Origin of the sequence: Colwellia echini, assembly GCF_002843355.2 — a bacterium.
In the GTDB taxonomy this organism is placed as follows: domain Bacteria; phylum Pseudomonadota; class Gammaproteobacteria; order Enterobacterales; family Alteromonadaceae; genus Colwellia; species Colwellia echini.
The window spans coordinates 1-181,540 of the sequence record NZ_PJAI02000008.1 but is presented as its reverse complement, the minus strand read 5'-3'; the positions used below and the strand labels follow the sequence as shown (position 1 = coordinate 181,540).

The window sequence follows — 181,540 nt, the reverse complement described above, 5'->3', positions numbered from 1 at the left end:
CGAGTAGATAACTTAGTAAAACAAGCTCTTGATGATTCATTTTGCGTGAACCCCTCGGAACTGGATGCGCATTTTAGAGACTTTAATTTATTGGTCAACACTTTTCTTTAAAAAAAGGTTGTTTTTTTTACCTTGCTTTATTTTTACTCAACCGCTGTACGCGTTTAACTCTAAATGGTCATTATTAATCCTACCTTTAGTTACCTTGATAATATCACTAGATTATTCTTCATTGCTTTGATTGTCCGGATTGCTGCTTTTATTGGCTGCCTATGTTATTTTTAGTGTTAATAACAATCTTTGTAAATGCTAAATATCAATAGGTACCATTATGTTAATTCCCAAACTTCGCTCATATAAGGGTGTTACTCCTAAGATCGGTGAGAATAGTTATGTAGATGATTCAGCAATTCTCATTGGCGATATTACTTTATCTGAAGATGTAAGTATTTGGCCACTTGTTGCCGCTCGAGGTGATGTAAATACGATTAATATCGGTGCGCGCACTAATGTACAAGATGGCAGCATTTTACATGTAACCCGTAAAAGTAAGAATAACCCTGACGGATATCCACTCATTATTGGTGAGGATGTGACCATTGGTCATTTATGTATGCTACATGGTTGTACTCTAGGCAATAGAATACTTGTTGGTATGGGAGCAATTATTATGGATGGAGCGATAGTTCAAGATGATGTATTTATTGGCGCCGGTACTTTAGTACCACCCAATAAAATATTGGAGAGTGGTTTTTTATATGTTGGAAACCCTATGAAAAAAGCACGTCCGTTAAAAGAAAGTGAAAGTGCTTTTTTAAAACAATCAGCAATTAACTATACTGAACTTAAAGACGACTACCTTGCAGAATTAGTTAATAATTAGTTGTAATCATATTATTTAGCGCATTTCTATATGAATTTCATTTCCCTCTGGCTCATTTTTTTCGAGCCAGAGTTCAACAACTTCTTCTAAATCAAATTTAGTACAACTACTAATTTCAGATAATTGTTTTAATTGCATTGAATGAAAATAAACAATTATAGATTGACCTGAAACTAATGCTGTAAAGCACCAAGCATCTTGCTCATTGTCAAAAGTTAAATCGTCATTAAACAAAATTGCTTGGTTCATAATCAGCCTAGCCTTGTTGAATAGCTTTTCTTAATTGCTCAATAACAGAGTGTATATCAGGCATAATCTTATGCCAAACTGAAAAGCTTACCGCTGCCTGCCCAACTAACATACCTAAACCATCAATCGTTTTTCTTGCGCCTTGCGCTTTTGCCCATTTAATAAATGGCGTGTCATCTTTACCGTAAACCATATCGTAACAGGCAATATCATTAGTAATGACTGATGTTGGTATTGGCGGTAAGTCTCCAGATAAACTAGCAGATGTTGCATTAATAATAACATCAAAGGTTTGATCTGCAAGTTCATCAAAACCACAAGCAGTTAACCGTTCATCATTAAAGTTTTCACAAAGTGCTTCAGCTTTACTTACGGTTCTATTTGCAATGGTTATGCTTTTAGGATCTTGCGCTAACAACGGTAAAAGTACACCTCTAACCGCACCACCGGCACCAAGTATCAATATTCGACTCTGTTTGAGCGTAACATTATTGTGCAGTAAGTCTTGAACTAACCCTTCACCGTCAGTGTTATCGCCATATATTTTACCTTCTTTAAAAGTAAGAGTATTTACTGCACCAGCTAATGATGCTCTCTCTGTTAAGGTGTCTGCTAATTTCAATGCATCTTCCTTAAAAGGTGCGGTAACATTTGCGCCTTTGCCACCTTGGGCAATAAAAATTTTTACTGCGGTTTTAAAGTCTCCAAGTGCTACTAACTGCTTTTGGTAATCAATCGCGATATTATTTTCATCGGCAAATATTTTATGTATGTCTGGTGAGCGAGACTGTTTTATTGGATTACCGTAAACAAGGTATTGTTCTATATTTTGTTGGGTCATGGTTTGGGTCGTCGTTTTAGCTAAAAGGAGATGTAATAGTGACAGGTTCACTGAATTTTCATTTACCCGAAATAAAACATCTTTGCTGAGTTATTATCCTTAATTTATATTGATATCAATCGAATTAATTAACCGATCAATTTTTAATTAGGGAAAATATTCAAGAACAGTACGTTTAATTTTTTAAATTGGTATGAGTCACTATTTACGCTCTTATTAGTGCATCCGTTAATGCATCAATTATTTTTGACGGTGATGTATGCCCTAATGTATTACCTTTAATAATAAAGTCAACCTGCTCAATTAAGGTTTTATCCAAGCTTTCCCAGGTTTTAGCTGGCTCTTGACCAGATAAATTGGCACTAGTAGATACAATAGGTTTATTCGCTTGTTCACAAAGTAACACTACATCAGGCTGACTAGTAATTCTCACCGCAATAGAATCAAATTGCCCAGATAACAATGGCGATAAGTTTTTATTTTTAGGTACTAGCTGCGTAATACCATCTGGCCACCGTGATAATATTAAACTTAATTTTTCTGGTGGAATTTTACTTACATCAATATAAGGCAGTAATTGTGCGTAGTTACCCGCTAGTAAAATAAGTCCTTTTTCAGCAGGTCTTTGTTTAAGTTCTAATAAACGGCTCAGTGCTGCTTCATTATCTGGATCGCAGCCTAAACCAAAAACAGCTTCAGTAGGATAAGCAATGATCCCACCTTGGATAAATACATCAACTACATTTTTCTCGGTCACGGGCAACTCATTTAGTTAATAATTACAGACCTGTTAATATTATCAAACTCATTTAATAAATGCCTAATAAATGCCTAAATTTATCAAGAGAAAAGTTCACCATTCCGTATTTGCTCAAACAAGGTTATAATTACAGGCTTATTTTTTAATTTCTTCGTAATAGAAGAATATTCAATTCTATTTAAAGGGCATAAATTCATGACAGTGGGCATCATCATGGGGTCAAAATCTGATTGGCCAACAATGCAACATGCAGCAGAAATGCTTGATTTATTAGGCGTTAAGTATGAAACCAAAGTTGTTTCTGCGCACCGTACTCCTCATTTGTTAGCTGAATATGCTGAAAGTGCGAAAGACCGAGGTATCAAAGTTATTATTGGCGGTGCTGGTGGCGCTGCTCACTTACCAGGTATGACTGCCGCTTATACATGCTTACCTGTGCTTGGTGTTCCTGTCCAGTCTAAAGCGCTTAGTGGTCAAGATTCCTTATTGTCTATTGTACAAATGCCAAAAGGTATTGCTGTAGGTACATTAGCCATTGGGACTGCTGGTGCTGCTAACGCAGGTTTACTTGCTGCGCAAATCATTGGTACTTTCGATCCTGAAATCCAAAAAAATATTGAAGCGTTTCGTAAAAACCAAACCGAAACAATACTTGCCAACCCAAATCCAGCAGATTAAAGATAACTCATGAATAAAGTTCTCGTACTTGGCGCAGGTCAATTAGCTCGAATGATGGAATTAGCGGGCACACCTTTAAACTTGGATGTTAAAGCATTTGATGTAAGAAGTGATAAAGTTGTTAGCCCTATTTATCCAGATCGGATTTACGGTGATTTACAACAAGGTATTGCTAATGCTGATGTAATTACTGCTGAATTTGAGCATGTTGCACATGATGTACTTGCCGAGTGTGAGCAATCAGGTAAATTATTTCCGACAAGTGAAGCCATTAAAATTGGTGGTGATAGACGTTTAGAAAAAGCATTACTAGAGTCTTGTTGTGCAGCAAACGCCAAACATCACTTTATAAAAAATAAAAATGATTTTAATAAAGCACTTGAAGTATTAAGTTTGCCTATTATTTTTAAAACGGCGCTTGAAGGTTATGACGGTAAAGGACAATGGCGTTTAAAAACCGCTGCAGATGCCGAAAGTACTTGGCAAGAAATGGCTGATTTTTTAGCTTCTGCTAAAGAGACACAAGGTATTGTTGCTGAGCAAATGGTACCATTTGATCGCGAACTTTCTTTAGTGGGTGTTCGTCGTGTTAATGGTGATGTTGCTGTTTATCCATTAACTGAAAATCATCATACCAATGGAATTTTAAGCGTTTCCTTAGCCGCCCCTGTTGATAATAATCTACAGAATCAGGCAGGCACAGTTTTTAAAGCATTATCAGATAAGTTAGGTTATGTCGGTGTTTTAGCTATCGAATTCTTTCAGGTTGGAGAGCAGCTTTTAGTTAACGAGATTGCTCCTCGCGTTCATAACTCTGGTCATTGGACTCAACAAGGGGCTGATACCTGTCAGTTTGAAAATCATTTACGCGCCATATGTGATTTACCTTTAGGTAGCACTGAACTGGTTCGCCCTACTGCCATGATAAATATCATCGGTGAAGACGCGGTTCCTAATGAAGTACTTGCTGTACCAAGTGTAACTATGCATTGGTATAACAAAGGAAAACGCGCGGGTCGTAAAATGGGTCATATCAATGTAAGTGGTGAGAATGAACAACAACTTGCTGAGCGCCTACAACAATTAGCCGGTATTCTTTGTAAACATGCATTTCCTGATCTAACTGATTTTGCTTACGCTTATATAAATAACCTTAAAACTAAATAATACATTTTATTTGTTTAAACAAAAACGCTGATTACCTACAAAGTAATCAGCGTTTTTATTGTGTTATGCCAAGTGGATTAATTACTCTTCTGCATATGGGAGCATTTTTTGTCTGCGCATTGATATTTTACACCCGCCGCCATATTTCTTTTAAGTAACAATGGAAATTGGCATTTTTCACAGACTCCTTCACTCGGCTCGTGATTAACCACAAACTTGCACTTGGGATAAGCGTCACAAGAATAAAACTTCTTGCCAAAACGACTAGTTTTTTCTTGAAGCGATCCAGATTTACAACTCGGGCACACTACATTTTGTATTACTTCTTGTGTTTCGTGTTCTATATGATGACACTCTGGGTAATTACTACAGCCAATAAACATGCCATAACGGCCTTGCTTAACTGCTAACTCATGACCACATAATGGACATTCACTTCCCGGTAATATTTTAGCCTCTACACGCTCATGCTCAACGACAGCTCGAGTAAATTGGCAACTAGGGTATTGAGTACAACCTAAAAAAGCACCCGACTTACCATGTTTAATAGCGAGCTTTGCACCGCAATCTGGGCACAATTGATCTACTTTATCTAAAGCATGTTCGTGATGAGTAAAGAGTGATTTATCTGAAGCAGACATTATTGAAATTACATTTAAAACGTATGTGGGACTATTATGCCATAAAATTAGCCTGAACAATATGTTCAGATATTTACATCTACTCAGTAGAAGCTAAGTTACAACTAAGGATATCCAATGGTAAAACTATCTATAGTTAAGATAGTATTACCAGTGATATATTAACCTTTAATGCAGTGGGCCTTCTTGCTCTTCAAAAATTAAATCTTCTAATTGAGAATAAGCAGACTCTTTACCTGGAACATTAAATAATACCATTAAAATAACCCATTTAAGATCATCCATAGAGAAGTACTGAGTATCAAGCTCCATTACTCTATCAATAACCATTTCACGCGTAGTAAAATCAAGCACATTCACTTGCTCTAAAAACAAGATAAAACCACGGCTTTTGGTATCAAGCAGTTGCATTTCATCGTTAGTATAAATGCGAACCGATTTACTACCTACACGAGTTAAGTAAGGATATGCATCAGTATCCTGTAAAGCAGATAGCTTTTCTAACCAATTTAACGCTTTGTATATTTCATCCTGATGAAAGCCAGCACGTGTTAACTCATCTGTTAACAAATCATGGTCTACCATGGCTTCAGCTTCATTTTGGATATACGTTTCAAAAAGATACATTAAGATATCAAACATAATTAGCTCCTTTACACTCTATTTAGTTCTAATGTAGCCACCAGGTACCGCAGATACCAAGCCACTTAGTTCAAGCAATGTTAATCGTGTTAACACCTCATCTACGGGAAGTTCGCTACGCGAAACAACTTTATCTACAGGAGTAATCTCAAATCCCACATTATCCAACAATTCATCGTTACACAAGCCTTTTTGCTCAATTTCAACGACACCGTCTAATGTACCTTGTACAGCCAATTTAAACGGTTGAGCGCCATTCACTGAATTAGTCTTACTAAAGTGTAGACTAGCTTTATCAACAAAAGCGAACTCATCTATTATATCGGCAGCTTGTTCAACAAGTTTAGCACCTTGTTTAATTAACCAGTGACAACCTTTAGCTTGTTGATTTTCAATAGAACTAGGAATAGCAAATACTTCCCTATTTTGTTCTAACGCACAACGAGCGGTAATTAATGAGCCACTTTTTAGTTCAGCCTCAACCACTAAAACACCTAAACTTAAACCACTGATAAGTCGGTTTCTTTTGGGAAAGTGCCCCGCTTTAGGTAGAGTGCCGGGTAAAAATTCACTTATAATAGCGCCTCCTGCTGCAATTATGTCTTGCGCCAATGTGCGATGTCTTGCTGGGTAAACTTGATCTAATCCCGTAGCAACAACAGCAATAGTACTGTTAGGGTGAGTAATTGCACCTCGATGAGCTGCAGCATCAATGCCAAGCGCTAAACCACTAGTTATAACAAATTGTTGTAAAGCCAACTGTTGGCTTAATGTAAATGCCGCGTCTCTACCACTTACACTAGCTGAACGACTACCAACAACTGCGATTTGATCAGCATTAAGTATTGAATGATTTCCTTGGGCAAAAAGTATTAATGGCGGATCATAAATTTCTTTAAGCAATTGTGGATAATCAAAATCCCCATAACAAATAACAATACTATCGCAGGCAATACTCGCTTCAATAATTTGAGTGATTTTTTGCCAGTCTGGCTGTTGAAACGCAAGTAGTTGTTTTACGCTTAAGTTATTCGCTGAACTAAGTACTGAGACAGCACCGTCTACAGAAAAAAGAGAGGTTAAACCAAAAGTCTCAACAAGGGCTATTTTTTTGTGTATTGCTAAGCGAGGGACAAGTTTTAACGCTAACCAGTATTCCGTATCGCTTCGTTGAGAACTTGAATACTGATTTGGCTGAAGACTTGATTGGTGATCAATAGGATGACTGTTATTACTCATACTTGTCTTCTCCTTAAGAGCAAGTTTACGTTTTATTTTCTTTTTCTACTTTCTATATAATCAGATAAGTAGAAAAAGAGAGATAAAATATTTAACAGTGTTTTTCTGGTACAGTTTATTTAAATGAGTTTTACTCTGGTGCAGTAATAATATCGTTAATTCTAGCCGGTTTATCTGTTTGTAGAATAATACCCATACTAGTTTTTTCAAATACTTTGAAGATCATCAATTCGCCAAGATACTCTTCTGGCATTTTATAATCACTACCCGTCAGCTTATCCCAGCTAGATGCTTCAACAAGGTAAGCAGGACCATCTCCAGTATCAACAACTCCTGGGCTTGTACGTTTAATTCCCATTACATCACCAGAAGTTACACCATGTTCAACACCACGGTTTATCATAATAATTTCTAGTTTACCAAAACCACGAGCATCGCTTGTTGCTTTTACAATAGAACCACGAAGTGATTTATCTGCTGCTTTCATTGTAAAAACAGACGGTAATAATTGGCCTTCATTAATGGGGACTACATAGCTACCTGAGTTAATTTCTCTTTTAACTGAACTAACATGTATAGTAGCGGGAACATCATTTTCCATATCGCCGCTTCTTATCGCTTGCCCAGTACCCACTAAATCAACATAAAAACCAAGTGATTCATCAGTTTCAGGATCAAAAAGCTCTTCGCCCTTATCGTACATAGCGTAACTTTGCGACACCACCAAATCAGCATTAACATAGACTTTAAAATCTTTTGTCGTCATGCGATAGCCTTCATCACTACCTAACACGTAAGGTAATTCTTCTAGCTCATCTTCTGAAAATAAGTGCGCATATGTCATATAAGGCGCGATGACCTCAAGTGGTAATAACTTTATTGCTGAATCATTTTTATTTTCTTGGCGAATTTTCGGTGACCATTTATAACTCGCTTTTCCTTGTGTAGCAGAGCCCTTCTGATCTACCACTAACATAGGCTCTCCATTTTCATCATAAACCAGTTTTAAAACATCACCAGGATAAATTAAATGAGGGTTGTTTACTTCTGGGTTTAAACGCCACAACTTAGGCCATAACCAAGGTTGCTCAAGAAACACCGCTGATATATCCCAGAGGGTATCGCCCTTCTCTACTACGTGTGTTTTAGGCGCATTATCATTAAGCTTTATTTGATCCGCTAATACAATTAACGGATAAGAGATCAGAGACAATGATAGTATTATTTTTTTAAGCATGGAGCTCTTTCCTTTTCAGTGCTTACTGTTTTAACGCACTATAATTATTAGTTATATCAAGTGACTTAAAAATGCGGGTTTCAGTTACAGTTACTTGAGTATATAATTAAAAGATAACATTCTCGATGAATTATCGCTAACTCTTTTAAATAAATATGACTATTTTAAATGTTTTACGTTTTCCTGATCCGCGCTTAAGAACAAAAGCCCAACCAGTTGTTGATATAACTAATGCTACAGCAACTATTATAGATGATATGTTAGCAACCATGTATGACGAGAACGGTGTCGGCTTAGCGGCTACTCAAGTTGATATTCACCAACAAATTGTTGTTATGGATACTTCAGAAGATAGAAACCAACCTATTGTATTAATTAATCCTAAAATTACTGAAAGCAGTAATGAAACTTCTATTAATGAAGAAGGTTGTTTATCAGTACCTGGCACTTATGCCAAAGTTGACAGACATAACACCTGTACTGTTGAAGCACTTGATCGTGAAGGTAAATCATTTACTTTAAATGCATCTGAATTACAGAGCGTTTGTATTCAACATGAACTAGATCACTTAAATGGTATTTTATTTGTCGATTATCTTTCTCCTTTAAAACGTCAACGTATCCAAAAAAAGTTAGAAAAAGAAGCTAAGTTTGAAAACCTCTCATAAATATTAATACAACCCAAATAGTAAGTACCAACTTACTATAATAGGATTTATCTTGAATACGCCATTAAATATTATTTTCGCCGGAACGCCTGATTTTGCAGCTCAACATTTAGCGGCGTTAATTAACTCTGAACATAACGTTATCGCGGTATATTGCCCGCCAGATAAGCCTGCAGGTCGAGGGAAAAAATTAACCGCTTGTGCCACCAAATTACTTGCGCTAGAGCACGGTATAACAGTAGAACAGCCTATTAACTTCAAAGACGAAGAAGCCCAGCAACAATTAGCACAATATAATGCCGACATTATGGTGGTAGTTGCTTACGGCCTATTATTACCAGAAGTTATCCTAAAGGCTCCGCGCTTAGGTTGTATCAATGTTCACGGTTCAATTTTACCTCAATGGCGCGGCGCAGCACCAATTCAGCGCTCTCTAGAAGCTGGCGATGCAAAAACTGGCGTAACTATCATGCAAATGGATAAAGGTTTAGATACTGGCGACATGATATTAACTGCAGAGTGTAATATTGAAATTACCGACACCAGTGCTAGCCTTTATGAAAAACTTGCCAACTTAGGCCCTGTTGCATTAATAGATACACTGGCTTTAATGGCACAAGCCAATTATCAAGCCAGCGAACACAATATTGCTCAAGACAATAACCTTGCAACTTACGCTCATAAGCTTGATAAAGCAGAAGCAGAGCTAAATTGGCAACTTAGTGCCAATGAATTACACAGAAAAATCAGAGCTTACATTCCTTGGCCTGTATCTCAGTTTACTTTTGAAGAAGCTGAAAACAAACTACATAGACTACGCGTTTGGCAAGCATCTGTTCAAGCAAACTCACATAACGCGGCTGCAACTCCTGGAACAATACTAAAAGCAGACAAAGAAGGTGTTGAGGTACAAACAGCTGATGGAGTTATCCGTTTAGAAGTTATTCAACTTCCTGGCAAGAAAGCGTTACCGGTAAAAGATATTATCAATGGTCGCAGCGATTGGTTCGTTGTTGGCAGCCCAATTAATAAATTGAGTTGAGCTAAAAGCACTCAGCTAAAAACAACTAACAGATAAGTGAAATTAAGATAACCAATGACCATTAATATTAGAGCACTTGCAGCAAAATGTTGTTACGCCGTAATAGATCAAGGCAGAAGCTTAAGTGATGAGCTACCAAAACAACAAGATAAGTTAATAGGCAAAGATAAAGGCCTATTACAAGAAATCTGCTATGGCGTGCTGCGCTACTTACCAGAGCTAGAAAATGATGTACGTCATTTAGTGCCAAAGCCTATTAAAGGTAAACAACGCGTATTTCACTTTTTATTACTAGTTGGTGTATATCAAATAAGGTATATGCGTATTCCCGATCACGCCGCAGTAAGTGAAACCGTTGCGGCAACCAAACCGCTAAAAAATAGTCATATGAAAGGGCTTGTAAATGCCGTACTTAGAAGCTTTTTACGAACCCTTGAAGCCGAAAGTAAAGTATCTGGCGCGGATAAAAATCTACCTGATCCAATTAAATATAATCACCCGAGCTGGTTTATAAAAAAAGTACAACAGAGTTACCCTGAGCAATGGCAATCTATTCTTGAAGCTAATCAAAATAGACCGCCTATGTGGTTGCGTGCTAACCAACAACATCATAGTAGTGAGCAATACCAAGTATTACTCAATGAAGCTGATATTGAAATTGACCATGTTGATGCCTACTCAAAAGCTATTGCCTTAACGAAGCCGCTTGACGTTGCTAAATTACCTGGCTTCGACCAAGGTTGGGTTTCAGTGCAAGATGGTGCAGCCCAACAAGCGGCATTGTTACTTGATTGTCAACCAAACGACATAGTACTAGATTGTTGTGCGGCGCCTGGCGGTAAAACGTGTCATATTATTGAGCAAACACCTACTATTGCTTCAATGACCGCTATCGATATTGAAGAAGGTCGTTTAACTCGAGTTCATGAAAACTTAGAGCGCTTAAACCTCAACGCAACAGTTATAGCCGCAGACGCTGCTACTAAAGATTGGTGGTCAGGTGAATTATTCGATCGTATTTTACTTGATGCCCCCTGCTCTGGCACCGGCGTAATTCGCCGTCATCCCGATATAAAGTGGCTGCGTAAAGCTGACGACATTGATAAATTAGTTATCTTACAGCAACAGATACTTGACAACATTTGGTCATTACTTAAACCAGGCGGCACATTGCTGTATGTAACCTGCAGTATTTTACCAGAAGAAAACTGTCAGCAAGTATCTCGCTTTCTTGAACAAAATCAAGATGCACAATTAATTGCCATTAATAGCAATAACCCTGATACTGATGAAAATAATGTTGGCTGGCAATTATTACCTGATGCGAGAAACATGGATGGTTTTTATTACGCCAAATTATTAAAGGCTAAATAAAACTTTAATGAATTTTAATTTCAAAAAGTAGAATAAATAACACATGAAGATAATCATAGTAGGTGCAGGACAAGTTGGCGGCACGCTAGCTGAAAACCTTGTTGGTGAAAACAATGAAATATCTGTTGTTGATACCGACAATGAAAAACTTCGTGAACTGCAAGATAAAATGGATTTACAGGTTATAAATGGTCAAGGTTGCTACCCTGATGTATTGAAAGCTGCTGGCGCTGAAGATGCAGATATGGTTATCGCCGTAACAAATGACGATGCAACCAATATGATCACTTGCCAGATATGTTCATCGTTATTTAAGACTCCGAAAAAAATTGCCCGTATTCGTTCTAATCAAATTTTAAAATACTCTGCCGAGCTGTTTCACAAACAACATATCCCTATCGATCATATTATTGCTCCTGAAGAATTAGTTACTAGAGATATAGCTCGACTAATTGATTACCCAGGTGCATTACAAGTATTGGAGTTTGCAGAAGGTAAAGTCAGCTTAGTTGCAGTAAAAGCCTATTACGGTGGTTTGCTAGTAGGTCATGCGCTTTCAACTTTGCGAGATCACATCCCTAATGTCGATACCCGTGTTGCTGCTATTTACCGAAATGGTAGACCAATACGCCCTCTTGGCACCACTGTAATTGAAGCAGATGATGAAGTGTTTTTTATTGCTGCAAGTATTCATATACGCGCAGTGATGAATGAATTACAAAAACTAGAAACAGCTTACAAACGTATTATGATTGCTGGTGGTGGTAATATTGGTGCCGGGTTAGCTCGTATTTTAGAAAAGAATCACCAAGTAAAGCTAATTGAGCGCTCACAAGAACGTGCCGAACAGCTAACCTCTGAATTGAATAATACCTTGGTATTTGCAGGTGATTCTTCTGATCAAGAATTACTCACTGAAGAGAATATTGACCAGTTTGATATTTTCATTGCTGTTACTAATGATGACGAAGCAAACATTATGTCGTCATTACTTGCCAAAAGACTTGGCGTACGTAAAACCATGGTACTAATTCAACGTGATGCTTATATTGATTTAGTACATGGCAGTACTATAGATATTGCTATATCACCTCAACAAGCTACTATTTCAGCTTTATTAACCCATGTTAGACGTGGTTCTATTGATAATGTTTACAGCTTACGTGGCGGCGCGGCTGAAGCGATAGAGATTGTAGCAAAAGGTGATGAGAAATCATCTAAAGTGGTTGGTCGTACTATCAAAAACATTAAACTACCACCAGGAGCAACAATTGGTGCAGTAGTTAGAGGAAGTGAAGTATTAATTGCACATTCAAATACATTAATACATGAAGAAGATCACGTGATTCTATTTTTAGTCAGTAAAAAATATATCAGTGATATAGAAAAACTATTCCAAGTAAGCGCTATTTACTTCTAATTTCAACATACAGCTTAGAAATTGCTTAATTATGAGCGCCAGAACGCTGGCGTGAATAAGACTAATAAAGTAAATATTTCTAATCGACCAAACAACATAGCCATAATTAATACCCACTTACTCGTGTCATTAATTGAGGAAAAATTAGCAGCAACCTCACCCAAACCTGGTCCTAAGTTATTTATACAGGCTGCAACAGCAGTAAAAGCAGTAATATTATCCATACCTGTAGCGAGCAGCAATAACATACAAATAACAAATACCGCTGCATAGGCAGAGAAAAATCCCCAAACTGCTTCCACTACTTTATCAGGTAAAACTTTTCTACCTAACTTAATACTAAAAATAGCTCGCGGATGCACCAGCTTATTTAGCTCTCTCAACCCTTGCAAATAAAGTAATACAACCCTTACAACCTTCATTCCGCCACCGGTACTACCCGCACAACCACCAATAAAGCTAGAAAAAATTAATAACATAGGTAATAACGTTGGCCATTCTGAAAAAGACGTGGTTGCAAAACCAGCGGTAGTACTAATAGAAACAGATTGGAATAAGGCTTGGTCAAGAGCATGATCGGCATCTTGATACGTACCTGAGGTTATTAACACAGTAAAACAAATTAAAGTAAGTACTATTTGAATACCAATAAACACTTTAAATTCAGGATCAAATATATAGCTTTTTAGTGATCTACTTTGTACAGCTGCATAATGTAGTGCAAAGTTAACACCTGCAATAATTAAAAATGTGACACAAACTAAATTAATTGCAGGGCTATTAAAGTATCCCATACTGGCGTCATGCGTTGAAAAACCACCAATAGCAATAGTTGAAAAAGCATGGCAAATTGCATCAAAGCCAGACATACCTGCAAACCAATAGGCAAGTGCACAAGCTACAGTTAAACCTAAGTAGATGTACCACAAATGTTTTGCTGTATCTGCAATTCTAGGGGTCATTTTAGAGTCTTTCACCGGCCCTGGTGTTTCAGCGCGATATAACTGCATTCCACCAATACCAAGCATTGGTAATACGGCTACCGCAAGTACAATGATACCCATACCACCTAACCATTGTAATTGTTGGCGATACCATAATACGGCATGAGGTAAGTCATCTATATGCGTTAATATGGTTGCTCCAGTAGTTGTTAAACCAGAGAATGACTCAAAAAACGCATCAGCAGTAGATAAATTGGGTTGTTCTAGTAGAAGAAAGGGTATGGCAGAGAAACTGGCTAATACCAGCCAAAACAGTACAACAATTAAAAAACCTTCTCGTGATTTAAGATCAGTTTTTTCATTACGATAAGGGTACCAAGCTATAAAGCCAGTACAAATACACCACAAAAAACCAAGTAAAAATGGTAAACCACCACCATCGCGATAAACTAGTGAAATTAATGCTGGTGGCAGCATGGTCACACTTAGAAGCGCGACTAGCAAACCTATAATTCGAATTATGTTTTTATATTGCACGTTTTATTTTCTTGCCCGCTAGCGGTTAACTGTAATTGCCCTGCAGACAATGTGTGTAATTGCTCTTGAATCAACGATAGTTTAGCTACAGGAATCGCTAACTGCAAAACAACGTTTTGTTGATATTGTTGCGAAACAACTTCACCGTCAATTAGCCGAAGCAAATGCAATACGTCGTCTACCTGGCTATATTGACACGCTAAGGTTTTGTGCACCATAGCTATTTTTATTTTTGACTGCAAAAGCGTTAAAGCTTGGCGTACACTGCCACCATATGCTCTTTGTAAACCACCTGTACCCAGTTTTTTACCACCAAAATAGCGGACGACAATTGCACACACTTGCCCTATTCCTCCGCCTTGCAATGCTAACAACATTGGCTTACCTGCCGTGCCGCTAGGCTCGCCATCATCAGAAAAACCATAACCTTGACTATCATCGGCCGCTTTTGTTAAAAAAGCCTGACAATGATGACTTGCTTGCGGGTGAAGTTGCTGTAATTCTTTTAGCATTAACTTCGCATCAGCAATACTTTCACAAGGCCGTAAATAGCAGATGAAACGGCTGCGGTTAACAATTAATTCGTCTTCTACTTCATTAACTGCAATGAGAAATGATTTAGACACAGTATATTTTTATTTCTTTAAAAGTTTTATTCAATTTATTTAAGCTCATTTTACTTAAACGAGCTTAATCTAAACACATTAGATTAAGCCTAGATCTCTAGTAATATTCTCATTGTGTGATTTATGTACAATAATATTATCTTCTATACGTATTCCACCAAAACCGCGCATTGCATTAACATTTTTCCAATTAACTTGATCCGAATTAGCAGAGGCTTTTAAATCAGCTAATAATGAATCAATAAAATATAAACCAGGTTCAATGGTAAACACTTGGTTTGCTTCTACAGTACGTGAAGTACGTAAAAACGGGTGCTCTGCTGGCGCGTTTACATGCGTACCACGTTCATCAGCCATAAAGCCGCCCACATCATGTACTTGCAAGCCTAAATGATGCCCTAACCCGTGTGGAAAAAAGCTAGAAATAATGCCAGATTCCGTCGCAGTATCCGCATCAACTGTAATAAAATTAAATTCGCGTAAAACCTCACCAATAGCTTTATAGGTTTCAATATGTAAATCAACATAGCTAATCCCAGGTTTTAATCCTGAAACAGCATTCAGCATAAGTTGATCCATACGTGCAATTAACTCGGCGAACTTATCATTTTTATAGGAATAAGTACGGGTAATATCTGCGGCATAACCATTAAAATTTGCCCCAGCATCAATAAGAAATGATTGATGCACTTGCGGCACTAATTTGTCTAAAGCAGTGTAATGTAAAATTGAACAATTTTTGTTTAAAGCGACAATATTGACATAAGGCGTATCATTATTACCATAACCTATAGATTTAAGGTAAGCCTGCTGAATATCATACTCACTATCACCTTGTAAAAAGGCATGACGCGCAGCTTGGTGTGCTTTAACCGCCAACATAGATGATTGTCGTATACACTCGTGCTCATATTTTGATTTATAACCACGGTGGTAATGAATGTAATTCAGTAGAGGCTCAGGATTAATCGCTTCAAAGCCAAGCGCTAATGCTACTTCAATATGGCTACCTATATAAGCAAAACCTTTTTTGTCATAAGGTAATAGTTTATCTACATCGCTCGCTTTAGTGAGTATTTTAATAGTAAAAAAGTCATTCCAATAGCTTTCTTGTAAAGGTGTTACTTTATGCCAAAAATCAATAGGTTGATAATAAATTAAGGTGGGTTTATCTTCGCCATTAACCACTAACCAAGAGTTAGGAATATCAATAAGCGGCAACCAATATTTAAAATGTGGGTTAACTTTAAATGGATAACTATTATCATCAAGAAAGGCTTTAATTTCTTGTCCTGAATGAATGACAATTCCTTCAAGATTTTCACGTGAAAGCGCTGTTTTTGTCATCTGCTGTAATTGGGCTATGTGTGCGGGAAACAGCTTAGTAAGATTTTCATTAAGCGTGGTCATTATCTTTCTCCAAAATACGCATTCAAGAACATAGTCTTATCATAGCAATTCAGCTAATAAAATGATCACTTCTTTGCCTAAATACCAAATAATAATCAGCCGTGTAATTTACTCGCCAATATTCATCTTAATCACCTGATCAAATATCTGACTAACCTGTCCTGGTTTATGCTGATAAATTTCTTGATAGGCTAAAACACTTTTAACGTAATTACGCGTTTCTTTAAACGGGATAGTTTCTATCCATATATCCGCAGGCATCGCTTTAGTTTTTTTCAACCAACTTCTAACACGGTGAGGACCAGCATTATACGATGCTGTTGCTAATACCTGATTGCCTTTATTTTCATCAAGTAAATCTCGCAAATATTGTGTGCCAAGCTGTATATTGTTATCCGCGTTATAAAGGTACTTAGTAGTAACACTACCTTTATTTAATTGTTTAGCGGTATTTGGCATTAATTGCATTAAACCACTAGCGCCGACTGGTGAGCTTGCATCTGTCATAAATGAGCTTTCACGCCTTGCAATCGCAAATGCCCACGCTGGATTTATAGTTTGTTTTTTAGCATATTGATTAATTTTATCATCAAATGCTTTCGGAAAACGTAGTTCAACATCGTCAAAATAGCCTTCTTGCGATAAAGTAAAAATTGCGCGGTCAAACCAACCATTTTCATTAGCGAGTTTCGCTGCTGCAAGTTTACCTCTGCTATCTAACTGAGTTAACCAGTAACGCCATTCTCTACGTGCTTCTATGTAACGCCCTAAATAATAAAATTCAAAAGCACGTTTGGCTGATGGGTAAAGTAATATTGCGCTTTTTTCTTCTAGCGTTATCGCTAGCGGATTATTTTGTAAACTGACCGATGTATCAAGGTAACTAGCAGCAAGAAAACCATAATAATGACGCTTGCTAGCTATTTCATTCATAACATTAATGCCAAGTTCTAAGTCATCAGTTTCAATTAATGCTCTTGCGTACCAATACTTCCACTGCAGTTCTGTTTTGTAACCTGCCGGCATTAGCGTTAGTTCATCAATCACAGCTGTCCAATCTTGATCTTTTAGTACTTCTGTTAGTTGCCACTGTAAAATATTACGATCAACATTAGTCGGTGCTAACTTTGCTAGCCAAGTTTTTGCTTCGGGGTGACTTTTACTGGCTAATGCTACCGCAAATTTTTCAGCTATTTGCTCTTCTTGCTCTACAGAAAAATTAAAAACTTGTTGTGCTTTTTTATAACTTTTTATCGCTAAATCAGGATTACGCCAAATAAGCCTTTTAATGCCGTAACTATAAATTTCACTTTCTTGTGCCGATTTATGGGGAAACTTTTTCAGCTTTGCCACATTTGCAGGATCACGCCTAACTTGGTGCCATAGCTTACCAATATATTGTTTATTTTCTGGTAATAACCTAGTTAAGTAAGGAATGAGTGTATGTTTACCGCCATCGGCTGCTAAAGCAATACGTTGAATTACTAACTCATCAGTTCTGTAACCTGCATCAGCCCACTTATTTAACAAGGGATCACATTCTTTATCGAGTGATTTGCCAACTAACCATAATTTTTTTATTTGCGGTAATACAACTTCTTCAGAGACACCTGCTTTTAATGAGAAACTTAGCTGCTGACAGGTAAGTAGTTTATTGCTTGTTTTTTTATAAAATGTAAGAAACAGCTCGCCTTTGTCTTGCTTTGCTAAATAGGTTAACCACGCTTTACGTAACGGCCAATCTAAAGGGGAGTTTTTATATTTAGCCAAAAATACAGCTATTTCTTCGGCTGAAGATAACTGCATATTTTCTAGTAAACGTTGCTGATCTAAATAAGGTTTTAACGGATAGTCCATTAGGTCTGAATATAGATTTTCATACTCAGTTGCTTCTGCTGAAGAGATGTTTTTTGATAACAGGCTTTCTGCTTCAATAAATTTTTGTTGCTGTTCAAGATTAGTGTGAACAGTTAAGCCATGATCTATTACGTCATCATCTATTATAGTAAGCTCTGCTTGAGCACTTACCACAGAATATAGTGAAAGAGCTGAAACCAGAAACGCTTTAAAAATAATATTCACAACCACCTCAATAATCCATCATACCGACTTAACTCTAGTAACAGCTTAACGCTTTTATTCACTATGTTTCATCATTTATTTCCCGTTATTTTAATTATAGTTGATTCAATTTTATTCCATGTTACATTTCCATTAATCTTGTATTGAAATAATGTATAATTATCAAAAATAACCTTTTAATCTCACATATTTCTTACTTACGCCGATGACTTCTTTTGACAATACCGACCATATTCTCGATGCTTTAGGGCTTCGCTGTCCTGAACCTGTAATGATGGTTCGCATGAATATTCGCAAAATCGCCTCTGGTGAAACGCTATTAATTACTTGTGATGATCCATCAACCGCACGCGACATTCCAAGCTTTTGCCGCTTTATGGAACATGAGCTTGTAGCACAACAAACAGAAACAATGCCCTACATGTATGTGATTAAGAAAAGCTAATTTGTTTTTTATTTTGCTGGCTAAACTTTATGTAAAATAAAACTCAAGCATAAAAAAAGGTCATGTTGTCATGACCTTTTTAGTATTCTTTTTTAATAATATCTCTGTGTTATTGCAACACTGAAATATCGGCAATAGCAAAGAAGCTATTTCTAATTTCATTAAGTAAGGTTAAGCGGTTAATTTTAATGGCTTCATCATCACTCATAACCATTACGTTATCGAAGAAAGTATCGATTGGTGCTTTAAGTTGGGCTAATTCACTCAATGCAGCTTGATAATCTTTAACTGCCATAAGTGGTGCCACTTCCAATTTAATTGCTTGGTATACATTAGCTAAGTCTTTTTCAGCTTGTTCAGTCGCTAAATCGCTATTGAATGCTGTTAACTGGCCATCAAATTTAGCTAATATATTACCTACACGTTTATTGGCTGCGGCTAACGTTGCAGCTTCAGGTAATTCACCAAAGAAAGTTACCGCTTTAATGCGTTTTTCAAAATCAAGTGGTGCACTTGGCTTTTTAGCTAATACTGCTTGGATAACATCAACACTGATACCTTGCTCTTGATAGAAAGCACGGAAGCGCCCCATGATGAAGTCTAAAACATCATTTGCGGTGTTTTCGTTAACTAACTTGTCACCAAAAAGCTCGATGCTTTTGTTAATCAATTCAGACAGGTCTAAATCAAGCTGTTTTTCAATGATAATACGAATGCTACCAATGGCTGCTCTTCGAAGCGCAAACGGGTCTTTATCGCCTTTAGGCGCTTGATTAATACCAAAGATACCTACTAGCGTATCAATTTTGTCACTAATAGCAACGGCACAGCCAATGTTTGCTTCTGGTAAAGAGTCACCTGCAAAACGAGGACGATATTGATCCTCTAACGCTTGCGCGATATTTACATTTTCACCATCATGTAAGGCATAATATTTACCCATAGTGCCCTGCACTTGTGGGAATTCTAATACCATTTCAGACATCAAATCGGTTTTACTTAGTAAACCTGCACGGTAAGCATCATCTGCATTTTCATTTAACTGTTCAGCAATGAATTGGCTTAGCTCAGCAATACGTTCAGATTTAGCTTTTAATGTGCCTAATTGTTTTTGAAACAATACAGATTCAAGACTTGTTAAGCGTGACTCTAAGCTCTGTTTTTTATCTGTTTTGAAAAAGAACTCTGCATCAGCTAAACGTGGACGAATAACTTTTTCATTACCAAAAATTACCGCACTTGGATCTTTAGATTCAATATTAGAAACAAAAATAAACTTATTAAGTAATTGACCATTTTTATCATTTACTGGGAAATACTTTTGATGATCTTTCATTGAGTAAATTAATGGTTCAGCTGGTACGTTTAAGAAATCTTCGTCAAACGTACCTACTAAGGTTACAGGCCATTCAACAAGCGCTGTAACTTCATCTAATAGATCTTCATCAATTAATGCAACAGCATTAATATCTTTTGCTACTTGCTCAATTTGAGCCACAATTTTCTTTTGTCGCTCAGCAAAGTCTACTTCAACGTATGCTTTTAACAATTCTGCTTGATATTCGTTAGCGTGATTAAGAGTCACTAAACCTTCATGATGAAAACGGTGACCTTGTAGTTGATTAGCTGAGGTAACACCCAATGCTTCACCTGCAATTACCTCGCTACCAAACATCATAGTTAGCGTATGTACAGGGCGAATAAATTGAGTACGCTCTGCGCCCCAACGCATAGGTTTGGCAATCGGCAATTTACTTAATGCCGTAGTAACCATATCAGGTATAAGTTCAGCAATTGCTTTACCGGTCACAGTAGCACGGTGTAATAACCACTCACCTTTGTCTGTTGTTAAACGTTCCGCTTGCTCAACGGTAATACCGTTTGAACGTGCCCAACCTTGAGCAGCTTTACTTGCGTTACCTTCAGCGTCGAAAGCAACATTTACTGCCGGACCACGTTTCTCTACTGTTTTATCTTGTTGTTTACCAACTAAATCAATAACTTGAACAGCTAACCTACGCGGTGTAGCAAACCATTTAATATCGCTATAGGTTAAGTCATTGCTATCAAGCTGAGTTTTGATGTTGTCGAAGAAAGCAGTTGCTAATGTTTTTAATGATTTTGGTGGTAACTCTTCAGTACCTAGTTCAATTAGGAGCGTTTCAGTAGTCATTATTTATCTCCTTTAGTTTCGGTATTAGTTGAAGAAGTATTATTGTTACACATTGGGAATCCAAGCTCTTCTCGTTTAGCGTAATATGCCTCAGCAACTGCTTTAGATAAAGTGCGTACACGTAAAATATAACGTTGACGCTCTGTTACTGAAATTGCATGACGAGCATCAAGTAAGTTAAAAGCATGAGACGCTTTCATAACTTGTTCATAAGCTGGTAATGGTAAGTTCGCTTCAATTAATTTTTGGCTATCAATTTCACATTGATCAAACTGTTTAAATAACGCGTCAACATCTGCATGTTCAAAGTTATAAGTAGATTGCTCAACTTCATTTTGATGGAAAATATCACGGTAATAAACTGTGCCTAACGGGCCATCAGTCCAAACAAGGTCGTAAATACTATCAACATTTTGAATATACATAGCAAGACGCTCAAGACCGTAAGTTATCTCACCCGTTACTGGTGTACACTCTAAACCACCAACTTGTTGGAAATAAGTAAACTGGGTAATTTCCATGCCGTTAAGCCAAATTTCCCAACCTAACCCCCAAGCGCCTAATGTTGGCGATTCCCAATTGTCTTCTACAAAACGAATATCATGTACAAGTGGATCAATACCTAACTCTTTTAACGAATTAAGGTATAGCTCTTGTATGTTCTTTGGTGATGGTTTCAACATCACTTGAAATTGATAGTAATGCTGTAAGCGATTTGGGTTTTCACCATAACGACCGTCGGTAGGACGACGACATGGTTGAACGTACGCGCTGCTAATTGGCTCAGGGCCAATTGAACGTAAGAAAGTCATTGGGTGGAATGTACCTGCCCCAACTTCTAGATCTAGAGGCTGTACGATTACACAACCTTGACGTGACCAATAATCTTGCAGTTGCAAAATTAGGCCTTGAAAAGTTTTACTGTTGTAAGTTGTCATGGTGTTCAAATTCACTTTTGTATTGTTTAACTGAACAAGCTGTCACGGTAACGATTAATCTATCTAATTACTGTAACAATTTGCTGAATATTATATGCCGTTTTTCAATGTTTTTAACTGATGTAGATTATAACTTTATTAGAGTATTTATCCTACAAAAATGCCCGACTATGAAGACCGGGCATATTAATTCGTATTTAGTAAATCTTATACATCAAGGTTTGAAACTTTTAAGGCATTCTCTTCGATAAAGTTTCGTCTTGGTTCTACGTGATCACCCATCAATGTCGTAAACAATTGATCTGCTGCAATTGCATCTTCAATAGTTACTTGTAGCATACGACGAGTTTCTGGGTCCATGGTAGTTTCCCAAAGCTGTTCAGGGTTCATTTCACCTAACCCTTTATAACGTTGAATATATTGACCACGTTTAGATTCTGCCATTAACCACTCTAATGCATCTTCAAAACTTGATACTGGGTTAACTTTTTCACCACGTTTAACGTAAGCACCTTCTTCCATCAAACCATTAATAGCTGTGTTCAATGCCATGATAGCGGCGAACTCTTTTGATTGAATAAACTCATAGCTACAATGATATTCTTTATCAATACCGTGTTTTCTTACGATAAAGTTAGGAAAGTAAATATTACGTTCTTGGTTATACTTCACTTCAATTTTATAAATTGAACCATTACCATCTTGGTTTTCAAGTTGGGTAATTAAATTCTTCGCCCACTCATTTACTTTTGCTTCATCAGAAAAATCATCAACAGCAATTGTGTCGCTGTAAACCATCTTTTCAACAATATCCACAGGTATCTGTCTGGCTAAACGTTTGATGATATCCATAGTACTACGATATTGGTTTACTAATTTTTCTAAACCAGCACCTGAAATAGGTGGAGCTTGTTCATTAACATGTATAGCTGCGCTATCAAGTGCTAATGTAGTTAAGTATTCAGTTAAACCTTCATCATCTTTTATGTATCGTTCTTGCTTACCTTTTTTAACTTTATAAAGCGGCGGTTGCGCAATAAAAATATGACCACGTTCCATGATCTCTGGCATTTGACGATAGAAGAAAGTTAATAATAAAGTACGGATGTGAGAACCATCGACATCGGCATCGGTCATGATGATGATGCTGTGATAACGAAGCTTCTCAGGGTTATATTCATCACGGCCAATACCACAACCTAACGCTGTGATTAGTGTACCTACTTCTTGTGAAGATATCATTTTGTCAAAACGTGCTTTTTCTACGTTTAGAATTTTACCTTTTAACGGTAAGATCGCTTGGTTCTTACGGTTACGACCCTGCTTGGCTGAACCACCAGCAGAGTCCCCTTCCACAATATATATTTCAGATAGTGCAGGATCTTTTTCCTGACAATCTGCTAACTTACCCGGTAAACCGGCAATATCTAATACACCTTTACGACGTGTCATTTCACGTGCTTTACGTGCAGCTTCACGCGCTCTCGCTGCATCAACTATCTTCATAATAATAGTACGTGCAATCGCTGGGTTTTCTAATAGGTATTCACCTAATTTTTCGCCCATTGCTTGTTCAACAGCAGTCTTAACTTCTGAGGAAACTAACTTATCTTTAGTTTGTGAAGAGAACTTAGGATCAGGAACTTTAACAGATATTACCGCTGTTAAGCCTTCACGTGCATCATCACCAGTGGCACTTGTTTCTGTAGTACCACCTTTCTTAGATTTGTTTAAACCCTCTTTAGTCATATAAGAGTTTAACGTTCTTGTTAGTGCTGTTCTAAAACCACTAAGGTGAGTACCACCATCGCGCTGTGGAATATTATTAGTAAAACAGAAAATATTTTCTTGGAAACCATCATTCCATTGCATAGCAACTTCAACAATAATTCCATCTTCACGTTCTAAATCGAAATAAAATATTTCTTCGTTTACAGCCGTTTTGTTAGTATTTAAATAATCAACAAACGCTTGGATACCACCATCGTATTTAAAGTGATCTTCTTTACCTTCCTCGCGTTCATCAATTAATCGAATTGATACGCCAGAGTTTAAGAATGATAATTCACGAATACGTTTAACTAATATTTCATAATGAAATAAAACATCGCTAAAGGTATCAGAACTAGGCCAAAAACGTACTTCAGTACCAGTTTTATCACTAAGCCCTACTTCAGCAAGTGGCGCTTGTGCTTCACCAATTTTGTAAAACTGTTCATACAGTTTTCCGTCACGACGAATATTTAATTTAAGTTTTTCACTTAAGGCATTTACTACCGAAATACCAACCCCATGAAGACCACCAGAAACTTTATAACCAGAGTCCTCACCACCAAACTTACCACCGGCATGTAATACCGTCATGATAACTTCAGCTGCAGAAATACCTTCTTCTTCATGAATTTCTGTCGGGATACCACGGCCATCATCTCTTACTGAAACTGAACCATCTAAATGGATAGTTACAATAATTTCAGAACAATGCCCTGCTAATGCTTCATCGATTGAGTTATCTAAAACCTCAAAAACCATATGATGTAAACCAGTGCCATCATCCGTGTCACCTATATACATTCCAGGTCTTTTTCGTACTGCATCAAGTCCTTTAAGAACTTTTATACTGGACGATCCATATTCATTTTCTACTGTCATAGTTTTAGCCTACTCAATCATTACTGAATTATTCACAGGTAATATACCACCATGTTTCACGTGAAACATATGATATTTTATATTCTCATCACACTTTTCTTTAATAAAATTATCGTTATTAAGGAAAGGTTGTAATACACCTTTTTCAATTGCCGTTATAATAACTTGGCAATCTAATTTAGTTATTGCGTCAGATAAAGAAGTTCTTGAATTAATATCTAATTCGGCTCCTATATCATCAATAAGTAAAATTGGTTTTACTCGATTAACTCTGCCAATTAATTTAGCTTGAGCAAAAGTTAACGCCAGTAAAAACAACTTTTGTTGCCCTCTTGAAAGTTGACTTTCAAGATCATGTTTTGCGATAAGAAACTTTACATCAAATCTATGTGCACCATAAATGCTATAACCGAAAGCCTGCTCTCTTTCATAACTATCTAACAAGGCGGCTTTTAATGTTTTCTTTTGTGGCCAACCTTGTAAATATTGTACGGTAACTTTATCAGCAATATTAGGTAATAATATTGCTAACCAAAAAGGTAGTTCACTAATAAGATCTTCAATATATTGAGCTCTTACTTGCGCAACTTCTTCCGACAATAAGCAAAAAAGTTCTGTCCAATAATCAAAAGTAGACCTGTCTAAATGATTACGAATACATGCATTTCTTTGTTTTAATACTCTATTAAATTCTCTGCCTTGATTAGAAAAGTCATGTTTCACGTGAAACATTCCTAGTTCAACAAAACGTCTTCTCTCTTTAGGGCCTCCAAAAAAGAGTTTAAAACTCTCAGGTGTCACAATTTGCACGGCTATATTCTTTGCTAATTCAGATAACCTTGCATGTCGTTCACCATTAATTTTTATAAGGGTGACACCTGATTTTAAATTTTTACTTAAACCCAGTTGTAAATCATTAATATCTTTTATACTGACAACAAAGTTGTCCATTTCATAAGTAGCAAGATTCTCTACTTTACTAGTTCGAAAAGATTTACCATGCCCTAAAAAAAATATAGCTTCAAGTAAACTACTTTTACCACTACCATTATCACCAATAATAAAATTTAAACTAGGATGTAAATCAATTGCAACTGATGACAAATTTCTAAAATTGTACGTAGTAAGTTTAGCTACACTCATCAGTAAAAATTTTACTCTTAGTTATACGTTTTGAGTTATATTATTTAAGTAATATAAAAGACTAATTATAGGCGCATTGGCATAACAACGTATAGTGCTTCGCCGCTATTACTACCTTCAATAACAACACTACTATTCGCATCGGCTAAAGTGAATTTAACGTTCTCGTCTTTAATAGCACTTAATACATCAAGTACATAACTTACGTTAAAACCTATCTCTAATTCACCGTAAGGAAAATTAATTTCAATTTCTTCTTCTGCTTGTTCTTGTTCAGGGTTATTGGCCGTAATTTTCAAGTTGGTATCAGAGAAATTAAGACGTACACCTTTAAATTTTTCATTCGACAAAATTGAAGCACGCGATAAAACCTGACGTAATGCATCTTTATTAGTTTCAAAAACCTTATCACCATTACGTGGAAGTACACGACGGTAATCAGGAAAACGTCCATCTACTAATTTACTAGTAAAAGAAAACTCAGTATCAATAATACGAATATGATTAGAACCTAAAAATATTTGAACTTGTTCATCAACTGGAGCTAATAAACGAATGATTTCTAAAATACCTTTACGAGGAACAATTACTTGTCTTGCTGGTAAAGTTAAATTTTCATTCGCTATTTTGCAAATAGCAAGTCTGTGACCGTCGGTTGCCACCGAACGAATCTCTTTGCCTTCACTTTCGATAGACATACCATTGAGGTAATAACGAACATCTTGGTTCGCCATAGAAAAGTGAGTACTTTCAATTAAGCGTAAAAACTCTGATTTCATTAATTGAAATTCAACATCACCCTTCCACTGTTCAATATTTGGAAAATCAACAGCAGGTAATGTTGAAAGTGAATAACGGCTTCGGCCTGAAGATAACTTAATAGTTTCATCAATAGCTTCAAATTTAATTACCGAGTTTTCAGGTAAACTTTTACAAATATCTAGCAGCTTACGCGCTGGAATAGTAATTTTATCGTCTTCACCTTGATTGTCTATTTCAGCATAGGCAACCATTTCAAGTTCTAAATCAGTAGCCGTTAAGGTAAGTGAGTGACCGCTAACTTCAAAAAGTATATTACTTAATATAGGCAAAGTACTTTTACGTTCTACTGCCCCTGAAACCAACAATAATGGTTTAAGTAATAATTCCCTGTTTAATGAAAACTTCATTTTGATACCTGCTTAAGTGCTAATGTTTTTATTAGGTTAAAACTAAAAGTTAAGACGAAAGTGTTCTAATTAAATTTGAATAATCTTCTTTAATATCATGCGTTTCTTCGCGTAATGATTTAACTTTACGACACGCATGTAAAACAGTTGTGTGATCACGGCCACCAAAAGCATCACCAATTTCAGGTAAACTATGGTTAGTTAATTCTTTAGATAATGCCATGGCTATTTGTCTAGGTCGAGCAACTGAGCGATTACGACGTTTAGATAATAAGTCAGCAATTTTAATTTTATAATATTCAGCTACCGTTTTTTGGATATTATCTATAGTAACTAATTTATCCTGCAAGGCGAGTAAATCACGCAATGCTTCTCTGACAAAATCAATAGTAATAGCTCGACCTGTAAAATTGGCATTAGCCATAACTCGGTTTAACGCCCCTTCTAATTCACGAACATTAGAACGAAGTCGTTTAGCAATAAAAAAAGCAACTTCATCAGCAAGGTTAATCTGACTTTCTTGCGCTTTGCGTTTTAAAATAGCAACACGCGTTTCAAGCTCTGGTGGTTCTATTGCTAAAGTTAATCCCCAACCAAAGCGAGATTTTAATCTATCATCAACGCCATTTATTTCTTTCGGGTATCTATCACTAGTTAATATAACTTGTTGATTCCCTTCAAGTAATGCGTTAAAAGTATGGAAAAACTCTTCTTGTGTACGCTCTTTACCTGCAAAGAATTGAATATCATCTATAAGAAGTGCATCAACACTACGATAATATTGTTTAAATTTTTCCATCGCATTATTTTGTAATGCTCTTACCATATCTTGCACAAAACGCTCTGAGTGCATATAAGCTATTTTAGCATTGGGTTTATTTAATAAAATACCATTACCAACAGCATGTAATAAATGCGTTTTACCTAAACCGGTACCACCATAAATAAATAACGGATTATAAGCAGTACCTGGATTATCGGCAACTTGTGAAGCTGCAGCTCGTGCTAATTGATTAGATTTACCTTCAACAAAATTATCAAACGTGTAATTAAGTCGCACATTGGTTTTTTTGGGGATATTACTTTCTGGCTCTGTTACTTTAGATGTAGCAGAAGATTTTGAAAAAAGAGCTTCATTACTTCCGCCATTGACTGAAGATGGATTACTATTACTTGAATTACTGCCTGCTGAATTATCAACTATAGGTTTGCTGCCCACATCAAACCTAAGTAATAAAGGATTACTTGGTTCGTTAAGAGTAAGTAGTTCATTAATCCGGTTAACGTATTTATCTCTTACCCAATCTAAAACAAAACGATTAGGAGCATATAACGTCATAACATTTTCATCTATAACGCATTGCAAAGGTCGGATCCACATACTAAATTGCTGAGCAGGCAATTCTTCTTGTAGAACAGATAGGCATCTTTGCCAAGGTGAATGATCCAACCAAAACTCCAAAAGTAACAAGGGTATTATTTTTCTGAAGCCTATTATCTATTGAGTTATCCACAAGTGCAATATTGACTTTTCACTAATATAATATTTTTTATAACATTTATCGTTAAGTACATGTAAATTAATGTAAATCTATAATTATTAAAGCTGTAAAAAGTATCCTATTTATAAATTATTTTACTTAAATAGAACATTTGACTAGCTTAGTTATTAATATATGAAAACACTAATGTGATAAAACTGTGAATATCATTGCACTTTATCACTTTAATTCACTAAAGATCACAATGATCCTTAGATAAAAAAGCAACGATCTTTGTTAAATAGCTTAGATTAAAGATTGACAAATCCCCTAGTAAGCTTTAATATTCGGCCTCATTTTTTAGACCAGTGTGCTCAAAAGGCTGTTTTGCCAGGGCAACAACAACCGACGGATTAGCGTAATGAAAAGAACATTTCAACCTAGCGTACTAAAGCGTAAGCGTAACCACGGATTCCGTGCTCGTATGGCAACTAAAAACGGTCGTGCTGTAATAGCTCGTCGCCGTGCCAAAGGCCGTGCACGTCTTAGCGCATAATATTAAATCTTGTTTACAATATTTGATATAAGGTAGTCAAACTATGACTACTTACAAATTTAATCGGGAGTCACGTTTGTTGACTCCCGGTCATTTTCAAAAGGTTTTTTCTAAACCTATTAGATTTGGCTCTAGCCACTTTACTCTATTAATTACTCCAAAACCTCATACCCTTGTTTCTGATCAACATAATACAGTTGCCAAAAACCGTTTAGGTTTAGCTATTGCTAAAAAACGCGTAAAGCTTGCTGTGCAACGTAATCGTATCAAAAGACAAATCCGAGAAAGCTTCCGCTTAAATCAACATAATTTACCAGCTATCGATATGGTCGTTATGGTAAAGTCTGGCATAGATCAACTTGATAATAAGTCGATAAACCAGGAATTAGAAAAAATATGGCGAAAAATAATTCAGCGCCACAAAAACTAGTAATAATGTCTTTAAAAAGCTATCAACGTTTTTTAAGTCCTTTATTAGGTTCTAATTGTCGATTTACTCCTACTTGTTCAAGTTATGCCATTGAAGCAGTTGACCGATTTGGGGTGATAAAAGGCAGTTGGTTAGCAAGTAAACGAATCTTAAAATGTCATCCACTTAATGAGGGTGGTGAAGATCCGGTTCCTCCCTTACCAGTAAAAAAAGCTAACAAGCCCAACGATTAAAAATAAATGTGATTTCCTAAATTAGGATAATTACTGTAATAAGATTAAAAACAGCAACAAACTTGATAATTTTTCTCACTCATTAAGCTATTATTTTTATAAACTTGAGATAAATAAGCTTAACTTGCTTAAATCCCCCTCATAATCTAAAAGATGGTTGGTTATCAAGCTAACGTATATTAAAATGCCACGCACTTATCAAATTTAAATAATGTGCAGGAATACTCCCCTGCCAACAAAGAAGAGAAGTTAATTTTATGGAATCCCAACGCAGTCTACTTTTTATTGCGCTTATGGTTGTTACTTATTTACTGTTTAGTCAATGGCAAGCAGAAAATGCACCTGCACCAATACAAACTAGTATTAACCAAACTCAATCTGGTGAAAGTTCTGACGGAGACTTCGTGCCTTCATCATCAGAAGAAACAATAAGTACAATAAAATCAACTAAGGCTTCTGCAAAATTAATAAGCGTAGCTAATGATGATTTTACTTTAAAAATCAATAGTCAAGGTGGTGATATTGTTCAAGTTAAATTAATTAAATTTAATACTGAACAAGGCAATAATATACCATTTACTTTGCTACAAAGTGGCCCTCAACAATATATTGCACAAAGTGGTTTAACTGGTGCTAATGGTATTGACCGTGTAATTAAAGGCCGACCAATTTATAGCAGTGCACAAGATAGCTATACAATAAGTGCTGACAACCAAACTGTTGATTTATTATTTAATGATGCCAACGGCATGTCGGTAATTAAACGTTTTACCTTCAATAAAAATAGCTACCGTATTGATGTTGAATATTTAATTAACAACAACACCGCTAATAGTGTTTCTGTACAAATGTACGGACAAATTAAACACACAACAGTAGTTGAATCTGGCAGTGCTATGTTACCAACGTACCGAGGTACTGCATTCTCAACAACTGAAGATCGTTACGAAAAATACGATTTTGACGATATTAAAGAAGAAAACTTAAACAAAGTAACTGTCGGTGGTTGGGTTGCCATGCTTCAACATTACTTTGTTTCAGCTTGGGTACCAAACGCAGAAACAACTAATCAATTATATACAAGTTATAAAGATGCTAACGCTGTAATTGGCTTTAAAGAACCTGCAATTACAATTGATGCAGGTCAACAAGGTTCAACTTCTGCAATATTCTATGTAGGCCCTAAAGACCAAAAAGTATTAGAAACTATTGCACCAAGCTTAGATTTGACCATAGATTACGGCTTTTTGTTTATGATAAGCCAACCGCTTTACGCTTTACTTAATTTAATTCAAAGCTTTGTTGGTAACTGGGGATTTGCAATTATAATCATCACCTTAATTATTAAAGGTGTGATGTACCCATTAACTAAAGCGCAATACACTTCAATGGCTAAAATGCGTGATTTAGCACCTAAAATGGCTCAATTAAAAGAGCGTTTTGGCGATGACAGACAAAAAATGTCACAAGCTACCATGGAAATGTACCGTAAAGAAAAAGTAAACCCAGCAGGCGGTTGTTTACCTCTTTTATTACAAATGCCAATATTCTTAGCACTTTACTGGGTATTTTTAGAAAGCGTTGAGTTACGTCACGCACCATTTATATTCTGGATACAAGATTTATCAGCAATGGACCCATACTTTGTATTACCTATTTTAATGGGTATTAGTATGTTCGTTATGCAAAAAATGCAACCAATGACTATTCAAGATCCAATGCAACAAAAAATCATGCAATACATGCCTGTTGTATTCTCAATATTCATGGCTTGGTTCCCTGCTGGTTTAGTACTTTATTGGTTAGTAAGTAACATTGTTTCTATTGTGCAAATGAAAATTATTTTTGCCGGTATTGCCAAAGATAAAGAAGCTAAAGCGGCTAAAACTGCTTAATTACATTTAAAGCGGTTGTATTAAAAAATTAGCAAAAGGCGATTACTGTTTACCAGTAATCGCCTTTTTTATATTTATCCATAATTCAACTTGTTTACTTTTTCGATAAATATAATGCTTACTCCGTTAACTTTTAGGCATTTAATAGATAAATAAAGTAAAATAGCCTTATTCAATAGTTAACAATATTTACCTCGCCATGACATCAATGAATCAAAAAACAACAATTGCCGCACAAGCCACAGCACCAGGACGTGGAGGCGTTGGTATTATTAGAGTATCAGGCCCAGAAGCTAAAAATGTTGCGCAAGCTATTTTAGGTAAAGTTCCTGAGATAAGAAAAGCTGAATACCTACCTTTTACTGACGGTGAAACAGCCAGTAAAGCACAAATTTTAGATCAGGGTATTGCTATATATTTTAAAGCGCCTAATTCATTTACCGGTGAAGATGTTATTGAATTTCAAGGTCACGGCGGACCAATAATTTTAGACATGTTATTAAAGTCTATTTTAAAATTGCCGAAAGTTATTATGGCTAAACCTGGTGAATTTAGTGAACAAGCTTTTTTAAATGACAAACTAGATTTAACCCAAGCGGAAGCTATTGCGGATTTAATTAACTCAAGTTCAGAGCAAGCAGCACGCTCTGCCCTACACTCTTTACAAGGTGACTTTTCAAAACTTGTTAATGAAATGGTCGAGAGTATTATTCATTTAAGAATGTATGTTGAAGCAGCAATAGATTTTCCCGAAGAAGAAATAGACTTTCTTGCCGATGTAAAAGTAGTTAACGATTTAAAAGCGATAATCACTAAAGTAGAAGATGTTCGTAAACAAGCACAACAAGGCAGCATAATACGTGAAGGTATGCGCGTAGTTATTGCAGGTCGACCAAACGCTGGTAAATCAAGCTTATTAAATGCTTTAAGCGGCAAACAAAGCGCCATAGTTACCGATATTGCAGGTACAACACGAGACGTATTAGCCGAACAAATACACATTGATGGTATGCCATTACATATTATAGATACGGCTGGTTTACGTGACAGTGATGATGTTGTAGAAAAAATAGGTATTGAACGCGCTTGGCAAGAAATTAATCAAGCAGATCGCGTATTATTAATGGTTGATGCAAGTGAAGAACACACAGTAATAGAAGATGAACAATACATTAAAAACTATTACCCTGAATTTTTTGCTAAGTTACCGAAAGATATGGGCTTAACCCTGATCAGAAACAAAGCCGATGTAAATAATGCTACCACAGGCCTTTCCGAATTTACTGATACTGACGGCACTCAACATGCAGTTGTTACACTTTCAGCGAAAACAGGTGACGGGGTAAACAGCTTAAAAGAACACTTAAAAACGATCATGGGATACCAGGGTAGTACCGAAGGTGGTTTTATGGCTAGAAGACGTCATTTAGTAGCATTAGAGAATACTCATCAGCATTTATTAACAGGCCTTGATCAACTTGAATCATACGTAGCAGGTGAGATACTGGCTGAAGAATTACGAATTTGTCAGCAAGAATTAGATCAAATTACTGGCGAATTCACCAGTGATGATCTTTTAGGTAAAATATTCAGCTCTTTTTGTATTGGAAAATAGTCGCTATAGCAATCATCTAATTAAGTACTATTTTAAACAGAGGTATATATTTACCTCTGTTATATATCTCGATAATTTAATACTAAATAACCTCTGTTCTGTATACATACCTCTTCCTTACTCAAGAAAACTCATTATTCTCTCGGAATTATCCTTAAAACTAATCCTCTTTGAAGATAATAAATTTATTATTTCAATTGGTATAACAGCTTTTAAGCAATAAAATAGCTAAAATACCATGTATTTACATACATATTATTCCCTATTTAACCCTATTTATGGTTACATAATAATCAAAGAGAACCTCTATGAGCGCAATACAAATCATTGTCGGTAGCATGCTTGGTGGCACAGAATATGTTGGCGAAGCCTGTGAAGAAACCCTAAATGAACTTGATCATAATGTTGATATTCACTTAAAACCAGATCTAAATAGCATACTAGAAAACACTTTTTTAGCTGCTGAGGATCTAAAAAGTGGCCAACAAAACAACAATAATTCCAGTAATAAATCACTTTGGATCATTTGTACCTCTACGCATGGCGCAGGCGAGTACCCTGACAACATAAAGCAATTTGTTAGTGATCTTACAAATTGTGATCAAGATCTATCCACGGTTAGTTTTTTAACCATTGGGATCGGCGATTCTAACTACGATACTTTCTGTAAAGCAGCGAAGGATATTTCAAACCTATTAATATCAAAGGGTTGCAATGAATTAGCACCATTAAAAACCTTTGATATGTCTCAAGATATCGATCCAGAAGATCTTGCTCAACAGTGGATCAGAACAAATAAAGATCTACTTTAGATCTAAGGTGATCAGTTACACATAACTTATTAACAGTTTTCAGTACTTTTTTATTGTTATGTGGATAAAAACCTTAATAACCCGTTATTTTTCTATTATTATTCAGTGTATGAAATAAATAATTAAAGTGCATGTGGATAACTAAAGGTTTTGATCAAAGCTTATTTGCTGATTGATCAATGTTTGATCACACAGTTATCATTACTGTTAGTCATTAATAAATAAAGTAAAAAAGTACTTACTCACAGAAAAAAAGGATCTTAATAAGTAATAACTACAAGATCTATTTAAAGATCTCTTTTTATATATTAAGGATCATGTCCGATCTTTTTTACACATTTGATCGTATCCCTGAAGAGAAAAAAGCGTTAAAATACGTTCCCTAAATTTGAGTGATAAAACTTTGAGTACTTTTTTGTAAAGACTTTTTGAATCACTTTAAAAATATTAAATTAATCAAAAGTAAATTTAACCAAGCAGGATTGTGATTTTATGTGGTATCAAGAGTCTTATGACGTAATTGTAGTTGGTGGCGGACATGCGGGAACCGAAGCTGCGCTGGCTTCAGCACGTATGGGCTGTAAAACATTGTTGTTAACCCATAACATCGATACCTTAGGCCAAATGTCTTGTAATCCAGCGATTGGTGGTATTGGCAAAGGTCACTTGGTTAAAGAAATTGATGCCTTAGGTGGTTTAATGGCTACAGCCATTGATCACAGTGCAATTCAATTTAGAACTTTAAATTCAAGCAAAGGCCCAGCAGTACGAGCAACACGTGCCCAAGCAGATAGAATTTTATATAGAAATTACGTACGTAACTTCCTAGAAAACCAAGAAAATTTAACTATTTTTCAACAACCTTGTGATGACTTGATCATGGAAAACGATCAAGTGGTTGGTGTTTCTACACAAATGGGTCTGAAATTCAAAGCTAAAACCGTGGTACTAACCGTAGGTACTTTCCTTGCAGGGCAAATACATATTGGTTTAAACAACTATCAAGGCGGTCGAGCAGGAGATCCTGCAAGCGTAAACTTAGCCGCTAAAATGCGTGATATGCCATTTAGAATGGATCGTTTGAAAACAGGTACGCCACCAAGACTTGATGCAAGATCATTAGATTTTTCAGTGATGGAAGAGCAAGCAGGTGATACACCAAGCCCAGTATTTTCATTCATGGGATCACAATCTGATCATCCTGCGCAAATTTCGTGTTATATCACTCATACCAACGAAAAAACTCATCAACATATTCGTGAAGGATTAGACCGTTCACCAATGTACACAGGTGTTATCGAAGGTATTGGTCCAAGATACTGCCCTTCAATTGAAGACAAGATAACTCGTTTTGCTGATAAAACTTCACATCAAATATTTGTTGAGCCTGAAGGTTTAACTACCCATGAAGTTTATCCAAATGGTATTTCTACTAGTTTGCCATATGACGTACAACTTAACTTAGTTCGTTCAATTAAAGGCTTTGAAAACGCTTTTATTACTCGTCCAGGTTATGCCATTGAATATGATTACTTCGATCCTCGTGATTTAAAACAAAGTTTAGAAAGTAAATTTGTTAATAATCTTTATTTTGCCGGACAAATTAATGGTACTACCGGTTACGAAGAAGCTGGTGCGCAAGGTCTTATTGCAGGTACTAACGCTGCTTGTAGAGTAAAAGAGCTAGGTGAATTTACCTTAGGACGCGATCAAGCCTACATGGGCGTGCTAATTGATGATTTAGCTACCTTAGGTACTAAAGAACCTTACCGTATGTTTACTTCACGTGCTGAGTATCGATTATTGCTTCGTGAAGACAATGCTGATATTCGTTTAACTGAGAAAGGTCGCAGTGTTGGCTTAGTTGATGATGCACGCTGGAAACGATTCAATGAAAAAATGGAAACAGTTGAACTTGAACGTCAACGTTTACGATCTACTTGGGTACAAAAAGATCATAGCAAAATAGAACAAATCAACGCCTTGCTTAAAACCCCAATGAGTAAAGAAGCCAGTTTAGAAGACTTAATTCGTCGCCCTGAAGTTAATTATACAGACTTAATGAAAATTGAAGGTTTAGGTCCAGCTATAAAAGATAAACAAGCTTCAGAACAAATTGAAATTCAAACTAAATATGCGGGTTATATTGACAGACAGCTTGATGAAATAGCTAAAAAACAGCGTAATGAAGATACTTTAATCCCAACAGATTTTGATTATCAAGAAATTTCAGGGTTATCAAACGAAGTAGTTGCTAAGCTAAAAGATGCTCGTCCTGAAACTATTGGTAAAGCATCGCGAATTTCTGGTATTACTCCGGCTGCAATTTCGTTATTATTAGTCTACTTAAAAAAACACGGACTGCTTCGCAAACTAGCGTAGTAGCAATAGGTAGGTACGAGCCGCTTAATTAACTTTACTCAAGGTTTAATTAATAAGGCTCGTTAAAATAAAAATGATGTTAACACAGCAATTAACGGCCTTGATCAGTAAAACTGATCTTGTTGTCACCTCAGAACAAATCGATTTACTAATCCAATATGTTGAATTACTCAACAAATGGAATAAAGCCTACAACCTAACCTCTGTTCGTGATCCGAGTGAAATGCTGGTAAAGCATATTATGGACAGTTTAATGGTAGGTGAAGTGTTAATTGGTGAAAACTTTATAGATGTTGGCACAGGACCTGGTTTACCAGGTATTCCATTGGCTATCTTGTATCCTGAACGAAATTTTGTATTATTAGACAGTTTAGGAAAGCGCATAACATTTCTACGACAAGTGGTATTTCAATTAAAGCTGACTAATGTCACGCCAGTAAAAGCCCGTGTAGAAGACTATCAAGGCGAACAACCTTTTGACGGTGTATTAAGTCGTGCCTTTTCATCACTAAATGATATGGTAAGTTGGTGTCAGCACTTAATTACTACTGACAATGGTCGGTTTTTTGCGCTAAAAGGACAATATCCTCAGGACGAGATCAATCAACTTCCTGAAAATATTACTTTAGTAGACAGCCATAAAATAATAGTGCCAGAACTTGTTGGCGAACGTCATGTACTTGTGTTAAAAAAAATAACCGAGTAAAAACAGCACTACATAAAAACAAAATAATTAGAGGCGCTTGTGGGAAAAATAATAGCAATTGCAAACCAAAAAGGTGGTGTTGGTAAAACGACAACAGCGGTAAATTTGGCAGCCTCGTTAGCGGCAACTAAACGGAAAGTTTTATTAATTGATTTAGATCCGCAAGGTAATGCCACCATGGCAAGTGGCGTTGATAAATATAAAGTTCATGCCACTTGTTATGAGTTGTTAATTGAAGAACAAAGTGTTGAAGAAGTCGTTATTAAAGAAACCTCAGGGCTTTATCACTTAATTTCAGCTAATACCGATGTTACCGCCGCAGAAATAAAGTTAATGGAAGTATACGCCCGTGAGCAACGTTTAAAGAAAGCGTTAGCACCGGTTAAAAATTATTATGATTTTATAATAATTGACTGCCCGCCGTCATTAAACATGCTAACCGTTAACGCCATGACAGCAGCAGACTCTGTATTAGTACCGATGCAATGTGAATACTATGCATTAGAAGGTTTAACAGCATTAATGGACACCATTACCAAACTAACCTCAGTGGTAAACGATGATTTACATATTGAAGGTATTTTACGTACTATGTACGATCCTCGTAATCGTTTAGCCAATGATGTATCTGAGCAATTAAAACGACACTTTGGTGACAAAGTTTATCGCAGTGTAATTCCTCGAAATGTCAGGTTAGCTGAAGCACCTAGTTTCGGCTCACCTGTTATGTATTACGATAAATCGTCAACGGGCGCAAAAGCCTACTTAGCCTTAGCTGGTGAAGTATTACGTAAAAATGATTTAACGAAAAAAGCTCAACAGCCGACGAGCAGTGTTACCAACTAGCGTAAAGGAAAATTATGAACAACGCAAAACGTAAAGGCGCTAGTCGCTTAGGTCGCGGGCTTGATGCTTTATTATCTCCTGCAATATCAAGCGCAGAGGAGCAATCGAATAAAAAGTCTAACGATGAAAGTCATGTTGTAAAAGTGACTGAAAATGAATTGATAAAATTACCTATTGGGCAATTAATGCCAGGTAAATACCAACCGCGTCGTGGTATGTCTGATGCGGGGCTTGAAGAGTTGTCTTTATCTATTCAATCACAAGGTATTATTCAGCCAATTGTGGTTCGTTTAGTTGAAAACGATGATAATGAAAATAGCAGTAAAAAATATGAAATTATTGCTGGTGAGCGTCGTTGGCGTGCAGCTAAATTAGCACAACTTGATGTTGTACCTTGTATCGTTAAAGACGTACCAGATGAATCTGCCGTTGCTATTGCATTAATTGAGAATATTCAACGTGAAGACCTTAATGCCATGGAAGAAGCTATTGCGTTAGAGCGTCTTTTAAACGAGTTTGATCTAACTCATCAAGAAGTTGCAATTGCGGTTGGAAAATCACGTACCGCGGTAAGTAACTTATTACGTTTAAATAAATTAAATGATGAAGTAAAAACCTTTTTAGAAAATGGTGATATTGAAATGGGCCATGCCCGTGCTTTATTAGCCTTAGAAGGTGAAATTCAAACTTCTGCAGCGCAAACAGTAGCAGCAAAAGAGCTAACGGTTCGTGAAACAGAAAGTTTAATAAAGAAAATTCAAAATCCTATCGCTGAAAAAGAAAAAATTGAAAAAGAAATGGAAACCATCGATATGGAACAAGAGCTTACCGAAAAAATTGGTGCTAAAGTCGCAATTAGCCACAATAAAAAAGGTAAAGGTAAATTGGTTATTTCTTACGATAACTTAGAAAAGCTTGAGCAAATATTAGCTAAAATTAAATAACTTAAATTCAAAAGTTAAGTAATGATCATCAAGTAAATATTATATAAAACCAGCAATTATGCTGGTTTTTATTTATCTAAAAATGGAAATATCCTTTTACGAACAGCACTACGTTGACGCTTTTTATATTCTTTGTGTGAAGCTAAACCATCGCGTGTTTGCTGGTAACTATTTTGATCCATCATTTGAATTTCAAACGGAAAATAAAAACTGAGACTTTTACCATCAGACTGAGGAATCTTTATTCGTTGCCGACAAGTTATTTGCACAGAATGATAAGATATTTCAGTAAACTGATTATACTCGGTAGGTTCAGTATTATTATTTAACGCAGTAGGAAAATCTTTAGATTGCATTTCTGATTTTATCTGGTCAACTGACATCCCTTTGTCTAAACAAGTATTTAACCAATTCATATCAATTAACGTGTTACGCGATCGTGAGGGTTTAATATTAGCGTAAGTTACAATATGTTGTTGTCGTAAATAAGCTAAAACATCAATAACATCAGCGCGATATTCAGTAATAAAACGAATACCAATCCAATCAAAAATATCAGCGGCAACATTTTCAGCTTTATGCATTAATTTCATCGCTACAGAGCGACGCGATTTAGCTGTTCTAAACTCAACATCAACCAGTTTTATATTACCAAGGTACTCTTCCCCTTGTTTAGTGTGAATATGGCCCTCAAATCGCTTAAATATCTGCTCTCTAATAGCATCATGATAAATATCATTCAAATAAGAATGACTATGGGTAAGTGTGTGAATTACTCGTAACAATGCCCCGCTCCATGGCGCTAATTTAAAATCGCCGTGGCCTGACGCATTTAATAAATATTCCCGGACATCATTTTCATTTTTTAACGACTCAGGAATACTTTCTCCCTGACGCAATAACTCTTGTTCAATTAATTCAATCGCTTCAAGGCGTATTTGTTCTAATTCTTCTTTATCTGCAGCATCTTCCATATCAAAACCGTAGCATGCTAAAAACCTACTCGCTTCTAACATTGAGTGTATATGAATACGTTTTGTATCGATAAAAGAGCGACCTTCTAAGGCTGTTCTAACGGAAGTGCTTCGCCAAGGATTTATATTCATTGATTAAATAAGGTATTAAAATTAATAGGTTAAAATAGTATAGTCTAAAATATTTATAATTGATTAATTCAGAATTAATGACATTAAAATTTAATATTATTAACTTTGATTTGCTTATAAAATTGACGTAAAGTAAATAAAATGGTTATTTTCAAGGATGACGTTATGCAAGAACTACCACCATTAACACTTGTTAAAACTTGGCTTGAAGTTGTGCAACAGTGTGACATTCCTATCACTATTCGTGAAAAACGTAGTAAGTTACTGACTTATTACTTCGGGTCTATTCAACAAGCTCATCTCTACGTAGAAGAGAATGATGATTACCAGTTGCAGGTTGTATCGTAATACTGGTTTAATAATTTATAAAGGACTTTCAGCCCCTTATAAATTATTGTTTCAATATTAATTTTTAAAATATTATTATAAAAATTAAGTACATTTTTTAAACATTGAAAAGGCACTATACATTTATTGGTCATTTTGACAATATCTTTATTGGAGGTAATTTATACTTACCAGATCATTTGTTAACAAAATATTAAACTAATTATTTGATTTTAATAGCTTTAACTTATCGGAGGTGTTTTATTTTAAATATAAATATATTTTGAAGAGGAACACTAGGGTCAAGCAGAGTTAAAAATCGCACCTACAAAGTATAAGTGCGACTGGAAGAGCATCATTTAAGATGCAAAATTAAATGATTAAATAGTGAAGAAAACACATCAAAAAAAATTATTTTATTTACACTTGATATTTAAAAGTCAAACGTAAAACCGAATTCTCTAAGTTTTTCATAAACATTAATATCAAATCGATAAAGTGTTGCAGCTCGATGCGCCACTTTTTTTTGTTTCTCTTCACAATTAATCAATAAATTCATTTTTTGAAATTTACGTCTAAAATTAGGCTTATCGAGTGTTTTATTAAGAATGGCTTCATAGATTTCTTGTAACTCTAATAAGGTAAACTTCTCAGGTAATAAGTTAAAACCAATCGGCTCATGTCGTACTTTATATTTTAGGAAATCTAAACCTGCCGATAAAATGTCTGCGTGATCAAACATAAGTTCAGGTAAATCATAAACATCAAACCATTCACTCGTGATGGCATTTTCGCCGAGAATTACGTTTGTCTCTTCGTAACGTATCAAAGAGTAATACACAACCGTTATAATTCGCCCGCCAGGATAACGATTCACATCGCCAAAGACGCCAAGCTGATCAAGATAAATATTATCAACATTGGTTGTTTTTTTAACAACACGTAATGCTGCATCTTCTAAATTTTCGTCTTTTTTTACCCAATGACCTATTAAACCCCATTGATTAATGGATAAGCCTCTATTGTACTTAATTAAAAGTACTTTTAATTTACTTTCATGTAGGGTGAAAATCAGGTTATCTACTGTCAGGTTGCTTATACAATCTTCAGGGATACTCTCTTCATCAAGTTTTCTTGTTGGGGCATTAATTGCTGTAGTACTTGGGGTGTTAGATGAACTGTAGGGCATAGTTATACTCTTAACTGAGCCTAGCAAGATAAGTAAATCGGCTATCTCAATTATTGTTGTTTAATCCATTTAATGCATATAGTTATTAAGACTATATGTTAGTTCTATAGAATACATTTTCCCATAAATTAAAGCAATGTTTCATTATAAATGAACAACTTAACTAATAATCACTTAATAAAATAACTCTTTTATTTCAAATAGTAATAGTGATTTTTAAAGTTTTTGATAAAAGTGATTGAATGTTACAAGCTGAAAGCATCATAGTAATTGTCACAATTAAAATTACTAGTGAATGAGATTTATACTATGTCACCCAATATGAAAAAATAACAATCATATATTTGATTATAATTGCGGTACTTGCCGGTATTAGTTTTTTTAAAAACTCTAATTCCCCTACTGAAATGACTGAAAAATCTGACGATGTAGAAATTATTGACAGTTCAATATCGGTTAACGAAATAAGCTGAATTCTGATTACTTACTTGGCGCTTGGGCGGTTGAATTTCTTTCTATAATTTCAAAATCCAACACATTTCTAAATTCACGGTTATTGGCTGTCGATAAATCTGAAAATTTACCCGAAGCAATAATATCAATCGCTAATTCAGCCATTTGATGAATTGGTTGTCTAACTGTTGTTAAGTTAGGTGAAACCGTTATAGCGACATTACCATCATCAAATCCAGATATTGATAACTCGTCAGGCACTGAAATTCTCGTAAGGTGAGCCGCCGCTAAAACAGCCGCTGCCATTTCATCGTTAGCCGCAACAATGGCTGTTGGTCTATCATCTAACGCCAATAATTTCTTCGCGGCAAGCAAACCAGAATCATAAGTAAATAAGCCCTGCTCTATGTATTCAGGCGAAGTATTAATTGAATGAGACCGAAGTGCGTCTAAATAACCTTGGTAGCGTAGGCGACTAACACCTTGATTTGGGTTACCAATAATATGGCCAATTTTAGTATGACCCTTGTTAATTAATAACTCGGTCATCTCGAAACTAGCCTGATAATCGTCCATACAAATATAAGGCGATAAACTAAGTTGTGTATCCGGCGCAATGCGAACAAAGGTGATATTAGCTTCTTTCAGGGCTTCAAGTAACTTAACGTCATCACACACATGAGGTAATAAAATTAAGCCATCAACCCGGGTTTCATCAATTAACTCAGCAACTGAAGCTAAAGACTTTTCAATATCGTCGTCGATTTCATCAACCACTAAATGATGACCGGTTGTTCGACAAACTTTTAAGCCGCGTAACAAAAACTTGCTTACGTAAGAGGTATCTAAATCAAAGTACAGTAAACCAATAAAGAAAGATTTATTACTGGCTAATCGACGAGCAGAAACATTGGGACGATAATTAAGCGCTTTAACCGCCTCCATCACCAGTTCTTTTTAGCGGTACTGACCTTGGTATCTTGGTTCAGTACTCTAGAAACAGCCATACTTGAAACGCCTGCTCTTTGTGCAACGTCTTTTATTCGTGCTCGTTTAGATTTATTCACTGCTTTAAATTTCCTATTGGTGATCTTATTTGATCTGCCTTTACTTTACCAAAGTTTGGTAGCGATATCATTGAATTAAATGTTTTATCTGGAAAAACAATAGCGATTAAACGAGCTAAACATATTTATATCAAAGTCACTTGCGCTCCAATTGCTATGGTGTTTTAAGTCCTGGAATATTCACATCTATGGTATATAAACCATGATCGGTTGTAATTAAATGAGTTTTTAAATGCTCTCCACCAAAAACAATATTTGTCGCTTTAGGACCGACAGATATTTTGTCTAGTAACTCACCTTTACTTGAGTAAACATATATAACCCCTTCAACATGACTAGCTGCGTAAATATTACCCGCACAATCTACCTTCATACCATCAGGTGAAGTTATGTTAACAAAAGCTTCTTTATCACCAATATTACCTTGCTGGTCTATTTGGTATTTAACAATCTCATGACTTAAACTGCCCACATAAAGTGTTTTTTGATCTGGCGATAAGGCAACACCATTAGGTTTTTTTAATGATTTATCGAGCAATGTTATTACCCCATCAACACTAAAAGAGTATAAGCCAGTGTACAGCGTTTCTTGCTTTCGCCCGCTAAGTTGCCAGTCTGGATCGGTAAAATATATAGTGCCGTTATCTGCTTGTACTAAATCGTTAGGAGAATTAAATTTTAATCCCTGATAATTATCAACAAGGGTTTCACTTTGTTTAGACGATAACGCTAGCCGAGATAATGAGCGAGTTGCATGGTTCGTCGTGTAAAGATATTCGCCAATAGCAAGTAAGCCATTTGTGCCACTATCTTGTTTATAAACACTGATATTATTGGGTAAAACCAGTTGATAAATCGTTGATTTAGGCCCGAACGCTTGTGAGCCATTAAAGTTCATTTCTGAAAAATAGAATGCATTATTTTGAACAGACCAAGTAGGCCCTTCGAGAAACATAAAATTGTCTTTTACCAGTGTTAACGGCTGCTGACTATTAATAGGCACATATTCAGCTTGGCATTGCTGTTGGGCTTCATCAGCAAGCGTAGCCATAGAGAAAGTAAGCGCACTGGTACAAAGCGTTGTAGAAAGTACGGTGGAGAATACTGTGGGAGATACGGCGGTAGATAATTTTTTAAAATTCATTAACGAATCCAATTCTGTGTCATCTTCAAATTAAAATATATCATATCCCCTATTAAGTATTTGTCGATGTGACTATAAGGTGTATTCAAACATATCTTACAGAGTACTTAACACACATGAAAATTTTAGCATTAGTAATAGCTATGAATAGCTTATTTATCAGTAATATAGTTACTGCTGCCGTACCTTCTGCAGTTAATACAACAGATACTGAAGCAACTTCGACTTTAAAATCAGAATTCTCTGACTCTTTCAAAATAGGTTTAGCAATTAACGACGATATTACTTCTGGAAAGTCTGCTGAACTACAAAAAATTGTTAAACAGCAAGCAAATTCTATTACCTTAGAAAACTCCATGAAAGCTGAAGTGGTTAATCCAATCAAGGGACAGTTTAATTTTGATGCCGCAGATCAGTTTGTCGAATTCGGTAATAAAAACAATATGTATGTGCTTGGTCACACACTCGTTTGGCATAACCAAACACCTGATTGGTTTTTTGTTAATGACAAGGGTGAACCAAACACCCCAGCGCAACAGTTAGCACAAATGGAAAGCTACATTAAAGTAGTTGCTAGCCGATACGCGGATAAAGTTGATGCATGGGACGTAGTTAATGAAATAATTGGTGAAGACGGCGAATACCGTGACACTATTTGGGTTCAGCGCGTAGGCGATGGTGATGAAGTGGTTAAAGCAGCGTTTAAATATGCTGAAAAATACTCCCCTAACACAGAGCTTTACTACAACGATTTTAATGCGTGGCGTCCTGAAAAAAGAGACGGCATTATTCGCATGGTAAAAATGCTACAAAAAAACGGTATTCGTATTGATGGTATTGGTATTCAAGCACATTGGGGATTAAATTTTCCAACAACAGAACACATTGAAGAAGCCATTAATGCTTACGCGGCATTAGGCTTAAAAGTCATGATAAGTGAACTAGACGTTGATGTATTGCCTATTACTAAAGAAGGCCAAGTTATCGGTAAAGGCTTACTAGACTCACAATTTGAATTAGAAGAATTTGAAGTGTTTTTAGACCCATATAAAAACGGACTTCCTCCTGAAATTGAATTACAGCTTGCTAAACGCTATCAAGAACTGTTCGAAATATTTTATAAACACAGAGATAAGATTGATCGAGTAACTTTATGGGGCGTAGACGATAGTATGTCTTGGAAAAACACTTATCCGATTAATAATAGAACAAATTATCCGTTATTATGGGATAGAGATTTACAGCCAAAAACTGCAGTTGACTTGATTTTACAAGTGCCAAAATAAAACGTTACGGTTTACAGCATTAAGTTGTTTTCTACCTCACACATATGCCCATTAGCAATCGATAAATGTGTGGGAGTAGAAATCAACGATGTAATTGGATATTTAAGCCCTTTTAAAAGATCGCTTAATTAGTTGGATTGGTACAACGTATATCTAGCATCCACAAGTAACAGCGGTACCCTCGCGGCCATTATCGCCTTCAGTTTGATAACCATCCCTAAGCCACCAATCTAAACCGCCAAGTAATTCTTTCACATTAAAGCCTAATTCTGCCAACTTCATCGCCCCTTTAGTTGAAGCATTGCAGCCTATGCCATCGCAGTATGTAACATAGAGCTTAGATTTATCTAAAGCCGATGTTGTTTCAACATTCATAATGCGATGCGGAATATTGATCGCTGTAGGAATATGTTCACTTTGGAATACTTCACTTGAACGAGCATCTACAACAATAATATTTTTATTGTTGTTAAGTGCTTCACTTAAATCCCAAGAGTCTATTTCAAAATCTAACTTTGCTTTATAAAATTCAACCTGATTCATAACTGTTTCCTTACTTGATAGTGTATGTTGTACTTTGTTTTACACCTAAAGTTATTGATTTAAAATGGGGATACCAAAACATTCTTCTCTTAAAATCACGTTTAGTGGCATTTAATATGCCAATGTAGGTGGATATCATCGTACTACCAAGCAAATATTATTAAAATACAAAAGAATTACTAGATAACAAACTACAGGTAATAATTCGAATAACTTTCTAATATGAGGGTTAGGTACACCAAGTAGTGGAAGAACATAAAATATATGATTCCATTCATTGCGACCACTTTTATTCTAAAGTTAGGAAACAAAAATGATTATCAAGTTAAAACAAATAACTTTATATGGAGTGAAGGTACTCACTTTGCTATTAAGCTTTTTTGGGACTTGTCAAAATTCTTATGCTGATAAGTTGACTCCCTGTGATGATGACAACATAAAATTTAAAACATATTTTCAAGGAAGCGCGAGACCAGCTCTAGAATCGGAAGCATTTGTGAACAGTAAGGATCCGTATGAAAAATTTGTGACTGAATTATTTAATCATGTCAAAACCAAGTTAAACAATGAACCTGCCTGTGAGGTAAGTGTCCCCGATCCTGCCGACATATCATTAACCTTTGTTGAGCGCCACTTCCCTGTATACGAAATTGAACGCAATATATATAAAGATGAAAGTGAGCTAAAGCTTAAAATTGATCCTAGTTCAATGAATAATTTTTCATGTCAGTTATCAAGTCCATGGCTAGATATGACTATTCAACGAAATCCTACGCTAAAGGTTTCAGCTGTCTTCAATTTTGAAGCTAGACAGTTTTTAATTGATCAAACCTTGCTAACTTATCCTGATATAGCGGCGACTTTTGAGCGCCAGTCTCTGACCGATAATTTATATGAGCGTTATGAGAAAGAGTATGCAATGAAACATAGCAGTCGTAGATCTTACGCAACCAAAATGCCAAGTCCTACAACGGTAAAAGATTTACCGTTAGATATGTTATGGCTCTTTGATCATACCCCGTCAGGGAGTGCAGGTATTTATGAAATATCAAAGTTAGTTATGACGCGTTACCAGGGCTATGCAGAAATAGCTAAAGCCTTGGTTAGTCATTGTTTTGCTTCAGATCAATATGAATTACAGAGTTTCAAGACTATTTATGAACTTGAACGTTTTTATGACGCTAAAGCGCTTAATGACTACAAAATACAATCACATAAGAGAATTAAATAAGAAAGGGATAATTTTCAATGGCATATACGTAAATAAAAGTGGTCTTAGCCGTTTTATTTTTTTATCTGGTAAGTTTTTCAATTTTATAATTATCAAAAAATTTTGTATCGACTATGTTTTTTAGATCTAGGACAGTGTTATATCTTTTAAAGTCACCATTTGGAACATCAAAACACTGATTTACTAATGCTCTATTCAGTTCGATATACCTTGATGAAGCTGTATTGAATAAACGCGAGATATTGTCATAAAAAGGTCCCCGAGTAGATTGATATGAATGCCTGTATAACCATAAAAGATCAACGGGAAGTTCATTAAGTATTTTGGGATCTTCGATATAATCGCTAGAGCTTAAAACAGCATTAACATAAACACTGCGGTATTTGTTTACAGCTTCTGTAGTTAATGGCACTGGATTAAACGTTTCAGGAATAACCTCTCCTGAAAGGAACACTTGATCTGTTATCATTTGACGAGCGCTCCATGTGATCACAGCGTGAAGGTTAAATTCAGGTTCTCGTTTAATTACGATTTTGAGCCATGGACTAGATAACTGAGAGGACATGTCATCTGTTTTTAATGAAATTAATTCTGTAGAATTCATCCAAGCTACTAAATTTTCCTCAATAAACTCAAGTGTTATATTTACGGGCTTACCGTCACCATTATGACAAGCCTCTTCTTTTTTCAAATTATCCTCAACAGCCTGAATTATGGATACTACAAACGCCTTGTAAGGGTAGGGCCTATGGCGTAATCCTGCATCTTCAATAGAAGTAGTTATTGGTTTTACGGATTGATTTTTGAAACTGCTCCGTTCGTAAAACTTTAAGTTGAAGTTTTCTTTAGAACAACTATCTATTTCTTTACCTTGTACAAAGAAAGAAATGCACAATAGTATAAAAAATAACATTCGTTTTTTAAAAGACCCTTTAAATCCATTTATATAACTCATAACCCACCCTTTATTGTTTTTGGCACCTAGATTTATGACCCCTTTATATTCGTAAACTAAAACATAACCACTAAAATATAATTAAGTACTAGTATTCGTAAATGGCTTTTTATAGAATGCACCCTCAATTACCACCCGTAGCTCAGCTGGATAGAGCGTTGGCCTCCGGAGCCAAAGGTCGCGCGTTCGAATCGCGCCGGGTGGACCATATCTCAGAGCGCTTTTTTAATTCCTTTTAACGTTATCGATAAATTTATTAAAAGGCTACCGGCTACTTTCGGTTAGCATCCCCAAATTACGCTTATATTATTAATTTATCTATCTATCTATTATGATCTTGCTCTACGCTCGCCTTGATGCACTAGGCGATACAGTACTGGCAATACTAATAACGTGAGTAAGGTTGACGAAATAATGCCGCCAATAACTACGGTTGCTAACGGTTGTTGAACTTCTGCGCCAGTACCAACGTTTAATGCCATAGGCACAAAACCCAATCCTGCGACTAAAGCGGTCATTAATACTGGTCTTAATCTTAGCATTGCGCCGTCAATTATTGCTTTTTGAAGTACATGACTAGAAATAGTTGCGGAGTTTACTTCGCCCCGCTCTTTCACTAAATCACGAATGAATGAGAGCATTACTAAGCCGTTTAGTGTCGCTATACCCGATAAGGCGATAAAGCCTACGCCTGCGGAGGTAGATAGTGGCATATCACGTAGCCATAAGGTGATTACGCCACCGGTTAGTGCTAATGGGATGCCGGTATAAATAATTAAGGCATCTTTTACGCTACCAAATACCATTACCAGTAAGCCTAAAATAACCCCTAAGGTGATAGGAATAACTAAAGTTAATCGCTTATTGGCTGAGGCTAGTTGCTCAAAGGTCCCGCCGTATTCAAGCCAATAACCTGCTGGAATATCAACTTGTTGCTGAATTTCTTGTTTTGCATTGTTTACAAAGGTTCCTAAATCAGTACCGCGAACATTGGCGGTAACTACAATACGACGTTTACCATTTTCTCGGCTAATTTGATTAGGCGCTGGCGCTATTTCAAGGTTGGCCACTTCCGATAATGGTACATAGCCAGAGCTTGATTGGGAAGTGGGTACTGCAATAGGTAACTCGCCTAAACGATGAATATCGTTGCGTATTTGCTCAGGTAGCCTGATCACCATATTAAATCGGCGATCACCTTCATAAATCGCGCCAGCGTTTTCACCACCAATAGCGGTAGCTAAAGCATGTTGTAACTGCGCAACAGTTAAGCCGTAACGGGCAAGTTCAATACGTTTTGGGATAATTGACAGCATAGGTAAGCCAGTTACCTGTTCTACTTGAATATCGCTGGCACCATTAATGGTTTCAAGCACTTCTCTTATTTCATTTGCGCTACGTAAAAGTTGGTTTAAATCATCACCAATAACTTTAATACCTAAATCAGCTCTAACCCCTGAAATAAGTTCATTAAAGCGCATTTCAATGGGTTGCGTTAATTCAAAGTTATTGCCCGGTTGTCCTGATACTGCTTCAACTATTTGTTCAGCAAGGTCTTGATAACTTAATGACGGATCAGGCCATTGCTCTCGCGGTATGTACATTACATAAGTGTCGGCAATATTCGGCGGCATAGGATCATTAGCTATTTCAGGTGTACCAATACGTGAAAATACATTTTTAACCTGCGGAAACTTTTGAATTTCACGCTCTAAATTTTGTTGCATATCAATTGATTGATTAAGGCTAGTACCTGTTATGCGGATAGCTTGCAGTAATAAATCTTCTTCATTGAGTTGGGGAATAAACTCTGAACCCAAGGTTGTCGCTAGCCATAACGAAAAAGCAACAAACAAAGCACAGACTGTTAATATCAACCAGCGTAACTTCATTGCTGCAAGTAATAACGGTTTATAGGCTGACTTTGCCACGGTGATAATACGGCTTTCTTGTTCTTTAATTTTGCCGGTCATAAATAAAGCAACGGCGGCAGGTACTAAGGTAAGTGATAACACTAAGGCGGCAATTAACGCCATCATTACGGTTGCGGCCATCGGGTGGAACATTTTGCCTTCTACACCGCTTAAGCTAAATAATGGAATATAGACAATGGTGATGATAAATATGCCAAATAAGCTGGGTCTAATCACTTCATTGGTAGCGGAGTAAACCACAGCTAAGCGTTCTTTTTTACTAAGTACACTGCCGTTAACACGTTGCGCGTCACTTAAGCGTCGAATTGAATTTTCAACAATGATCACTGCGCCATCAACAATTAAGCCAAAATCAAGAGCGCCAAGGCTCATTAAGTTAGCCGACACGCCCGCTTTAACCATACCTGTAATAGTGGCTAACATAGCAAGTGGAATAACGGCTGCAGTAATTAAGGCGGCGCGAATATTACCGAGTAATAAAAATAATATGACGATTACTAATAAAGCGCCTTCCGCTAGATTTTTTTGTACTGTGTACATGGCTTTATCAACCAAGGTAGTACGGTCGTAAACGGCTTCAACTATTACCCCATCAGGCAATGATAATTTTATCTGCTCAAGCTTTTCTGCTACTGCTAAGGCGACAACTCGTGAGTTTTCACCCATCAACATCATAGCGCTACCAATAACAGTTTCTGTGCCGCTACGTGTTGCTGCACCAGTACGTAATGACTTACCAATAGCAACCTCGGCAATGTCTTTAATTTTTACTGGCGTGTCATCAACAAGTTTAATTACTACTTGTTCTATATCGGTAATAGTTGCAAGTTGCCCTGGCGAGCGCACCATCAGCTGTTGGCCATTTTGTTCAATATAGCCTGCACCACGATTGCTGTTGTTATTATTTAAAGCCTTGTGAATATCATCAAAAGTGATCGAAAATTCCAACATTTTACTTGGCCATGGGGTTATGTGATATTGCTTGTCGTAACCGCCAATGGTATTAATTTCTGTAACACCTTTAACTAAGGATAACTGTGGTTTGATGATCCAGTCTTGTATTTCACGCAGTGCCGTTGCGTCAAAGGGCGAACCATCAGCTTGTTTAGCTGTTGGCGATGCTTCAATACTGTACATAAATATTTCGCCAAGCCCTGTGGAGATAGGTCCCATTTCAGGGCTTAGTTCATTCGGTAATACATTTTTAAGGGCGCTGAGCTTTTCATTAATTAAGCTGCGAGCAAAATATAAATCAGTGCCTTCGTTAAACACTACAGTAACCTGTGACAAGCCATAGCGCGAAATAGAACGTGTGTATGACAACGCAGGAATACCACGAATAGTGGTTTCAATGGGTACGGTAATGCGTTGTTCTGTTTCAAGGGGAGAATAGCCTGGCGCTCGGGTATTAATTTGTACTTGAACATTGGTAATGTCGGGTACAGCATCAATAGGCAACTTTTGATAACTGAAATAACCTAAGCCGATAAGTACTAAAATCATACTCATCATTAACCAGCGACGGGCGATAGAAAATCGCAATATAGATTCGATCATGGTGAACTCCTAATGAACGTGCGCTGCGCCAGCTTTGCCTAAATCAGCTTTAAGCAAGTAACTGTTTTGCACTGCGTATTGTTCACCGGCATTTAATCCTGAAAGTATTTCAGTAAAATGGCCATCGCTTTGCCCTAAAATAATATCACTGCCAAGTTTGTGACTTACCTCTCGGCTTTCATAGCCATGCTCGTTCACCACAAAAATAACTTGTTTACCTTCTACTTCTTGAAAAGCACGGTTATCAATGGCTAGCTCCACCTTATTTTCACTGAGCACTACACTGCCCGTTAATAACTGCCCTGCTGTCCATGTACCTTGCTTGTTATCTAACGGGGTAATGGCTGTGGTAAAAGGTTGGGATTTATTATTGAGTAAATGAATGATGTTAGTTTCTGTAATACTTGATTGAAAAGCCGTTTGAGGCGTATTTGTCAGTGAACTTTCTAAGCTTGTTTGATCTGAAATTGGCGATGATGACACAGTGACTTTCATGCCTTTTTTTACGCTTTTAGCATTACTTGAAGTACTTGAAGTACTTGAGGCATTGTTTAAGGAATTAGTTAAGGTGTTACTTGGAAATACATTGAAGTTAACCCACAGTTCCTCGTAGTTTTCGATAATTACTAATGCTTTTTGCCCGGTAAGTTCGCCAGGGTTTGCATATCTTGCGGTGATCACCCCTGAAATAGGTGCGACAACGTTATAATGCTTAAAACTATTATTAGACTCTACTGCGGCGATCACTTCGCCAGCTTTTACTGTGTCACCAACATTAACGGTTAATTGGGTGATTAAGCCCGGAAAGCGCGCACTAACGTGGCTTATACTCTCTGGCTTTACTACGACTCTTCCGTAAAGCGTAATGGTTTGTTTGATATGTGCGACACCTGCCGTTGCATTGATGATTCCCGCCTTTTTTGCATTGTCGTGGCTAATTTCAACGTGGCCTTCTTCATGTTCGTCACCATGCTCATCGCCGTGATCGTCTCCGTGCTTGTCACTGTGCCCATGTTCATCTTTCTCGCCGTGATGGTCATTATGCTGGTCAGAATGATCATCATGTTCTTTGTGATGATCGTCTGATGACTCATTCGTATGGGCAGCATTATGAGTCTCTTGGTGATCATCATGTTGCGCATTTGCCATAAGGTTATTACTGGTAACGGCATAACTAAATGCTGCGGCGATAAATACAACTAAACGACTTGGTTTGTTTTTCATGGGAACCTTCATAATAATCTGCTAAAGCGCTTTGTTTACTGAATTTGTTACTGCTGTTGGCATTGTCATTGTTTTGTCATGGGTATGGTTATGCCATGTTGAGTGGCAGGCAAAGGCTCAGCAATTAACTGTTCTATTTCAGTACCATAGCGCAGTGCCGCGGCGGCAGATTCAATCATCGCCCTACGTGCAAACAGCAATTCTTGTCGGGCGGTTAAATACTCTAAGTAGCTGTAAAGTCCGCGTTGATAAGCAATTTGAGTTTCATTTAATGCGTCAGTTAAAATTGGCACTATGGCGTCTTTTAAATTTTTCACGGTAAATATTGCTTGTTTTCTATTGCTGTAAGCGCGGTATAACTGGCTATGTAGGGCAAGTAAGGAGATTTCTCTTTTTACTGCTATTTCATCACGCTGCGCTTGCGCTGATATTATTGCCCCTTTGTTTCGTTGAGAGGAAAACAAAGGAACGCTAATACTTGCAATTAGTGCGGTGTCATTTACCGCTTGGTATTGTTTAAGCCCAACAGACCATTGTATGTCTTCGCTTGATTCTGTTTGTGCTAAACGAAGTTGTGCTTCTTTTACCCTAGTTTCGGCGGCATAACTTAGTATTTCAGGATTTTGCTCTACTTTGGCGTATAACAGATCAAATGGAATATCATTTGCAAAGTTAAATAAATCGCCTTCAACCCTGGTAAAGCTTGGCGTGGTTTCTTTCCACATCATGGCTAAAAGCACTTTTGCATATTCAAATTGTTGTTGCTCTGAAGAGGCTATTAACTTGATATTGCCTAAGGCTGCGAGAGCGCGTTTTACTTCTGCTTCAGGTGCAGCACCTGCTTTAGCGCGGCTTTCAACTTCTGTTAAGGTGTGCTCAGCTAATACAACAGCTTCTTTAGCAAGTGAGGTACGCTCTTGCGCGGCTAGAATATCAATGTACCTGCGGGTAACTTCACCTGATAAACTTAGTGCGGCTATTTTACGTTGCGCGGTAAGTTGTGCGCTGCGACTATTCACGACATCAACGCGGGCGTTAGCTTTATCACCCATTTCAAAAACTGAAGAAAGCGATAACGTGTATTCAGTGCCATCAAATACGCCAATATCACTAGTGCCGGCAAAGTCTTCTATTTCAAAATAAACAGAATAACCTGGCGTTAATTGCTCACTTTGTAGCTCACCATCAATAGCATTTTTACGGTATTTAAAGACGTTTAATGATGGGTTAACTTTTAAGGTTTTTTTAATTGCAGTGGTTAATGTAATTGAATCATCATTTTTCGTTTGAGCAAAGCCGTTAAAGGCAACAAAATTAGTTAATAAAAGTGACCCCACACAGAAATAAGTAATCAAGCTTCGAAGTAGATTTAAAGCTAACGGGGTTATTTTCATAAAATGACTCATTTTTATAAAGCAGTACAAATAAAAGCAAACAGAAATACAAAGATTAAAAATACCCGCTTTGATCAAACAATGATTGTATAAGGCATATTTTTGCGACATCATAAACCTTACAGTAGGTGTAAGGTCAAACATTATGAAGATTAATCAACTAGCGACCTTAACCAAGGTGCCTAGTAAAACTATTCGCTATTATGAGCAAGTTGAATTAATACCCAAAGCCACTCGTAACAGCAGCGGCTATAGGGAATACAACTCAACAGATGTTGATAATTTAGTGTTTATCAGGCGTTGCCGAGAATTACAAATACCGCTTGAACAAATTAAGGTATTGATACAAGTACAAAAAGATAAAAACTCGTCTTGCTGTGAAGTAGATCTGTTAATTGAGCAGCAGTTAGAAAATGTGCGTAAAACAATAAACGAATTAGTATTGCTAGAAAAAACGTTAAACACGTTAGCAAAGTCTTGCTCTAGTGATATTGTCAGTGATTGTGGAATACTCAAAAACCTAACGCAATAATAGCGTAATTATTTAGGATAAATGCAAATGGAAGTCATTGGAACGTCAGGTTATTTTTTAGCTTCATTATCTTATTTGGTATTCATTCTCTTATTATTAGCTGCCCGCAATAAAACATTATCTGGTGGTTTAATTTTACTGGCGGCATTATTGGTTTTTGCTTCTTCACTTACTGCCGCATTACAGCCAAAACAGGGATTTTCATTGCTTATTATTATGGCAATAGAAACATTCAAACTGGCAGTTTGGTCATTACTTATTATTTGTACTCAAGCAAATATTAAAACGATTAACGAATTTGTGAACCATCCCAAAATTAAACAATATTTAAAAGTTTGGGCTGGCTTATCTTTACTTTGCTGGGGCGCGGTATTCTTTGTTCCAGACGGTGTTAAATACCTATTTTCTTTATTTTTATTGTTTAACTTATGGTTGTTAGTATTACTTGAACAATTATACCGTAACGCAGAAGTAAAAGTGAAATGGGCTATTTGGACCTTAATTATAGCACTGGGTATGTCTACGGTTTTTGACTTTATAGTGTTTTCTCAAGCGGCGATGGTTAATCAGTTAGACTTTTCTTACTGGTATGCTCGTGGCTATATTATAGCAATTGGTATGCCCTTCATATTGATTAGCACAAGACGAATTAAAAACTGGTCGGTCGATGTTTTTGTTTCTCGCGAGGTGGTTTTTTACAGTTCAATGTTACTTATCTCTGGACTATACCTATTATTACTAGCCTTTGCTGGGTATGTAATCAATTACTTCGGTGGTACGTGGGGTGATGTTGTTAGTATTGCTTTTCTTATTTTAGGTGGTGGTGTTTTAGCGGCGTTATTAGCAACAGAGAAGCTACGTAAAGAAGTCAAAGTATTCATTACCAAACATTTTTTTGCTAACAAATATGACTATCGCGTTGAGTGGCTTAAATCAATTGAGCAGTTAGAAATTAATGAAAGCGACAATTGCTACCATAAAGCCACAGATATTATTTGCTCGTCGTTGAATATTCATCAAGGCGCTTTAATTAAGAAAATGCCATCGGGCCAATTTCAATTACTCTACCAAGAAAACTTTAACCTAGCGCAAGAAGATTTAAGCTTTCTAAGTGCGGTTGATGATTTTTGTATGAAACACGGCTGGATTATTGATATTAGAGAGTTGGCGCTAGTTGAGGGAAGTTACCCTGAGTTGTCGGTTGATGTTCAACAATGTGGCAAAAAAAATATAGATATTATTATCCCTATATTTATGAATAAAACCGTTTATGGCTTCTTTTTATTAGCTATGCCCGCCAAGCAAGAATTATTGAATTGGGAAGATAGAGACTTACTCTTTTCAATTTCAAAACAATTAAGTAACTATTTATCGTTAAATGAAGCCAATGAGCGTTTAGCAGAGTCTAAACAGTTTGATGCGTTTAACCGTATGTCTGCTTTTTTAGTGCATGATTTGAAAAATATTCAAGCCCAGCTGGCGTTAATTAACAGTAACGCCAAACGGCATCGAGATAATCCAGAATTTATTGATGATGTATTTGAAACCATTGAATCAGCGACAAGCAGGCTTGAAAAAGTATTAACGCAATTACGTAACAAACAAGTGGCAGAATCGAGCCGTAAAGAAGTTAATGTTGCGGAGTTAATTACTGAAATAGTTAACCAGCGTAATATTCAACTACCTATGATTAAAATGGATGTACTACCTGAGGTTAATATTGCCATAGATGAAGATACTTTTTCGTCAGTGTTAAATCATTTATTACAAAATGCGCAAGAAGCGACAAATGATAATGGCTGGGTTACTATTAATGCCCAGACTTGTGCTGATAATTTATCTATTAAAATCAGTGATAATGGCTGTGGTATGTCTGAAGACTTCATTGCTAATCGCTTATTTAAACCTTTTGATACAACAAAAGGTAATGCTGGTATGGGCATTGGTGTTTATGAGGCTAAACAGTTCTTTGAAGGACTTGGTGGTTTAATGCAAGTATCTAGCCGCGAAAATGAAGGTAGTGTGTTTACAATGACTATTCCGTGCAGTAAATTGAGTTAAAGTCGATAAAAATAATAATTACAATAAAACGAAGGAAGCAACATAGTTATGGAAAAGTTACTGATTGTTGATGATGATATTGGTGTACAAAAACAATTGAAGTGGAGTTTGGCTGACTATGAAGTAGTGTTAGCTGATAACCGTGAGAGTGCTATTGCTGCTGTACGACGCCATGAACCTAAAGTAGTTACCCTTGATTTAGGTTTACCGCCCGATGAAGCTAATGCGAGTGAAGGCTTAGCAGCTTTAAAAACTATTTTAGAAATTGCTCCGCATACCAAGGTTATTGTGATTACCGGTAATGATGACCGCACCAATGCGCTAAAAGCTATTGAAATGGGCGCTTATGATTTTTATCAAAAGCCCGTTGACGCTGATGTTATTAACGTTATCGTATCGCGCGCTTTTAGTTTAGCTAATATAGAAAACGACAACCGTAGTATGAAGTCAGTAATTGGCTCTGATTGCGGTATTATTGGTAGCAGCGAGAGTATTGATAGATTACGCCTTATGGTGCAACGAATTGCGCCTACAGAGATCACAGCGCTTTTATTAGGTGAAAGTGGTACAGGTAAAGAAGTTACCGCTAAAGCTATTCATAAAGTAAGTGATAGAAGCGACAAACCTTTTATTGCTATTAACTGTGCTTCTATTCCTGAAAATTTATTAGAAAGTGAATTATTTGGGTTTGAAAAAGGTGCTTTTACTGGTGCTCATAAAACCACATTAGGTAAAATTGAGTGTGCGCAAGGCGGCACATTATTCTTAGATGAAATTGGCGATATGCCCTTCCCTTTGCAAGCTAAATTATTGCGCTTTTTACAAGAGAAAGTCATCGAGCGTTTAGGTGGGCGAAAAGAAATTCCGGTTGATGTTCGAGTAATTTGTGCAACCAATCAAAACCTTGAAACTATGGTTACGGAAAAACAATTTCGTGAAGATCTATTTTATCGTATTACTGAAATCACTTTAAATATTCCACCATTACGCGATCGTGATGAAGATATATTGATTTTAGCTAACTTCTTTTTACAACAATACGCAGCGGAATATAAGCGTAATGCTAAATCTTTTTCGGATGATGCATTGTGCGGTTTGCGTCATCATAAGTGGCCGGGTAATATTCGCGAGTTACAAAACAAAGTTAAATCTTCGGTTATTATGAGTACCACAAATCAAGTTACAGCCTTTGATCTTGGTTTTTATGATAAAGAAAATGCACAATATGAATTGTCGCTAAACTTACGTGTAGTACGTGAACATGCGGAAACGATCGCTATTCAAAAGGCGTACGCGTTAACTGAAGGTAATATGTCTAAAGCAGCAGAGTTATTAGGTATCACTAGACCAACGCTCTACTCTTTAATTGAAAAGTATCATATTGCGATTAATGAATAATTATTAGGGATTAGATATTAACTAGATACTAAATAAATTAGGAATTAATATTGGTGATACCCTCCCCGTATGCAGATGTATTAGTCGGGGAGCTATATTGTTATCAATAGATGTACTGATTTCTTACTCTACTTGCTCTATTTGCTTTGTTTTATGTCATTAGCATTAGCACTTTGCGCTTTGGCAAACTCTCGGCTTTTTTGTTTTAACAGCTTATCAATATAGCGCGTCATTTTAACTTTTTGTTGAATTGACGCTTCTAGTATTTCTTCTACTTCACGCAATACATTTTTAATGTTTTCAACATTTTCTGTTGAATTAATAACAAGTTGCTGTGAAAATTCGGAATTTTTTAAGGCGGAACCGTTTAGTGATCCTGTTAATTCAACCGACATTTCGCTGGCTACTTCATTAATAACGTCACTATCAATAATTGTTAGCTCTTCAAGAAAACCAAACAAAAGTAAACGATCTACAAAGATGTTTATTTTTCTAGGTACACCTAGTGTTTTTTCGAAGATAACCTGAAAGCCGTCATCAGGAAATAAGCCTTCTTTGTTACAGTTTGCCTGCGCTAATCTATGATTTACATAGTCTTTAACCTCTTCAACCTTTAATGGTCTTAAATGCGCAGAGGCTATAATTCGTTGCCTAAATTGCTCCATATTAGGAGCAGCTATAATGTCTTGTAATTCTTCTTGACCTAATAAAAAGCTTTGAATAAGTGGTTTATTGTCAAGTTGGAAGTTAGAAAGCATACGTAGCTCTTCTATGGTTTCCGATGGTAAGTTTTGTGCTTCATCTACTAATAATAAAGCGCGTTTACCTTGTTGGTTTAAACCAATTAAAAATTGCTCAATGCTGCGTAATAAGTCTGCTTTACTGTTACCATTTACTGTAATTTTAAATTCTGCAGCAATAAGTTCAAGTAATTCATCAGGTGACAACTTAGTAGTAACTAATTGTGCCGCGACAATTTTTTCATCAGCAATGTTGGCTAATAAATTACGGGCAATGGTTGTTTTTCCTGTACCTATAGGACCTGTTATTACGATAAAGCCTTCGCCTTGATCTAGCCCATATTGTAAATAGGATAAAGCGCGTTGATGGTGGCTGGTTGCAAAGAAAAAGCGAGGATCAGGGCTTAATTGAAAAGGTCGTTCGCTAAAACCGTAGTAACTTTCGTACATATTAAAAATCTTTTGTTAAGTTAATAGAAGCGCGCGCTTCAGTATAATTATACTGTGCAATATTTGATTCTCGATCGAGGTATTGCAGGGTAAAAAATGAATTGAGTGATGACGCTAAGCTTTTATCGTAAGTAGCTGAAACTGTTTTATATATATCTTTTTGATAGGGGCCACCAGGATTCGCTTCATCAAAAACATTATTAGTGTAATCAACAAACATAATCAGATTACTTCTAGAACTTAAACGGCGAGCCATGGTGAAACGGGCATCAAAATATACATCAACTTCATTTGTACTTAAGTTTTCAGTATTGTTATTAGATACATTAATAGTGAATGTAGTGCGAGATAGCGCTAACTCGGTTTGCCATAAAAATATTTTATTTAAAGAAAATTGATTACTTTGTACTAATTCTGTTGTGGTGATTGGAATGTTTTCGAAACCATTAGTGTCATCAGGCACTTGTCCTGGAGGTAAACAGTCATTAATGTTGGTTGAACTGGTCGGACACCATAAGTCACTATCAACCTCTTGATAATTACTACGTTCGAAAGCGCCAATAGATTCATTATAAGAAATAGTGGTTGTCAATCTTCTCATTCGGTGTGAAAAATCAAAATTATAAGATTTACCAAAAAAACGCGTAGAGTAACCGGCTTTAAGAGATGTTCGCTCTGAAGGTTGCCAATCTATATCGGCTGCCGCATAGTTTTCACTAGTGGTATTATCGCCGATAATATAGTTATAAGATAAATCGATAATGAAGTGCTTAGCAGCCTGAAAACGCAAACCTGGGCCCCAAGATGGAATTGCATCAGGGTTACTACCCTGTAATGTTCCTGTCACCCTTTCATTATAAATACGAATGAAAGGATTAACTTTATAATCAGTTATTGCGCCTACTTTAGTTTCAAATTGGTAATTTTCACTGGTAAAGCCAGCATTTTTTTGATTAATGAAATTACCATTTAGGTCCCAAAATACATTGCGAGTAGCACTACCGTTGGTACTGTTGATAGTTGCAGATAAGCCATGACTTTCCCCTATACCATCTTCAGTTTGAGTGTTGTTATAAATTAAAGACGTACCAAAAACATAATTACTATTGCCACTATTGAACTGTAAACCAGCAGAATTATCAATTTGCTGAATAGTATCGCCGGTTACTAAATCAGCTAAACTGTTTTCTGTCGCATTTCTGTCTATATTGGTTACTGAAGAGCTAGCAATAGCTTTGAGGTTTTCTTGCCACAGGTCATATGTCGCGTTAGCTTGTAGCGTTAAGTAAGCGTTATTGGTTTCTGTGTCGTGGCTATAACCAACAAAAGTTTCTGTGGCGTTAAAAGAGAATTGTAATTTTTTTGAGGTGAAGTTAGCGTCGGCACCAACAATAAATTGGCTAACTAAACTAGACACTTTATCAGTTCCAGTTAGGTTAATATTATTGGTATAAGTCTCTGTAAGCCCTAAGCTAGGCTCAAAATACCATTCACTTGCTGATAATGTTGAAGTCGAAAAAACACTATATAACAATACTATTATTGTTATATAGGCTGTTTGATTTGCTAGCACGTTACTGGGTTTTTTGGCCATAGCCATATCCATAATAGCCGTAAATATCTTTTTTAGATCTAATGGTTTTATTCATCACTAAACCTATCGCTATATCACTATTGAGTTGACTCACAGCTATTTTAACATCATCAGTTTTGGTTTTAGACTCTTCAACTACAACAATAGCCTGACCAACTAGATCAGATAATACCGGTGTTTCTGTTACCCCTAATATTGGCGGGCAATCGAAAATAACAATTCTGTCTGGATAGCGTTCAGCTAGCTCTTTAGCTAAATTTGCCATGCGCTCACTAGCTAATAATTCATTGGTTAAATGATGTGGTTTACCCGCAGGGACTAACTTTAAGTTATCTATATTGGTGCTGTAAATAATATCAGATAGCGATGAAACCTCACCGAGTAAGTATTCAAGCAAGCCTTTTTTGCTCTCAAACTCTAATTCTCTGTGTAAACTTGGTCTTAGCACGTCGGCATCAACCAATAACACAGTTTTATCCTGCTCTAGGGCGATACTTAACGCTAAGTTAATAGCAACATAGGTTTTCCCCTCATTTGGATGAGAACTACTTACCATGATTAAATTACTATTATTTAATGTTTTTGACGCTAAACCAAAAGCATTATTGAGTAACTTACGTTTAATGTGTCTAAACTCTTCTTGAATATAATGGGTGCTATCAGGACTATAAATAAAGCCACGTTCATTAAGCCTTTCACCATTTAATATTATTGTTTCTTTGTTGCTGTTACTGGTCTGCTTTTTGGTTGTGACTGAAGCAGTCGTTTTCTCCGCCACTTCTTGTATAATTTCAGGCTCAGCAGTAGCTTCGGTACTTTTGTGTTCGGTACTACTTTGCTCGGTACTTTGTTGTTCAGTACTGTGCTGCTCTGTCAATTGCTGTTCGGTTAATTGTTGTTGAGCTAATTTTTGTTTAGCCAAGGCTTTTTCGATAGTACTCATGGCTAAAAAATCCTTAAAGGTTCAGGGATGATATCAGTAAATAAAAAGTAACTTATAAATAATGCTAATAAGCATAATAATAACAAATTAGACGCAATAAAAATGAGTGTCTTCTTTTGATGCCATTTATGAAGACCTAGGTTTTCATTTGCTGAAATAACCCCAAAGATAGGCACGCCGGTAATTTTAGATAATTGCGTTGTTGACGTTGCCACCGGATTTAATTGGCTCATTAAGAACGATAAACCAATACCAACACCAAAGCCAAATACTGTAACTACGCCAAATAATATGAAGCGTTTAGGCCCTGAAGGCTTAGTAGCTTTACGTGGCGGATTAAGCACTCGAAATTGAATTTTATCTGTTGTTTCATCAGCTTGTTGCGCTAATTGTGCTGTTTCTTTACGTGATAATAACTCTTCATACTTAGATTTAGTTATTTCATAACCACGATTTAAAGCAACTAACTCGGCTTCAATTTCAGGTAAGGTATGAACCATGTTCTCAAGCTCTACGATACGCTCACGATAATTATTTGCACGCACGTTAAGTGAAGCTATCAAATTCTCTAATTGATTAACTTCAATTTGAACTTCCTGTACTACAGGATTAGCACTGAGTCTTTTTAAGCTGCCAGCGCTTTCGTTATTTTGCTCCAGATAGCTTTCAATTTCAGTGCTACGTAGCTTTTCTAAATGGCTTAGATTTCTTGATACTTCAATAACATCAGGATGCTTATCGGTATAACGAAGTTTTAGGTTATCTAATTGAAGTTCTAATTCAGTAATTCTGTCGTCGTAAGTTGTTTGAATTGAACTGTCACTTTTTATTTTATTATCACTACCCGTATCAGCAACAATTGATTGCGCTAGTTGTTTTTTAGCAGAATCTAAACGGGTTTCATTTTCTAAAATTTCAAGTTCTATAGATTTTAACTGATCTTTAATACCATTCAGTTTTGCGTAGTAGCCACCAGACTGATTTGGTAAAACACCACTATATTTTTGTTTGAAAGTAGTTAACCTTGCTTCTGAGTTTGCAAGTCTGTTCTCATATTCTTTTAATTGAGTATTTAAAAACTTTTGCGCGCTGTCTGAATTGTTTCGTGTTTCGCCTAAGGTATTTTCGATAAAAACAGTTAGTGCAGAACGGACAATGTTTTTTGCCATTTCAGGGTCTTTATCTTCAATGCTTAAGGTATAAATATTTTCGCGACCAACGCTCGATATTTTTATTTTGTCTTTCAACTCTTCAATAATTTCTTCGTATTCTTCACTGTTATTAGCTTGTACATCCAAATCAGTCATTCGCGATATGCGTTCTAAATTTGGACGACTTAATAACGTTCTCACCATTAAACGAATTTGTGTATTAGGATCTGTTTCAACAGTTAAACCTTTCAAAAGAGGACGTAATAGAGATTGAGTATCAACATACACTTTTGCTTCAGATTCATACACATTGGGCATAGAGGCAACAAAATACCAACCAATAGGGCAAATTAGCCAAGTTGCTATGATGATATAACGACGCTTTAACCAAATCCCTTTTAGATAATCAATTATCTCTTCAAATATATCTTGCATTGTTAACCTTTGAAATTTACCTTAGTGATTACGCATAAGGCTTTACTTATAAATGACTTATAAATGATTTTCTTAAATCAAAATCAGTGTTTCAGTAAACACATATGAATTCTTAATAACGAGGCTTAAAACCAAGCTTCTGGAATGATAATTATATCGCCAGGCAGCATATCTACATTGGCGCTTATTTCACCATCTTTAAGTAATTCGTTTATCAATACTTGGTATTCTTTTTGTTGCCCATCCTCAATACGAATTAATACCGCATCATTACCATCGGCAAACTCGGTTAAACCACCAACTTGAATCATTACATCGAGTAATGTCATATGTTGAATGTAATTTATTGCGCGTGGTTGAGCTGCTTCACCTATTACGCGTATTTGTTGACTAAAAGGGCCAACAAAGGTGTCTACTGTTACTGTAACAATAGGATCTCTTAAATAAGTAGATAAAATTTCTTCAATAGAACGTGCTAATTCAGTAGGTGTTTTACCACTAACACTGATATCTTCTACTAAAGAGGTAGTGATCATGCCGTCTGGGCGAACAACAAAAGTGCCCGATACTTCGGGGTTACGCCAAACAAAAATAGAAAGGACATCACTTGGTCCGATTAAATATCGGTATGAGTTAATGTCAGCAGTATCTGAAGGATGTAAAGTTGCTACTGGCAGCGAATTATTTGAGCTACAGCCTGAAAGGAGTGTTGCTAACAATAGCAGCCCAACTTTGATATTGTTGGCTAAGCGATTATCCATAATTTACACCTTTTTAAATATATATTTTGATTCAAAAAAACAAGGTTTAATTGTATGGTATTTTACCACTATTTAACAACGTAAATAATAATCTTAATTTACACCTGTAAATTAAACGTTAACTTTAGTATGTTTTTTGTTAGAATACCGCAGTTTTTTTGTAGGTAGCTACTAGCAAATCTGTTGGTATAAATTAAAGGGAATCTGGGCCGCTCATAGATAGCAAGTCTAGTTCAAAAAATTATGTCTAGTTCAAAATTTCGAGATTTATCCGCAGGTAGTAAATCTCTTATTATCATAGAGCAATTTTTATTTTCTGGTTCTTTGCTATTAGCTGTTCATCTAAATGGACTATATCAAATAGTTGATTTTAAAGCAGAACCTAATAGTTACTTTATCATATACGCTGTTATTTTTGCTTTGCTTAATCAATTAAGTGCTTTAGCTTTAGGTTTATATAATTCTAAGTTAAGAGAAAGCTTCCGCGGCATATTTAGACGAATGCTGATGTGTGTATCAGTAGGTTTTTTTGCAATAACGATAATTAACCCATTATTTGGCCAAGGTTTTTTACCTGTTGAACTACTGGCTATGGCTTCGTTACTCAGTGTATTACTTGTAACAAGCTTTCGTTATTTTACCTTTAAAGTTAACTTTTTTGGATTTGGTAAACGTAATGTTTTGGTTTTAGGGGCAGGTCAACGAGCCGCAATTATAGAAAACCGTATGCGACGTGATGTAGACAGACAAGACTTTACCGTGCATGGTTTTGTGGTCATGCCGGGTGACTTGCCAGACGGCATAAAAAGAGAGCCGCGTATCAATTTGAATGAATCATTAACTGATTATGCTTTAACTCATGAAATTGATGAAATTGTTGTCGCTAATGATGAACGTCGTAATGCGCTGCCAGTTGATGAGCTATTCGCGTGTAAAATCCGTGGTATCGAAATTACTGACATATTAGACTTTATTGAACGTGAAACAGGGCAGATAGCAGTAAATCTTATTTATCCGAGCTGGATAATTTTCTCAAATGGTTTTACTTCTAATAACTATTTACGTAACACCTTAGATTGGATTTTTAATGCAGCAATGGCTTTGTTTTTGTTAATGCTAACTTGGCCAATTATGTTGTTAACTGCATTGTTTATGAAAATGACCGAAGGTTGGTCGGCGCCTGTTTTTTATAAGCAAATCCGTGTTGGCTTAGACGGTGAACCTTTCAAAATTATCAAGTTTCGTAGTATGCGTTTAGATGCAGAAAAAGATGGTGCGCAAATGGCCAGTGAAAATGATAATCGAATCACTAAAATAGGCCATTATTTACGTAAATACCGTATTGATGAATTACCGCAGATTTGGAATGTATTACATGGTGATATGGGGTTTGTAGGTCCGCGTCCAGAGCGACCTGAATTTGTAACACAGCTTATTGAAAATCTTCCGTATTACAATGAACGCCATAACGTCAAGCCAGGTTTAACTGGTTGGGCACAATTAAAATATCCTTATGGTGCAACAGAAAACGATTCTTTAGAAAAGCTTAAATTTGATTTGTATTACATTAAGCATCGTAGTTTTTTATTGGATTTATTAATATTAATTCGAACAGTGGAAATCGTATTGTTTGGTAAAGGGCGTTAATTAGCATGAAAACAACAAGTAAAGCCATCATCTTACCTGAAAAGCAGGCGCTTACCGTTGACGTTGAAGATTATTTTCATGTTTCTGCATTTGAAAATTCGATAGATAAAAACGATTGGCAAAGTTTAGAATTGCGCGTTGAAAAAAACACTTATCGACTTTTAGAGTTATTCGAGAAAAAACAAGCTAAATGTACCTTTTTTACTTTAGGTTGGGTGGCAGAACGTTGTCCTAATCTAATTAAAGCCATTGTTGATCAAGGGCACGAGCTAGCGAGTCATGGCTATGCGCATCAACGAACAACGGGGATGAGCCAAGCGCAATTTACTGCTGATGTCAGTAAAAGCAAACAAATACTTGAAGATGCGTCTGGAGAAGCTGTTATTGGTTATAGAGCGCCAAGCTTTTCAATTAATGACAGTAATACTTGGGTGTATGAAACACTAACAGAATTAGGCTTTGAATATAGCTCAAGTACTTATCCTATTGAACATGATTTGTACGGCGTGCCGCATTGGCCACGTTTTAAGTATCAAAGAGAAGAAGGGATTATTGAAATTCCGATTCCTACTATACGGAAAGATGAAGTTAATACTGGCATTGGTGGTGGTGGTTATTTTCGCTTATATCCTTATTGGTTATCAAAAAGGCGTATTGATGAATATTTAGCAGCCGAACAGCAACCGTATAGCTTTTATTTTCATCCTTGGGAAATAGACCCTGATCAACCTCGTGTTGCTGGTGCTCCACTTAAATCAAAACTTCGTCATTATATAAACCTATCTCGGATGGAAGGAAAGATAATGCGGTTGTTAGATGATTATCAATGGGACACCATGAAAAGCGTATATTTAAAGGGAGATATTAAATAAGTATGAATAATCTAATCATAAAATTTGGGCCTATTGCGGCCCTTTTTATCGCTTGGTTTTATACTTACTACCAAGGAATACTTACGGCGGTAAATATTTGGGGAAACTCCGAAATATTCAATCACTGCTTTTTTGTTATTCCTATCGCTTTTTATCTTATTTACCAAAAAAGGCATGAACTTTCCCGACAACCTTTTGTAGCTAACTACTGGTTGTTATTACCGATCATTGGCACCTTAGTGCTATATACCTTTGGCTCGGTAGGTGATATTCGCTTATTTATGCATGTGGCTACATTTGTTTCATTACCTTTACTTATTTGGTTTGTTATTGGTAATAAAGCTGCGCAAGTTATCGCATTCCCTTTATTTTTTATATTGTTCTCTATTCCTGTTGGTGAACAGTTAATACCTTTTCTACAAGAAATAACAACCGACATGGCAGTACCGTTATTAGAGTTAACCGGTATTCCTGTTTATCGAAATGGTCTTTATTTAGAGATACCAGAAGGGCGATTTTTAGTAGCAGAAGCCTGTTCTGGCATTAGTTTTTTAATCACTTCAATTGTGTTTGGTCATTTATACGCTTATATCTCATTTAAAACCTTACCTAAAAAGTTACTGTTTATATTAATCTCGTTAATCTTTCCTATTCTTGCCAATGCGTTAAGAGTGTACGGTATTGTTTTAATTGCGCATTTAACCGATATGGAGCATGCAGCTGGTGCCGATCACCTGATTTATGGTGGGGTATTTTTCGCTATCGTATTGTTCTCATTAATCATGATTGGTGAAAAAATGCGGGATAAATTTGATGCGGATAAATCAGGAAAAGAAACGAGTAATGCAACAGTAGCTGTAGACGAAAAAGCGCTTGTTGTGAGTAATAAACTGGTGATGTTTTCTATTTTCTTGTTTGTTACGCAAATATTTTGGTATTCAGCAATAGTTAATGAACAATCATCATTAACTAACAATGAATTAATTGTTGATATTAAAACCTTACCTTTGGTGGTAAAAGAGCAGAACTTACAAAGATGGCAGCCTGAATTTTCAACAGCTTCAAATATTCAGCAAGGAATAATTATAGGGCCTTACGCTGTAGGCTCTGAATATTCAGCTTCTCAACAGGTAGAAAATATCGACTTTTTTATTGCCAGTTATCAAGGCGGAGAAGGTGAACTTATTTCTGCCGCTAACAAGTTATATAACGAACAGCGCTGGACACTAATTCAAAATAGAAGCGTCAATATAGATGAAGGTAGTGAAGCCCGGTTAATAAAAATAGTATCGCCAATAGGCCAATATAGATATATTTTATATTGGTATCAGTTACCTGATAAAGCCTTTACTAATAAAGTTAAATTAAAGCTTTATCAAACTTGGATGGCAATGTTTGGCCAAACGGAGCAGTCAGCTATTATTGCCTTATCATTTGAAAGTGAGCAAAACATAGAAGCGGTTATTAATTCGCTCTCAGCTAAAGCTAGTATTATTCAAAATAGCATTAAGGATTAATGACAGTGATTTCTGTTCCGTTTTCTATTGTTGAAAGTAATAGTCTATCTCGTAGCGCTCAACCTATCAGTATGGGGTGTCCATTTGCGGCAGGTGACTTCTTTGTAACTACACCACTAGTTATTCGTCAGCAAGACGGGCAGCTTATTTCATGTCAAATATCACCATTAACTTATTGGCATGATGGCAGTGTGAAGTGGGCAACGATCGACTTTGTTGTTGATATAAATAGTAATGAAACCCTACAGTTTACTCTGATAGACGGCGTTGTTGAGACTGAGGTAAGCGAAAATCAAAACTCAATACAGGTTATCGAAAATAATAACCAACTAGAAGTTAGTACGGGTGTAGAAACATTCATCATCAATACACAACAAGGTGAGCCATTATCTTTAGCTAAAAGTATAGCTAACGAAGGTATAGCTAACACAGATGTTAGTAAACCTGCGCCTGAAAAAGTCATAATTTCTATCGAACTTACAGATTTAGATAATAAAAAGTATTTAGCGACTGTTGATACTATTACCGCCGATAACATTACCGTTAATAGTCTTGCTTTAAATAATGTTAATACCGAGCTTGCAGAAAAAGAAACACATCGTAAAACAGTCAAAATTGCCGGTAGTTTCAATGATACAAATAACAATAAGTTAGGTGTTTTATTTGAATCAACACTAACCTTTTTTGCAAACACTAGTTATATCAAAGCAGAAGTCACCATACATAACCCACAGGCGGCAAAACATCCTGGTGGTTTATGGGACTTAGGTGATGAAGGCTCTATATTATTTAAATCACTTATCGTAAATATTCCAGTAGAAAAAAACGCAATGGTTAGTATTTTTGATCACATTAGCCATGAATCTATTACCTGTGGCAAAGATACTACAATTCAGCAATTTTCAAGTGGTGGCGTTAATTGGCAAAGCCCTGTTCATAAAAATGCAGCGGGCAAGGTAGATATTGAAAAAAATGGCTTTGTACTCACTTCAGACAATGAAGAACACGAAGGCATGCGAATTTCTCCATCAATTAGTGTTAGCAATTCAGAAAATACTATTAGTGCCTATGTCGAAAATTTTTGGCAGAACTTTCCTAAATCTATATCAAAGCAAAATGGCTCGTTAGATATAGGCTTGTTTCCTGGAAGTAATGTTCCTGATGGAGGCTTTGAGCTACAAGGCGGTGAAAAAAAGACTCACTCGCTTTGGGTTGATTTTAAATCTGTAACTCAAAATTTTAATTGGGTTGATAAGCCATTAAACATCACAATAGCTCCCAAATATATTGAACAAACAGCAGCCTTTGACTTATTTGTCGTCGATTTAAAAGCAGACGAATTATCAACAATAATTGAAAAGGGCGTTCATGGCGAAAATAATTTTTTTGCAAAGCGTGAGGTTGTTGATGAGTTTGGTTGGCGAAATTTTGGTGATTTATATGCAGATCATGAAACCCAAGGTTACACCGGAACCGACATTTTTGTTTCTCATTACAATAACCAATACGATCCTATTTATGGTTTTATCTATCAATATTTAACTACGGGTAACGCCAAATATTTTGAATTGGCAAATGACCTTACTCAACATGTTACGGATATTGATATTTATCATACGCTAGATGATAAAGATGAATATAATGGCGGGCTTTTTTGGCATACCGATCACTATTTAGATGCATCAACCTCTACACATCGTACTTTTTCCAAAAATCATCAAGCCGCTTATGAAGGATATACTTCAGGAGGCGGCCCAGGTGGCCAGCATTGCTATACAACAGGATTGAAGAGTAATTACTTATTAACAGGTAATGAAAGCGCTAAAAAAGCCGCATTACAATTAGCAGATTGGATCACATACAGCTTTGAAGGTTCAAATACTTTTCTAGCTAAACTTTTTGCAATAAAGCAAAGTGGAAATCATGGCGCTAGAGATCATATATTAGATACATATCCATTAGATCGAGGCACAGGTCACTATATTATTGCGCTATTAGATGCGTATGATCTTACTCAAGATAATGACTATTTAACCCGAGCATTTAAAGTAATCTCTAGAACTTTTCATCCTAACGATGACATGAGTTTACGAAATTTTGAGAACATAGAAGCTACATGGTTTTACACGGTGTTTTTACAAGCAGTAGGGCGGTTTTTATTCATTAAAGAACGCATGAACCAGTTAGATGATGATTTTTATTTTACTCGTGATGCCATGCTGCATTATGCAAACTGGATGGCTGACAACGAACGACCTTATTTAGAACAAAAAGATAAATTAGAATTCCCCAATACAACATGGGCAGGGCAAGACTTACGCAAAGTTGGTGTTTTATATATGGCTCATTATTACTCACCAATTCAGAATGATAGTTTTAAAGAGAAAGCTGTTTATATCCATCAACATATAATTACTACATTGAAAGATGATATTGATAGTGACTATACGAGAATTTTAGTATTGTTGATGCAGAACATTGGTTTTGCCAACTATTACCAACATTCTACTAGCCAGAATAAATTTGCAGATATTAGAGAATATGCATCGCCAATTAAGCCGAATAAATGGATTAAAATAGCTGCTTTATTACTAAAAGAATTATCGCGGCTATCAATAAAAAAAGAATTAACATGGTTGAGTTTACGCTCGGCCAAAGTTGCAAAATTATTAGGGAATAAAAGCTAAATGAAAAAGCTTAATGTATTACAGTTTATATGTTCTTCAGGCTTTTATGGTGCGGAGCGCTGGGTGTTAGCGCTAGCAAAATATTTAAATCCACAAGAAGTTAATTGTCATCTTGCCGTTACCATTGAATCAGGTAACGATGAATTAAAAATAATCGATGAATTTAATAAACTTGAAGGAAATATCTTTCAATTATCTATGGGTAATAGATTCGATCTTAAAGTGGTCGATAAGCTTGTTGATGTAATAAAAAACAATGATATTGATATCATTCATACGCATGGTTATAAGTCAGATATTCTCGGATTACTTGCAGCAAAAAAAGCGGGGATAAAAATTGTTATTACTCCACACGGTTTCTCAAATGGAATTGATTTTAAATTAAGATGCTTTATTTGGTTAGGCTGTCAGACTTTTAGGTTTGCAGATATTGTTGCTCCACTTTCAAAAGCGCTTTGTGATGATGTTCGTGGTTTTGGTGTGAAAGAAGAACGTTTAGTCTATGTACAAAATGGTGTAGATTTATCTGAAGTTGAAGAGCAAAAAATAAAAGAAAACCCTTTAAAATCTGTTGGCGATAATAAAAGAATCGGTTTTGTTGGCCAAATGATTAGCCGCAAAAACATTAAAGATATTCTTGATATATTTGAATCATTAGCAGGTAAACATCCCAATATCACCTTAAGTTTACTTGGCGATGGCGAATCTAGAGTTGAGCTTGAAGAATATACTAAGTCACTTACTCATAAAGATCGCATTGAATTTTTAGGATTTAGAGATGACCGTTTAGAGTTACTACAAAGCTTTGATTTATTTGTTATGACTTCTAGTTTAGAAGGAATACCTCGATGCCTAATGGAAGCAACGGCAATGGGTGTTCCTGTTGCGGCATATAACATTGCAGGCATTGATCAGTTAATAGAACATGAAAAAACTGGATTACTCGCCCCTTATGGTGAAAAAGAGCTTCTAGCGACTTATTGGGAAACATTACTTTTTAATGAAGAAAAAGCAACAGAACTATCTAACGCAGCTTATGAGTTTGTAAACGCTAACTATTCAGGGAAACGAATGTCTGATGAGTATACAGAAATTTTTAATCGTTTAATGGATGGAAATAATGCCAAAAAATAAATTAAAAATTGGTTTGCTGGTAGAAGATAAACATCTTCCTGCTTGGGCTTTTGAAATGATAAGCCAAATTAAAGCAAGTAATTATGCAGAAATTTCGTTAATTATTGAAAATGATGTACCTAAAGTCATACCAAACGTAAGTATTTGGGATAAGATCAGAAATAATAAAAACAGATTAGGCTACCTTTGTGTTCGCAAGGTATTAGAAGTTATATACGATAAATTAATAGATAGAGTACAAACCTTACCTGATGCAACAGAGTCAAAAAGTTGTGAACAGCTTTATCAAAATACCCCACTAATTAAAGTTAAACCTATTCAAAAGCTTCATTCAGATTATTTCTTGGACACGGATATACAAACGATTAAAGAAAGCCAACTAGATGTGATCATTCGATTGGGCTTTAGAATACTCAGAGGAGATATATTATCATCGAGTAAATATGGTGTCTGGTCATTTCATCATGGTGATAATAACTTGAATAGAGGTGGTCCCGCAGGTTATTGGGAAAGTTTAGAAAGCTGGCCTGAAACGGGCGCAATTTTACAAATCCTTAATGAAGATTTAGATAATGGGCAAGTATTGTATCGCTCATATTCTTGTACTAATGAATTTTCTTATAATGAAAATGTTAATAACTATTTTTGGAAATCCCTTTATTTTATGACCAGAACTTTAGAGTCATTATATCTTGAAGGAGAGGAAGAGTTTTTTGCAAAAGTAGCTAAACAAAATGAAAATCCGATTATATATTCTGAAAAACTGTATAAGAGCCCAACAAATAAAGAGTTAACCAAGTTAACCTTTAATAAACTTATCCAAAAAGCATCTCACATTGCTCAAAATAAATTTTATTTTGAGCAATGGATTTTGCTTTTTGATCTTAAAAAAGAGTTCTCAAGTTCACTTTGGCGCTACAAAAGAATAGTTCCACCTAAGGATAAGTTTTGGGCAGACCCTCATGTTATTTTTAAAAATAATACTTACTATATTTTTATTGAAGAATATTTATACAAGACTGGTAAGGGTCATATCTCACTTATTGAAATGGACGAAAAAGGTAAATATTCGGAACCTAAAATTGTTTTAGATAAGAATTATCATTTATCGTATCCGTTCATTTTTGATCATGATGACGAACTTTATATGATCCCTGAAAGTGTCGAGAATAATACTGTTGAATTATACCGATGCACTCAATTCCCAGATAAATGGGAGTTTGTGATGAACTTGATGGAGAATGTCTCATTATTGGATGCTACTTTATTATTCCATAATAATAAATGGTGGATGTTCGCTAACGGAGCCGAACACAAAGGTGTGTCTACTTGGGATGAATTATTTCTTTTTTCTTCAGATAATTTACTTTCTCAAGATTGGGCCTCACACCCTATGAACCCCATTATTTCAGATTGCAAACAAGCAAGGCCTGCAGGAAAAATATTTGAAAGAAATGGTAGTTTATATAGACCATCACAAAATTCATCACACAAATATGGTTACGGATTTAATTTTAATAGAATAATTCAATTAGATGAACGTAATTACCGTGAAGAAATAATCTCGAAAGTTGAGCCTAACTGGGCTGATGATATAACGGCAACGCACACTTTTAGTAATGCGCATAACTTGTACGTTATAGATGCTCAGATTAAAACAAAGAAAAAGTAAAATGACTCAAATTAATTTAATACAAAGTGACGATTTTTCTGCTTGGGATGCGTATGTAAAGCAACATCCTAGCGCCAGTCCATATCATCGAATAGCATGGATGAAAGCAATAAGTAATGCTTATAAACATCAATGTTTTTATTGGATAGCGAAACAGTCCGATGGCACTGTTGTTGGTGTGTTACCTGCAGTATTGATTGCCCCACCATTTTCAAAAGGGAGTTTGTGTGCTTTACCTTTTTGTGACGTTGGCGGGATATTAGCCAATAACGAAGAGGTAAGTGATGCCTTGTTAAATCAAGCCCTTCAGTTTTGTAAAGTGAAGAATATTCTAGCATTTGATAACCGCAGTAGTATTAAAAGTGAGACTTTATTTGATGTAGAAAATTCAGCTACAACAAAGGTAAGAATGCTTATGGATTTACCTGAAGACTCTGATGCATTGTTTTCTGGGTTTAAATCTAAATTGCGTAGTCAAATTCGAAAGTCGGAAAAAAATGGTTTAATCGCAAATACAGGTAATAGCTCTCAGTTTGTGAGTGAGTTTTATCAAGTTTTCACTCGAAATATGCGTGACTTAGGCTCTCCTGTACATAGTAAAAAGTGGTTCGAAGAAATAGCAACTTCTTATGGTGAGGATGCGATTATAGCAACGGTTTATTCTGAAAATCAGGTTGTTGGTGCGGGAATTGTTCTTTTTAATGGTCGTAAAGCTTGTATTCCTTGGGCATCAACTAATGCTGACTTTAACCGTTTAGCACCTAATATGTTGCTTTATTGGACATTATTAAAATACGTTAATGATAGAGGCTGTGAGGAATTTGATTTTGGACGTTCAACAGTTGGAGAGGGTACTTTCAAATTTAAAAGCCAATGGGGTGCAAGCCCTGAATTATTAAATTGGCAAAAATATAATAATACTGGGCAGTTAATATTAGAGAGCACAGGAGATATTAGTAATCTACGTGCTTTAGTCGAGCGGGTTTGGCGGAAATTGCCTGTAAATATTAGTGAATATATAGGTCCTAAAGTACGCAAGTATATTAGCTTATAAAACTTAATCATTGAAACTAATTGAATTAAAACGGAAATATTGATATGTGTGGGATTGCAGGGTTTAGCCAGTTTAATCAAGTTAAGGCGGAGCAACAAACATTAGTGAAAATGGGGGATGCCATTTATCACCGAGGCCCAGATGCTGGCGGAGAATATCTTGATGAGGGTATTGCATTATGCCACCGTAGATTGAGCATTATTGATTTATCGGCTGCGGGCACTCAACCTATGCATTCTTCAGATGATAAACTTGTAATTGTTTTTAATGGTGAAATCTATAATTATTTAGGGCTAAGAGAAACCTTGATAGCTGAAGGTTATCAATTTAATACGCATACAGATACTGAAGTTATACTTGCCCTTTATGCTAAGTATGGTGAACAATGTTTAGAGCATTTAAATGGTCAGTTTGCTTTTGCCTTATGGGATAAAGCAAAACAAGAGCTATTTATTGCTCGAGATAGAATGGGTAAAAAGCCGTTATATTACTATTTTGACAATGAAAATATATTCTTTGCTTCTGAGTTAAAAGCATTACTTGTATTACCTAATATCCCTAAAAAAATACGAGACGATGCTGTTTATGACTTTTTTGCCTATCAATATATTCCAGATCCAAAAACAATTTTTGAAAATGTCTACAAATTAGAGCCAGGCCACTTTATTACCTTTAACTCTAAAGGCCTTAATAAAAAAGAATACTGGGATGTTTCATTTGCTCAAACGAGTAATGATTCAGAAGAACAGTTAAAAGCTAAATTAACTCAATTAACCGATGATTGTACAAAAAACCGAATGATTAGTGATGTTCCGTTAGGGGCTTTTCTAAGCGGGGGGGTTGACTCTAGCGGCGTGGTTGCGTTAATGGCTAAAAATAGTGAATCACCAATCACTACATGCTCTATAGGCTTTGACGATGAAAAATATAATGAAGTTGATTTCGCACGGGCTGTAGCTGAGCAGTATAAAACCAATCACCATGAATTTACCGTACATCAAAATGTAAAAGATGAACTAGCTAATATAGTAAGTTATTTCGATGAGCCTTTTGCTGATCCATCACTGGTACCAACCTATTTTGTCTCTGAATTAGCAAGACAGAAAGTAACTGTAGCTATTGCTGGTGACGGCGGCGATGAAGTTTTTGCCGGCTATGAAAAGTACTCTGTTGATAATGTAGAGAACAAACTGCGTCAAAAATTTCCATCCGTTATTAGGGAATACATTTTTCCGCCGTTAGCTAAACTAGCTGGCTGTATTAATGCAACGCCTTTCAGGCGGGCTAAATCATTATTAACCAGTTTAAGTGTTGAACCCGCCATGGGTTTTTATATTACCAATTCATTTATAACTGATGATATTTGGAATAACTTAGTAAATGATAAAATGAATAATAGCCTTAACGGTTATCACCCATCAAAAATCACCATAGATAAATACCATAAAGCCGACGGTCCAGATCATTTATCAAAAATACTTTATACCGATATGAAAACCTACTTGCCAGGTGGGATTTTGGTTAAAGTAGATCGCATGAGTATGGCAAACTCATTAGAAGTACGTGCACCCATTTTAGATTATAAATTAGTGGAATTTGCTGCAACCATACCATCAAAATATAAATTTAATGATGGTGAAAAGAAATACATATTAAAAGAAATATTCAAACCGTTTCTAACCGACGATATTTTATACAGAAAGAAAATGGGTTTTTCTGTTCCTTTAGCTGATTGGCTTCGCGGTGAAATAAAAGATATCACTGAAGATTGTTTATTTAATCGAAAAACAGGACTTGTGAACTACTTTAAGCCTGAAGAGATTAAAAAAATGTGGCAACAACACCAAGATAAAACAACTGATTACTCAGCCCCGTTATGGAGCATGTTGATGTTTCAAATGTGGTGGGATAAATACATGAAGAATAAAGGGTAGTGAAATGGAAAAGCTAGAAAATGTCTAAATTTGCTTTATTGTTTCTGCTGCTTTTTGCATCGGGGTTATACGCAATTCTATTCGTTGCCCCTGTGTGGGGATTTTATCTTTATCAAGTAATATATTTTTTAAATCCTAGCTCTCGTTGGTGGTCTTCAGGGATCCCTAGTATTAGCTATTCATTTGTAACTTTTTTATTAACGCTAAGTGTTTTTTTATTTACACAAAAAAAACATAATTTAAATACGGTATGTAAAATCCCTGAGTTTAAATGGTTTATCTTACTCTTCTTTACTTATCTAATGGTTACACTTGTCGCTGTTTCACAAGAAACACACTTGCGCTATGTTTTTGATTTATTTAAACTTTTGTTGGTTGTGTATGTTGGGTACCGTTTAATTGATACTGAGAAAAAAATAGAACTTGCTTTGCTTTTCTACTTACTTGGTTGCGCATATATAGGTTATGAGGCTTTTGTTGTTGGTAGAAATGAGTTTGGTCGGGTAGAAGGTATTGGCACAGTAGATGCTCCTGAGGCTAATGGGACTGCTACTGCTATAGCGCCAGCTATTTCAATTTTATTATATTATGGCTGGAGAGGGTCGTTAAAAATTAAAATTCTTGTAGCTTTTGGGGGGGCTTTGATTGTAAATGGTTTAATCTTGATTAATAGTCGCGGCGCGTTTTTAGGTGCAGCAGCAGGTTCAATTTATTTTATTTTTTATATGGTATTTTCTAAATATAAACTACCTAAACAAAAGATTATGCTGATGTTGATATTGTTGGTTGGTATTGCTGGTGTGTTAAGGTTTACTGATGATATGTTTTGGGAGCGAATGGGCTCAATTCAAAAAAGCTCTATATCAGATAAGGAGAGTGGAGCATCAAGAGTGCAATATTGGCTGAAAACTTTTGATATGCTTGATGACTCCCCTTTTGGGCTTGGTATTTATGGGTATCAGATAGTTAGTCCAATGTATCTAACTGAAGAGCAAATTGATAAAGCAAAGAAGGAAGGGTATTCCGGTCGAGCAGTCCATTCTATGTGGTTTCAGGCTTTGTCAGAGATTGGTTGGTTAGGTGCGGGTGTTATATTATGCTTAATGCTATCAATTTATAAACATCTAAGAAGAGCTAAAAAACAGGCTGTTTATTATAAGGATTACATTATGTACTACCGGTTAATTACAGTTGAATCTGCTTTAATATCTTTTATGGTTGCAGGATCTTTTATTAATGCTTTTAGGGCTGAAATTTTTTATTGGCTCATTTTATTTTGTATTTGTGCTAGCACTATAGCTCTGAATAAGCACCCTGAATTAAGTGATGGTACTTCTTAGATAACTGAGTATTTTACCTTACTGAATAAAGTTAGACTTTAATTTTAGGTTCTTCTAATTTACGTAATATATTTTATGTAATTGAAAGGGAGTATATTATTAGGCATTCAGTGTTTAAATACCTTAATCATATATCAATATTTTAAGTTGGCTTAACCATTATATAATTAGGTTAATTTAGTGGGACAAATTGTGAACAAAAAAATAAAAATTCTACATATTACCTTTGATATGGCTCTCGGTGGAACTGAGCAGGTGATAAGGCAACTAGTTGAAAATATGCCATCGGATAAAATTGAGCACCATATATTTTGTTTGGATGGTGAAGTTAAAGAGCTAGGGCAACGACTTATTTCGAAAGGGTTTGTAATACATAGCTACCAACGTAAAAAAGGTTTTGATTTCTCCTTAGTTTGGCTTTTAAGACGATTAATAAATAAAGAGGGCTATGATGTTTTACATTGCCACCAATACACTCCTTTTGTATATGGTGTAATGGCAAGCGTATTTAAACGTTCAAAGGTGATTTTTACGGAACACGGGCGATTTTATCCCGAAGTTGTAAAGCCGAAAAGGAAGTTAATCAATCCAGTATTATCTCTTTTTACAAATAAAATTACAGCCATTTCTAAGGCAACAGCTAAAGCCATTGTTGATTTTGAATACATGCCTGAACGTAAGGTTCAAGTAATCTATAATGGTCTTAAGCTTGATGTTGACCAATTACACAAAACACATTCAACTGGAGACTTGCGAGACTTTTTGAAAGTTCCCCAAGCTGCTTTTTTGTTTGGAACAATTGCACGATTAGACCCCATAAAAAATCATATAATGTTAATCAAAGCATTTGAAACGCTATGTCAAAAGCATAAAGACTTATATCTTGTGATTATTGGAGATGGGCCAATGATGATAGATCTTCGCATGTTAGTTTCTGAGCTCAATATGGAGAGGAATATTGTATTGACAGGATTTATTGTAGAACCTCAGAAATATTTATTGGCCATGGATGTATTTTTATTGCCTTCATTTAGTGAAGGTACTTCAATGACATTATTGGAAGCAATGGCGTGCGGTATTCCACCAGTTGTTACCAGAGTAGGAGGAAACCCTGAAATAGTTGAAAATGATGTGAGTGGTTTAATTGTTGAAAATGATGATCAAATCGCCTTAGAGTCTGCGATGTTAAAATTATTCAATAATAAAGATAAACGAGTAAAACTCTCCGCTGCAGCAATGGCAAGGTTCAATAGCACCTTTAAAGAAAATTATATGGTTAACAATTACATGAAAATATACTGCGATTTAACAGGTAGAGAATAGTGACGGACTCTGTAAAAGATATCGATAACAGAACAAAACAGGGTTTAATTTGGTATACAGTCTTACCTTTTTTAATGCACTTTGTTCGTATTGCTTCAGCTATATGGCTTGCGAGGATTTTATCTCCAAGTGACTTTGGAATTATGGGCTTGGTTACAGTACTTTTTTTTTATTGTGATTTGTTTACCTCTTTTGGTTTTTCGAACGCTATTATCCAACGGAAAACTGTTAATTCGATACATTATTCTAGTTATTTCGTTTTTAATATAATTATATCTTCTGGTTTATTTATTAGCTTTCAATTGTTTTCCCCTTCAATAGCAAAATATTTTTCTGAACCTCTATTAGACGACGCACTGAAAGTTTTTTCAATAATGTTCTTATTAAGTGCGTGTATAGCCGCTCCTCAAGCAAATTTAAAACGGAACCTTAATTTCAAAATAATGGCCATTATTGAAGGGACTAGTATGGCTATTTCAATTGTTAGCTCTATTTTATTGGCGCTTAACGGTTTTGGGTTTTGGTCAATGATATATTCTATGATTCTTGCACAGTTTGTCGTTCTCATTTTGACGTTAATCACATCAAGAGAAAGACTCGAATTTAAGTTTAATGGTCAAGCATTTAAGCAATTACTAAATTTTGGTGTTTGGGACTTTTTTTGGGGGCAAGCTGTATTGTTAGGAGAAAATGTTGACAAGTTAATTATAGGTAAATTTTTGGGAACTACACAGTTAGGTTTTTATGATAAAGCGCTAGGTTTTGCTCAAATGCCTAATATACAAATATCACGACGCTTGTCTCAAGTTTCTTTTTCAGCTTTCTCAAGAGTACAAGATGATAAAGCCGCTACTAGTAACTATTTTACTAAGATAATGGCTCTGAATGCATTCATCTGTTTTCCTGTTTTTTTGGGGCTTTCAGCAGTATCTCGAGATTTTACGTTAATTTTACTTGGTGACAAATGGGCGCCGATGATTAGCTCGTTATCTTTACTCTCCATAGCATTTTTACTAGCGTCGATTACCGCTCCTATTGTTTCAATGAATATGGCTATTGGCTCTATTAAACAGCAAACCCTGATTCGTTTCTTTTGTTTAATTGTGCTTACTGTTTCTCTTGTGATGTTAGTTGAAGAAGGCATTGAGGCTGCTGCTTTTGTTCTAATTTTATTTTATTCAGTTCAGTTGTTAGCTTCCTATTATCTATTGAGTTATAAGTTTAATTGGGGCTGGGTAAAGCTACTAAATTTATTGTGGGCTCCTTTAGTGTCAGCGGGTGTAATGTACTTTGTTGTTAGTACTATCGCTGACAGTACTTGGTTTGAGTTGAGGTTGATGAATTTTATTACAGCAATTTCATGCGGAGTTGTGACTTATGTGGCTTTATTTCTACTCATCCCTTCATCTTCATGGAATTATTTGAGAAATAAAGTGATAAATAGGCTAATGATAAAAGGTGAAAGGAGCAACTCTTGAAGTATAGATCAGAGATTGATGGATTAAGAGCATTAGCGGTTCTACCTGTTGTACTTTATCATGCAGGTGCTAAATTCATCTCTGGAGGTTTTTTAGGAGTAGATGTTTTTTTTGTAATAAGTGGTTATTTAATAACGAGTATTATTGTTCATGACTTAAATAAACAACGTTTTTCTATTGCAATATTTTATGAAAGGCGGGCTCGAAGAATCCTTCCTGCGCTATTGGTTATGATGGTTGCGGTTATTGTTTCTGGTTTTGTTTTATTATCACCAACAGATTTAAAAGATCTATCTCAGAGTGTATTCGCAACAATATTTTTCGCATCGAATATATACTTTTATATGACTAGCGGATATTTTTCACCTGCGGCGGATGAATTGCCTTTATTACATACATGGAGTCTAGCTGTTGAAGAGCAATATTATATTATATTTCCGTTACTCTTAATGTTCTTTTGGAAAAAGGGGGTGTCGATAAGAGTCATAATATATACGGTAAGTGCTATTGCAATTACTTCATTTGTAGCGTCTTACTTTATTGCTGCCCTTGATACGTCTGCTAACTTCTACCTATTAACGAGTAGGGCTTGGGAGTTATTAGCTGGCGCACTCTTAGCGTTAAATTATAAGTATTTTGATAAGAGTGGCCAAAAAGTAAAAGAAGTTATGGCCGCTATAGGTTTGATTTTATTACTGTTATGTTATGCACTTTTTTCCAATAAATTGCCTCATCCGTCCTGGCCAACATTATTTCCAGTGTTAGCTACTTTTTGTATCTTAGCTTACAGTAGAAATACCCTTGTAGGAAAACTACTTAGCACCAATATATTGGTTTATTTTGGTGCAATATCTTATTCACTATATTTATGGCACCAACCTATTTTTGCTTTTGTTCGAATAAAAGATACCGAAGAATTTTCTCTTTTATTGGCTACATCTTTAGTCTTTTTAACTATTATCTTGTCTCATCTCACCCTTAAATATGTAGAAACACCTTTTAGAAATCGTCAGTTTCTAGACTCTCGATCTATTTATAAATTATCAATTTCCTGCATAGTTATATTTAGTCTGTTAGGCTTAGGAGGGCATTTCACTGAAGGTGTTAAAGCAAGATTTGACGATAGTATTGATTTTGACTCTATCAGCATTAGTCCTAAAAGATACCAGTGCCATACGTCAGGTATAAACTATTTACACCCCGATCAAGCTTGCAATCTTTTTGATGAAAAGCCAAGCGTAGCAGTTCTTGGTGACTCACATGGTGTGGAATTAAGTTATATGTTTGGTCATTATCTTAAAAAATATGAAAGGTCATTACTGCAGTTGACGTTCTCAGGCTGCCCACCCGCTATTGATTTTGATACAACAACGTCAGGGTGTAAACAGTGGTTGCGCGAGTCCATTATATATATTATTGAGTCTGACGAAATAGACACCGTCATTTTAACCTTTAGACATACCGCATATTTGAGTGGTGATAATATTGAAGCTAGCAATCAGCAAGCTTTTGATGTTGGACCGTCACACCATATTGAAAATAGCGAAGGGCTTTCGGTAAAGGAACTTAAAAATATATATTATTCTTCATTTGAAGCGCTTGTTAATGAGTTGATAAGTAATCAAAAAAAAGTGGTGATTATAGGCCCAATTCCCGAACTCAAAAGTAACATTAAAAAAATTATTACTCCTTTCTCTATTTTTAATAATCCTGTTTCAGGTGTTTTTTTTGAAACTGATTGGGTATTTCAGAACAACAGAAGCGGGTATATAAATAAATGGCTAATTACCCTTTCAAGTAGCATTCCCATGGTGACATATTTAAATTCGAATGAACCGTTTTGCGACGATAGGCATTGCTTATCTGTTATTGATGGAAAATCAATGTATTTTGATGATGATCATTTGAGTTTGGATGGCTCTAAACGGTATATTAGTTTTTTTGATGGCCAATTTAATAAACTTTTTAGTAATATGGCTCCTGATAATTTGATGGAGAATGAATAATGATTTCATTTTTTTGGAGATAAAATGATAAAAATTGGATTAACAGAAATGCATGGCATTGCTAAAGAGGTTGCAGCCAACCCTCCTGAAAATGTAACTTATATCGAAGCTAAAGATACACGTTCAGTCGCTGATTGGTTTTTTACGAGCCCAGCTGTCGGCGTTTTGCGATATTTTAAAGGAAAAGATTGTGACATACTTGAAGCACCTTTATTCCCAATCATAACTAATCAAAAGTGGATATACACACCCGCTAGGTTCTCAGGAGCCACTGCATTTGAAATTTTAAATATTCCTTTGCCTAGGTTTATCCGAGTCTTTCTAATTAAACAGTTAATGCTTCGAAAAAATTTCATTAAGCTTATTTTTAAAAGCCATGCAGGAAGGGAGACATTAAGATCTTTTGCAGGGATCACTGATAAGAGAATATTAGATAAAGTTGATGTTGTGTACCCATGTATGAGGCAAGTAGACGACAAGTTAATTAGGTATAACCAAGGAAAAATAAACTTCATGTGCTCAGGTGACTTTTTTCTTAAAGGGAGTGCAAATGTTGTTGATGCGTTTATTCGGCTAGCAGAAGTATACGACCATATTCACTTAAGGATATGTGCTTCAAATGATATGCGAATACATGATGAACAGCTAAAAAAAGAATACAGAGAAAAAATAGATAATCACCCCAGAATTACTTTTGGTGCAGTTGAACGGGACGTTATGCTTAATGAAGTCTTACCAGAAACGGATGTTTTTGTATCACCAACATATCAAGAAGCATTTGGTTTTGCTATTTTAGAAGCTTCTGCTTATGGCTTGCCAGTTATATCAACTAAACACTTTGCTATTCCCGAAATAATTGAGGATCGTGAAAGTGGCTTTTTAATTGATAATAATCACTTTGATTTTATTAAAAATGGAAAAGTATGTGTGCTGGATACAATCCCTAAAGATTTTATGAATTTTATGGCAGATAATATTTATAATCATATGAAGTATTTTATTGAAAGCCCCTCAAAGATAGAATTAATGGGTAATAAAGGCTTAAAAATAGCACGGACTAAGTTCTCATTTACAGAAAGAAATAAAAAAATGTTATCTATTTATGAAGATGCGATGGATAATTCATAATAAATTAGGATTTATAGAACAATTATAATCCATCGCGTCTATTTTGTTATCTGAATGAACTTATTTATTTGCTCCTACATTAGATGTATTAGAGTTTACAGCACCGTAAATATCATACTTTATAATTGCGGTGCTTTTACCTTTTAGGGGGGAGCTCTCAGCTAGAGATACTTGTGAACCTGTAAGGATCAACAAGGGGTCTGTTATGATTGGAGTACTGTCAGAATTTGGAACTATTGCTTTTGTTGGGTTTACGAAAGTAGTAAACCAAGAGTTATTGGATACATGCAAATTGTCGTCATGGTTTACGGAGTCAAAGCTGAAAGTGGTTAAAAATGGTCTATCCAAAGTTGAATAACACACGTTATCATTGATATAAACCTGAGCAGTATCACCAGAACCGCGTAAAACCATACAAGACTGTAAGGCAGTGCTTTGATCTTGAGAGTCCCATGTATGGATTGTATTATTGTAAATGTAAACATCGCCCCCTATACCGCCATTATCACCGTCCAAAATCTGTATACCGCTTGCCGTTGAACCACAACTAAATGTGCAATCTATATCAACAGGGAGGCCAACATTAACCAATACATTATTGTAAATTCTTGCATCATTGTCCCAGCCACAAGCAGATTCATAAGAAATTCCGTTACCACCTTGATTTACAATTACATTGTCATGTATTAAAACATCACTTGACCACTGCCCACACTCAGTACCTGCTCCAACATTTTCATCGTAAAAATGTAAGCCGTTTTTAGTGTGGTTATCCTTTAAGTAATTCCAACCCAAATCTGGTGGTGCAAGTGTTGCATCATTTTTTAAGTCACGTATAGTGAAGTATGTTGTATGATGTAATTTGCTCGAATTCGGGCAACCGTACTCGTAAATATGATTTCCAAAGATTTTTGAACCTTCAACGGTATCAACACCGCCGCTTATCGCACCACCTTGACCACTGGCACACATACCAGGTATATCGGTTACAGTATTACCAACAACACGGCCCCAAGCACTAGGTGTAATACCACTCGTACCTCTCTCGCTACAACCCTCAAGTGTCTCATCAACACAATTAGATGCATACACAGAAAGTTTTGAGGTAACAATGCCAGTAGTATTGTACATTCCTACGCCCACCATACCGTATAAATTAGCCCTAGTGTTAGGGTACGAAACATAGGCGAATTGGTTCGCTTCAGTAGCAGAAAATCCTTGGTTTATGTAATAAGCGTATGAGCTAGTGCTGCTAGTACCAGTCGCTGTAGTATCAATGTCATGGATATAAAGTGTGTCACCAGCATTTGCCCCTGAACCGGAATCACCCTTCGAAACGGTAAGCCAAGGCTTAGCAAAAGAACCATCGCCAAAGTCATCATTGCCGGTTGACATAACATGATAAATATTTCCATCACGAATTGTAAACGGGAGAGTTGAAGCTCCAAAATTATTACTCACTCTAATTTGCTTTTCACCATTAGTAATTTGGGGTACTGAAAAAGCAATCTCTTGCATGCCATGTGATTCATACAAATTAGCTGGTCCACTAGGTAATTGACCATCAGCATTTTTCCAGTAATAAACATGAGCAGCTTCAGTACAAATATTATCAAGGTTACATAATTCTACTTTTGAACTACTTTGAGAATCGCCAAGTTTAAATCCCCAAACAGTTACTATTACTCCTGAACCTTTTCCATCGCCCAACCCTGTAGATGGACCTGATATTAAATCAGAAAAAGCTAATTTTGGCGCTCTGTCAGCGACAGATAATTCAAATTCTTGCTCAACGGTTTTATCTCCTTCGGAGATGTAAACAGTTAGGGTGTCAGAGCCAAACTCTCCTGAAGGAACATAACTAATATTATTACCAATAAGAGTGGCTGTACCTAACGTAGGTAAGTCTGAAAGAAATATCACAGGAGGGTGAGTTTCATCAAAGGTAATATTTAATGGAATTACGAATTCTTTATCAAATTGAACATCGAATTTAGTTTTATCAAAACTGACCTCAAAAGTCTCATACTTAACAGTAAATGGTAATGTTGTCATTCCATACTGATTTGTGATACGAATTAATTTTTCGCCACTTGTGGTCTCTGGAAGAGAGAATGTTATTTCTTGAATATTATAAGTAGTTGCTAAGCTTTGAATTGCATTTGGTAAGTTTTCATCTGTATTTTTCCAATGATTTATATTTGTAATATCTGTACATTGTTCAGATAAATCACAAAGCTGGAGCCTAGTATCATTTTGTTTCTCTCCTAGGTTGTAACCCCAAATAGTAATACCATCAACTAGTTCGGTAGGCAGTCCATCTTCTGGGTTGGATAAAACTAAATATGGTGCTCGGTCTGAAACTAAAACATCAAAAACTTGATTAATGGTTTTCCCGTTTTCGGTGATAGAGATTGTAAAAGTGTCTTCACCTAAAGAGCCTTTTGGTATGTATTCAATATAATTATCATAAATAGTAACGTCTCCTATACTTGGCGTTACAAAGATATTTTTAATCGAGTTGCTATTTGTTGTTTTAGCTGCACTAAACGGAATGAAGATACTTTGATCGAATTGCACTTCAAAGCTTGTAATAGACTCTACCGGGAATGATGGTATTTCATCGGTAATATCATCCACATCGGTAATATCATCTACTTCAGATACAACCTCTTCTGACTTAGATACTGTTTCACCATCAGCTGTTATTGTTGTCGTTGTGACTATTGTCGTAGTGGTTGTTTTGGTTGTGCCAGGCTCTTGTTTGGATTCCTCCGAGGGTGCAACCTCTTCTAAACAAGCTGTTAGTAGTGTGGAGGTTATAATGATAGAAAAAAATTTAATTAAGTTTTTCATGATGTTCCCTTAAGGATAAATATCCAATTAAAGCCCTTAACAACTAGGAGAAATAAAATTAATTCAGCCGCTGTTTTTTGTATAACAAGTTTAGTCTATATTTTAGGTTATTTCCAAAAGAGAACATTCATTTTGGTGATATAAATTAACTTTGTATTTTTCACTTTATTACTCTAATAGCGAATAGGTAATAGGAAATGATCTAAGCTATTTTTTTATAAGAAAAATTTATTTTACTACGTTATTTGAATTAAGCTTTGGTTTCTTTGTTTAATTATTTTTGCTGGGTTCCCCGCCACAATGGCATAATCAGGTACATCGTTTATAACAACAGCACCTGCGGCAACTATTGCTTTATTACCTACATTTGCCATTATCACGGCAGTATTTCCAATCCAGCAGTCTTCACCAATGACTATCTTTTGATATTGACCACCTTGTTGTTGAATTGGGGTGTCTAAATCATCAAAATTATGCTGATTTTTACCACTTAGAATATGCACGCCGCTGGCGATTAATGTGTTCTTTCCAATAACCGACTTACCTATATTACATTGTGGGCCAATATAAACATCGTCATGAATTTCAGTGTCAGGGTCTGAAAAAAGGGTGCCAAAGTAAATCACGCCATTATTACTACAATGCTTCATAATTAATGAATAGAGTGAATTACGAAAATAACTTCCTAATCGCCCAGGTATAAGGCTGAAAAGTTGTGATAACCCAGTAAACAATGGTTTTTTTTGGCTAGTAGGGCTAATAAAAAATAATAAGGCAAACGGTAAAGCGCAGAGAATAAATACGCTTCTAAAAATAAATTTAATAACTCGTTTTATATTTAACACTAAATTAGTTGTCTCTTCTTGAATTAAAGTAATAAGTCGGTAAATATTTTAAATAACACGGCATTAATAGCAATTAACCCCAATACAAGGTTTGTAGTTAATTTAGAGGCGCTTTCAACGTCTGTTCTTGGTGAACTCCAGGTTACTTGAATATTACCTGCTAAAGCGGTAATAACGCCCATCAGTGAATAATAATTTACCATCAAAAAGTAATAAGGAATAAAAAATATTTTAGATATTGAGGTTTGCTCGGCTTTAAGAAATCCAATTTGAGCCAACCATAAAAATAAAATGCCTAGCACAGAGGTAGTTTTAAATAATTCGAATTGTTGATAACCCAAATAAATAGAACCTACCGCAAATAACACAATAAATACAGGCATTAACCAACGGAGCAATTTATGTGAAATTACTTCAAAACTAAAAAAGCCAAATTTAAATGGGTTTAATACCGCTTTTACTTTCATTAAACCACGGAAACTACGGTTTACTATACGCTGTTTTCTTTTAGCTTCTTTAGAAAAATCTCCCGCGGTTTCTTCTAAACAGATTGCTTGGGGTTCAAAAACACCGCGATAGCCTTGTTCTATAATTTGTAAGGGGTTTACAAAGTCATTAATGTCTTTGGCATCCAATGTAATAAATAAATTTTTTCGAATAGCATAAATAGCACCATCACCGCCAACAACAGAATGCAAATTACTTTCCATTGTTTTTAAGGCTAACTCGTATTTCCAATAAATATCTTCGCTTGCAGCAGCTGAGCTTGTTTTACCATCTGTGTATAAAGCGGCACCCACAACGTAACCAACCCTTTCATCGACAAAATTACGTACTAATTTTTTTATGGCATCAGGTTCATACATTGCATTGGCGTCTGAAAAAACAACAATTTCGGAAGTAACAGTTTCCATAGCCAGATTAATGGCGGAGGTTTTACCTAATCTACCTTCTTGACGTATTAATTTTATGCCATCAGACTCATGATTTTTAGCTATATCATCAGTGCCATCGTCAGAGCCATCAGAGATAATAATTATTGTTAATTTTTCTTTCGGATAATCAATAGCTAAGCTGTTTTGAATTTTTTCTTCTAAAACATCTACTTCGTTATAACAAGAAATAAGTAATGATACTTCAGGTATAAAATCCTCATCAATTAGTACCTTTCGTTTAGGTGTTATTAAAGTTAATATTTTCAACACTACTGGGTAACCAATATATACATGTACAATAAGTAGTAATGAGATGAGTGTTGTTATTAGAATAAAAGTTGTCATGGTTACCTAAATTTACTTGAGTATCTGAATGTTAACCGATCCACTAATGATAAGGTTCTACCTATTATATATGCATAGTGAATGAGTGATGTTTTCATTAGTGACTGCATTGGTGAGCCGTTAAATTTATAACGGGTTAACGCTAGTGTAAGTATGAACATTGAAAGTGCATAAAAGCTAACACCTGCAATTATTCCATGCAGATACACTATCGCTAAACTCAACATAAACAGCATAACGTGGAAGCAAATAATCAGTGCGATTTTTGAGTTAAACAATGATGTAAAGCTTTTGAAGTCTTCTCTACCATGCCACCGCTCTCTTTTTATAAATTGCGCGTAAGTTGTAGGGTAGCCATCATGAAATACTTTTAAACTGGCATTTGGGCTGATTAAGGCTTCAGCTTGTGTTGCTCGAATGCAGAAGTCATGATCTTCTGCGGTTCTTAATTCTTCATTAAAACCTGATATTTTATCAAATAATACTTTTGAGGTGATCAAGTGTCCAGAATTGATATAAGTCGAAGAGTTACTTTCAACGAGTAAATTGAACCAGTGAGTATTTAACGTATTATTGTTTTCTGGGGGCGAGCATCGAGAGCCTGTGATTAACAACGGGTTTTTATCAATATTTTCTATTGTGTTATTTATATTGTCTTGCCACTGTTGGGTAAGCTTCACGTCTGCATCAATAAACACTAATATTCTACCGGTAGAGACTTGCACACCAAAATTTCTGACCGCGGCAATAGTGCCTTGTGCACAACTAATTACCGTGTCACCAAAATGTTGTGCTAATTCAATAGTATTATCTGTTGAACCATTATCAACAATAATAATCTCGTAGCCGACCTTTGGAGCAAATTTATGCAGCTGTGTAAGTGTATCAACTATCATATTTGCTTCATTAAAAGCGGGAATTATGAATGATACGACTATTTTCTCTTCCATTAGATAACTATCTTTATTGGTAGTAGGTTATTAGTTTGCACTAATTGTTCGTTAAGCATATTATTTTGCACTAAGGATAAGCAGATGTAAAAATATAAATTTTTTAATTATCCTACGTATTATAACTTGTTTAATACGTTAACTCTTGGTTTAAATGTAGACGTAACTTTCAGCAATTTTTGCTGAATTATGGCGAATATAAACAGATTATATAATTTGAAGTAATGCATATTAAAATAACAATAGAACGATTTAATCCTGCTGATAAAAATCATCTAGCTAATAAATGGCAGTGTTTAGAGCTAGTAGCTAATTCTAATGTGTTTTTATCATGGGCTTGGATAGGCAATTGGCTTGATGTTGTTACCGATAAATTATTTGTTATTGAAGCTATTAAGGATGACAAAGTTGTAGGTTTAGGTTTTTTTGTTGAAACAACACGTAAAGTGTTTGGCTGTTTTCCAATAAAACAATGGTGGTTGCATCGAACGGGCATTCAGCAACAAGATCAAATGTGGATTGAGTACAATGATTTCTTGTTAGATGAATCTTGTGCTGAACCTGTTAGAGAAAAAATGATAAACGCTATTAGTAACTTTGACGCATTAGTTAAAGAAGTTATTATCGGCTTGTCGACCTCTAATAATATTGGATACTTTGCCCAGTCTTTTGAAAAGCTAAACTTTTTAGCTACAAGTGTTGTTAAAACGTGTGGTTACTTTACTTCGCTATCATCAGCTAAATATGAGTATTTTAATCAAACACTTTCTAAAAACACACGTAATCAAATCACCCGCAGTAAAAAATTACTGCAAAGTCAAGGTGAGTTAAGCTTTGAAGTTATTTCAGATCCTAAAAAAGTTATCGCGTTATATCCCAAAATAGCCAGTATTCATATTGACCGCTGGCAGGCTACTAATGAGGGTAGCGGTTTTTCCAATCCTATATTTGAACATTTTCATAAGTCACTCGCCATTAATAATTCAGACAAGCATAATAAAATGGTGCAAATAGCTGTACTCAGTTTGAATGGAGATGAACTAGGGTATTTAATCAATTTTGTTTATAACAACAAAGTGTATTTTTACTTATCTGCTTTACAAGAAAGCCAAGATAATAAAATTAAAATAGGCATGACGTTGCACAATGAAGTGATCCAATATTATGCAGAACAAGGACTGAAATCGTATGATTTTCTTGGTGGAGAAGCGCGTTATAAACAATCATTATCGAATAACAAGTATCAATTAGAGATGATCTGTTTTTATCGAAATACTTTTTTATTAAAGCTCGAATGTTTATTGAAGCACTTTAAAATGAAGTTTTTGGCAATATTTACAACTCGTACTCACCTATAGGGTGGATTATTTCTATTCCAACCTATAGTTGTGATAACTGAATTTAAATACTTGGAGTAATAAGACTAACCAACTTGCACATTATTATCGCCAACTGAAAAGGCGATTAAACGGCTAAGTTGAGTTAATGTGTAGCCACTTTGTTGTTGTAAATCGTTAAAGTAGTTTTGTATTGCTGTTAAGCTTTTTTTACTTTGTAAACCGCCATCAATGACTTTCTGCGCTCTTAAGTGCGCTTCTACATCACTACTCAGTATAAAAGTATCTTTACCTAATAGTCTTAACGCGTATGGGCCTGTATTGCCGCCTAAGCGTTGTCCGTGTTTCTTTAAGTATGCCCACAAACCAATAATGTCTTCACTTGGCCAGTTATGAATAAACTGCGCGAAGCTGCTGCCATTAGTTTGTTGCTCAAATATCATTTGGGCATTAGCTTTAATGGTTTTTACTTTATTGAAATTGCGAATAATCTTTGGATCTGCTGCTTTTCTTTCCAACATTTCTTCGGGCATCATTAATATTTTTTCAATGTTGAAATTAAAAAAAGTATCTTCAAAATCGGGCCACTTGTTTTCGACAACGCGCCATACAAAACCTGATTTAAATATTTGTTTGGTAAAGGCTGCTAATACCCGGTCATCAGTATAAAGGTGGGTATTATGTTCAAACTCTCTATCATCAAACTCACCAGCACCAAGTAATAACTCGAGAGCTTTTACGCCGCCTTTGCGTTGCGCGGCGCGTGAAAATAGGGTTTTAAACGTTTCAGGTTTATTGGAATTCATACGTGTATGAAACACCTAGTTTATTAATTTTTCCATAGTCATCGTCAGAGATATAACCATAGAAATTAAAAGAGTTATTTTCGTTGAGTTTATAGCTAACACCGCCACCACCCCATACGTTACTATAATCGTTAGAGCCCATTCCACCGCCACCAAAAGCTAATACAGTCCACTCTTTTGTGATTGGGCGTAATAAGAATGCACCGATATAGCCACCGTTACTGGTGTTTTGTGTCATGATACCATCACTTGCTATAGAGCTGTCGTTTGCTACTTCACTATCAGTTGGGGTGAGTGTTTCACCATCGGTATGGCTATAACCAGCCATAGGGAAAACCATCCATTTACCAGTATCAACGCCAAGTACGTTTAACGGTAAATAAGTACCAATGGAGTATGTGTTTTTAGACCCGCCTTCATCATATTCAGCACGGTTAAATGATACATTGACGATACCAAAATCAAATAACCATGATCCACCAAAACGCCATTCGCTAAAGTCAGAATTTGTTTTTGCGTTTAATTTGCTGACTGGACCAAAAGCCAAAGAGCCTGAAATAGTTAAGTCATCACTGTATCCAAGTCCAACACGGGTAATAACTTTAGTTGGATCATTATTGTTTTTTTCGTCTTCAGCCTTTATTTTTTGTTGTTCAGTTTCTGCCGTGGCAAAAGAACTTAATAATGCCAATGATAGAGGTATTAAATAACGCATAATTTTCCTTAATTGAGTCGCCTTTAAATGAAACATAATGATTACCTTATCTAAATTGAAGTACGTAATCATTATGTCATTGATTTAAAATAAAGTAGACAATTAAAAAAAGATGATGAAATTATTTTTTAAGTTCAGCTAGTTTTAAGCATTAATACCACTATGACGTAATAATGCGTCAATTTCAGGCGCTCGGCCTCTAAAGCGTTCAAATAACACGCTTGGCTCTTCACTGCCGCCTTTTTCTAAAATATTGGTTAAGAAAGATTGGCCTGTTTCTTCATTGAAAATACCTTGCTCTTCAAATAAACCAAACGCATCGGCAGATAATACTTCAGCCCATTTATAGCTGTAATAACCTGCTGAATAACCGCCTCCAAATATATGGCTAAAACCGTGTTGAAAACGGTTAAATTCTGGCGTTTTAATTACCGCATATTGTTCACGCACTTTATCTATAGTTTGTTGAATATGTTGTTCATTGTTTGATGCTTTAGGATCGTAACTTTCATGCATGGTGAAATCGAAAATACTGAACTCTAACTGACGTAGCATTTGCATAGCAGATTGAAAGTTTTTAGCTGCTAGCATTTTGTCTAACATTTCTTGCGGTAATGGTTCATCTGTTTCGAAATGGCCTGAAATAAATGCTAACGCTTCAGGTTGCCAGCACCAGTTTTCTAAAAATTGGCTTGGTAATTCTACAGCATCCCAAGGTACGCCATTAATACAAGCAACACTGCCTGCGTTAATTTGGCTTAACATGTGATGAATACCGTGACCAAACTCATGGAATAAAGTCACCACTTCATCATGAGTAAATAATGCTGGTTGAGAGCCAACAGGCCCATTGAAGTTACAAGTTAAGTAAGCCACAGGAAATTGAATTGAACCATCGGCTTTTTGAGTTCTGCCAACACAAACATCCATCCAAGCGCCACCACGTTTTTTCTCACGAGCATATAAGTCGAAATAGAAACTACCGCGTTTTTCACCAGCTTTATCAAAAATATCGTAAAAATTAACGTCTTTATGCCAAACGTCAACATTTTCACGTTGTTTGATAGTTAAACCAAACAGTTTATTTACTACGGTGAATAAGCCCGACACTACTTTGTCTTTTGGAAAATAAGGGCGTAATTGTTCGTCTGAAATAGCGTAACGACTTTGTTTTAATTTCTCGCTGTAATAGGCTAAGTCCCATGCTTGTAAATCATTTTTACCAAATTCTTTGACAGCAAAATCATTTAATTCTTTAAAATCTTGTTTACCTTGATCTTGTGATTTAATGGCTAAGTTTTCTAAAAAGGCCATAACTTCGCTGGTATCGTTAGCCATTTTGGTGGCAAGTGAATGTTGAGCGTAGTTGTCAAAATCAAGTAAGTTTGCCAATTCGTGACGCAAACTTAACAGTTCATCCATTATCGCACTGTTATCAAACTCATTAGCATTCGGGCCTTGATCTGATGCGCGAGTAACAAACGCGTGATGCATTTTTTGACGTAATTCAGCATTGTCGCAATACATCATTACTGGTAAGTAACTTGGCATATCAAGGGTGAAGGTATAACCTTGTTTTTCTTTTGAATCAGCTAATTCTTTTGCCGCGGCCAGTGTGCTTTCTGGCAAGCCCGTTAACTCTGCTTTATCGGCAATAGTTACACTAAAAGCATGTGTTGCATCTAACACGTTATTACTAAAGTTTGAACTAAGCTCTGATAACCGCGACACAATTTCGCCGTAACGTTTTTTGTCATCATCGTTTAAGGCAATGCCAGATAATTTAAAATCACGTAGCGCATTGGTAATCACTTTTTGTTGTGCGGTATCAAGGGTTGCAAAGTGGCTGCTATTTTTAAGGCTTGAATACGCTTGATATAACTCCTCATTTTGGCCAACAAAAGTGCCGTATTCAGATAGCAGCGGCAAGCAAGACTCATAAGCTTCACGCAATTCATTACTGCTCTGTACAGAGTTTAAATGTGAAACTGGTGACCAAAGTTTAGATAACACATCATCAACTTCATCAATAGGAAGTACCAAATTATCCCAGGTAAACTCTGTATTGTTTACCAGTACTTGTTCAATGACTTTTTTGCAATTTGTAATAGCTTGCTCAACCGCAGGCTTTACGTGTTCAGGTTTGATTTTTGAAAAGGCAGGTAATTCGCTTGGTACTAATAATGGGTTAGTCATAAGGTCACTTTTTTAGCTTGTTAGATTACTGTAGATGTAATGTTTACTCACACCAATTTCAAGGTGTTAGCTTATATTAATGTTAATACCAATTGCACTAATTAAGTGTTCATTTTCAAATAGTCTAAATATCCAATAACATCGTTGTTTTCAATTCCGATAGTATGAAATATTTTGCAATGGAAATAGGTCTTTACATATTGAAACTTGAAATACGCGCTCATTGCGCATATATATTGAATACAAATTGACAAATACTTTGAGTGAATCCATGACACAACATTTTGATTACATTTCTATTGGCGGTGGTAGTGGCGGAATAGCATCAGCAAATCGCGCAGCAAAATTAGGTAAAAAAGCCGCAGTTATTGAAGCCAAGTACATTGGTGGCACTTGTGTCAACGTAGGTTGTGTTCCTAAAAAAGCCATGTGGTACGCTGGACAAATAGCAGACGCATTAAAATACGCTAATGATTACGGCTTTAATAATTATCTTTCTCAAGACGCTTCAAAGCCTAAATTTGATTGGGCTAAATTAGTTGCTAATCGCGAAGCATACATTGAGCGCATTCATGCTGCATATCAACGTGGCTTTGATGCAAATGATGTAACTGTTATTAATGGCTTCGCTAAGTTTGTTGATAAAAACACTGTTGAAGTAAATGGTGAATTAATTACAGCTGATCATATTACTATTGCCACTGGCGGTCGACCTGCCGCGCCTAAAATTGAAGGTGCAGAACATGGTATTGATTCTGATGGATTCTTCGCGTTAACAGAGCAGCCTAAAAGTGTTGCTGTGGTTGGTGCAGGTTATATAGCAGTAGAGCTAGCTGGCGTATTTTATGGTTTAGGCAGCGAAACCCACTTATTAGTGCGTAAAGAAAAGCCATTACGCGGCTTTGATGACATGTTAAGCGATACTCTTGTTGAGCAAATGGCAAAACATGGTCCAACGCTTCACACTAACAGTACGCCAGAGCGTGTTGAAAAACTAAGTGATGGTACTTTGGTTGTGCATTTAACTAATGGTGAAAGTATTGGTCCTGTTGAAAGCCTAGTGTGGGCAATTGGTCGTGAGCCAGCAACAGACAATATTAATTTAGAAGCTGCAGGCGTTAAAGTAAATGATCGCGGTTTTATTGAAACAGATAAATATCAAAATACTAACGTAGAAGGTATTTATGCGGTTGGTGACAACACAGGGCGAGCTCAATTAACCCCAGTTGCGGTTGCTGCTGGTCGTCGTTTGTGTGAACGTTTATTTAATAATAAACCTGATGAGCATTTGGATTATTCTGGTATTGCCACGGTAGTGTTTAGTCACCCGGTTATTGGCACTGTTGGCTTAACTGAAAAAGAAGCCATTGAAGAATACGGCGAAGACAATGTTACCGTCTACAACTCACAGTTTACCGCGCTTTATCAAGCTATTACTGAAGATTATCGTGATCCCACACGTATGAAGTTAATTTGTTCAGGCAGCGAACAAAAAGTTGTAGGCTTACACAGTATCGGTTTTGGTAGTGATGAGTTATTACAAGGCTTTGCGGTAGCGATGAAAATGGGCGCAACTAAGGCTGATTTTGATAATACTATTGCTATTCACCCAACATCTGCTGAAGAGTTTGTCACTATGTAATCGGTGCCTGTAAATCGAATGATTGGCTAGTTAAGCTGAAGTATCAACACCTAAAAATATCAAACAAATAGCTATCAATGTAAGTTGGTGGCTATTTTTTTTCATAAAACGTTTCTAAATTAATAAATGGGATCCCTCAGGGACAGAGAAAATTTAATTCTGATCTCATTTTCTCCTCTGCATTAAGACTCTGGCTATTTACCTGGTTTTGGTCAGCTTCTTGTTTCGGTTGTACCCTTCAACCAGCGAACTTATCAATTTCACTTTTAAATTCTCATGAAATATTAATTTACAGTTGCCATTGTTAATTGTGATATGATACAACATATCATTAGTGGTTGTGGTCGTAGTATTTAGCCGATATTTCAGCATTACCTACAATTAAGAGCAATTAAAGCGTAACAGGAAATTAGATGATAGCAGTTACTGAAAATAGAGCGATATTCGAAGATATTGGTGTTATCTCACCACAAGTTAAAGCAAGTAAGCATGTTGAGGTGTTAACCGATATCTATCGAGAAGATACTAATATAGCTGTTTGGCAACGTGATATAACGACTGAGTTAACGCTAGCGGTTGATGAGTTTTTGCATACCAATCAAACCAAAACAACCACGTTTATGGCGACACCAGAAAATACTTACGATCTTTTGTGTGAAAAGTTTGGTGATAGCACAGCGGTAAAAACCTTAAGTAAAGATGTTGCTGTGTTAGTTGATATGTTTTGTTGCTTATTTGAGCTTAAAGAGGCCGGCTTAAGATTAACTATACTTGAGCACGCTATGTGTCCGCGTTTTCATTTTGATCGTATTCCTTGTCGATTAATCACAACATATCGAGGCGTTGGCACACAATGGTTACCGCATGATGTTGTTGATCGCAGTAAGTTAGGTGCAGGGAATCAAGGTAAGTCGGATGAAGAATCAGGGCTTTTTAATAATCTTGATGACATTAAACAACTTAGCCAGGGTGATGTTGCACTACTTAAAGGTGAGGGATGGAATGAGCATGAAGGCGCAGGTTTAGTGCACCGCTCGCCAGCTATAGCAGCTGGTGAGCGTCGATTAATTGTAACGCTTGATTTTGTTGGTGATTAACCTAGCAATAAACCTAATGCCAACGAGGCATTACATAATTTGATCACGATACAAATAAACCAAGCCTAGTCTCGTAAATAAGCAACGCATTTAGATAAATTAAGAGATAAATATGAAATCAACACAAGTAGTTACTGATAAAATCGCCATAGGCATATCAATGTTATGCGCAATACACTGCTTACTACTACCACTTATATTGGTGTTATTACCGAGTTTAGGTGCTTTACAATTGCAAAACGAAGCTTTTCATTTGTGGATGTTAATAGCGGTTATTCCTATCAGTACCTATGCCTTAACATTAGGCTGTAAAAAGCATAAAAATTATTACCTACTTGCATGGGGCGTTTTAGGTTTGGTTTTGATGATATTAGCGGTATTGTTTGGTCATGAAATTGCTGGTGAGTCAGGAGAAAAACTATTAACACTATTTGGTGCTATGTTTGTTTCTATCGCGCATTGGCAGAATTTTAAACGCTGTCAACAAGACGTTAAGTGTAAGCATTAACTGCAAACCTTAGCGGTAAATAGCTAATAAGATTGCAGTATTACTTTAAGTGATTAACGAGCTCTAAATTAATAAGAGTCGTCATCATAACCAGCTGCTTCTGTGTAAGGTTCAAAAGCATGAACGTCTAAGGTATAAGCTGCAGTAGCCATTTCATTTTCAATCAGCGATGTTTTTAATATTCCCGAAAACCAATAAGGATCACTTATCGAATTCAGTTTTATGCCTTTTGGGTAATTAACAAAAATTGTTTGATTCGGTGGTGGTGGCGGTAAGTGAATACAAGCGCCAAAATATGGCACCATAAAAAACTGAGTTACTTTCTGCTCTTCATCAAACTCAAGTGGCACAATAAACGCAGGAAGTCGAATAGGTACATTATTCAGTGCAGTGATAACCCGGGTAGATGATAATGCTTGCTGATAACTCTCATCGCTAGCTTCAGTACTTGTTTCATTATTATTTTTTGCGTCATTGGTATTATTAAATTTGTCAGCTAGTTCGTCTTCAGTAGAGCCATCGGCTATTTCATCGAGGTAACTTGGCGGGTTTAATAGCGCCTCTAAGTCATCCTTGGGCATTAAATCAACCCAATCAGCAGATATAAAGTCTGTAGGGACTAATGCCGGTTGTATATTTTCTGCCGATGTATCATTTGAAGAGACTGTTGCTGATGGTGTTTTTTCGCCAGATACTTTGGTGCTAGGTGTTACGTCGACAGATTTCGTTGCCATGCTTGGCTCTTTAGCGGTAACGTCTTCTGTTGGTTGTTCACAACCAGAAATCATTAAGGTGAATAAGCAGGTCACTAAGGTTGTGGTTAACAGTTTCAGCATATTAATAGTATCGAGTTAAAGGGATAGAAAACGGGGTTTAATTAACAGATGATACACAGTATCATCTGTTAATTAAACTGTTTATGACAATCAGAGTAATGAATTAATTATGGTAATTTCTCTTAATAACGTCTGTTTTAGTTATGCTAAGCAATCATCTAGTCCGGTGGTAAATATTCCCTCTTGGTCGTTAGCTGAGGGAGAAAAATGTTTTATACATGGCGCTTCTGGTGGCGGTAAATCGACCTTATTAGGTTTGTTAAGTGGCATGTTAACAAGTAATACAGGTGAAATTACGGTATTGGGCGAACGTTTAGACAAGATGAGTAATCGTCAACGTGATAAGTTTCGCGCTGATAATATTGGTTATGTATTTCAATCGTTTAACTTAATTCCTTTCCTTGATGCTATCGATAATATTAAACTAGCTAATTATTTTTCTAAATCGTTACCTAAGCCAATATTGCAGCAAGCCATAGAGAATTTATTAACAAAGTTAAATATGGCTGAAAAAAATTGCAGCAAACCAGTACGTGATTTAAGTATTGGTCAGCAGCAGCGCATAGCTATTGCCCGTGCATTAATTAATAAACCTAAATTATTGATTGTGGATGAGCCTACTTCCTCACTTGATCAAGAAAACCGTGATGCATTTATGACATTGTTAATGTCGATGGTTGAGGCGCACAGTATTAGTTTATTGTTTGTTAGCCATGATATGTCATTAGCTCCTTATTTTGATCGCGTTGAAGCGTTAAGTTCTATTAACATTGCCGCAATTGATGCATTAAAAGACAGCCAAGGAAAATAGCCTAATGTTGATGAACCTTGCTCTGAAAAGCTTACGTGATCGTAAAGGCTCAATTGCATTGTCATTAATGGCAATGACGGTCAGTATTTTTATCCTATTGGGTGTTGAACATATTCGCCATCAAACCAAAGAAAGTTTCTCAAATACCGTGTCGGGGGTTGATCTAATTGTTGGCGCGCGAACAGGTAGTTTGAATTTATTACTCTATTCTGTTTTTAAGATTGGTAACCCTACCAATAATATAAGTTGGCAGTCTTATCAGACTATTGCCGATAACCCGAAAGTAAAATGGGCGGTACCGTTATCTATTGGTGATTCTCATAAAGGTTTTAGGGTGCTCGGTACTACGGTTGATTATTTCCAGCATTTTAGTTACGGCAAAAAACAACGTTTACATTTTGCCAAAGGTGCTGCGTTTAATAACGTATTTGATGTGGTTTTGGGCGCTCAGGTTGCGAAAAAGTTGGGTTATAAATTGGGTGATACGTTAGTACTGAGTCACGGTGTGGCAAAAAACAGCTTCAGTTTACACAAAGATAATCCGTTTACTGTGGTGGGTATTTTATCGCCAACCGGAACACCAGTAGATAATAGTTTACATGTTAGCTTGCAAGGTATTGAAGCCATTCACCTTGATGGCAATTCTTCACACCTAGGTCATCAGCATAAACCTCACTTGCACCAGCATTCTGCAGATAAAGATCATCATCACGATGAATCTATTCATGTCGATGAAAAAGTACATCAAGATGCCGTATTTGCGAAGTTGCAGCCCCAAAGTATTACCGCGATTATGGTTGGCTTAAAGTCTAAAATAACAACCTTTCAGTTACAGCGGCAGATTAATAACTTTACTGGTGAGGCTATGCTAGCAATACTGCCAGGTATTGCTTTGTCTGAGCTTTGGCAAATGATGTCTATTTTAGAGAATACCTTACTTTTAGTGTCGGCATTAGTGTTTGTGTCTGCGTGTTTAGGCGTGAGTGCTATGTTGTTATCGTCAATTAGAGAGCGTACCCGAGAAATTCAATTACTTCGGGTGATTGGTGCTTCGCCCATGTTTTTGTTTTTATTGGTTGAGTTGGAAGCGCTGTTAATTGCTGTGATAAGTATTATATTCGGGGCAGGTTTATTGAGCTTAAGTTTGTTCTTCGCACAAAGTTACTTAGTGTCTTATCTGGGGCTACATATCAGTATTAATATATTCTCTACAAGTAGCTTATATTTACTTGGAATTATTATTACCGCATCATTACTGGTTGCGATGATCCCCTCGATAATGTGTTATAGGCAGTCCGCATCGAATAAAATTTTTCTTTAATCAACTTGGTAAAATAACAATCCCATTAAATATGTAATCATTTATACGTTGGGAAAATAAAAATGGCTAATCTAATTACTTAGGTTAGCCATTTTATCTATTGTTAATGTGCTGTACTTTTATTAAAAGATTAACGAATCAAAAATTTAATCGTGGGTTACTTCTAAAGCATAAAAAGTTGCTTGAGCATATTCATCAGGTCTATTACTTGATGATGAATAGGCACTTACATCTTCTGCTAACTTATCAGCCATATAAATACCGGCTTTAAAATACATATAATCATCAGCCACATCAAAACCACTTCCATTCATACTAATAGTTTTAGTAATGGTCGGTTTACCAGTGCGTAAAATACTAACGCTTAGAATATTTCCTTTAACGTTAATTTCATAACTAAACTTCTCATCAAGTGCAATACCGTCAGAAGGATTGCTTGAACCTGAACGAGTACCGATCATTTCAACCCATATTTCATCGATAGCATCGTTAGCTGGTTCGTGAGCAAAATAAATTGATCCTTTATCGTTACCTGGAAGTTTTTGATAATAAAGTCGAATAGGCTCGTCATCGCCAGCATGAATTTGACCAATGACAACACGACCTACACGATAGTCGCTGGTTTTGTTTTTACCGTCTTCTACATAATTTTCAACAATACTTGTGACATGATTAACAGCGAGTGTTGCTTTCATGGTGCCATCAACGCCACCGGCATTGTTTTGTGCATCAATAGGCGCAGAGCTAAATACCCAGTTATTGCCATTTACACCTTGAGTATCAATAGATGTGTTGCCAGCGCGGATCATTTCACGTAATTCAACACGTGTATAGGTTGTATTTGTTGATGTTTTATAGCCAGTTATAGGACAATTAAATACCATGCCACCATCTGCAGCAGTATAGAAAAACTCTTTGTTTTCATCTTCGTAACCAGCATTTAACGCTTGTTCATAAATACTATCTGACTTACCATCATTATTGGTATCTGTCGGAACACTTAGGTACCAGTACGATAAGTCAAAATTATCTGATGGAGCCTTTGTGTTATCGAGCGAGTCATAAGTCAAAACAGCTGATGGCGTTTCTGCCGGTGTTGGAAATTCATCACCCGGTGAGGTACCATCTGTAACATCTTCTGGTTTATCAGCTTCAACAGGAGAATCTAGTTCACATTTATGTGCGGTTACTTCAATAATGCTGTTCCAGTTTGATCCGCCTTCAGAGTTGCCATTACCAATAATTTTGAAATACTGTGCATTGACACTTTCTGGTAAATTAACCACTTCAAAACTAGTGTCAGAGCCACTTGAGCTTTGTGCCGTTAATGCAGAGTCCCACACGCTATTATCTGTTGATGTTTGAATATCAAAATAGCTATTACGGCTATCGCCTTTTAACCACTTTATTTGTAATGCAGATAAGTCTTTAGCTTCACCTAAATCGAAAACTATCTCTTTACCAATACCAGCAGATGCCCAACGAGATTCATCAGCGGTATTATTATCAATAGTATTTTCAGGGCCTTCACTTGCGTCGGTGCCAGCCTTATTATGACTTCCGTCATCAGTTGCTGAAGCAATAGTGTATTGCTCATCTATACATTGCGTAGTACCTGAGTCATCTGTATCAGTGCCGCTGTTGTCGGAGCCGCCTGTATCAGTACCGCTGTTGTCGGAGCCGCCTGTATCAGTACCACTGTTGTCAGAGCCGCCAGTGCTATCATCATTATTATCGGTATTACCATCACCCTCATCATTGGTATTACCATCATCAACAATCACGGTATCATTATCTTCTAGGTCATTTACTATTTCTTTTATAGAATCTTCGCTACAAGCGGCTAGAAAAGCCACTAATGAAAAAGCTACTAAATTTTTTATTATCATTATATTTACTCTACTAATTACTGCGTTATACCTAGATATTACCTGAGTATGAAAGCAATTAATATGAAAATAAAACGGATGATTACATTTTAATTACATAATTAAATACCTAATTTAGCTTGTCTATTTGTTTACGAAGTTCTTCGTTTTTATCGAGAGAATTTTATAATTATTAATAACAACAGCTTAGATATAAGGTTATTATGAAGTTACATTTTATTCTATTACCTAGTTTATTAAAATAATTGGTAATATGGGTTGTTGTTATTTGGTAATGTGATTCAACTTGGCTTAGCGCTATTGGTTGTATCATCAAATAATAAGTTTCGAAATAAGCAATAAGCGTTAAAGTAAGTTAATCATTAGCGTTAAGAAAGTAGAGTTCAAAAAATATTTTTCTATTAATTTTAAATTATTATTGTCGTAAATCTGTTGCTAACTAGCGCCAATACTCGCTTATGTTTTTTTGTTATTTTAAAGTGTAAATAATCTGTAAAAAAAGTTTAATAATTTGCTGGTAATCATCCCTATTTCTGATAATCTCTTACCTCGTTATTTTCCGTAGTTGGTTTTTCGTACAACTAAAAAATAACCGTGATAATAAAATTATCCACAAACAATAAAAATAAAAACATTGTGTATTTTAAAGCTAGAAAGTCCCGCTTTTTTCAATGAAAACATATCCTTGTATTTTAATCGCCAGCTTTGCATTGCGCAATTGACTGGCTATTTTTCGTACTTGATCACAAGGTTATCCACAGACTGCACCATTAAAGTGAATAATAAAACGCACTGATAAAGTGGAGCCAATCTTCGCTTTGTGGCATGCTTAGTTATCTTTAGCTTATTTAGTCACTCCGCGTACTTTTATGACAACTCTTGAAACTACTCTCGATACCCTTAGTAACGTCTCATCTCCCTTAATATTGGTTGATGGTTCATCTTATTTATTTCGTGCTTATCACGTCCCTTATTTACAAGCACTTTCAACCGCTGATGGCCAACCAACAGGTGCCATTACCGGTGTGTTAAATATGTTTCGGAGTTTGAAAAAAGACTACCCTAACGGCAATATTATCGCTATTTTTGATGCCAAGGGAAAAACCTTCCGCAATGATATGTATCCAGAATATAAGGCTAATCGTCCGCCAATGCCTGATGATTTACGTAGCCAAATTGCACCAATACACGACATTATTACGGCAATGGGTTTACCTTTATTAGTGATCCCTGATGTTGAGGCTGATGACGTTATTGGTACGTTAGCAAAGCAAGCGGATGAGTTAGGCATTGAAACGGTAATTTCAACAGGCGATAAAGATATGGCGCAACTAGTTACGCCGCATGTTACGTTAATTAATACCATGACAGACGTGGCCATGGATGTTGCCGGCGTTAGTGAAAAATTTGGCGTTCGCCCTGATCAAATTATAGATTACCTTGCCTTAATGGGCGATAAAGTGGATAACATTCCAGGTGTTGTTAAGTGTGGCCCTAAAACCGCGGTTAAATGGTTAGCAGAATACGAAACGCTTGAAGGTGTTATTGCTAATGCTGACAAAGTGAAAGGTAAAATTGGTGAGAACCTACGTGATGCGCTAGAGCAATTACCTTTATCTTATCAATTAGCAACCATTAAGTGTGATGTTGAATTAGAGCAAACAGCAGGCGAATTAGCCGCTGGTGAGCCTGATGTGGCGGCATTAACAGAGCTATACACTAAATATGAATTAAAACGCTTACTTGCCGATCTTGGTAATGGCGATAAAGCTAGCGCTGCTACTGACAGTAAAGCTAAATCAGGCGCTGCTAAATCAGCCACAGTAAGCACAGAGAGCGCAGCAGAAGTAACAGCTGTTGAAGTAGCGCAAAGTCAATACGATATTATTTTTGATAAAGCATTATTCAATGAATGGTTAGTAAAACTGCAAGGCAGTGGTACTTTTGCTTTTGATACCGAAACCACCAGTGTTGATTACATGAAAGCCGAGTTAGTCGGCGTATCATTCGCTATTGAGGCAGGTAAAGCTGCTTATGTACCATTAACTCATGATTATGAGGGTGCACCAGAGCAACTTGATAAAGACTGGGTTCTGGCACAATTAAAGCCTTTATTAGAAAGTAAAATCATTAAAAAAATTGGTCAAAATCTTAAGTATGACGCTAACGTATTAAGCCATTACGATATTGAATTACAGGGTATTGATTTTGATACCATGATCGAGTCATATTGCTATAACAGTGTTGCTACGCGTCATAATATGGACGCTCTAGCACTTAAGTATCTTGATTATAAAACGGTGCATTTTGAAGATGTTGCAGGCAAAGGTGCTAAACAATTAACCTTTAATCAAATTGATATTGAAAAAGCTGGTCACTACGCCGCCGAAGATGCAGACATCACTTTACGTTTACATCAGGCTATTTTCCCTGCGTTAGCGCAAACGCCTTCAATACTTAGTGTATTTACTGATATTGAAATGCCGTTGTTAGCAGTGCTAGCGAAAATGGAGCAAACCGGCGTATTAATTGACAGTGATGTTTTAGCGGATCAAAGCTTTAGTTTAGGGCAGCGTTTAGATGAGCTAGAAATTGAAGCCCATAACTTAGCTGGAAAAAGCTTTAATTTAGGTTCACCAAAGCAATTACAAGAGATTTTATTTGAAGAATTAAAAATCCCGGTCATCAAAAAAACACCAAAAGGCGCACCTTCTACAGCAGAAGAAGTGCTGCAAGAGTTAGCTCTTGATTATCCTTTACCTAAAGTTATTTTAGAAAACCGTGGCTTAAGTAAACTTAAATCCACTTACACAGATAAATTGCCGTTAATGGTAAGCGAAAAAACAGGTCGTTTGCATACATCGTATCATCAAGCAGTTACTGCAACGGGGCGTTTATCTTCAACCGATCCAAACCTACAAAACATTCCAATTCGTAGTGAGCAAGGTCGTAAAATTCGCCAAGCGTTTATTGCCCCTAAAGATCACAAGATTGTCGCCATCGATTACTCGCAAATTGAATTACGTATTATGGCGCATTTATCAAACGACAAAGGCTTAGTTAACGCTTTTAGTGAAGGTAAAGATATTCATAAGGCTACCGCAGCAGAAATTTTTGCGGTTGATCTTGATGAAGTAACAACCGATCAACGTCGAAGCGCTAAAGCGATTAACTTTGGTTTAATTTACGGTATGTCTGCGTTTGGTTTAGCTAAACAGCTAAATATTGGTCGTCAGCAGGCGCAAGAATATCAAGACAAATACTTTCAACGCTACCCAGGTGTATTAACTTACATGGAAGACACTCGTCAACAAGCGAGTGAGCAAGGTTATGTTGAAACCATTTTTGGTCGTCGTTTATATTTACCTGACATTAATGCTAAGAATGGTATGCGTAAAAAGGCGGCAGAGCGAGCAGCAATCAATGCGCCAATGCAAGGAACGGCTGCTGATATCATTAAAAAAGCTATGCTATCAGTTCATGAATGGATTGAAGCACAAAATGATGTTCGCATAAAAATGACCATGCAAGTGCACGATGAATTGATTTTTGAAATTCACCAAGACATTGTTGAAGAAACTACGCAAAAGTTAGTAACCTTAATGAATAACGCTGTTGAGCTGAGTGTGCCATTAATTGCCGAGTTTGGTATTGGTGATAACTGGGATGAAGCGCACTAACTACAAACAATTTATCATCTAGTGATTAGTCAAAAATAACTGATTAACTATAGAAAACAAAAGGCAGTAACTCATTTATATATACTGAGTTACTGCCTTTTTTGTTGCTACATTCACTATGACTTGGGTTTATAACATTTCATATAAAGAAGTTATCACTTAGACGGTATGTGCGACATTATAAACTAGCCAAGAACTCCTCATGACTAGGTAATTTATCGACTGTGTTATTAATGATCATTTTTAAATGAGTCGTTAAGTCGCGTAGTTGCTCATCTGTTAAGTTATCCGCCAGCGGGTGGTGATCTTCAGGCGTGATCCCTTGACCCACCATAACTTGTTGCCACGCGACTTCAGCAAACAAATCATCATATTCTCTAAATACCTTACCTGTTTTCTTAAACAAGGCTATTTTTTCACGTAAAGTGTCAGGAATATCCATGCGTTGGCAAGTTCGCCAAAACTCGCTGTCGTTACGTTCATTTAATTTGTAATGCAAAATAATAAAATCACGAATTTTTTCGATTTCGATACGTGACTGTCGATTAAATTCAGTCACTTCTTCGTCATTAATGCCGTTATGTGGAAAATTTTTCACTAAACGAATGGCGGCGGTTTGAATAAGATGAATACTGGTGGACTCTAACGGCTCTAAAAAGCCGCTAGATAAACCAATACTTATAACATTTTTATGCCATTGTTTTAGGCGACGCCCTGTTCTAAACGGAATTGCCCTTGGCTCAGCTAATGGTTTACCGTCTAAGTTTGCTAATAATGTTTCTTTAGCCTGTTCGTCGGTCATATGCTTGCTGGAATAGACAATACCATTGCCGATACGATGTTGTAGCGGAATGCGCCATTGCCAGCCAGCATCATGCGCTGTTGAACGAGTATAAGGTGTGATTTTATCGACAGACTCACAAGGGACTGCCATAGCGCGATCACATGGTAACCAATGCGACCAATCTTCAAAGCCGGTATTTAGTGTTTTTTCAATTAATAAAGCATGTAAACCGGTACAATCGATAAATAAGTCACCGGTAATTTTTTGTTGATCTTCAAGGGTGACGCTGTCAATGCTGCCATCATCTTGATTGACATTAACTTTGTTGATGGTACCTTCAATGCGAGTGACGCCTTTGGCTTCACTAAAGCGGCGTAAAAGCTGTGCATATAAACTGGCATCAAAGTGATAAGCGTAAGCAAGGCCTGGTAAAGTGGTGCCTTCAATATGTGGTAATTTAGCAAACTTGCCTTTTTTAGCTGCCTGATAATTTAACGAGTAATCCCATAAGCTAGAATCATCACCATTTTGTAAGCTTTTTACCCAATAATGCGAAAAGTCACAAAACGGAAAGCTTTTTCCAATAGAGCCAAAAGCGTGCATATAGCTGTCGCCTTTTTGCTTCCAATTCTCAAATTCTATGCCGAGTTTAATTGTCGCTTTGGTTTCTTTAATAAAAGTATTTTCATCAATACCCAAGGCATTATTAAAGTTTATGATTGGCGGTATGGTGGCTTCGCCAACGCCGATAATGCCAATTTTATCAGACTCAATTAAGGTAATATTAATGGCTTTACCAATAATTTTTGCCAGCAATGACGCGGTGATCCAACCGGCTGTGCCACCACCGACAATGACAACATTCTTGATATGTTTGTTATGCATTAACTTTCCTCGGTTTTTTATTTGTTAATTTATGTGAGTTAGTTCATGTGCGTTTGTTCATTTTTCAGTATAGATAAAAAAGCCCTCGCAATGGTTTATTACAAGGGCTTTAAATCTTCAATTACTTTAACTTAAGCTTAGCTTACATTCTGTAAGTAAAGCCAAGTAAATATGATTTACCATAGTCTTGGTAGTCACGAACTTGCAAACTGTTATCGCCACTGGTTGACACAAATGGTTCATTAGTTAAGTTAGCACCACTAAACGATACCGACAAACCATCTAAAGAGGTGAAACCGGCATCACCAAAGTCATAGGCAATTTGTGCATCCCAAATGGTTTCGCCTTGGATATCTACTTGTACGGTGTCAAAACCTAAGCCGTAAACATCGCCTTTAAAGTCTTCACGTGAACGCATGTTTGCACGTATTTGTAGACCATCACGCTCATAATAAAACGTTACGCTAGCAATGCTTTCAGATAAGCCAGGAAGGTCAAATTCATTACCATTTTGGTCTGTAATATTTTGACTAATACTGGTGTAACTCGAGTTTACACCAAAACCTTCTAAGCTTTCATGGAACACTTTAAGTGGTAGGGCAAGTGTTAATTCATAACCCCACATGTCACCGCTACCGCCATTTACTTTACCTGTAGCAGTACCGGTACTTGTTGCTGGTAATTCTCCAGTTGCAGGATCATTAATACCAGTCATATCAATTTCATAAGCACCATCAAAAATCCACTGGGTTATATCTTTATAAAATACAGCCGTTGAGAAGTAACCTTCATCACTGAAGTAGTTTTCATAAGTTAAATCGTAACCAGTCGCTTCTTTTGGTTCAAGTTCTGGGTTACCACCTGAAACGGCCCAAAAATTACCATTGTCATCTGGGGTATCATTGTATTCAGCGGCAATCGATGCATTCATTTCATCCATACGAGCACGAGAAATAGTTTGTGCTGCGCCGAAACGAACCATTTGGTTTTCAGCCACTTGTAATGACAAGTTCAAGCTTGGTAAAAAGTTTGAATAATCATGAGCAACATTGGTTGGTATACCAACAACTAACCCGTCATCATTAACAGTATATGCTGAACCTTGTGATGATTGATCTGTATATATGTAACGACCACCAATATTACCCGTTAAAGCAAGGCCAAATAATTCAGTATCAATATTCGCTTGTAAATAAGCAGAAGTGATACTTTCTGATACCAACCAAGATTTATTTTCATGCTTAGGATCAGTTAAACTTTCTTTGGTTAAATTATAGTAACCATCGTCAATTAAACCTTTAGTGTTATAGGCGATTGCATTGCCCATACCAATAAAGTCTAAATTCACTGTGCCTTCACGATACTGCTCTGGCACGATGAGTGTGTTTGGATAAACATCCAAGGTCATGTAGTAACCTTCAGATTTTTTTGTTTTATCGCGGTTACGATAAGACAAACCATAACCAATACTATCAATAAAGCCATTATCAAGTGACGTAGTTGCTGCAAGTCTTAAGGTATATAACTCGTCATCAATTGTTGGTGTGTTGATGAAACCATCTTGTCCATCACTTGGCACACTATTACCATTACCCCAACTTAATGGACCACCTAATTGAATTAAGTCGTAATCTGCGTAGTTTATTTCATGGGTAAATTTTGCACCAGAGTTACCACTTTCTAAGTTATAAGTTAAATTATCAGCCAAGCCTTGATCGTCGCCACGGCCAGTACCTGAGTAACTTTCAACCGAATAAATATCGCGATCTACTTGTGAGTAACTCACATCAAATTCTAAGGTGGTGTTAATCGTCATTTCATATTCAGCATTAAAACCATATGCCTGCATGATTGCATCACGATCTTCAAAATCGTTACGTACTAAAAGGCGTTGTCCGTCAGTGCCGCCGCTAGTAATAAACCCTGTTTCAGGGTCTACTGTATCGGCAGATAAAGTACCTTGCCCCCATGCAAATGGAATTTCAATACCACGTAAACGTTTATGATCTTTATAATTTACATATAAGGCATCAAACGTCATTAATAATTCATCAGTTGGTGCTGATTCAATAACCAACATGGTTGAATCACGATCTAACGTTGAAGAACGCACGAATGGTTTTGCGCCACCTAGCATTGAGAAGTTTTCACCATCAACTTCAAAATCAGGGTAGCCCCAAGATTCCCAACGTTTTTCTTGGTTTGGTGAACTCATAGTGTTGTAAGCAATAGCTACACCTAAAGTATCATCTAAAAATTTATCTAAATAAGAGAAAGTGCCACGAAATCCTGAGTCATCGCCATCGGGATTTAATTTATCAAAGCTGGTTTTTTCGTATTGGGCATTGAACTGAATAATGCGTTCGTCTTGGGCTAAAGGCTTGATAGTTTCTAAGTTAATAACACCGGCAATGCCTTCTGCTTCAATTGAGGCGTTAGGTGTTTTATAAACAGTAACCGCTGACATTACTTCAGACGGGTATAAATCAAATTCAACACCACGGTTATCGCTGATAGAAACTTGTTCACGACCGTTAAATGTTGTACCACTTTCGTTTTCACTGAAACCACGAACACTTACACGACTTGAACGACCGTCTAAACGTTGTGAAGTTAAACCAGGTAAACGAGCAATAGTTTCTGCAATTGATGAATCAGGTAATTTACCTATGTCTTCTGCGGTTATAGCTTCTACAACGCTTGATGAAAAGCGTTTAGTATTGATTGATTCAACGATACTGCCACGAAGGCCTTTAACCTGAATTACTTCAACGTCAGCTTTTTCTGCTTGATATGATGCCGCATCAGCTTTTTGTTCTTCGGTTTCTTCTGCAAAAGTAGGCGTACTTAATGCGATTAGGCCACTTGAAAGTAGTGCTAGCGTTAATTTATTTTGTTTGAATTTTAACATTATATGTTCTCCCCAAATCATCCATGTCAGCTATTTTTTCAGTGATCCGCACTGATAATTTTTGTTTGTTTTATGTTAGTAATTATTTGTAACCATTCATGTTGAATGGATAACTTAATATAAAGCGCTAATCTTGCTAATAATAGACGATGCATACGTATTCAAAATATCGATGCGACGAGTATTACTGCTAAAAACCAAAACTAAAAATAGCTATGAACGTTAGGTAAAATAATTTTAGGTTAGCATTTTAATTAACAAAAAATTAAGCGTTAGTTTGTAAATAACCTCCTAAGTGTAGAAGTTAAAACTATATTAAACAATGTGTTAGTATTTTATTTTGAGCTGTGGGTAGTGGTAAGATGAATATGTATTAGGTAGTGGATGTTTAATTATTTCTATAATTACTTTTAATTAAGGAAGGAGACTTTTGTGTGTAAAAATTATACTTTTGAATACGTATGCATAATTGCTTGTTGACTGTGATGTAGAGCAGATATTGAATTTATTGCATTAATTCGATGCTTTAAAATGTTATTTTTTATCACTTTAAGATTTAAGGAATGGAACGAAAAACCTGAATTTAAGTTCATCTAAGCCACTAGAGTATAATTTTCAGTTAATCTATCGCTGAAATATTTGTGCAATAAAAGTACTATAAAACCGCAATCAAATCGAAATAAATAGTTCAAATAAGCATGCTACTTTTGCTATAAATTAGTGAATTGGACATGTTAATGGAAGAAACAAATAGCATAGCAATTACCATAGAAATCGCACAAATTATCGCAATTTTTGGGTTAATAATATATCTGCTTAATAAAATTCGCATTCGTTTAGCATTATCAAAAGCTAAACACCCATCACTTAGAGGCCACAGTAAATGGTCTCGTCGGTTAGCTAAACAAGTTAAATTTTTTGAATACAAAGAAGACAGCTACTTTGCGGTAGATGGCGCACCAATCAATATAGCAACACAACGTAAACAAGCATTTCATCAGTTAAAAGATCGAATGGCGGCGCAATCTCCCAAAACAATTGAGTTTTCATACGGCCTGCAGCAAAGCGTGTCTGATTTACAATTCACTAGTAATTATCGGGTGCCCTTCCCATTTAGAAATCAGTTACCTCAACCTTTTACCTTAAGTAATATTGTTAAAGAAACGCAAGGCACGAAAATTAAAGACTTAGACGGTAACTGGCGTTATGACCTTTCAGGCTCATATGGAGTGAATGTTTTTGGCTATGATTTTTATAAAAGCTGCATTTCAGCAGGTAGTAAACGTGTTGCTGAATTAGGACCTGTATTAGGGCCATATCATCCAATTATTGCTGAAAATGTTGATTTTATTAAGCGTATATCAGGTCTTGAAGAAGTGTCGTTTCACATGTCGGGTACTGAAGCAGTAATGCAGGCAGTTAGGCTTGCTCGATATAACACCGGAAAAAAATATTTAGTTCGCTTCTGTGGTGCTTATCATGGCTGGTGGGACGGAGTGCAGCCTGGTGTTGGTAATCAACGAGACGTAAATGACGTTTACACCTTAAACGACCAAAGCGAGCAAACCCTGCATGTTTTATCTACACGCAATGACATCGCTTGCGTATTAATTAATCCGCTACAAGCTTTTCATCCTAATGCTGATTCAGCTTCGGATGTTGGCTTAATTGGTAGTTTACGCGCCACCAATTTTAACAAAGCCGCTTATAGCGATTGGTTAAAACGTATTCGAGAAATTTGTACACAAAGAAACATAGTACTTATTTTTGACGAAGTGTTTACCGGGTTTCGCTTGGGTTATCGCGGCGCACAACAGTATTTTGATGTACAAGCAGACATGGTGACTTACGGTAAAACTATTGGTGGAGGTTTGCCCATAGGCGTTGTTGCTAGTAGCCATGCGTTAATGAAACGCTATAAAGATAAACAACCCGCGCATGTGTCATTAGCGCGTGGCACGTTTAATTCACATCCTTATGTGATGGCAGCAATGAATGAATTTTTAACTCGCATTCAACAGCCTGACATTCAACAACAATATAAAAATATTGAATCGGTATGGGATAAACGTGTTGCTAAGTTTAACCAATGTTTGCAACAAGCCGATTTACCTTTAAAAATAACCAATATGCAAAGTATTTTGTCGGTTATTTATACCAAACCTAGCCGTTATAACTGGATGTTTCAGTTTTATTTACGTGCTAACCAATTAGAGCTGAGCTGGATTGGTAGCGGCAGAATGATTATGAGCTTCGATTTTACCGACGCAGACTTTGACCAAGTTATTGAACAATTTATCACTGCGGCGCAACAAATGGCAGCAGACGGTTGGTGGTGGCAATCAAGCACTTTAACCAATAAAAGCATAAAACAGCAGTTTGTATACGACATGGTATCGGCATATTCACCGTTGCTGGCTAAGTTTTTTCCTAGCCCGTTAATGTTAAAAACAACTAAGGCAGTTAAAACGCTTAAGTCAGTTAACACGGTAAAAAGTAGCTAAACAATATAATTAATGAACAGCACACTAACCAAACATTCAAGCTAAGCACTCTAACTGAGAGTGAAAAAGGGAAGTTAATGAATAATTCAAAGACATCTATACCAGCTGAACAATTTAGTACGCCAATAACTTGCGACTTTCGCTTATCATTAAAAAATGAATTTGAAAAATTCTTAACTGAACAAAAATCTAAGTATTCGCCAGAAAATTGCTTAACCCTTGATTTACATTGCCATGATCATAACAGCGATATACCTGACGAATTATGGGGGCGTATTTTACGCTTGCCTGAAACATGGTTGAAAACCAAAAAGCTAGCTAAATTACTAAAGAAAAATAACTGCGATGTATTTACGGTAACCAATCATAACAATGCTCGTTCATGTTGGGATTTAATTGCCAAGGGCGAAGATGTATTAGTTGCTGCAGAATTTACTTGCTACTTCCCCGAATATGATTTGTTTATACACGTATTAACCTATGGTTTTAATAAAGAGCAAGAAACTATATTAAATGAGTTACGTAGTGATGTTTATAGTTTTTTAAAATACGCCGCTAAAAATGACATTCCAGTAATACTTCCGCATCCGCTTTATTTTTATACTCGAAATGAAAAAATAGATATTGGCTTATTCGAAAAATTTGCCGTTATTTTTTCACGCTTTGAAGTATTAAATGGGCAACGTGATTTATGGCAAAGTGTATTAACTTTGAATTGGGCACAAAGCCTAACGAGTGAAAAAATTATTGCTTATGCCGCTAAACATGACTTGAATCCTTATGATTTTGCTGTTGATCCCTACCAAGATAAAATATTAACCGGTGGCTCTGACGATCATACCGGTATTTTTGCTGGTCAATGTGGTTCAAAGTTATATGTTGAAAACCTACAACAACGTTTGAAAACACAAAGCGCGTCATCACTCGCCCTTGAAGCTATTAAAAAAGGTAATGTTGCAGTATTTGGCCAAGTGGCTGAAAACGAGAAATTAAATATCGCATTGCTTGATTATTTCTCACAGGTTGCCACTAAAATAGAAGACCCAGGTTTTTTCCGTATTATGTTACACCGCGGCTCTCCGTTAGATAAAGTAGGCTGTTTTGCGGTAAGTAATATTTTGCTTGAAATGCAAAAAAATAAATATGCGATGAAGTTCTTTGGATTTATCCATGATGCGATGCAAGGTAAAAAACCGAGTAAATTAATTAAATGGAATGTACCTAAAAAGTTTCGTTTTTGTATTGAATATTTAGAACAAATAGCCGAAAGCAAAAAACATTCGCCAGAAGCTTTTGCCACAACCGTTAATTCATCAATAAATGGTTTGTTCACTCGTTTGAACGAACATATAGCAGACAGTATTGAAGGTGTGCTTGCCAATAACAAAGGGCCAAAACTAGAAAGCTTCACCACAGAAGAAATAACTCGTAAATTTGAAATTCCTAGCCAACTTACAGCCCTATTTTTAGGGAGCAGCAAGGGGCAAGACAACCTCAGTAATATCAATATTGAAAAATTGTTAGATAAAGTCTCTTTCCCTTTTTTAATTACTACGCTATTAGCTGCAGCATCTTTAGCTTCAACTCGTGTTTTGTATCAAAACCGAGTATTGCTTAACGATTTTTCCAAGCAAATAGGTAAAAATAGCCACCCCAAACGCGCTTTGTATTTAACTGACACTTTGCGTGATAAAAACGGTGTATCTAATTCACTTTCAGGAAAATTAGCGGAAGCACAAAGAGCTAATTTACCCATCGACTTTCTGGTGTGTGATAACCATATAATGCCTGAACCGCATTTATATGTGGTTAAACCCATCACTACCTTTATGGTGAAAAAGTTTGGCGAACAAGAAATTCGTATTCCTGATTTGATGGCCATTGCGCAAATATTCTACCAAGGAGGTTACGACCGTATTATTTGCTCTACCGAAGGGCCTATGGCGTTAGTGTCGTTGTTTTTACAACAAATGTTTAACGTACCTAACTACTTTTTTATGCACACCGATTGGATTGATTTTATTAAGCATGGTACAGAATTAAATCAATATGAACGTGATCGGGTACGCCGTTTAATGCGCGCCTTGTATAACCGCTTTGACGGTATATTTGTGTTAAATAGCGAGCATCAGCAATGGCTTAGTAGTCACGAAATGCAACTTGATGAAGATAAAATATTTTTAACCGCGCATCACACGCAAGCAAGAAACCAACGCATAGTTAAACGCAATAAAAGCGACATAGTGCTAGGCGCAAATCAAGATACGCCAATTTTATTTATTGCTTGTCGAATCAGCAAAGAAAAAGGTTTGTTTGACCTACCTGTGATAATCGCCAAAGCCAAAGAAAAAATACCTAACCTTAAATTAGTGATAGCTGGCTCAGGGCCTGCGACTGATGAGTTGAAAATAGCCCTTAGTGAAGTAATGCCAGACGCTACATTTTTAGGTTGGCAAAGCAAAGAGCAAATGGCTGCGCTGTATTTAAGCTTAGATTTATTTATTTTTCCGTCAAAATTCGACACTTTTGGTAATGTGATTTTAGAATCATTTGTACACGGTATGCCAACCTTGGCATATAACTGTAAAGGGCCGAAAGATATAATCGAGCATGGTAAAAATGGCTTTTTATGTGAAACAAAGGCTGATATGGCCGCTGCTGTTGTTGAGTTTTTCCAATCCGAAAACTTGCAAAAAACAATGCGCGACAATGCGTTTATTCGTGCAGGAGAATACCAAGCAGAGCCCATTATGAGTGCCTTTATGGCTAATGTTGGCTTAGATATCCCAGAGGGTTATAACTTAGCTACAGACAAAGCAAACAACAGTGTTGGTAACTCGACAAATGCAACATCGGAGCTACACTTTGCGCCGCCTATAGCCAGTTTGATTGCAGACATAAAAGATCAACAATCTATAGAAATAGAGCCGATAAAGCAAAGGACGGTTGCTTAATATGGATATAGCTAATAACGATAAAAGTAGCACCGCAACTAGTCCTGAAAATAGCTCTATTAATAGCAATATAAGTAGCGAGATAAGTAGCTCTATAAATAGTTATGAAATAAAAAATCAGCAGCAAGAAACATCAAAGCTAACTAAATCAGAGCAGTTAAATTTTTTACTCACTAACCGCATTCCGCGCCGATATTTAACTTTATTTATGGGCTGGTTCAGCAAAATTGAACAGCCATTGGTAACTAAACTGTCGATTATGTTGTGGAAAGTTTTTGCTGAAGATTTAAAACTTGAAGACGCTAAAAAATCGTCGTTCAGCAGTTTGAATGACTGTTTCACCCGTGAATTAAAACCAGGTTTACGTCCGGTTGATAACGATATAGATATAGTGACCAGCCCATGTGATGCCATTGTTGGTGAGTGCGGTGAAATAGACGGGAAAACGGTATTTCAAGCTAAAGGCTTTCCTTATGAAATAAGTGAATTAATTCCTGACTTTCATCTTAATAACAAATACAAAAACGGTAAGTTTATCACTCTACGTTTGAAATCGAGTATGTATCATCGTTTTCATGCGCCAATTGAATGCGAAGTGAAAAGCGTCACTTATATTTCAGGTGATACATGGAATGTAAACCCGATCACCTTAAAGCGCATTGAACGATTATTTTGCCGGAATGAACGTGCAGTAATTGAACTTAAAACGCCACATAAAAGCCATAGCATTACACTGGTGCCTGTTGCTGCTGTGCTAGTTGCTTGTATGAAATTTAACTTTCTCAAAGATGCGTTAAACCTTAAATATAAAGGCCCCAATAAATTGGAATGTAACGCATCATTTAACAAAGGAGATGAGATGGGATATTTCGAACATGGCTCTACTATTATTTTGTTCGCCACTGCTAATTATGAGCTGTGTGAAGGCATTACTAGTGGAACTAGAGTAAACATGGGGCAAGCGTTATTAATGGGGCATGATGAGAAAATGACAGAGGTTAATTGAACTGATAGCGAAAAAGAACTAAGTGAATAGCGAATTAAGCAACTAAATAGTAACTAAACAATTTTATTATTACTCAAAGGATGATTTATGACATTTTTAGAAGAATTACAAAAACAACGCTGGGATGATCACCGCTTTTATCATCATAATCGCATCAATCAATTTCTACACTTGTTAAGCGCTTGCTGTTTTGTAGCAAGTTATATTCTTATTTTTTACTCTCCAGCTGCGGCAGCGCTTGTTGGTTGGTTGTTATCAATGACCTTACGTCAAACAGGGCATTTCTTTTTTGAGCCAAAAACCTATGACAAAGTCAATGAAGCAACGCATGACTATAAAGAAAGTATAAAAGTAGGGTACAACCTACAGCGCAAAGTGGTGTTGTTATCTATTTGGGCTGCTGCGCCTGTGGTTTTATACTTTAGTCCTAATCTGTTTGGTTTACTTGATGTAAGCGGCGTAACGTTTGAGCAATATCTAAATCACGTTGCACTATCATGGTTGTTTATTGGTTTTGGCGCCATTATTTTTCGTACGCTGCACTTGTTCAAATTAATGGGTGTGCAATCAGGCTGTGTATGGTTTTGCAAAATTGTTACCGACCCATTTCATGACATTAAAATTTATTACAAATCACCATACTATCTTCTTAAAGGTGAAATGTATGATGAAATGACTGATTGGTATGAGGAAACACCAAAAGAAACAGTTAAAGCGGCTTAATATGCATTACCACGCGGAGCGTGGGAACGAAGGTGATTAAGAGCTAGGCTCTAGGTAAAAAACTAGGGGCTAGCCCCTAAAGCCTAGGGTATAGTCTCTAAACCTTAAGCGTTTGAATAGCGTTCTTTATTACCTAGCCAACGATGGATCAATGCTTGTGCGTAATCAGGGTACTGGCGTGATAATAAATAGGCTTTTTGTTTTATTTCAGGAATTAAATAACCATCTCGTAATAAATCGGCAATTTTCAAGTCAGCTAAACCCGTTTGTTTAGTACCGAGTAATTCTCCTGGGCCGCGTATTTCTAAATCTTTTTCGGCGATAACAAAACCATCATTACTTTCACGCAAAACAGCTAAACGTTTGGTCGCGGTTTTTGATAACGGTGCTTTGTATAGCAATACACAGAAAGAAGCAACCGAGCCACGACCAACACGACCACGTAATTGATGCAGCTGCGCTAAGCCTAATCGCTCAGGATTTTCAATTACCATTAAACTAGAGTTAGGCACGTCTACGCCTACTTCAATTACCGTAGTAGCAACAAGTAAATGTAAATCACCTTTTTTGAAAGTGTCCATCACTTGTTGTTTTTCCGCGGCTTTCATTCGCCCATGGACTAAGCCAATTTTCAGCTCGGGTAGTTGTTCTTGTAATAATAACGCAGTGTCTTCAGCGGCTTGGCATTGTAAAACCTCAGACTCTTCAATCAGTGTACACACCCAATAAGCTTGTCTGCCATCTTCAACACAGCCTTTACGAATACGTTCAACTACGTCATCGCGGCGTAAATCAGGCAATGCAACAGTGTTGATTGGTGTTCTACCGGGTGGTAGTTCATCAATAATAGACGAGTCTAAATCGGCATAAGCTGTCATCGACAAGGTGCGCGGAATTGGCGTTGCAGTCATAATTAATTGATGCGGATATTTGTTCTCGAATACGCCTTTTTCACGTAGTGTTAAACGCTGATGCACACCAAATTTGTGTTGTTCATCAATAATCACTAACACCATATTTTTAAAAATCACATCAGCTTGAAACAACGCATGGGTGCCAATAACCATTTGCATTTCACCGCTGGCAATTTGCTCTAAGGCGATGCGTTTGGCTTTTACTTTTGTTTTGCCTGCGAGCCAACCTACATTAATATCAAGGTCGGTAAACCAGTTAGCAAAGTTAATGGCGTGTTGTTCAGCGAGTATTTCAGTCGGCGCCATTAGCGCGACTTGATAACCCTCACTTATTGCAGTTAACGCAGCAAGTGCTGCCACTAAGGTTTTACCTGAGCCAACATCACCTTGTACTAAGCGCATCATGGGCTGAGTTTTAGCGAGATCGACTTTTATTTCACCGACCACACGGCTTTGCGCATTGGTTGGTGTAAAGGGTAAAGACTTGAGAAATTTTTGCGTAACTTTATCATCACCAACTAACGACAATGCTTCATGTACATCACTACTTTGTCTGAGCTTAAGCATGCTTAAGTTATGGGCGAGTAACTCTTCTTTGATCAGTCGTTGTTGCGCAGGGTGGCGACCTTGTTCTAATTGTTCGATAGAAACATTAGGTGGCGGACGGTGAATGATTTTTAACGCTTCACTTAACGAGTATTGTTCATCAAAAATATCGCTTGGCAGTAACTCTTCTACTTGGCCGCGTTCAAGGCGTATTAGCGCTTGCTCGGTTAAGCTGCGTAGTGATATTTGTCTTAAACCGTCGGTGCTTGGATAAACAGGGGTTAAGGTTTCTTCGGCTTGAGTTAACTCTCTATCATCATCAAGAGATTTATATTCAGGATGGACTATTTGAAAGCTACGAGGGCCGCGTTTAACTTCACCATAACAGCGTATGGTTTTACCAATAGAAAGGCTATTTTTTTGATTAGCAGTAAAGCTGAAAAAACACAGTTGGATGCTGCCTGTGCCGTCATGCAAAGTAACCACTAACATACGGCGTTTGCCTTGTGTTATTTGGCTATCGGTTATCTCACCTATAATATTAGTTGATAAACCAACTGATAATTCGCGCACGGTACTAACGCGCGTTTTGTCTTCATAACGAAGAGGAAGGTGAAAGAGAATATCTTGCACAGATAGCAAGCCAATTTTAGCGAGTTTCTCAGCTAAACTTGGCCCAACACCTTTAAAGGAACTTAACGGAACTTGTGATAATTTACTTAGCGCTTCCAATGCCATAAATAACTCTTATTATTTAAAAATCATCAAGATAGTAACGTTCAGATTAGTTAATCGTCAATCTGTTGCCAAGCTTTTTTGTTCATTTGCATTTTTTGCCACCAATCATCACTAGCAACAATTTGACCGTCTTCATCAATTTCAGGGTAAGGCAAACCTTTGCGCTGACAAGCTTCAGCAAAAATAGGGTGACCACCTTCAAATAAAGTACGCTGACGACGCTCATGACTTAAACGTGGCGTATTATACATACCAGCAGCAACACGCTGGCGCTGGGCTTCGTAAAGAACAACAGAACAAGCAACAGACACATTTAATGACTGCACCATGCCAACCATAGGAATAACAATGTCTTGATCGGCAAGTTCTAACGCAAGTTTAGAAGCGCCGAATTTTTCTTGTCCTAAAATAATTGCAGTTGGTTTGGTGTAGTCAATCTCTCTAAAATCAACCGCAGTATCAGATAAGTTAGTTACTAAAACCTGCATGCCTTGTGCCTTTAATGCGGCAATAGCGTCAGCGGTTTTACTATAGTTATGCACATCAATCCAGTTTTGGCTACCAGCGGCACTACCACCACGCACCTCGGCTTCTTCACTTTTCCAAACGGCGTGTACATCGCTAATACCGATGGCGTCACAAGTACGTACTACCGCAGCTAAGTTATGGGATTTGTGTAAACCTTCCATACAAACCGTTAAGTCTGGCTGGCGAGTGTCTAACATGGTGTTAATACGAGCTAATCTTTCTGGAGTCATTTTTGAATAATCTTTAAAATAATTTTGAGCTATTATGTGATTCTACTGATCATTTAAACTTAAGTACTTTAACCAAGTTTGGTCAGTTAAATAGGCAAAATGAATGCTATTTAGGCAAAGCCGTCAAGCTGTGAGTTCATGGAGCTTATGTCTATAAGTGACTTGAACGAACAGCGCCGACTAAATAACATTCATGAAGCATATTTTTAGTCAACGCTAGGAACTTCCATAACCCCGTCAATCTCTATTTCAACGTCTTTAGGTAATTTAGACACCTGAATCGCTGCTCTTGCAGGGTAAGGCTGTACAAAGTAGCGGCTCATTATTTCGTTAACTGTGGCAAAGTTACCTAAGTCAGTTAAGAAAATGTTTACTTTTACCATGTCGTTAATGCCGCCACCCGCTGCTTCACAAACGGCAACTAGGTTTTTAAATACTTGCTCGGCTTGCTCAGCAAAACCACCGGCAATAACTTCCATAGTTTCTGGCACTAAAGGAATTTGACCCGATAAGTAAACCGTGTTGTTAACTTTAACCGCTTGGCTATAAGGGCCGATTGCGCTTGGTGCTTTGTCTGTACTGATAATGCTTTTCATAATACTTCCAATAATATAATTTATAATAATACCCATTGAAATAATGGGTCATCATTTAAGTAGCCTAATATCAAACCGTATAATTGGTTTTGATAACAAATAACAACAGCCAATAAACACGAGTTGTGTGTACCGGCTGGAATATTATCTGAGGCGATTGTCACTTACTGTTATGTTCAGTGACATTTTGTAGTGATTTAGTAATCTATTAGTAATTTAGTAGTCATCAACTAGTGAATTACTGATTACTTATTTCGGATGACGCGCTGTACATCAACCAATACTTTAATTTTACGAATGATGTCAGCTAAGTGAATACGGTCAAGACAGGTTATTTCCATATCGATAACATATAAGCCCGCATCTTTTTCACCCGAGTTTAAGCTGTGTACATTTGAGCCGCATTTTGCCACAACATTGGTAAGTAATGCTAACGCACCTTGATGGTTAACAATTTCTATACGTAATTTAGCAATAAATTCTTTGTCGATATCGCTATCCCATTTTACTGGGAATAAGCTACGTTGCTCATGACCTTTAATATTACGGCAACCTTGTTGATGTACCATTAAGCCTTTACCAGGACTGAGGTAAGCTAAAATGGCATCACCAGGAATAGGGCGACAACATTTACCGTAACTAACCAACATTCCCTCGGTACCTTTAATTGGCATTTTGGCTTTTTGGCCAGTCGATGTAATTTGGTTATCTTCTGTAAAACCATCGGTTAATTGCCTTGCAACGCCAATACTTAATGCATTACCTAACCCAATATTAGTGAGTAATTCATCAAAATTTTTGTAGCCACTTTGCTTAACTACAGCATCTATTTTTTCTTGGGCTAAGTCTTTTAACTTGGTTTTACCTAGAGCGTGAGATAATAAACGTATGCCTAACGCATGTGAATCATCTTTTTCACTACTTCTTAAATAGGTTCTGATTTGTAAGCGGGCTTTAGCGGTTACTACAAAGTTTAACCAAGTGGCATTAGGACGTGCCGACTTAGAGGTGATAACTTCGATAGTTTGCCCAGACTTTATTGGTTGACTCATAGGGTAAGGTTTACGGTCTACCTTAACGCCAACGCATGAATTACCTACATCAGTATGTACGGCATAAGCAAAATCTATCGCGGTTGCCCCCATAGGTAACTCGATAATACGACCATCTGGGGTAAATACATAAATCTCTTCAGGAAATAAATCAGATTTAACGTTTTCTATAAATTCAAACGAACTACCAGCACTTTGCTGTAATTCTAATAAACTCTGCATCCAACGACGGGCTTTCATTTGCGCGGTGGTACCAGTGTTTTCACCATCTTGTTTATATAACCAATGTGCAGCAACACCTTTGTCTGCCATTTGATCCATATCTTCGTTACGAATTTGAATTTCTACCGGAATACCGTGCGGACCAATTAATGACGTATGCAATGACTGATAACCGTTGGTTTTAGGAATGGCAATATAATCTTTAAAGCGAGTATCTATTGGTTTATATAAATTATGCATAACACCCAATGCGCGATAACAACAGTCTACTTTATCTTCAACTATGATACGAAAAGCATAAATGTCCATTACTTCATTGAACATTAGTTCTTTGTTGAGCATTTTTTTATAAATAGAATAAAGATGTTTTTCACGGCCTTTAACCTGAGCGAGAATGCCACTTTCAGCAAGGCGTGAGGTGATTTCTTTTTGAATATTATCGATAATTGCTTTGCGGTTACCGCGAGCACTTTTTACTGCAGACTTTAAAGCGCGCGAACGCATAGGGTAAAGTGCCTGAAAACCTAACAGCTCTAATTCATTTTTTATATCATGAATACCTAAACGGTTAGCTATTGGCGCGTAAATTTCTAAAGTTTCTCGGGCTATGCGGCGTCGTTTGTCTGGACGTAGTGAGCCTAATGTACGCATGTTATGTGTACGATCGGCAAGTTTAATCAAGATAACGCGAATGTCTTGCACCATGGCAAGTACCATTTTACGGAAGTTTTCCGCTTGCATTTCTTCTTTATTATCAAACTCTAACTTGTCTAGTTTACTCACCCCTTCAACGAGCTCTGCTACGGTATGACCGAACAGTTCAGCGAGTTCATCTTTGGTTACTGGAGTGTCTTCAATCACATCATGTAATAACGCAGCCATCAATGTTTCATGATCTAAGCGCATTTGAGCTAAATTAATAGCCACAGCCACAGGGTGAGTGATATAAGGATCGCCACTTGAGCGCATTTGGCCGTCATGGGCATCACGCGCAACAATATAAGCCTGTTTTAACAGATCAATTTGTACTTTTGATAGGTAAGTAGCGCTAAGTTCTTTTAAAGGTTCAAATAGGTACACCTAATACTCCAAATTGAGGGGAAAGAGGATCATTCTAAAAGCTATTATAGATACAATACGCGGCATCACGCGTTATTTACAAGAAATAATAAAGCTAACTAATGAAAAATAAAATAAGCCAAAGAGGAAATAAAAAACGCGTAACCACTTTCTGTCAATGAAGCAGAGTTAGGTACGCGTTTTTTAAAGGCTTAAGCTAATTTTCTATTTAATTTTGGAAAATTAGTTTTAGCTTAATTCTTCTTGATCTTGTTGACCACCAACAATCGCAGCAACAGCATCTAATTCAGCAGTATCTTGCTGGATTTGTTGTTTACGATCAGAGACGTTCATAATATCTGTAGTAATTAAACCTGCTTCAATTTCACGCAAGGCAAGTACCGTTGGTTTGTCGTTTTCGACTTCAACCAATGGATCTTTTCCGCCCGTTGCAATTTGACGAGCACGACGTGATGCAACTAGCACCAAATCAAAACGATTACCGACTTTTTCTACGGCATCTTCAACAGTTACGCGAGCCATTTGGTCACTCCAACTAAAAATAATATAATAATTTACAAAATAGCTGCGTAGTTTACTGCTCACTCACTAATTAAGCAAGTGATCACTAATGCAACAGTTGGGTTTTATGCTTTTTTATGGTCATTTTCGAGTAATTTACTGAATAATGCTTGTTGGGCAATACTTTGTTGGCGGCATTTTAGACGTTGATTATTGACTATGGTAGTAAGATCGAGCAAAGCTTGATCAAAATCATCGTTGACAATGATGTAATCAAACTCCTTGTAATGAGAACATTCCGCTTGCGCTTGTTCCATACGGCTAGCTATTACTTCTTCGCTGTCTTGGCCGCGGCCTCGTAAACGATTTTCTAGCTCTTCTTTAGACGGCGGACTAATAAAAATAGTAGTTACACTCGGTTTTTTCATGCGAACTTGTTGTGCGCCTTGCCAATCTATATCAAGGAAAACATCAATACCCTGCGCAAGTTGTGCATCTATTGCGGCTTCTGATGTGCCGTAATAATTACCAAATACTTCAGCGTATTCATAAAAAGCATTATTAGCTATTTGTGCTTTAAACGCTTCAACACTAACAAAGTGATAATGTTCGCCATTATTTTCGCCCGGACGTGGATCACGTGTGGTATGAGAAACTGAAACTTGCATAGGTCTTGCTGATGCTAAGCTTTCTGGCTTTAGTAATGCCTTGATAAGGCTTGATTTTCCAGCACCGCTTGGCGCAGAAAGAATAAATAAATTACCGGGAACAATCACAGCGTTTTCCTTGAATACTTTTGAATATGGTTGAGATATATAAAATTAGCTGTATTTTACGCTATTTACATAAAAAAATCTCAGACAGTTTATATCTTGCTGTTTTATTCCTATAACACTTGAAGCGTATTTATTATTTTAAATGGAGATGTTACAACCGCCTTATTTTCCTATTTTAGTTACAGATGCTGTAACATAGTCTTCCTGCTTTATTGATTTGCTTATCTTAGGTGTATTACTTTTAATTATGAATTTACGTTTTATTGTTATTGCGCTTATCGCTATTACTATTGTTGTTATTGCAGCCAGTCAATACGTTTCTCCTGCAGCAAAACCTTTGCTTGCCGATTCTGCTTTAGTTATTCAAACCGATACATTAGTAAGTTATTCGCGTGATATACAGCCTATTCTGGAGCAACGATGTGTTGTTTGTCATGCCTGTTACGACGCGCCCTGTCAATTAAAATTGGGTTCTTTTGAAGGTTTAACTCGAGGTGCGAATAAAGAGCCCGTTTATAATGGTGAGAGATTACTGCAAGCGAATTTAACGCGTTTGTTTGAAGACGGCCATACAGTGCCAGAGTGGCGAGAGAAAGACTTCTTTCCCGTGATCCCTGATAAAGTCACTGAGCTAAGCGAAATTACAAGTGATGCTCAGCAAAATCAGCAGAGCAACAATTTAAAAAGCAATCTAAAAAGTAACGTGATGGCTAATATGTTATTGCTAAAGCAGGCGAACCCTTTACCGGCTAATGACAAACTACCTGAAGAGTTTAACTTTGCTTTAAACGAAGAGTATCAATGCTCAACCGCTGCAGAGTTTGATGATTATCAAGTTGATTATCCGTTACATGGTATGCCATATGGATTGCCTGCAGTTAACAATAAAGAGCATCAATTGCTTATTGATTGGTTAGCGCAAGGAGCAACAAATTCTGAACCTAAAGTCATTGATAAAGAAACACAAGAGCAGATAAATAACTGGGAAAGCTTCTTAAATCAAAATAGTAAAAAAGCCCAGTTGATGAGCCGGTATTTATTTGAACATTTGTTCTTGGTTCATCTTTACTTTGATAAAGCGGAAACTACTCAGTTTTTTAAATTAGTGAGATCAGCAACGCCACCAGGTCAGCCAGTAAAAGGAATTTTTACTCGTAGACCTTTTGATGATCCAAAAGTGGAGCGAGTTTATTATCGTATTCAGCCTGTTGTAGAAAGTATCGCGCATAAATCACATTTACCAATTAAGCTTGATTCGCCGCGCATGGAGCGTTGGTCAACATGGTTTTTAGAAACCCCTAACGAAGTTACTCAGTTACCTTCTTATGAACTTGATAAAGCATCTAACCCATTTATAACTTTTGAACAAATACCAGTACAGTCTAGATATAGATATTTATTAGACGAAGCACAAAATACCATTATGCAGTTTATAAAAGGGCCTGTTTGTCGAGGTAACATTGCGCTTAATGTGATTAATGACCACTTTTGGGTGGTATTTATGTCACCTGATCTAGATTTTATAGAAAATAACGATCAATTTATGCAACAAGCACGACAAAAGATTGTTTTGCCTGCAGAAGATCAGAGCAATGCTTTACCGACCTCTTGGTTAGAATATGCGGCAATGGAAAAAGACTACCTACTTGCTAAATCAAAATTTATTGATAAGAAAATAAAGAATCATGTCGATATAAATCTTGATCTGTTATGGGATGGCGATGGCGAAAATGACAACGCCACGTTAACAATATTTCGCCATAATGATTCTGCTTCTGTGGTAAAAGGGCTAGTGGGTGATAAACCGCAAACAACTTGGGTGTTGAGTTACTCGTTATTTGAGCGGATACATTATTTATTAGTGGCTGGGTATGACGTATACGGTAATGTTGGGCATCAGTTAAACAGCAGAGTTTATATGGACTTTCTTCGTATGGAGGGTGAATTTAACTTTCTTAATTTCTTACCTGTAGCCAGTAGAGAAAAAGTAAGAGGACACTGGTATAGAGGGTCGGTGAGTGAGGTTGAGCAATACTTATATGATGCTAATCAAACCACTATAGAGAGTGATATTAATTACCAAACAAATGAACCGCTTAACGAGCTGTATGAGAAATTACGTCAGTACTTTTCTAAAGTTTCTAACAAAGGTTATGCGCTTACTAGCGGTATAAATAACAAGAAAACTATTGCAGCGTTAAAGGAAATTAATGGCATTGTTGGGAAGAGTTTGTCATCTATTCCTAACTCGTCAATAGTGCGAATTGTTGACGTTAATAGCCAAGAAAGTGAATTTTATACCTTGATACGTAATAATGTGTTTAGCAATATTTCACATTTATTTGAAGAAGAAGATAGGCGACTTCGCGAGGAAGATACCGTTATTATTGCGCCAGGTTTAATTACTTCATATCCGAACGCTTTCTTTTCTGTAACAACAGACGAGCTAAGTGACTTTGCGGATAAGTTAAGTAAAATGCGTTCTGAGCAAGATTACCAACAGCTAAGAAAAAAATATGCCGTGTATCGAAGTTCAGAAAATTTTTGGCAATACACTGATGCAATGCACAGCTACTTTAAGCAACGTGACTCTATTCAGTTTGGGGTGCTTGACTTTAATCGATTAGAAAACAGGTAACGAACTTATACGTTATAAACTCTAAAAAGCTTTCCATATTAAGGAAGCGATAGTTGATGCAGAGATATTGTATTTCGACGGTAGCGCACCGTTAATTGAACCTGCAGCAAACATAGTCGCAATGCCAGTTGGCGAGGAGATAAACAGCTTACTTTTTAAAGTAGCGTCTTCTAATTGCAAGCGTGAATGAATCGTTGCCAATTGTGCGTTAATCGTCGCTTGCTGTAACTTTGTCTTGTCTTTTTTTAGAAAATCAAACATAAGGCTCTTTCTGTTGATGTTGATGTTTAGAAATGTCATCAGCATTGGTGTTTTTAACAGTCCCTTGAACGGAATTTAAAATAACCTCAGCTGATGATTTCATTTCAATTGATTTAAGGGCTGAACTCAGAATTTGTTTCACAACTAGTAACGCACCAATATTTAAACCGAGCACTATTAATAGACACCAAAACCAGTCTAGCCCTAAGCTGTTTAAGCCGTAAGTTAAGCCAACTAATAAAATTAACCAGATAATTAATCCTAAACAAGCCATGGCGGCAATGCAAACAACCACCAATACAATCGCTTTAATTGACAGCCGAAAATCTGCAGCAATTAACGTTGCGTAACTGCGCAATTGAGTTTTAATGCTGTTAAACGCGCTTTCCCAAGCTGATAATACCTCTTGCGGATTAACATCATCCGTAGGCGGTAAAGCTTGGTCTTCAGGTTGTTTTTGGTGCGCAGACTCTGTCATGTTTAAGGACTATTTCTTTCTTAAAAATGAAGATAACAGCATACCTGCCGCAAAGGCGATGCCTGCGGTAGCTAATGGGTTTTCTTTAGCGTATTTCCCCACGTTTGACTGATCCCAATATTCTTTCAACTGGATTTGTTTATCAGCAATAGTTTCAGATGAATGGCTAGCTGTTTCACGTATTCTAGTTTCAGCATTGGCGGCGTGTTCACCTAATGTATCAACCGATTGATGTAATGTTTCAGTAACATTATCGGAAATAGGGGTATTAGAAATAGGCGCATTTTCTTTAGTTGTTTTGGCTTTACTGGTAGTCGTTTTTGCTGACGTAGTCATAGTGTTCTCCTAACGGTTAAAAAAAATAATTAAATTCAAATATAATGTAGCCACTTATCAATAAATAGAAAATTAGCTGTCAGCCATTTTATTTTCATTGGCTGAAGAGGCAGGAACACTGCCTCCTGTAAGGGCTATGCGCATTGCTGTCTCAACACTTATATCAAGTGGTGTTAACTGGTCTTTGTCGATATATAAAGTATATCCACCAATTTGGTAGCTTAGCGGCACATAAACCCCTAATTTTTCATCATTGTTAAATAGTGTTTGCGCACTTTCATAACTGGTAACAAAACCAATTAAGTGAATACTGTCACTAATTTTAACGGAAACAACACTTTTCATTTTTTGTTGTTTGTTAATATTCACTAAGTTTACCGCGTCTTGAATCGCACCATAAATGGTTTTCACCACAGGTATTCTTTCTAACATTTTACCACTAACGCGAATAAGTGATTTAACAATATAAGCATTCACCGCCAAACCAGCTAATAACAAGATAGCAAAACCTAACACCAACCCTAAACCAGGAAAATAAATACTATTTGGGATTAATGCAGTCAAGCTTGACTCGATTGAAGATACTAACCAAATAATTAAATATAAGGTTAGAGAAATAGGCAGTAATGCTAGTAGCCCTTGCATTATTAGCATGGTGATTCTTGTCGACATAAAGTGTCCTTGTTGTACATTGAACTAAAAGCGGGCTAATTTAATTTTACACCTTAACGGATGAACGCTTATTTTATTATTCGTCTGTCTCGGTTAGAAAAATTTTAACTGCATACCTAATCCAATTCTTGACTGATGGCGATTGTAATCAATTAATGAGTCGCCGTAGCCGTTAAAATATTGCAATAAAATATCATAGTTATCAGTTATGGGATAACTAATGTTCAGCTCGATACTGCCCTTATTATCATCTAATTTTAAGTTATTTCTTAATTTGCCAACTAGTTCAAAATCACCCCATTTGGTGCCATAGCCAAGTTCCATATTACCTAGGAAATCGGTAATGTCAGGATTATCATCACCGTCGACACTCAGTGTTGTTTCTTTTTCACCTTCAGGTATCCGGTACCAAGCTTTAATATAATAAAGTGAAGTATCATCACTGAATAGCACAGAAGCAAACAACCTATTCCAACTTCTAGAAAACTCGTTGGATTGACCATTTGATTGATGATTAAAACCAAGTTGAATACCATTAAATTTAAAGCCTAATATCGATAATTCATTTGCCCAAGAATAAAATATTTCTGGCTCATAATCGGTTGCTCTAAAAGGTTTAGACAAACTGCTACTATATAATTGCCAGTATGATTTGGTAGTAAAACCTACAAACAAACCTGAACTTTTATCTTGCTCAAGATAAAAGGGTAATTTAATACTAATTTGATATTTTGCCTCAATATTGTCACCAGTCTCAGGGTTGGGATTAGTGATATAGGTAATAGGCAGAATATAGTTACGTTTATATTGAGATATAGTGAAAGGGTTAATATTTGACTCTTTCGTTGATTTAACCTTGTCATCTAAAATTGATTTTGTTTTTTCAATAGCATTAGCTTCAGTCTCTATTACAGGACTTTCATCTACTACTTGAGTGCTTTGACTGAAGGTTACAAAAGATACACTAGAGATGATAACAGCTAGTGAAATCTGAATCATGTTTTTCATACTGCATTACTCGTAAGTTAATGATTATGTTTATTAATTGATATGCCAATAAATATCGAACAGGATCGTCAAACGCGTTAATGATATAAGTTATGTGCAGAGCTAACATAAAGTTATGGAACGAATACGAGCCAGTTTTAATTTAGAAATATTTAAATTTATGGAGTACTAGCCATAAAAGCAAGGGGGGAGATTTTTATGGCTAGTACTTATTCTTGATATTCATGGTTAACAATTATAATTGATAAAAATTAACAGTCTTGATCTTCTGCTTTAACACCTTCTTTTACGTCTTCACAAGCGTCTTCAACCGCGTTACCTGCATCGGTTACAGCTTCGTCAGCTTTTTCACCTGCTTCTTCAAATTGATCGCTACATGCAGATAATGCAAATACAGCTGTTAGAGTAATTAAAGTATTAGTTAAATATTTTATTGCTTTCATGGTGTTCTCCTTGAGTAAATTAATCATTTAATGTTCATTTTGTTTAAACTAAATTTTGGGACCTTTACCGCGAACGGCATTGGCTATTAAAGACACCACTAACAGTACTAAGAAAACAAAGAATATAATTTTAGCAATACCCGTTGCTGCTCCTGCAATACCACCAAAACCTAATACTGCGGCAACAATTGCAATAATAAAAAACGTTAATGCCCACGATAACATGATGTAACTCCTTATTAATTATTAAAAGTATGTTTGTACATTAAGTTAAAGCAATTACTAAACCAGATTTAAATATTTCATTACTTCATTGATTTTAAAGGGATTTAATTTTTAAGGTGTCGAAGTAGATGAATAGAGAGTAGAGAGGAATTGTAAAAATTACACTGTGTGCTGTATTTTTATCCGAGTTTATGAGAAAGCTTAGGTAAAAAGCATAGGTAATGTGAGAAGGTATAGAGGTAATTTGAAAAAACATAGAAAAATAATATGCGCTAAACAAGTGTTCACATACTCAATAATGTTATTTGAATGGTTATCAAGGCATTTTTGCAGCAATAGTCGACGAACCAGTATCTTGATGCACTGGTCTACTATTTAACCTGAGTTCGGGGTAAGCAAAATGCTACAACAGCCTTAATTATCCGTATTACTGCGTTTTGAAAGCTCCCAATAACCCATTATTGGCTTCGCTTTCCTGCCCTGTACTACGAATAATTAAAACTATTGTAGAGATAAATTTCTAAGTGATTGATATTATTATTCTACTTACTTTCATTATCCTGAATTCAGGTTATTTATTAATTGAAATCGTTTACTATTTATTAAGCAGAGCTTATTTCAGGTAAAGCTACAATACTTTAGCAATCGCTTTTGCTAAGTAATCTACATTACTTTGCGCAATACCAGCAATGCTCATGCGGCTAGAGCCAACCATGTAAACACTGAATTCATCTTGTAATTGTTGTACTTGCTCAGGGGTAATGCCTAAAAATGAGAACATACCACTTTGGCGGGCAATAAAGCTAAAGTCACGGGTGACCCCGTTTTCAATCAGTTTATCTACCAGTACTTGACGGTTCCCATTAATACGGTCACGCATTATTTTTAATTCGTCATACCATTCGTTACGTAATTCGTCGGAGCTTAAAATGGTTTCAACAATAGCGGCGCCATGCGCTGGCGGCATTGAATAAATAATACGAACGCCATGTAATAACACAGACAATGAAATATCGGCAGCACTGCTTGTTTGAGCAATCACGGTACAAGCGCCAATACGCTCACGATATAAACCAAAGTTTTTAGAGCACGAGCTACAAACAATCATTTCTTGAACAGCATCAGCCATTAAACGCAAACCGTATGCATCTTCATTTAAACCTGCGCCAAAACCTTGGTAAGCCATATCAATTAATGGCGTAAAACCAACGTCTTTTGTTACTTCAACTACTTGTTGCCATTGCTCATTGGTTAAGTCCATACCGCTTGGGTTATGGCAACAAGCATGTAATAACACTACGTCATCACGGCTAACTGCTTTCAGGGCATTTAACATACCATCAAAATCTAAAGTTTTGTTTTCATAATCATAATAAGGGTACACTTTTACTTGTAATCCCGCGCCTTCAAATAAACCGGTATGATTCGCCCACGTTGGGTTACTTACCCAAATAGTCGCGCCCGTTTTACAGGTTTGAATAAAGTCTGCGGCAACACGTAAAGCACAAGTACCACCAGGAGTAGAAATAGTGCGAGTACGGTTTTCCAACAGTACTTTATGCTCAGCACCAAAAATAAGCTTGGTCATTTCAGTGTTAAATAATGGTGAGCCTGTAGGACCAATATATACTTTACTGTCTTCAGTGTTATTGCGATGTAATTCGGCTTTTTTTACGCAGTTTAATACTGCGGTGTGACCTAACTCATCTTTATAAACGCCAACACCTAAATCAACTTTGTTTGGGTTGTTATCGTTTCTATAAGAGGTTAATAATCCTAGAATAGGATCAGACGGCATAGCGGTTAAATGACCAAACATAGCGAGGTTTACCTTAATCAAAAAGGAGGGGGTTTTACTTATTTCAGTAACATTATTATCTGTTATATTGGTTAAAATAAAAAAGATAAATACCACTGGTATTACGCAAATCAGATTATTATGACCGCTGTAATATACCCATAAAAAATATGTCGGAAGCATAGCGCTAAACCGAATGAAATTAAAGACATCTAATTAAAAACAACAAGTCTCTCTAAATTACTAATTACTCATAACCTTGTTTATATCAGTATGAATGGCAATTAAATCATCATAATCTGTTAAGTTGTCTGGTTGTTGTTTGTTATGCACGTAAACCTGATTGTTAATCATTAGTTTAGATTTTTTCTTTGCTTCCGTGGCTAAGCTTGCCACGTCTAAATGGTTTAAACAAAACCTAATATCGGGTTGTATTACACCACAACTTAAATTTAGTAACGGGAAAAATTGATTTTCATCATTTCTATTATTACTTTCATAGCCATTGGCTTTTATGTGTTCAGGTTTAAAATAATCTTGCACACGTTGTGAAAATATTTGTAAGATTTCTTCGCATTTCTTTAACCAATGCTGCGTTTTGAAAATAATTACAAAATCGTCACCACCAACATGACCAATAAAATCTTCGTCACTATCACAGCAAACACTGATAATGTCAGCCACCAGTTTTATAACAGCATCGCCTGCGGCATAACCATATAAATCGTTAAAGGGCTTAAAATAATTTAAATCTAAGTAAGCCAGAGTAAATGGAATGTTTTTAGTAATATTCTGCGTTATTTTTTGCTCTATAACTACATTGCCGGGGAGCATACTTAATGGGTTAGCATGTTGTGCAAATTGAATTTTTTGTTCAGTAATCCGCTTTAATAGAATGTGAATATTCGCTAGCCCTAAATATTTCCCCTGATCGGTCACAATAAATTCTTGACGCATAGTTAACGACTGATCACTTGTAACTAAATCACTCACTTCAACCAAGGATGCTTGTATATCAACAATAAAGGGTAATTGAGTCATCACGGTTGCTATGGGTTTATTGTTGTATAGAGCATGACCATATTGACTTGAAAACAGCTCGGTTAATCTGTCTTTGTGAATTATTCCAACAGGAATATTATCGCAATCTACCACAGCCAAAGAAAATAGTCGGTTATCAAGCTCAAACCTTTTATATACGGCCGAGCAGCGTTCATTCATAGAAAGCGCTGGCGTAAGGGTTGTTAAATCAATAATTTCAGTATTAATTTCAGATGACGCTTGGTTTGACGCTACTTGCCTAAAACTGACAATGTCTGGAAGAGTGCGTATTGGTTTAGCGGCAGGTCTTGCCAATAAAAAACCTTGAGCAAATTGCATTCCTAGTTTTTCTAGTAATAAAAACTCTTCATTAGTTTCTATGCCTTCAGCAATAATTTTAACGCCAGTAGCTTTTCCTAATTCAAAAATAGTACGTAATAATTCACGTTTAACAATATTTTTATGGGAATCTTGAATAAAATATTTATCAATTTTTACAATATCTGGGCGTAATTCTGCCCACTGCATTAAACCAGAATGCCCAGTGCCTAAGTCATCAATCGCGATTTTAAACCCCATTTTTCGATAATAAGTCAGGCTTTCTTTTAGGTATTCGGTGTCTTTACTGTCAAACATCTCGGTGACTTCAATAACAACACGTTCTGCCGCAAGTCCATGTTTTTTAAGTAAGCTGATTGTTTCACCGCTTTGATGGTTTTTATCACCTAGCACCAAAGGACTGATATTTAAGAACAGTAAGCCCTCAAGTTGTTGACTAGAGAAATGTTGAAAGGCAACTTTACGACATAAACTTTCAAGCTCTGATAAACGCCCTAGCGCAAAAGCTGTGTTGAATAAGTCTAATGGCGATGTGAATAGGCTAGTTTTTTCTACGCGAGTTAGCGCTTCATAACCCCATATTTTTTGATTACTAATATCGAATATAGGTTGAAAAAAGGTAGTAAGTGTTTCTTTTTCAAGAATGTTATCTAACTCAACGGATAACTCAGATAGGTTATTCATACAGCGAATAATATTGTTTGTAATAAAAACGTCACTATATTGATTTAATGTTACATGAATATGACAAACTACATATTGGCATTAGATTTGAAAGATCTTGGTACAAAAAATTAAATAACCTGAGTTCGGGATAATGAAATTGTAAAGTATAAAAATATCAACTACTTGTATTCACGTATCTACAATAGTTTTAATTATTCGTAGTACAAGGCGGGAAAGCGAAGCCAATAACGGGTTATTGGGAGCTATCAAAACGCAGTAATACGGATAATTAAAGCTGTTGTAGCATTTTGCTTATCCTGAATTCAGGTTAAATAGCTTTTGCTCGGTTAAGCGAACGCTACTCAATAAAGCTATCTGAAAGAAGGTAACTTCATTGAGTACATGACTACTGATATGTATCAGAAAAATAATATTTAATTGAATAACTAATGTTGTTAATCTAAAAATCACATCATATTTAATAGTGCGGCAATAACGCCAATAACGCCACCAAATATTCCGCCCCACACCACTAACCAACCTAAGTGTTGTTTAATCATTTCTTGTACTATTTCTTTTACTAGTTGCGGTGTTAATTCATTAAGACGTTTTTCAATAATGTCGCTAACTTTATCGCGCATACCAGCAATCATATTAGGTTGTTCTAACTCATTGCGTAATAGCGTATTAAATTGCTCACTTTCAGAAATGTCTTTTATCGATAACTTCATCTTTTCAATAAAAGGTTCACGCATAGGCTCTAATGCTGCACTACCACCAACCATAGCCAACATGCCGCCAAATGAAGAGTTTTCAATAACCGAAACCAAGTTATCAAAAGCAGGTGAAAGGTCTACTTTATCAATAACGGGCGCTAAATTAATGGTGCTTGCCTTGCCTGAGCTATCCGATAGAAAACGATCAATATTTTGTTCGGTAAAAAACTGCTCCATCATTAAATGACGAATGGCAGCTTTAAACTCTTCAAATCGCGCAGGAATTACGCCTGAACCGTAAAGTAGTGGTACTTTTTCAAATAACATATGTACCGCAAGCCAGTTAGTTACTGCGCCCGATAAGGCAAATAAACCTAAGGTAAAAATAATCGGTTGTTCGCTAATATAGCCGCCTATAGTTAACGCTAAAGCAATAATATTGGTAATAAGACTTTTGTTCACGTATTTATCCAAGAGTTGTGTTTTGCAAAGAGATTATAATAACATTTAGTTATTAAATTGCAGCTAGCTAAATTACAGCTTAGGTAAATTTAGTCTATTTCAAGCAATGAATTTGGCCTACTCATAACTATCACAAGCCCTGTTTAATTCACCACCAAGCATAGTATTGATATACGGTGTCTAATAAAAGAGTTTACAGCGTCAAGTATGGTAATTTACATTAATGATAATTAATCTACCCAGACAGATGCGCTTATGGCTATTGGGCTATAGCAAGCGTATTGAATAATTTAAGATCTTTAAGGAATATTTTGAAAAGTAATTTGATAACACGTGCTGGATATAAAGAACTACAAAAAGAATTAGATTATCTCTGGCGTGATAAAAGACCCAAAATAACCGCTATTGTTAGTTGGGCTGCCAGCTTAGGTGATAGATCTGAGAACGGTGATTACACTTTTAATAAGCGGGTATTAAGAGAAATAGATAGGCGAGTTAGATACTTAAGAAAACGTTTAGAAGAGCTCAAAGTTATAGATTATTCACCTCAACAAGACGGCAAGGTATTTTTTGGTGCGACGGTGGAAATTGAAAATGAAGAGGGTGATATCCTAAGCTTTAAGATTGTTGGCCCGGATGAAATTTATAACACCAAAGACTTTATCTCGATTGATTCTCCGATGGCGAGAGCGATGATAAAAAAAGAAGTTGATGATGAATTTTATGTAAGCACACCTTCAGGGAAAAAAGAGTGGTTTATAAATAAGATTGATTATTTAATTTAGCCTCGTATTTAACTTATTTAAATCAAATAAATACAATAACTAAGGTATATTAACCTTAATTATTAATGAAATAACAAAATACTATTGAGTCGCCTTCATTTTTAACCATTATAACTCAATAGCAAGCAAGGACTTTACCAATATGTTTGAACAAGTATTTAAAAACGTCGGCGACATTTTCCACAAAGACGCAGGTTGCTCCTCTGAGCTAGATTACACCGAGCAATCTTCTTGGATGTTATTTTTAAAGTACCTAGACGACCTTGAATTTACCAAGTCGATCGAGGCTGAAATGATGATGGAAACCTATGAAAACGATCATCGACGCCAAAGACAGTGATGTATACGACCTATTAGCCTACGTAGCCTATGCAAGAGAAACACACACACGTAAAGAACGTGTAACAACCGCTAAGAAAGGTATACACAAGGAATTCACTTATAAGCAAGTTGAGTTTATCGACTTCATTTTAGAAAAATACATAGAAGACGGCGTGCAAGAGTTGGCAGCCAAAAAAATGAGAAGCTTGGTTGAACTTAAATACAATACGATAAGCGATGCAGCAGCAGAGTTCGGCTCACCTATGGCGATTAGAGATACCTTTATTGGCTTTCAAAAGTATTTGTATGAGTAAGTATTGTTGAGTGAATCGAAATGTTTCGGTTAGAAATTAAAGGCGATGCATAATATCAAAATTGGTAGTCTTATTGGTATATCTAATAATCAGCTACCATACTGTAATATGAATTATTTTTATTAATAGGATATTAAATGAAGGCATTAGTTGTTGAACCCTCAAGAACGCATCAATTACTCATTAATGAATTTTTAAATGGCTTCTCTATAAGTCACGATATAGTAACTACTGGAGAAGAGGCGTTAAAAGCGCTCGCTCAAGCTGAAGTTAATATAATTATTATTGCGATGGTGTTAACAGATACTAAAGCAACCATTCTTGCCGAAAAAATTAGGGCGATGGAGCAATATTCAGATGCAGTGATTATTGTGATGACAGGTGAGCAAGAGGAAGCAAAACTTATAGACATGAAAACCCCTGCCATTAATTATATTTGCCAACGTAATAAACTAAGTCAGTTTAAAAGTATCTTAGTCATGTTAAGTCATTACGATATTAGTGCTTATAAAGTGATGGGGCACATTTTGTATATTGAAGATCATCTTACGGTAGCCAATATGACCATGGATATTATTCAACAAATGGGTTTGACCTTTGAACATTGTAATTCTGCTGAAGAAGGCTTGGACTTATTTGATAACAATATGTACGACTTAGTACTACTCGATATTGCTTTGTCAGGCCACAAAAATGGCATAGATATGATAAAAGAAATAAGAAAGCGAGATGATGAGAAAAGTTCGACGCCAATATTGTCCCTATCCGCAACAGCTAACACCAGTGATCGAATTAGCGCTTTAAAAGTCGGTTCGAATGATTTTATTGCCAAACCAGTATTGCAAGCTGAGCTAGCAGTTAGGGTGAAAAACCTTATTACTGCAAGACAATTGTATTTGAAAATTGTTAGTCAGCAGCAAGCGTTAGAGCAGTTAGCGATGACCGATCAATTAACCGGGTTATATAACAGGCATTTTCTTAATAGCTTTATTGATAAAGCACTTGGCTTAGCAAAGCGGCATAAATACCAATTAAGTATTCTGATGATCGATCTCGATAAGTTTAAGTTTATCAATGATACTTTTGGGCATGATCAAGGCGATGAAGTATTAGTTAAAATTGCAGACGTACTAAAAAACAATTGTCGTGTAGAAGATATTGCTGTTCGTTTAGGTGGCGATGAGTTTTTAGTGGTGTTACCGCATTGCTCTCAGGCACAAGCCATAATTAAAGCAAACGAGCTATGCGATAAAATCCAAAATATTGAAACCGTGAGAAAAACCGTTTTTGCTGCAGCTAGTTTTGGTGTCAGTTCAACAGAGCAAGGTAGCCATGATTATAAAACATTATTTGAATTGGCAGATCAAGCAGTATACGAAGCAAAGACATCAGGCGGTAATACTGTAAATTATATCGAGAAAGGTTAATAGGTAAAGGGTATATAACACCCATTTGCGGAATCCTTTTTGAGTGAATCGAACACTATCATTTTCCTCAAAACAGAGTTCTGTTATTATGTCGCCAACATATTATCCTGCTGGAACTGCCTTTAAATGTTAACGATTGCCGAACAAATTGCTCAAGAACTCAATGTTAACGCGGTACAAGTTAATGCCGCTATTTCCCTACTTGATGATGGCTCTACCGTGCCATTTATTGCCCGTTACCGTAAAGAAGCTACGCAAGGTTTAGATGACGGTCATTTACGTCACTTAGCGCAGCGTTTAAGTTATTTACGTGAATTAGCCGATCGCCGCCAAGTGATTCTAACCAGTATAAAACAGCAAGATAAATTAACGCCTGAACTTGAGCGATTAATTACCCAAGCCGATAACAAAACTAGTTTAGAAGATTTATATTTACCCTATAAACCTAAACGTCGCACTAAAGGTAAAATAGCCTGTGAAGCAGGTATAGAGCCATTAGCCAATAAATTATTTAATAATTGGCAACTAAACCCTGAAGCAGAAGCTAAAGATTATATTAATGCTGCTGAAGGTTTTGCTGATGAAAAATCTGTACTTGAAGGGGCTAGTTATATTTTAGCTGAGCGCTTTAGTGAAGATGCTAGCTTACTCGCTAAATTACGTAATCACATGCTTAAACAAGCGCATTTAACCAGTAAAGTGGTAAAAGGCCAAGACAAAGCAGGCGCTAAATTTCGCGATTACTTTGCCCATAGTGAAAAGTTAAAAACGGTACCATCGCATCGTATGCTTGCCATGTTACGTGGTAAAAACGAAGGTTATTTACAGCTGAGTATTGATGTAGATCCAGGTCAAGAAACAACGACTTTTAGTAGTGCGGAACATATTATTATTGAGCACCTAACGTTACGCTGTCTTTCAGCTGGCAGTAAACAAGCCGCAGCGGATTTTTTAACCAAAACCGTGCAGCTAACGTGGAAAGCCAAACTAAATATTAGCTTAACTACTGAATTAGTAACGAGTTTACGCGAACAAGCCGAAACACAAGCTATTGATGTTTTCTCTAATAACCTTGCTGATTTATTAATGGCAGCTCCTGCCGGTGCATTGGTAACTTTAGGTTTAGATCCAGGCTTACGTACGGGTTGTAAAATTGCTGTGGTTGATGGCCAAGGAAAATTATTGCATACCGCCACTATTTTCCCACATGCGCCACAAAACCACTGGGAAAAATCAATTCGTACTTTAGTGAATGTTTGTCGTCAGTTTAAAGTTGAATTAGTTGCTATTGGAAATGGCACGGGCTCGCGTGAAAGTGATCAACTAGTTGCCGAGGTTATTCAAAGTTTTAAAGCCGAAGAAAGTAAAATTAAGTTAACTAAGATGATTGTTAGTGAAGCAGGCGCTTCGGTGTATTCTGCCTCTGAATTTGCCGCTAATGAATTTCCTGATTTAGATGTATCACTTCGAGGCGCAGTATCTATTGCTAGACGCTTACAAGACCCATTAGCTGAGTTGGTAAAAATTGACCCGAAAGCGATTGGTGTTGGTCAATATCAGCACGATGTTAGCCAAAGCCAATTGAGTAAAACTCTTGATGATGTAGTTGAAGATTGTGTAAATGGTGTGGGCGTTGATTTAAACAGTGCATCCGCTGCTTTATTAACACGTGTTTCAGGTTTAAACAAAACTATGGCAAACAACATTGTTGCCTATAGAGATAGCGAAGGGCGCTTTGTTAATCGTAAACAACTGAAAAAAGTGGCGCGTTTAGGTCCAAAAGCCTTTGAACAAGCCGCAGGTTTTTTACGTATTACAGACGGCGATAACCCGTTAGATCAGTCGGCATTACACCCTGAAAGTTACCCTGTGGTAGAAAAAATTATTAGCCAACTAAAGCTTGATGTTAATAGTGTACTTAACAATAGCGAACAATTAAATTCACTCGATATTTCACAGTTAATTGACGCTAATGTGGGTGAAATTACTATTAAAGAGATTATTAAAGAGCTAGCTAAGCCAAGTCGAGATCCACGTCCTGAGTTTAAAACAGCCAGTTTTGCTGATGGCGTTACTACCATGGCAGATTTAACGCCAGGTATGATCCTTGAAGGTGTGGTATCTAACGTCGCTAACTTTGGTGCATTTGTTGATATTGGTGTGCATCAAGACGGGTTAGTGCATATTTCTTCAATTACTGACAAGTTTGTTAGCGATCCGCGTGAAGTGGTTAAAGCCGGCGATATTGTTAAAGTAAAAGTAGTTGAGGTTGATCCTGCCCGTAAACGCATTAGTTTAACCATGCGTTTAAATGACGAAGTAAGTGTCGCGGTGAGTAAGCCGGCTAATGTTAAGTCTAATTCTGCAGTTAAAGCACAACCTAAAAACACGCATAACAACCAAAGAAAGCCAGTATCACAAGCTAAACCTAAAAAAGTAGATAACGCTGCTATGGGTAATGCCTTTGCCGATGCTTTTGCGAAATTGAAGAAGTAGTTTATACCCATTATCATTCAAAGCACTCTGAAACCTGCATCTTGAATGGTAACGGGTATAAGCACGAGAAACTACACTCAAAAGGACTGATTAAATAAAAATCAATTATTTTAAATTAATTGCATAAATAGTGTTGACTATCGTAATGAGAATGATTATCATTTATTCCGTTGCTTAGGCAGTGAATGCTCTCTCACTAAATAAGTAACGTTAAGGAAAGGCACTTAGTAGCTATGCTTCAGGACACATAACTATTAAGTACCATTTACTGTATTACTTTGACGGTGAATGCTCTCTCACTGATAGGTAACAGTAAACAAGGAGCTTGGTGGTTATGTTTCAGGACGCATAACCACTGAGTGACTGCCTCATCCTATTTTATTTATACTTTTGATGATGTAGCCAGTAATATCTTAACGATGTTACTGGCTTTTTTATGCCTTGTATTTGGCTATTTTCCTTGCGTATAAAATACACCACTTACCAAGGTAGTTGGTATTTAGGCAATTGATCTTTAGAACCTTGATATTTAAGTTAAAAAACTATATTTTAAATCTACCAACTACTTCAGACATACCGTGACTACTAACTTTTAACTGTTGGCTAGTGTCACCTAGTATTTCTGTAGTTGCTAGTGACTCGTCAGTCATTCCTGCTAAATCATTAATGCGTAAGTTTATTTCATCAGCTGCTTGGCTTTGTTGTTCCGTTGCTCTAGCAATTTGTGTATTCATATCAGAAATCACTTCCATTAATCTGTCTATTTCAGATAGTGAATCATCAGCCTTCGCGGTTTGCTCTACGGTTTGTTCTGAAATGTTTTGACTCAGTTTAACGGCTGAAACAGCTTCTTGTGCGCCTGCTTGTAATTTTTGAATCATTTGCTGAATTTCATTAGTACTTTGTTCTGTTCTATTAGCTAATGTTCGTACTTCATCGGCAACAACTGCAAAGCCTCGACCTTGCTCGCCAGCTCGAGCGGCTTCAATAGCTGCATTAAGTGCTAATAAATTAGTTTGTTCAGCAATACCTCTTATCACATCAAGCACAGAACCAATGTTGTCACTTTCAGAAGCTAAGCTAGCAACTACTTTGCTGACATCGTCAATGTTTGTTGATAATGATTGCATTTGAGTAATGGTATGAGAGATAATTTTTTTACCTTCTGAAGTGTTATTTCTCGCATCGTTTGCGGCTTGTTCGGCCGAGTTTGCATTATCGCTGACTTCTTTTATTTGTGAGGTCATTTGTTCCATTGCTGTGGCAACCTGGGCAGTAATATCGTTTTGACTTTGTATTAACGATTGTACTGTGATACTTGCTCCGTCAACGGCTTCAGAATGTTCTAATACTTGTTTAGTATTATCGGCGACGTCTTGTAATAATTGACGGATTTTATTGGTGAAATCATTGAAGTACCCAGAAAGCTGAGAAATTTCATCTTGGCCTGTTGCATCTAAAGAACGGGTAAGATCGCCTTCACCTTCAGCAATATCTTTCATTAATTCAGCAGCAGAGCGGGTAGGTTGCAAAATACTTTTACCAATGAAGTAGCTTAAAGCAATAATGATTAACGCAATGATAATACTGTTAATTATTATTAGATTACGCTGTTTGGCAAAAGTTGCGTCAATATCATCTAAGTATGTACCTGAGCCAATAATCCATTGCCAAGGCTTGAAGCCCTTTACAAAACTAATTTTATCTATAGGTTTATCAAATCCGGCTTTGGCCCATTTGTAATAAACATAACCTTCGCCTTGCGCTTTGGTTACTTTAACCATTTCGACAAATAAACGTTTACCGTCAGGATCTTTAAAATCAGCGATATCTTTACCGTTAAGCTGTGGCTTGATTGGATGCATAACCATATTAGGTGCAAAATCATTCACCCAAAAATAATTACTAGTGTCGTAACGCATAGCAGCAATAATACTTAATGCTCGCTGTTGCGCTTCGCTTTCGCTGAGTTCGCCCGTTTGTTGTAAAGTATAATGGTGTTCAATTACGCCATAAGCAGTATCAACCAATTCTTGAGTGGTTTGTTTTTTCTGCTCAAACATTGTTTTATATTCTTCAGATAAACTCATGGTATCGAGTACGATAAGGCCGATGACAAGCAATGCTGCAAGCATAGTTAATCTTTGTTGTATGCTAAACTTTCGTAAGAAATCCATGGTTTATCCTTTTTTGAATTACCAAATTATTAGTATTTTATGAGTGTTAATAGCACTGTTTATCAGGCCAAAATATGTAAGATTACTGATATGGCGTTAAATATTTATGACATTACTGATAATTATAGACAATAAACACAGCTACGCTAGGTGGGTAAGTAAATAGAATAAAGTACTGAAGGATTTAAGTTTTTAGTAAAAAAAGGGAAGCCGAAGCTTCCCTATAAAATAACCTTGAGGGCGGTCAACCAATGCAAAATTAATGTCTGTAAATGTTAAGTTTATAAAACAAACTTGGTTGAGAACTGAATGTAATTAGAGCTTCCACCCACTGTATTACCAGAAGCTGAGGCAGTATTTGCCATGTCAAAATTACCTACTTCAACACCAACAGACAGTTGTTTGGTTATGTTTTGGAATAAGTTTACGCCAACTTGTGAACGATCTCGGTCAGAAAGATCAGTGGTAGTGCCACCGTAAAATATGGTGCTACGTAAGGTTTCATTCCAGAAGTGACGGTAAGCTACCATAATTGACGTTGAGTCTTCTACTTCACCATTTACCACGTCAGTTATTGCTGTTACGCCTACGTAACGACCAACATTACCAGCATTAATTTGGAAACGAATATCATCTTTCCCAAATGTTTTAACACGACCAGCAACACCAAAGCCTACGCCAGTTTCAGTGCCAGTGGTAGTTTGTAGTTGACGTACTAAACCAGATACTGAAACATTACCCCAATCGCCAGAGAAGGTATATTTACCGATAAAATCTGGTACTGAGTCATCACCAGTAACGCCACCTGTGCCGTAGGTTTCAGGGTTTTCAATGGATAATTGTAAGCCACCATTAGTATAACGAATTTGTCCTTGACGAATAAAAGCCGTTGCCACTAACGGACCTGCAAAATCCGCCGCTTCTACGATAGCGCTAGTGTTTTGGAATGTTGTCCATGCTTGGCCAACCAGAATATCTTTATATTGAATATAAGCTTGGCGTAAACGTAGGTTAGATGAGTTAGAGATAATTTGATTACCACCGCCTGAAACGCCGTCACCATAAAAATCGACTTCAATAAAACCCGTTACATCGCCATGAGTATATTTAGTATTGAATCGTGTTTCGTTAGCTGCAATACCGAAGTTGTTGATATCACTATCAAGTACTGTACCACCACCATAAAAGTAATCATTGGCGGCAATATTACCGTCCATATAGCGAGCATCAATTTTAATGTAACCACCAAATGTGAGACTATCTCCGTCATCTAATTCAAGAGTGTAACTTGCGTTAGCAGCACTTGTTATAGCTAATAAACTGGTGGCAAGTACTATTTTTTTTACATTAAATTTAGATTTTTTAACTATAGAATTCTTAAGCATGATATTCCCTTTTATGTATTCACAATTTATGTTTGGACTTGTTATATGTGCGTTATTCTATTTTATAAGGTTTTGAAAACCTCTTGTTATTATTTATGTGCAATAAATATTATTGTTACATTTGTTATTTTGATAATAAGTTAGAGGGTAAAGCGCAGAAAGGAAATTAGACCTAAGTCTACATTATTAAAAAAATTGATTAAAAAAATCACAAATTACAGTAGGACTTTTAGTGCTTTTATTATTTTTTATCCTTTAAATTAAAGAAGTAGATACAAAAAAAGGCCAGTAAAACTGACCTTTAAGATTGTTTGGATTAATCAATATGCTGATAATAAATACACAACTTGGAGGCGACTATTTATTTTGTGTTGCAACACTCGCACTTGATTTGGCATGTGTTTTTAAGTTATCTGCATGAGGCAAGTCATGTGCAGGCATTGGCTTGTTATCATGTTTTAAGTAGTTATCCATCCAGCGCATTAATCGTAAGTTGTAATCATACCTTGCTGCAGCATTTTTGTTACCGTGGCTTTCACCGGGATAGTTAACTAAACGTACTGTTTTACCCTGTGCCTTCATATAACGATACATTTCCATTGATTGTGCTGGGTGTACGCGAGGATCGGCTTTACCGTGCATTATTAATAGCGGTGTTTGTGATTGCTGCGCCCAATAAATAGGACTGCGCTCTAAATACCATTGCCATTTTTCCCATGGGTATGAGCGGGCGTGAACTAAATGCATTTCGTTAGGAATATCGGTAGTACCAAATTTTGATACTAGGTTAGAAATACCAACAAACATAACACTAGCAGCAAAATGTTTAGTGAGTTTAGTAGCGCCCCATGCGGCAGCATAACCACCGTAAGAGCCGCCCGTTATGCCAACTTTTTTATCATCAGCTAAACCAATATTAACGAGGTGATTTTTGAGATCAACCAAGTCATCAAACTCTTTACCTGCGTAATCATTTTGACCAAGCATGGAGTAGTTTACGCCTTGACCTGTACTGCCACGGTAATTGGGGTAGAACACCGCGTAGTTTTGTGCAGCAGCCAATTGGCCTGGGCTAGCGTAACTTGTTAGCCATCCATCTTTAACATGGCTTTCTGGACCGCCATGCACTGAGATAATTAACGGGTATCGTTGGCCTTCTTTATAATTAAGCGGATAAACCAATACTCCGCCTATTTCTATGCCATCACGCGCTTTAATGGTAATGCTTTCTTGTTTGCCTAATGGTAGAGCAGTTAACCAAGCATTTGAGTCAGTTAGGCGAGCATGTTGACCACCGCGCAGTATAAATACTTCATTTGGATGGAGCGCAGTATTCGCTCTTATAGCAACGGTTTTGTCTGAGTCTGAAATACTTATATTACTGGCAATAAAAGCACCAACATCAACTACCGTGGTGTAATCACTAGAGCCGGGTTTTAAATTGCCAATAATAGATTGGCTACCAATATCAGCAATGAATATTAACTCATTACGTGAATTAGCCCATTCAAAGTCTCTGACATGGCCATTAAAATTAGGTAACCAATTGGCAACAATGCCTGAATTTGCGTTGGCAATATATAAGCGCCCTAATGCTGGATCGTGTTGGTCTTTTGCTCCAAGTATAGCGACATATTTTCCATCGTAAGAAAACTCGGCATTGCCTAATTTACCTAAGGTTGTAAAGCTTGTTTTGATTTGTTGACTGGCTAAGTCAACAATATGCCATTGTGACTTCATGTACTTGTCATCAACTAATGGGGTTGGTTGGGTTTTCACTAATAAGTCTTCACCATTTGGTGAGAAATGAACATTTGAAACACTACCTTTGATCGGCCATGGTTCTGGGATAATTGCATTATTGCCGAGTGTTGTTACTTTTTCCGACGAGTGAAGCTCGGTTACATATAAAAGCTGATTAGTTAGTTCTTCTTCATATACCTCAGCTTTAAAGCCTAACGTTTTGAGCTTTTTATCTGCTTTGTCTTTAGCGGGTTTAGCTAATAAAGCTACTTTTTTATTATCGCTGCTTACTGCGTATTGGTTGATATTAGTATCTGTTAAAGTAATAGCTTTTTGCGCTTGTCCGCCATCAACCGCAATTTGATATAGAGCAGTAAATTTTTCCTCATGCATTTTGGCTAAAAAATATATCAGAGTTCCATCTTTAGACCATTGAATATTTTTAATATTGACTTTACCGGTAACAAAAGCGCGCTCTTCACCTTGGTTATTAACCAGGTAAAGTTCGCTCCAATTTTTGCCGTCTTTTTCCACATAAATTTCACGTGGAACAGAGCGAGTAAAGGCCACAAATTCACCGCTAGGGCTTACTTGTGCTTGGCTTATTGATTGTAATGTTGCCAGGTTTTCAGCAGTAACACTATTGCTTGTGGCTTTTGTGTTTTTAGTTTCTTCAGCCATGGCAACTGAATAGTTTACTACACCAATAACTAAAATTAATTTGGTCATTAAAAGTAAATTGATGTTAAAAGGTAATTTAACTTTGATTGCTTTTTTTAAGTTGTTTAACTTTTTTTTCATATCTGTCTCTTCAGTTGAACATGCTTGCATTGGCAAATTACAGCTTGGTGTTAGTAACTAGTTTAGTTAATTTACTTTTAATTAAAACGAGCTTGTAAATAATCAAAAACAGCACGAATACCAAAAGCTTCACCACCTAATGGTCGACCTGATAAATGGCGAATATTAAACGCCATTACATCAAAATGTACCCAATCGGTTTTATCAACAAAACGTTGTAAATAAAGCGCTGCGGTAATTGCTCCGCCAAATGGTTGAGCCGCACAGTTGGTCATATCGGCAATAGAGCTGCTGAATAAATTATCATAGGGGCTGTACAGCGGCATACGCCAAACGGGATCGCTAATTTTACTGCCGGCTTGTGTTATACCCGTGGCAATTTCATCATTGTTGGAGAAAAATCCTGGTAACTCTGTACCAAGGGCTACCCGCATTGCGCCAGTTAAGGTAGCAAAATCAATAATTAACTCAGGTTCGTCGTTTTCAGCTTCACATAATGCATCACATAATACTAAGCGACCTTCCGCATCGGTATTATGAATTTCGACAGTAAGTCCTTTGCGAGTAGTAATAACATCACCTGGGCGAAATGCGTTGTTCGATACAGCATTCTCAACAGCAGGAATTAATACCCGTAAATTAATCGGTAGGTTATGTGCCATAATTAATTGTGCTAAACCTAACACATGCGCAGAGCCGCCCATGTCTTTTTTCATGGTGCGCATGCCAGCAGAAGGTTTGATATCTAAGCCGCCACTGTCAAAACAAACGCCTTTACCAACTAAAGTTATTTGAGGGTTTTTACTATCACCCCAACGTAAATCAATTAAGCGCGGAGTATGCACACTTGCACGACCAACCGCATGAATAGTTGGATAGTTTTGCGTTAATAAATCATCGCCAACAATATGTGTTACTTGGGCGTTAAATTGCGCAGCTAAATTGTCGGTTACTTGCGCTAAATGCTCCGGCATCATATCCGCCGCTGGCGTGTTAATTAAATCACGCGTTAATGCTGTTGCTTGAGCAAGCTTGATGACACGATCAACTATTTTGGTACTTTTAAAGGTGTCGGTTTCAGCTTTACCAATGGCTAAGGTAGCAAGTTTTTGCTCAGATTTGTTGCTTACGTATCTGTCATAGTGGTAAGCACCAACTAACCAGCCAAAGCTTATTGATTCAATGTATTCAGACTCTGCTTGTAATAAATATTGACCTTGCGGCAATTGCTTAATTAAATCGCCGCAGGCAAAAAAATCGCTAGCATTTTTAATCACGAATAAAACTTGGCTCAGCTCACCTTGGCTATTTGGCAGTAGCGCTAATCCGTTACCTGTATATTGGGTATTTGCTAACCAAGCTTTGCTTTGTGAGTCTTGAGTTTCAAGCCAAGTAGAATAAGTTGACTCTTCAAGGATAGTTAATGGTGTACCTGTGCTTTGTGTATTTAATAAAGCGCTTAAGTCCGAATTTAGATTAGAGTTTAAATCAGAATGTAGATCAGAGTTTAACAAGTTATTCATGAGTATCCTTTAGCGGGAGATTATCTGCATATTATGGGTTGATTGTAACCTAAGCAGAATAAAGCGGAAGAGTTAGTCGTTAATTTAGTCGTGAATAAAGTGCTACAGCAATACATCTTTTAAAATAGTTTTACCGTCTTTATTGGCTTTACTCATTTGTGCCATAAATAATTCTGCGGTTGCAATAGCATCACCCAAAGCGTTATGGGCGTGATGCTCAGGCAATGCAAATTTATGTCGTAGATGACTCAGACGCAACTCTGAAGGGTCATATGCAACATCGCGTTTATCTAAACGGCGTTTTGCTAGTACTAAAGTATCGATCATCGGAAATACCGGTGCCATACCATACAATTCAATACAAGCTTGCGTTAAAAATTGCCTTTCGATACGGGCAAAATGCACCAACATAACTTTACCGGCAAGCGCTTTCAAAAGTGTAGCTACTACGGTTGCCAAAGTTTGGCCTTGTTCTTTTTGGCTATCAGTTATTTGGTGAATAATAACGTTACTTTCTTCAAGTTTTTGTTGGGTGTTAATAATTTGGTGATAACAGCTGCTTAGCGATATTTGTTGCTGTGCAAAAGTTACAAAGCCAACGCTGAGTAATTTATCATTTTTCGCGTTTAGCCCTGTCGTTTCAAAATCTACCGATAAAATATTAATTTTATCAATCGGTGTATTTAAGTTAGGTATAGGCACCGACAAAAAGTCGCGCAATGGACCGGCAGGTGCTTTTTTTAATAAGCGTTTTCGCTTAGCCTCAAATCCTATTAATGGTGCGAAAATTGGTGAGTTTGCTACGCTAGTTCTGCTCATTAGTAGCCTGACTGCTTTACGTCTTGTAAGCTTTTAATTACCTTAAAAGCATCTTTTAAATGTTCACGCTCTAACCTAGAAATATCTTTAGGTGACAAGTAATTATCAGGTTTTTCCCCCTGTAGTAATTGGTTGGCTTGATGCTTTACCCGCAACATTCCTAAAAATTCATAGGCATGAATTAGATTTTCAGCCGACTCTTTTGATAATGACGGTGTGCCGGCGGCTTGTTGAATTCGCTCTCTGGTATTAACCGCACCAATACCTTCAGCAAGAGCATAAATGCGAGCTAAATCAATAACAGGGGTTATGCCGTTATGTTTTAAATTGAGAGTAGCTTTATTTTTGCCGCTGTGTTTTAAAACAAAATCACGGAAAAAACCAAGCGGCGGCCGGAAATTCAAGGCATTTTTAGATAAATGAGCAATAAATTGAGTGTTGTTTTTCGTTTTGTTTAGTAATTGTTTTCTTACCTCGCGCAATAACGAAGCCTCACCGTAAACAGTATCTAAATCGAAGAATACACTGCTATTGAGTAAAGCTTGCGGGTTAGGGATCCCTACCCAATCAGCAAAGTATTTATGCCAAATTTTTTGTGGTTGTCGCCATTGTGGATTAGTTGCCATGATATTACCTGGGCAGTAAATAAAGCCACAGTTAGCCAAACCATCAGACACAAAAGTGGCGAGCTTAGCGAACCAAAGATCGTCTTCAGGTTGCATGCTATCGCTAATAATCAGTGCATTGTCTTGATCGGAGTGAGCCAGCTGTTCTTGTCGTCCTTGCGAACCTGCGGCAAGCCAAGCAAAGGGCACTGGCGGAGGTCCTAATTCAACTTCCGCCATTTCAATTAATCGTGCAGTAAACGCCATGGTAAGGGCGCTAATACTTTTACCTACATGATCAGCGCTACTGCCTAATTTTGCCAATCGCATTTGCAGTTTAGGTAACAGTTTACTGACGTTAATTAATTCGTTAACAGTATTTGCTTTGTGAATAACATTGGACAGGTTTACCGCATTATGCCCTTCGTTGTTAATCAGGTCGGTTACCGTAATCATGCCGACAAGATGACCACTTTTGGTGACCGGAAGGTGATGAACATGTTTAGCTGTCATCATCATTAAGGCATCGTAAGCATTTTTATGTAGGTCAATACTGCAAATGTCGGTAGTCATAATGTCGCGAATAGGAGTGCTAGTTGCTAACCCCTGTGCAACACAGCGACGTCGAATATCTTTGTCGGTAACAATACCTACAGGGGTGTTTTGCTCCGTGATCACCAAACAGGAGTAACCTTGCTCTGTCATTTGCAGTGCGGTTTGTTGAATTGTTTCGTTTAAATCAATTGCAGCGACAGGGCTTTGATAAAAATTACTGACGGCGGTGTTCATTAATGATGACGATAAAATGGCTTCGTCGTTAACCTGACTCATTTTGGTTTTTAAACGCTGTGCTGAATTTTGACCAAAATAATCACTAATACTAGGTAGGCGTTCGCCTATTTCTTGTAAAACACTAGATTGTACGCTGTAAAGTAAGCAGTCTTCATCAACATGTACGGTAAGTGGAGGCTCTGCTGAAGCGCTTTGAAGATCGAGAGGATGATAAAATGCATCACATAAGTCACTCTCACCAAGTCGACTAACTAGTTCACCATCTTTTGAGCGACAACTCATTGCACCTTTTCGTAGTATATAAAGTCGAGGTTCATTAATTGTGGGCGGGGGGAAAAGATCATCTTTACGAACATAATGAATAGATAATTCACGAACTAGTTGCGAAAGCACTTGTTTAGGTAAGCTGTCAAAGGGCGGAATACTGTGAATAAAGCTGCTTATCTCTGAAAGTTCAGGATCCATGCTCATGCCTCAGCCTTAGAATATAAGGAAATAATATCGAGTGATATGGCTAATCTAGAGTTTTGATAGTGTTTAGACAAGTGTTAATCAGTAAAACTAGACTAAAGTGTGAGTTGTAAGGGCGAATTGCTCACCCTTACAATAAGAAGTGACACTCAGCTATTAATTTTGCTCTTCTAGTAATTGGCTAAGTACTTGTTTATAAGCAGCAACGGATTGTGCACCCGTTAATGCACTTGTTCGATTAAATACTACAGTAGGGACGCTTGAAACACCCATGCCATGCCACTGCGCCTCGATAGCTCTGACTTTTTCGCTATTATCTTTATTAGCTAACGCTTGTTCGGCATTAGTTCTATCAATACCTACCGCATCGGTTTCAGCTAATAAGATATCTCGATTTGAGATATCTTTATTTTCAGTAAAAAAGGCGGCAAATAAGCGTAGTTTCAATTCGGTTTGCTTACCTAAGCTTTCAGCTAAATCTAACAAAATATGCGCATCTAGAGTGTTAACCATCTTGGTTTCATCTGAGTAGTTAAAGATAAAACCATGTTCAGCACCTAGTTGACTAATATTTTCACGAGCGCGATCGCTATCTGCACGTGATGCGCCATATTTTCTAGCAACGTGTTCTCGTAATGGCTCACCTTCGGCGGGCATATCAGGATTAAGTTCAAAAGGTTGCCATTCAATGTCAATTTTATCGTTAAGTTGTAATTCATCAATGGCAATTTTTAATCGGTTGTAACCGATAATACACCAAGGGCAAACGATGTCAGAAATTATGTCTAGTTTAATTTTATTGCTCATTGATACTCCTGTTGTCGCACTAATTGAAACGGTTTAATCAAGTGTACTCTTAATCCTAATAGCCCCCTATTGGGATTAAGAGTGACTTTCTTCTTTCTTATCTTTTACTTTTTAGTCCAAGCGAAACTTTCAAACATTGGATCTACAGGCGTTTTAGCTACGTGGTTTACGTAGTTACTGATCACTTTTTGTGATAAACCTAAAATAATTTCTAATACTTGTTGCTGAGTGTAACCGGCAGCGAAAAATGCGTTAAGCTCTTGCTCAGATACATTACCACGGCTGCGCACCATAGTTAATGTGAAGTCTTTTAAGGCTTGTAGTTTAGCTGTAGGTAAAGCTGTTTCATTACGTAAGGCTTCAGTGATAGCTGGGTCAACGTTCATAGAATGAGCAATGCCCGTATGCGCTGGTACACAGTAATGACATTCATGCTCAACATTAATAGTTTGCCATACAACAGTTAATTCTTCGGCATCAAATGATGTTTCAGTAAAAAATTGATGTAACGCTTTATAAGCCAGTAAAGTTTGTGGTGATTCAGCCATTACAGCAAATAAACCTGGTACAGCACCCATTTGCTTTTTAGCATCTGTTAAAGTTTCTTTACTTGCTTCTGGTGCTGTTTCGGCTGTGTGCAGTGTAAATGTTGTCATTGTAATATTCCTATTTGAGTTAAGGGTTTGCTACGAGTGATTAATTACTATGTGAACTACTATAAGTCATTATGAACGATCGTTCAACTAGGTAAGTGAACAATCGTTCAATTACTTGGTTTTTAGTATTCAAGTAATTGAATACTAAAAATATTTATTTTATAACGAGTCTTAATCTCAACTTAAAAATAGCGTTTCGGCGAATGAGCTTTGCTTATAAAAGATATTTTCTTTATAATTGAACTAGCGTTCACTTATAAATTTCTCATGGTATTTTATGGCTAAGCCAACAAAGTTTGATAGACAAGATGTAATTAATAAAGCCACCAACCTGTATTGGCAAAAAGGCTTTCACGCCACTTCAATGCGTAATCTGCAAGACGTGATAGATATGCGACCGGGTAGTATTTACGCGGCGTTTGGTAATAAAGATGGTCTTTTTATCGAAGTGTTAAAAAACTACACTGATATGGGAATTGCTATGCTGGCAGAATGTCGGGCACAAATGACCTCACCCATTGCAACTTTAAAAGCGTTTGTAACCATGCAAGTTATTGATACTCAAACCGATGCACCAAACGGAATGTGTATGTTAGCTAAAACAGTTGGCGAATTAACCGAAGAACACCAAGAATTGCTAACGGTAGCAAAGAATTCATTGCACCGTATTGAGCAAGCTTTTGTGAGTTTAATTGAAGAAGCGCAAAGCTTAGGTGAAATTAGTGAAGAGAAAGATGCAAAACGATTAGCAAGTCATGTGGTGATACAAATTAATGGGTTACGTACTTATGCTAAAGCTAATAATGTTGATGCGTCTTTAGTACCTTTGATTGATGACATCTTCCTGCAACACCCTTTTTAATATAATAATCGCCTTGTTATTTCCTTTGGTTGTTTTAGCAGGCGTTTAAATCTCACATTAATTGCCGATAAAATCATCTATGAAAGCCAGCTGATATTTATGAGCTAAATGCTTGTTTCGCAATAATCACTGCTAACCCCTTTTATCGCTCCATAAACCTCCGCTTTCCTTTTTGTAAATATAAAGCGCTTACTATCTATCGCGCTTATCTAACCTGCAAACCAATCATGATTACGTTTTCATCGTTAGCAAGTTCTTTGCTATTTAAAAATAGACTAATTACTCAGTTTTATTGGGCTGCAAGGTTTTTGACTAATCTAGACTAAAGGCTAATATCTCCTTAAAAAAAAGCTTGATAGATTGATGATAGTTAAAGTTAAGCTTTTTCTAAAATATTGAAAATAAGTACTAATTATTCATTTTTAACAATTTACTTTTTATCTATTCACTTTTTTAACAACAAATAACTGCGTAATAAAGCGAAGTAATATAATAATCGCTAAAAGCGCTCTGTCGAGAGGAAATTATTGTGGAAAATAAAGAAGCATACTGGCAAGAAAATCTGCGCTTGATTTTTATCTGCCTTGCAATCTGGTTTTTCGTTTCATTTGGTTTAGGTCTACTACTGGTAGAGCCGTTAAATGAAATTCGTCTAGGGGGCTACAAACTGGGATTTTGGTTTGCACAGCAAGGTTCAATTTATGCATTTTTAGGTTTGATTTTTTGGTACGGTGCCAAAATGAACAAACTTGATAAAAAATATCACGCGGAGGACTAATAGATGGATGAGTTAAAATTTTATACTTACATCGCCGTATTCGGCACGTTCGGTTTATATTTTGCCATTGCTTGGTGGGCGCGTGCGGGTTCTACCAGTGATTTTTACGTAGCGGGTGGCGGGGTTACGCCATTACAAAATGGTATGGCAATTGGTGCCGATTGGATGAGTGCTGCGTCGTTTATCTCAATGGCCGGTATGATTTCCTTTATGGGGTACGGCGGTTCAGTATTCTTAATGGGGTGGACAGGTGGTTATGTATTATTGGCTATGTTATTAGCACCATATATGCGTAAACACGGTAAGTTTACTGTACCTGAGTTTATTTTCGATCGTTATTACTCTAAAACAGCACGTATTGTTGCTGTTGCTTGTTTAATTATTGCGTCATTAACTTACATCATTGGTCAAATGAAAGGTGTAGGCGTTGCTTTCTCTCGTTTCTTAGAAGTTGATTACGGTTTAGGTTTAGGTATCGGCATGTTCGTTGTTTGGGTTTATGCGGTATTAGGTGGCATGAAAGGCATTACTTACACGCAAATTGCGCAGTATGTAGTAATGATTTTTGCTTACACTATTCCAGCCGTATTTATTTCATTACAACTTACAGGTAATCCAATTCCACAACTTGGTTTAGGTAGTACTTTAGCTGACGGCAGTGGTGTTTACTTACTTGATAAGTTAGATATGGTAGTAACTGAAATAGGCTTTAAAGAATACACTACTTCAAACTTAGGCGGCACATTAAATATGTTCGCTTATACTATGTCATTGATGATTGGTACAGCAGGTCTTCCTCATGTAATTATGCGCTTCTTTACTGTTCCATCAGTACAAGCAGCACGTTCTTCAGCAGGTTATGCTTTAGTTTGTATTGCATTACTTTACACCGTAGCTCCTGCAGTTGGTGCAATGGCTCGTTTAAATCTTATGCATACAATTGAACCAGTAGCAGGTCAAAATCTTGAGTATTCTGAACGCCCACAATGGTTTAAAGACTGGGAAAAAACTGGTTTATTGCAATTTGAAGATAAAAATGGCGACGGTAAAATTCAATATACAGCCAACACTACAGATAGCAATATAATCGTAACTAATGATATGACGGGCGCTCAACAAACGGTTGTTCCTAATGAAATGATTAAAGTTGACCGTGACATTATGGTACTTGCTAACCCTGCAATTGCTAATCTACCAAACTGGGTTATCGCTTTAGTTGCCGCAGGTGGTTTAGCTGCTGCACTTTCTACTGCAGCCGGTTTATTGTTAGCTATATCATCATCAATCTCTCATGATTTAATGAAAGGGGTACTAACGCCTGACCTATCAGAGAAAAATGAATTACTTGCAGGTCGTGTGGTAATGACAGTAGCTATTCTTATTTCTGGATACTTAGGGTTACATCCTCCAGGGTTTGCTGCGGGTACAGTTGCTTTAGCCTTTGGTTTAGCTGCATCAAGTATATTCCCTGCGTTAATGATGGGTATTTTCTCTAAGAGAATGAGTGGTACAGCAGCGATAGCGGGCATGTGTTCAGGTATAGGCGTAACAATGTTATACGTGTTCCAACATAAAGGTATTATGTTTATTCCTGGAACAGAGTTCCTAGGTAGCATGGGTCCTGATTGGTTCTTCGGTATCTCTCCAAATGCATTTGGTGCAGTTGGTGCACTAGTAAACTTTGCGGTAGCCTTTATCGTACTTAAATTTACTGGTCCTGCTCCTGCTCATATTCAAGATATGGTTGAGAATATGCGTGTTCCTGGTGATGTAAGTGCAGCACATGCTCACTAGAGGGGGAGTAATGGGTTATTAATATTTAATAATCGTAAACGTAAGTATTTACCGTAAAATTAAAAGGCTAGGCGACTCATTTAAAGTCGGCTAGCCTTTCTTTTTCTAGGGTAATTTGCTCTAATGAATCAAGATAATAACTTTAAGTTAAATAAGATAATTCTATGAATAAACACTTAAAAATAGCCTTTTTGGTTGCGCCTATTCTCGCTATTGCTGGTTTTGGCTTAGCTGATTTATATAGTGAAAACGAAGCCGCGCAAGTGAAGTTGATCCAGCTAGTTGCAGAGGGTAATTGCGATGTTTCTCAAAATGACTGTGTACTCAGCTCGGGTGAGTTTCAAATTAATGTTTCCGATCAAGGCGGAGTAACTGAAATTAATTCAACTTTCCCGTTAGATACAGCTACATTATTCTTAGTTGATGAAAACGACAAAATGACGGCTTATCCGTTAGGTATGAAAAAAAGTCCATATTACTGGCGAAACAACACACCTTTGGGGGAGCTAGTTGCTAATCAAGGCGATAGTTATAAATTACGACTGGTTGCTAAAATTAAAGGTGGGCAATATATTAGTGAGTTTTATACTACTACCGCTAACTAACAGAATATTGACGGTTAAATGAGCAGGTCATCGTTAAAATCTCATTTAATCGTCTAAAAATTTATACCTATATTTATTGTAACTTTGTCTGGTGGTAACTATCGATTGAGTGCAAATTTTATTGGTATATGTTGATTTACAAGCTAATATTAAACGTACCTCAAATTATAAACTCAATAATTAAGCGTTTGATTAAGAAATATGATACTTTCACTTCATCAAATACGGCTAAAAATTTTGGTCGCTAAAATCAATATGCAACTATTCTTAACGCCTGGGTTAAAAGATTCACTCTATGCAAGTATCTGAAAAATATAATCTAGAAAGGTTTGAATCGGTTGTTAATGCCGCTGAAATGGGCATTTGGGACTGGGATATTAAAGCCGGAACCGTTTTTTTTAGTGATCGTATGGCTGAGATAATCGGCTATGAATTAAATGAATTACAACCTATTCAGTTTGAAACTTGGTTTCATTTTATTCACCCTGAAGACTTATCTAAAGCCCATGAAAGATTAACAAGCCACTTAGAGGGCGACGCTGAACTCTATGAAGTTGCGGTGAGAATGCAGCACAAACTTGGAAACTATGTTTGGGTGTTAATTGCGGGTAAAACGATAGAAAGATATGCGGATAACTCTCCTAAACGAATGGTTGGTTTTCATCGTGAAATTACCTTACGAAAAATTGACGAACAAAAATTAATTACTACAAGTCAGTTACTTGATGAATCACAGCGCATTGCGAAAGTAGGCGGTTGGCAATTAGATATTCCAACAGGCGACTTATTCTGGACAACAGAAACTTATCGTATTCATGAAACATCGCCTGAAGAATTTGACCCTTGCGTTGATACGGTAATTGATTACTTTTTACCTGATTCAAAGCGCATTATTAGCGAAGCAATAGAAGCTGCAATAACAGAGGGTAAGGGCTATGATTTAGAATTGTCGACTTACACTACTAAGGGTAAATTAATTGATGTAAGGGCGACTTGTACCGCCACTATGAAAGACGGAAAAGCTATTAAGCTTACCGGTATTTTTCAAGATATTAGTGAAGAAAAGTCGATACAACGCATTCTAAAAAAATCGAATAGAGAATTAGAGCAGGTTAATATAAAACTTGAGCGTAATGCCAATTACGATGCGTTAACAGGTTTGCCTAACAGAAATCTACTCGCTGACAGAATGCAACAAACCATTGAGCGTAGTAACCGTAAGCATAATAGTTTCGCTATTGCTTTTATTGATCTTGACCGATTTAAAGAAATAAACGATACCTACGGACATAGTTTTGGCGACGAATTATTGTGTAGTATCGCTGAACAATTTCAACATTCTATGCGTTCATGTGACACTCTCGCCCGTTTTGGTGGTGATGAGTTTGTAATGATATTAGATGAGTTACATAGCCCAGATGAATGCGCCATTATTTTAACGCGAATTCTCGATTCGGTCTCGCAAACTTTAATGTTAAAAAATAAAGCGATACAAGTCTCGGCAAGTATTGGCGTTACAATTTACCCGCAAGATAACAGTAATTCAGATCAACTAATACGCCATGCTGATCAAGCTATGTATATTGCTAAAAACTCGGGTAAAAATTGTTTTCATATTTTTGATGTTGCTAAAGATGTGGCTGAAAAACATCAACACGAAGAGCTGGAACATATTCGTTTAGCACTAAATAACGATGAATTTGTGCTGTTTTATCAACCTAAAATAAATATAAAAACTAATCAGGTAATTGGTGTAGAAGCGCTTATTCGTTGGGATCATCCAGAGCAAGGTATTTTGCCACCAGTAGCTTTTTTACCTGTTATCGAACAAGATATTCTAGATATTAACGTGGGTGAATGGGTTATAGAAAAAGCATTAACACAGTTATTTACTTGGTCAGAGGAGGGTATTGATATTCCTGTTAGTGTAAATATTAGTCCGCAGCAACTACAAAGCTTCGATTTTGTGAAGCGTTTAAAAGGTATTTTAAAAAAATTTCCAAATTTTAAAGCCGGTAGTATCGAGTTTGAGATATTAGAAACTAGTGCTTTGAAAGATATAGAGCAAGTCACTAAAATTATTCTAGAGTGTCATGATTTAGGTATTAAGTTTTCTATTGATGACTTTGGTACTGGCTATTCCTCGCTGTCTTATTTAAAGCGTTTACCGACAGAGTTTCTTAAAATTGATCAGTCTTTTATTCGAGATATGTTGATTGACCCGGATGACAAAGCTATTGTGCAAGGTATTATTGGCTTGGCGAATGTGTTCGATCGCAGGATTATCGCGGAAGGTGTTGAAACAACTGCACATGGTGAGCAATTATTGGCGTTAGGTTGTCATTTAGCGCAAGGATATGGCATTGCTAAACCTATGCCAGCAGAAAAATTTTTATCATGGTTAAAAGAATGGAAAAAGAAAAACCCTTGGGAATACTTAATGGCGAATAACTATCGATAATTATTAAATAACCTGAATTAGGGATAAGCAAAATGCTACAACAGCCTTAATTATCCGTATTACTGCGTTTTGATAGCTCCCAATAACCCGTTATTGGCTTCGCTTTCCCGCCTTGTACTACGAATAATTAAAACTATTGTAGATACGTGAATACAAGTAGTTGATATTTTTATACTTTACAATTTCATTATCCCGAACTCAGGTTAAATAACTAATCGATAGTTATAAAATCACTTTTTATCGACTAGTTTTACTGGGAAACTTATTACGATCTGAAAGGGTAGCACTTTCATTACATTCACCGTGCAAGGTGAAAATTGATTTATTGAAAGTGCGATCAAGTTCAAAATAACCGGTGCGACAGTAGTTATTGTCTTCGAGCTTATCTAATAAGCGAATTTCTAATTCTTCAGCCATTAAATCTTCTATATTATCTTTTTTGCTTGAACCTCCTTTCTTGCCTTGACCTTCACCTTTCTTTTTACCGCTACGGCCTCTTCCTTCTCCTTTGTCTTTTTTAGGCGTTTCTTGTTTGCCACTACTTGCTGATTTATCCGGATTGACAAAAATTATTGAGAAGGTAAACATTTTCGCATCATTTTCAAGAATGTTTGGTCGAAACACTTCGGTTATTTTCATATCGTGTTTACTACTGCATCCAGTAATAGCAACAAGACTTAATAACAACATAATCAAAGGTTTTTTTAATAGCATATTTTTACCGAGTAAGCGTATTTAACATTAAAAGAACAATCAGAAGTGCTCATGATAACGTTTTATAAGTAAAGAAACGTAAAGGAGGCATAAATTTTTGCGTTTAACTTGTTTAGTAATTAAAAAAAGTCAGTGGCTGAACAGGTTAATCATCACCAGTTTCACCAGCCGCGTCTTCATCGTCATATAGGTGGAACTTATTGAATTTGATGATTGATGTTAGTTCTTCGCCATATAAGCTGCCTTTTTCAGAGTAGCGATCTAATTTGGTAACTAAGATAAACGGATCGTCTGTGGTCATTCTTGTTTCTCTAAACTCTACAAACGCATGACTGCGCCCCATAGTTCGGTAATAATCATATACCGCAGCCTCAATCGAGTCGTATTCTTTTACCCAAATGGTTTTGTCTCCACGCTTTTGTAAGGCGGCGACTCTTGGCTCATCTTCATCGAAAGACCAAACACCAAATATATTATTTGCTACTCTAAAAAATCTTGAGGTCGCCCATGAACTTTCCATAGCGGCTTGTGCGATAGCAATGCTTTTTGGGTGCGGCTTCAAGGCCATTAATAACTCGTCATTTGATGTTGCTTTATATTCTGTTTTTAGCGCTTCAATTTCTGCATCACTTTCACCAGCATCAATTTTAGCTTTGATTTTTTCATAGCGTACCATTAACTGGGAATATACATGGTCAACAGCAGGAACAATTAACGACTTAAAGCGTGCTTTCTTCTCTTGTACCGTCATTTTAGGAAGCTCGGCTTCTTGTTCTTTTTTTGCTTTATAATTAGTAGTGAAGATAACTGCAGCAATAATTAGCAGTAACACAACTGCGATAATGATTTTTCTTTTATGTGTGTTTTTCTGTTTTGTAGGTTCTTGCTCTGAGATTAAGGTCACTAAGAAATTCCGAAGATATATAAATGGGGTGTAAGCTAAATTGTAGGGGGTTTTGTGGAAAAAACAACAGGATAAACAATGTTATACAGCAAAGCTATTTTACTCGTTTTCAACTTTACTATTAATAGCAGCTATTGATTATATAAAAGCACCTTGATAACGAATAAACAGTCATTATTGTGTGAAAGATAAGTTTATGCTCTAATTTTCATTTGCTTATAAAATTCATGATCCAGAGTTCTGGTTAAATACATTGATGCTGTTACTCTTAAATTTGTTCAGCTTTCAATTTTTAATGATAGATTAATCTTAAGAGGAATTGCTTTTTCGCGTTATTATTTCTTTCTTTAAGTTTAGAAAGGTCAATCTAAAGAGGCGATATTAGAGGGGTAATTGAATGATGAATAAAAGTAGTATTACAACTAAAGAAGGTAACTCAGGGGTAAAGAATAAAACTCTTTCACTTTATCGTAAGCTTGAAAAGTATCCTTTTGGAAAGGGTGTTTTTTCAATAATGGTTAGTCGCGTAGCGCCTTATTTTGCAACCATTAGCCCTAAAATTACAGAGCTAGAGCCGAATCAATGTACGTGTTTAATCAAAAAAAGAAAAAAGGTTTTTAATCATATAAAAACCGTACATGTTATTGCTATTTGTAATGGTTTAGAAATGGCGATGGGCGTTATGGCTGAAGCGTCTATCCCCAAAAACTTACGCTGGATTCCAAAAGGTATGACTGTGGATTACACCGCGAAAGCGGGGAGCGATATTCGCTGTGTTGCCCAAGTAAATTCAGAAGATTGGTTGCCTGGCGATATGTTAGTTAACATTACCGCGTATGATGAAAATGATGTGGTGGTTGTTAAAGGACACATTAAGCTTTGGATATCTGAAAAACCAAGTAAATAAAAGCGTTAAGGTAATTTTTCAGAAGGTAATAGCTCAATCGAACGTACTTGAATAATCGCTTCACCACCGTCTTTATCTGTAAAGCTTGGTATTAAATAAATAGCATCAATCTCCTCAGGAGCTAATACTGAAGTTAATTCTGTATTCGCAATATCAATATTTGAGTGTTTTGCTACAGGTAGTGAAAATTCACTTAAATCAATTTCTTTAGTTACCCATTGTTTGGTCGCAGGTAATTCGAACTGAAATTTAGGGGAAATATTATTGCCACCTTTATCAACATTCTTACCATAGTTCTGTTGTGATAATCTTACGATAAGTGGTATTTCACATTGATAAGTTAACCGTATTTTAGAGATGCCAGCTAAAGTTGCCGCAGGAATTTTGTGAATTAATTCCACCCATGTATTACGGGTATCATTAATACGCGGTGCTCGTTTAAATTTAATCCAAATACCCGAATGCCGAATGAGCTTTTCATTAATTATCGCTTCGCTACCATAAGGGTCTGTGTCGTAAGTCCATTGGTACTTATCGAGTGGTTCAAGTCCATTTTCTGCACTCGCAGGAACTGCAGTTAATAGTAATAAGCTTACTAAGCTGCTCATTAATGTTTTAAATAATGTTCTAAATGATGTTCTATTGAAAAAGTGCATTTATATCCTGAATAAGTAATTAAACCTTTTGTGCGAATAAGCGCATTATAAAGAAATATATTACGAGATTACACTGCCAATATTTACGTATAATCTACGTTAAACATCGACAGTGTAACTTATATGAATTAATCACATGGATATTTAGCTGAACGCCATAAATAATACAGTGCGGGTAAAACCAGTAAAGTAAGCAACATAGCGCTAGCCATACCGCCAACCATAGGTGCTGCAATTCTACTCATTACTTCTGAACCTGTGCCAGTACCATATAAAATAGGTATTAAACCAACGATAACGGTGCCTCCGGTCATCATTATGGGTCTAATTCTTAAGCCTGCGCCATGTAACACCGCTTTTAAAACATCTGCTTTGGTTATTAGTTTATCTTGTGCGGCATTATCAGCTAACAGATCATTATAGGCTTTATTTAGGTAAACCAACATAATCACCCCAATTTCAACGGCGACACCCGCCAGGGCAATAAAACCAACGCCCACCGCCACTGAAAAATTAAACCCCTCTAGATACATTAACCAAATACTACCAACCATTGCCAGTGGCAGGGTGCCTAAAATCATCGCGACTTCAATCACATTACGAAAGTTTAAGTACAGTAATACAATGATGATCGCCAAGGTTAACGGGATAACATAAGTGAGTTTAGCTTTGGCGCGCTGCATGTATTCATACTGACCAGCCCAAGTAATAGAATAACCAGTAGGCAGTATTAACTCTTTATCGAGTACTGTTTTTGCCAAAGCAACATAACTACCAACATCTTCATTTTCAATTAAATCAACATAAGTCCAACCCGTTAGGCGTGCATTTTCTGATTTAATACCCGGAGGACCATCTTCAATAAATATATTAGCAACATCACTTAACGATATTCGCTGGCCGTTAGGCGTTACTATAGGTAATTGTGCAAGTTGCTCTGGCGAATCACGGTAATCTTGCGGGTAGCGTAAATTAACGGGATAACGCTCTAAACCCTCAACAGTATTAGTTACGTTCATACCACCGATTGCAGTGGCAACTACTTGTTGAATATCATTAATATTTAAGCCATAGCGTGCAGCTTGTTGGCGTTGAATATCTACTTTGATATAACGTCCTCCAGAAACTCGCTCAGAGTAAACTGAAGCAGTGCCAGCTACGTTAACTAAAATACTCTCAAGTTGTTGGCCAATTTGTTGAATAGTATCGAGTTTAGGACCTGATATTTTAATACCCACGGGTGTTTTTATTCCCGTAGCGAGCATATCAATACGGGTTTTTATCGGCATTACCCAAGCATTAGTTACACCCGGTAATTTAACCAAATCATCTAATTCTTTTTGCAAACTGGCAGGCGTAACCCCTTCGCGCCATTCACTTTTAGGTTTGAACTGAATAAATGTTTCTATCATATTTAAGGGCGCGGGATCGGTGGCAGTTTCTGCACGACCAACTTTGCCAAAAACAGTTTTCACTTCAGGTACGGTTTTAATAAGCTTATCGGTTTGTTGTAGTAATTGCCTTGCTTGACCAATAGAAATTCCAGGATAGGTGGTAGGCATATACATTAAGTCACCTTCATCAAGCGGCGGTATAAACTCACTACCTATTTTATCTAACGGATATAAACCGACAATAAATATCATAATCGCAGCGGTTAAAGTAATTTTAGGAAAGCGTAATACGGCCTTAAGTACAGGCATATACAAAGCTGTTAAAAATTTATTTACTGGGTTTTTATGCTCCGCGAGTACTTTGCCGCGAATGAAATAGCCCATTAATACTGGTACTAAAGTTATTGCTAAGGCGGCAGCTGCTGCCATGGCATAAGTCTTAGTGTAAGCCAGTGGCGCAAACATCCGGCCTTCTTGTGCCTCAAGAGTAAACACAGGTACAAAACTAACGGTGATTATAAATAAGCTAAAAAATAATGCAGGGCCAACTTCACTGGCAGAATTTATCACAATTTGCCAACGTTCTTCATTAGATATGGGCTGATTTTCGGGTAACTTCTCCATGTGTTTATGCATGTTTTCAATCATGACAATAGCGCCATCAACCATTGCACCAATGGCGATAGCAATACCGCCAAGTGACATGATATTGGCATTTAAACCTTGGGCATGCATGACTATAAACGCAGTTAGAATACCGACAGGAATACTAATAATTACGACTAAAGAAGATCGTAAATGAAATAGAAAAATAATGCAGACTAAGGCGACTACACCAAATTCTTCTAACAGTTTCATGGCTAAGTTACTAACCGCACGCTCAATTAAGGCTGATCTGTCATAAACGGTGATAATTTCTACGCCGTCAGGTAAGCCTTTTTTCAGTTGCTCAAGCTTTGCTTTTACACGATTAATCACTTGCTGTGCATTTTCGCCATAGCGCATAACAACTATGCCACCAACGGTTTCACCTTCACCATTAAGCTCGGCTATGCCGCGACGCATTTGTGGGCCGGTATTTATTTCAGCAACATCTTTTAGTAAAAGTGGTGTGCCATTTTCACTCACGCCAAGTGGTATGTTTTCAAGATCAGGTATGCCTTTTATATAACCGGTAGTGCGCACCATATATTCGGCTTCAGCCATTTCAACAACCGAAGCGCCAATCTCTTGGTTACCTTGTTTGATAGCCGTTTGAATGAGTGATAAAGGAATACCATAAGCGCGCAATTTGTCAGGGCTTACTTGTATTTGGTATTGTTTGACCATGCCGCCAAGCGCGGTAACTTCTGAAACACCTTTTACGGTTTGTAATTCATATTTTAAAAACCAATCTTGTAAGCTACGTAATTGGCTTAAATCATGTTGCCCCGTTTTATCGATTAAAGCGTAAAGATAAACCCAGCCCACACCAGTAGCATCAGGCCCTAATTGCGGCTTAGCCTCACTAGGTAAATTCGGCGACACTTGACTTAAATACTCTAATACACGTGAACGAGCCCAATAAAGGTCGGTATCTTCTTCGAAAATAACATAAACGTAAGAATCACCAAAAAAAGAGAAGCCACGAACGGTTACCGCGCCAGGTACCGATAACATAGCCGTGGTTAGCGGGTAAGTTACCTGATCTTCAACGACTTGTGGCGCTTGTCCGGGATAACTGGTTTTGATAATAACTTGTACATCAGATAAATCAGGTAGTGCATCAATAGGCGTATTTTTAACTGAATACAGCCCAACACCGACTAAAATCATGGTGGCGAGTATGACAAAGAAACGATTGCCTACCGACCAGCGAATAATGGCAGCAATCATTAGTGTGCTCCTTGAGTCATAGGCATAGCGCTAATAATAATGAATTCGCCGTCGCTTACTTCAAAGGTAAACATTAAATAGGCATCAACAGTAAATAACGACATATCAACAGTTTCGCTAACGATGAAGTCTACCGTGGCTGGCTCTCTATTCCACTTTTCAATTGCTTCGCGGTCGATAGTAACCATACGGTGTGCGGGCATTACTGAGGTGACAGTGCCGTGTACCGTAGCAGAAGAAGCTTTTTTATTAGTGCTTGTGTCATTTGAACTAATACTGGTGTGAATATTCTGCTCAGCATCCATACGTTTGAAATCTGAGCTTTTACTTGATTCAGAGTCGAGTAAAAATTGTGCCGAGCTGACAACTTTCTCGCCTTCAGAAAGACCAGAGATAATTTCAATGTGATGACGATCAGAACGGCCAATTTGTACTGCAACTGATTTAAAGTAACCGTCGCCTAGCGCTAATACCACTCGGTCTTGTGCACCAGTACGTATAACTGCTTCTCTTGGCACTTGTAAAACAGGTTCACTGTTATTAACTTCAATGGCGATATTGGCAAACATGTTGGGTTTTAATAGACCTTTTGAATTGTCAAAATGTAATCTAGCAATGCCTGTTCTGGTTTTTGCATTGAGCATAGGGTGAATATGGGCAACTTTACCTTGCCATTGTTTTGCAGGTAAAAAATCTAATTGCATGGTGGCGTTATCGCCCATATTAACTCGAGTGACGTCTTGCTCAAAAATCTCTGCTTTGACCCATACTTGTGATAAGTCGACTATGGATAACAACATGGTTGCAGGCGTTACATAAAGGCCTTCTCTGATGGTTAAACTATCAATAACGCCAGATTGTGGTGCGTAAAAAGTTACGCTTTGCTTAGCCTTTTTATTTTTCTTAATCCCATCAATCATTTTTTGAGGTATTTGAAGTGCAATAAGCCGATTTTCAGCGGAAGAAATTAAACGGCTGATATCGCTATCTAAAGCTATTAGCAGTTCTTCTTGGGCATTAACTAATTCAGGCGAGTAAATATCATAAAGCGGCTGACCTTTTTTTACCGGGTCGCCAATGGCATTGACGTGCATTTTTTCAATCCAGCCTTCAATACGGGGGTGAACTTGAGACAGTTTATCTTCATCAAAAGTAACGTAACCAACAGTTTCTATTAAGGTATTAAGTTCGCCATAGGTGGCTGTAGCGGTTCTAACCCCCAAATTATTAATTACATTCGGTGATACCTTAATGGTGCCCGCCCCTTCATCTTGAGAGTTACCGCCATTACTTTGGTTTCCGTAATAAGGTATTAAGTCCATACCCATAGGCGATTGACCAGGTTGATCACGTCTGTAATTTGCATCCATTGGTGCTACCCAATACAGCGGCTTATTTTCTTCAGTTTTTTTATTGCTATGCGAACCAGTATCAGTGCTAGTTATCGGCGTAATATGGGAAAATATTGTCGAGTTTAAAGAGAGTACCACTCCTAAAGTGATCCCTATAATTAATGCAGTAACTAACCCAATCACTAAAGCTATTGATGATTTAACGTGAGGTTTTCCTGTAGGGCTGCTGGTATTGTTGCTAGTGTTCATCTTACTTCTCCACGCTTTATCATAATTGAAAATAGATGATAGATTCTTAAGCGCTTCTTTAATTGTTTGATATCTAATATGAAATATAATATGAGGTTACAGTTAATCCATATTTAAAAAGAGTGAAAAGCGACATTGGCTAAGTGACTTTGAAAATCGTAATGATTAGTGTAGAAAGTGAAATTTTAGACGCAATGAGGCTGTGATTAGCTCAGAATTGGCGGTCTATAAAGGGAGGTAATAGTATTACTTGATATTAAACTTTTAAAAGAAAGAATCTTATTTGGGGTAGTATGTGCTGGTGCGTGGTTGATGCTAGCTATAAATGCGGCAGCGGTTGCACAGCCGGTTGTTAAACAGTCACACTCTTGGGCGCAACAACTTTCAGTTCCAGATTTATTACCGTCAAATGAATCAGTCTCAAAGCTATCAACATTCAAAGAGGTTGACTCTGCAGCTATTTTATCATGATGGCAATTTGGCATGTTAGCCATACTATTGGTATTTTGCGCTGCACTCTGTTGTAACGACTGTTTAGCCATTTGCAAACTTACCATTTTACTCGTCATGCTATAAAACATAGACATTGATGCTGTTGATTGACCAATGAAGATCAAACAAAGCAATGACAGCAATAATGTTTTATTTATAAAAGTAGGCACAAGTAGCACTTAACCATTGAGTTGATATTAAAGTTAATATTAATACATAGCGTAAAGAACTCTTTGATTCTAGCACCGTTGAAAAGAAGAAAGCAATGATACTTATGGCACCTATACCTGTTATCATTCAAAGTGTAGGATTTTAGTGAGAATTTAAAACACGTTAAGCACATCGCTCAAACACTATAAAACCGACTATTGCTTGTTAACGGATATAACGGTTATTTTTAATCAAATTATCTATTATTACAGTAGTAAGAATTACAGCATAAGTTATTTGTTAATGGTTTGTTGTTAGGCGAAGCCTGTCAATTGTTAATAATGTGTAATTAAATTAACAGCTTAGCTGCAGTTTTTTGTCAGATTACTTTACATAATTATTTTGATTGATTTATGAATAAGTTATATTTGATTGAAATTCAACGAAATTTAATTTTCGGAATGATTTTTGCTTTAAGTATAGGTGTTAGGCTAATAAATTAGCTTTTTTGAATTAGCCGTCAAAATTTCGGAGTCGGGGTAAAGAGGATGTATATGAAATGTAAATATTTTAATGCCGCATTAGCCGGTTTAATCTTGTCTGTGAGCTGTGCAGTTAATATTGCTCAGGCAGGACTAATTGCCTTTAATGATAGAGCAACGTTTGAAAACTATTTAAACGGGGAAAGTATCGACACTTTATCTTCGATAAAGAATACGGGTTTCACGGGGATTTTCAGTTCTAATGACTTTAAAGCCTCAGGAAAGATGCACCAATGTAATACTAATGTTGATTGTGGTGGAGCGTATGATAATATGGATAATAAATATCTTTTAGCATATAACAATACACTTGATTTTTCGTTTAACAGCCCAATCGCTGCCTTTGGTTTCGATTTTAATTCTTATTCTACTAAAATATACAATGAGGCTGTTGTCGTAGCACTTAATGGCGTAAGCTCACAACCCACAGGTGCTTCTGGCGGATTTTTTGGTATAGCATCTGATGATGGCTCTACCTTTTCAACTGTAAATTTTGTTAGTAATTTAAAGAATACTGTATTTGATAATATTACTTATGCAGCTTCAGTTAAAACAGTACCTGTTCCTACACCGTCAACTCTGGCTATTTTTGCATTAGCAATGATTGGTTTAGCGGCACGTAAATTTAAGAGATAATCTTAATCGATTCAATCCCTATTTTTAGCCATACCAATACTTTTAAACACCAATTGTAATGATTGGTGTTTTTTTATCCCTGTAATTTGACAATCCCTCTTAGCGTAGAAGCACCACCTGAGCTCTCTATCTATTTAACCTGAGTTCGGGATAATGAAAGTGAGTAGAATAATAATATCAATCACTTAGGATTTTACCTTTACAATAGTTTTAATTATTCGTAGTACAAGGCAGGAAAGCGAAGCCAATAACGGGTTATTGGGAGCTTTCATAACGAAGTAATACGGGTAATTAAGGCTGTTGTAGCATTTTGCTTACCCCGAACTCAGGTTATTTATTGTATGGTATTAGTTAGCTTGCCATTTACACTTTACCTCAGTTACCATGAACTTTAATCTAAGAATAAATATAAATAAGGGATTTTATGCGTGGTGCAGGTGGTACATCAGGTGGTTTAGGGCAGTTTTTTGTTGGATTAATCATGATGTGCGGTGGCTTTTACATGCTACTTAATGCCATTACTGTAAGCTCTAGCTTTGGTATGGGTATGCGCCTTTATGGTTTTTCAGCGATGGGCGGAAATTATAACCTAACTAGTGGCATGGTGATGATTCCCTTTATGTTCGGTATAGGACTTATTTTTTATAATGGTAAAAATATTCTTGGTTGGGTATTAGCACTAGGCTCTATAACGGGTTTAATTTTTGGGGTGATATCGTCTATACGATTTACCTTTAGAACCATGTCATCGTTTGATTTAATTGTTATTTTAGTACTAGCAATTGGCGGTTTAGGGTTATTTTTACGATCGTTAAAGAAAGTAGATGCTATGCCTACAGAATAATTATTAGATCTAATGCGTGATTTATAAAAGTAAATAGATAATGAAAAAAGCCAATGACGTAATTATCTAGGAGTCCCTAGATATTCACGTAATTGGCTTTTGGCTTTCTCAGAAATCAGATATTTAATGAGATTGCTATTAATTCAAAAAGGCTTGATAAGCCAAGTTTTTAGTCTCTTCTTGCCAATGATAACCTAGGTCATCAAGATGTTTGAAAAACTCGTCTTGTTGACTGTTATCAAGGTTAAAACCTGTTAGTACTTGGCCAAATGCTGCACCATGGTTACGGTAATGAAATAGAGTGATATTCCAATGTTCGCCCATTGCCGCTAAGAATTTTTCTAATGCGCCTGGGTGCTCAGGAAATTCAAAACTAAACAAACGTTCATTTTGATTTTCTTCAGCACTTTGTGGGTTTTTACCACCAATCATGTAACGAACATGCAATTTAGCTAATTCATTATCAGTAAAGTCTATGGCTTGATAATTAGCGTCGCGTAAATTTTGCATTAACTGCTCACGTTCATCAACATTACCACCTAAACGTACACCAACAAATACTTCAGCGCTAGCTTTACCTGTATAGCGGTAATTGAACTCGGTAATGGCACGGTTACCTATTGTTTGGCAAAAACGTTTAAAGCTACCTTTTTCTTCAGGGATAGTTACCGCTAAAATAGCTTCTTTCTTCTCACCTAACTCACATCGTTCAGATACATAGCGTAACGTATGAAAATTCATATTTGCACCAGATAAAACGGCAGTTAAGGCTTCGTTACCTTTACTGGTTTGGCAGTATTTTTGTAAACCCGCTAAAGAGAGGGCTCCTGCAGGCTCTGCAATAACACGGGTTTGCTCAAAAATATCTTTAATGGATGCACATATTTCATCGGTTGTTACCGTAATAACTTCATCGCAATAACGTTGAATTAAATCAAACGTATGTGTGCCTATACGTTTAACTGCAACACCGTCAGCAAATAAACCTACTTGTTCAAGGTCTACAGGTTTGCCAGCAGCCAAAGCAGCTTTTAAGCAGGCTGAATCTTCGGCTTCAACACCAATAATTTTTACGTTTGGTCGTAATTGTTTGATATAAACAGCCATACCTGCGAGTAAACCACCGCCGCCTACCGGAATGAAAACAACATCAACTTTTGGTAGTTGCTGTAATAATTCTTTAGCAACAGTACCTTGACCAGCAATAACATCAACATCATCAAAAGGGTGAATAATCGTTTTCTTTTCTGCGGCGGCATATTCAATAGAAGCAGCTTGTGCTTCGTTAAAACTATTACCAACGAGGCGTACTTCACCACCAAAACGCCTAACATTATCTACTTTTATGTCAGGAGTTGTTTTAGGCATAACAATAGTCGCTTTAATGCCTAGTTTGTTAGCCGCCAAAGCTAAGCCTTGTGCGTGATTACCCGCCGATGCAGCAATAACACCATGAATACATTGCTCTTCGGTTAAGCTGTTAAGCTTATTATAAGCGCCACGTAATTTAAATGAGTGTACTGGTTGCTGATCTTCACGTTTCAAGTAAATTTGATTATTTAAACGTGTTGATAGTTTAGTGCAATGTGTCAGCTCAGTTTCAACGGCTACATCGTACACTGGCGCTAGCAAAATACGCCTAAGGTATGCTAGTTGCTCTGCTTGCTGTGCCAATAATGCTTGATCCTGCGTGTCCATTTAATTCAACCTTGAATTTTAAAAGTAAGATAAAAATGAGATGATAAAAATTAGAAAACCTAAACAGTCATACGAACATACGTCTGTTTAGGTTTAATATTTATCATTGAGCATGAGTTAATATTTTAATATATCATCATGTCTGTAGCGCTGTTACTAAGAGTGACTAATCTACTAAACCATCAAGTAATGCACGGTTACGTACAGCACCTTTGTCGGCACTTGTTGCTAACATTGCATAGTTTTTTAAGGCGTAACTAATTGGACGAACACGATCAGCTGGTTTCCAAGCATCTTTACCTTTAGCCTCCATCGCGGCTTTACGTTCAGCTAAAATTTCTTCGCTTACTTGTAAGGTAATTTCACGTGTAGGAATATCGATATGAATGATATCGCCTTGTTCAACTAATGCGATTGTTCCGCCGTCAGCTGCTTCTGGTGAAACGTGACCAATTGATAAACCAGACGTACCACCAGAGAAGCGACCATCGGTAAGTAATGCACAGGCTTTACCTAAGTGCATAGATTTTAAGTAAGTGGTTGGGTATAGCATTTCTTGCATACCTGGACCACCTTTAGGGCCTTCATAGCGAATAACTACTACTTCACCAGCAACAACTTTGCCGTCAAGAATACCCGCTACTGCGTCGTCTTGGCTTTCAAAAATATGTGCAGGACCAGTAAAAGTTAGATTATCGTCATCTACACCAGCAGTTTTAACTACACAGCCATCAAGGGCAATGTTACCTGAAAGTACCGCTAAACCACCTTCTAGTGAGAATGCGTTATCAATACTACGAATACAACCGTTTGCACGGTCATCGTCTAATGTATCCCAACGGCAATCTTGGCTGAATGCTTTAGTGGTACGAATACCTGCAGGGCCTGCACGGTAGAATTTTTTAACGTCTTCATCGTCAGTTAAGGTGATGTCATATTTAGCAATTACGTCGGCTAATGTGGTACCTAAAACATTCGGTACGTTGGTATGTAATAAACCCGCGCGCGATAACTCACCTAAAATAGAGATAACACCGCCAGCACGATGCACATCTTCCATATGATATTCAGGCGTAGACGGCGCTACTTTACATAATTGCGGAACAAGGCGTGATAACTTATCCATATCGTCCATGGTGTAATCAATTTCAGCTTCTTGCGCGATAGCAAGTAAATGCAAGATAGTGTTGGTAGAACCACCCATCGCAATGTCTAAACACATTGCATTATGTAAGGCATCTTTACAGGCAATATTACGTGGTAATGCAGATTCATCATTCTGTTGATAATAACGTTTTGTTAATTCGACAATTTGTTTACCAGCATTTAAAAATAAGTTTTTTCGGTCAGCGTGAGTTGCTAACATTGAACCGTTACCTGGTAAGGCAAGGCCAAGTGCTTCAGCTAAACAGTTCATTGAGTTAGCAGTGAACATACCAGAACATGAGCCACAGGTTGGACATGCAGAGCGTTCGATTTTATCGCTGTCTTCATCACTAACTGTAGAGTCTGCGCCTTTAATCATCGCATCAACTAAATCAAGTTTAATGATTTGGTTTGAAAGCGTTGTTTTACCCGCTTCCATTGGGCCACCTGATACAAAAATAACTGGGATGTTAAGGCGCATTGCAGCCATCATCATACCAGGGGTGATTTTGTCACAGTTTGAGATACAAACCATAGCATCAGCACAATGAGCATTTACCATGTATTCAACAGAGTCAGCAATTAAATCACGTGATGGTAAGCTGTAAAGCATCCCTGAGTGACCCATAGCAATGCCATCATCAACGGCTATGGTATTAAATTCTTTGGCAACACCACCCGCTTCTTCAATAGCGCCTGCTACTAATTGTCCCATATCTTTTAAATGTACATGACCAGGAACAAACTGAGTAAAAGAGTTAACTACGGCGACAATAGGTTTTCCAAAATCGCCGTCTGTCATGCCCGTTGCGCGCCATAGGGCACGAGCACCTGCCATGTTACGGCCTTGAGTAGAAGTAGCTGATCTTAATTTAGGCATGATGTTTGTATCCATGTTAAAGGTGTGAGGAGAAGTACATTCATTTTTAAAATTATTGCTAATCGCTTATCACAAGTTCAAAATAACTTTAAAAATGAAACACTATTTAACCTGTTGTAGCATTTTGTTTACCCGAATTCAGGTTATTTAAATATAGTTTTCATTTAAGCAGTACATACAACACTTATCAAGGTAATGAATGTACTGCTTTTACTCGTTTTTTACAGCAGATAGAGCCTATTCTACAGACTCTAACCAGCCCCACTTATCTTCAGTAGTACCGTCGAAAATACCAAAGAAAGCTTCTTGAAGTGCTTTAGTTACCGGGCCACGTGAACCTGTTCCTACAGGTAAACCGTCAACCGTTTTAACAGGCACGATTTCTGTTGCGGTACCAGTCATAAAGAATTCATCAGCAACGTATAATGCATCACGCGCAATTGTTTCTTCACGAACTTCATAACCTAAATCAGCAGCTAAAGTCATTACTACGTCACGTGTTAAGCCAGTTAAAATAGAAGCTGAACTTGGTGGCGTGTAAATTACACCTTTACGTACTAAAAATAAGTTTTGACCAGCGCCTTCACTTACCATGTTATTAACGTCTAATGCGATACCTTCAGTGTAACCATGACGAGCCGCTTCAGTAGAAATTAATTGTGAAGATAAGTAGTTACCGCCTGCTTTTGCCGCCGTAGGCATAGTGTTTGGCGCTAAACGATTCCAACTTGAAACACCCACGTTAACACCGTCTTCAATCGCTTCAGCACCTAAGTAAGCTTCCCAGCTAAAGGCTGCGATCATAGCATCAGCAACAGCATCAGTAGGTGGGCGTAAACCCATACCTATATCGCCTAAGAAAAATAATGGACGTAAGTAAGCAGACTTTAAACCATTTTTAACAACAGCATCTTTACAAGCTTGAGAAATTTCTTCAGGCGTGTAAGGAATGTTCATGCGGTAAATTTTTGCTGAATTAAAAAGACGTTCAATGTGTTCTTCTAAACGAAAAATACAAGTACCTTTGTGCGTTTCGTAAGCACGAATACCTTCAAATACTGAAGAGCCATAATGTAGAGCGTGGCTCATTACATGAACTGTTGCGTTTTGCCACGGCATTAACTCACCGTTAAACCAAATTAATTCTGCGTTTACTTTTGCCATCTTCGTTCCTAAATCTTAAATGTGTTGTTCTGTAATAACTAATGGCTCGAGGTATAGGTCAAGCCATAAGTAGTTATTAAAAAACGAATTTTATTAAATGAATATATTGCGTTAAATTGCTGCAGCAGCTAAATCGGCACTATTGTCGACTTCAACACCTTTGATATCGATTAGCTTGTTGATTTGATCAACTAATAAACTAATAGGACGTTCGCTACTAACACTCAGAGTAATAGTACCAACATTATTACCTGTATTTACTTCAGCGTGCATACCGTTGATTAAAAAACCGCGGTATCGAGTAACCTGTAGAATTCTTTCTAATACTACTTGTCTGTCATCAACCATAATGATTAATTTGTAGTTATTTAGTGTGGTAGGTTTCATCTTAAACACTCTCCATCATTTGGTCGTTTGCTGTATTTGGCGGAACTAATGGCCAAACATTTTCTGCAGCATCAATTTTTACTTGTAAGAAATAAGGGCCATCATGATCTAACATTTCGTTTACTGCAGCGTCTACTTCGCTTTTCTTACTGATAAGTTTTGCTTTAATATCAAATGATCTTGCTAACATAAGGAAATCAGGATTGTCAGATAAATCGGTTTCACTTAATCGACCATCAAAGAATAGGTCTTGCCATTGGCGAACCATACCTAATTTTGCGTTATCAATTAACACGATTTTCACAGGAATTTGGTAACGTTTAATTGTTGCTAATTCTTGTACGTTCATCATGATTGAACCATCACCTGAAACGGTGATTACAGTGTCATGAGGGCGTGAAATTTGTGCGCCAATTGCTGCAGGTAAACCAAAGCCCATAGTACCCATGCCGCCACTGGTTAAAAAGTTACTTGGATCGTCAAAATCCATGTGCTGTGCAGCCCACATTTGATGTTGACCAACATCAGTAGTTACACAGGTATTGGCTGGCATTAGGTTGCTAATAGTATTTAATACTGCAGGTGCATAAATGTTGTCACCTGGGTGATCGTAACGCCATGCACAAGCAGCTTTACTTAATTGTATTTTTTCTTGCCATGCTGTGATTTCTAGCGTGGTAGATAATTGTGGTAAGTTGGCTTTTAGGTCACCTAAAATTGCAACATCAGCTTTGCGACGTTTGTTTATCTCAGCAGTATCGATATCGAAATGGATAACTTTGGCGTGTGGAGCAAACTCATCAAGTTTACCTGTTACTCGGTCATCAAAACGAGCACCAACAACTACTAATAAATCACTTTCTTGTACGGCCATATTTGCGGCTTTTGTGCCATGCATACCTAGCATGCCTAGATAATTTACGTTATCAGGGTTAATAGCACCTAAACCTTTTAACGTTGAAACACATGGAATGCCTGTTATATTAGCGAAAGCACGTACTTCATCAATAGCATTAGCCATACCAACACCACCACCTACGTATAAAATAGGTTGCTTAGCGCTTGTTAATAACTCAACAGCATTACCTATATCAGCTAATGGTAATTTAACTTTGTTTTCTAAATGAGAAAGTTTGTCAAAACGTGTTGTAACTTCAGCTAACTGAATATCTTTTGGAATATCTACAAGTACAGGACCTTGACGACCTTCTAATGCGATTTCAAATGCTTGGTATAATACTTTTTCTAAATCATCAATATCGGTTACTTGGAAAGAATGCTTAGTACAAGCAAGAGATAAACCAAAAATATCGATTTCTTGGAAAGCATCGCTACCCATAGCAGCAGTAGGAACTTGACCAGTAATTGCCACAACAGGAATTGAATCAGCTAGTGCATCAGCAAGACCGGTAATTAAGTTAGTAGCACCAGGACCTGATGTTGCTAAACAAACACCAACCGTATCAGCAGCACGAGCATAACCGACAGCAGAAAACGCAGCACCTTGTTCATGGCGACATAAGAAATGTTTTACTTCACTGTCGTATAACGCATCATAAATTGGCATGATGGCGCCACCAGGGTAACCAAACACATGCTTTACGCCATGTTCTTGTAGTACTTCAAATAATAGTGCGCCGCCTGTTAGCGTTTTACTCTCGGTCATGATGATTCCAATTTTTTATCGTGTTAATTTCTGTATTTTTTAATATTTTATTTAGTAACTCTTGTTTTAATAGATAATTAACTCAAAAGTGCTAAAACGAAAACCCTCGGTTCTTGCGAAGCGAGGGTTTGTTATTTGATTGAATGCTTATTTTAGTTCAACAAAACCCTCGAGATGATCTAATAATCACCACGACGAGAAGGTTTACAATAATTGTGCTGAATAGTTGCATTTCGTTTCTTTTCTGTATTTTTTAAGTTGCCGATAATCCGTTCAGCATCACTTGATTATAATATCACTTATTAATTGATGGGTTGATAACACTATTTACGTGTATCTATTATTACGGATATTATTACTGAGCTATATCTACGTAAATCAATTTTCTAGTTAAATTTTCTAGTTAATAAGTATCATAGCGCTAATGCGGTATGCAAGTTTTTTTATTATAGCTTTTTTATACAGCAATCGACAAGGGCTAATAAAACCAATTAAAGATATTTGAACTATACTGAAACTAGGAATCATTAAAATGGAATTTTTATGTCACTTTCTTGTATATATAGCAGGGCTAGAATCGGTCTTGAATCTCCTCTTGTAACTGTTGAAGTACATCTTGCCAATGGTCTTCCTGCTTTTAACATTGTCGGACTTCCTGAGACTTCAGTGAAAGAATCAAAAGATCGGGTTCGTAGCGCTATTATTAACTGTGGTTACGAGTTCCCAGCAAAAAGAATCACAATAAATTTGGCCCCCGCAGATTTACCTAAAGAAGGCGGACGTTTTGACTTGCCTATAGCGGTAGGAATTCTTGCTGCATCAGGGCAATTACCAGCAGTTGATTTATCAAAATATGAGTTCGCAGGAGAACTAGCTTTATCGGGTGAGTTACGCGCCATTGTGGGTGAAATACCGGTAGCTATTGCCAGTTGTCAAAATGATCGAACTTTGATTATTCCGATGGAAAATATTGAACAAGCGAGTTGGGTTAAAGACGCAAAAATTCATGGTATTAATCACTTAACGCAGTTATTTGCCCATTTTGCAGGACAACAGCTTTTGCCTTTGGTGACTGAGCAAATATTGATTGAAGAAACTGTTGAAAAAGTTTTAGATATTAGCGATGTAATGGGGCAACCATTAGCTAAACGTGCATTAGAGATAACAGCAAGCGGTGGCCATAATTTACTTTTCATCGGCCCGCCTGGTACTGGAAAGACTATGTTAGCAAGTCGTTTAGCCGGTATTTTACCAGCTATGACCGAAGAGGAGGCATTACAAGTTGCAGCGATACAATCAATAAGTAACCAAGATATTAGTCGTAAATCATGGTTTACTCGCCCTTTTCGCGCGCCACATCATACGGCTTCTTCAGCAGCGTTAGTCGGTGGCGGCAGTCAACCAAAACCAGGCGAAATCACACTAGCGCATAACGGTGTACTTTTTCTTGATGAACTACCCGAATTTGAAAGAAAGGTATTAGACGTATTACGAGAGCCGATGGAGTCCGGTGAAGTCACTATTTCACGGGCGATGCAAAAACAGTGTTTTCCTGCGCGTTTTCAATTAATCGCGGCGATGAACCCAAGCCCCACAGGTTTTTATAATGACAATCGTAGCACTCCTGAACAAGTACTGCGCTATTTAAGCCGTTTATCAGGTCCATTTCTTGATCGTATTGATATTCAAATAGAAGTTGCAAGACTACCACGCGGTACTTGGGCTGAAACAAGTGAAACCAATGAAACGAGCGCTACCGTGCAAAAACGGGTACGAGCATGTCGTGCTATTCAATTACAACGTCAAGGTAAGTCAAACGCGCATATTGGAAGTAGTGAATTAAAACAATTTTGTGCGTTGAGTACAGAAGATAATGAGTTTTTAGAGTTGGCTGTTGAGAAACTTGGCTTATCAACACGAGCGCATCATAAAATATTAAAAATCGCCAGAACACTGGCTGATATGGAAGAAGTGAAAGACATATCACACAAACATATAGTCGAAGCGTTATCTTACCGCGCAATGGATAGATTACTTCGACATTTAACGAGTGCAGTGACTTGTTAATTCTAGGATAAATACTGCCTTATTATTTAACCATGAGATAAAGGTTTTTCATTTAGCTGAATAAGTGAGGCCTATTTTATTTTCTGTTAGACGTGAAAACGACAAGGTTAATGGTGTCTAAGAGGCGATAACGCAGTAAAAATGGCTGTTTCAATAAATAAACAGCCATTATCTTTTTACTATTAATTTAATTGAGGTGCAAATAGCGCTTTTGGCAGTTGGTCTGAACTAGGCGCCAATAAAGTAAGCGTTGTGCCTGGAGGTATTAATCCAGCGGTTTCTAATGCTGTTTCTTCCTGCACTATTTCAGATTGATCTTCAGCTTCTGTATTCGCACTATTATTTTCATTACAGGCTGTTAAAGTTAATGTAGCTATAATAAGTAGAATATATTTCATTATTGCTCCTTAATATTTCACCCAAAAACTAGCGTTATCGTGAATTTCACTTAACGTTGATTTGCCTTCTGCTTCAATTAATTCTTGAGTAACAGTGTTACTGCTATAAGCGGCATCATCCCACCAAACAATTTCAGCGTCATTAAATATACTCATGTCATGCAAATGCTGATCTGTGCCAGTAGTATATTGATTCCATCCAGGTGAACGAGCTGGCATTACCATTAATGATGGTGCAGGGTTACCTTCTGTACTACTGCTATGATCATGACCACCAGATTCTACATCCCAGCTAACAGAAATTTCTTGCTCGCTATCATTAATACAATATTGTGTCGTTGGAATAAATACGGTACTAAAGGCTGCGTCAGGTAATTTACCTCGAAAACTGACCTTGTAATATTGTGTATCGCTATCGCGCTCTGTACCCGCTGCTTTTACCCAAGTTATTTCGTTATAGCTATGCTCACCTTCCATAGCAACTACTGTTGCTTGACCAAACACTGCATCAATGGCATAAACAGAGGTAATACTTGATGGTACTTTAGCGACAATACGTACTGTATCTTCAGAGCCAGAAACTTCATCGGTACATCCATGAGGAATGCTTAATTCTATAATACTTGATTTATTAACAAAGTGAGGACCAGAAGCGATGCTAACATGTGCTTGAGCTGCGGCAGCAACCATACATGAACTTGCTAATAAACTTGTTTTTAATGCATTTTTCATATTATTTCCTTTTAATTGTAAACTGGGCGTTATTATAAGGATCATTAATAAAAAGAAAATGTGGCAAATTGTCGCAGTTATTTATACCAAATTGATTAAGTTCTTTCCCACTCAGCGAGAATTAAAAGGTTTAAAA

Annotated in this window: 142 protein-coding genes, 1 tRNA gene and 1 pseudogene; 64 read left to right on the top strand and 80 right to left on the bottom strand. The window is 36.7% G+C overall.

Going from position 1 to position 181,540, the window contains the following annotated elements:
- Window positions 1-331 precede the first annotated feature (331 nt).
- Window positions 332-883, top strand: a complete 552-nt coding sequence (locus CWS31_RS09255) for a gamma carbonic anhydrase family protein (protein WP_101344931.1) — start codon at window positions 332-334, stop codon at window positions 881-883.
- Between the two features lie 15 nt (window positions 884-898).
- Here the strand turns inward: CWS31_RS09255 and CWS31_RS09250 are convergent, their stop codons facing one another.
- From CWS31_RS09250 to tsaC, 3 genes are all read right to left on the bottom strand, one after another.
- On the bottom strand, window positions 899-1,132 hold the full coding sequence (locus tag CWS31_RS09250; RefSeq protein WP_101344930.1) for a hypothetical protein: 234 nt from the start codon (window positions 1,130-1,132) through the stop codon (window positions 899-901).
- 7 nt (window positions 1,133-1,139) lie between these two features.
- On the bottom strand, window positions 1,140-1,973 hold the full coding sequence (gene aroE / locus CWS31_RS09245) for a shikimate dehydrogenase (protein ID WP_101344929.1): 834 nt from the start codon (window positions 1,971-1,973) through the stop codon (window positions 1,140-1,142).
- A gap of 205 nt (window positions 1,974-2,178) precedes the next feature.
- Window positions 2,179-2,730, bottom strand: a complete 552-nt coding sequence (gene tsaC / locus CWS31_RS09240) for an L-threonylcarbamoyladenylate synthase type 1 TsaC (RefSeq protein ID WP_101344928.1) — start codon at window positions 2,728-2,730, stop codon at window positions 2,179-2,181.
- 198 nt (window positions 2,731-2,928) lie between these two features.
- Between tsaC and purE the strand changes: the two genes are divergently transcribed.
- Both purE and CWS31_RS09230 read left to right on the top strand, forming a co-directional pair.
- Complete coding sequence (gene purE / locus CWS31_RS09235; RefSeq protein WP_101344927.1) at window positions 2,929-3,411, top strand: 5-(carboxyamino)imidazole ribonucleotide mutase; 483 nt, start codon at window positions 2,929-2,931, stop codon at window positions 3,409-3,411.
- Window positions 3,412-3,420: 9 nt separating this feature from the next.
- Window positions 3,421-4,578 carry a 5-(carboxyamino)imidazole ribonucleotide synthase gene (locus CWS31_RS09230; RefSeq protein WP_101344926.1) on the top strand — a complete coding sequence of 386 codons (1,158 nt, stop codon included), beginning with the start codon at window positions 3,421-3,423 and terminating at the stop codon, window positions 4,576-4,578.
- Window positions 4,579-4,655: 77 nt separating this feature from the next.
- Here the strand turns inward: CWS31_RS09230 and CWS31_RS09225 are convergent, their stop codons facing one another.
- The 4 genes from CWS31_RS09225 to CWS31_RS09210 all read right to left on the bottom strand — a co-directional run bounded on the left by CWS31_RS09225 (window position 4,656) and on the right by CWS31_RS09210 (window position 8,337).
- Window positions 4,656-5,219: a DNA topoisomerase family protein gene (locus CWS31_RS09225; protein WP_101344925.1), complete on the bottom strand. Its 564-nt coding sequence runs from the start codon at window positions 5,217-5,219 to the stop codon at window positions 4,656-4,658.
- Between the two features lie 168 nt (window positions 5,220-5,387).
- A complete protein-coding gene (locus CWS31_RS09220; protein WP_101344924.1) occupies window positions 5,388-5,861 on the bottom strand; it encodes a DUF494 family protein in 474 nt (157 codons plus the stop codon).
- A gap of 18 nt (window positions 5,862-5,879) precedes the next feature.
- Complete coding sequence (gene dprA, locus CWS31_RS09215) at window positions 5,880-7,100, bottom strand: DNA-processing protein DprA (RefSeq protein WP_101344923.1); 1,221 nt, start codon at window positions 7,098-7,100, stop codon at window positions 5,880-5,882.
- A 130-nt stretch (window positions 7,101-7,230) separates the two neighbouring features.
- Complete coding sequence (locus CWS31_RS09210; protein WP_101344922.1) at window positions 7,231-8,337, bottom strand: LysM peptidoglycan-binding domain-containing protein; 1,107 nt, start codon at window positions 8,335-8,337, stop codon at window positions 7,231-7,233.
- 155 nt (window positions 8,338-8,492) lie between these two features.
- Here CWS31_RS09210 and def point away from each other — a divergent pair, with 155 nt between their 5' ends.
- Genes def through trkA form a run of 4 tightly spaced genes read left to right on the top strand, consistent with a single transcriptional unit; the run spans window position 8,493 to window position 12,841 of the window.
- Window positions 8,493-9,005, top strand: a complete 513-nt coding sequence (def, locus tag CWS31_RS09205; protein ID WP_101344921.1) for a peptide deformylase — start codon at window positions 8,493-8,495, stop codon at window positions 9,003-9,005.
- Window positions 9,006-9,057: 52 nt separating this feature from the next.
- The gene (gene fmt / locus CWS31_RS09200) at window positions 9,058-10,047 is read left to right on the top strand and encodes a methionyl-tRNA formyltransferase (RefSeq protein ID WP_101344920.1); all 990 of its coding nucleotides are present in this window, start codon (window positions 9,058-9,060) and stop codon (window positions 10,045-10,047) included.
- 54 nt (window positions 10,048-10,101) lie between these two features.
- Window positions 10,102-11,421, top strand: coding sequence for a 16S rRNA (cytosine(967)-C(5))-methyltransferase RsmB (gene rsmB, locus CWS31_RS09195; RefSeq protein ID WP_101344919.1), 1,320 nt, complete (start codon window positions 10,102-10,104; stop codon window positions 11,419-11,421).
- Window positions 11,422-11,464: 43 nt separating this feature from the next.
- Window positions 11,465-12,841, top strand: coding sequence for a Trk system potassium transporter TrkA (gene trkA / locus CWS31_RS09190; protein ID WP_101344918.1), 1,377 nt, complete (start codon window positions 11,465-11,467; stop codon window positions 12,839-12,841).
- A gap of 29 nt (window positions 12,842-12,870) precedes the next feature.
- Here the strand turns inward: trkA and CWS31_RS09185 are convergent, their stop codons facing one another.
- The 4 genes from CWS31_RS09185 to CWS31_RS09170 all read right to left on the bottom strand — a co-directional run bounded on the left by CWS31_RS09185 (window position 12,871) and on the right by CWS31_RS09170 (window position 18,440).
- Window positions 12,871-14,322, bottom strand: a complete 1,452-nt coding sequence (locus CWS31_RS09185; RefSeq protein WP_101344917.1) for a TrkH family potassium uptake protein — start codon at window positions 14,320-14,322, stop codon at window positions 12,871-12,873.
- A complete protein-coding gene (locus CWS31_RS09180) occupies window positions 14,304-14,948 on the bottom strand; it encodes a YigZ family protein (RefSeq protein ID WP_101344916.1) in 645 nt (214 codons plus the stop codon). The genes CWS31_RS09185 and CWS31_RS09180 overlap by 19 nt, the downstream gene beginning before the upstream one ends.
- A gap of 78 nt (window positions 14,949-15,026) precedes the next feature.
- Window positions 15,027-16,358, bottom strand: a complete 1,332-nt coding sequence (gene pepQ / locus CWS31_RS09175) for a Xaa-Pro dipeptidase (RefSeq protein WP_101344915.1) — start codon at window positions 16,356-16,358, stop codon at window positions 15,027-15,029.
- 108 nt (window positions 16,359-16,466) lie between these two features.
- Window positions 16,467-18,440 (bottom strand): transglycosylase SLT domain-containing protein, encoded by a 1,974-nt coding sequence (locus tag CWS31_RS09170; RefSeq protein ID WP_246143454.1) that lies wholly within the window; start codon window positions 18,438-18,440, stop codon window positions 16,467-16,469.
- A 205-nt stretch (window positions 18,441-18,645) separates the two neighbouring features.
- Here CWS31_RS09170 and tusA point away from each other — a divergent pair, with 205 nt between their 5' ends.
- Window positions 18,646-18,885, top strand: coding sequence for a sulfurtransferase TusA (gene tusA, locus CWS31_RS09165; RefSeq protein WP_101344914.1), 240 nt, complete (start codon window positions 18,646-18,648; stop codon window positions 18,883-18,885).
- A gap of 109 nt (window positions 18,886-18,994) precedes the next feature.
- On the opposite strand, the gene glyS is transcribed toward tusA, so the two are convergent.
- The 6 genes from glyS to dnaA all read right to left on the bottom strand — a co-directional run bounded on the left by glyS (window position 18,995) and on the right by dnaA (window position 28,410).
- On the bottom strand, window positions 18,995-21,058 hold the full coding sequence (gene glyS / locus CWS31_RS09160; protein ID WP_101344913.1) for a glycine--tRNA ligase subunit beta: 2,064 nt from the start codon (window positions 21,056-21,058) through the stop codon (window positions 18,995-18,997).
- Window positions 21,058-21,996, bottom strand: coding sequence for a glycine--tRNA ligase subunit alpha (gene glyQ / locus CWS31_RS09155; protein ID WP_101344912.1), 939 nt, complete (start codon window positions 21,994-21,996; stop codon window positions 21,058-21,060). Before glyQ ends, glyS begins: the two co-directional genes overlap by 1 nt.
- A gap of 207 nt (window positions 21,997-22,203) precedes the next feature.
- Window positions 22,204-24,648 carry a DNA topoisomerase (ATP-hydrolyzing) subunit B gene (gene gyrB / locus CWS31_RS09150; RefSeq protein ID WP_101344911.1) on the bottom strand — a complete coding sequence of 815 codons (2,445 nt, stop codon included), beginning with the start codon at window positions 24,646-24,648 and terminating at the stop codon, window positions 22,204-22,206.
- Window positions 24,649-24,657: 9 nt separating this feature from the next.
- Window positions 24,658-25,791 carry a DNA replication/repair protein RecF gene (gene recF / locus CWS31_RS09145; RefSeq protein ID WP_101344910.1) on the bottom strand — a complete coding sequence of 378 codons (1,134 nt, stop codon included), beginning with the start codon at window positions 25,789-25,791 and terminating at the stop codon, window positions 24,658-24,660.
- Window positions 25,792-25,856: 65 nt separating this feature from the next.
- Window positions 25,857-26,960, bottom strand: coding sequence for a DNA polymerase III subunit beta (dnaN, locus tag CWS31_RS09140; RefSeq protein WP_101344909.1), 1,104 nt, complete (start codon window positions 26,958-26,960; stop codon window positions 25,857-25,859).
- A gap of 49 nt (window positions 26,961-27,009) precedes the next feature.
- Complete coding sequence (gene dnaA / locus CWS31_RS09135) at window positions 27,010-28,410, bottom strand: chromosomal replication initiator protein DnaA (RefSeq protein ID WP_101344908.1); 1,401 nt, start codon at window positions 28,408-28,410, stop codon at window positions 27,010-27,012.
- A gap of 452 nt (window positions 28,411-28,862) precedes the next feature.
- On the opposite strand from dnaA, the gene rpmH reads away from it, so the two are divergent.
- The 10 genes from rpmH (at window position 28,863) to CWS31_RS09085 (ending at window position 38,860) form a co-directional block, all read left to right on the top strand.
- A complete protein-coding gene (gene rpmH, locus CWS31_RS09130; protein WP_011045771.1) occupies window positions 28,863-28,997 on the top strand; it encodes a 50S ribosomal protein L34 in 135 nt (44 codons plus the stop codon).
- A gap of 43 nt (window positions 28,998-29,040) precedes the next feature.
- Window positions 29,041-29,427 (top strand): ribonuclease P protein component, encoded by a 387-nt coding sequence (rnpA, locus tag CWS31_RS09125; RefSeq protein WP_101344907.1) that lies wholly within the window; start codon window positions 29,041-29,043, stop codon window positions 29,425-29,427.
- The gene (gene yidD / locus CWS31_RS09120; RefSeq protein WP_101344906.1) at window positions 29,394-29,660 is read left to right on the top strand and encodes a membrane protein insertion efficiency factor YidD; all 267 of its coding nucleotides are present in this window, start codon (window positions 29,394-29,396) and stop codon (window positions 29,658-29,660) included. Before rnpA ends, yidD begins: the two co-directional genes overlap by 34 nt.
- A 257-nt stretch (window positions 29,661-29,917) precedes the next feature.
- A complete protein-coding gene (gene yidC, locus CWS31_RS09115; RefSeq protein ID WP_101344905.1) occupies window positions 29,918-31,555 on the top strand; it encodes a membrane protein insertase YidC in 1,638 nt (545 codons plus the stop codon).
- Window positions 31,556-31,754: 199 nt separating this feature from the next.
- Complete coding sequence (gene mnmE, locus CWS31_RS09110) at window positions 31,755-33,170, top strand: tRNA uridine-5-carboxymethylaminomethyl(34) synthesis GTPase MnmE (RefSeq protein WP_101344904.1); 1,416 nt, start codon at window positions 31,755-31,757, stop codon at window positions 33,168-33,170.
- 308 nt (window positions 33,171-33,478) lie between these two features.
- Window positions 33,479-33,982: a flavodoxin domain-containing protein gene (locus CWS31_RS09105; RefSeq protein WP_101344903.1), complete on the top strand. Its 504-nt coding sequence runs from the start codon at window positions 33,479-33,481 to the stop codon at window positions 33,980-33,982.
- A 492-nt stretch (window positions 33,983-34,474) separates the two neighbouring features.
- On the top strand, window positions 34,475-36,364 hold the full coding sequence (gene mnmG, locus CWS31_RS09100; protein ID WP_101344902.1) for a tRNA uridine-5-carboxymethylaminomethyl(34) synthesis enzyme MnmG: 1,890 nt from the start codon (window positions 34,475-34,477) through the stop codon (window positions 36,362-36,364).
- A gap of 73 nt (window positions 36,365-36,437) precedes the next feature.
- Window positions 36,438-37,070, top strand: a complete 633-nt coding sequence (rsmG, locus tag CWS31_RS09095) for a 16S rRNA (guanine(527)-N(7))-methyltransferase RsmG (protein WP_101344901.1) — start codon at window positions 36,438-36,440, stop codon at window positions 37,068-37,070.
- Between the two features lie 39 nt (window positions 37,071-37,109).
- A complete protein-coding gene (locus CWS31_RS09090; RefSeq protein WP_101344900.1) occupies window positions 37,110-37,916 on the top strand; it encodes a ParA family protein in 807 nt (268 codons plus the stop codon).
- 14 nt (window positions 37,917-37,930) lie between these two features.
- Window positions 37,931-38,860 (top strand): ParB/RepB/Spo0J family partition protein, encoded by a 930-nt coding sequence (locus tag CWS31_RS09085; RefSeq protein WP_101344899.1) that lies wholly within the window; start codon window positions 37,931-37,933, stop codon window positions 38,858-38,860.
- Window positions 38,861-38,928: 68 nt separating this feature from the next.
- Here CWS31_RS09085 and CWS31_RS09080 read toward each other — a convergent pair whose 3' ends face one another.
- The gene (locus tag CWS31_RS09080; RefSeq protein ID WP_101344898.1) at window positions 38,929-39,966 is read right to left on the bottom strand and encodes a TIGR04552 family protein; all 1,038 of its coding nucleotides are present in this window, start codon (window positions 39,964-39,966) and stop codon (window positions 38,929-38,931) included.
- 165 nt (window positions 39,967-40,131) lie between these two features.
- On the opposite strand from CWS31_RS09080, the gene CWS31_RS09075 reads away from it, so the two are divergent.
- On the top strand, window positions 40,132-40,314 hold the full coding sequence (locus CWS31_RS09075; RefSeq protein ID WP_101344897.1) for a hypothetical protein: 183 nt from the start codon (window positions 40,132-40,134) through the stop codon (window positions 40,312-40,314).
- A 412-nt stretch (window positions 40,315-40,726) separates the two neighbouring features.
- Here the strand turns inward: CWS31_RS09075 and CWS31_RS09070 are convergent, their stop codons facing one another.
- The 4 genes from CWS31_RS09070 to CWS31_RS09060 form a co-directional block, all read right to left on the bottom strand.
- Window positions 40,727-41,482, bottom strand: coding sequence for an NUDIX hydrolase (locus CWS31_RS09070; RefSeq protein WP_101344896.1), 756 nt, complete (start codon window positions 41,480-41,482; stop codon window positions 40,727-40,729).
- A gap of 480 nt (window positions 41,483-41,962) precedes the next feature.
- The gene (locus tag CWS31_RS09065) at window positions 41,963-42,880 is read right to left on the bottom strand and encodes a LacI family DNA-binding transcriptional regulator (RefSeq protein WP_246143452.1); all 918 of its coding nucleotides are present in this window, start codon (window positions 42,878-42,880) and stop codon (window positions 41,963-41,965) included.
- The gene (locus CWS31_RS17855; protein ID WP_246143450.1) at window positions 42,880-43,002 is read right to left on the bottom strand and encodes a LacI family DNA-binding transcriptional regulator; all 123 of its coding nucleotides are present in this window, start codon (window positions 43,000-43,002) and stop codon (window positions 42,880-42,882) included. The genes CWS31_RS09065 and CWS31_RS17855 overlap by 1 nt, the downstream gene beginning before the upstream one ends.
- Window positions 43,003-43,156: 154 nt before the next feature.
- Window positions 43,157-44,146, bottom strand: coding sequence for an SMP-30/gluconolactonase/LRE family protein (locus CWS31_RS09060; protein ID WP_101344895.1), 990 nt, complete (start codon window positions 44,144-44,146; stop codon window positions 43,157-43,159).
- Window positions 44,147-44,262: 116 nt separating this feature from the next.
- On the opposite strand from CWS31_RS09060, the gene CWS31_RS09055 reads away from it, so the two are divergent.
- Complete coding sequence (locus tag CWS31_RS09055) at window positions 44,263-45,432, top strand: endo-1,4-beta-xylanase (protein ID WP_101344894.1); 1,170 nt, start codon at window positions 44,263-44,265, stop codon at window positions 45,430-45,432.
- A 153-nt stretch (window positions 45,433-45,585) separates the two neighbouring features.
- Here CWS31_RS09055 and CWS31_RS09050 read toward each other — a convergent pair whose 3' ends face one another.
- Window positions 45,586-45,975: a rhodanese-like domain-containing protein gene (locus CWS31_RS09050; RefSeq protein ID WP_101344893.1), complete on the bottom strand. Its 390-nt coding sequence runs from the start codon at window positions 45,973-45,975 to the stop codon at window positions 45,586-45,588.
- Between the two features lie 496 nt (window positions 45,976-46,471).
- Between CWS31_RS09050 and CWS31_RS09045 the strand changes: the two genes are divergently transcribed.
- On the top strand, window positions 46,472-47,206 hold the full coding sequence (locus CWS31_RS09045; RefSeq protein WP_148747752.1) for a hypothetical protein: 735 nt from the start codon (window positions 46,472-46,474) through the stop codon (window positions 47,204-47,206).
- A gap of 61 nt (window positions 47,207-47,267) precedes the next feature.
- Here CWS31_RS09045 and CWS31_RS09040 read toward each other — a convergent pair whose 3' ends face one another.
- A complete protein-coding gene (locus tag CWS31_RS09040; protein ID WP_101344891.1) occupies window positions 47,268-48,161 on the bottom strand; it encodes a hypothetical protein in 894 nt (297 codons plus the stop codon).
- A 131-nt stretch (window positions 48,162-48,292) separates the two neighbouring features.
- Here CWS31_RS09040 and CWS31_RS09035 point away from each other — a divergent pair.
- Window positions 48,293-48,369, top strand: a tRNA-Arg gene (locus tag CWS31_RS09035).
- A 121-nt stretch (window positions 48,370-48,490) separates the two neighbouring features.
- Here CWS31_RS09035 and CWS31_RS09030 read toward each other — a convergent pair.
- From CWS31_RS09030 to CWS31_RS09020, 3 genes are all read right to left on the bottom strand, one after another.
- Complete coding sequence (locus CWS31_RS09030) at window positions 48,491-51,652, bottom strand: efflux RND transporter permease subunit (protein ID WP_101344890.1); 3,162 nt, start codon at window positions 51,650-51,652, stop codon at window positions 48,491-48,493.
- A 9-nt stretch (window positions 51,653-51,661) separates the two neighbouring features.
- The gene (locus CWS31_RS09025) at window positions 51,662-52,876 is read right to left on the bottom strand and encodes an efflux RND transporter periplasmic adaptor subunit (protein WP_170252827.1); all 1,215 of its coding nucleotides are present in this window, start codon (window positions 52,874-52,876) and stop codon (window positions 51,662-51,664) included.
- A gap of 65 nt (window positions 52,877-52,941) precedes the next feature.
- On the bottom strand, window positions 52,942-54,270 hold the full coding sequence (locus tag CWS31_RS09020; protein ID WP_101344940.1) for a TolC family protein: 1,329 nt from the start codon (window positions 54,268-54,270) through the stop codon (window positions 52,942-52,944).
- A gap of 145 nt (window positions 54,271-54,415) precedes the next feature.
- Between CWS31_RS09020 and CWS31_RS09015 the strand changes: the two genes are divergently transcribed.
- Genes CWS31_RS09015 through prsR form a run of 3 tightly spaced genes read left to right on the top strand, consistent with a single transcriptional unit; the run spans window position 54,416 to window position 58,261 of the window.
- The gene (locus tag CWS31_RS09015) at window positions 54,416-54,802 is read left to right on the top strand and encodes a MerR family transcriptional regulator (RefSeq protein ID WP_101344888.1); all 387 of its coding nucleotides are present in this window, start codon (window positions 54,416-54,418) and stop codon (window positions 54,800-54,802) included.
- Between the two features lie 27 nt (window positions 54,803-54,829).
- Window positions 54,830-56,863: an XrtA/PEP-CTERM system histidine kinase PrsK gene (gene prsK / locus CWS31_RS09010; protein WP_101344887.1), complete on the top strand. Its 2,034-nt coding sequence runs from the start codon at window positions 54,830-54,832 to the stop codon at window positions 56,861-56,863.
- 48 nt (window positions 56,864-56,911) lie between these two features.
- Window positions 56,912-58,261 carry a PEP-CTERM-box response regulator transcription factor gene (prsR, locus tag CWS31_RS09005; protein ID WP_101344886.1) on the top strand — a complete coding sequence of 450 codons (1,350 nt, stop codon included), beginning with the start codon at window positions 56,912-56,914 and terminating at the stop codon, window positions 58,259-58,261.
- A 137-nt stretch (window positions 58,262-58,398) separates the two neighbouring features.
- On the opposite strand, the gene CWS31_RS09000 is transcribed toward prsR, so the two are convergent.
- From CWS31_RS09000 to CWS31_RS08980, 5 genes are all read right to left on the bottom strand, one after another.
- Window positions 58,399-59,451 carry an XrtA/PEP-CTERM system-associated ATPase gene (locus CWS31_RS09000; RefSeq protein ID WP_101344885.1) on the bottom strand — a complete coding sequence of 351 codons (1,053 nt, stop codon included), beginning with the start codon at window positions 59,449-59,451 and terminating at the stop codon, window positions 58,399-58,401.
- Between the two features lies 1 nt (window position 59,452).
- Window positions 59,453-61,045 (bottom strand): TIGR03016 family PEP-CTERM system-associated outer membrane protein, encoded by a 1,593-nt coding sequence (locus CWS31_RS08995; RefSeq protein ID WP_246143449.1) that lies wholly within the window; start codon window positions 61,043-61,045, stop codon window positions 59,453-59,455.
- Window positions 61,026-61,988: an XrtA-associated tyrosine autokinase gene (locus CWS31_RS08990; RefSeq protein WP_101344884.1), complete on the bottom strand. Its 963-nt coding sequence runs from the start codon at window positions 61,986-61,988 to the stop codon at window positions 61,026-61,028. The genes CWS31_RS08995 and CWS31_RS08990 overlap by 20 nt, the downstream gene beginning before the upstream one ends.
- Window positions 61,989-61,990: 2 nt before the next feature.
- Window positions 61,991-63,574, bottom strand: coding sequence for an XrtA system polysaccharide chain length determinant (locus tag CWS31_RS08985; RefSeq protein ID WP_101344883.1), 1,584 nt, complete (start codon window positions 63,572-63,574; stop codon window positions 61,991-61,993).
- Window positions 63,575-63,699: 125 nt separating this feature from the next.
- Window positions 63,700-64,335 carry an XrtA/PEP-CTERM system exopolysaccharide export protein gene (locus CWS31_RS08980; protein ID WP_101344882.1) on the bottom strand — a complete coding sequence of 212 codons (636 nt, stop codon included), beginning with the start codon at window positions 64,333-64,335 and terminating at the stop codon, window positions 63,700-63,702.
- Between the two features lie 243 nt (window positions 64,336-64,578).
- Between CWS31_RS08980 and CWS31_RS08975 the strand changes: the two genes are divergently transcribed.
- The 13 genes from CWS31_RS08975 to CWS31_RS08915 all read left to right on the top strand — a co-directional run bounded on the left by CWS31_RS08975 (window position 64,579) and on the right by CWS31_RS08915 (window position 84,127).
- Complete coding sequence (locus CWS31_RS08975) at window positions 64,579-65,982, top strand: TIGR03013 family XrtA/PEP-CTERM system glycosyltransferase (RefSeq protein WP_101344881.1); 1,404 nt, start codon at window positions 64,579-64,581, stop codon at window positions 65,980-65,982.
- A gap of 5 nt (window positions 65,983-65,987) precedes the next feature.
- Window positions 65,988-66,854 carry an XrtA system polysaccharide deacetylase gene (locus CWS31_RS08970; protein WP_101344880.1) on the top strand — a complete coding sequence of 289 codons (867 nt, stop codon included), beginning with the start codon at window positions 65,988-65,990 and terminating at the stop codon, window positions 66,852-66,854.
- A gap of 2 nt (window positions 66,855-66,856) precedes the next feature.
- A complete protein-coding gene (gene xrtA / locus CWS31_RS08965) occupies window positions 66,857-68,371 on the top strand; it encodes an exosortase A (RefSeq protein ID WP_101344879.1) in 1,515 nt (504 codons plus the stop codon).
- Window positions 68,371-71,058, top strand: a complete 2,688-nt coding sequence (locus CWS31_RS08960; RefSeq protein WP_101344878.1) for an RIFT barrel domain-containing protein — start codon at window positions 68,371-68,373, stop codon at window positions 71,056-71,058. The genes xrtA and CWS31_RS08960 overlap by 1 nt, the downstream gene beginning before the upstream one ends.
- Window positions 71,059-72,192 (top strand): glycosyltransferase family 4 protein, encoded by a 1,134-nt coding sequence (locus CWS31_RS08955; protein ID WP_101344877.1) that lies wholly within the window; start codon window positions 71,059-71,061, stop codon window positions 72,190-72,192.
- Window positions 72,179-73,864: a glucosamine inositolphosphorylceramide transferase family protein gene (locus tag CWS31_RS08950; protein ID WP_101344876.1), complete on the top strand. Its 1,686-nt coding sequence runs from the start codon at window positions 72,179-72,181 to the stop codon at window positions 73,862-73,864. The genes CWS31_RS08955 and CWS31_RS08950 overlap by 14 nt, the downstream gene beginning before the upstream one ends.
- 1 nt (window position 73,865) lies before the next feature.
- Entirely contained in the window at window positions 73,866-74,918 is a 1,053-nt protein-coding gene (locus CWS31_RS08945; protein WP_101344875.1) for a FemAB family XrtA/PEP-CTERM system-associated protein, read from the top strand.
- A 44-nt stretch (window positions 74,919-74,962) separates the two neighbouring features.
- Window positions 74,963-76,852, top strand: a complete 1,890-nt coding sequence (asnB, locus tag CWS31_RS08940; RefSeq protein WP_101344874.1) for an asparagine synthase (glutamine-hydrolyzing) — start codon at window positions 74,963-74,965, stop codon at window positions 76,850-76,852.
- A 20-nt stretch (window positions 76,853-76,872) separates the two neighbouring features.
- Window positions 76,873-78,192, top strand: coding sequence for an O-antigen ligase family protein (locus tag CWS31_RS08935; RefSeq protein WP_101344873.1), 1,320 nt, complete (start codon window positions 76,873-76,875; stop codon window positions 78,190-78,192).
- Between the two features lie 192 nt (window positions 78,193-78,384).
- Complete coding sequence (locus CWS31_RS08930) at window positions 78,385-79,515, top strand: glycosyltransferase (protein ID WP_148747750.1); 1,131 nt, start codon at window positions 78,385-78,387, stop codon at window positions 79,513-79,515.
- Window positions 79,515-80,993: a lipopolysaccharide biosynthesis protein gene (locus CWS31_RS08925; protein ID WP_101344871.1), complete on the top strand. Its 1,479-nt coding sequence runs from the start codon at window positions 79,515-79,517 to the stop codon at window positions 80,991-80,993. Before CWS31_RS08930 ends, CWS31_RS08925 begins: the two co-directional genes overlap by 1 nt.
- On the top strand, window positions 80,990-82,999 hold the full coding sequence (locus CWS31_RS08920; protein ID WP_101344870.1) for an acyltransferase family protein: 2,010 nt from the start codon (window positions 80,990-80,992) through the stop codon (window positions 82,997-82,999). Before CWS31_RS08925 ends, CWS31_RS08920 begins: the two co-directional genes overlap by 4 nt.
- A gap of 24 nt (window positions 83,000-83,023) precedes the next feature.
- Window positions 83,024-84,127 carry a glycosyltransferase family 4 protein gene (locus CWS31_RS08915; RefSeq protein WP_101344869.1) on the top strand — a complete coding sequence of 368 codons (1,104 nt, stop codon included), beginning with the start codon at window positions 83,024-83,026 and terminating at the stop codon, window positions 84,125-84,127.
- 60 nt (window positions 84,128-84,187) lie between these two features.
- Here the strand turns inward: CWS31_RS08915 and CWS31_RS08910 are convergent, their stop codons facing one another.
- The 4 genes from CWS31_RS08910 to CWS31_RS08895 all read right to left on the bottom strand — a co-directional run bounded on the left by CWS31_RS08910 (window position 84,188) and on the right by CWS31_RS08895 (window position 90,058).
- Entirely contained in the window at window positions 84,188-86,983 is a 2,796-nt protein-coding gene (locus CWS31_RS08910) for a hypothetical protein (protein WP_101344868.1), read from the bottom strand.
- Window positions 86,984-87,219: 236 nt separating this feature from the next.
- Window positions 87,220-87,828 carry an acyltransferase gene (locus CWS31_RS08905; protein ID WP_342780233.1) on the bottom strand — a complete coding sequence of 203 codons (609 nt, stop codon included), beginning with the start codon at window positions 87,826-87,828 and terminating at the stop codon, window positions 87,220-87,222.
- Between the two features lie 23 nt (window positions 87,829-87,851).
- Window positions 87,852-89,108 carry a glycosyltransferase family 2 protein gene (locus CWS31_RS08900; RefSeq protein ID WP_101344867.1) on the bottom strand — a complete coding sequence of 419 codons (1,257 nt, stop codon included), beginning with the start codon at window positions 89,106-89,108 and terminating at the stop codon, window positions 87,852-87,854.
- A 2-nt stretch (window positions 89,109-89,110) separates the two neighbouring features.
- The gene (locus CWS31_RS08895) at window positions 89,111-90,058 is read right to left on the bottom strand and encodes a glycosyltransferase family 2 protein (RefSeq protein ID WP_101344866.1); all 948 of its coding nucleotides are present in this window, start codon (window positions 90,056-90,058) and stop codon (window positions 89,111-89,113) included.
- A gap of 224 nt (window positions 90,059-90,282) precedes the next feature.
- On the opposite strand from CWS31_RS08895, the gene CWS31_RS08890 reads away from it, so the two are divergent.
- Window positions 90,283-91,416 carry a GNAT family N-acetyltransferase gene (locus CWS31_RS08890; protein ID WP_101344865.1) on the top strand — a complete coding sequence of 378 codons (1,134 nt, stop codon included), beginning with the start codon at window positions 90,283-90,285 and terminating at the stop codon, window positions 91,414-91,416.
- Window positions 91,417-91,481: 65 nt separating this feature from the next.
- On the opposite strand, the gene CWS31_RS08885 is transcribed toward CWS31_RS08890, so the two are convergent.
- The 3 genes from CWS31_RS08885 to prlC all read right to left on the bottom strand — a co-directional run bounded on the left by CWS31_RS08885 (window position 91,482) and on the right by prlC (window position 95,112).
- Window positions 91,482-92,201: a DNA-3-methyladenine glycosylase I gene (locus tag CWS31_RS08885; protein WP_101344864.1), complete on the bottom strand. Its 720-nt coding sequence runs from the start codon at window positions 92,199-92,201 to the stop codon at window positions 91,482-91,484.
- Window positions 92,188-92,916, bottom strand: coding sequence for a hypothetical protein (locus CWS31_RS08880; RefSeq protein WP_211355813.1), 729 nt, complete (start codon window positions 92,914-92,916; stop codon window positions 92,188-92,190). The genes CWS31_RS08885 and CWS31_RS08880 overlap by 14 nt, the downstream gene beginning before the upstream one ends.
- Before the next feature lie 144 nt (window positions 92,917-93,060).
- The gene (gene prlC, locus CWS31_RS08875) at window positions 93,061-95,112 is read right to left on the bottom strand and encodes an oligopeptidase A (protein ID WP_101344863.1); all 2,052 of its coding nucleotides are present in this window, start codon (window positions 95,110-95,112) and stop codon (window positions 93,061-93,063) included.
- Between the two features lie 271 nt (window positions 95,113-95,383).
- Between prlC and gorA the strand changes: the two genes are divergently transcribed.
- From gorA to CWS31_RS08860, 3 genes are all read left to right on the top strand, one after another.
- Entirely contained in the window at window positions 95,384-96,754 is a 1,371-nt protein-coding gene (gene gorA / locus CWS31_RS08870) for a glutathione-disulfide reductase (RefSeq protein ID WP_101344862.1), read from the top strand.
- A gap of 413 nt (window positions 96,755-97,167) precedes the next feature.
- A complete protein-coding gene (locus tag CWS31_RS08865) occupies window positions 97,168-97,851 on the top strand; it encodes a DUF1826 domain-containing protein (protein ID WP_101344861.1) in 684 nt (227 codons plus the stop codon).
- A gap of 112 nt (window positions 97,852-97,963) precedes the next feature.
- Complete coding sequence (locus tag CWS31_RS08860; protein WP_101344860.1) at window positions 97,964-98,359, top strand: MerC domain-containing protein; 396 nt, start codon at window positions 97,964-97,966, stop codon at window positions 98,357-98,359.
- 68 nt (window positions 98,360-98,427) lie between these two features.
- Here CWS31_RS08860 and CWS31_RS08855 read toward each other — a convergent pair whose 3' ends face one another.
- Window positions 98,428-99,195, bottom strand: coding sequence for a DUF3299 domain-containing protein (locus CWS31_RS08855; RefSeq protein ID WP_246143448.1), 768 nt, complete (start codon window positions 99,193-99,195; stop codon window positions 98,428-98,430).
- A gap of 109 nt (window positions 99,196-99,304) precedes the next feature.
- On the opposite strand from CWS31_RS08855, the gene CWS31_RS08850 reads away from it, so the two are divergent.
- A complete protein-coding gene (locus CWS31_RS08850; protein ID WP_101344859.1) occupies window positions 99,305-100,006 on the top strand; it encodes an ABC transporter ATP-binding protein in 702 nt (233 codons plus the stop codon).
- A gap of 4 nt (window positions 100,007-100,010) precedes the next feature.
- Window positions 100,011-101,327 carry an ABC transporter permease gene (locus CWS31_RS08845; RefSeq protein ID WP_101344858.1) on the top strand — a complete coding sequence of 439 codons (1,317 nt, stop codon included), beginning with the start codon at window positions 100,011-100,013 and terminating at the stop codon, window positions 101,325-101,327.
- Window positions 101,328-101,473: 146 nt separating this feature from the next.
- Here the strand turns inward: CWS31_RS08845 and CWS31_RS08840 are convergent, their stop codons facing one another.
- Window positions 101,474-103,216 carry a polysaccharide lyase family 7 protein gene (locus CWS31_RS08840; RefSeq protein ID WP_101344857.1) on the bottom strand — a complete coding sequence of 581 codons (1,743 nt, stop codon included), beginning with the start codon at window positions 103,214-103,216 and terminating at the stop codon, window positions 101,474-101,476.
- Between the two features lie 869 nt (window positions 103,217-104,085).
- Between CWS31_RS08840 and polA the strand changes: the two genes are divergently transcribed.
- Window positions 104,086-106,896 carry a DNA polymerase I gene (gene polA / locus CWS31_RS08835; protein ID WP_101344856.1) on the top strand — a complete coding sequence of 937 codons (2,811 nt, stop codon included), beginning with the start codon at window positions 104,086-104,088 and terminating at the stop codon, window positions 106,894-106,896.
- Window positions 106,897-107,074: 178 nt separating this feature from the next.
- Here the strand turns inward: polA and CWS31_RS08830 are convergent, their stop codons facing one another.
- Window positions 107,075-108,565 carry a tryptophan halogenase family protein gene (locus CWS31_RS08830; protein ID WP_101344855.1) on the bottom strand — a complete coding sequence of 497 codons (1,491 nt, stop codon included), beginning with the start codon at window positions 108,563-108,565 and terminating at the stop codon, window positions 107,075-107,077.
- A 142-nt stretch (window positions 108,566-108,707) separates the two neighbouring features.
- Window positions 108,708-111,476 (bottom strand): TonB-dependent receptor, encoded by a 2,769-nt coding sequence (locus CWS31_RS08825; protein WP_101344854.1) that lies wholly within the window; start codon window positions 111,474-111,476, stop codon window positions 108,708-108,710.
- Window positions 111,477-112,213: 737 nt separating this feature from the next.
- On the opposite strand from CWS31_RS08825, the gene CWS31_RS08820 reads away from it, so the two are divergent.
- The 4 genes from CWS31_RS08820 to CWS31_RS08805 all read left to right on the top strand — a co-directional run bounded on the left by CWS31_RS08820 (window position 112,214) and on the right by CWS31_RS08805 (window position 118,663).
- Window positions 112,214-113,980 carry an aminotransferase class III-fold pyridoxal phosphate-dependent enzyme gene (locus CWS31_RS08820; RefSeq protein ID WP_101344853.1) on the top strand — a complete coding sequence of 589 codons (1,767 nt, stop codon included), beginning with the start codon at window positions 112,214-112,216 and terminating at the stop codon, window positions 113,978-113,980.
- A gap of 77 nt (window positions 113,981-114,057) precedes the next feature.
- Window positions 114,058-116,934 (top strand): glycosyltransferase, encoded by a 2,877-nt coding sequence (locus CWS31_RS08815; RefSeq protein WP_101344852.1) that lies wholly within the window; start codon window positions 114,058-114,060, stop codon window positions 116,932-116,934.
- A 1-nt stretch (window position 116,935) separates the two neighbouring features.
- The gene (gene asd / locus CWS31_RS08810) at window positions 116,936-117,940 is read left to right on the top strand and encodes an archaetidylserine decarboxylase (RefSeq protein WP_101344851.1); all 1,005 of its coding nucleotides are present in this window, start codon (window positions 116,936-116,938) and stop codon (window positions 117,938-117,940) included.
- Between the two features lie 87 nt (window positions 117,941-118,027).
- The gene (locus CWS31_RS08805; protein ID WP_101344850.1) at window positions 118,028-118,663 is read left to right on the top strand and encodes a hypothetical protein; all 636 of its coding nucleotides are present in this window, start codon (window positions 118,028-118,030) and stop codon (window positions 118,661-118,663) included.
- Window positions 118,664-118,767: 104 nt separating this feature from the next.
- On the opposite strand, the gene recG is transcribed toward CWS31_RS08805, so the two are convergent.
- The 6 genes from recG to gmk form a co-directional block, all read right to left on the bottom strand.
- Window positions 118,768-120,861, bottom strand: coding sequence for an ATP-dependent DNA helicase RecG (gene recG / locus CWS31_RS08800; protein WP_101344849.1), 2,094 nt, complete (start codon window positions 120,859-120,861; stop codon window positions 118,768-118,770).
- Between the two features lie 50 nt (window positions 120,862-120,911).
- Entirely contained in the window at window positions 120,912-121,619 is a 708-nt protein-coding gene (gene trmH / locus CWS31_RS08795) for a tRNA (guanosine(18)-2'-O)-methyltransferase TrmH (protein ID WP_101344848.1), read from the bottom strand.
- A gap of 206 nt (window positions 121,620-121,825) precedes the next feature.
- Complete coding sequence (locus CWS31_RS08790) at window positions 121,826-122,218, bottom strand: RidA family protein (protein ID WP_211355814.1); 393 nt, start codon at window positions 122,216-122,218, stop codon at window positions 121,826-121,828.
- Window positions 122,219-122,460: 242 nt separating this feature from the next.
- Window positions 122,461-124,569 carry a bifunctional GTP diphosphokinase/guanosine-3',5'-bis pyrophosphate 3'-pyrophosphohydrolase gene (gene spoT / locus CWS31_RS08785; RefSeq protein ID WP_101344847.1) on the bottom strand — a complete coding sequence of 703 codons (2,109 nt, stop codon included), beginning with the start codon at window positions 124,567-124,569 and terminating at the stop codon, window positions 122,461-122,463.
- Between the two features lie 228 nt (window positions 124,570-124,797).
- Entirely contained in the window at window positions 124,798-125,091 is a 294-nt protein-coding gene (gene rpoZ, locus CWS31_RS08780) for a DNA-directed RNA polymerase subunit omega (RefSeq protein WP_101344846.1), read from the bottom strand.
- Window positions 125,092-125,195: 104 nt separating this feature from the next.
- A complete protein-coding gene (gene gmk / locus CWS31_RS08775) occupies window positions 125,196-125,846 on the bottom strand; it encodes a guanylate kinase (RefSeq protein ID WP_101344845.1) in 651 nt (216 codons plus the stop codon).
- 247 nt (window positions 125,847-126,093) lie between these two features.
- Between gmk and CWS31_RS08770 the strand changes: the two genes are divergently transcribed.
- Complete coding sequence (locus CWS31_RS08770; protein ID WP_101344844.1) at window positions 126,094-128,484, top strand: fatty acid cis/trans isomerase; 2,391 nt, start codon at window positions 126,094-126,096, stop codon at window positions 128,482-128,484.
- A 21-nt stretch (window positions 128,485-128,505) separates the two neighbouring features.
- Here CWS31_RS08770 and CWS31_RS08765 read toward each other — a convergent pair whose 3' ends face one another.
- From CWS31_RS08765 to CWS31_RS08720, 10 genes are all read right to left on the bottom strand, one after another.
- Complete coding sequence (locus CWS31_RS08765) at window positions 128,506-128,745, bottom strand: hypothetical protein (protein ID WP_101344843.1); 240 nt, start codon at window positions 128,743-128,745, stop codon at window positions 128,506-128,508.
- Window positions 128,738-129,223 carry a hypothetical protein gene (locus tag CWS31_RS08760; protein ID WP_101344842.1) on the bottom strand — a complete coding sequence of 162 codons (486 nt, stop codon included), beginning with the start codon at window positions 129,221-129,223 and terminating at the stop codon, window positions 128,738-128,740. Before CWS31_RS08760 ends, CWS31_RS08765 begins: the two co-directional genes overlap by 8 nt.
- A gap of 9 nt (window positions 129,224-129,232) precedes the next feature.
- Complete coding sequence (locus CWS31_RS08755; RefSeq protein WP_101344841.1) at window positions 129,233-129,559, bottom strand: DUF883 domain-containing protein; 327 nt, start codon at window positions 129,557-129,559, stop codon at window positions 129,233-129,235.
- Between the two features lie 72 nt (window positions 129,560-129,631).
- The gene (locus CWS31_RS08750; protein ID WP_101344840.1) at window positions 129,632-130,231 is read right to left on the bottom strand and encodes a DUF502 domain-containing protein; all 600 of its coding nucleotides are present in this window, start codon (window positions 130,229-130,231) and stop codon (window positions 129,632-129,634) included.
- A gap of 93 nt (window positions 130,232-130,324) precedes the next feature.
- Entirely contained in the window at window positions 130,325-131,239 is a 915-nt protein-coding gene (locus CWS31_RS08745; RefSeq protein ID WP_101344839.1) for a phospholipase A, read from the bottom strand.
- Window positions 131,240-131,490: 251 nt separating this feature from the next.
- Entirely contained in the window at window positions 131,491-131,682 is a 192-nt protein-coding gene (locus tag CWS31_RS08740) for a hypothetical protein (protein ID WP_101344838.1), read from the bottom strand.
- A 48-nt stretch (window positions 131,683-131,730) separates the two neighbouring features.
- Window positions 131,731-131,907, bottom strand: a complete 177-nt coding sequence (locus CWS31_RS08735; RefSeq protein ID WP_101344837.1) for a DUF1328 domain-containing protein — start codon at window positions 131,905-131,907, stop codon at window positions 131,731-131,733.
- A gap of 628 nt (window positions 131,908-132,535) precedes the next feature.
- The gene (locus CWS31_RS08730) at window positions 132,536-133,726 is read right to left on the bottom strand and encodes an amino acid aminotransferase (RefSeq protein ID WP_101344836.1); all 1,191 of its coding nucleotides are present in this window, start codon (window positions 133,724-133,726) and stop codon (window positions 132,536-132,538) included.
- 222 nt (window positions 133,727-133,948) lie between these two features.
- A complete protein-coding gene (locus CWS31_RS08725; protein ID WP_101344835.1) occupies window positions 133,949-135,769 on the bottom strand; it encodes a GGDEF domain-containing protein in 1,821 nt (606 codons plus the stop codon).
- 449 nt (window positions 135,770-136,218) lie between these two features.
- Window positions 136,219-136,929, bottom strand: coding sequence for a DUF445 domain-containing protein (locus tag CWS31_RS08720; RefSeq protein ID WP_101344834.1), 711 nt, complete (start codon window positions 136,927-136,929; stop codon window positions 136,219-136,221).
- Between the two features lie 311 nt (window positions 136,930-137,240).
- Between CWS31_RS08720 and greB the strand changes: the two genes are divergently transcribed.
- The 5 genes and pseudogenes from greB (at window position 137,241) to CWS31_RS08695 (ending at window position 142,272) form a co-directional block, all read left to right on the top strand.
- Window positions 137,241-137,714, top strand: coding sequence for a transcription elongation factor GreB (gene greB, locus CWS31_RS08715; protein ID WP_211355812.1), 474 nt, complete (start codon window positions 137,241-137,243; stop codon window positions 137,712-137,714).
- A gap of 142 nt (window positions 137,715-137,856) precedes the next feature.
- A complete protein-coding gene (locus CWS31_RS08710; protein WP_246143447.1) occupies window positions 137,857-138,054 on the top strand; it encodes a type I restriction-modification system subunit M N-terminal domain-containing protein in 198 nt (65 codons plus the stop codon).
- Window positions 138,023-138,349, top strand: a pseudogene (locus tag CWS31_RS08705) (type I restriction-modification enzyme R subunit C-terminal domain-containing protein); the annotation flags it as partial. The gene CWS31_RS08710 and the pseudogene CWS31_RS08705, both read left to right, overlap by 32 nt.
- Window positions 138,350-138,486: 137 nt before the next feature.
- Entirely contained in the window at window positions 138,487-139,776 is a 1,290-nt protein-coding gene (locus tag CWS31_RS08700; RefSeq protein WP_101344833.1) for a diguanylate cyclase, read from the top strand.
- A 126-nt stretch (window positions 139,777-139,902) separates the two neighbouring features.
- Entirely contained in the window at window positions 139,903-142,272 is a 2,370-nt protein-coding gene (locus tag CWS31_RS08695) for a Tex family protein (protein ID WP_101344832.1), read from the top strand.
- A 542-nt stretch (window positions 142,273-142,814) separates the two neighbouring features.
- Here the strand turns inward: CWS31_RS08695 and CWS31_RS08690 are convergent.
- From CWS31_RS08690 to CWS31_RS08655, 8 genes are all read right to left on the bottom strand, one after another.
- Complete coding sequence (locus tag CWS31_RS08690) at window positions 142,815-144,449, bottom strand: methyl-accepting chemotaxis protein (RefSeq protein ID WP_101344831.1); 1,635 nt, start codon at window positions 144,447-144,449, stop codon at window positions 142,815-142,817.
- Window positions 144,450-144,730: 281 nt separating this feature from the next.
- Window positions 144,731-145,834: a hypothetical protein gene (locus CWS31_RS08685; protein WP_170252826.1), complete on the bottom strand. Its 1,104-nt coding sequence runs from the start codon at window positions 145,832-145,834 to the stop codon at window positions 144,731-144,733.
- A gap of 357 nt (window positions 145,835-146,191) precedes the next feature.
- Window positions 146,192-148,306 (bottom strand): alpha/beta hydrolase family protein, encoded by a 2,115-nt coding sequence (locus CWS31_RS08680; RefSeq protein WP_425457523.1) that lies wholly within the window; start codon window positions 148,304-148,306, stop codon window positions 146,192-146,194.
- Between the two features lie 149 nt (window positions 148,307-148,455).
- Window positions 148,456-149,901 (bottom strand): leucyl aminopeptidase family protein, encoded by a 1,446-nt coding sequence (locus tag CWS31_RS08675; RefSeq protein ID WP_101344830.1) that lies wholly within the window; start codon window positions 149,899-149,901, stop codon window positions 148,456-148,458.
- Window positions 149,902-150,003: 102 nt separating this feature from the next.
- Entirely contained in the window at window positions 150,004-150,720 is a 717-nt protein-coding gene (locus CWS31_RS08670; RefSeq protein WP_101344829.1) for an exonuclease domain-containing protein, read from the bottom strand.
- Window positions 150,720-152,588 carry a putative nucleotidyltransferase substrate binding domain-containing protein gene (locus CWS31_RS08665; protein ID WP_342780231.1) on the bottom strand — a complete coding sequence of 623 codons (1,869 nt, stop codon included), beginning with the start codon at window positions 152,586-152,588 and terminating at the stop codon, window positions 150,720-150,722. The genes CWS31_RS08670 and CWS31_RS08665 overlap by 1 nt, the downstream gene beginning before the upstream one ends.
- Window positions 152,589-152,744: 156 nt before the next feature.
- Window positions 152,745-153,395, bottom strand: coding sequence for a DsbA family oxidoreductase (locus CWS31_RS08660; protein WP_101344827.1), 651 nt, complete (start codon window positions 153,393-153,395; stop codon window positions 152,745-152,747).
- Window positions 153,396-153,499: 104 nt separating this feature from the next.
- Window positions 153,500-154,051 (bottom strand): carboxymuconolactone decarboxylase family protein, encoded by a 552-nt coding sequence (locus CWS31_RS08655; protein ID WP_101344826.1) that lies wholly within the window; start codon window positions 154,049-154,051, stop codon window positions 153,500-153,502.
- 277 nt (window positions 154,052-154,328) lie between these two features.
- Here CWS31_RS08655 and CWS31_RS08650 point away from each other — a divergent pair, with 277 nt between their 5' ends.
- From CWS31_RS08650 to CWS31_RS08630, 5 genes are all read left to right on the top strand, one after another.
- The gene (locus tag CWS31_RS08650) at window positions 154,329-154,913 is read left to right on the top strand and encodes a TetR/AcrR family transcriptional regulator (RefSeq protein WP_101344825.1); all 585 of its coding nucleotides are present in this window, start codon (window positions 154,329-154,331) and stop codon (window positions 154,911-154,913) included.
- A 529-nt stretch (window positions 154,914-155,442) separates the two neighbouring features.
- On the top strand, window positions 155,443-155,691 hold the full coding sequence (locus CWS31_RS08645) for a DUF4212 domain-containing protein (RefSeq protein WP_101344824.1): 249 nt from the start codon (window positions 155,443-155,445) through the stop codon (window positions 155,689-155,691).
- Window positions 155,692-155,694: 3 nt separating this feature from the next.
- Window positions 155,695-157,485 carry a sodium:solute symporter family protein gene (locus tag CWS31_RS08640; protein ID WP_101344823.1) on the top strand — a complete coding sequence of 597 codons (1,791 nt, stop codon included), beginning with the start codon at window positions 155,695-155,697 and terminating at the stop codon, window positions 157,483-157,485.
- A 164-nt stretch (window positions 157,486-157,649) separates the two neighbouring features.
- On the top strand, window positions 157,650-158,090 hold the full coding sequence (locus tag CWS31_RS08635; RefSeq protein WP_101344822.1) for a hypothetical protein: 441 nt from the start codon (window positions 157,650-157,652) through the stop codon (window positions 158,088-158,090).
- A gap of 295 nt (window positions 158,091-158,385) precedes the next feature.
- Window positions 158,386-160,551 carry a putative bifunctional diguanylate cyclase/phosphodiesterase gene (locus tag CWS31_RS08630; RefSeq protein WP_101344821.1) on the top strand — a complete coding sequence of 722 codons (2,166 nt, stop codon included), beginning with the start codon at window positions 158,386-158,388 and terminating at the stop codon, window positions 160,549-160,551.
- Between the two features lie 237 nt (window positions 160,552-160,788).
- On the opposite strand, the gene CWS31_RS08625 is transcribed toward CWS31_RS08630, so the two are convergent.
- Together CWS31_RS08625 and CWS31_RS08620 are read right to left on the bottom strand one after the other, a co-directional pair.
- On the bottom strand, window positions 160,789-161,265 hold the full coding sequence (locus tag CWS31_RS08625) for a hypothetical protein (protein WP_101345771.1): 477 nt from the start codon (window positions 161,263-161,265) through the stop codon (window positions 160,789-160,791).
- Between the two features lie 145 nt (window positions 161,266-161,410).
- Window positions 161,411-162,169, bottom strand: coding sequence for a glucosaminidase domain-containing protein (locus CWS31_RS08620; RefSeq protein WP_246143445.1), 759 nt, complete (start codon window positions 162,167-162,169; stop codon window positions 161,411-161,413).
- Window positions 162,170-162,569: 400 nt separating this feature from the next.
- On the opposite strand from CWS31_RS08620, the gene CWS31_RS08615 reads away from it, so the two are divergent.
- Complete coding sequence (locus CWS31_RS08615) at window positions 162,570-163,076, top strand: hotdog fold domain-containing protein (RefSeq protein WP_101345770.1); 507 nt, start codon at window positions 162,570-162,572, stop codon at window positions 163,074-163,076.
- A 5-nt stretch (window positions 163,077-163,081) separates the two neighbouring features.
- Here CWS31_RS08615 and CWS31_RS08610 read toward each other — a convergent pair whose 3' ends face one another.
- The 4 genes from CWS31_RS08610 to CWS31_RS08595 form a co-directional block, all read right to left on the bottom strand.
- Entirely contained in the window at window positions 163,082-163,732 is a 651-nt protein-coding gene (locus CWS31_RS08610) for a hypothetical protein (RefSeq protein ID WP_101345769.1), read from the bottom strand.
- Between the two features lie 128 nt (window positions 163,733-163,860).
- A complete protein-coding gene (locus tag CWS31_RS08605) occupies window positions 163,861-167,001 on the bottom strand; it encodes an efflux RND transporter permease subunit (protein WP_101345768.1) in 3,141 nt (1,046 codons plus the stop codon).
- The gene (locus CWS31_RS08600; protein WP_101345767.1) at window positions 167,001-168,602 is read right to left on the bottom strand and encodes an efflux RND transporter periplasmic adaptor subunit; all 1,602 of its coding nucleotides are present in this window, start codon (window positions 168,600-168,602) and stop codon (window positions 167,001-167,003) included. The genes CWS31_RS08605 and CWS31_RS08600 overlap by 1 nt, the downstream gene beginning before the upstream one ends.
- A 206-nt stretch (window positions 168,603-168,808) precedes the next feature.
- Window positions 168,809-169,264 carry a CopL family metal-binding regulatory protein gene (locus CWS31_RS08595; RefSeq protein ID WP_101345766.1) on the bottom strand — a complete coding sequence of 152 codons (456 nt, stop codon included), beginning with the start codon at window positions 169,262-169,264 and terminating at the stop codon, window positions 168,809-168,811.
- A 534-nt stretch (window positions 169,265-169,798) separates the two neighbouring features.
- Here CWS31_RS08595 and CWS31_RS08590 point away from each other — a divergent pair.
- Together CWS31_RS08590 and CWS31_RS08585 are read left to right on the top strand one after the other, a co-directional pair.
- Entirely contained in the window at window positions 169,799-170,422 is a 624-nt protein-coding gene (locus tag CWS31_RS08590; RefSeq protein WP_101345765.1) for a PEP-CTERM sorting domain-containing protein, read from the top strand.
- 424 nt (window positions 170,423-170,846) lie between these two features.
- On the top strand, window positions 170,847-171,266 hold the full coding sequence (locus CWS31_RS08585) for a hypothetical protein (protein ID WP_101345764.1): 420 nt from the start codon (window positions 170,847-170,849) through the stop codon (window positions 171,264-171,266).
- Between the two features lie 138 nt (window positions 171,267-171,404).
- Here CWS31_RS08585 and ilvA read toward each other — a convergent pair whose 3' ends face one another.
- The 5 genes from ilvA to ilvG form a co-directional block, all read right to left on the bottom strand.
- Complete coding sequence (gene ilvA / locus CWS31_RS08580; RefSeq protein WP_101345763.1) at window positions 171,405-172,964, bottom strand: threonine ammonia-lyase, biosynthetic; 1,560 nt, start codon at window positions 172,962-172,964, stop codon at window positions 171,405-171,407.
- Between the two features lie 166 nt (window positions 172,965-173,130).
- Window positions 173,131-174,990, bottom strand: a complete 1,860-nt coding sequence (gene ilvD / locus CWS31_RS08575; RefSeq protein ID WP_101345762.1) for a dihydroxy-acid dehydratase — start codon at window positions 174,988-174,990, stop codon at window positions 173,131-173,133.
- A gap of 237 nt (window positions 174,991-175,227) precedes the next feature.
- Window positions 175,228-176,154: a branched-chain amino acid transaminase gene (locus CWS31_RS08570; RefSeq protein ID WP_101345761.1), complete on the bottom strand. Its 927-nt coding sequence runs from the start codon at window positions 176,152-176,154 to the stop codon at window positions 175,228-175,230.
- Window positions 176,155-176,265: 111 nt separating this feature from the next.
- A complete protein-coding gene (gene ilvM, locus CWS31_RS08565; RefSeq protein ID WP_101345760.1) occupies window positions 176,266-176,541 on the bottom strand; it encodes an acetolactate synthase 2 small subunit in 276 nt (91 codons plus the stop codon).
- 1 nt (window position 176,542) lies between these two features.
- Entirely contained in the window at window positions 176,543-178,207 is a 1,665-nt protein-coding gene (ilvG, locus tag CWS31_RS08560) for an acetolactate synthase 2 catalytic subunit (protein WP_101345759.1), read from the bottom strand.
- A 543-nt stretch (window positions 178,208-178,750) separates the two neighbouring features.
- Between ilvG and CWS31_RS08555 the strand changes: the two genes are divergently transcribed.
- The gene (locus tag CWS31_RS08555) at window positions 178,751-180,274 is read left to right on the top strand and encodes a YifB family Mg chelatase-like AAA ATPase (RefSeq protein WP_101345758.1); all 1,524 of its coding nucleotides are present in this window, start codon (window positions 178,751-178,753) and stop codon (window positions 180,272-180,274) included.
- Between the two features lie 182 nt (window positions 180,275-180,456).
- Here the strand turns inward: CWS31_RS08555 and CWS31_RS08550 are convergent, their stop codons facing one another.
- Window positions 180,457-180,672 carry a hypothetical protein gene (locus CWS31_RS08550; protein WP_101345757.1) on the bottom strand — a complete coding sequence of 72 codons (216 nt, stop codon included), beginning with the start codon at window positions 180,670-180,672 and terminating at the stop codon, window positions 180,457-180,459.
- Between the two features lie 9 nt (window positions 180,673-180,681).
- Window positions 180,682-181,404 (bottom strand): DUF1775 domain-containing protein, encoded by a 723-nt coding sequence (locus CWS31_RS08545; RefSeq protein WP_170252824.1) that lies wholly within the window; start codon window positions 181,402-181,404, stop codon window positions 180,682-180,684.
- Between the last annotated feature and the right edge of the window lie 136 nt (window positions 181,405-181,540).

What these genes read in the sequence shown, in the direction of transcription:
- CWS31_RS09255 (WP_101344931.1), top strand. Translation starts at nt 332, where the DNA reads ATGTTAATTCCCAAACTTCGCTCATATAAGGGTGTTACTCCTAAGATC.
- CWS31_RS09250 (WP_101344930.1), bottom strand. Translation starts at nt 1,132, where the DNA reads ATGAACCAAGCAATTTTGTTTAATGACGATTTAACTTTTGACAATGAG.
- aroE (WP_101344929.1), bottom strand. Translation starts at nt 1,973, where the DNA reads ATGACCCAACAAAATATAGAACAATACCTTGTTTACGGTAATCCAATA.
- purE (WP_101344927.1), top strand. Translation starts at nt 2,929, where the DNA reads ATGACAGTGGGCATCATCATGGGGTCAAAATCTGATTGGCCAACAATG.
- CWS31_RS09230 (WP_101344926.1), top strand. Translation starts at nt 3,421, where the DNA reads ATGAATAAAGTTCTCGTACTTGGCGCAGGTCAATTAGCTCGAATGATG.
- CWS31_RS09225 (WP_101344925.1), bottom strand. Translation starts at nt 5,219, where the DNA reads ATGTCTGCTTCAGATAAATCACTCTTTACTCATCACGAACATGCTTTA.
- CWS31_RS09220 (WP_101344924.1), bottom strand. Translation starts at nt 5,861, where the DNA reads ATGTTTGATATCTTAATGTATCTTTTTGAAACGTATATCCAAAATGAA.
- dprA (WP_101344923.1), bottom strand. Translation starts at nt 7,100, where the DNA reads ATGAGTAATAACAGTCATCCTATTGATCACCAATCAAGTCTTCAGCCA.
- CWS31_RS09210 (WP_101344922.1), bottom strand. Translation starts at nt 8,337, where the DNA reads ATGCTTAAAAAAATAATACTATCATTGTCTCTGATCTCTTATCCGTTA.
- def (WP_101344921.1), top strand. Translation starts at nt 8,493, where the DNA reads ATGACTATTTTAAATGTTTTACGTTTTCCTGATCCGCGCTTAAGAACA.
- rsmB (WP_101344919.1), top strand. Translation starts at nt 10,102, where the DNA reads ATGACCATTAATATTAGAGCACTTGCAGCAAAATGTTGTTACGCCGTA.
- trkA (WP_101344918.1), top strand. Translation starts at nt 11,465, where the DNA reads ATGAAGATAATCATAGTAGGTGCAGGACAAGTTGGCGGCACGCTAGCT.
- pepQ (WP_101344915.1), bottom strand. Translation starts at nt 16,358, where the DNA reads ATGACCACGCTTAATGAAAATCTTACTAAGCTGTTTCCCGCACACATA.
- tusA (WP_101344914.1), top strand. Translation starts at nt 18,646, where the DNA reads ATGACTTCTTTTGACAATACCGACCATATTCTCGATGCTTTAGGGCTT.
- glyS (WP_101344913.1), bottom strand. Translation starts at nt 21,058, where the DNA reads ATGACTACTGAAACGCTCCTAATTGAACTAGGTACTGAAGAGTTACCA.
- glyQ (WP_101344912.1), bottom strand. Translation starts at nt 21,996, where the DNA reads ATGACAACTTACAACAGTAAAACTTTTCAAGGCCTAATTTTGCAACTG.
- gyrB (WP_101344911.1), bottom strand. Translation starts at nt 24,648, where the DNA reads ATGACAGTAGAAAATGAATATGGATCGTCCAGTATAAAAGTTCTTAAA.
- recF (WP_101344910.1), bottom strand. Translation starts at nt 25,791, where the DNA reads ATGAGTGTAGCTAAACTTACTACGTACAATTTTAGAAATTTGTCATCA.
- dnaN (WP_101344909.1), bottom strand. Translation starts at nt 26,960, where the DNA reads ATGAAGTTTTCATTAAACAGGGAATTATTACTTAAACCATTATTGTTG.
- rpmH (WP_011045771.1), top strand. Translation starts at nt 28,863, where the DNA reads ATGAAAAGAACATTTCAACCTAGCGTACTAAAGCGTAAGCGTAACCAC.
- rnpA (WP_101344907.1), top strand. Translation starts at nt 29,041, where the DNA reads ATGACTACTTACAAATTTAATCGGGAGTCACGTTTGTTGACTCCCGGT.
- yidD (WP_101344906.1), top strand. Translation starts at nt 29,394, where the DNA reads ATGGCGAAAAATAATTCAGCGCCACAAAAACTAGTAATAATGTCTTTA.
- yidC (WP_101344905.1), top strand. Translation starts at nt 29,918, where the DNA reads ATGGAATCCCAACGCAGTCTACTTTTTATTGCGCTTATGGTTGTTACT.
- mnmE (WP_101344904.1), top strand. Translation starts at nt 31,755, where the DNA reads ATGACATCAATGAATCAAAAAACAACAATTGCCGCACAAGCCACAGCA.
- CWS31_RS09105 (WP_101344903.1), top strand. Translation starts at nt 33,479, where the DNA reads ATGAGCGCAATACAAATCATTGTCGGTAGCATGCTTGGTGGCACAGAA.
- mnmG (WP_101344902.1), top strand. Translation starts at nt 34,475, where the DNA reads ATGTGGTATCAAGAGTCTTATGACGTAATTGTAGTTGGTGGCGGACAT.
- rsmG (WP_101344901.1), top strand. Translation starts at nt 36,438, where the DNA reads ATGATGTTAACACAGCAATTAACGGCCTTGATCAGTAAAACTGATCTT.
- CWS31_RS09085 (WP_101344899.1), top strand. Translation starts at nt 37,931, where the DNA reads ATGAACAACGCAAAACGTAAAGGCGCTAGTCGCTTAGGTCGCGGGCTT.
- CWS31_RS09080 (WP_101344898.1), bottom strand. Translation starts at nt 39,966, where the DNA reads ATGAATATAAATCCTTGGCGAAGCACTTCCGTTAGAACAGCCTTAGAA.
- CWS31_RS09075 (WP_101344897.1), top strand. Translation starts at nt 40,132, where the DNA reads ATGCAAGAACTACCACCATTAACACTTGTTAAAACTTGGCTTGAAGTT.
- CWS31_RS09070 (WP_101344896.1), bottom strand. Translation starts at nt 41,482, where the DNA reads ATGCCCTACAGTTCATCTAACACCCCAAGTACTACAGCAATTAATGCC.
- CWS31_RS09065 (WP_246143452.1), bottom strand. Translation starts at nt 42,880, where the DNA reads ATGGAGGCGGTTAAAGCGCTTAATTATCGTCCCAATGTTTCTGCTCGT.
- CWS31_RS09060 (WP_101344895.1), bottom strand. Translation starts at nt 44,146, where the DNA reads ATGAATTTTAAAAAATTATCTACCGCCGTATCTCCCACAGTATTCTCC.
- CWS31_RS09055 (WP_101344894.1), top strand. Translation starts at nt 44,263, where the DNA reads ATGAAAATTTTAGCATTAGTAATAGCTATGAATAGCTTATTTATCAGT.
- CWS31_RS09050 (WP_101344893.1), bottom strand. Translation starts at nt 45,975, where the DNA reads ATGAATCAGGTTGAATTTTATAAAGCAAAGTTAGATTTTGAAATAGAC.
- CWS31_RS09040 (WP_101344891.1), bottom strand. Translation starts at nt 48,161, where the DNA reads ATGAGTTATATAAATGGATTTAAAGGGTCTTTTAAAAAACGAATGTTA.
- CWS31_RS09030 (WP_101344890.1), bottom strand. Translation starts at nt 51,652, where the DNA reads ATGATCGAATCTATATTGCGATTTTCTATCGCCCGTCGCTGGTTAATG.
- CWS31_RS09025 (WP_170252827.1), bottom strand. Translation starts at nt 52,876, where the DNA reads ATGAAAAACAAACCAAGTCGTTTAGTTGTATTTATCGCCGCAGCATTT.
- CWS31_RS09020 (WP_101344940.1), bottom strand. Translation starts at nt 54,270, where the DNA reads ATGAAAATAACCCCGTTAGCTTTAAATCTACTTCGAAGCTTGATTACT.
- CWS31_RS09015 (WP_101344888.1), top strand. Translation starts at nt 54,416, where the DNA reads ATGAAGATTAATCAACTAGCGACCTTAACCAAGGTGCCTAGTAAAACT.
- prsK (WP_101344887.1), top strand. Translation starts at nt 54,830, where the DNA reads ATGGAAGTCATTGGAACGTCAGGTTATTTTTTAGCTTCATTATCTTAT.
- prsR (WP_101344886.1), top strand. Translation starts at nt 56,912, where the DNA reads ATGGAAAAGTTACTGATTGTTGATGATGATATTGGTGTACAAAAACAA.
- CWS31_RS09000 (WP_101344885.1), bottom strand. Translation starts at nt 59,451, where the DNA reads ATGTACGAAAGTTACTACGGTTTTAGCGAACGACCTTTTCAATTAAGC.
- CWS31_RS08995 (WP_246143449.1), bottom strand. Translation starts at nt 61,045, where the DNA reads ATGGCCAAAAAACCCAGTAACGTGCTAGCAAATCAAACAGCCTATATA.
- CWS31_RS08990 (WP_101344884.1), bottom strand. Translation starts at nt 61,988, where the DNA reads ATGAGTACTATCGAAAAAGCCTTGGCTAAACAAAAATTAGCTCAACAA.
- CWS31_RS08985 (WP_101344883.1), bottom strand. Translation starts at nt 63,574, where the DNA reads ATGCAAGATATATTTGAAGAGATAATTGATTATCTAAAAGGGATTTGG.
- CWS31_RS08980 (WP_101344882.1), bottom strand. Translation starts at nt 64,335, where the DNA reads ATGGATAATCGCTTAGCCAACAATATCAAAGTTGGGCTGCTATTGTTA.
- CWS31_RS08975 (WP_101344881.1), top strand. Translation starts at nt 64,579, where the DNA reads ATGTCTAGTTCAAAATTTCGAGATTTATCCGCAGGTAGTAAATCTCTT.
- CWS31_RS08970 (WP_101344880.1), top strand. Translation starts at nt 65,988, where the DNA reads ATGAAAACAACAAGTAAAGCCATCATCTTACCTGAAAAGCAGGCGCTT.
- xrtA (WP_101344879.1), top strand. Translation starts at nt 66,857, where the DNA reads ATGAATAATCTAATCATAAAATTTGGGCCTATTGCGGCCCTTTTTATC.
- CWS31_RS08960 (WP_101344878.1), top strand. Translation starts at nt 68,371, where the DNA reads ATGACAGTGATTTCTGTTCCGTTTTCTATTGTTGAAAGTAATAGTCTA.
- CWS31_RS08955 (WP_101344877.1), top strand. Translation starts at nt 71,059, where the DNA reads ATGAAAAAGCTTAATGTATTACAGTTTATATGTTCTTCAGGCTTTTAT.
- CWS31_RS08950 (WP_101344876.1), top strand. Translation starts at nt 72,179, where the DNA reads ATGCCAAAAAATAAATTAAAAATTGGTTTGCTGGTAGAAGATAAACAT.
- CWS31_RS08945 (WP_101344875.1), top strand. Translation starts at nt 73,866, where the DNA reads ATGACTCAAATTAATTTAATACAAAGTGACGATTTTTCTGCTTGGGAT.
- asnB (WP_101344874.1), top strand. Translation starts at nt 74,963, where the DNA reads ATGTGTGGGATTGCAGGGTTTAGCCAGTTTAATCAAGTTAAGGCGGAG.
- CWS31_RS08935 (WP_101344873.1), top strand. Translation starts at nt 76,873, where the DNA reads ATGTCTAAATTTGCTTTATTGTTTCTGCTGCTTTTTGCATCGGGGTTA.
- CWS31_RS08915 (WP_101344869.1), top strand. Translation starts at nt 83,024, where the DNA reads ATGATAAAAATTGGATTAACAGAAATGCATGGCATTGCTAAAGAGGTT.
- CWS31_RS08910 (WP_101344868.1), bottom strand. Translation starts at nt 86,983, where the DNA reads ATGAAAAACTTAATTAAATTTTTTTCTATCATTATAACCTCCACACTA.
- CWS31_RS08900 (WP_101344867.1), bottom strand. Translation starts at nt 89,108, where the DNA reads ATGACAACTTTTATTCTAATAACAACACTCATCTCATTACTACTTATT.
- CWS31_RS08895 (WP_101344866.1), bottom strand. Translation starts at nt 90,058, where the DNA reads ATGGAAGAGAAAATAGTCGTATCATTCATAATTCCCGCTTTTAATGAA.
- CWS31_RS08890 (WP_101344865.1), top strand. Translation starts at nt 90,283, where the DNA reads ATGCATATTAAAATAACAATAGAACGATTTAATCCTGCTGATAAAAAT.
- CWS31_RS08885 (WP_101344864.1), bottom strand. Translation starts at nt 92,201, where the DNA reads ATGAATTCCAATAAACCTGAAACGTTTAAAACCCTATTTTCACGCGCC.
- CWS31_RS08880 (WP_211355813.1), bottom strand. Translation starts at nt 92,916, where the DNA reads ATGCGTTATTTAATACCTCTATCATTGGCATTATTAAGTTCTTTTGCC.
- prlC (WP_101344863.1), bottom strand. Translation starts at nt 95,112, where the DNA reads ATGACTAACCCATTATTAGTACCAAGCGAATTACCTGCCTTTTCAAAA.
- gorA (WP_101344862.1), top strand. Translation starts at nt 95,384, where the DNA reads ATGACACAACATTTTGATTACATTTCTATTGGCGGTGGTAGTGGCGGA.
- CWS31_RS08865 (WP_101344861.1), top strand. Translation starts at nt 97,168, where the DNA reads ATGATAGCAGTTACTGAAAATAGAGCGATATTCGAAGATATTGGTGTT.
- CWS31_RS08860 (WP_101344860.1), top strand. Translation starts at nt 97,964, where the DNA reads ATGAAATCAACACAAGTAGTTACTGATAAAATCGCCATAGGCATATCA.
- CWS31_RS08855 (WP_246143448.1), bottom strand. Translation starts at nt 99,195, where the DNA reads ATGCTGAAACTGTTAACCACAACCTTAGTGACCTGCTTATTCACCTTA.
- CWS31_RS08850 (WP_101344859.1), top strand. Translation starts at nt 99,305, where the DNA reads ATGGTAATTTCTCTTAATAACGTCTGTTTTAGTTATGCTAAGCAATCA.
- CWS31_RS08845 (WP_101344858.1), top strand. Translation starts at nt 100,011, where the DNA reads ATGTTGATGAACCTTGCTCTGAAAAGCTTACGTGATCGTAAAGGCTCA.
- CWS31_RS08840 (WP_101344857.1), bottom strand. Translation starts at nt 103,216, where the DNA reads ATGATAATAAAAAATTTAGTAGCTTTTTCATTAGTGGCTTTTCTAGCC.
- polA (WP_101344856.1), top strand. Translation starts at nt 104,086, where the DNA reads ATGACAACTCTTGAAACTACTCTCGATACCCTTAGTAACGTCTCATCT.
- CWS31_RS08830 (WP_101344855.1), bottom strand. Translation starts at nt 108,565, where the DNA reads ATGCATAACAAACATATCAAGAATGTTGTCATTGTCGGTGGTGGCACA.
- CWS31_RS08825 (WP_101344854.1), bottom strand. Translation starts at nt 111,476, where the DNA reads ATGTTAAAATTCAAACAAAATAAATTAACGCTAGCACTACTTTCAAGT.
- CWS31_RS08820 (WP_101344853.1), top strand. Translation starts at nt 112,214, where the DNA reads ATGGAAGAAACAAATAGCATAGCAATTACCATAGAAATCGCACAAATT.
- CWS31_RS08815 (WP_101344852.1), top strand. Translation starts at nt 114,058, where the DNA reads ATGAATAATTCAAAGACATCTATACCAGCTGAACAATTTAGTACGCCA.
- asd (WP_101344851.1), top strand. Translation starts at nt 116,936, where the DNA reads ATGGATATAGCTAATAACGATAAAAGTAGCACCGCAACTAGTCCTGAA.
- CWS31_RS08805 (WP_101344850.1), top strand. Translation starts at nt 118,028, where the DNA reads ATGACATTTTTAGAAGAATTACAAAAACAACGCTGGGATGATCACCGC.
- recG (WP_101344849.1), bottom strand. Translation starts at nt 120,861, where the DNA reads ATGGCATTGGAAGCGCTAAGTAAATTATCACAAGTTCCGTTAAGTTCC.
- trmH (WP_101344848.1), bottom strand. Translation starts at nt 121,619, where the DNA reads ATGACTCCAGAAAGATTAGCTCGTATTAACACCATGTTAGACACTCGC.
- rpoZ (WP_101344846.1), bottom strand. Translation starts at nt 125,091, where the DNA reads ATGGCTCGCGTAACTGTTGAAGATGCCGTAGAAAAAGTCGGTAATCGT.
- CWS31_RS08770 (WP_101344844.1), top strand. Translation starts at nt 126,094, where the DNA reads ATGAATTTACGTTTTATTGTTATTGCGCTTATCGCTATTACTATTGTT.
- CWS31_RS08765 (WP_101344843.1), bottom strand. Translation starts at nt 128,745, where the DNA reads ATGTTTGATTTTCTAAAAAAAGACAAGACAAAGTTACAGCAAGCGACG.
- CWS31_RS08760 (WP_101344842.1), bottom strand. Translation starts at nt 129,223, where the DNA reads ATGACAGAGTCTGCGCACCAAAAACAACCTGAAGACCAAGCTTTACCG.
- CWS31_RS08755 (WP_101344841.1), bottom strand. Translation starts at nt 129,559, where the DNA reads ATGACTACGTCAGCAAAAACGACTACCAGTAAAGCCAAAACAACTAAA.
- CWS31_RS08750 (WP_101344840.1), bottom strand. Translation starts at nt 130,231, where the DNA reads ATGTCGACAAGAATCACCATGCTAATAATGCAAGGGCTACTAGCATTA.
- CWS31_RS08745 (WP_101344839.1), bottom strand. Translation starts at nt 131,239, where the DNA reads ATGAAAAACATGATTCAGATTTCACTAGCTGTTATCATCTCTAGTGTA.
- CWS31_RS08740 (WP_101344838.1), bottom strand. Translation starts at nt 131,682, where the DNA reads ATGAAAGCAATAAAATATTTAACTAATACTTTAATTACTCTAACAGCT.
- CWS31_RS08735 (WP_101344837.1), bottom strand. Translation starts at nt 131,907, where the DNA reads ATGTTATCGTGGGCATTAACGTTTTTTATTATTGCAATTGTTGCCGCA.
- CWS31_RS08730 (WP_101344836.1), bottom strand. Translation starts at nt 133,726, where the DNA reads ATGTTTGGTCATTTAACCGCTATGCCGTCTGATCCTATTCTAGGATTA.
- CWS31_RS08725 (WP_101344835.1), bottom strand. Translation starts at nt 135,769, where the DNA reads ATGAATAACCTATCTGAGTTATCCGTTGAGTTAGATAACATTCTTGAA.
- CWS31_RS08710 (WP_246143447.1), top strand. Translation starts at nt 137,857, where the DNA reads ATGTTTGAACAAGTATTTAAAAACGTCGGCGACATTTTCCACAAAGAC.
- CWS31_RS08700 (WP_101344833.1), top strand. Translation starts at nt 138,487, where the DNA reads ATGAAGGCATTAGTTGTTGAACCCTCAAGAACGCATCAATTACTCATT.
- CWS31_RS08695 (WP_101344832.1), top strand. Translation starts at nt 139,903, where the DNA reads ATGTTAACGATTGCCGAACAAATTGCTCAAGAACTCAATGTTAACGCG.
- CWS31_RS08690 (WP_101344831.1), bottom strand. Translation starts at nt 144,449, where the DNA reads ATGGATTTCTTACGAAAGTTTAGCATACAACAAAGATTAACTATGCTT.
- CWS31_RS08685 (WP_170252826.1), bottom strand. Translation starts at nt 145,834, where the DNA reads ATGCTTAAGAATTCTATAGTTAAAAAATCTAAATTTAATGTAAAAAAA.
- CWS31_RS08680 (WP_425457523.1), bottom strand. Translation starts at nt 148,306, where the DNA reads ATGACCAAATTAATTTTAGTTATTGGTGTAGTAAACTATTCAGTTGCC.
- CWS31_RS08675 (WP_101344830.1), bottom strand. Translation starts at nt 149,901, where the DNA reads ATGAATAACTTGTTAAACTCTGATCTACATTCTGATTTAAACTCTAAT.
- CWS31_RS08670 (WP_101344829.1), bottom strand. Translation starts at nt 150,720, where the DNA reads ATGAGCAGAACTAGCGTAGCAAACTCACCAATTTTCGCACCATTAATA.
- CWS31_RS08665 (WP_342780231.1), bottom strand. Translation starts at nt 152,588, where the DNA reads ATGAGCATGGATCCTGAACTTTCAGAGATAAGCAGCTTTATTCACAGT.
- CWS31_RS08660 (WP_101344827.1), bottom strand. Translation starts at nt 153,395, where the DNA reads ATGAGCAATAAAATTAAACTAGACATAATTTCTGACATCGTTTGCCCT.
- CWS31_RS08655 (WP_101344826.1), bottom strand. Translation starts at nt 154,051, where the DNA reads ATGACAACATTTACACTGCACACAGCCGAAACAGCACCAGAAGCAAGT.
- CWS31_RS08650 (WP_101344825.1), top strand. Translation starts at nt 154,329, where the DNA reads ATGGCTAAGCCAACAAAGTTTGATAGACAAGATGTAATTAATAAAGCC.
- CWS31_RS08640 (WP_101344823.1), top strand. Translation starts at nt 155,695, where the DNA reads ATGGATGAGTTAAAATTTTATACTTACATCGCCGTATTCGGCACGTTC.
- CWS31_RS08635 (WP_101344822.1), top strand. Translation starts at nt 157,650, where the DNA reads ATGAATAAACACTTAAAAATAGCCTTTTTGGTTGCGCCTATTCTCGCT.
- CWS31_RS08630 (WP_101344821.1), top strand. Translation starts at nt 158,386, where the DNA reads ATGCAAGTATCTGAAAAATATAATCTAGAAAGGTTTGAATCGGTTGTT.
- CWS31_RS08625 (WP_101345771.1), bottom strand. Translation starts at nt 161,265, where the DNA reads ATGCTATTAAAAAAACCTTTGATTATGTTGTTATTAAGTCTTGTTGCT.
- CWS31_RS08615 (WP_101345770.1), top strand. Translation starts at nt 162,570, where the DNA reads ATGAATAAAAGTAGTATTACAACTAAAGAAGGTAACTCAGGGGTAAAG.
- CWS31_RS08610 (WP_101345769.1), bottom strand. Translation starts at nt 163,732, where the DNA reads ATGCACTTTTTCAATAGAACATCATTTAGAACATTATTTAAAACATTA.
- CWS31_RS08605 (WP_101345768.1), bottom strand. Translation starts at nt 167,001, where the DNA reads ATGATTGCTGCCATTATTCGCTGGTCGGTAGGCAATCGTTTCTTTGTC.
- CWS31_RS08600 (WP_101345767.1), bottom strand. Translation starts at nt 168,602, where the DNA reads ATGAACACTAGCAACAATACCAGCAGCCCTACAGGAAAACCTCACGTT.
- CWS31_RS08590 (WP_101345765.1), top strand. Translation starts at nt 169,799, where the DNA reads ATGAAATGTAAATATTTTAATGCCGCATTAGCCGGTTTAATCTTGTCT.
- CWS31_RS08585 (WP_101345764.1), top strand. Translation starts at nt 170,847, where the DNA reads ATGCGTGGTGCAGGTGGTACATCAGGTGGTTTAGGGCAGTTTTTTGTT.
- ilvA (WP_101345763.1), bottom strand. Translation starts at nt 172,964, where the DNA reads ATGGACACGCAGGATCAAGCATTATTGGCACAGCAAGCAGAGCAACTA.
- ilvD (WP_101345762.1), bottom strand. Translation starts at nt 174,990, where the DNA reads ATGCCTAAATTAAGATCAGCTACTTCTACTCAAGGCCGTAACATGGCA.
- CWS31_RS08570 (WP_101345761.1), bottom strand. Translation starts at nt 176,154, where the DNA reads ATGGCAAAAGTAAACGCAGAATTAATTTGGTTTAACGGTGAGTTAATG.
- ilvM (WP_101345760.1), bottom strand. Translation starts at nt 176,541, where the DNA reads ATGAAACCTACCACACTAAATAACTACAAATTAATCATTATGGTTGAT.
- ilvG (WP_101345759.1), bottom strand. Translation starts at nt 178,207, where the DNA reads ATGACCGAGAGTAAAACGCTAACAGGCGGCGCACTATTATTTGAAGTA.
- CWS31_RS08555 (WP_101345758.1), top strand. Translation starts at nt 178,751, where the DNA reads ATGTCACTTTCTTGTATATATAGCAGGGCTAGAATCGGTCTTGAATCT.
- CWS31_RS08550 (WP_101345757.1), bottom strand. Translation starts at nt 180,672, where the DNA reads ATGAAATATATTCTACTTATTATAGCTACATTAACTTTAACAGCCTGT.
- CWS31_RS08545 (WP_170252824.1), bottom strand. Translation starts at nt 181,404, where the DNA reads ATGAAAAATGCATTAAAAACAAGTTTATTAGCAAGTTCATGTATGGTT.